Genomic DNA, 230,686 nt, shown 5'->3' with positions numbered 1-230,686 from the left:
AATTTCAGTTTCTATCCCCTCGTAGTAGGGCACAAGGCTCACAAGCAATCGCTCGCTGGCTTCGGTGGGCGACGCGCCGCGCGTGGTGCGGGCCAGCAATCGGATACCAAGACGTTCCTCAAGACTGCGAATGCTATGGCTAATAGCGGATTGGGACACCCCCAAATGGGCCGCAGCCTTGGTGAAACTGCGCTCGCGCGCAACGGTGATGAACACCGCAAGGCTGTTGAAATCGTTCTGTGGCATTATGAATTAACCTCATACCGGTTATCGCAGTATGCCACTTCTTGAATGGGTGAGATGTTTATAAAGTCGCTGCATCCCCAATAACCAAACAATTTGTGGCTTGGTTTCCAACACCCACAAAGGAGATGGATGATGCATAAGCGCAAAATCGGCAGCAACGGCCTCGAAGTTTCAGCCATTGGCCTGGGCTGCATGGGCCTGACATTCGGCTATGGCACCGCCACTGACAAAGCGGACGCAATCAAACTCATCCGGGCGGCCTTTGAGCGTGGCGTCACCCACTTCGATTCGGCAGAAGCTTATGGGCAAGTCAACGAAGAAATGGTTGGCGAAGCCGTTCAACCATTTCGCGAGCAGATCGTCATTGCGACAAAATTCGGTTTTAAGGACGGCACTCCCGCCGCAGGGCTGGACAGTCGACCTGAGCGCATCCGCCAGGTGGCGGAAGAATCACTCAAGCGCCTGAAGACCGATTGCATTGACCTGTTTTACCAACACCGCGTCGATCCAAATGTTCCTATGGAAGATGTTGCCGGCGCCGTGCGCGACCTCATCACCGAAGGCAAGGTCAAATACTTTGGCATGTGTGAAGCCGGCGTGGACGCTATCCGTCGCGCCCATGCGGTGCAGCCGCTGTCGGCACTTCAAAGTGAGTATTCGATGTTCACCCGTGAGCCTGAACAGGAAATTATTCCAACCCTCGAAGCGCTCGGGATTGGCTTCATTCCCTTCAGTCCATTGGGCAAGGGTTTTTTGACCGGGAAAATTGATGCCGGCACGACTTTCTCCAACGGTGATGTCCGGAACAATCTGCCTCGTTTTGCTGACGGTGCCCGCGAGGCCAACCACCATCTCGTCACCCTGATCGGTGAAATCGCCCAACGCAAGCAAGCCACCCCCGCCCAGATTGCGCTGGCCTGGCTGCTGGCGCAAAAGCCGTGGATTGCGCCTATACCAGGTACAACCAAGCTGCATCGCCTTGAAGAGAACGTAGGCGGAGCAACCGTGGAATTGACCGTAGAAGACCTTCGCGAACTTGGTGAGGTTCTGGCCAAGGTGCCTGTACAAGGTGAGCGTTACACCGCGCAGATGATGAAAACCATCAACCGTTAATCGTTCTTCAGCGCCTGACGGTGTTTCTTCGGGGGCACCGTCACACTCTCGTTTCCCTCTATCCACCTGCAAGAGCGAGCGACCACTATGAAGTCAGACGAAGCTAACTTCGCCCTACCGGCATTTGCGCGCTACACCCAAGACGTGCTTCTGGAAGAAATATGGCAGCGACCGCAACTGCCGCCCCGGGATCGCAGCATCGTGACTGTTGCCGCCTTGATTGCGCGGCATCAGCCAGCCGAAATGGCTCGCCAATTCAACTTGGCGTTGGACAATGGCGTTACGCCCATCGAACTGGCTGAAGTCATCACTCATTTGGCATTCTATTCAGGCTGGGGCAATGCGACATTGGCGGCGTCCATTGCCAAAGACATCTTTGAGACTCGCGGTATCGCACCAACCGCATCGTCGGATGTAAAGGACAACCTGCTCCCAGTCGATGAAGCCTTTGAGCAGATGCGCGTGGCGGCGGTAGAACAGATGATCGGCCCTGCATTCGACGCGCTCGCAGGCTATACAACTTCGGTACTGTTCCATGACCTGTGGCTGCGCCCGGCACTGACTCCCCGTGACCGCAGCCTGGTCACGGTCGCGGCTCTGGTTGCAGTGGGGCAAGCCCCTCAAATCCCCTTCCATGTGAACAAAGCCATGGACAACGGTCTGACCCAAATTCAGGCTGCCGAAATCATTACGCATCTGGCCTTCTACGCCGGTTGGCCGAACGCAATGTCGGCGGCGGAAATCGCCAAAGGAATATTCGAAACGCGCTCCGAGTAAATCACTTGGCAAATCTGGCGCTGTATGTCGAATGGCCGGACGTGAATCGTTCATTTCGCGCCAGCCAACGGTTCGTCTAAATCCAGGGTAAAAACATGCAAACCACCAAATCCGAAGAGCGGCACATCATCCGTCTCGATCCTAGATCCTCAAGGTGGTTTCAAGCCCGGCAGAACTGTCGCCGCCCCGCAGGTGAAGGGCACTCGTAAGCCTCGTGCTATGAAGCTGTACAAGAACCCGCATTCGGGCGAGGTCGTTGAAACCACAGGCGGGAACCATAAGGTTTTGAAGGAATGGAAAGCTGAGTACGGTTCGGACACTGTGTAGTCCTGGTTGTCCTGATCGCTTAAGCAGGCTCGCCCTGCTTTTTCGAAAAGGAGGCTCTTAGGCTACGCGAGCTTGCGGATACGTTCACAGAACTCTCGGACTTGCTGGGGCGATAGGCATTCTAGGCTGCCGAATTGCTCCAGATGCCGGATCATGGCCTCGTGACTACCAGCTTGCCCGGCAACGATCCGCCGACATGTCTTCTCAAGGATTAACCGAGCCAGCTCAGGATTGTCGACTTTCGAGGCGTCAAACGCTAATGCAACCGCGCTGGCCAAGTCCCCCAGATCAGGATTGACATGGCGTAGTGCCCGCAGGGCGTTGAGCTGGCGAGCGGTGATGGGCAACGACACAAGCCCCCCTATGGGTAGGTGTCAGTGGTGGAGTCGTGGTGCGGAAAAACCCGCAACTGAGGACTTTAATACGAGTTGAGCACCTTGAAAAGGCCTCGCTTGGTGGCTGAGCTTTCACATCGGTGTACTAGCAATTTGCCCATCCCTTCGAGTGCAAAACCCCTCTATCCTGCCGTTTACGCTCAAAATTGAATTATTTTTTTCGGGCGAAATCTGTTATCTCGATCACGGTCTGGGAGCGATATCGATGAACAGCGGACTTTATACAATCGACTATGTCCTTCATGGCGAAGCCAGGAGCTTCGTGATACGCGCTGACAAAATGGGCAACGCGGAAGCTTGGCACTGGGCTAGTTGCGATGCCGGTTTTGGCCATATACCGCGCAGCAATCGCGATCAAACTCGAAGGACATCCAAACCTAGGGCGGAACAGTTTGGAATCACAGATGTGAGATGGCGCAGTGCCGACTCATTGGCCTCGTGAGGATCGGTTCAAGCGCTCATGGGCCATCGAAATGATTTTCGCCAACCCCAAGGATCTACATGTCGCTCATTGAGTTTCTCCAATGGCCTGCGATGGCCATCACCGTACTTGCGGCGTGGTTCATGGGATCCGTCCGAGCCCGTCGACGTGTGATTGCATTCTGGTGTTTCACCGCCGGGAATGCGCTCTGGGTAATATGGGGTGCCAGTCACGAAGCCTATGGCCTTATCACGCTGGAAATTATCCTGGCGCTGATGAACATGCGGGGCTTGAAAAAGAACCTAACTGAAAGCCGAAGCCACTAGCAGATGTAGCTGTTCCGATGCCGTCCCGTGCATAAAGAATTCTCGGCAGCTGATATCGAACTGGATCGGGTTCACGCGCACAACGGTCGCCCCTTTGCCAAGTGCCCGCAAAGGCAGCTCGGCGGCAGGATATACAACACCAGACGTTCTAACTGAAATGAAGACGTCGCATTCCTCCGACGCCGCGAGTGCCATGGCCCATTCGGCCTGAGGCAGCATCTCGCCGAACCAGACAACACCAGGCCGTATCAATCCACCACAAGTCCCGCAACGTGGTGGATCAATCCTAAGCCCTTCCTCAGGTATTGGCAGTGACGGTAAATCATCCAGGTAAGGTGCTGAGCAAGCAATGCAACGTGGGGAATGAAGACTGCCGTGGAGATGGACGACATCCTGACTGCCGGCGCGCTCATGTAAGTCCTCCAAATTCTGCGTGACAACAGTCAGGTGGGGGACATGTTTCGCCAGCTCGGCTACCCACCTAATGTGCAAGCTTTACCCCCGATAGCGCTACCAGCACCTAAGCGAGGTTCCAAGCCCACGCAAAAAACGCATATCCCGCTCGATGGCGTCGACAGGCTTATACCCTAAGAAAATATGTCAGGCCACATCATATTAGCAAAAACCCTTCCCACACGAAATTTTTAAGGTATATAATCTCGTCACCCGAAACCAGAGCATGACTCAATGACCCTAACCCCTGAAGCTATTGCCGCCTTGCTAATCGCCAACGTCTCGCGCGACCTCGTGATGGGTGTCGAAGACGCCTTTGCTGCCGGTGCGCTACAGGCTTACGGGGTGACGAAGGAGGTGAGTAAGCAGCGCAAAACTGCTCTGGGACAAATGCGGCACATCCTGATGAACGAGCGCTTCAGCGACTTGCTGGAGGCATCCAACGCTGAATTGATCTCCCCCCAAGGTAACCGCGTGATCGTGGGCCAGGCTGGAATTCTTAAGTTTGCGCGCTTGAACATGAGCACTGCGAACTGGAATCGACCCACTCGTAGCATCATCCGACGTGAGCTGGCCGAAGCAAATGAGGCCATGAGCCAACTGGTGCAGCCATCCCTTCTTGGGCCTCAGGATGTGACCTCCGGGGCCTTTTTCTTCGTCGCACGTTTCAGCGGTTCACTGCATCATCATCCCGAGACGCCGCTGCAGGTCTATATCGCGGTGCCCACTCCGAAAATGGATGGCTGGCTGTTTCGGGAACCTTTAAGCCAGTTCCTAGATCGCTATGAAGCGGCTCCTAAACAGGCCGACAACGCAAAAGTTAAACTCAAATCGGGCCTCATCGAGCTCGGAGGACAGGAAGAAACATGAGCCGGGGCATTACAGATTTCCAGCCAGGTCGATTGATGCAAGCATTGGCTGCCCGCGCCCTTTCTCAGGTACAGCTTGCTGCCATGGTCGGCGTGTCGCCCGCCACGATCAGCAAGTGGAAATCGGGTCAGCAGGCACCCGAAGCGGAGGCGCTGGAGAGCCTCTCAAAGGTCATCAATGTCAGCCCTGAATGGTTCACTCGCCCTCTTCCCAAGAAAGGATCGCTGCCTCTTTTCAGAAGCAATGCGTCCGCGCATGTCTCCGCAAGGGCGATGCTGGAAGCTCGGCTTGAATGGACGCAGGACATCGTCCTGGCGATGAGCGAATTTGTCGATTTTCCGGACGTTAACCTACCCGTAAGGACGTTCACGGATCCTCAGCAAATTGCCAATTCCGATATCGAGGAAGCGGCCAGCGAGTGCAGAGACCTCTGGAGTCTCGGCCGTCGCGCAATTCCTGATTTGGCATTGGCTGTGGAGGGAGCTGGCGTCATCGTGGTTCGCGAAGAAACCGGTATCGCACCGATCGAAGGACTTTCAGCTTGGAGCCACGAGCTTCAAAGGCCGCTGATCCTGCTTTCCGCCGACAAGGGTAATGGCTTTCGCAGTCGATTTGACCTTGCGCATGAACTCGGTCACCTCATTCTGCACAAGGGTATTGACCGCTCAACCGACCCCGAGCGCTACAAGTTGATGGAGTCGCAGGCTCACCGGTTCGCGGGAGCCTTTCTGCTGCCGGCAGAAACGTTTGCTGCTGATGTCAGGACTCCGGTCACACTGGACAGCCTCCTGTTGCTCAAACAGCGCTGGGGCGTCTCGGTCGCCGCCATGATCATGCGTCTTGAAGCGCTCAAGATCATCGATGCTGATGCGAAGCTGGTTCTGTTCAAACGCAGGTCAGCCCGGTGGGGAGCTAAATCTGAGCCAGGTGATGATGCGCGCGCTCCTGAACAACCTCGCCTTCTCAAGCGTACGATCGAGTTGTTGTCCTCTTCTGGGGTCATGCCGATTGAGTCGGTATCGAGCTATATCGGTTTGGCTGCAAACGATGTCGAAAAGCTTGCTGGGTTGCCGGAGCGTTATCTGTCGGGGAAAGCTTCGGTCTTCCATCTGGCCAAGCTGAAGTCTATGGTCAGCGGGGACTCGTCGATCAAATCTGCCGACAGCGGTGTGGTGCTTCCTTTTAATCGGAGCAGATGATCCTCGTCCGCCGCATCGAAGGGGTTCAATAGCTTGCGCATTTTGCTCAAACTCAGTTCTAGAAGACGGCTGCAGTTGGGAAATGAGCCATCAGCAATCTGGCCAGCACTCGTTGTGCACAGGCCTCCGTCTTTACACGGCTAAACGCTGTTTGGCACTGACGCGTTGCGCCAACCACAGCGGACACGCGTTGTCTGGACTTGGGGCTCTCGCAAACCGTGACAGCTTTTGGGCAGGCTCAAGCGGCGTAGGCGCTCATGACCAAGCCGCTTTACTGTTACCTAGCTGTTAGCCATAAAAAAACTGCTTATCCGTTATTCCTGAGCGGAACCATGTGCTGTCCGTCATAAGGCTCATCTAGGGGTAAGCTTTTATTAACGGGATGGGCTTCTCGGGATTAGCTTCCCAAAGGCCAGTCGTCAGCCCAGGCGTAAAGCGTGACCTGTGGTACCGACTAGTCCTCGGCTCACAGGACAGGAATCATAAGGAAAATATGACTGAGAAAATTCTCAGATTGGCGTGCCCGCCGGAAATGGTTGGGCGACATTCGTTCATACTCAAAAGGCTTATTGACCCCGAAGCTGACTGCCACCCTGGAGCGCACTCGCCCCAAATGTTGGTCTGACGTCATGGACTGGCTACCCGATCACGAAGAGGTCGTTGCAAAGTTTAGTAGTCGCATGTCCTCGTTCTATTCCCACTTCAAAGGTTTTCACGGGTGTCGGCCGGAATCACTGTCGTCCTATTACTCAGATGGGCTGAAGGGCCAAAACGCCGACGCAATCATTGAAAGGTTCCGATTGCTATTTTCTGACGTTCCTCTGGTCGACCTTGAACAAGCCATTCTGGACATGGCTCATCGCGAGTCTAGCGAAAAGGGTAGAATATGGCTCTCGGGAGATGATCGCGAGATGCTCGAAGACTTCGGCCACTACGTTATCAACGGTAGCGAATATCTTTTGGCCTTGGCAGCAAAACTAGGAACCGGTGGCCGTGGCGGAGAAGACTACCGGCTGCGGTTACGTACCATTGGAATTCCGACCATCCTGGAAGTGGACATCCCGATTGACTTGGTTCCGCCCCTGCAGCAGTTAGAGGTAGCAAGAATGCTATTGTCCGAATGGGGGCAGCTTCGGACAAAGACACCACTCGGGATGTCATCTACCCCCTGCTACGTGGTGCGCTCGGATATTCCAAGCGAATGCATCAAGGCACATTACCACCCAGCGAGGATCAGAGACTTCCACCATTATGTACCCACCTATATCAACAAGATCGTGCGATGTGAGCACTGCCTGTGAGCCGAAATCTGACCCGGCATCTATACAAGTAAGTGGGTGGAAGCAAACCTACACAAGCCCTTGCTTAATTACAATTCAATAAGCTTTAAGATATACACGCAATGGATATTGATTTTATAACAGAAGCAGAACGAAAAAGGATGATCGCTGCAGGTTATGCCAGTACAAAACACATTTCACTGGCGTGCGCCTATGTGACTCCACAACATTTGGAGCAAGCAATTGAGCCATTAACATTCAGCTTCTTTGAAGATCACTGTGACGAACGCGCTGCCATTGATTTTTCACAAATCCCAACGCTACACCGAGTAACGCTTTATCGGGCTTTGGAGAACGCGGATGAAGTTCAAGGAATAGGTTTCGGCTTTCCTGGCATGCGGGGGCCAGGGGAGCATAAAGATCAGATCGTACCTATCAATGGCTGTGCGCTACTGCAGCTAGCACGTCACCTGTTGTCCAAGGTTCCTGCCCACGCATTTCCGAAAGGCGAGATTGATACTAAGTTCTCCATTGATCTCGGATTGTGAACGCACCATACATGTGGTCTTTGGCTTTCTTGGAGCTGCTGACGCAAATGCCCACTTGGAACCTTCCGCTCACTTTGGCTCGGCGGCGGTTTCGGGGACGTGGCACCTACCGGGGGTGGGGCTAACTACCAGAATGGTCGGACAGGAGGGTTAGCTTCTCGGTTGGCTGATGGAATTAGGCAAAGGCACGGGGCTGTACGATTTGACAAAATACAGGTTTTTTCGGTGCAGGTGACAAAACGTGAAACTCATCGAAAATCAGCAACCCGACGTGAACCGCCCCGGGTTTCTCGGAGACTCCAACCTTTGAGAGGATGGAGCGATGAAAAAACTACCGAAGTATTCCCCAGAGGTCCGTGAGCGGGCCATCAGGATGGTTTTCGAACACCTTCCTGAGTACGAGTCGCAGTGGGCCACCATCAGTGCCATTGCCCCCAAGATCGGCTGCACGCCCGAGACATTACGGCTGTGGGTTCGCCAATCTGAGCGCAACAGCGGCCAGCGTGATGGGCTGAGCACAGTCGAACGTGAGCGAGTCAAGCTCTTGGAGCGTGAGAACCGTCAGTTGCGTCAAGCTAACGAGATCTTGCGTAAGGCCTCAGCCTATTTTGCCCAGGCGGAGCTCGACCGCCCATTCAAACGATGAAGACGTTTATTGATGAAAACCGCCAGTCTTACGGGGTCGAGCCGATTTGCAAGGTGTTGCCAATCGCCCCGTCGACGTACTACCGGTACGCTGCTCAGCAGGCTGACCCCAGCCAGCAGTCAGCGCGTGCGCAGCGTGACCAGGAACTGGGTGAGCACATCCAGCGAGTCTGGGATGAGCACTTCCAGGTATATGGCGTGCGCAAGGTCTGGCGACAATTGCTGCGTGACGGACTGCAAGTCGCCCGCTGTACGGTGCAACGTCTGATGGGAGAGCTGGGCCTGCAAGGCGTGGTACGCGGCAAGCCCGTCAAGACGACGGTCAGCGACCAAGCCAGGCCGTGCCCGCAGGATCATGTCAACCGTCAGTTTGTGGCTGAGTGCCCGAACGCCCTATGGGTATCGGACTTTACCTACGTCAGTACCTGGCAGGGTTTTGTTTACGTGGCCTTCATCATTGATGTCTTTGCCCGATTCATCGTCGGTTGGAAGGTGTCCAGTTCAGCGCGTACCGATTTTGTACTCGATGCACTGGAGCAAGCCCTTTACGCCCGTCGCCCAGTCAAGCAGGGTGGACTCATTCACCACAGTGACCGTGGCGTGCAGTACGTGTCCATTCGCTATACCGAGCGTCTTGTCGAAGCCGGTATTGAGCCATCGGTCGGGAGTGTCGGTGACTCTTACGACAATGCTTTGGCTGAGACCATCAATGGTCTTTACAAGGCTGAAGTGATTCATCGACGCTCTTGGCCCACACGGGGGGCGGTGGAGCTGGAAACCCTGAAATGGGTGGACTGGTTCAATCACCGCCGCCTGCTGGAGCCAATCGGTCATATTCCACCGGTCGAAGCAGAAGCAATCTATTATCAGCAACTCACCGAGTCTGCCCAGGTGGCATGACTCAAACAAAAGGGTCTCCGAGAAACCCGGGGCGGTTCAACGCCTTCCAGCGCAGGGTCGTCCTGCAAACGACGCGTGAGAATCCCCTCAGTCACCACTTCAATACGCGTCTTCGGACCGACCCGGCTTTCCAGACGAATCCGATAACCCACCGTCTCGCCGACCTTCTCGCCCAGCTCACTGGCCAACCGCTCGGCGGCTGCTCTTGCCGCCAGTCGCCGAGGCTCCAGCATCAGAATGGTCTGCCCGGCCAGCCAGGTTTCCTCAAGCAGCGCGAGCGGCACACGCGTGGTCTTGCCCGCGCCGGGAGGGGCTTCGAGTACGGCTTCATGGCGCGTGGTCAGGGCCTGGCGCAGGGCTGGCAGGACGGCATCGATGGGTAACGAGATCATGGGGGCTCCCGGAGAGATGCGGGGAGTATACCGGGGTGGGGTTGGGGAATCAGGCGGCGTGTTTTAGCTGAACGGCAGTCGCCAGAAAGACTGCCGCAAGCATGCCAGACGTCGAAAAATCAGACCTGGACTTCGTCACCTTTCTCATCAATAAGGCCATTGTCGTATTTCTTGCGCAATTCTGGATCGGACAAAATCTTGAACGCATTTGAAATCACTTTGAAACGCTCAGTCGCCTCAGCCTCCTTACCGACATTCTTATCAGGATGATTCTTCAGCGAGGCTTTCCTGTAGGCCGTTTTGACTGCGGAGAGGTCTGCCGTCATGTCCGAGAGGCCCAAGTGTTCGTACAACGGCTTGACGGGTGGCTTGGCGGGGACGGAATCGCCCACCTTCGAGGAAGCGTCAGCGGCTGGTGTGTTGTGGGGCCGTTGCGTTGACGGCCGCTCAGCGCCTGCATTGGGCTTTGCTTTCGGTGGCGGCGGTGTGCTGTTGGCCTGCGGGCGAGTGCGTGGAGGCGTTTGCGGATGTGCTTGCTGTTGGGCGCTTTCAGGTCTCCAGGATGGGCCCGGTGTGGGTCGTCGTACGCGATCGGTGTTCGACTGACGAATCTCGTTGATCAACTGGTCAGCGATGTCGTTCATCAGCTTGTTCAGCTTCAGGTTGCTGGAGAAGAACGCGTGGTGCGCCTCACAGTTGTCCTTGCCCTGCGCGGGCTCAGGCTTGGCCATCGCGTCGGCCAGCTTCTTGCCCAGAGAGAACAACATCTTGCCTTGGCTGTCGCTGACGCCCAAAAAGCTCATCACGTTATGCATCGACTTGTCGCGCTCCCAGACAACGCTGGCTACGTCGAAGGCAGCTCGTGCCAGATTGAATCGGCCTCCGCCTTCGTGAGTCTCGACATTGGTCACCGGTTCCTTGCCGCGCAATGCGTCCAGGATTACCGCGAGGCCTTTCTGCTGACGCTCGTTGAGCCGGCCTTTCTGCTCCAGCAATGAGCTGTTGACCTGCAACGCCACTTTGCCAGCGATATGGCTAACGACGTTCATCGCGCGATCTATCGTTGGCTTTGTCGAATCGCTGAGCGCTACACGCGCCAACGAAGATGCAATGCTGGTGAGGTTGATCATATGCTTTCCCGGAAACTCATTGTCGTCTTGGTGGCAAGCAACAGGATCTGGTTCCACGGGCGAGTCAATATTCGATGCAGGGCTCGGGTATAAGGCTCACGGCGTTCCGTTTCGGCCGTGCAAGCGGTAGCCGGGACGTTCGCTCAGTCGTTCGTAATAGGCCTTCACTGCCGGGAAGTCCGGATGACTTAACGGGGTTTCAAACCAGCGATTTACTGAAAGGCCCATCGGGATGTCTGCCAGCGAAAACTCGCTGCCGCTAACGTACGCCCCGGTAGCATCAAGCTGTCGATCCAGGATCGCCATGTGTCGGGTCCATTGACGGCATCCGGCAGCCAGCGCGTCAGGGTCTTGATGGGCGACGCTGTGCCTGACCAGCGACATGAAGGCATAACCCCAGGATTTGTTGAGATCTGTGGCCTGCCAGTCGATCCATTGATCCACTCTGGCTCTGGCTATTGCGTCCGCTGGATAGAGATGCACGGCGTTGCTGCGGTTCGCCAGGTACCTGATGATCGTGTTCGACTCCCACAGAACGAAGCCATCGTCCTCAATGACTGGAACCATCGCATTAGGGTTGAGTGCCATGAATTCAGGCGTGTTGGTTTCCCTGAAACCAGAGCCCCAGTCCTGCCGTTTGAACGGGATGTCCAACTCTGCACAGGTCCAGAGCACTTTGCGGACATTGATCGATGAGGCTTTGCCCAGTATCTGTAGCATTCCATCTCCTTATGGTCAGCCCGCCTTGGCCGCCATCGCCGTTACTTCCACGCGCATACCTTCAACCGCCAGCGATGCCACGCCCACTGCTGCGCGCACTGGCCACGGTTTTTTGAAGAAGCGTTTGTACACTTCGTTGAAAGCGGCGCGATCTGCCATGTCGGTCAGGTAGATGGTCAGGTGCATGACGCGGTCCATCGAGCTGCCGGCTCGTTCCAATGCATCTTTCAGGGCCCGCAGGGTGCATTCGCTCTGCTCGGTGATGCCGCCCAGCTCCAGGCTGCCGTCCGGATGGGTCGGGATCTGGGTGCTGACCAGCACGCCGTTGAAGTCGGCGACGTCCGAGGAGATGGAGTCCGCATCGGGATCGGGGGTGAAGATGATGTCTGCGTTTGCCATAAGATCTCTGTTTTGCAAAGGACGGAAAACGCCAAGCCTACGCGAGCGTCAGTTAGGGGTCGAGTCGCGGGCTATGTCGCGGAAAGTTGAAATACGCTGCATTGCTCTACAGAATCGCGCCCGGACCCGGCCGTGCTGCCGGACGCTTGTGCTGAAAGGGGTTGCCGTTGAACGAACAGAGATTGTCCATGCGCCTGGAGCGTGTGGCGACGCACGTACCCGCCGGTGCGCGGCTGGCTGATATCGGCTCGGATCACGGTTATCTGCCGGTGGCGCTGCTGAACCGTGGTGCCATCTCGGCGGCGGTGGCTGGCGAGGTGGCGTTGACGCCGTTCCACGCAGCCGAACGCACCGTGCGCGAGAACGAACTGGAGCAACAGGTCTGCGTGCGTCTGGCCGATGGTCTGGCGGCGATTGAGGCGGAAGACGGGATAACGGCGGTCAGCATGTGCGGCATGGGTGGCGAGACGATCCGCGACATCCTTGAACGTGGCAAAGCGCGCCTGAGCGGTCAGGAACGTCTGATCCTGCAACCCAATGGTGGTGAGCAGCCGTTGCGCCTTTGGCTGATGGAGCATGATTACCGCATCGTCAGCGAAGAAGTGCTGCGGGAAAACCGTTTCGACTACGAAATCATCGTCGCCGAGCGCACCGGGCCCGTGACCTACACCGCCGAGGAACTGTATTTCGGCCCGCTGCAGATGCAGGCGCGCAGCCCGGCATTTCTGCTCAAGTGGCAGCGTTTATTGGGCAAAAAACAGAAAACGCTGAACAACTTCGAAAGGGCACAGAAAGGCGTGAGCGAAGAAAAATGGCGGGAGGTTGCGCAGCAGATTCGCTGGATCAGCGCATTGCTGGCCTGAAAATCGAACTCGTGCACGAACTTGCTCTCAAATCCGCATGATCCACAGTTCAGGCTTTATGGCGCCTTCATCTGGTGGCGTCAAAGTTGCAATGTGACGCGGAGCGTCACGAACTGCATTCCCACGCGGAGCGTGAGGAACGAGAGGTGTTCGCGAGAACGCTTCTGGTGACCATGCTCGGCGCAATGCAATCAGCCCGGCGCGTTTTCTGCACAACCATCGACGGGAGCAACACGACCATGTATTCAGACGTACTTTCCTGGGGCCACGGGCCTCGTCTGTTCGAAGTCTTCCTTGAGCCAACCTGCCCTTTTTCAGTGAAGGCATTCTTCAAGCTCGATGAACTGCTGGCTCAGGCCGGAGAAGACAAAATCACTGTCAAAATCCGCCTGCAATCCCAGCCCTGGCACATGTTTTCGGGCGTTATCGTGCGCTGCATACTCGCGGCTGCAACGCTGGAAGGCGGCAAGGAAAGCGCCAAGGCCGTCATGACAGCGGTTGCCTCGCACCGTGAAGAGTTCGAGTTTGAACATCACGCAAGCGGCCCGAACATGGACGCGACGCCCAATGACATCATCGTGCGTATCGAGCGTTACAGCGGCCTTGCGCTGGCTGACGCATTCGCCAATCCCGAGCTTGAGCACGCCGTGAAATGGCACGCTAAATACGCCCGCCAGAACGGCATACACGTGTCGCCGACCTTCATGATCGACGGTCTTGTGCAGCCGGGCTTGAGCAGTGGCGACCCAGTATCGAAGTGGGTCACGGAGATAGGCTGAGAGGCGAGCTCAACCCAGCGCGTCGATCCGCTCATTGATCCATTCACGGCTGCGCACCAGAGCCTTGCGCGCCAAGGTAGTCGGGAAGTGGATGAAGCCGTGCGGCGACTCGGGCATGAGGTGCATTTCGACCTCTGCCGAGTCGGCCCAGCGCTCGGCCATTTGCAGTGTGTCATCCAGCAGCGGGTCGATCTCTCCAACGAACATCAGTGCAGGCGGAAGGCCAGTCAAATCGCCATACAAAGGCGATAGTGGCGGCTCGCGGCGTTTATCGTCGCTTCGGTCGGGGGTAAGCAAACGCATTGCACCGACCATGCCCGGCCCGTCCAGCACCAGCGTCTCCGGCCCTGCGGTACGCACGCTCTTGGTGCCCGTCAGGTCGTAGACGCCGTAGTACAGGACCGTACCCACTATTCGCTCGAGCAGATCAGGTCGGCTTTTCAATTTCAGAAGCGTGGCTGCGGCAAGATGCCCGCCAGCGGATTCGCCGACCACGATAACCGGCAGGCCGGCAAACTCCTCGCAGTCTTTGCCCAACAGCCAGCAGGCGGCAGAAAAGCAATCTTCCATCAGGCCTTCAATGGGGGTTGTCACCGCCAGCCGGTAATCGACCGAAACCACTGCAACATTGCAGGCGTTGACCATGCCGACGTTGAGCTCATCGTTCATCTGGGCGTTGCCAATCACCCATCCGCCACCGTGAATATCGAACACCACGCCTCTGGGTTTGCCTTTGGGCCTGATGATACGCACGGGGACCGGTACGTTATCCGTGCTGACCGTTCTTTTTTCAATCTGCAGCCCATGCCCTCCCGGTTTGAAAGCGCTGCCAATCTGAGCCGCACGCAATAACGCCTGAATCAACCGGGGTGTAACACGATTGCGAATCTGGAAACGCGGCATTCGCGCGAGGGTTTTATTAAACCGTCGCACTTCTGACAACTCCTGCTCACTGCAAGGCCAAGGCTGTTTTTTGTCCAATTTCTGCTCTCTTGTCAGGCTGACGTGTGCGGGGGCCGACAAAGCGCTTGTCCCCACCTGTACCTGAGAGGCTCTTAGTCGTAGAACGGTTCAACGGATGCCCGACTGCCCACGAAAAAACTGTCCGCGACCAGCCGCAACGGTTGCAGGTCCAAATCACTGGCCTTGTTGCCGATCAACTGTTGGAAGTGTTGATACACCGCCGCGTACTCGCCTTCCTCCGAAACCGTCTGGCGCACGCCATCGATACTCAACAGTGCGCCGCCGTTATCCAGGCGCAAGGTGCCTTCGGCGCAACGAATCTCGATGCTCCAGAGTTCGTCATGACCGTGATCGAAGTCGAACTCGGCATGAATATCGAGGTGGCGCGTGTCGGACATCTTGATAGAAGCGGCAATTGGCGACTGGCAGTTGCTCGGCACGCGCAGTTCGGCAGATTCGACGAACAATGGAAGTGGCAGCAGGTGAGTCACTATCGACAGGGCGTTGATACCCGGATCGAACACACCCAGGCCACCGGGCTGCCAGATCCACGCCTGCCCAGGGTGCCATTTGCGCACATCTTCCCTCCAGTCGATCTGGACACTTTGCAGAGTACGGGTGGACAACCACTCACGCGCCGCTTCGATACCCTGCGCGTAACGCGAATGCCAGGCGAACAGACCACTGACGCCCTGCTCCGACACGTGCTCCACCAACGCCATCGCCTCACCCAGCGTCGCACATGGCGGTTTCTCGACCAGCACGTGTTTGCCTGCCGCCAACGCCTCTTGCACCAGAGCAAAGCGGCCTTGCGGGGGCGTACAGAACGCAATAGCGTCAACCTGCACTCCACTCTCGAGCAACTCGCCCAGCGACTTGAAGTTCTCCACCCCGGCACACGGCTGCCCTTGCGTAGCGACAGCCACCAGCTCAAATGCGGGGTTGGCGTGGATGGCAGGGACGTGTTGATCCTGCGCAATCTTGCCGTAGCCCACCAGACCGAGACGAATCGGTTGCATACATGACTCCTGAGTTTTTGTAATTATCGTGGGCACAGTAAACCAGATGTTAATAGTGGGCGGTAAGGGGACACTGGCAAAGCGGGAGTGTTTTCGGTCAAAGACCGTCTGATGAGAGCATGGAAGCCGTTTAACGTTTGTCTTTAGACTTGGCGCACACCCAAATGAAAAAGTGCACGTCCTTGAACAAAAAGCAACGTGACGAAATCAGCAAATTGCTCAGCTACCTGCTGCGCCACGCCCCCGAATCAATGGGCCTGACCTTGGACCGCGACGGCTGGAGTGATGTCGATGATCTGATCCGGAAAGCAAACGCGCATGGCCATGCTTTCGACCGCCAGGCATTGAATGAAGTGGTTGAGACCAACGAGAAAAAACGCTTCACGCTATCCGAAGATGACCAGCGCATTCGTGCAGCACAGGGCCACAGCACCGTTCAGGTTCAAGTGCAGCACGCCGAAAAGGAACCGCCAGCTACGCTTTATCATGGCACCGCAAGTCGCTTCATGACCTCCATCGAGACACAGGGGCTGATCGCAGGCAGTCGGCATCATGTTCATCTGACTGAGGATCCAGATGACCGCAATGAGCGTCGGCAAACGATACGGGCAACCGGTGCTTCTTGCCGTTGACGCGAAGGGTATGTTTGAAGCCGGGGTACGGTTTTTTCAGGCAGATAACGGGATTTGGTTGGTGAAAGCGGTGAGTCGAGATTCACTCACAGTCCTGCATTTGCCCATACCTGAATAGCCGCGCAGTACAGGTGATTGTGAGCAGGCAAGAACCAGAGCCGAGCGTCGGAAACGATACCCGCCGTTACCAAACTGCGAAAACGAGGAGGCCCCGCAAGCGGGGCCACAACTTAACCTAGTCTCATCACCGTTTCTTGTGGCACGGGAGTGGAGTTTCCAGGGCAGCGACGTAAATTTACCACACTACGAGACAACGTCAACTCCCAAGATAGGATTTGAAAGCGCCTGACCTACCTATCGCGATCAGAACGAGCACCTTAGGCTGCTTGCCCAACTCCAGCACACGCCAAGACAGGGCTCACTTCGCTTTCTCGCTCGCGCCTCGATAATTTGTCTTAAAGCCATCCAGATACAGCTATGGGCTTCTAAGAGAAATCCTTGACGTGTACCCTTTCGGTTTTGGCCCAAGGAATGCCTACCGGCCATCATTACACTCAGGAGCAGTGAGTCGCTATGGTTTGGCAAACGCTGGAGGCGAAGCTTTCTACGCCAAGGATGTCCCGCTACCTGAAAGGCAACCGAGGCAAGGACCGAGCCGCAGAGGCTTACGTCCACAATATGAAAATTGCCGAGTCTCTCGTTTCAGTTTTTCATGTTCTTGAGGTAGCTGTGCGTAACGGAATTCAGAAAGAAATGGCCTTGGAGTACGGCCGGGATGACTGGTACGAAGAATGGAATGGTACTGGCAATGCAAATTTCCAGAAACTTTATGACAAGATTTCAGAGGCCAAGAATGAGCTTCGTAATCGAAGGGTTGAGCTTACGCCAGACAACATCGTAGCCGAGCTAAGCTTCGGCTTCTGGACGTCTCTATTCAACCAGGCGACCATCATCAACCTGTCAAAACCGCTAATGCGGGTTTTCTATTTCTGCCCTAAAAGCATGCGACAACCCGACAACATTCGCACTCGCCTGAACAAGGGACGTGACCTGCGGAACCGTTGCTTCCACCATGAGCCGCTTTTGTGGCAACCGCTCTATGAACTGCATAGAGATGTATCTGAAGTCATCAAGTGGATCGAACCTGGATTACATGCATGGATAAAGATCCACGATCGAGTACCTGCCACACTCGGCGACTGGATAAAGTGGCGAGACTCACCGGAGCCAGCTCAAGCTGAGAGCATTATCGGCAGCAACGAATAAGCAGAGTGTAAGCGGCATTCCAAGAAGTGCTTATCCAGCAGCTGATCTGAAAATCGCTTGGTAGATGTTACCAAACGGAATGATGACATTTCATGGAGGACTTCTTTGATCACTTCAATGTGGGTCAGGGCGATTACGACCACTGTCGATACTTCAAACCGGAAGGTACAGATATTTTTATGCTGTTCCGAGCCAAAGACAGGCGCGCCAAAACGCCTCTGACACTGGGAATTCTGTACGAAGCGACCAGAATGAAGGTATGGAATTGCCAGACGCTAGAGGAAATGACGTTTAGCTCAATGCCTACTTACGGTCGTACCGAAGATACACCGGTTAAAATATTTGAGATCAAAACCCGGCAACCTGCGTCCTTATACAGTATGGGTTGCTTGCGGATGCCGAGCCTTGGCACGACGAAAGGCGCTCTCCCGGACACCTCTCGTTCCCATGCCACCTAGCTCATATTCATACACAAGTCCCCATGACGCCGGGAAACGTGGCTCAAGCCAATATGATGACCGTTACTACGCGTGGTAACGCAGAGCTGCAGCACGAAATCAACATTCATCAACCGCAGAACCACGCCATCACTCAATAGTCTTAGCCTTGCAGCCATTGCCTTGTATAGTTGCCCTCTTCATCTCAGGAGCTTTCCATGCGCATTCCTTCTCGCTTGATCGGTGGCGTTCTGGTCGCCACGTTGCTGACTCAGATTTCTGCCTGCGGCAGTATTTTCTATCCTGACCGTCGCGGTCAGATTGATGGCAAGGTTGACCCGGCCATTGCGGCGCTGGATGCTTTTGCGCTGCTGTTCTATATCGTTCCCGGGGTGATTGCGTTTGCAGTGGACTTCGCGACGGGCGCGATCTATTACGCACCCGGCGAGCATGCGCAGATCGATCCGCAGAAGCTGCAAAAGGCGATCAAGGCTGACGGCAGCGTCGACAACACCAAGCTGCAAGCCATCATTGAAACCGAGCTGGGCCGTTCCCTGCCACTGAACGACCCACGCCTGATTCAGCACAAAGGCAGCGTGGAACAACTGGCAGCCTTGGGCCTGGTCCCGGCAGCCTGATATCGATACGGTTCAAGGAAGCGTCATGAGCACCACTGCCGAACATTCCCGACTGCTGCGTCTGGCGACGCGGGCCTCGCTGGCGGTTGCCGTGACGCTGATCCTGGCCAAGGGCGTTGCCTGGTGGCTCAGTGGTTCAGTGAGCCTGTTGGCCGGCCTTACCGATTCGTTGCTTGATGGCGCGGCCTCGTTCCTCAATCTGCTGGCGGTGCATTACGCGTTGCGCCCAGCCGATGAGGATCATCGCTATGGTCATGGCAAGGCGGAAGCGCTGTCGGGTATGGCGCAGGCGCTGTTCATCACCGTCAGTGGCGTGCTGATCGCTGTTCAGGCGGTCGAACGCATCCAGAACCCGGAGCCGCTGGGCGCGCCGCTGTTGGGTATGGTGGTGATGGTGATTTCCATCGCACTGACGCTCGCACTGCTCACCTTGCAATACCGGGTGATCAAGGCGACAGGCTCGGCGGCCATCCGTGCCGACTCGCTGCACTACCGTTCCGACTTGCTGCTGAACGCCAGTATTCTGGTGGCGCTGACCCTTGCCTATTTCGGCTGGCAACAGCTGGACGCGTATTTTGGTCTGGGCATCGCGCTGTACATCTTGTGGAGCGCTTTGCAGATCGCCCGCGAGACAGTGTCGGTGTTGATGGATGAAGAATTGCCCGCCGATGTCAGCACGCGCATGCTGGCGCTGGCGTGCGACGTGCCTGGCGTGCTTGGGGCGCATGATCTGCGTACACGGATATCCGGCAATCACTGGTTTGTGCAGCTACATCTGGAGTTGCCGGGCACACTGACCCTGTCGGTCGCCCATGCGCTCTGCGACAAGGTCGCCGATGCTATTCACGAGCAATTCCCGAAGGCCGAAGTGCTGGTGCACGCCGACCCTCAGGAAGTCGTCAAGCAGGCCAATGTCTGATCAGCGTCAATTGACGCTGACGTTGTAGCCACGCCCTGCCAGACAGTCACCCATCGAGCGACGATAGGCATCCACCAAGTCCGGCGGCGGCTGGCCGCTGACATTGGCCGGGTCGAAGCCGCTCTGCTGCGCGGCCTGCAAATAGCACTGATAGTGATCCAGTTCGACCTGTTGCGGACTCTGGCCATTGGCAGGGTAGGCAACCGGGTCGTAGCCATTGACCTGCTGTCCAGCAGGGGCCTGATACACCGCCTCGTTCTGCGGCGGGTTGACCACTACGTAGTCCTGACTGTCAGGCTGGTAGGCATAATAAGTACCGGCTGCCAGAAACAGCAGACTGCTGCCGATCCACACTTCCTGCGAGTAGGACGGTAGTCTGCTGACACGTACCCCGTAAGGCGGTGTCACCACGACATAACGCGGGCCTTGCGGGCGATACCAGTAACCACCCGAGTAGTAATAGTCCTGACCACGATAGGGAATACGCGAGTAGCCACCCGGTACGCGATCTATCGCATAGCCAGGCCGATATTGCGGGCCTGGCCCCCAGCCATTGCCACGCCCGTCGGGACGCCCTTCCCAACGGTCATTGAGGCGACCGTTACCGGCCTGCCAGTTGCGGTTGTTGCCACGCGGGATGTCCTGATAGTAGCCCTGACGCGGCTGCTGGGTTTGCCACACCTCTCCAGGACCACCCTGGATCGGCAGGTTGTTCTGGCTTTGGCGCAACTGCTGGCGCTGCTGGTTTTGCTGCTGCTGAATCTGACGCTGCTGATCACGTTGTTGCTGATCGATCTGCTGTTGCTGCTGACGCTCGACGTTGCGCTGCTGGATCTGCTGTTGCTGGATCTGCTGCTGTTGCTGGCGCTCAACCTGACGCTGCTGGTTCTGCTGTTCCTGAATCTGACGTTGCTGATTGATCTGCTGCTGGTTGATCTGTTGTTGCTGCTGACGCTCGACCTGGCGCTGCTGATTCTGCTGCTGTTGGATCTGACGCTGCTGATTATTCTGTTCCTGGAAGCGCTGCTGTTGTTGCTGACGCTGCTGCCCGTTTTCGCCAGAGCTGTTGTACAACTGATTGCGCGGCGAATCATCACGTTCGTCGGCCAATGCCTGAGCGCTGATGCTCAGACACAACAGACTCACACCCGCAAACTGCCAGATGCCAGATTTCATGCTTTCCTCACTAGAGCGCGGGTTGACGTCATTAAGACTGTTTAAGCGTAGCGCCGTTCTGCGCACTTTATCAGCAGACAAAGAAAAGGGGACCAAATGGCCCCCTTGAGATACTTCGCCCTGGCGCAACGCTTTTGACGTTGGCTCACCTCATGCCGTCTTCTGGACAGTATGTAGCCCGGGGGCCTGGCACACCCTGTTGGGTGGGAGGCCGCGACTGGCCTGATTCGGCGAGTCGCGCTGGACGCTGTGTCCGGGCAGTGATTCTGGTTAAAAGAATAGGCCTGAGGCTAAGGCAGAGGATTGCTAATATTGCGGATTAAAACATTACTTGCGCAATTTTTGACTTCAGATGAATAATCCAGCGCAATTGAATTGATAAAGGGGTGCATCGTGAGCAAGCTCGACAGATACGACCTGAGCATTTTGGCTGAATTGCAACGTGACGCACGCATATCCAACCAGGAATTGGCCGAACGCATCGGTCTGTCACCCTCACCCTGCTCGCGCCGGGTCAAGCAACTGGAGGACGACGGTTACATCGTGCGCCAGGTGGCCCTGCTGGATCGCAAGAAACTTGGCCTGAACCTCACCGCCTACGTGCTGATCGGCATGGACCGGCATACGCCCGAGCGATTCGAGAATTTCGAGCAGCAAATCCGTAACCTGCCTCAGGTTCTGGAATGCAGCCTGGTGACCGGCATGGACGCAGACTACCAACTGAAAGTGGTGGTGCCGGACATGGATCACTACCAGAAACTGCTACTGGGCCATCTGACGCGGATCGAGGGCGTGACCAGCGTCAAGTCCAGCTTTGTGCTCAATCAGGTGCTGGCCAGCACCGAAATGCCGCTGACTCACTTGCGCAACTAAGCCCGCTCGACCTCACAGCTTTGCGGCGACTTCCCGGTATTGGCCCTGATCCAGCCCATCCAGCGTCCAGTCGCCAATTCTGACCCGCACCAGCCGCAGGGTCGGCAAGCCGACGGCAGCAGTCATGCGCCGCACCTGCCGATTACGCCCTTCCTTGATCACCAGTTCCAGCCAGCTGGTCGGCACGCTCTTGCGAAAGCGCACAGGCGGGTTGCGCGGCCACAGTTGCGGTTCATCGAGCTGCCGCGCCTCGGCGGGCAAGGTCGGGCCGTCGTTGAGCTGGACACCGTCGCGCAACTGCTGCAACTGCTCATCGGTCGGCTCACCCTCGACCTGCACCCAGTAGGTCTTGGCCAGTTTGTGTTTCGGGTCGGCGATGCGCGCCTGCAACTGGCCGTCGTTGGTCAGCAGCAACAAGCCTTCACTGTCGCGATCCAGTCGTCCGGCCGGATAAATGCCGGGGATCTTGATGAAGTCCTTGAGCGTGGCGCGCCCTCCTTCGTCACTGAATTGAGTTAGCACATCGAATGGCTTGTTGAAGAGGAACAGCTTCGGCTCGGCCGTTGGCGCTTTGGCGACACGCCGGGCAGCGCCTGCCGGGTTGGAGGCAGGACGGCGGGAAACGGGGCGTTGGGTGCGGGACATGGGAATTAGGCAATCAAAAAACAGAAAGGGCCACTTTAGTGGCCCTTCGTGCAAATACCAATCTATTAACGGAATGCTATTAACGGAATGGCGGCTCGTCGAAGCTGCGCAGTTTGCGCGAGTGCAGCGAGTTCAGCTCGGTGCGCAGCAGGTCCAGCGCGGCGATACCGATCTTCAGGTGCTGGCTGACCGCACGTTCGTAGAACGCATTGGCCGAACCCGGCAGCTTGATTTCACTGTGCAACGGCTTGTCGGATACGCACAGCAACGTGCCGTAAGGCACCCGCAGGCGATAACCCTGAGCGGCGATGGTGCCACTTTCCATGTCGACCGCCACGGCACGCGACAGGTTGATCAATGGACGTTCCTGAGCCCAGCGCAGCTCCCAGTTACGGTCGTCATAGGTCAACACCGTGCCGGTGCGCAGGCGCTTCTTGAGCTCTTCGCCGCGTTCGCCGGTGATCTGCGCCGCCGATTCCTGTAAGGCCAGTTGCACTTCGGCGAGCGCCGGAATCGGGATATGCGGCGGCAACACGCGGTCGAGAATGCCGTCGCGACGCATATAGGCGTGGGCCAGTACGTAATCGCCGATGGTCTGCGACTGACGCAGGCCGCCGCAGTGACCAATCATCAGCCAGCAATGCGGACGCAGGACTGCCAGGTGATCGGTGATGTTCTTGGCGTTGGACGGGCCGACGCCGATGTTGACCAGTGTCACGCCATGGCCGTCTTCGGCGATCAGATGGTAGGCCGGCATCTGATAGCGGTGCCAGACCACGCTGGCGACGATGGCCTGGGCTTCATCCAGGCTCATGCTCTTGTCGACCACCACATTGCCCGGTAGAACCATACGCACGAAACGCGGGTCTTCGCGGAGTTTTTCCAGCCCGTGCAGGATGAACTGGTCGACATAGCGGTGGTAGTTGGTCAGCAGAATCCACGGCTGCACATGACGCCAGTCGCTGCCGGTGTAATGCACCAGACGGCGCAACGAGAAATCCACCCGTGCAGCGTCGAACAGCGCCAATGGCAGCGGGTCGACATTGGCCCAGTCATAAAGGCCGTCGGCAATACCATCGGTGGCAGCCGACAGGTCGGTGCTGGGGAATACCCGCGCCAGCGCCGCTGCGGTAACACCAGTGCCGGCCAGCTCATCGCCCTGCTCGACCACGTAAGGATAAGGAATGCTCTGCTCGCTCATGCCGACTTCAACCGTCACGGTGAAATCTTTCATCAGCGGGACAAGTTGTTCGAGCAGGTACTTCTTGAAGGCCTTGGGCTGCGTGACGGTAACGCTGTAAGTACCCGGCAACTGCACCTTGGCGTAGGCACGAGTGGTTACCGGCACTTCGCCCTTGCATTGGTAGACCAGGCGCAGTTCCGGGTAGCTGAATTGCGCTCGCTCCTCGGCAGTGGGCTCGACGCGGTCTTTCAAATAGCGCTTGAGCGCCTGGCTCAGCGCGCTGGTCGCGCGCTCATGCAGCTCGGCGAGCCGCTCTACGGCCTGCTCGGCGGTGTCGACAACAACAAAGGCTTGGGTCACGATTCATGTCCTGTCTGATCTTGCAGACGTGCATCGTAACGGGTTCGCGTGCTCATGCCACCTGTGGCGAGGACCTGAGCAGCAATGTTTCGACATCGACACCACGCGGCAATGTGCCATACACCCGCCCGCCAGAGGCTATTCGCCCCGCGATAAAGCCATCGCTGACAGCGGCATTGCCCGCTTCCAGCAATAGCTTGCCCTGCAAGGCGACGGCAATGTTCTCGGTCAGTTGGCGGGCGCGGTACTGAATATCGCTCGTGTCCTGAAACGCACCTTTCAATGCAGCTATATGCGCCGCCAGATGCCGATCGCCGTGCCCGTCGCCCAGTTCGTCGAACAGCGCATCGAGCGCGCCTGGTTCTTTGGACAGGGTTCGCAGCACATCCAGGCATTGCACATTGCCCGAGCCTTCCCACGTGGAGTTGACCGGGGCTTCGCGGTAAAGCCGGGGCAGAATGCTGTCCTCAACATAACCGGCACCGCCCAGGCATTCGGCGGCTTCGTTGATCATGGCCGGAGCCCGCTTGCAGATCCAGTATTTACCCACTGCCGTGACCAGACGGACAAAGCGTTTTTCGTGATCATCATCGAGATGGTCCAGCGCACGGCCCATGCGCAGGGTCAGGGCCAGCGCAGCCTCGCTTTCCAGCGCCAGGTCCGCCAGAACGTTCTGCATCAACGGTTGCTCGGCCAGCAGCCGGCCGCTGACCGCACGATACGCGCAATGATGCGCGGCCTGCGTCAGCGCCTGACGCATCAAGGCGCTGGAGCCAATCATGCAGTCGAAACGGGTCATGGCGACCATTTCAATGATGGTCGGTACGCCGCGCCCTTCCTCACCGATCATCCACGCCAACGCGCCGCGAAACTCGACTTCGCTCGATGCGTTGGACCAGTTGCCGAGCTTGTTTTTCAGGCGCTGGATATAGAACTCGTTGCGGGTGTCGTCCGGTCGGTGGCGCGGCAGCAGAAAACAGCTGAGGCCCTTATCGGTCTGCGCCAGGGTCAGAAACGCGTCGCACATCGGTGCCGAGCAGAACCACTTGTGTCCGACCAGCTCATAAGCCTGGCCGGGGCCACCCGCGCCTACCGGGAACGCGCGCGTGGTATTGGCGCGCACGTCGGTGCCGCCCTGTTTTTCGGTCATGGCCATGCCGATGGTTGCGCCACGCTTGTGCGCAATGCCCACGTTACGTGAGTCGTACTCAGTCGACAGCACCTTGGGCAGCCATATTTCAGCCAGATCCGGTTGCAGCCTGAGCGCAGGAACACTGGCGAACGTCATGGTCAGCGGGCAGCCGCTGCCCGGTTCTGCCTGCGTATGCAGATAGCTCATGGCAGCGCGCGCCACATGAGCACCGGGTTGCGGATCGGTCCATGGCAACGACGGGATGCCATGCTCGATGGCCGTGCTCATCAACTGATGGTACGCCGGGTGAAATTCGATCAGATCGATGCGGTGCCCGTAACGGTCATGGCTGGCGAATGCAGGCTTGTTCTGATTGGCCAGAAAGCCAGCCTCCATCAGCGGGCCGCCTGCAAGGGCACCGTAAGCGTCTATGCGCGGTTGCGCCCAGCCCGCACCGAAGCGGCTGCTCCACTCCTGAAGCGGCACGTCGATACGGTAGAGGTTCGCCCCGTCCAGCGGTGGCGGTTGATTGGTGACTTCGTGGGTTTCGGCGAATTGATTCAGGTTCATGAGTCATCTCCTGCCTGTGTGCACGCGCAACATGCAGACAGTGAATCACGCGCCCGACACTTGCAAAAGTGCCGTAGCCGCCGAAATCTCGGCGCTTTTACCTGATGCGCGTATCAAATGACGCTTTATATACCCCACTGGGCCTTGAGTTCTGGGGCTCTGCGCACCGCGCCCGGTACGGCCATCAGCATCGGGACGTTCAAGGTAAAGCAACTGCCCTTGCCTGGCTCGGAACGATGACTCAGCTCGCCACCCTGCAACTCGACCAGTTTCCGGCAAATCGCCAGACCGATGCCCAGCCCGCCGTATTCGCGGGTCATGGAGCCGTCGACCTGAAAGAAGTGTTGATACAGTTGGGCTTCGTCCAGTCGGCTGAAACCGATGCCGCTGTCCATCACTTCAACCCGCAGGTGCATGCGCTCCAGATCCTGCGGGTGCCCGCTGAAGCGCACTTGCACCGCGCCCTTACGGGTGAATTTGATCGCGTTGTCCACCAGGCACTCAATGCACTGGTAGAGCTTGTCGATGTCGCCACGCAGGCACGGCGGCAGCTTATCGTCCAGATCAAGCGTCAAAATCAGCCCCTTGGACTGAGCGGCGCCCAGGAAGCGATTGCGTAGCCTGTCGGCGAGGTCTTCGGGCGAAAAGGCATTGCAGTCGGCATACAGCACACCGGCCTGAAGTTCGGTGAGGGTCAGAATGCCGTTGATCATACTCATCATGTCCCGCGCGGAACTGGCAGCCGTTTGCTGATACATCTCCAGCTCGTCATCCATATCGAGTGTCTGCATCACTTCCAGCGACCCGATCACACCGTTCATCGGCGTGCGCAGCTCATGGGTAAGCGTGGCAAGGAACTCATCTTTCAGCCGGTTGCTGTTGGCCAGTTGCTGGTTGAGACGCTCCAGATCCTGACCTGCCGCCAGCAGCGTTCGCGCCTGCTGGCATCGGGCATGGTTGATACGGTCGGCAAGCGCCATGGAGAGGAATGCCATTTCCAGCACCGTGCCGATGTGCGAGGCGTACATGGTCAGGAAGGTGTTGGGCAAATAGCCCAGCAGCATCAGCCCGAAGATCAACCCGCTGACCATGAAGACCGACCAGGCCAGCACAAAATAGCGCCCTACCCGCTCGCCTTTCATGATGGCGACAATGCCCGCCAGGTAGATCGTCACGGCCCCTGTCATGACCAGTTGAGTGGCCCCGCGCAGGGCTGGCCCGTAGCCCAGGAACAAGGCCATGCCCATCACCAGCACAGCAGCGCCGATGACTATCAGCAGCAAGCGGTCCAGCCAGCGCGCCAACTGTGCCGTACCCAGAAAACTGCGGGAAAACTGGCACGCGAACAGCGTGGCCAGCGCCATCAGAAAGGGCGTCGACGCATTTGCCCACCAGGGGCTGTCAGGCCACAGGTATTCAATTGCGACGCCGTTGATCGACATCTGGTAAAGCCCGAACGAGGCGACATACAGCAGGTAGTACAGGTAATCCACCTCACGGACGCTGAGGTAGATGAACAGGTTGTAGACCAGCATGCCCAGCAGCACGCCGTAGATCAGCCCGAAAACGTAAACCTTGGTGGGCTGCGCCTCGAGGTAGGCGTGAGTAGACCAGAGATTGAGCGGAGCCTGAACCGACCCTTCGCTGCGTATGCGCATATACAGGGTTCGCGTCTGACCCGCTGGCAGGTCCAGCTGGAAAAGGTAGTTGTTCTGAGCGAACTGACGGCTGGAGAACGGCAACATGTCGCCGGTCTGCCAGACCCGCCCGGGATTCCCGTCGGCATCCGGGACATAGAAATCAACGTGGTCCATTGGCGGATAGGCCAGTTCCAGCAACCAGTCGTTATGGATGCTGGCGTCTATCGGGCGATAGGTCAGCTCGACTTTCAGCCAGAAGGCGGAACGCGAATACCCGGCGTTGAAGGTCCCGGCAGGCACGGACTGAAAGGCACCGGCGTGAGCGGCGGCGCTGACGCTTTCAATGGTCGCATCGCCGGTCGGGTCTTCGAATACCTGAATGGCACGACCCAACGGCAGAAAACGAGTGTTTTCATCAAACTCGACTGCATGACTCTGCAACGGCAGCCAAAGAGCCAGAATGATCAACAGATAGCGCATTGAAGCCCCAAGGTAGGTCGTCGCGTTCAATCCATCCATTGATTACGACGTCCCGCAATTTTCTGTCCTTGAAACAGGCTAATGATTCAAACAGACCATTGAACGTTGGGATGACCTGGCTGGCATCGGTATAAAAAACGATGCAAACCGTCGGTAATCGGTCTGACCACACAAGCATAGCCGCTAATAGCGTAAAGACAGTATCGCGATAAAAATCAAGGCAATAGCTCTACATCGGCTATTTCAGGCCAAACATGAGTATTTTTTGCAGGTTTGTCGAATCTGCGACAGTCGCCGACGGACCATCACCAGCAAGAAAAACCTGGCACCCCGAGCGGCCCGCGAAAGGTTTAGTGATAAGCTCGCGCACCATGAATATCTATAGCTCCCGCCCCGTTGTCCTTTGCCTCTCCGGCCACGACCCTAGTGGCGGTGCCGGTATGCAGGCCGATATAGAAGCCCTGCTCGCCCAGGGCTGTCACGCCGCTCCGGCGATTACTGCGCTCACCGTGCAAGACACTGTAGATGTCAGTGATTTTCGCGTGCTCGATCGCGAATGGGTCATGGCACAGGCCAATGCCGTCCTCAACGATTCGAACGTAGCCGCCGTCAAGCTGGGCATGCTCGGTTCGCTGGGGATGGTCGACACTGTCGTCGACCTGCTCCTTGCTCACCCGCATTTGCCAATGGTCTGCGACCCGGTGCTGCGTGCTGGCGGCGGCGGACGGCTGGGCAAGGACGAAGTCGGCTACGCCATGCGCGAACGGCTGCTGCCTTTGTCGACCATCGCGACCCCCAATCTTCCGGAAGCACGCATTCTTGCCGAGCTGCCTGAGGGTACTGCGGACGAGTGCGCCGACAAGCTACTGCTGTTTTGTGAATACCTGTTAATCACTGGCGGTCATGGTGACGAACAGCAAATCCATAATCGTCTTTATGTGCGTGGCGGCCAGACCCACACTTTCATTTGCGAACGCCTGCCCGGCAGCTACCACGGTTCAGGCTGCACACTGGCCAGCGCACTGGCCGGGCGTATTGCCCAGGGAGAAGAACTGGTCAGCGCGGTAAGATCGGCGCTGGACTACACCTGGCGAACGCTCAGGGACGCCGAACAGCTGGGCCGCGGGCAATTTGTGCCTCGTCGGTTGCCGCTGGATTTTTGCTCGTAACACATCGCCATGAGGCTCGATTCATGAAACTACGTGGCCTGTATGCCATTACCGACAGCCAGTTGCTGTCCGGCAAATTTCTCTCGTACGTCGAAGCTGCGCTGGATGGCGGCGTGACGCTGCTGCAATACCGCGACAAGACCAGTGACGAGTCCCGCCGTCTGCGCGAAGCGACCGAGCTGCTCAAACTCTGCGAGCGCTACAAGACGCGACTTATCATCAACGACGACGCCGAACTGGCGGCGCGTCTGGGCGTGGGTGTGCATTTGGGCCAGACCGACGGCTCGTTGCCGGATGCGCGTGCCCTGCTGGGGCACAAGGCGATTGTCGGTGCCACCTGTCACGGCAGCCTGGAACTGGCCGAGCAGGCAAAGGCTGATGGCGCGACGTACGTAGCATTTGGCAGGTTCTTCAACTCCCTGACCAAGCCCGGCGCCCCCGCAGTACCGCTGGACCTGATTGCTCAGGTGCGTGCCAGGGTTCACTTGCCGATTGCCGTGATCGGCGGCATCACCCTGGAAAACGCCCCGCAACTGGTCGAACATGGAGCAGACCTGCTCGCCGTGGTACACGGCCTGTTCGGCGCTGAAAACGCCCAGGAAGTCACTCGCCGGGCAAAAGCCTTCATGGCGTTGTTGTAAAGCAGAATTGCTGTGGGAGTGACCGGGGCGGCAATCCGCATTGCTCGCGAAGGCGATGGTTCAAAATGCTCTGTTTTCGGGGCCTGCACCGCCCCCTTCGCGAGCAAGCTCGCTCCCACGAGTACGTGGATCCTTCTTCATTTGATATAGTGCGCGTTCCTGCGCCTTCTCTGGCTCATGCCACTCAATAAAGCAGCCTGCTCTAAAGCTGCCCGCCTCGGCTGACCCCAGCGTAGACACGAATTCCCCGTTTCAAAGCAGAGACCCGATCATGTCCCGTTCCGAAACACTGTTCGCCAACGCCCAAAAACACATCCCCGGTGGCGTCAATTCGCCGGTTCGTGCTTTCAAAAGCGTGGGTGGCACGCCGCTGTTCTTCAAGCACGCTGCGGGCGCTTACGTGACTGACGAAGACGACAAACGCTATGTTGATTACGTTGGCTCCTGGGGGCCGATGATTCTTGGCCATAGCCACCCGGAAGTGCTCGATGCCGTGCGCAGCCAGCTGGAACACGGCCTGTCTTACGGCGCACCGACGGCCATGGAAACCGAAATGGCCGATCTGGTCTGCGCACTGGTGCCGTCCATGGAAATGGTCCGCATGGTGAGCTCCGGCACTGAAGCGACCATGAGCGCGATCCGTCTGGCCCGAGGCTTTACCGGCCGCGACAGCATCATCAAGTTCGAGGGCTGCTACCACGGTCACTCCGACAGCCTGCTGGTCAAGGCCGGCTCCGGTGCCCTTACCCTGGGCGTACCCAGTTCGCCTGGCGTACCGGCAGCGTTTGCGAAACACACTCTGACCGTGCCCTTCAACAACCTCGACGCCGTGCGTGACCTGTTGGCTGAAGTGGGTCAGGAAGTGGCGTGCATCATCGTCGAGCCCGTTGCTGGCAACATGAACTGCGTGCCGCCTGCGCCTGGCTACCTGCAAGGTCTGCGCGACCTGTGCGACGAGCACGGCGTGGTGCTGATTTTCGATGAAGTGATGACCGGTTTCCGCGTAGCCCTCGGTGGCGCACAGGCTTACTACGGCGTGACGCCCGACCTGAGCACCTTCGGCAAGATCATCGGTGGCGGTATGCCGGTCGGCTGCTTTGGCGGCAAACGCGAAATCATGTCGCACATCGCACCGCTTGGTCCGGTCTATCAGGCGGGCACCCTGTCGGGTAACCCGTTGGCGATGGCCGCTGGCCTGACTACCCTGCGCCTGATCAGCCGCCCGGGCTTTCACGATGAATTGAGCGACTACACCCGTCGCCTGCTTGAAGGCCTGCAACAGCGCGCCGATGCAGCAGGTATTGCGTTCGTGACAACCCAGGCGGGTGGCATGTTCGGCCTGTACTTCAGTGAAGCGCGTGAAATCGTAACGTTTGAAGACGTGATGACCAGCGATGCCGAGCGTTTCAAACGTTTCTTCCACTTGATGCTGGAGGGCGGCGTGTACCTCGCGCCGAGCGCATTCGAAGCCGGCTTCACCTCCATCGCCCACGGCGATGCCGAGTTGAAACTGACACTAGATGCCGCGGAAAAAGCGTTTGCTGCGCTGAAATAAGCTCGTCAGACTCACCCGCGCCGGGTGTCATTGAACCGGCGCGAGTGATGCCTGTGAATGAAACGGAACGCTAAGTACGTATTTTGCTTCTACAATGCAGTGCGGATGCTGCAAACACAGGTCACTGGAAGTGTTGTTTCAGGTAATGCCCCCTAAAGAAGGGCGTTTTCAACGCCGTGCAGCAGAAAATCCGTAAAGACTTTGTAAGGTTGGCTCTGCTTATTTCATAATGCGCAGCCAGCACGTTTAGCTGGTCGGGCATGCCCGCACCTTTTTCAGAGGTAAGTCGACTCCCATGAACCGCACCGGCCGCACCCTTGTATTGGGCTGCCTGTTGCTTGTCTATCCCCTGCTGGCGACTGCTGGCGGCAACTCGTTGTTAATCCCGGCGATGGGTCGTTGCACCCTCAATACCCAGCCAGAGAACCTGCCCGCTGCGCTTGAAGCGTGCCAGCAGGCCGCCAAGGGTGGGGATGCGCAGGCGCAGTACGAGTTGGGTGAGTTCTATTACGAGGGCAGAAATGCACCTCGCGATTTGCCGCAGGCGCTGAATTACTTCGAGCAGGCCTCCTTGCAGGGCCATGCCCAGGCGCAGTATCAACTGGGCTTGATGTTCAGCCGTGGTGAAGGGGTGCAGGCCAATAATATTCAGGCTTATATCGTGCTGAAGATGGCAGCAGTCAATGGCTCGGAAGAGGCGCTGGATGCCGCCGACGAGGTATCGGCAAAGATGCAGCGCGACGAACTGGAAGTTGCCACCCAGGTGCTGGGGCAGATCTTCCGCAAATACCTGCTTGAACTGCAAACCGCCGAAGGGCGCAGCCCATTCTCTCCGCTGCCCTGACCAGCAATAGCTCAGGGCACTTGCGATTCAGACTTACTTTTCCGGCATCGGCATGGGAAACGGCATTACGTTGCTGCTGCCGCGCGCTTCGCTGATCTTCGGCACGCCCATGCGCTCGACTTCGTCGATGCGCACAATCGAATGCATCGGCACGAAACTGCGCACCACGCCTTCAAACTGAGCCTTGAGTTTCTCTTCGCTCGGGTCCACCACAACCGTCGTGCGTTCGCCGAAAACGAATTCTTCAACTTCCAGAAAGCCCCACAGATCACTTTGATAGATCTGCTTGGCGTACATCTCGAACACCTGTCCCTGGTTGAGGAAAATCACCTTGTAGATTGGAGCTTCGCGTTTGGTCATAACGGGCGGGTAACGATCGGAGATGGAAAAAGGGGCACGGACTATAGCATGTCCATCGGACAGCCAACGCTAGGAACCCAAGCCCTTCATCCTTATAATGCTCGGTTCACTGATACGGTTGATGATCACGCATGACCAAGAAGCTTTATATCGAAACCCACGGTTGCCAGATGAACGAGTACGACAGCTCGCGCATGGTCGATCTGCTGGGCGAACATCAGGCCCTGGAAGTCACCGCTCGCGCGGAAGACGCCGACGTGATCCTGCTCAATACCTGCTCGATTCGCGAGCGCGCCCAGGACCGGGTGTACTCCCAGCTTGGCCGCTGGCGTGAATTGAAGCTGGCCAATCCCGAGATGGTGATCGCTGTCGGTGGCTGCGTAGCCAGCCAGGAAGGCGCAGCCATTCGTGATCGCGCGCCCTATGTGGACGTGGTGTTCGGCCCCCAGACCTTACATCGCCTGCCGGAAATGATCGACGCAGCGCGTATCACCCGCTTGCCGCAGGTCGATGTCTCGTTCCCGGAAATCGAAAAATTCGACCATTTGCCAGAGCCGCGCGTCGATGGCCCGAGCGCTTATGTGTCGGTGATGGAAGGCTGCAGCAAATACTGCACGTTCTGCGTGGTGCCCTATACCCGTGGCGAGGAAGTCAGCCGGCCATTTGACGATGTGCTGAGCGAAGTCATCCACCTCGCCGAAAACGGCGTGCGTGAAGTCACCCTGCTGGGGCAGAACGTCAACGGCTATCGCGGAACCACCCACGACGGGCGGGTTGCAGATCTGGCGGACCTGATCAGGGTGGTTGCCGCGGTCGATGGCATCGACCGCATTCGCTACACCACCTCGCACCCGCTGGAGTTTTCCGACAGCCTGATTCAGGCCCATGCGGAGGTGCCGGAGCTGGTCAAACACCTGCACTTGCCGGTGCAGTCGGGTTCCGACCGCATTCTGGCGGCCATGAAGCGCAACCACACCACGCTGGAATACAAGTCCCGCTTGCGCAAGCTCAGGGCGGCCGTGCCGGGCATCAGTATCAGTTCCGACTTCATCGTTGGCTTCCCCGGCGAGACCGAAAAAGATTTCGACAACACCATGAAGCTGATTGAAGACGTGGGTTTCGACTTCTCGTTCTCGTTCGTCTACAGCCCGCGCCCGGGTACGCCTGCCGCAGATCTGAAAGACGACACGCCAGAAGCGCTCAAGAAAGAGCGCCTGGCCGCGCTGCAACACCGCCTGAACCAGCAGGGTTTCGAGATCAGCCGGCAGATGGTGGGCAGCATCCAGCGCATTCTGGTAACCGACTATTCGAAGAAAGACCCTGGCGAACTGCAGGGCCGCACCGAGAACAACCGGATTGTGAATTTTCGCTGCAACAATCCGAAACTGATCGGGCAGTTTGCCGACGTACACATTGATGATGCGCAGCCTCACTCTCTGCGTGGCTCGCTGCTACAGTAAACCTTGAATGTCGCCGCAGAAACGAATCGCCGAATGAATTCGGTTCTGCGCGGTCCCTACCATTGAGCACGGTGAATCCCTGGCGCGGCCTTTAACAAGGCAAAGCTTTCACACAATCAGCGCCAGGGGTATTCTTCAATACATCTCAATTGCCGCCGGACGGCCATTAAACGACCTTGAACGCACCCATAGAACCTCATCGTTTCACCCTCGAGTCTTTCGAGGCCCATCGTTTCGCCAACCTGTGCGGGCAACTCGACGAGCACTTGCGCCTGATCGAGCAACGCCTGGACATCGAGATCCGCAATCGCGGCAATCAATTCGAGCTCATTGGCGATTCAAAACAAAATCACTCCGCCGAGAATCTTCTGCGCCGCCTGTACCGGGAAACCAAGGGTACCGAGCTGACGCCGGACATGGTCCACCTGTTCCTTCAGGAATCAGGCGTGGACGGCCTCGACAACCACCCTGCCGCCGAAGTCGGCGTCTCGCTGCGCACCAAAAAGGGCATGATTCGCCCGCGCGGCCTGAATCAGCAGCGTTACGTCAAGGAAGTCCTCAGCAACGACATCAACTTCGGCATCGGCCCTGCGGGTACTGGCAAGACGTACCTGGCGGTTGCCTGCGCAGTCGATGCGCTGGAACGCGAGCAGATTCGTCGCATCCTGCTGGTGCGTCCGGCGGTCGAAGCGGGCGAGAAACTGGGCTTCTTGCCCGGCGATCTGGCCCAGAAGATCGACCCGTACCTGCGCCCGCTGTATGACGCGCTGTACGAGATGCTCGGTTTCGAATACGTCGCCAAGCTGATCGAGAAGCAGGTCATTGAAGTGGCACCGCTGGCTTACATGCGCGGACGTACCCTTAATAACAGCTTCATCATTCTCGACGAAAGTCAGAACACCACTGTCGAGCAGATGAAGATGTTCCTGACCCGTATCGGCTTCGGCTCTACCGCCGTGATCACCGGCGACATCACCCAGGTCGACCTGCCCAAGGGCACCCGGTCGGGGCTGACGCATGTCATTGATGTGCTCAAGGACGTGCCGGGCATCAGCTTCACGCATTTCAAACCCAAGGATGTGGTTCGCCACCCGCTGGTGCAGCGCATTGTCGAGGCCTATGAGCGCTTCGACGATCAGCTCAGCGACGGTTCGTCGGGCAACAACAGTTACCCACGGGACAAGAACCGCGATGCTTGAGCTGGACCTGCAGATTGCAAGCGAAACAAGCGCCCCCGACGAAGCCCGATTCCGCCTCTGGTGTGAAATGGGCCTGCGCCAGCGCAGTGCCGATTCCGAGCTGACCATCCGCCTCGTCGACGAAAACGAAGGGCGCGAGCTCAATCACACTTGGCGACATAAAAATTACGCTACAAATGTGCTTTCATTCCCGGCGGATGTTCCAGACGACATGCTGGACATCCCGTTGCTGGGCGACCTGGTCATCTGCGTCCCGGTGGTCAACCGCGAAGCTGCTGAACAAGGCAAGTCCGTCGACGCGCACTGGGCACATATGGTCATTCATGGCTGCCTTCATCTGCTGGGTTACGACCACATCGATGATGAAGAAGCCGAAGAAATGGAAGCACTGGAACGAACGTTGCTTGAGGAGCTGGGCTACCCCGACCCTTACGCAGAAGATGAAAGTGCCGACCACCCCCATTCAGACACACCAAGCAAGGACCACGAGTAAGGGCTATGAGCGAAGACCGATCGAGCAACGGGCAAAAGTCATGGTTGGGTAAACTGACCCAGGCCTTTGTCCATGAGCCGAAAAACCGCCAGGAGCTGCTTGAGCTGCTGCGCGAAGCCCACCAGAACAAACTGCTGGACAGCGAAGCGCTGGCCATCGTCGAGGGCGCCATTCAAGTGGCTGACCTGCAAGTGCGCGACATCATGGTGCCGCGCTCGCAGATGATCAGCATCAAGGCGACCCAGACACCCCGTGAGTTCCTGCCTGCGGTCATCGATGCTGCGCACTCGCGCTACCCGGTGATCGGCGAGAGCCACGATGACGTGCTCGGTGTGCTGCTGGCCAAGGATCTGCTGCCTCTGATCCTTAAAGCCGACGGCGACAGCGACGACGTCAAGAAGCTGCTGCGTCCCGCTACGTTCGTGCCCGAATCCAAGCGCCTCAACGTGCTGTTGCGCGAGTTTCGCGCCAACCACAATCACATGGCCATCGTCATTGACGAATACGGTGGTGTGGCAGGTTTGGTGACTATCGAAGACGTGCTGGAACAGATCGTCGGCGATATCGAAGATGAGCATGACGTCGAGGAAGACAGCTATATCAAGCCACTGCCCAGCGGTGACTTTCTGGTCAAGGCCCTCACGCCGGTCGAGAATTTCAACGAATTCTTCGACAGTGCGTTCTCCGATGACGAGTTCGACACCGTGGGCGGTCTGGTGATGAATGCCTTCGGCCATCTGCCCAAGCGCAACGAAATCACTGAAATCGGTGCGTATCGTTTCCGCATCCTGAGCGCTGACAGCCGTCGCATTCATTTGCTGCGCGTGACTCCCATTTCACGTCCGTAACCACTTGATGCTGTTTTAAGGAATCTACATGCGCTGGATAACCCGCCCCGGCTGGCCCGGTAACCTGCTGGCCCTGGCGGCTGGCGGGCTCACGACCCTGGCCCTGGCGCCCTTCGACTTCTGGCCGCTGGTGCTGGTGTCAGTGGCCCTCTTCTATCTGGGGCTGCGCGAGCTGAATCCGCGCCAGGCGCTGGCTCGTGGCTGGTGTTACGGCTTTGGCCTGTACGGCGCGGGCACCAGCTGGATCTACGTCAGCATCCATACCTACGGTGGTGCTTCGGTACTGCTGGCCGGGCTGCTGATGCTGCTGTTCATCGCCGCAATTGCCCTGTTTTTCGCCCTGCCCGCCTGGGTCTGGGCGCGCTGGCTACGGCGCAACGAAGCGCCGCTGGCCGATGCACTTGCGTTTGCAGCACTATGGCTGTGGCAGGAGGCATTTCGCGGCTGGTTCCTTACCGGCTTCCCGTGGCTTTATTCCGGTTACATCCAGCTTGACGGACCACTTGCCGGGCTCGCCCCGGTCGGTGGTGTATGGCTAATCTCGTTCTCGCTGGGCCTGACTGCCGCACTGTTGTGCAACCTGCACCGCTTGCGGGCACGCAAATCGTTCCTGGCGACGGGTGTGGTGCTGTTGCTGGCACCCTGGATCGCAGGCCTGGCACTCAAGGACCATGCCTGGACATCACCGTCCGGCCCGCCGCTGAAAGTCGCGGCGATGCAGGGCAACATTGAACAAAGCATGAAGTGGGACCCGCAAAAGCTCAATGATCAGCTCGCACTGTACCGGGACATGACCTTCCGTTCACAGCAGGCTGACCTGATCGTCTGGCCGGAAACCGCCGTGCCGGTGCTCAAGGAAAGCGCAGAAGGCTACCTGGCGATGATGGGCAAGTTCGCTTCGGACCGCGGCGCAGCGCTGATCACCGGCGTGCCAGTGCGTGAGCCGACCGGGCGCGGCGAGTATCGCTATTACAACGGCATCACGGTTACCGGCCAAGGCGATGGCACCTACTACAAGCAAAAGCTCGTGCCGTTCGGTGAATACGTGCCGCTGCAGGACCTGTTGCGCGGGTTGATTTCCTTCTTCGACCTGCCGATGTCGGACTTCGCCCGCGGCCCGAACGACCAGGCGCTGTTGCAGGCCAAGGGTTATCACATCGCGCCGTTCATCTGCTACGAAGTGGTTTATCCAGAGTTCGCCGCAGGCCTGTCGGCGCAAAGCGACCTGTTGCTGACGGTCAGCAATGACACTTGGTTCGGTACCTCGATCGGTCCGCTGCAACACTTGCAGATGGCCCAGATGCGCGCCCTTGAAGCGGGCCGCTGGATGATCCGCGCCACCAACAACGGCGTGACCGCGCTGATCGACCCGTTTGGCAGGATTACGGTACAGATTCCGCAGTTCGAACGCGGCGTGTTGTACGGCGAAGTGGTACCGATGCACGAACTCACGCCCTACCTGCGCTGGCGCTCATGGCCACTGGCAATTGTCTGCCTGCTGCTGTTTGGCTGGGCGTTGATGGCGGCACGGATTGCCAAAACCGTCTGAGTGCACGAAACCGGTATCGCCTGTTTTCAGGCGATACCGGCTAAAGAGTCAGTGGCTGGGCGGATAAATCCACGGATAAACCAGCAAGCCTGCCGCTTCATTAAGCAACACGCCGCTTTGCGTGAACACACGACTTTCAGGCAGCCAGCCTCCAAAGGGGCGAGCGTTGTCGACACCGAGAAAGCCGACCGGCGCACTCACCACGATAAAACCAGCCTTCTCGAAACTCCAGCGCGCTCGTTGCATATGCCAGGCTTGCGTGACCAGCACCACGCGCTTGATGCCTAGCGGTTGAAGAACCGCAGCGGTCATTGTCGCGTTTTCCCATGTCGTTCGGCTCAGCCCTTCCTGCCAGCGTGCCGTCACACCAAAATCATCGTGCAGCGACTGCGCAATGATCGACGCCTCGCTGGGCGGCTGATCAAAGTGCAAGCCGCCGGTGGTCAGTATTGGCAGCCCGGACGTTTTCGACAACCGCGCCGCCAGACGCAATCGCTCCAGCCCCAGACCAGTCGGTGTATCTGTGCCCCACGTCGGAGAATTGCGCTCACGGCCATTGCCCAGTACCACGATGGCGTCCGCCTGCTGCGCCAGTGTCGCCCACTGCTGCTGCGGCAAGGGCGGGACCCGCTCCATTTTACGGGCAGCGAATTCCACCGCTACCGGCAGGCTCATCAACCACAGCCCGCCAAGACCGACCGCAAAAAATGCCGCTGCCAGGCTCGGACGGGAACGACGCAACCACCAGCCAAGAATGAGCAGAACAAACAGGATACCGGGCGGCAACAGGAGGGTTTTGAGCAGGTAGCGCAAAGGCATCGGGACATCTCCATGGATGTCCGCAGCCTAGAATGTTTGAAGCCAGGCGACAACGCCTGAAGTAAGCAGGCCCTTCGCCTGCGCGCAGAAGCGAGATTTTAAATACTTAACTGTTGCGACCCAACCGTGCCAGGCCCTTGCCTCGTCGCCTGTCTTTCAGCCAGATGATAGTCGCTGACGCTCTGGACGGCCTGCCGAGATCCGGCTGGAAGACCAGCTGCTCCCTGACAGCGACGTCCGCAGCCCTCAGGCCTTTTTCCAGATAGGCTTCGATCAGCTGGAGTTCGGCACTGCTCAAGCCCTTGAGTTCAAGCTCGGCTGGCGACTCGTTTCGGAGCCGGACCGAGGTACTCGCCGTCTCGAGCGCAAGCCCGAGGCGGTCGATCAGACGCTCATACAGTTCGGACAGGCTTACTACATGCTGCAACTCGGTCATCCGCTCACCTCATCGAAGATAATCATCACCCTCGAAATTGAGCTTAGCGCTGCTGTGCAAACCGGCATGGAACTGCGACCAACGGGCAGATAGGGCTTTCAGCCGGGCTTTGAGCCCTGCGAGGCGCAATCAGGGTTTCCCTCGATAGACAGCCCTCATGTATGCTACTGCGCTTCCTGTAATTCCACTTCCGTGCTCTTGAGCCCGAACGCACCGCACAGACAGTTGCAATTGTCCGCCACGCGGTGCCGACCTGACTCGGCGAAGCAATGAAGAGGTCAAGGGTCACTAATCTTTAGTAAAAAGTAGCCATGCACGAACTCTATCAGCCCCGCGAAATCGAAGCCGCTGCCCAGACATTCTGGGATGAGCAAAAGTCTTTTGAAGTCAGTGAACAGCCAGGCAAGGACACTTTCTATTGCCTGTCGATGTTTCCTTACCCGAGCGGCAAGCTGCACATGGGTCATGTGCGCAACTACACCATTGGTGACGTGATCTCCCGTTACCAGCGCATGCTGGGCAAGAATGTCCTGCAGCCACTGGGCTGGGACGCGTTCGGCATGCCGGCCGAAAACGCCGCCATCGACAACAACGTTGCGCCGGCCAAGTGGACCTACGAAAACATCGCCTACATGAAGAACCAGCTCAAGAGCCTGGGTCTGGCGGTCGACTGGTCGCGCGAAGTCACCACCTGCAAGCCTGATTACTACCGCTGGGAACAATGGCTGTTCACTCGCCTGTTCGAAAAAGGCGTGATCTACCGCAAGAACGGCACCGTCAACTGGGACCCTGTCGACCAGACCGTACTGGCCAACGAGCAGGTCATCGACGGCCGCGGCTGGCGTTCCGGCGCGCTGATCGAAAAGCGCGAAATCCCGATGTACTACTTCAAGATCACCGCCTACGCAGACGAGCTGCTGGAAAGCCTCGACGAGCTGCCGGGCTGGCCTGAACAGGTCAAGACCATGCAGCGCAACTGGATCGGCAGGTCGCGCGGCATGGAAGTGCAATTTCCGTACGATCAGGCCTCGATCGGCGAAGCCGGTGCACTGAAAGTCTTCACCACTCGCCCTGACACCCTGATGGGCGCGACCTACGTCGCCGTTGCCGCTGAACACCCGCTGGCGACCCTGGCCGCGCAAGGCAACCCTAGGCTGCAAGCGTTCATCGATGAGTGCAAAGGCGGCAGCGTTGCCGAAGCTGACGTTGCCACTCAGGAAAAGAAAGGCCAGCCGACTTCGCTGTTCGTCGAGCACCCGCTGACCGGCGAAAAACTGCCGGTGTGGGTCGCCAATTACGTGTTGATGCATTATGGCGATGGCGCAGTCATGGCCGTGCCGGCACACGATGAGCGTGATTTCGAGTTTGCCACCCAGTACGGTCTGCCGATCAAGCCCGTAGTACGCACCAGCGCCGGCGACCAGACGCCTGCCCCATGGCAGCCGGCCTACGGCGAGCATGGCGAGCTGATCAATTCCGGCGAGTTCACCGGCCTGAATTTCCAGGCCGCATTCGATGCCATCGAAGCGGCACTGGTGAAAAAATCCCTCGGTCAGTCGCGCACCCAGTTCCGCCTGCGTGACTGGGGCATCAGCCGCCAGCGTTATTGGGGTTGCCCGATCCCTATCGTGCATTGCGATACCTGTGGCGACGTGCCGGTTCCTGAAGACCAGTTGCCGGTTGTCCTGCCTGAAGACGTAGTGCCTGATGGTGCTGGCTCGCCACTGGCGCGCATGCCCGAGTTCTACGAATGCAGTTGCCCGAAATGCGGCGCACCGGCCAAGCGTGAAACCGACACCATGGACACCTTCGTCGAGTCCTCGTGGTACTACGCTCGCTATGCGTCGCCGCATTACGAGGGTGGTCTGGTCGAGCCGAATGCTGCCAACCACTGGTTGCCGGTGGACCAGTACATCGGCGGCATCGAACACGCCATTTTGCACCTGCTCTATGCGCGCTTCTTCCACAAGTTGATGCGTGACGAAGGCCTGGTGACCTCGAACGAGCCGTTCAAGAACCTGCTGACCCAGGGCATGGTCAACGCCGAAACCTACTTCCGCATGGAAACCAGCGGCAAGAAGACCTGGATCAACCCGGCCGACGTGACTCTCGAAAGAGACGCCAAGGCCAAGGTTATCAGCGCGAAGCTGACCAGCGATGGCCTGCCGGTGGAAATCGGCGGCACTGAAAAGATGTCGAAGTCGAAGAAAAACGGCATCGACCCGCAAACCATGATCGATCAGTACGGTGCCGATACCTGCCGTCTGTTCATGATGTTCGCCTCCCCGCCCGACATGAGCCTGGAGTGGTCCGACTCGGGCGTCGAAGGCTCGCATCGCTTCCTGCGCCGCGTGTGGCGTCTGGCTCAGGCGCATGTCGCTCAAGGCGCATCGACCGGTCTGGACATTGCGGCACTGACGGATGACCAGAAAACCATCCGCCGCTCGATTCACCAGGCGATCAGACAGGCGAGCCAGGATATTGGCCAGAACCAGAAATTCAATACCGCCGTCGCACAAGTGATGACGCTGATGAACGTCCTGGAAAAGGCCCCGCAGGTCACCCCGCAGGATCGCGCGCTGCTGCAGGAGGGTTTGGAAACGGTCACCCTGCTGCTGGCACCGATCACGCCGCACATCAGCCACGAGCTGTGGACGCAACTGGGCCACAATGAGCCGGTCATCGACGCTGGCTGGCCTGCATTCGATGCAAATGCGCTGGTTCAGGACAGCCTGCAACTGGTGATTCAGGTCAACGGCAAGCTGCGCGGCCATATCGAAATGCCCGCCAGCGCCAGCCGCGAAGAAGTCGAAGCGGCCGCACGTATCAACGAGAACGTATTGCGCTTCACTGATGGCCTGACCATTCGCAAGGTGATCGTCGTGCCTGGCAAGCTGGTCAACATCGTCGCAAGCTGATTGGATCGGGCGCCAGGCAAACGCCGGGCGCCGAACATATTTCCAGGGTACGCACTGGCGGCCCAAACGGATTCAAGGGGAGCATCAAGATGATCAAACGCAATTTGCTGGTGATGGGCCTGGCTGTTCTGTTGAGTGCCTGTGGCTTCCAGCTGCGTGGCACCGGCACCACCGAGCTGGCGATCAAGGAGCTGGATGTCAGCGCGCGTAACGCCTATGGCGAAACCGTGACTCAACTTACTCGCCTGCTGACCAGTTCCGGCGTCAAGGTCTACACCGGCGCGCCTTACAAGCTCATGCTGACCAACGAAGCCGAAACCCAGCGCACCGTCAGCTACTCGGGCTCGGGCCGCTCGGCTGAATACCAGCTGACCACCACCCTGACCTATGAAGTGCATGGCGACAGAGATCGCTTCCTGCTCGGCGACAAGGTCAGCACGGACCGCTCCTACGTTCACGATGGCAACAATCTGACCGGTTCCGATCAGGAAGCCGCCCAGGTTCGTCAGGAAATGCGCAACGACCTGATCCAGAAATTGATGGCGCGCTTGCAGCAGATGACGCCGGCACGCCTGGAACAGCTGCAGGCCAAGGCTGACGCAGTTGCCAAGGCTGAAGCCGACGCACAGGAAGCCGCTCAGCGGATCCGTGACGAGACGCCTCAGCAGTCGCCCGTCGAAGTACCGGCCAGGTAAGTGTCCGGGGCCAGTCATCTGGCCCCGACATGCTCTGACTCATGAAACTCGCCCCCGCCCAACTGGGTAAACACCTGCAAGGTGCTCTTGCGCCTGTCTACGTGATCAGCGGTGATGACCCGCTGCTCTGCCAGGAAGCTGCTGACGCCGTGCGCGCCGCTGCGCGCCAGCAAGGCTTCGATGAGCGGCAGGTATTCAGCGCTGACGCCAGTTTCGACTGGGGTACGTTGCTTCAGGCCGGCGCCAGCATGTCACTGTTCGCCGAGCGCCGTCTTCTGGAACTGCGTTTGCCCTCCGGCAAACCCGGTGACAAAGGCGCTGCGGCGCTCATGGAATACTGCGCAAGGCCGGCCGAAGACACCCTGCTACTGATCAGCCTGCCCAAGCTCGATGGCAGTGCGCAGAAAACCAAATGGGGTAAGGCACTGGTCGAGGGTGCGCAAACCCAGTTCGTGCAGATCTGGCCGGTAGACATTGGCCAACTGCCGCAATGGATTCGCCAGCGCCTCTCTCAGGCAGGGCTTGCTGCGACCCAGGACGCTGTCGAATTGATCGCTGCCCGGGTCGAAGGCAACCTGCTGGCAGCCGCGCAGGAAATCGAAAAGCTCAAGTTGATGGCCGAAGAAGGCCAGATCACCGTCGAGACAGTACAGGCGGCCGTGGCCGACAGTGCACGCTTCGATGTATTCGGTCTGACCGATGCAGTGCTCAACGGCGAAGCAGCCCATGCGTTGCGCATGCTGGAAGGCCTGCGCGGCGAAGGGGTCGAAACCCCAGTGATCCTTTGGGCGCTGACTCGCGAACTGCGTGCACTGGCCAACATGTCCCAGCAGTTCAGTCAGGGCGTGCCACTCGACAAAGTGTTCAGCTCGGCCCGCCCGCCGATCTGGGACAAGCGCAAGCCACTGATGAGCAAAGCCCTGCAACGCCATTCGGCAAAACGCTGGAGCCAGTTGCTGATGGACGCACAGCGCATCGACGCACAGATCAAGGGGCAGGCGCCAGGCTCGCCGTGGAGCAGCCTCAGCCGACTGGCGCTATTGATGGCAGGTCAACGGCTGGCACTGCCTGCGGAGTGAGCTGTCATGTCCGAGCTTGTTCAAGAGTTACTCGAAGTAATCCTTCGTGCGATCTGCTATCCCGTTGGCTGGCCCATCGTGCGACTGTTGTCACGCGGTAGATATCCATCCAGAGGGTCGTGGTTTTCAAACACCGCAGAAGCAAACTGGACGGTAGCAACAGGGCTCGCAATTCTGGTGATCACCATGATGGCGTTGCTTCATCAATTCGATATGCCCTGATCGGCCTGCATTTCACACCCTCGTTATTACACAGCGGCCAAGCGCGCTTTTCAGCACCATACACATATCTCGTGGGAGCGAGCTTGCTCGCGAAGAGGTCAGTGCAGCCCCTGAAACTCGAGCGTTCGGACGATTGCCTTCGTGAGCAAGCTCGCTCCCACAGGTATTGCATTCAAGTCCGCCTCCCGCGTCATAGCACACGACTATTAGACACAAGCGCCGTTCTGCCCGATTATTTGCATCGCTTTACAACACCCATCAGGAGCACCCCGCCATGAGCAAGCCAAAGCGGCCGAACAAGGCCAAATCCATCATCGCCCAGCCATTGTTCCGCAGTCGTCAGGAACAACCCGCCAAGGGCAAAGGCAGCTACCGCCGCGAAGCCTTCCAGTCTAAAAGCTGGGAGGCTTCCTGCTTTATGGCGGCATGATATCGAGCAACATCTCCGGGGCGCTTTCAACCGCTTAGCCGTGTTATGGTCTGCACCTAACGGTAATACCCTTGGACTCAAGCATGCCTTCTCGTTTTACCCATCGCCCGCAGCTGCGCCAACTCATCGCTGCCTCCAGCCTTGTTGCCTTGGTAGCCTGCGCAGAAAAACCCACTGCAGCCGATGCCACGCCTCTTCAATCCAGCAAAGCACAGACAAACGCTCCTGCCGTAGCCCCTACGCCTGCGCTGGTCGTTGATGACAGCCTCACGATTCAACCCGCCGTCAGCTTCAGCGAATGGCAGGCCGGTTTTCGTGTTCAGGCGTTAAAGGCAGGTATCCGGGCGGATGTATTCGATCAGGCATTCGCCGGTGTCACTCCCGACATGAGCGTGGTCAAGGCCGACCGCAGCCAGCCTGAGTTCACCCGTCCGATCTGGGAATATCTGGACGGTGCCATCTCCGCCGCACGCGTGCGCAAGGGGCAGGCGCTGCTTTCGCAGTACGCTGACGACCTGCAGAAGATCGAGCAGCAGTATGGTGTGGATCGTCAGGCGCTGGTCGCGGTATGGGGCATGGAAAGTAATTTCGGGTCGTTCCAGGGCACGCAATCCGTCATTCGCTCGCTGGCTACGCTGGCCTATGAAGGTCGCCGTCCCGGTTTTGCACAGAGCCAGTTGCTGGCCGCGCTGGAAATCATCCAGCATGGCGACATCACACCGGACAAGATGCTGGGTTCGTGGGCCGGTGCGATGGGCCAGACCCAGTTCATTCCGACCACCTATAACACTCATGCCGTCGACTTTGACGGCGATGGCCGCCGTGACATCTGGAACACTCCCGCCGATGCCCTGGCCTCCACTGCGCATTACCTGCAAAGCTCTGGCTGGCAACGCGGTCAGCCCTGGGGCTTTGAAGTGGTACTCGGCTCCGGGTTTGATTACTCGCTGGCAGATTCGACCACTCGCAAGAGCCTCGCTGAATGGCAACAACTGGGCCTGAAACAGCCGGACGGCTCGGCGATTCCAGTCGCAGCCAGCCAGCAGCAAGCCGCCTTGTTGTTGCCAGCCGGTTATCGCGGGCCAGCCTTTCTGGTGCTGGATAACTTCCGAGCCATTCTCAAGTACAACAACTCCACCTCGTACGCACTGGCGATCAGCCTGCTTTCTGACCGGTTCAAAGGGGCCGGGTACGTAGTAGGTGCATGGCCACGCGGGGACACTCCGCTGAGCCGCTCTGAACGCATTGAACTGCAAACCCTGCTCTCGGCACGTCAATATGACGCAGGCGCACCAGACGGCATTATCGGTGCAAATACGCGCAAGGCCATTCGTAGCGCGCAGCAGTCATTCGGCTGGCCGGCAGATGGTTACCCGACGCATGAATTGCTGGAGGCCCTGCGCAAGCCTGTAGGGCAATAATCGGGAGGACGCAGAGCGTCCAGAACAGCATGCCCACGCGGAGCGTTGGCACGATAATCAACCGCAAACAAAAAGGGCCAGGTATCGCTACCTGGCCCTTCTTGTTTTTGCGGCGTGCTGTCAGAGCATTGCCTTGGCGATCTTGGCTTGCTCGTCGGCATGATACGAAGAGCGTACCAGCGGCCCGGATGCGACGTTCTTGAAGCCCATCTTGTAACCTTCCTCGGCAAACCAGGCAAAGGTGTCAGGGTGGACAAAGCGCTGCACCGGAAGGTGGTTGCGCGATGGCTGCAGGTACTGACCCAGCGTCAGCATGTCGATGTCGTGCTCGCGCATGCGCTGCATGACTTCGATAACCTCTTCGTCGGTCTCGCCCAGGCCCAGCATCAGCCCTGATTTGGTCGGTACATGCGGGACCATCTGTTTGAAGCGCTGCAGCAGGGTCAACGACCACTGGTAGTCCGAACCCGGACGCGCAGCCTTGTACAGACGCGGAACGGTTTCCAGATTGTGGTTGAACACATCCGGTGGCTCGGCAGCGGTGATTTCCAGCGCTACGTCCATGCGGCCACGGTAGTCGGGCACCAGTGTTTCAAGCTGTACGCCCGGCGACAGCAGGCGGATTTCGCGGATGCAGTCGGCAAAGTGCTGAGCACCGCCGTCACGCAAGTCGTCACGGTCCACCGAGGTGATCACTACGTACTTCAGACGCAGGTCGGCAATTGCGATGGCGAGGCTCTTCGGTTCGTTGACGTCGAGCGGCTTCGGACGACCATGGCCCACGTCGCAGAATGGGCAGCGACGGGTGCAGATGTCGCCCATGATCATGAACGTTGCGGTGCCACCGGAGAAGCATTCGCCCAGGTTCGGGCAGGACGCCTCTTCACAGACACTGTGCAGCTTGTGCTTGCGCAGCAATTGCTTGATACGGTCGACTTCCGGAGAAACCGGGATGCGCACACGAATCCAGTCGGGTTTCTTCGGCAGATCTACCGTTGGAATGATCTTGACCGGGATGCGCGCAACCTTTTCCGCTCCGCGAAGCTTAACGCCCGCTTCGACTTTCGGACGGGCCACTCGCTCGGAAACATCCAGCGTCGGGATCAGGGTTTGCACGGTGTCAGTCATAATGGTTTATTCCGCCCGTAAGGGTCGCCTGCTCAGCGTAGTCGAGGTGTTTGACGAGCTGCGCACGCAGTCGGGCACTTACCTCGGAAAATTCTATCTGCCCTGCCTGATCGCTCAGTTGGGTCATGGCCAACCCGGCGTATCCGCAAGGGTTGATGCGGCGGAACGGCTCCAGGTCCATGTCGACGTTCAACGCCAGACCATGAAACGAGCAGCCGTTGCGAATGCGCAGACCGAGCGACGCGATTTTCGCGCCGTCGACGTATACACCCGGTGCATCGGCCTTGGCGGCTGCCTTGACGCCGTAGTCGGCGAGCAAGGCGATAAGGGTATTCTCGATCCGTGTTACCAGATCGCGAACACCGAAACCAAGGCGCCTGACGTCCAGCATCAGGTAAGCCACCAGTTGGCCCGGGCCATGATAAGTCACTTGGCCGCCACGATCGACCTGTACGACAGGAATATTGCCCGGCAGCAGCAAATGTTCGGCCTTGCCGGACTGTCCCTGGGTGAAAACCGGGGGGTGCTGGACCAGCCAGACCTCATCGGCAGCCTCGCGGCCACGCCCATCGGTAAAGCGCTGCATGGCGTGCCAGGCGGTTTCGTAATCGATCAGGCCCAGATCACGAAAACCCAGCGCAACCGTCATCAGAGCACCATGTGCACGAAACCCGTAGCGCGAAGGGCACTATTGATATCGCGCAATTGATCTTCGCCTGTAGCGACGATGTGCAACTGGACGGTGGTGTATTTGCCGTTGCTGCTCTGACGCTCGGCGAGTGTCTTGAGGTCGACCTGAGCGTACTTGTGCAGGACTTCCATAACAGCAGCAGTAAAGCCCACGCTGGTGTCACCGATCACCTTGATCGGATAGTCATCGCAGGGGAATTCGATTTTGTGCGACTTGATGTCGGTATCAGTCATGGCAGTAAAGGTCTCACAAGCCGTGACGACGGACACGCGGCCCGCTCAGATCATGAGCAGGCCGCAAGAAGGTCGGCAGTAGTTACTGGAGGGTCAGTTGAACAAGCCGTAGAAGAACAGGCGGATGCTATCCCACACGCGGCGGAAAATGCCACCTTCCTCAACTGCATCAAGCGCAATCAGGTTAGCGGTATGAACCACCTGATCGTCTTTCTTGACCTCGACCTTACCGATCACGTCGCCCTTGGCGATTGGCGCAACCAGTTGCGGGTTCATGGTCATGCTGGCGGACAGCTTCTTCATGTCGCCTTTTGGCATGGTCATGCTCAGATCTTCAGCCAGACCGGCCTTGACCTGACGCTCAGTGCCTTTCCAGACGGTTGCCTGAGCCAGCTCGGTGCCCTTCTGATAGAAGTTCTGGGTTTCGAAGAAACGGAAGCCATAGGTCAGCAGCTTCTGGGTTTCAGCCGCACGGGCCTGCTCGCTGTTGGTGCCGAACACTACTGCGATCAGACGCATGCCGTCACGTACAGCCGAAGACACCATGCAGTAGCCGGCCTCGTCGGTGTGGCCGGTCTTCAGACCGTCAACGGTCTTGTCGCGCCACAGCAGCAGGTTGCGGTTAGGCTGCTTGATGCCGTTCCAGAAGAACTCTTTCTGCGAGTAGATCGCATAGTGAGCCGGGTCTTCGTGAATGATTGCACGCGCCAGGATCGCCATGTCGTGAGCCGACGAGTAGTGCTCGGGGTTCGGCAGACCGGTCGGGTTCATGAAGTGGCTGTTGGTCATGCCCAGATCGCCGGCGGTCTTGTTCATCATGTCGGCAAATGCATCTTCGCTGCCGGCAATGTGCTCGGAGATCGCGACGCTGGCGTCGTTACCCGATTGAATAATGATGCCGTGCAGCAGGTCGCTGACCGTCACCTGGCTGCCCACCTTGATGAACATCCGCGAACCGCCTGTGCGCCAGGCATTTTCACTGATGGTCACCGGATCGTTCTCGCCGATCTGGCCGCGACGAATTTCCAGGGTCGCGATGTAGGCAGTCATCAGCTTGGTCAGACTGGCAGGTGCCAGACGCTGGTCACCGTTGTTCTCGACCAGAACGTTGCCGCTGGTGGCATCCATCAGTACGTAGGACTTGGCTGCCAGTTGCGGCGCAGCAGGCGTCATCTGCTCTGCCGCCCAGACGGTCGGGGTGATAATCAGTGGAACAAGCAGGCACAAACGTTTTGCAAAGGTGGTGATGTTCATCCGTCTCTCGAGAATCCTAATGGGCAAACATGCCCTTGCGGGCAAAACTGAACAGACCGGCGAGGCGAAAACGCCTCGGTACGGCTCGTGGCGCCAGGCTGTAACCCTGGCTGACAAAGTCGCCTGTTCGACACACGACCTTGTGGGCAGTTACCTGCAACGCTGGCCCTGATGGCAAAGCTGCGCTGCCTGCGACTGCATATCGTCCTCCGTTGTTGCTGGAAAACGATTGTCGAAAAACTTATTGATCCGATGTCACTACGCTTGGCTGACCCAGATTGGCCGACCTGACGCTGTTTTGCAGTTGCTGGGCTTCACCCGGCGTGTCGATCGGTCCCATCCGGACCCGATAGAGCGTTTGCTGATTGCGAGCTATCGAGCTGACGAACACCGGCGCTCGAACCATCCCGCTCAGTTTCGACCTCAGGAGCTCCGCAGCGTCCGGGTTGGCGAAGGCTCCCACCTGGAGAAACAGCCCAGCGGCTTGTCCTGAAGCGTTTTTTTTTGCGTCAACCTGCAACGGCACGACAGGTGCGGCATGTTGCTGCGGTGGCGGCGTGTATTGCTCGACGGTTCCGGTCGATGTCGACAGCGCGGGCGGCGTGGCCTGAGCCATCACTTGCGGCTGATTGAGCATCAGCGGTGCCGGACGGCCACGTTGCGCCCACCATTCCTGCGGGTCGATACCTTCGACCTTCACCCGGGCGGTGCCGGTTTCGGCATAGCCCAGCTTTTTGGCGGCGGCGTAGGACAAGTCGATAATGCGGTCCGAATAGAACGGCCCGCGGTCGTTGACGCGCAGAATCACCGTGCGGTTGTTGTCCAGGTTGGTCACTTTGACATAGCTGGGCAGCGGCAGGGTCTTGTGCGCGGCGCTCATGCCATACAGGTCATACACCTCGCCGTTGGCGGTGTTCTGGCCATGAAACTTGGTGCCATACCAGGAAGCGGTGCCCGAAGCGACGTAACGCTTTGAATCGCTCATCGGGAAATAGGTCTTGCCCAGCACCGTATACGGGTTCGCCTTGTAGGCACCGGTATGCAGGGTCGGCGTTGCATCGGGGATGCGCGAGACATCCACGTCCCACCACGGCGCGCCGTCCTTGTGGGCACGGTTAATGTCCAGCCCCGGCATCGAGCGCACAGCGGCACCGCCTTTTGGCGACTGCGACGAGGTTGTGCGTGACGGCGACGAGCAACTGGCAACCAGCACTGCCAGGCCGGTCAGCGCCAGAAGCTTGAATGTTTGCAGAATCGGCAATGCCCGCATTACTTGACGCCTCGAGCTTGAACCAACGATTCAGACAGCTGATACACGGCCATGGCGTACATCACACTGCGGTTATAACGGGTGATAGCATAAAAATTGTTCAAACCCAGCCAGTATTCAGGACCATTGTCGCCTTCAAGACGGAACGCCGTTACCGGCATATCGTCGCGCAGCGCATCATGACTCGCCCAGCCCAGCTGTCGCAACTCCCCGACCGACATTACCGGATCAAGCGCAGGGCTCAACCCTTCGTCAACCCGGTCGCCACGTGCGGTCGCGCGGCTGACTACCGGCTGACCGGCTACCCAGCCATGACGCTTGAAATAACTGGCAACGCTGCCGATGGCATCGTCCGGGTCGGTCCAGATGTTGATATGGCCGTCGCCGTCGAAATCCACTGCATATGCGCGGAAACTGCTCGGCATGAACTGCGGCAGGCCCATTGCTCCGGCGTACGAGCCTTTGAGAGTCAAGGGGTCAACCTGTTGTTCGCGAGCCAGCAGCAGAAACTCACGCAATTCCTTGCGGAAGAACTGTGCGCGTGGCGGGTAATCGAAACCGAGCGTCGACAATGCATCGATCACCCGGTAATTGCCGGTGTTGCGGCCGAAAAAGGTTTCCACGCCAATGATCGAAACGATGATCTGCGCCGGTACACCATATTCCTGCTCGGCGCGGGCCAATGCGGCCTCGTGCTGACGCCAGAAATCGACACCGCGGGCGATGCGCGTATCGGTGATGAACATCGGCCGATACTCTTTCCACTGCTTGACCCGTTCGGCCGGGCGGGAAATGGCATCGAGAATGGCCTGCTTGCGCTCCACCTCACGAAACAGGCTCATCAACTGCTCACCGGCAAAACCGTGATCGCGGGTCAGCTCACCGACGAATTCCGCTACCTGGGGCGAACCCTCATAGTCGCCGGCCAGCGCCTCTTGCACCGATCCAAGGATGCCTACCAGACCGACCACCGGAGCATATCGAGCCCAGTTACGCATTGCTTGCATTGAATAGTTCACCTTAATCAAACTTGAGCAATCCATTTACGGTGTGTATGGATCGACATCAAAACCCCAAACGCTGACAGTAGGGTCACCAGCGAAGTTCCGCCGTAGCTAATGAAGGGCAATGGCACCCCCACCACTGGCAGCAGGCCACTGACCATACCGATGTTGACGAAAACGTAAACAAAAAACGTCATGGTCAACGCTCCGGCCAGCAGTTTGCCGAATAATGTCTGCGCCTGTGCAGTGATCACAAGCCCGCGGCCGATCAGCAGCATATAGATGATCAGCAGCGCGCAGATGCCTACCAGACCGAACTCTTCACCCAGCACCGCGATGATGAAGTCGGTGTGGCTTTCCGGCAGAAAGTCCAGGTGAGACTGAGTGCCCAGCAGCCAGCCTTTGCCGAAAACGCCGCCCGAACCGATGGCTGCCTTTGACTGAATGATGTTCCAGCCGGTGCCCAGCGGATCGCTTTCCGGGTCAAGGAAGGTCAGCACGCGCTGTTTCTGGTAGTCGTGCATAAAGAAGAACCACATGGCCACCGCCGCAGGCACAGCGGCCGCCAGCACACTGATAATCCAGCGCCAGCGCAGGCCGGCCATGAACAGCACAAAGGCACCTGAGGCCAGAATCAGCAGTGACGTCCCCAGGTCAGGCTGGCGAACGATCAGAATGAACGGCACACCGACCAGGGCGAGACTGACCGCTACATGCTTCAAATGCGGGGGCAGCGTGCGCTTGGACAGATACCAGGCGATGGTCGCCGGCATGATGATCTTGAGAAACTCCGAAGGCTGGAAGCGGATCACCCCGGGAATGTTAATCCAGCGCGTCGCCCCCATGGCGTTGTGACCCATGACATCCACCACTACCAGCAGCAGGACGCCGATGACATACAGTACCGGCACCCAGCGCGCCATGAAGCGCGGCTCCAACTGGGCGATCACCACCATCGCCACCAGACCGATACCAAACGAGCTGGCCTGCTTGATGAGCAGGTCCCAGTTCTTGCCGCTGGCCGAGTACAGGACAAACAGGCTGCCAGCCGCCAGGGTCAGCAACAGGATCAACAACGGGCCATCGATATGAATGCGCTGCAGAAACGTGGCACGGCGGCGCATCACGTCTTCGCTGGACAGGATGCGGTCGAAATTACTCTTCACGGGCCGCAGCCTCCAGATTCAGGGAACCGGCATACTCAGGCTTGAGATGGCCGTTTTCGTCGAGCAGCCAGGCGTCCATCACCTGACGCACAACGGGTGCAGCAACGCCGGAACCGGACTCGCCGTTCTCGACCATCACTGCAACAACGATTTTTGGATTGTCGGCCGGTGCAAAGCCGACAAACAGAGCGTGGTCACGGTGACGCTCCTGAACCTTGGTGCGGTCGTATTTCTCGCCCTGCTTGATGGCGACAACCTGAGCCGTACCGCTCTTGCCCGCGATCCGGTATTGCGCACCGATGGCAGCCTTGCGCGCCGTACCACGCGCGCCATGCATCACTTCCTGCATACCGTGGTTGACTCGCCCCCAGTTGGCCGGATCACGCAGTACGATGTTCGGCATCGGGTTTTCATCCACAGGTGCCTTGCCTTCGATGGTTCTTGCCAGATGCGGACGGTTCCACACACCTTTGTTGGCCACCAGTGCGGTCGCCTGGGCCAGTTGCAACGGCGTTGCCTGCATGTAGCCCTGCCCAATGCCGAGAATCAGGGTTTCGCCAGGGAACCAGGCCTGGCGACGGGTCGCACGCTTCCATTCACGGGACGGCATCAGACCGGGGGATTCCTCGAACATATCCAGCGACACTTTCTGCCCGATGCCGAACTTGTTCATGTAGGTGGAAAGCCGATCAATGCCCAATTTGTGCGCCAGATCGTAGAAGTACGTGTCATTGGAACGCATGATCGCGGTGTCCAGATCCACCCAGCCATCGCCGGTGCGGTTCCAGTTACGGTACTTGTGATCGTAATTGGGCAGCTGGTAATACCCTGGGTCGAACACTCTTGAGCCGGGCGTTACCGCACCGGCGTCCAGCCCGGCAATCGCCACGGCAGGCTTGATGGTCGAACCGGGCGGGTAAAGGCCGCGCAGAATGCGGTTGAACAGCGGCCGGTCGATGGAATCGCGCAGCTCGGCGTAGGCCTTGAAGCTGATACCGGTGACAAACAGGTTCGGATCGAAACTCGGCGCGCTGACCATCGCCAGCACTTCTCCGGTGGCCGGGTCCAGCGCGACTACCGCGCCACGACGCCCACCCAGTGCGGCCTCGGCAGCTTCCTGAAGGTTGATGTCCAGACTAAGAACGATGTCCTTTCCAGGGATCGGGTCGGTGCGTTTGAGCACGCGCAGCACGCGGCCACGGGCGTTGGTCTCGACCTCTTCGTAGCCGACCTGACCATGCAGATCGGGTTCGTAAAATCGCTCGATACCGGTCTTGCCGATATGGTGCGTGCCGCTGTAATTGATCGGATCGAGGCTCTTGAGCTCTTTTTCGTTGATCCGCCCCATGTAACCGACCGAGTGAGCAAAATGCGGCCCTTGCGGGTAGTGCCTGACCAGTTGCGCAACCACTTCGACACCCGGCAGGCGGAACTGGTTGACCGCAATCAGGGCGATCTGCTCTTCGCTCAGCTCGAACAGGATAGGCACCGGCTCGAACGGCCGACGCCCCTGCTTCATACGCTTTTCGAAGATGATGCGATCATCCGGGGTGAGCTGGAGGATCTCGACAATGGTGTCGAGCACACTGGACCACTCGCCGGCACGCTCACGGGTCATGCTGAGACTGAAACTGGGCCGGTTGTCCGCAACCACCACGCCATTACGGTCGTATATCAGCCCACGGCTGGGCGGAATCGGCTGAACGTGAACGCGGTTGTTTTCGGAAAGTGTGGAGTGATACTCGTACTGGATGACCTGCAGGTAATACAACCGGGCAATCAGCACGCACACCAGCAACACCACCGCCACGGCACCGAACACGACCCTGCCGCGCACCAGGCGTGCGTCCTTTTCGTGGTCTTTGAGGCGGATCGGTTGAGACATTTAGGCCGTATTCACAGTAAAGACGATGCTACTTGTGATAAGGGTGCCCGGACAGGACTGTCCAGGCGCGATACATCTGTTCGCCGATCAGAATGCGCACCAGTGGATGCGGCAGGGTCAGCGGCGACAGGGACCAGCGTTGTTCACTGCGGGCACAGACTTCAGGTGCCAGCCCCTCGGGGCCGCCGACCATCAGGTTGACCGTGCGTGCATCGAGACGCCAGCGATCGAGTTCGACCGCCAGCTGTTCGGTGCTCCACGGTTTGCCATGCACTTCAAGCGTGACAATCCGCTCGCCCGGCTGCACTTTCGCCAGCATCGCCTCGCCTTCCTGACGGATAAAGCGCGCAACATCAGCGTTCTTGCCCCGGGTATTGAGCGGGATTTCCACCAGTTCAAGCGCAAGCTCGGAGGGCATCCGCTTGGCGTACTCGTGCCAACCTTCTTCCACCCACTTGGGCATGCGCGACCCCACAGCAATCAGACGCAAACGCACATCAAGGCCTTATTCGTTGCCTGGAGTGTGGTGCGCAGCGCTGGCGGCACGGCTTTGTTCAGCGCCCTGCCACAAGCGTTCCAGGTCGTAGAACTGGCGTGCCGCAGCGGTCATTACGTGAACGATCACATCGCCCAGGTCCAACAGAACCCAGTCGCTGTCGCCCTTGCCTTCTTCGCTCAGGGACTTCAGGCCGGCTGCCTTGACCTTGTCACGGACGTTATCGACCAGTGCATTCAACTGACGGTTGGACGTACCGGTGCAGATCAGCATGTAGTCAGCGATGCTGGTCTTGTCACGCACATCGATGGTCAGGATGTCTGCACCCTTGACTTCTTCAAGGGCTGCAATCGCAACATTGATGACTTCTTCACTGCTCATTTTTTGCTTTGTCATATAAAACTCATTCAGCTCGTATGTGTGGGACCGTTCAAACGCTTATCGATCAAAGCAGTTTCAGGACGACCCATCAGTGTTCGGCGCGCGGTAAAGTCCGCGTGCGTCGATATAGGCCAGTACCGCGTCTGGCACCAGAAAACGTACCGACTTACCGCTGGCCAGCAGTTGACGGATCTGGGTGGCAGACACCGATAAAGGCGTCTGCCAGACGAATGTAATGTGTCCACCCGGCCCTTTCAGGGCCTTGGGGTCGCTGACCGCGCGTGCCGCCAGCAGATTGCGCATGGCATCCGGCGACTCGCTGTCCGCGTCCGGGCGTTGCAGCACCACGATATGGCAGTGCTCCAGCAGTTCTTCCCACCTGTGCCAGGTCGGCAGCCCACAAAAGGCATCCCAACCCAGCAACAGGAACAGCTGGTCCTGAGGCGCCAGTTCGGCGCGCATCGATTCCAGTGTGTCGAGGGTATACGACGGTTTGTCCCGCTTCAGTTCACGGTCATCCACCGTCAAGGGCGACACACCCGCAACCGCGCTCTGAACCATCGCCAGACGGTCCTCGGCGGTGACACTTGGCATGTCACGATGCGGAGGCCTGGCGCTGGGCGTCAGGCGCAACTCATCGAGTTCCAGCAGTTCGGCCACTTCGAGCGCACCGCGCAAGTGACCGATATGAACCGGGTCAAACGTACCCCCAAGCATACCGATACGTCTGGGCAGCGCTGTCGTGGGGTTGTTCAAGTCAGGCTTGTCCGCGCAATTGACCATCACCGATCACGATGTACTTCTCGCAGGTCAACCCTTCAAGCCCGACTGGACCGCGGGCGTGCAGCTTATCAGTAGAAATGCCGATCTCGGCACCCAATCCGTATTCGAACCCGTCCGCAAAGCTGGTCGGTGCATTGACCATGACCGAACTGGAATCGACCTCGGCCATGAACCGGCGAATCTGACTTTGATGGTCGGAAACGATGGCATCGCTGTGATGCGAACCATAATGGTTGATGTGCTCGATGGCTTCGTCCAGCCCTGAAACGACGCGAATCGACAGGATTGTAGCCAGGTATTCGGTGTGCCAGTCGTCTTCGGTGGCCGGAATTACGTCGATCAGGTCACGGGTGCGCTCGCAACCGCGCAACTCGACGCCCTTCTCGCGAAACTGCGCGGCCATGGCAGGCAGGAAATCGGCGGCGATGGTTTGATCGACCAGCAGGGTTTCCATCGCGCCGCAGATACCGTAGCGGTACGTCTTGGCATTGAAGGCAATCTTCTGCGCCTTGGCCAGATCGGCGTGGGCACTGACATACACATGGCAGATGCCGTCCAGATGCTTGATGACCGGCACGCGCGCATCGCGGCTGACCCGCTCGATCAGGCCCTTGCCGCCACGCGGAACGATGACGTCAACGTACTCGGGCATGGTGATCAATGCGCCAACCGCTGCACGGTCGGTGGTTTCAACCACCTGCACCACAGCAGCAGGCAGCCCGGCCTCGGCCAGACCACGCTCGATGCAGGCGGCAATGGCACGATTGGAATGAATGGCTTCGGAACCGCCGCGCAGGATAGTCGCGTTACCGGACTTCAGGCACAGACTGGCCGCATCGATGGTCACATTCGGACGCGACTCGTAGATGATTCCCACAACACCCAGCGGCACACGCATCTTGCCGACCTGAATACCCGAAGGCCGATAGCTCATGTCGCGGATCGCACCGACCGGGTCTGCCAGACCTGCTACCTGACGCAACCCGACGATCATGCTGTCGATACGCGCGGGGGTCAGGGCCAGTCGTTCCAGCATTGCCGGCTCAAGGCCATTGGCCTGACCATTGGCCAGGTCCAGCGCATTGGCGGCAGACAGCTCGGCGCGCGCTTCATCCAGAGCAGCGGCAGTGGCTTGCAGGGCGCGGTTCTTCTGCGCAGTGCTGGCACGACCGATCACTCGCGAGGCTTCGCGGGCGGCGCGACCCAGGCGGGTCATGTAGTCAAGAACGGACTCAGTCATGGTCTCAGAGGTCTTGGCAAAGAGGAAAGCGGCTGATTATAGCTGTCGTGCCGCACGAACGACAGCGCAGACAGGCGGATGGTCGATATCAGTGCGCAGATTTATTGCGCAGACCGATGCCTATCCCCCTCAGCCCTCATCGTTACATACAAAGTCCGCTTTTGATTCTGGCCGAAAGCCGTAGGAGCGGACTTGTCCGCGAAAGGGCCGTGACATCCGCAAGAGATGTATCGCCCGAAATAAAGCTTTCGCGAACAAGTTCGCTCCCACGCCCTGTGGGCAGAAGCCTGAACACCCCCATTTTCCGGGCTCGTCAGGACTCGTGCATAACGATGAGCGCTCAGCCTGCGCGCCCTCTCGACCAGCGTCGCAATGAGACGCACGCACAAAACGCTCTTATGGGTTAACCGGTTTGTCATGCCTCAGTCACTTTCAGAAACAACAAAGCCGCTAATCCAGACACATTCAGCTGCAATTAAAGTTGCGCTTGTTATTATCGGGCACCTTCTCAACGTACCTGCCTGACTATGCCTGCTGCTCTTCCGGATCATTTCTTCCATCGCGATGCCCAGTTGCTGGCCCGCGATCTGCTGGGCAAGATCATTCGGCATAAAGTGGGCGAGCTGTGGCTGGCCGCCCGCATCATCGAAACAGAAGCGTACTACTGCGCTGAAAAAGGCAGCCATGCTTCGCTGGGCTATACCGAAAAGCGCAAAGCGCTGTTCCTCGACGGCGGGCACATCTATATGTACTACGCGCGCGGCGGTGACTCGCTGAATTTCAGCGCCGAGGGGCCGGGCAATGCAGTGCTGATCAAATCGGCATTTCCCTGGACCGACGCAACCAGCGACGAAAACGCCCTGGCGCAGATGCAGTTGAACAACCCCGACGCCAGCGGGGCAATCCGCCCGCCGCAACGGCTCTGCGCTGGCCAGACGCTACTGTGCAAGGCACTTGGCCTGAAAGTACCGGAGTGGGACGCCAGACGCTTCGACCCACAGAGGTTGCTGGTCGAAGACATCGGCCAGGCACCCGAGCGCATTATCCAGACCACCCGTCTGGGCATTCCTGCCGGGCGCGATGAGCACTTGATGTATCGCTTCGTGGATGCCGGTTACGCCCGTTTCTGCACACGGAACCCTCTCAGACGCGGTCAGGTCGAAGGCCGCGACTACTTATTTCTCGATCAAGGAAACTGACCGATGGGCGATCTGCTCAATGGCATGACCGGCTGGCTGACAGCGAATCCTTCCTGGGTGGCTGTCGCGATTTTTTTGGTGGCCTTCACTGAATGCGTCGCGATCGTCGGGATCGTCGTGCCGGGCACGGTCATCATGTTTGCCATCGCCGCCTTGGCGGGCAGCGGCATACTGCCGTTGAGCGAAGTGCTGTTACTGGGTTTTCTCGGCGGGCTGTTGGGGGACGCAGTGTCGTACTTCATAGGCCGGCGCTTTCATCAGAATATCCGTCAGTTGCCCGGCTTGCGCACGCACCCGGAGTGGATGGAAGGTGCGGAAAAATACTTCCACCGTTACGGCATCGCCAGTTTGCTGGTCGGGCGCTTCATCGGACCGCTACGCCCGATGCTGCCAATGATTGCCGGCATGTGCGACATGCCGCTCCCGCGCTTTGCGGCCGTCAGTGTACTGGCCGCGGCAGGCTGGTCGATTGCCTACCTGATGCCGGGCTGGGCGGCGGGCGCGGCCATTCGCCTGCCGCTGCCGGAAGGCTTCTGGCCTGAGGCGGCAGTGGTCGGTGCCGGTCTGGCGATTCTGTTCGGGCTGAGTATTCAGAGCAGCATTCGCCAGAAGCGCTATGCAACCAAACTTATTTCCGTGCTCAGCCTGACGCTGGTCGCGGCGCTGTTCATCGGCTGGCCCTATCTGGCGGACTTCGACAACGGCCTGATGACGCTCATTCAGGAGCATCGCAGCGAGGCCGCACAGAACATCGTGATCTTCGTCACCAGCATCGGCGACTTCAAGGCCCAGTTGCTGGCGGCCTCCCTGCTGATCATCGTGCTGGCCGTTGCCAGACAATGGCGTCACGCAGCTTTTGCCCTGACCGCAACACTGGGTACCGCGATTGCCAATGGCACCCTGAAAACGTTCTTCGCCCGCGCTCGCCCGGACGTTCTGGTAGAGCCGCTGACCACTTACAGCATGCCCAGTGGCCATAGTTCTGCGGCCTTTGCGCTGTTCATGACGCTGGCGGTGCTGGCCGGACGCGGCCAGCCCGTGCGCCTGCTCCTGAGCTGGATGCTGGTCGGTGGCATTCCGGCACTGGCCATCGCGCTTTCCAGGGTTTACCTCGGCGTTCACTGGCCAACCGACATCCTCGCTGGAATGCTCCTGGCGTTCTGTGTCTGCGCCGCCAGCCTGGCGTTCATTCAGCGCAACGCCCCCTTGCCCGCCATGTCGGTCCGGGTATGGTGGCTCATCGTCCCGGCAATGACCGCGCTGCTCGGCATTTTTGCGGTGCGCGCCCTCTCGCACGCAGTACTGCGTTACCAGTACTGATCGGCATACCTGATCGCGCCCGTACAAATCGGGTGCGACACTTCTCAAATCTGGCACCTTGCCAGTGCTCTTTCGAGGCGTTGACTACACTCCCCTGAAGCAGGTGAGTGAGCAACGGCGTGGCCGAAGGAGTGCTGATGTCCCCACTGGATGGTTATACGGCAATGCCCGCCCGGCAACGCGGCGCCATAGGCATGATGGCCGCGCTCACATTGGGATTGGCGCTGCTGTGCACACTGATAGTGGTCGACAGCGGCAGGCTGTATCTGGAGAAACGCTCGTTGCAGCGGGTTGCGGACATCGCCGCCCTGGAAGCTGCGGGGCGCAGGGGAACGTGCAGCGGGGCGGCCACCGCCCCCGGTTTCGCCACACAAAGTGCCACGCGTAACGGCTTTACCCCGAATACCGGAGGTCGAACGCTAACCATCCTCTGCGGCACCCTTACAGTGGGCCTGCAGAGCCAGCGCGTATTTGTCGCGGACTCCACCCAGGCACTGGCCATTCAAGTGGTCGCGGCGCATCCGGTGCCACGAAGTATTGCTGCCGGTATTGTTGCCCTGTTCGAAAAAACTCCCTCCCCTGCGAACATCACGATCAGCGCCACAGCCGTGGCTGCCAGTGCCGCGCCACTGGCGGCACTCACCATTCGCAGTGCGGCCGTAACAATGGACAGCACTCGGGCGGCCATTCTGAACCCACTCATCGGCAGCCTGCTCGGTGGCACACTCAACCTGAGCGTAGCGAACTGGCAGGGCCTCGCCAGCACCGACCTCAGCCTGTTGAGCTATCTGAACCGACTCAAGACCGACCTTAACCTGACTGCGGTCGGTTACAGCGAGGTGCTCAACACATCGGTTTCTGTCAGCCAGTTGATCCAGAGTGCTATCCATGTGCTCGACCCCGGCGCGACCTTGAACGGTACGGCCACCATTGCGGGCCTGCAGGCCTTGAAACTGGCGGCTGGCGCAACCACTGTGTTGCTCGGCGACGTGCTGTCGATACAGGGCAGTTCGGACCTCGCTGCATTGAATACCAACCTGCGCCTTCTGGACCTGGTTCAAGGCCTTGCGCAACTGGCCAACGACAAGACCGGCATATCGACAGCTGCGCAGATAAATGTAGGCACCCTGGCACAGGTCACCACACGATTTCAGGTCGTTGAGCCGCCTCAGTTATCGGCCATCGGCGACCCGAGCAAGATCGACCCGCTCAATCCCAAAATCGGTGCCAACCGGATCTACGTGCGCACCGCGCAGATGCGCGCGCTGGTGTCGATCAATCTGCCGGTGCTGGGCACCATCACGTCATTGGCCAACACTGCGGGCTCTGTGGTCGGCAGCCTGACACCGATCCTCAATAGCGCGTTGAGCCTGAACATCGCGGGCCTGGTGACATCAGCCACCTGCGCCGCAGGGCTAAACAGTTGTATGGTCACCGATTTCAAGTTTCTGACCTCGGACTCTTCTGCCAGCGCCGGCCCCAGGATAGATCTGAGCCTGTCGCTGGCCAGCGCCGACACCTATGTCACCGGCTACACCTGTACCAGCAACACCAGCAAAACCTTGAGTGTCAAAACAGATGCAGGATTGCTCAGCGCCAAGGTTGGCTGGATTGACAGCACGGCAGCGTTTCCTGCCAGCACTGACCCCTCGGCAATCACCGTACTGCCTCTACCGGTGCTGGATATAGGCACCAAGACCTGCCAGAAGATAGCGGGACTGTTGGGCAACTGCACCGCCCGCACCCCCTTCGGCGGTGGCGGCATAGGTCTCACGTTCGACACGGTAAGCCAGTCGCCGCTGGGCAGCTCAACGGTCGTCAGTACAACCTTCAGCTCGCCCAATCTGCCGGAAATCAACAGCGCGCCCTATTTCCTGACAAGCGTTGCGCACACCAAACCCAGTACGTTGCTGAACGGCACGGTTTCCAGCGTAAAGGTGAATGTCTATAAACCTGCGACCAGCAATGTGCTAGGCAACGTCATTACTGGAGCAGCTGCAACGCTGAACAGCCTGACCGTTGCGCTGGACGCTATTGTGGAGAACACGCTGACCGGCTTGCTGACATCAGTCGTCGACCCGCTGTTCGAGTCACTTGGCCTGAATCTGGGTGCCACCGATGTGGGTGCCAATTTAAGCTGCAACATCGGTCAGGCGACACTGATTATCTAACCGGCGTTGAATATCGGCAGCTCGATCTGGAAACGAGCGCCCTCCCCGACGTTGCCGACGCTGAGCTGGCCGCCCATCTGGTCGACGATGCCGTAGCTGACAGACAAGCCCAGTCCGGTGCCGACACCGACAGGCTTGGTGGTGAAGAACGGCTCGAAAATGCGCTCCAGCAAACGCGGATCAATCCCCCCGCCGTTGTCCTGAACCGCCAGCCGGATGATATTTTCGTCCCGCTCGGCCTCGACGCTGATCCACGGTTCGAAATCCCGGTCTTTTTCCCGACGTGACAACAACGCATCACGGGCGTTGACCATCAGGTTGATCAGCACCTGCTCAAGCTGATCGACATGCCCGCGAACCTGCACGTCTTCGATCATGGTGCCGACCCGCAACTGCACACCCTTGCCTTTCATGCCTTCGGCCAGCATCGAGAGGGTGCCTTCCACCGCCTGCGCCGGATCGAACAGCTGCTCCTCCACTTCAGAGCGCCGACCGAATACCCTCATATGGTCCACCACGCGGGCAGCACGCTGTACCTGCGCGTCGATACGGTTGAGCTTTTCGGTGAGGTATTCGATGTCCACGTCCCCGCGCCCAAGACGCTTGAGGACGTTGACCACCGCCATGCGCATGACATTGAGGGGCTGATTTATCTCATGGGCGAGGCCTGTGGACATTTCGCCAAGCGTGGCCATTTTCGCGCTCTGGTTCAATTGCATCCTGGAGCGGCGCACATCCGTGTTATCACGGCCGACGGCCTGAACCTCGACCAGCGTGCCGTGCTCGTCGAATATTCCCCGGTCGGCCCAGACCCACCAGGCATACTCACGGCCGGGCAGCTCGATACAGATTTCTTCGGTGCTCACCGGCGCTTGCGGGGTGAGCTGACCAATGCGCCGAATGAACGCCTCGCGCTGCTCGTCCGAAAGCCAGTCCCCCAGATTGATCCCGGTCAGTTGTTCCGGCGTGCATTCCATGTAATTGGCCAGTGGACGGTTGCCGAAACTCAGTACCAGATCCGGAGAATAGCGGCAGATCATGGCCGGTGAGTCTTCGACCAGAATGCGGTATCGCTCTTCGCTCTGGCGCACGTGCTCGGCCGCCAGAGTGGCTTCGGTCACGTCCAGCCACAGGCCGACCGCCTCCACGGGCATGCCGAGGTCGTCACGCAACAATCGCGCTTCGTCCAGCAACCAATGGTAGTGGCCGTTCTTGTTGCGCAACCTGTAACGCCGACTGACAACGCCTCCGCGCAACAGCTGCCGGTTACGCTCGAACCAGATGTCGCGGTCTTCGGGGTGAATGTATTCCGCCAGCTGGCCATCTACGCAGTCAGCCAGCGTCCAGCCCAGCAAGGGCGTGAGACTGTCACTGAAAAAGGTTGGCTCAAGGTTGCCGTGATCGTAGCGCTGCACGTAAATCACGGCCGGCGAGCTGGCAATGAGGTTATCCAGCCGGGCGTGAGCGGCCGCTGCTTCGGTTTCCTGATTCTTGATATCACTGACATCGAGCATGAAACCCAACACTCGCTGAACCTGACCACTGATCAGCGCCTGGCCCTGAATACGGTACCAGAGGGTTTCCTGGGCGGAATCGCTCTGTGCCAGACGCACGCAAATCAGCAGCGGCGTGCCTTTGTCACGTAACTGCGCCAGACGACTGGAAAGCTCTTGTCGATCAGCCGGATGAATCAACGCCAGCCAGTCTTGACGCGACAGACTTTCGACCCGGTCACCCAGACGCAGACTGCGCGCCAGTTGCGGTGCCAGCAGGATTTCGTCACGAGCAGGCATCAGCTCCCACCAACCGGTGCCCAGCAGATCCTGAAGCACCGCCAGGCGCTCTACATGGTGACGGTTGTGCTGCTCGGACAAGCGAAAAAGCACCGGCCCGGCCAGCGCCGAACACAGGTTGAGCCACTCGCGCTCACCAAGATCCGGAGCCTGCTGTTGCGGGTTATAGAAACCGAACATCAGCCATGCTTTAGCAACGTTGTCACGGCTGTGGGGGATCAGAAAACCGTCCGCGTTGCCGAAGGCACTCTGCAACGGCCCTTGGTCGACGCCGCCGCCAAACCTGAGTTGATGGGTGATATTGGCATCGAATCGATCCAGCGCATTGCCCAGTCGCTGCCCAACCTGCCATAACTCCGGTGCGGTGTGGGCGCTGTACTGGCAGTAGACACGCCAGCCAGCGCCGCTGACTTCCGGCAATACCAGCGCCAGACAGGGAACGCGCCATAGCTGCGCCAGTTCCTCGAGTTGCTCGGTCACCACGGCAGTCAGCCGGTCTACGTTGCACACGCGCACACGTTCGGCCATTTGCCCGGCAAAGCGCAGGCATTGCTGGCGGCTGCGGGCGGCACTGGCCTCCTCCATCAAGTCGCTGATATCCAGCAGCTGCAACAGCCAGCCCTTGCCATGCGCCTGCACCCAGCCACGGGCGTGCAAGGTATGCGCATCGGCACTCTTGAAGTCCAGGTCCAGCATGTGCCCCAGCCAGTCATGCGGCACGCCTTCAATGACCAGCGCGCTGTTTGGCAGCAACAGATTCATCAACCGCTGCGCAGCTGACAGCGGAGCGGCAATGCCCAACCGCGCAAGCAACTGCGGGCTGATGCTCTGTATCCGTCCTTCGTCATCGAGCAGCACATAAAGGTCGACCCCGACCGGGCCCGGCTCGCGTGACACGGGCACAGCCTGGGATACCGGCGGCGCTTCACCACGGCCCAGCCAACGGCTCAGACGATTTTTTTCAAGGGGCAAGTTGCAGACTCGCTTGTGCAGTAAGGTTGGTCGGCAAGCGCGGAACCTCGCCGATGCCAGGGATCGTCAATAAAGGGAGTACCTGGGTCAATCGGGTCTTGGGGTACTGGATGGTCACCGTCAGAACACCGGCGGTGTAGGTCACGTTGGTATAACTGGCGTTGAAACCCAGCGCAGGCGGCATCCATGACAGCTGATTCATGACGACACTCTGCGCTTGGCTGACCAACAGAGTGTTATAGCCACTCACTGTCGGGCTAAGGGCGACACTTCGGCGCACGGCTTCACTGGCCGCCGCATTGAAAGACTGCATCATAAGCAACGGCAGGCTATAACTCACCACGCCATAGAACACGGCAAAGAAAACAACGAACACCGCAGCGAACTCAATGGCGGCGGCACCTTGCTGCCGATGAGGCAAGGCATGCTGCAGAACGGTTTTCATATCAACGTCTACCCTGACATTTACGGCTTCAACAGAGCATAGATTCTTTCAGGAAAACAGGATGTTTTTTGCTTGATGAAATTATTTCTTCTGCTTGTCTGGTTTGTAATTTGCGCCGAACAGGATGCGCGACGCAAGCACATTTCAAACGGGCTGACACTGGGCGCAACAGCACTGGCGGCCGCCTGGCTGGCAGGCACCGGAACGAGCTGGCTAGGCGCCCCGCCACTGGAAGCCGCGCTGGCACTGGCGCTGGCACTGGGCTTGACGTTGCCTGGTTATGCGCTCGGCAAGCTGGGCGCCGGAGACGTCAAGCTGATGGCCGCACTCGCGCTCGCCTCCGACAGCGTCTATTTACTGTGCACGTTTATCGGCGCAGGCATCGCCGCGCTGACCTGGGTGTTGCTCGCCAGGAAAGTGCAGCATCATATAAACCAACGAGTTGCGCGGCGTTACGCCTATATGTTCCCTGACGCGCCAGATAAATATCCTTTTTCACCTTTTTTATTGGCGGGCTTGCTGCTGACAGTAGCGTTGCTCCATTAGTCGACTCTCGGCCAATTGAAAGTTTAATGCTATGTACATAGTCGGAAAGTACGACTACGGTTAACACATCGCTGTGGCGTACTGTCATTGAACTACCCGAAACGGGTCATACAACGCTTAATCATGTTTTGCTGAATGGATAAAGGTTCCGGTCTGCCGGCCTTAACAGCATGGAGTTGCATGTGGATAACTACCCGGTCACGAAAGTTCTGGTGGTCGACGACCAGCCTCTTATTGTTGAAGAACTCTGTGAGTTTCTGGAGAGCAACGGCTATGCGTGCGTGCGCTGTCATTCAAGCCTTGAGGCCATCGAGCATTTCAGCAGCGACAGCGCTATTGGCATCGTACTTTGCGACCTGGAAATGCCAGGCATGAATGGGATCGAGATGGTCGAAGCCATGAAGATGGCTGGCGGCAAGACGCATCTGTTCGAGGCCATCATGCTGACCGGACAAGCCGAGAAAAAGGACGTCATCAAGGCTCTGCGAGCCGGCATCGCCGATTACTACCAGAAGCCGGTCAACCTTGAAGAGTTGCTTGAGGGTGTCCAGTTGCAGGTGGAAGCGCTGCACGAACGGCAGAAAAACCGTCAGCAATTGGGCCTGCTCAACGAGAAACTTCAGTTTCTGGCCGCATCCATAGACGACCTCTATCAAAATCTGGATAACGTTCAGAACAGGGCGCAGTCCGAGCGCAAAACCAGCCTCGAGAGTGATGCACAGATGCCCGTATCGCTGGCCAAATTGTCACCCCGCCAGCTTGACGTCGCGCGCCTGGTCAGCAAGGGGCTGACCAATTACCAGATTGCCTGCGAACTGGGCATTACCGAAAACACTGTCAAACTCTACGTGTCCCAAGTGCTGCGCTTGACCCACATGCATAACCGCACCCAACTGGCCTTGGCATTTTCACCCGGCAAATCGGCAGAGCGGCAAAAGCTGATCGAAAGCCAGGACTGAAACCGAATCAGGCCTCGATTTCCGTCAACACGACGTTATAGGGCACATCCACCAGGGCCGAATGCACCTGATTGCGGCCCGCGTGCTTGGCGCAGTACAACGCAGTATCCGCCTGTGACGCAAGGCTCAGACTGTCGTCATTAGCCCCCAGAGAAACGACCCCGGCGCTGAAAGTGCAAAACAGATCGGTCGGCTGCGCGGGGTAATGGATCTCCGCAAAGCGATGGCGGATCTCATCAAGCACTTTATGGGCACTTTGAATGTCGGTATCGGGCATGACGATGGCAAACTCCTCACCACCGTAACGACCGATGAAGTCGGTCTTGCGCAGGCGCTGCTTGAGAAACAGCGCCAGGCTTTTGATGACGCGATCTCCCATAGGGTGACCGTGGCTGTCGTTGACCTTCTTGAAGTGGTCGATATCGAGCATGGCAAAACACAGCGGCTTACCCTCGCGTCGCGAGCGAAAGCTGCAATCTTCCAGCAGTTGCAGGATGTGCGTGTGATTGTAGAGCCCGGTCAGGCTGTCACGAACCATGCGCGCCTTGAGGCTGCGGGCTCTGGCGGCGCGATTGCGAACCGTGGTGATCAGGTGGCGTGGCTTGATCGGCTTGGTGAGGAAGTCATCGCCGCCCTCGCTCATGGCGTCAAGCTGCTTGTCCTGATCATCCTCGGCCGACAGGTAAATGATCGGCACGCTGACATAGCGGTCATTATGGCGAATGACCTTGGCCAGCTCAGTCCCGGTGCAACCAGGCATGTACATGTCGAGAATGATCAGGTCCGGCTGAAACTCCGCCAGTTCGGACATTGCCTGAATCGGGTCGAGCAGAACCCGCGTAACAATTCCGGCTGCATTCAGAATGCGTTCGGTGTGCATTGCCTGAGCGCGGGAATCGTCGATGATCAGCACTTTATAGGGTTCGTATTGAGCGACGCAGGTCAAGACTTCGATTTTTTCCAGCAGACTCGACGCTTCCAGCGCGCCGGTCAAAAACTCTTCGCCACCGGCCCGCACTGCTGCGAGGCGGGTGGGCGTATCGGTTTCGTTAAGGCTGAAAAACAACAGCGGAAGCTTCTGCTCCAGGCCTTCCTGAGCCTGTGAAGCCAGCTTCAGACCCTGACCGGCCCCGCTGAAATCGACATCCATGACAATCGCCGCCGGATGCCGTTGCGCCATTGCGCGCTGAAACTCGGCAACACTGTGCAACGACAGAGCTGCCAGACCGAAAAACTCCAGCTGCTTGGCCAGACGCTCGGCCCGCTCATGGTCCTGAAGCACCACATAGACCGGCTTGCGCAGCGGAGGCAGCGACGTTTGCTCAAGCTGGTCGCCATGCCGCAGCCCGGTGCGGGAGAGACGTTGCATCAGACGATTGAGGTCAGTGATGACGCGGCTGTTGAGGCGACCGCGATTGGCTTCGACAGCCTCAAGTGCCTGGTTGATGTCATGCGCCAGTGAAATGTGTTCAACCTGCTCGAAGCGCTCGGCAAAGCGCAGTAAACGCAACGTCGACTCCTTGAGCTCAGCCATGTCGCCAGCCGACCACTCGGCTTTCTGCAGACGTTGCCACGTCTCCAGAATCTGGCGTGCCTGGTGGATGACCCTTTGGGCAAAATGATGCTTCAGGCGATCTCGGCTAGGGTCTTCTGGCTCGGTCATATTGAGACTACTGTGGTTTTACTGAGCGATACGGCTGATGGCGCTATGCTAGCACCTCCGTTACAACAGAACAGTGCCGTAAGTCACTTATTTGACAACATTTTGATGGCGCTTAGCCATTACTCAAAATCAATCGACTGATAAAGCCTGGCTATAGGCCTTGAGTTGCAACCTGGAAGTTGAAAGCAATTCGCTTTTGGCTTGAAGCTCGAAGCTTGCAGCTGCCCCGATCGCACCTTAGGGTAAGGTTGCGGTCGAACCCCACGTGAAGCATTCAACTCAAGATCGAAAGGACCCTACCATGCTGGATTGGAAGAACCGCGCAGGCAGCGCGGGTGAGCGCACCGCTGACACTTCATCGGTCAAACGCCGCGGTTACCTGGGTAACCTGTTCTATAGCCGCGCTCTGGGCGCCTTGATCTTGATTTACCTGCTGGTTGCACTGGTAGTCGGCTGGTACTGGAGCAAAGAGCCTGCACTGTTCCCTGTACAACAGAACGCTCAAGCCGCCGCCGAGCGCGAAGGCAAGCCAATGGTTATCGGCTACACGACGGTTGAAACGCTCAAGACCGTGGCTGGCACCCTGCTCAACAAGCGCGGTGGATATCTGTCCAACGACCGCATGCCACCGGGCTTGTGGCTGGACAACATTCCAAGCTGGGAATACGGCGTACTGGTGCAGGTGCGTGACTTGAGTCGTGCGCTGCGCAAAGACTTTGCCCGTTCCCAGTCTCAATCTGCCGAAGATGGCGATCTGGCTCGCGCCGAGCCGCTGTTCAACTTCAACAATCGCAGCTGGATCCTGCCTTCCAGCGAGTCGCAATACGCCGAAGGTATCAACTCTCTGAGTCGCTACCAGGCACGTTTGTCCGACCCGAACCAGAAAGGCGCGCTGTTCTATGCCCGCGCCGACAACCTGAACAACTGGCTGGGTGATGTCGGCACCCGCCTGGGCTCGCTGTCGCAACGCCTTTCGGCCAGTGTCGGTCGGGTCAAACTCAACAGCACGCTGAAAACCGAGGCCGCTGTTTCGGTCAAGCCTGGCGAAGTACCGCAGGTAGACGAGGAAATCGTCGAGACCCCGTGGCTGGAAGTGGACAACGTGTTCTATGAAGCGCGCGGTCAGGCCTGGGCTCTGTCGCATCTGCTGCGCGCCATCGAGGTCGACTTCGCCGATGTACTGGCCAAGAAGAATGCGACCGTCAGCGTGCGTCAGATCATTCGTGAGCTGGAAGCGTCCCAGGAACCGCTGTGGAGCCCGATGATTCTGAATGGCAGCCCGTTCGGTGTGTTCGCCAACCACTCGCTGGTCATGGCCAACTACATCTCGCGTGCCAACGCCGCGGTCATCGACCTGCGCCAGTTGCTGAATCAAGGCTGATGTCTATTCCCGCCAACGAGGCCGCGCACCGTGCCGCCTCGGATGCCGAGCAGATCGCCTGGGTCGACGAGCAGGACCGACTGCTCGGCTCGCGGGTCCGCGCCGACTTGCGCGAGCGCGGACTGATCGGGCGCGGCACTTATATCCTGCTGTTCAACAGTGCCGGTGAGCTTTGCGTGCATCGGCGCACACTGAGCAAAGCGATTTATCCCGGTTATTGGGATGTCGCCGCAGGCGGAATGGTGCAGGCGGATGAAAGCTATGACGAGTCCGCTGCCCGGGAACTGGAAGAGGAGCTGGGCGTCAGTGGCGTACCGTTGCAGGCCCACGAACGGTTTTTCTTCGATCAGCCGGGCAACCGGCTCTGGTGCGCCGTGTTTTCAGCCGTGTGGGACGGGCCCTTGAGATTGCAGCCCGAAGAAGTGCTGGAAGCGCGCTTCATGCCCATCGCCGACGTTCTGCATCAGGCTGAAAAAATCCCTTACTGCCCGGACTCGCTCGCGGCGCTGAAACGCTACCTGCAGCAGATAGAGAATGCTCAGTAAGCCAGTGTTCAGAAATTGGCGTATCCAGCCCCTTAGCAACCGGTCTGTTTGCCGTTACACTGCGCGACCTTTTCAAACTGGACCGGCCCTGCCGTTTCAGTAGCGCTGCCCCTGCCAGAGTGGGGCTTCGCGGTCGATGGTTCGTGTGAGCCCGACCCATCTTCAGTCCTCAACAAGAGGATTTTTGCGTGGCTAAAAAAGCCGCTTCTCTCGCCGCCCTTGGTGGCCTGGTGTTTTCAACCGACGCAGGGCGTCACTGCCCGGATTGTCGTCAGCCCGTTGCCGACTGCACCTGCAAACAGACCGCCATCCCCGAAGGGGACGGTATTGCCCGCGTGCGCCGGGAAAGCAAAGGCCGCGGCGGCAAGACCGTGACTACCATCAGTGGTGTCCCGCTGGCAGAAGAGCCGCTCAAAGAACTCGCCAAGGCCCTCAAGCAGCGCTGTGGCACAGGCGGATCGCTCAAGGACGGCGTAATCGAGATTCAGGGCGATCACGTCGAACTGCTATTGGCAGAGCTGATCAAAAAAGGCTTCAAGGCTAAAAAGTCCGGCGGCTGAATCCGCGTAGCGGGCAGCGAATCAAATCGTCATTTCAACTCATTACACTGCGCCCAGCTGGCTATTGGCTGGCGCAACGACTTCTTTATAGGGGACTTCGATGTCCGTACGACGCACACGCAAAGACGATGGCAGCCAATGGACAGTTGCGGACAGCCGCAGCGTTTATGGTATTCGCCATTGGGGCGCGGGTTATTTTGCAATCAACGAAGCAGGTCGCGTTGAAGTCCGTCCCAATGGGCCGGACAGCTCGCCCATCGACCTTTACGAACAGGTCGACAACCTGCGCAAGAGCGGCCTGTCGCTGCCCTTGCTGGTGCGCTTCCCCGACATTCTGCAAGACCGTGTGCGTCAACTGACCGGTGCATTCGACAGCAACATCGCGCGCCTGGAATACCAGAGCCAATACACCGCGCTGTACCCGATCAAGGTCAACCAGCAGGAAGCGGTGGTGGAAAACATCATCGCCACGCAGAACGTCTCCATCGGTCTGGAAGCGGGTTCCAAACCGGAGCTGATGGCCGTGCTGGCATTGGCGCCCAAAGGCGGCACCATCGTCTGCAACGGTTACAAGGACCGTGAGTTCATACGTCTGGCGCTGATGGGCCAGAAGCTGGGCCACAACGTATTCATCGTCATCGAGAAAGAATCCGAAGTCGAGCTGGTGATCGAAGAAGCCGCCGAGCTGAAAGTCGCCCCTCAGGTAGGCCTGCGCGTGCGTCTGTCTTCCCTGGCGTCGAGCAAATGGGCGGACACCGGCGGCGAGAAATCCAAGTTCGGTCTGTCGGCCGCACAATTGCTGTCGGTGGTCGAGCGCTTCCGCAAGGCCGGGCTCGATCAGGGCATCCGCCTGCTGCACTTCCACATGGGCTCGCAGATCGCCAACCTGGCTGATTACCAGCACGGCTTCAAAGAGGCTATCCGCTATTACGGCGAACTGCGCAAACTCGGCCTGCCGGTGGATTACATCGATGTCGGCGGCGGTCTGGGCGTCGACTACGACGGCACCCACTCACGCAACGCCAGCTCGATCAACTACGACATGGACGATTACGCAGGTGTGGTGGTCGGCATGCTCAAGGAGTTCTGCGATGCGCAAAGCCTGCCGCACCCGCATATCTTCTCGGAAAGCGGCCGCTCGCTGACCGCCCACCACGCCATGCTGGTGGTCCAGGTGACCGACGTCGAGAAGCATAACGACGAAGTGCCGGAAATCTCCGACAAGGAAAGCCTGCCGGAAACCGTGCAGTGGCTGGTGGACCTGCTGGGTCCGACCGACATAGAAATGGTCACCGAAACCTACTGGCGTGCCACGCACTACATGAGCGACATCGCTACCCAGTACGCCGATGGCAAAATCAGCCTGGCGGAGAAAGCACTCGGCGAACAATGCTACTTCGCCGTCTGCCGCCGCCTGTACAACTCGCTGAAGGCACGTCAACGCTCACACCGTCAGGTGCTCGACGAACTCAACGACAAGCTGGCCGACAAGTACATCTGCAACTTCTCGGTGTTCCAGAGCCTGCCCGATACCTGGGCCATCGGCCAGGTGCTGCCGATTCTGCCCTTGCACCGTCTGGACGAAGAGCCGGTGCGCCGCGCCGTGCTTCAGGACCTGACCTGCGATTCCGACGGCAAGATCAAGCAGTACGTCGATGAGCAGAGCATCGAGACCAGCATGCCGGTGCACTCGTTGAACGGAGGCGAAGACTATCTGCTGGGGATCTTCCTGGTAGGCGCCTATCAGGAAATTCTGGGGGACATGCACAACCTGTTCGGTGATACCGACTCGGTGAACATCTACCAGAACCCGGACGGCAGCGTTTACCACGCGGGCATCGAAACCCACGACACCATCGAAGACATGCTGCGCTACGTGCATTTGTCGCCGGAAGAACTGATGACCCATTACCGGGACAAGGTCGCCAGCGCCAAGATTACCCCGCGCGAGCGTACCTACTTCCTCGACGCCCTGCGCCTGGGGCTGACACGCTCTTCGTACCTGTCGTCCTGATTCCAGGATTTGCGATGGGGCCTGCAATTGGGGCCCCATCTACTGTGACTGTGGTGCCAATGCTGTGCACTCATCGTTACAGGCAAGTTCTGATAAGCCAGGAGAACGAGGCCAAACGCCTTGTTTCGGGGTGCGTTCCGGCCTCTTCGCGAGCAAGCTCGCTCCTACGAGACTTATGCGTTGGCGCGATGGTCATGCGCACATCGTAAGCCGCTACCAACATTCCCTGTAGGCAACGTCCTGTTCTACCTGCAGCCCTCTACCCTGCCCGTTTTCTACGCCAGAATTCGCGGTCGCATTCCCGGTAGAGAAGCACTCCATCATGCCCGACCCCACCAGCGCGCCGCTCTTTCGTCTGGAAATTGCCCGCCTGCAGCGCTGCTTCACTGTCATATCGTTCAGCGCAAGCGAGGCGATCAGCCAGCCTTTTACATTTGAACTGGACATTCTTGGCGACGGCCTGGATCTGGACCTGACCGGCCTGATGTACAAACCTGCCTCGCTGAGCTTCGGAAGCCGGAAGAACTTTCACGGTCAGATTCAAGGCGCGACACGCAAGCATTACCAACCCGGCCCGGCGTGTTACACGCTGATAATGGGGCCTCGACTGGCCTGTCTCGGGTTACGCCACCAGTCGCGCATCTTTCAGCACATGACCGCCACCCGGATCATCACCCATGTGCTCGAAGAACATGGCCTGAAGAACTGTTTCCGTTTTGACCTGCCGACCGAGTGCCGCGAACGCGACTGTTGCGTGCAGTATCAGGAATCCGACCTGCAACTGGTCCAGCGCCTGTGCGCAGAAGAAGGCATTCACTACCACTTTGTCCATTCACGGCATCGCCACGAACTGGTATTCGGCGCCAACCTGCACGGGTTTGCGCGCAGCCCTGTCGCACGCTGGCGTCAATTCGCGCAACAGTCCGGGGTGACCCGGTTTGCCGTCACCGAGCATGCAACGGATCTGCCCGGCAGCCGCGCAGCCCAGCACGCGACAGGCGAGAGTACCTTGCCGTTCGTGACTTGCGCAGAACTGCTGCCGCTGGCCGACCATCCCGAGAAGAACTGGAACCACATGTGGCTGATCACCGAAGTCCGGCATCGCTTTGGCATCGTTGATGGCAATGACCGCGGGGCATCGGAACGCTACTCGAACCAGTTCAAGGCCATACCATGGGAAGTCGGCTTCAGAACGCCTGCCCCGGCACCGTGCGCGCCCATTGCGCATCTTCAGCGAGGCTGGATCATCGGCATCAGCGGCGAACCGGCAAGGCTTGATGCGGCAGGCCGGGTGCGCGTCTGGCTGGAATGGGAGTGGCAGCACCCGAATGATCCAGGCAGTGGCTGCTGGCTGCATCTGGCGCCGGGGCTGGATATCGAATGTCGCGCCGGTATGTCAGTGGCGGTGAGCTTTTCTGAGGATGACACACACCCACCACTGATCATCGGCGGTCTGCCGGCGCAGGAGGCGCGTCGCGAGAATGATCCAGCGCCTGTCGAAAACGTTCAAATGCACCTCGACCGGCAAATGTTCATTGGCGCTGACCGACTGCTGCAACTGGCAGACGGGGTCTGCCTATACCTTGGTGAAGGCAGCAAAGTCACACTGGATGCGGGGTCCAGCACGGTGCAGATCGACGATGATGGCCTGACACTGAGCAGCCCGCGCATCAGCTTTGCCAGCAAGGCGAATGGCCGTTCTTCGGGTGATCCGGACGCTATTGAATGACGTAGCAGTAACTATGCGGCACTGGGGCGAAGCGCGACGGTCTCAGGCATATCCGACTTATCTGCCAGAGCCCTTCCCTTATGATACGAGTGATTTTCCTGACACTGATGACGGGTGCCGTACTGGCAGCATTGTCCGGTTGCTCGCCCTTGAAGCTGCTCAACACGTTGAATCCGACCGGCCCTGTCGATCATGTCTACGGGGTGGCCTACGGGCAGGATCCACGCAACACGCTGGACGTTTACACCCCACAGACTAAACCGGCCAATGCGCCAGTCGTGGTGTTTTTCTATGGCGGCAGCTGGAACACCGGTTCGAAAGCCAATTACGCCTTCGTCGGCGAAGCATTGGCTGCGCGTGGCATGGTCGTCGTGATTGCCGACTACAGGCTCTATCCGCAGGTGCGCTACCCAAGCTTTCTGGAAGATTCAGCCAAGGCGCTGGCCTGGGCGCACAAGCATGCAAAAACCTACGGTGGCGATCCTGACCGCTTGTACGTGATGGGCCACAGTGCAGGTGCCTATAACGCTGCGATGCTGGCGCTCGACCCCCGCTGGCTGGCCCGTGAAGGCTTGTCGCCGTCCATTCTCAGCGGCTGGATCGGGCTGGCCGGGCCGTACGACTTTCTGCCTATCGAGAACGCCGATGTGAAACCGGTGTTCTTTTTCCCCGACTCACCGCCTGACTCGCAACCCATCAACCACGTCAGTTCCAGCGCGCCCCCTGCGTTGCTGATGGCCTCGAATACGGACTCGCTGGTCAACCCCAAACGCAACACCGGTGGCCTGGCGCGGGCATTGCGCAAGGCGGGTGTGCCGGTACGCGACCTGTATTTCTCGCGCACCAATCACGGCACGCTGGTCGGCGCATTTGCCAAGCTGTTAAGCGGCCTGGCACCGGTGGTCGACGAGGTCGACATGTTCGTCAATCACACCCCGCAAAGGCTCGCGGAAAAGAACCGTGCGGTCTTGAAGACTCAGTGAACGAACCAGCCGTCCCGGCGCGTCAATCGCCAGGCAATGGCGCCAAGGCTCAGGCCGCGCAGCAGGGTAAAAGCCAGAAACGTCAGCCATAGCGCGTGATTGCCGTGGCTGGAAGCCAGATAAGCCAGCGGCGCGATGCCTGCTGCGCTGAACAGCATCGCGTTGCGCATTTCACGCGCACGGGTGGCACCGATGAACAGCCCGTCCAGCAGGTAACTCCAGACGGCCAGCAGTGGCATCAGCGCCAGATATGGCAGATAGGTCATGGCCGTGGCGCGAACCTCAGGAATATCGGTCTGCACGCTGACGAACCCATGCCCGCCCACCAGAAACAACAGCGCAAATGCCACGCTGGCAATCAGTGACCAGCCTCCCGCGACCACCAGCGAGCGCCGCAGCGTATCCCGGTCACGCGCACCAATGGCATGGCCGCACAGAGCCTCGACTGCATGCGCCAGCCCGTCCAGTGCATGGGCAGTCAACAGCAGGCCGTTGAGCAACAATGCGTTGGCGGCAACCGTTGCGTCACCCAGACGAGCGCCCTGCACGGTGATCAGGAACATCACCGATTGCAGCGCCAGTGTGCGCAGAAAGATGTCTCGATTGACCGCCAGCAAGGGCCTCCATTTGCTCCACAGCCTCAGGGCTGACCAGACGATCTGCCCCGGCCAGGCGCGCAAGGTCTTGCGGGCCAGCAGCAGACCGAGCACTACGCCGGTCCACTCTGCCAGCACCGAGGCACGCGCCGAACCGACCACGCCCCAGTCCAGGCCGATGACGAACCACAGGTTGAGCGCGATATTGACCAGATTGGTGATGAGCAGAATGGCCAGTGGCGCTCTGGCGTTCTGCGCGCCGAGAAACCAGCCGACCAGCGCATAACTGGCCAGCGCCGCAGGCAGGCCGAACAGCCGGGTGTGGAAGAAATCCAGGGTCATTTGCTGCAGATCGGCAGACGGCTGCATCATCGCCAGCGCCAGATGGCTGAACGGCAAGGCGATCACACCCAGCAACAACGCCAGCCCGACGGCCAGCAACAGCCCCTGCAACAGGATCCGGCGCAGCGCAGCACTGTCATTGCGCCCTGCCGCCTGCGCGGCAAAACCGGTGGTGCCCATGCGTAGAAAACCCATGGCCCAGGCAAGGAAAGTGTAAAGCGTCGACCCGACCGCGACGGAACCCAACTGATGTGCGTGCGGCAGATGACCGATCACTGCGCTGTCGACCAGCGCTACCAGCGGAACGGAAATATTCGACAGAATCATCGGCGCAGCCAGCGCCCAGACACGACGATGGGTTGAGCGATGACGCCAATCGTTGAGCAACGTGGACATGAGAACTCCCGGCAAGGCGAGCATTGTAGCCAGAGCGCCAAGGCTTTGCTGTGCAGATGATGGTGGCCCGGTCGTGAATGTGCGGCGCGGCGAACATTTGTGACGCGGAGCGTCACCCAAGGCATTCCCACGCTGGTGAACTGCCCCCAAGAAGTTGGACACCAATCCGACCTCACGGGGGTGTTCAAATGGGTAAGTATTCAGAGCAGTTCAAGCTCACTGTCGTCAAAGCGTATCTTGAAGACAACATGGGCTTTCGTATGGTAGCCCGCCAGTTCTCGATCGATTTCAGCCTGCTTCGACGCTGGGTCGCTAACTACAAGAGTCATGGTCACACCGGCCATCGCAAGCCTGGTCTTCGATACAGCGAAGCTTTCAAGCGCTCAGTGCTTGAGCACAGGCGTGAACACAAGCTATCGCTCCGTCAGGCCGCTGCGCATTTTGGTATCGGGGATCCCGGCCAAATAGTCATTTGGGAAAAGCGGCATTACAGTAGCGGTACAGCCCCGTATGTTCCTGCCAGAAGAAAGCCTGTCGCCATGCCAAAGAAGCCTTATCCCGCCAAACCAGTAACCGCCGACGATACGCAGAAGACGCGCGACCAGTTGATGAGCGAGCTTGAATATCTGCGCATGGAGAACGCTTACCTAAAAAAGTTGGAAGAGCTGAAGGAGCAGAAACGACGGCAACCGAAAAAGCCCTGAGCATCAAGCAACTGAGGGGCCGGTTCCCGCTTTGCGCTCTGCTGAGGCTGGCGGGCTTGGCACGCAGCACGTTTTACTATCAGGTTCAGGTGCAATCCAGACCCGATCCCTATGCTGCTTTGAAACAGTTAGTCGAAAGCATTTACCACGAGGAGAAAGGCCTTTATGGCGCTCGGCGTATCACGGCGGTCATTCGCACTGCAGGTATTTTGGTCAACAAGAAGGTTGTAGAACGACTGATGGCAGAACTGGGCCTGCGATCAGTGGTGCGCCCCAAAAAATACCGCTCCTATAAGGGCGTAATCGGAACCATTGCGCCGAATTTGCTGGAGCGCAATTTCAGCGCGCAACGCCCGAACCAGAAGTGGGTGACCGATGTGACTGAGTTCAAGGTAGGCAATCGAAAGCTGTATCTCTCACCCGTGATGGACTTGTACAACGGTGAAATCGTGGCGTATGAAGTGTCGACAAGGCCGAGCTTTGAGCTGGTCACCAGCATGCTGGACAAGGCGCTTCAGCAGTTGCAGGACGAGCCGAAGCTTGTGATGCACTCGGACCAGGGCTGGCAGTATCAACACGCGCAGTATCGCCATAAGCTATCGGTACGAGGCGTCAAACAAAGCATGTCCCGTAAGGGCAACTGCCTGGACAATGCGGCAATGGAAAGCTTTTTCGGTACACTGAAATCCGAGTTTTTCTACCTGAAACAGTTTGAAAGCATCGATGAGTTGAAAGCAGGTCTGGATGAGTACATCCACTACTACAACCATGACCGCATCAAGCTGAAGCTCAACGGCCAAAGCCCCGTAAAATACAGGGCTCAGGCGGCAAGCTAAAACCGTCCAACTTTTGGGGGGCAGTTCACTGGAGCGTGAGGAACGATAGCCAGGCTCTACGTCCTGCGCTGGCGTGTGAGGAATGCCAGGGACTACCTGTTCAATCTGACAGTAATACTTGTCATCACGACTGTTATATAGTCGCACCCTCTCTACCGTTGCCGATGAGTGCCACCATGTTCAACAAAGGATTGTTTCTGGCTTGCGCGCTTGCGTTGCTGAGCGCCTGTGATTCCTCCTCCCCGGATAAACCGGCGCCAGCCGCGGCAGCAACGACCCAGGCAGCGGTTACCGATACAAAGCCCAAACCCGCAGTCGACCTCGCCGCGCTGAGCAAGCGCTACGCAGGGCGCGAACTGACCGTCATCGACGTGTCGGAAATCCAGATCGACGGCGCAAGCGCCCTGTCGGTGAGCTTTTCCGTGCCGCTCGACCCGGAGCAGAAGTTCGGCGAAAAACTTCATCTGGTGGACAGCAAGAACGGCAAGGTCGACGGTGCCTGGGAGCTGTCGGACAACCTCATGGAACTGCGCCTGCGCCACCTTGAGCTGCAGCGCAAACTGGTGCTGACCGTCGATGCCGGTCTGCAGGCCGTCAACAAGGCCACGCTCGCGGCCGAATACATCAGCCGTCTGGAAACCCGTGACCTGCAAGCCACCGTCGGCTTCGCCAGCCGTGGTAGCCTGTTGCCGACGCGGCTGGCCGAGGGCTTGCCGGTCATCGCCCTGAACGTCGACAAGGTGGATGTCGAATTCTTTCGCGTCAAACCCGACTCGATGCCCAACTTCCTCGCCCAGTGGGACGGCGCGTCGAGCCTGTCCAGCTACAGCTCCGAAGAGCTGTTGCCTATGGCCGAACTGGTCTACAGCGGTCGTTTCGACCTCAAGCCTGCGCGCAATACCCGTGAAACCCTGCTGCTACCGATTGCCGGTATCAAACCTCTGCAACAGCCGGGTGTTTATCTGGCAGTCATGCGCGCGTCGGGGACCTACAGCTACTCGCAGCCGGCTACCCTGTTCACCCTCAGTGATATCGGTCTGTCGATACACCGTTACAGCAACCGTCTGGACGTCTTCACTCAAGCGATCGAGGGCGGCAAGGCCCTGAGCGATGTGAGCGTCGATGTGTACGACGACAGCGGCAAGGTTGTCGCCCAGGGCAAGACCGACAGCGACGGCCACACTCAACTGCCGCTGCCAGCCAAGGCGGCGGTGGTACTGGCGCACAAGGACGAACAGACCAGCATGCTGCGTTTGAACAGTTCGGCGCTGGACCTGGCCGAGTTCGACATCTCCGGCCCGCAGGCTCACCCGCTGCAATTCTTTATTTTCGGCCCGCGTGACCTGTATCGCCCCGGTGAAACCGTGCTGCTCAACGGCCTGCTGCGTGACAGCGACGGCAAGAACGTCAAGCCACAACCCATCACCGTCGAAGTGCGCCGCCCTGATGATCAGGTCAGCCGCAAGTTCGTCTGGGAAGCCGACAGCAGTGGGTTCTACCAGTATCAATTGCAACTCGCCGATGAAGCGCCGACCGGTCGCTGGCAACTGGTGTTCGACCTGGGCGACGGCAAACCGCAGCTTTACGAATTCAAGGTTGAAGACTTCCTGCCCGAGCGCCTGGCTCTGGAACTCAAGGGCAGCGACACGCCGGTTGCGCCTGCTGACAACCCCGAGTTCGATATCACTGGTCGCTACCTGTACGGCGCGCCCGCCTCGGGCAATACCCTGACCGGTCAGGTCTACGTACGTCCGCTGCGCGAAGCCGTGCCGAAACTGCCGGGCTATCAGTTCGGTTCGATCACCGAAGAAGACCTCAAGCATGACCTGGAGCTGGAGCCGGTTACGCTTGACGCCGAAGGCCACTCGACGCTTGCCGTGCAGAGCGAATGGGCGCAAGCCAAATCGCCACTGCAACTGATTCTGCAAGCCAGCCTGCAAGAGTCCGGCGGGCGTCCGATCACCCGTCGTCTGGTGCAGCCGATCTGGCCTGCCGAGCACTTGCCCGGCGTGCGTGCGTTGTTCGGCAGCAGTACAGGCAGCGATGACTACGACGACGAAGCCGACAAGGGCGAGGCGCAGACCAACGGCGACGGCCCGGCCGAATTTGAAATCGTGATGGCCGATGCCGCTGGCAACAAACTGGCCGCTGATAATGTAAAAGTCAGGTTGATTCGTGAGCGCCGCGACTACTACTGGAATTATTCGGCCAACGATGGCTGGAGCTACCACTTCAACGAGAAATTCCTCAACCTGAACGAGGAGACCCTCAACATCACCAAGGACTCGACAGCCAAAATCAGCTTCCCGGTCGAGTGGGGCCCTTACCGTGTCGAAGTGGAAGACCCGTCCACCGGTATGGTCAGCAGCCTGCGCTTCTGGGCGGGCTATCGTTGGCAGGACAACACCGATGGCGGCGCGGTCAGGCCGGATCAGGTCAAGCTGGCGCTGGACAAACCGGCCTACAACGACGGCGACACCGCCACGGTGACCGTCACGCCACCCGCTGCGGGCAAGGGCTACCTGCTGGTCGAGTCCAGCGAAGGTCCATTGTGGTGGAAGGAAATCGACGTGCCGGCCGAGGGCAAATCGTATGAAATCCCGCTGGACAAAAAGTGGGCGCGCCACGATCTGTACGTCACCGCTCTGGTCATACGCCCCGGCGAGCGCAAGGCCAACGTTACACCGAAGCGCGCTGTAGGTGTGCTGCACCTGCCGCTGGACCGTGCGCAACGCAAACTGGCGCTGACGGTCACCGCACCGGAGAAAATGCGCCCCAAACAGCCGCTTAAACTCAAGATTGTCGCCAAAAATGCCGATGGCAGCGTGCCAAGGCAGGTGCAAGTGCTGGTGTCGGCAGTGGACGTCGGCATTCTCAATATCACCCGCTACGCCACGCCCGACCCGTTTGCCAGCCTGTTTGGCCGCAAGCAGTATGGCGCGGACCAACTGGACATCTACGGCCAGTTGATCGAAGCCGGTCAGGGACGTCTGGCCAGCATGGCGTTCGGTGGCGATGCGCTGGCCAAAGGCGGCAAGCGTCCGGACACCAGCGTGACCATCGTGGCACTGCAAAGCGCGCCGGTTACCCTGAACGACGCGGGTGAAGGTGAAGCGAGTGTCGACATTCCAGACTTCAACGGCGAACTGCGGGTCATGGCTCAGGCCTGGACCGACGACCGCTACGGCATGGCCGAGGCGAAAACCGTGGTGGCTGCGCCGATCATCGCCGAGCTGTCGACGCCGCGCTTCCTCGCAGGTGGCGACCAGACCAGCGTCGCGCTTGACGTCTCCAACCTGTCGGGCAAAGCGCAAAAGCTGGACGTGAAGATCAGCGCTGAAGGCCAGTTGAGCATTCCTGGCGGCGATCAGATCAAGCCCTTGCAACTCAAAGAGGGTCAGCGCGTCCCCCTTAAAGTGCCGGTACTGGCGCGGGGTGGACTGGGTCAGGGCAAAATCAAAGTGCTGATCGAAGGTCTGGACCTGCCCGGTGAAACCCTGCCCGCCTTCACTCGCGAGTGGAACATCGGTGTACGCCCAGCCTACCCGGCGATGCTCAGGCATTATCGCGCCACTCTCAACGAGCAAAGCTGGAGCCTGCCGGACGGTGCACTTGAAGCCTTCGAGCCTGCCGGTCGCGAAGCCATGCTGTCGCTGTCGAGCCGCCCACCGCTGAACATCGGTGAGCAGATTCGGGCACTGAAAGCCTACCCTTACGGTTGTCTGGAGCAGACCGCCAGCGGCCTGTATCCATCGCTGTATGCCGACGCGGCGACCCTCAAGCGTCTGGGCCTGACCGGCGAACCGGATGCCGAACGCAAGCGCAAGGTCGAAATCGGCATCGAGCGCCTGCTGGGCATGCAACGTTACAACGGCAGCTTTGGCCTTTGGGGTTCGGACAGCGACGAGGAATACTGGCTGACTGCCTATGTCACCGACTTCCTGCTGCGCGCCCACGATCAGGGCTTTGCCGTACCACCGGACGCGCTGAAGAAAGCCAGTGAACGCCTGCTGCGCTATTTGCAGGATGCCGGGCAGATTCAGGTCAATTACAGCCAGAACGCCGAACATACGCGCTTCGCCGTGCAAGCCTATGCGGGGCTGGTGCTGTCACGCAGCCAACAGGCTCCGCTGGCGGCCTTGCGCAGCCTGTTCGACCGACGCAGTGACGCCCGCTCCGGGCTGCCGCTGGTGCAACTGGCGGTCGCGCTGGAAAAGATGGGCGACAAACCGCGTGCCGATCTGGCCCTGAGCGCCGGCCTGGCAGTCAGCCGCAAAAATGAATGGCTGGCCGACTACGGCAGCTCGCTGCGTGATCAGGCGCTGATTCTGGCCTTGCTGGAAGAAAATGATCTCGCCAGGGAAAGGCGTGACGAGCGCCTGTTTGCCTTGGCCGATGAAGTGGCCGCCAATCGCTACCTGTCCACTCAGGAAAGCAACTCGCTGTTCCTTGCCGGTCGTAACCTGCTGGGTAAAGCGGAGAAGGACTGGACCGCCAGCCTCGCCAGCGGCACTCAAACCCGCGAGCTAAGCAACAAACAGCCGGGCCTCAAGCTGGACGGTGGGCTGCTGGCTTCGCCGCTTTCAGTACACAATCAAGGCAGCGAACCGCTCTATCAGCAACTGACCGTTTCCGGTTATCCAACCCAGACGCCTGCAGCCGGTGGCGAAAACCTGAGCATTCGTCGCGAATACCTGAGCCTGAGCGGCGCGCCACTGAACGTCGGAGCCCTGAAAACCGGGCAACTGGTGCTGGTGCATCTGGAGATTGGTGCCAAACAGCGCGTACCTGATGCGTTGGTGGTGGACTTGCTGCCTGCGGGCCTGGAGCTGGAAAACCAGAACCTGGCGCAAAGCTCGGCAAGCCTGGAAGACGCCAGTGAAGAAGTGAAGACGATCCGCGAGTCGATGGAAAACGCCGGGATCAAGCATCAGGAATACCGCGGTGATCGTTACGTGGCGGCGCTGGATATCGACGGCAGCAGCACCGTGCACCTGCTCTACCTGGCCCGCGCAGTCACGCCGGGAACATACCGCGTGCCGCCGCCGCAGGTCGAATCGATGTACCGCCCGAACTGGCAGGCACTGGGTGATGCACCCGCGCAGATGGTGGTAAAGGGCAAATGATCGCTGACTGATTGTTTGGTTGGTTGGAATGCGTACCTGTGGGAGCGACCGGGGCGGCGATCCGCATTGTTCGCGAAAGGGCCGGTACATCCGCTGAAGATGTATCTTCAGGAATAAAGCCTTCGCGAACAAGTTCGCTCCCACAAGGAGTGCGCGTTATCTCAAAAGATTCCGGTCGCTCCCAAATATGGATGCGCAGTGGTGGTGAAGGGCAAATGCTTGACTGGAATGCGTACCCGTGGGAGCGACCGGGGCGGCGATCCGCATTGTTCGCGAAAGGGCCGGTACATCCGCTGAAGATGTATCTTCAGGAATAAAGCCTTCGCGAACAAGTTCGCTCCCACAAGGAGTGCGCGTTATCTCAAAAGATTCCGGTCGCTCCCAAATATGGATGCGCAGTGGTGGTGAAGGGCAAATGCTTGACTGGAATGCATACCCGTGGAGCGACCGGGGCGGCGATCCGCATTGTTCGCGAAGGGGACGATACATCCACTGAGGATGTATCGTCAGGAATAAAGCCTTCGCGAACAAGTTCGCTCCCACAAGGAGTGCGCGTTATCTCAAAAGATTCCGGTCGCTCCCAAATATGGATGCGCAGTGGTGGTGAAGGGCAAATGCTTGACTGGAATGCATACCCGTGGAGCGACCGGGGCGGCGATCCGCATTGTTCGCGAAGGGGACGATACATCCACTGAGGATGTATCGTCAGGAATAAAGCCTTCGCGAACAAGTTCGCTCCCACAAGGAGTGCGCGTTATCTCAAAAGATTCCGGTCGCTCCCAAATATGGATGCGCAGTGGTGGTGAAGGGCAAATGCTTGACTGGAATGCGTACCCGTGGGAGCGATCGGGGCGGCGATCCGCATTGTTCGCGAAGGGGACGATACATCCACTGAGGATGTATCGTCAGGAATAGAGCCTTCGCGAACAAGTTCGCTCCCACAAGGAGTGCGCGTTATCTCAAAAGATTCCGGTCGCTCCCAAATATGGATGCGCAGTGGTGGTGAAGGGCAAATGCTTGACTGGAATGCGTACCCGTGGGAGCGACCGGGGCGGCGATCCGCATTGTTCGCGAAGGGGACGATACATCCACTGAGGATGTATCTTCAGGAATAGAGCCTTCGCGAACAAGTTCGCTCCCACAAGGGCACGCGCTTACGGCGTGGAGGCGGAGTTAGCGCATCAATGAATGATCCAGCTCAGCAACCACAGGCCCAGCGCCAGCCAGATGATCCCGAGGATGATCGAGGCGCGCATGAATGCCCGGACAGCCGAGTAAAGCAGCATCAGGCCGATGATCAGTGCGACGATGCTGATCAGTGAAGTGTCCATGCCCAGCGTGCGGGACAGGCCATCGACAAAATTTCCTCCAGCATGGGTAAACCCGTTGAACAACCACGCCAGACCGTCGACGAAGAAGCGAATCACCGCGCCGATGGCCTGCCCGAGCCATTCAAAAAAGCCTTCTACCTGCATATGTACGTCCTGATTGGGGTCGTGAAGAAAATGATCTGTCCGCTTTGGCCGTCGCAAGGCGTGTCAGGTTCCGTGGATCATAAAGGCTCTTTGTGTTGAAACCTGAATTTCTTCTGCGTCTGCGGCAAAAACTCAAGTGGCTGGCAGGCGCGATCATGCTGCTGATCGCCCTGCTTTGGCTGGCGGATCGCCTGTGGCCGTTGCCACTGCCAAAGACGATCTGGCCCGCGTCGTGCTGGCCGAGGACGGCACACCGCTGTGGCGCTTTGCCGATGCCAATGGCGTGTGGCGCTATCCGGTCAGCAACGAGCAGGTTTCGCCTTATTACCTTGAAGCCCTGCTGACTGAACCGCCCCGGGTTTCTCGGAGACCCTTTTGTTTGAGTCATGCCACCTGGGCAGACTCGGTGAGTTGCTGATAATAGATTGCTTCTGCTTCGACCGGTGGAATATGACCGATTGGCTCCAGCAGGCGGCGGTGATTGAACCAGTCCACCCATTTCAGGGTTTCCAGCTCCACCGCCCCCCGTGTGGGCCAAGAGCGTCGATGAATCACTTCAGCCTTGTAAAGACCATTGATGGTCTCAGCCAAAGCATTGTCGTAAGAGTCACCGACACTCCCGACCGATGGCTCAATACCGGCTTCGACAAGACGCTCGGTATAGCGAATGGACACGTACTGCACGCCACGGTCACTGTGGTGAATGAGTCCACCCTGCTTGACTGGGCGACGGGCGTAAAGGGCTTGCTCCAGTGCATCGAGTACAAAATCGGTACGCGCTGAACTGGACACCTTCCAACCGACGATGAATCGGGCAAAGACATCAATGATGAAGGCCACGTAAACAAAACCCTGCCAGGTACTGACGTAGGTAAAGTCCGATACCCATAGGGCGTTCGGGCACTCAGCCACAAACTGACGGTTGACATGATCCTGCGGGCACGGCCTGGCTTGGTCGCTGACCGTCGTCTTGACGGGCTTGCCGCGTACCACGCCTTGCAGGCCCAGCTCTCCCATCAGACGTTGCACCGTACAGCGGGCGACTTGCAGTCCGTCACGCAGCAATTGTCGCCAGACCTTGCGCACGCCATATACCTGGAAGTGCTCATCCCAGACTCGCTGGATGTGCTCACCCAGTTCCTGGTCACGCTGCGCACGCGCTGACTGCTGGCTGGGGTCAGCCTGCTGAGCAGCGTACCGGTAGTACGTCGACGGGGCGATTGGCAACACCTTGCAAATCGGCTCGACCCCGTAAGACTGGCGGTTTTCATCAATAAACGTCTTCATCGTTTGAATGGGCGGTCGAGCTCCGCCTGGGCAAAATAGGCTGAGGCCTTACGCAAGATCTCGTTAGCTTGACGCAACTGACGGTTCTCACGCTCCAAGAGCTTGACTCGCTCACGTTCGACTGTGCTCAGCCCATCACGCTGGCCGCTGTTGCGCTCAGATTGGCGAACCCACAGCCGTAATGTCTCGGGCGTGCAGCCGATCTTGGGGGCAATGGCACTGATGGTGGCCCACTGCGACTCGTACTCAGGAAGGTGTTCGAAAACCATCCTGATGGCCCGCTCACGGACCTCTGGGGAATACTTCGGTAGTTTTTTCATCGCTCCATCCTCTCAAAGGTTGGAGTCTCCGAGAAACCCGGGGCGGTTCAGACCTACGAAGACCGCTGGTTCTACAGCCATCCTGGCGTGAACCCGCTGGCGCTGGTGCGCGCCACCTGGCAAAACCTCAGTGGCGCGCGCGTGGTCTCCGGTGGCAGTACGCTGTCAATGCAGGTGGCGCGGCTACTCGACCCGCACTCGCGAACCTTATCCGGCAAGTTTCGCCAGTTGTGGCGCACCTTGCAGCTTGAGTGGCACCTGTCCAAGGATGAAATCCTCAGCCTGTACCTCAATCGCGCGCCATTTGGCGGCACGTTGCAAGGGGTGGCGGCCGCCAGTTGGGCATATCTGGGCAAATCCCCACACAATCTGACTCGCGCCGAGGCTGCATTGCTCGCGGTGCTGCCACAGGCGCCCAGTCGGCTGCGGCCGGACCGTCATCCACAACGGGCGCAAGGTGCCCGCGACAAGGTCCTAAGGCGTCTCGCCGAGTTTCAGGTATGGCCGCAAGCCAGCGTGGACGAGGCTCTGGAAGAGCCGTTATGGCTGGCACCGCGACAGGAGCCCAGCCTTGCGCCGCTGCTGGCCCGACGCCTTAATCGCCCCAACAGCCCGCCGCTGATCCGCACCACGCTGGATGCCTCACTGCAACGGCGCATGGAAGACCTGCTGATGGGCTGGCGCGCGCGCCTTCCGGAACGGACCTCGGCAGCGATTCTGGTGGTCGAGGCAGAAAACATGGCCGTGCGCGCTTATGTGGGTTCAGTGGACATCAACGACGCCAAACGTTTCGGGCATGTGGACATGGTGACGGCGCTGCGTTCGCCCGGCTCCACCCTCAAGCCATTCCTGTACGGCATGGCATTGGATGCCGGACTGATTCACTCCGAATCACTGATGCAGGACGTACCGCGTCGCTACGGTGACTACCGGCCGGGCAACTTCTCAACCGGTTTCGGCGGACCTGTGGCGGCCAGTTCGGCGCTGTCGATGTCGCTCAACCTGCCTGCCGTGCAGTTACTGGAGGTTTATGGGCCGAAACGCTTCGCCGCCGAACTGCGCAATGGCGGCGTACCGCTGACCCTGCCGCCGCTGGCCGAGCCGAATCTGGCGCTGATTCTGGGAAGTGCGGGCAGTCGGCTGGAGGATTTGGTGACGGGATACAGCGCCTTCGCTCGTGGCGGGCGAAGCGCCGATGTTCGATTGCAACCGCAGGACCGATTGCGCGAACGGCAGATGATGTCGCCAGGGGCCGCGTGGATCATCCGGCGCATCCTCAGCGGCCAGTCGCGTCCGGACATAGACCCGCGCGCCGAGCTGGTGCAGCGCCCGCAACTGGCCTGGAAGACCGGCACCAGCTATGGCTTCCGCGATGCGTGGGCGATTGGTGTGGGGCCGCGTTTTCTGGTCGGTGTATGGATCGGTCGCCCGGACGGCACACCGGTGCCGGGGCAGTTCGGGCTGGCGTCGGCAGCGCCACTGATGCTTCAGGTTCATGATGTGCTGGTCAATCGCGACAGCCAGCGCGGGATCGCTGCGCCGGTGCAACCGGTGCCGCTGAATGTCGGCGTGGCAGCGATCTGCTGGCCGCTGGGGCAACCGATGAGCAAAAGCGACCCGAACTGCCGTCGACAGCGCTTCGCCTGGACACTGGACGGCACCACGCCGCCAACCTTGCAGGCGGCCGATCAACCGCTCGGCCTGGGCTTGCAGGAACGTGTCTGGATCAACGCCAAGGGGTTACGCGTGGCGGCCGGTTGCCCCGACGCTCAAGCGCAGGACATCGCGCTTTGGCCTGCCCCTCTGGAACCCTGGCTGCCCAGGGCCGAACGACGCGAAGCCCGCCTGCCACCCGCCGACCCGGACTGTCCACCACAGAACCTCAACCAGGCACCGCCGCTTAGCATCGTCGGCGTGCGCGAAGGCGACAACCTGCGCCTGCCAGCGAGCAGCCGTCAGGCGCTGCGCCTGAGACTCTCGGCCCTGGGCGGCAGCGGACATCGCTGGTGGTTCATTGACGGCGTGCCACTGGCGGACACCGACACCCGGCAAGACTTCACCCCGACCCTTAGCAAACCGGGCCGTTATCAATTAAGCGTGCTGGACGAAAGCGGCCAGACCGCGAGGGTTGAATTCAGCGTGGTGGAGTGAAGGTTACGAAAACGCTGTGGTCACTGAACCTGAAAGATTTTCGGCTCGGGGAACAGGTTGTTGAGCGTTTCCAGCAAACGAACGTGGTAGATGGGTTTGCGGAACAGGTCCAGCACGTGCAGGCGCAACAGATCGCTGACGTCGTCCATGTCGGCGTGCCCAGAGGTCACGATGACAGGCAGGTGTTGACGCGACGTGTGCTCGCGCAGGTGGCGGATCAACTGGATACCGCTTTCCTCCGGCATCCGCAGATCGGTAATCACCAGCGCGATGTCCGGATGGGCTGTCAGCTGGTGCAGGGCCATTTTCACGGACGACGCCGTGAAACAGCAGAACCCCTCGCCTTCGAGCAGTTCTGCAAGCTCCTCGTTCGCGTCCTCTTCGTCATCAACCAACAGCAGCTGTTGGCGGGTAGGATGGACAGCCATTTTGACACCTTTAAACGTGAATAAATGCGATCAGGATATCCAGATTACTCCTGTTGAAAAAGGCTATCTACTGACATATCTCCATCTGTGCTCAACTCACAACGCATTCTGAATAGTTGTAAACATTGCAGTGATCCTGCCGCTTATCGTGGGAACAAAAGCAACGATAGCCACTGCAACCATCGCTGCGATCAAGGCGTACTCTATACCCGAAGCGGCTTCACGGTCTTTGATAAAGGATTTAACCCGGATATAGGTACCTACGTATAGCCGTGTAAGGGACATCTCATTTCTCCTTGTGCCTTCTAGGCGCGAACATGCGTGTCACATGCGAAACTGTCTGCCTGCACAGCATTGTCTCCAATCCGTAAACCCACAATCTCAACAAAGCATTAACCGGAAAGTTATAAGACTGGCCATCCCCTGCGTCTGGCGTGGTCAAACGCTATGTTGTTCACGCAACAGCATTTTTATACCAAAGCACAATGGCATTCTGAGTGCCATGAGCTAACGTCACATAACGGACGGGAACGTCGTCCGCCGCGCCACATTGCGAAGTTGTCGCACCGGTTTGAAGTTGTCCTGCAATGACAAAGGGAACGTTGCCATGAGCAGTCGCATTACCACGGTGCTTGCTGTCCTGTTTTTGCTGGGAGCGTTGATTGCCGGTTATCTGGGAATCGCCGTCAGCAAACCGGCCGAGGCACCTGCAGTTGTCACGCCGCCCACGGTGCCTGACGCCACCGAAATATCGACCCAGACGCCCCCGACTCCGCCCGTCGAGGATGCGCTGCGCCACAACGTAGTGGTTTTGGCCCGGGACGTACCGGCCTATACCCCCATCACGGCTGAAGACCTGACCGTAGAGCGCCTCAAGGTCGCGCCGCCTGGAAGTTTCGAGCACATCGACAAACTGGTGGGCCGCAGCACTTGGCGAACACTGACGGCCGGAACCTGGCTTAGCGAGAACAGTTTTGAAGCAGGCGGCACACTGGCGCGGATGATTCGCCCTCATGAACGAGCGCTGGCGTTGCAGGTTGACGAGGTGATTGGCGCATCCGGGCAGCTCAGCCCAGGCGACTATGTGGATGTGCTGCTTTACCTGCCCGAGGACACCAGCAACCTGAATCGCTCTAGCCAGGTTGTCGTACCCGCCCTGCGAGTTCTCGGGGTTGGCGGGCTGCTCGGCCCGGATCGCAACGGCAAGCCGGTGCAGGACATCAACGCTGACGAACGCCTTAAACAGGAACAGCTGCGGATCAACGCGCGAACCGTCACCGTCGCGGTACCGGAAGCGTTGCTGGCACGGCTGATGCTTGCGTCGCAAACCGGTGTCCTGCGTCTGGCCGTGCGCAGCGCCGACGAGGGCAACCTTCAGAATTACTGGGCGAGCGAAGCCGGTAGCCGTGATGCCGCCGAACGACTGGACTCTGCCAACCGCCAACTGGTCAGCTTCAGACAATTGAGCCTGGGCCCGGCCAACTCGCCGACACAGGGCGCAGCCACTCGCACGCCTCGCGCAGTCGAGGTCATACGCGGTAACCAGATCACGCAACAAACTCCCTGATTGAGCAAGGATTGCATTTGATGAGCTGTTGTTCCGTGCCAGTAACAAAACCCCGGCTGCTGGCGTTAGCCTTCGCGGCGCTGTCTGCACAATCAGCCTGGGCCGCTTCCGGCAGTTGTGCAGGACTTGCTGCAATGCCAGCGGCGGTGGAAATCGATCAGGGCATTCAGCAGGAAGTGCGCTCACCTGTGGCCATCACCCGCATTGCCGTCGGCGCCCCGAAAATTGCCGATGTGCATGTCAACGGTACGGATGGTTTTCTGTTGACGGGCGTTGCGCAGGGCACGACCAGCCTGATGGTCTGGACCGCCTGCGCCACCGCCCCGCGCCAGAGCATGGTATTCGTACGCGGCCGGGCCACGGCATCGATGATAGAGAGCGTCACTGCGCCATCTGCTGATGCGGAGTTACCCAGCCAGGTGCAGACCGACATCCGCTTTATCGAAGTCAGCCGCACCAAACTCAAGGAGGCCAGTACCTCGATATTCGGCAAGGGCTCGAACAACTTTCTGTTCGGCGCGCCTGGCACGGTTCCCGGCGTAAACGTCACCCCCGGTACGGTGAGTGGCACAAGGCCGAGCATTCCGCTGAACAACAGCAATTTCAATATTGTCTGGGGCGGCGGCAGCAGCAAAGTGCTGGCCATGCTCAACGCCATGGAAAACAGCGGCTACGCCTACACCCTGGCCCGCCCCAGCCTTGTTGCGCTCAATGGGCAAAGTGCAAGCTTTCTGGCAGGGGGCGAGTTCCCGGTGCCTGTGCCCAATGGCGAGGGCAATGGTATTTCCATCGAGTACAAGGAGTTTGGCGTACGCCTGACCCTGACGCCGACAGTAGTGGGCCGTGACCGAATCCTGCTAAAAGTTGCCCCCGAAGTCAGCGAACTGGATTTCTCTGCCGGTATCACCATCGCCGGCACAAACGTGCCGGCGCTTAACATACGGCGTACCGACACCAGTATCGCGCTTGCCGACGGAGAAAGCTTTGTGGTCAGTGGGCTGATCAGCTCCAGTAACGTCGGCTCCGTAGGCAAGTTTCCCGGCTTGGGTGACATTCCCATTCTCGGCGCGTTTTTCCGCAATTCGCAAATCCAGCGCGATGAACGCGAACTGCTGATGATCGTCACCCCGCACCTGGTTCAACCGCTGGCCGCCAACGCGCAATTGCCCTCGCTGCCGGGTGAGGGGCTGCGCACCTACGATCCAAGCTTTCCGCGCCTGTATTTTCTGGAAAACGGCGACTTTGACCGTCGCGACGGGTTATCCAAATGAGCCAGAGCCTGAGCCAGACCTTCCTGGCAATCACCCGTAACAACACTGATCTGGAATGGCTGCAAAGTGCCTTGGGCTCACTGGGCCAAGTGGTCAGCGCAGGCACCGGCAGCCTCGACGATCTGCTCGCGCTGGTGGACGTGACCTTTGCCAGTGTGGTGTTCGTCGGGCTGGACCGTGAGCATCTGATGACCCAGAGCGCCCTGATCGAGAGCGCGCTGGAAGCCAAGCCGATGCTGGCCATCGTCGCGCTTGGCGATGGTATGGATAACCAGCTGGTGCTCAACGCCATGCGTGCCGGGGCGCGGGATTTCGTCGCTTACGGCTCTCGTTCGAGTGAGGTCGCCGGCCTGGTCAGACGCTTGAGCAAGCGCTTGCCTGCCGTGACGCCCAACCCGAACATGAGCGGCCTGTCAGTGCTGTATGGCGCGCAAGGCGATGACGACGGAGCCTTGATCGCGACGCACCTGGCGATGGTGGTGCACAAGACCGGGCAACGCACGCTGCTGCTGGACCTCGGCCTGCCGCGCGGCGACAGCCTGCTGATGCTCGGCCTTGAATCCACATTCAGCTTTGGCGATGCCCTGCGCCACTTGCGCAGGCTCGATGCAACGCTGATCGACAGTGCGTTCACCACCAGTGAAAGCGGTCTGCGCATTCTGGCGTACAGCGAAGCCGACGATCATCTGGAGCAGTCCAGCGCAGCGGAGCTTTATATGCTGCTCAGCGCCCTGCGCCAGCATTTTCAACATGTGGTCGTGAACCTCGTGGGCCAGCCGGACAGCGAGGCACTGCGCTCGCTGGTCAGCCATTGCGATCAGTTGCTGTGGTACGCCGACCAGAGCGTACTGGGCTGTCGACGCAACCTGACGGTGCTTAATAACTGGCGTGAGAAAGGCATGAGAATGCAACACGCCAGCCTGCTGATTGATCGCTATCAGCGCTCGGTCGCACCCAATTCGGAAACCGTGGCCAAGACCTTCGGCCTGCCGGTGCAGGCCGTATTGCCGCTGGCACCAGAGCTGCGCCTCAACGCCAAAAACCAGGGAGTGACGCTGTTCGAGCTGGCCTCACGCGACGCGTTGTGTTCCGGGCTGCGTCGGCTTGGCGAGCATCTGGCACGCAATGCCGAGGCTCACGATAAACCCGATCAGGGCTGGCTCGCTCGACTGTGGGGGAACAGGTAATGGCGGAAAAACTGTTTGGCGTCTCGTCCCGTGGCAGCGGGCAAGCCGATGACGGCCAAGGCCTGAAACTGGTGTTGCACCGTTACATCATCGACGGCATCGAAGAAAGCGGCAAAAACCTGCTCGAAGGCTCACGACCGGCACTGGCGCAATTTGTCATCGACAAGGTGGCCGAATACGTTGCGCGACTGCGGCTGGCTATTTCGCGCTATGAAATGGAGCGACTGGCCGAAGAGCTGGTCGATGAGCTGACCGGTTTCGGCCCGCTTGAAGTGTTGCTGCGCGACACGTCGGTCACGGAAATTCTGGTCAACGGGCCGGGCAAGGTATTTGTCGAACGTGATGGCGTGCTGCACCACACCGACCTGCGCTTTATCGACTCGCACCACGTCGAGCGCGTGATGCAGCGCATCCTCGCGCCACTCGGGCGGCGCCTGGATGAATCTTCGCCTATGGTCGATGCGCGTCTGCCCGACGGCAGCCGGGTCAATGCCATCATCCCGCCGATTGCGCTGGATGGCCCTTGCCTGTCGATCCGGAAATTTCGCAAGGACATGCTCAAGAGCGCAGATCTGGTGGCCATGCAAACCATCGATCAGTCCATTTTCGAATTTTTTCAGGAAGCGGTCGGCAAACGCTGCAACATCCTCGTCAGCGGCGGTACCGGCACAGGCAAGACCACCATGCTCAACGTGCTGAGCCAGTTGATCGACAGCAACCAGCGCCTGGTCACTATCGAGGACGTTGCCGAGCTGCAGCTCAGCCACCCGCACGTGGTGCGTCTGGAAACCCGCCCGCCCAATGCCGAGGGGCATGGCGAGGTGCGCGCCAGCGACCTGATTCGCAACTCGCTGCGGATGCGCCCGGACCGCATCATCCTCGGCGAGATCCGTGGTGTCGAAGTGCTCGATGTATTGACGGCGATGAACACCGGCCACGACGGTTCCATGAGTACCGTTCACGCCAACAATGCTCAGGATGCTCTGCTGCGTCTGGAAACGCTGGTTGGCCTGACCGGGCGACTGATACCGGAAAAAACCCTGCGCCAGATGGTCTGCGCGGCGCTGGATGTGATTATCCAGCTGGCGCGCCTGCCTGATGGCCGACGCTGTGTCAGCGAAGTGGTGGAGGTAGTCGGCATACGCGATGACATCTATGTCACCAATACATTGTTCCGCCTTGATCGCCGCACCGGGGTCGGCTTCATGCGCGAAGCTGCACACGCCGCAGGCGACAAGCTGCGGCCAGGCTACTGACGTGCTCAGGGAGGCGGCGCAATGAATGCATCACTGGTACTCGGCCTGATCTCCTTGCTGCTGCTGACTGCGTCCATTCGCATGTTCTACCTCGCGCTCAATCAGGGCGCCAGTGAACGGGTCAGGCAGCGTCTGACCGCCGGACAGGTTCAGCCTGTGGTTGAAAAGGCTGGATGGACCTACCTGGATCGGGCCTTTTTGCGTGCAGGGTTGGGTCGACCGACCGAGCGCATGGGCCTGGCTTTGTCGCTCTATGCCTTGTTGATTCTGATCGGCTACGGACTGGGCGGCGGCATCGGCGCGGTCAGCGCGCTGCTGGCGGTGCCGCTGACCCTGCGCCTGTTTGTGTCGTGGCGCTATGAGGTGCGTGTGCGCCGCATGATCCAGCAATTGCCGCAACTGCTCGACCATACCGTACGCAGCCTCAAATCAGGCAGAACCCTCGCCGACGCGGTGCTGCACGGCATCGAAGCAACGGATCAGCCACTCAAGGACGGCATGAGCCGTATCGAGCGGAACGTGCAACTGGGCGTCAGCCTGCCGGATGCCGCGAGGGATTTCGCCGAGCTGTATGAACGCGACGAGTTTCATCTGTTTGCCCTTGGCTTGCGGGTCAATCATCGATATGGCGGCAATGCCAGCGAGCTGATGGAAAACCTGATCAAGCTGATTCGTGACCGGGAACAGGCCGGTCGCCAATTGCGCGCAATGACCGGTGAAACCCGCATGACAGCGCTAGTGCTGGCGCTGCTGCCAGTCGGCATGGCCGGCTACTTTCTGACCGTGAACCCCAGCTATATGTTGCATATGTGGAACGATGACAGCGGGAAGATCATGTTGAGCATGGCCTTCGTCCTGCAGGCAACAGGGTGTGTGGTGCTGTGGCGCATGTTGAGGAGCATTTAGATGGAACTGTTACTCGCTGCCGTGATGCTCGCCGCTGCCGCATTTCTGCTGCTGTCCGGCATGGCTCGGCAACGCCGTAACGAACGCTTGGTGGCAAGACGATTGAGGGGCCAGGTGATTCGCGAAAGCCGCATCGGCAGCCTGTTGCGGTTGCTCGGCGATACCCGCATTGGCCAGCGCAGCATCAGCCTGGACTCGGAAACCCAGATGTTGCTCAATCGAATCGGCTGGCGGCGCGCCAGCAAACGCTCATTGTTTGCCGCATGCCAGGTCGGCGTTCCGGTCGGCCTGATGGTCGTGGTCATTGTGGCCCAACTGCTGCTTTTCAAAGGCGTCGAGCAGCCGCTCATAGCGCCGGTATTTGCCTTGGGAATCGGTTATCTGCTGCCCAAACGAATTCTCGCGGCCGTCGCTCAGCGCCGCCAGAAACAGGTGGTGGTGGAAATTTCTACGTTTATCCCGTTGCTGCGCATCCTGTTCGAGTCCGGCATGGCCGTCGAGCAGGCGCTACGCGTGCTGAGTCTTGAAGGTAAAGACTTGCTGCCGGTGCTCTCCGAGGAAATTCGTGTGGTGCTGGTGCGGGTCGACTCCGGCCTGGAACTGGGCGAAGAACTGCGAAAAACCGCGGCCTTGCTGGCCGTCGACGAATTGAGTGACACATGTGTGATCCTCAATCAGTTGATTCATCAGGGCGGCGGCGCATTGAAGTCTCTGCTCACGCTCAAGCAACTGATTGACGACCGACGCCTGACCCGCCTGCAGGAATATATTTCCAAACTGTCGGCAAAGATGTCGGTGGTCATGATGGTGTTTCTGTTTCCAGCCCTGCTGATCGTGTTGGCGGGCCCTGGATTTATCGCCATAAGTCGCGCACTGGGCAGTTGAATCCAGTGTTACCCGTGCACGAAAGGACGCATTGCAATGAAACCAGTGATCGCACTACTCGGGCTGCTGTTGCTGAACGGATGTACCAGTGATGGCAGCGCGCTCTGGACACAAGCCACGGCTCAGTCCGGCCAATGCCCCAAACTGACATCGGATCAGGAGTTCTCCCTGAATCTGGCTCAGAGCATGGCAGATGAGGGACGCTTGCATGCCAGCCTCGCCAATCTGGAAAGCCTGCCGGACAGCCTGGGCGAGGTTCGCCTGCGCAAGGCACGGGTATTGCGGCTGTTGGGCAGCAACGAAGCCGAGCCGCTGTATCGCAGCCTGCTGGGCACCTGTCGGGCAGCCGAGGGTGAGCATGGGCTGGGACAACTGGCTGCGGCGCGTGGCGACAATGCGCTGGCTCAGCAACATCTGCTCATGGCCAGCAAACTGCAACCGACTGACGAAAAAATCCGCAACGACCTGGGGGTTGTCTATCTCAATCAGTTGAAACTGGAACAGGCGCGCTTCCAGTTCCTCACCGCCATGGAGCTCAAACAGTCCGATCCGCTGGCGGCAATCAATCTGGCCACCTTGCTGATCTACCAGAACAAATGGAAGCAAGCAGCCGAACTGGCCTCTCGAGCCGGACTGACGCCCGAGCAGATCACCGAGGCTCAGGCGCGTGCCGAAAAAATCGGAAAAACCCGCGCCACGCCACTCGCGTCCGCCAGTACAACAGGAGCACAACCATGAAAGGCGCACTCGTCGGCAGCATTTTCACCCTTTTTATCGTCAGCAGCGCCTGGGCTGCGAGCGACGAGCAATCACCTTACGCGCAGAAACAGACTGAAACCTGGCTGCAACTGCAAGCCAGCGGCAAGGCTGCATCGCCGACGCTACAAATCAATACCGCCGCCGAGCGTGACCTGAGCCTGCAACGCTGGCTGGAAACCTATAAGTACAAAATCCCCGAGTACTACGAACAGGAGGCTAGCGGCAAGTTTTCAGCGGGTAGCAAGTAGCCTCGCGGGGTGGTTCTGTCACCTGAATGACACTGCACCTTACAAACCTCCTGTCAGCAGGCCGCGAAACACTCCGCTATCATGCGCGGACTTTCGAGATTCGAGACTGCCATGCGCCGTTTGTTATACCTGATGTTATTGATCCTGGCCCTGCCCGCCTTCGGTGCCGGTCTACTGGACAGCCGCCCATCGTCAACCCTGGGCGGCGGCTCGCTGGATAACAGCAAGGACTTCCTACCCGTGCGGCAGGCTTTTCAGTTGAGCCTGATCGAAACCACGCCAGAATCGATCAAGCTAAGGCTGGTCGCCACCGATGGCTATTATCTGTATCGCCATCGTTTCCAGTTTCGCACCGAGCCTGCTGATATAGGCCTGGGTGAAGCACAACTGCCCAAGGGCGAACAGAAACACGACGAATACTTTGGCGATGTCGAGGTCTATCACGGCATTCTCGACATCGACCTGCCACGCAAACCCGGTGAACAACGCCCCTTCAGGCTCGCTGTCACCTATCAGGGCTGCGCCGACAAGGGCCTGTGCTACCCGCCTGAAACCGAGCGTTTGAACATTGGCGATGTGGCCACCAGCCCTGCCGTCTCGGCATCCGCCACTACAGCAGCCACCTCAGCCGCCTGGAGCTGGAAAGAACTGGCGCTGTTTTTCCTCGCAGGCGTAGGTCTGACCTTTACCCCCTGTGTACTGCCGATGCTGCCGATTCTGTCCGGCGTGGTGCTGCGCGGCAAGGTTGGCGGCCTGCGCGGCCTGAGCCTGTCACTGGCTTACGTACTGCCGATGGCGGCCTGTTTTGCCTTGCTTGGCGCGCTGATGGGTATGTTTGGCGCGAGCCTGAACCTGCAGGCACGCCTGCAATCGGCCTGGGTTCTGGTGCCGTTTTCAGCGTTTTTCGTGATCTTTGCCATCGCCATGTTTGGCGCTTTCGAACTGCGTCTGCCGCAGTCGATCAGTTCTCGTCTGGACCGTATCGCCGGCAAGACCGAAGGCGGATCACTATGGGGCGCAGCCGTGCTGGGCGTGGTTTCCAGCCTGCTGGTCTCCCCCTGTGTTTCCGCCCCTCTGGCCGGTGCGCTGCTGTATATCAGCGCCAGCGGCGACGCCGTTGGTGGCGGGCTGAAACTATTTGCGCTGGGCCTGGGCATGGGCGCGCCATTGCTGTTGATAGCCACCGGTGGTGCTGCATGGCTGCCGAAAAGCGGGCCTTGGCTGGTCACGGTGAAAAATGCAATCGGTGTACTGCTGCTGGCGCTGGCCATCGGTTTGCTGAGCCGCGTTTTGCCGGGCCAGATCACCTTGTTGCTGGTCGGCCTGCTGTCTGCGGGTGTTGCGCTGTTTCTCGGCGCACTGGAGTTCACTGAAAAGACCACTCGGCAAAAGCTCGCTCAACTGCTCGGTCTGGCGCTGTTGGTTTATGCGCTGGCCAGCTGGTATGGCGCGCTGTCCGGACAAACCGACCCGCTGCGTCCGCTGGGGCGCGAATACGCCACGGCAAACAACCCAACAGTCACATCAAGCTCGAACCAGTGGCAAAACATCACCACCTCAGCCGAACTGGACCGCGTGATGCAGGAAGCGCGAAACGCAGGCAAACCGCTGTTGCTCGACTGGTACGCTGACTGGTGCATCAGTTGCAAGGTCATCGAGCACGAAGTTCTGCCCGATCCTGGGGTCGTTGCCGGATTATCGGGTTACAGCCTGGTTCGCTTCGACATGACAGACAGCAATGCAGAGCAACGCGCCCTGCTCGACCGCTACAAGCTGTTCGGTCCTCCCGCGCTGCTGTTTTTCGCTAAAAACGGCGAAGAGCTGCAAAATGTGCGAGTCGTCGGCGAAATCGACGCCGCAGGCCTGATTGAACGCTTGAACAGGGCAAATGACCAAAACTAAACGGTGAGTCACAAACTTTGCGCGAATATCGCTCATCGTGCTGGCTACTGTTGTTAACTGGACAGTCCACTGCCCTTCCGGCATAGTCGCCGGGCGTAAACCGCTCGCAGACAATAAAAGGAACACGCAATGGCGACTATCCTGGTCCTTCACGGGCCCAACCTGAACCTGCTGGGCACTCGGGAACCCGGGGTCTACGGCACCATCACCCTGCCCCAGATCAATCAGGACCTGGAGCAACGCGCGCGCGATGCCGGTCACCACCTGATGTATCTGCAAAGCAATGCCGAGTATGAACTGATCGACCGTATTCACGCCGCGCGCGGTGAGGGTGTGGACTTTATTTTGATCAATCCGGCTGCTTTTACGCACACAAGCGTTGCAATACGTGACGCGCTGATGGGAGTGAGCATCCCATTCATCGAAGTGCATTTATCAAACGTGCACAAACGCGAACCTTTCCGCCATCACTCCTACTTTTCAGATGTCGCTGTAGGAGTGATCTGCGGCCTGGGAGCCAGCGGATACCGCCTGGCCCTGGAAGCCGCCCTGGAACAACTGGCCGCCAGTGCCAAGCCATGACGAGTCCAGCCTGACGCTGACCACATCGCTTGAAACGGCCGACAAATTGCCCTTACAGAACCTTGGGAGTTGATTAATGGATATTCGCAAAGTCAAGAAGCTGATCGAATTGCTGGAAGAGTCCGGCATCGACGAGCTGGAAATTCGTGAAGGCGAAGAATCCGTACGGATCAGCCGTCACAGCAAGACTCCAGCGCAGCCTTACTACGCGCCAGCCCCGGTTGCTGCGCCTGTCGCCGCACCGGCTCCAGCAGCCGCTCCGGCCGCAGCAGAAGCACCATCGGCTCCGAAACTGAACGGCTTTGTGGTCAAGTCGCCAATGGTCGGTACGTTCTACCGCACCCCGGCACCTACTTCGCCTGCATTCGTCGAAGTGGGTCAGACCGTCAAGAAAGGCGACACCATCTGCATCGTTGAAGCGATGAAAATGATGAACCACATCCAGGCAGAAGCCAGCGGCGTGATCGAATCCATCCTGGTAGAAAACGGTCAGCCGGTTGAGTTTGACCAGCCGCTGTTCACAATCGTTTGACCCGGGGAGAGCCTGCGATGTTGGAAAAAGTTCTAATCGCCAACCGCGGCGAAATTGCCTTGCGCATCTTGCGTGCCTGTAAAGAACTGGGCATCAAGACCGTCGCTGTACACTCCACGGCAGATCGCGAGTTGATGCACCTGGGCCTGGCAGACGAAACCGTCTGCATTGGTCCGGCACCGGCCAATCTGTCCTACCTGAACATTCCGGCGATCATCTCGGCTGCCGAAGTGACCGGTGCCACGGCGATCCACCCTGGCTACGGCTTCCTCGCTGAAAACGCCGATTTCGCCGAACAGGTCGAAAAATCGGGTTTTGCCTTCATCGGCCCGAAAGCAGACACCATCCGCCTGATGGGCGACAAGGTTTCTGCCAAGGACGCCATGAAGCTGGCCAACGTGCCAACCGTTCCGGGCTCCGACGGCCCGCTGCCGGAAGACGAAGCAACCGCTCTGCGCATTGGTCGTGAAGTGGGTTACCCGGTGATCATCAAGGCCGCCGGTGGCGGTGGTGGTCGCGGCATGCGTGTGGTTCATCGCGAAGAAGACCTGATCGAAGCCGCCTCCCAGACCCGCGCCGAAGCTGCGGCCTGGTTCAGCAACCCGATGGTCTACCTGGAAAAATACCTGACTAACCCGCGTCACGTGGAAGTCCAGGTCATTTCCGACGGCCAGGGCCAGGCGATTCATCTGGGCGACCGCGACTGCTCGCTGCAGCGCCGTCACCAGAAGGTTCTGGAAGAAGCACCGGCACCGTTCATCGACGAACAGGCGCGTGCGGATGTTCTGGCTGCCTGCGTCAAGGCGTGTATCGATATCGGCTATCGCGGCGCGGGTACTTTCGAGTTCCTGTACGAGAACGGTCGTTTCTACTTCATCGAGATGAACACCCGTGTTCAGGTGGAGCACCCGGTATCCGAAATGGTCACCGGTATCGACATCGTCAAGGAGATGCTCAGCATCGCCGCCGGCAACAAACTGTCGTACACCCAGGATGACGTGGTCATCAAAGGGCATGCGCTGGAATGCCGGATCAACGCCGAAGACCCGAAAACCTTCGTTCCAAGCCCAGGTCTGGTCAAGCACTTCCACGCACCGGGCGGCAACGGTGTGCGGGTCGATTCGCACCTGTACAGCGGCTACAAGGTTCCGTCCAACTACGACTCGCTGATCGGCAAAGTGATCACCTGGGGCGCGACCCGCGAAGAAGCCATGGCACGCATGCGCAATGCCCTGGACGAAATCGTGGTCGACGGAATCAAGACCAATATCCCGCTGCACCGTGATCTGACCCGTGATGAAGGCTTCTGCGAAGGCGGAGTCAACATCCACTACCTGGAGCACAAACTGGCCAATCAATAAGCCAGTGTGTTTCAGAACGACAAAGCCGCAGCGATGCGGCTTTGTTGTTTGCAGCGCATAGCAGTAAACTTGCCCGCTTCCTGCGGCCGTGCCGGCCGTGCAAGCCGCACTTAATTTCCGAATCGAAGGTAATCCGCCATGCCTTGGCTGCAAGTCCGTCTCGCCATCAGCCCAGAACAAGCCGAAACCTACGAAGACGCCCTTCTTGAAGTCGGCGCCGTGTCCGTGACATTCATGGACGCCGAAGACCAGCCGATTTTCGAGCCTGAACTCAACACCACGCCGCTATGGACACACACCCATTTGCTGGCGCTGTTCGAAGCCGACACCAATGCCGAAATGGCCTTGGCACACCTGAGCCTGCTGACCGGCGAAGAACTGCCCGAGCACAGCGCCGAAGTCATCGAAGATCAGGACTGGGAGCGCAGCTGGATGGATAACTTCCAGCCAATGTGTTTCGGCAAGCGCCTGTGGATCGTGCCAAGCTGGCATGCTGCACCGCAACCGGATGCCGTGAACCTGCTGCTTGATCCTGGCCTGGCATTCGGCACCGGCACCCATCCGACCACCGCACTGTGCCTTGAATGGCTGGACGGCCAGGACCTCAAAGGCTGCAACGTGCTGGATTTCGGTTGCGGCTCGGGCATTCTGGCCATCGCCGCTCTGCTGCTGGGTGCCGAACAGGCCGTGGGCACTGACATCGACGTGCAGGCACTGGAAGCCTCTCGTGACAATGCCGTACGCAATAACATCGCTGCCGAGCGCTTCCCGCTGTACCTGCCCGAGGACTTGCCACATCAGCAAGCCGATGTGCTGGTCGCCAACATTCTGGCTGGCCCGCTGGTTTCCCTGGCACCGCAACTGGCATCGCTGGTCAGGACCGGCGGTCGCCTGGCGCTGTCAGGCATCCTGGCCGAACAGGGTGAGGAAGTCGCTGCGGCCTATGCTGACAGCTTTGATCTGGACCCGATCGCAAACCGAGATGGCTGGGTACGCATCACGGGACGCCGCCGTTAACCGCCGCTTCAACCGGACAGCCGCATGACCGACAGTTTTGTCACCCAGTGCCCGCACTGCCAGACCAGTTTCAGAGTCAGCCACGCTCAACTGAGCGTGGCCCGCGGCGTGGTGCGATGTGGCGCCTGCCTGCAGGTTTTCAACGCAGCCCGGCAGTTGCTGGAGCAGCGCGCCATAGTCGACTCCGAAAAGGAGGCCCTGAGCGCCGCACCGGTGGTCATAGCGCCGCCCCAACCAGAGCCTGCGTCGACGCCTGAACCCGAATTGAAGCCTGAACCGGAAAAGGCCCATGAAGACGATGACCCCTGGCAGGTCAGCGAGCTGGATCTGGACAATCTGAACCTGGACGAAGAACTGGCTCGCCTCGAACAGCGCGAGACCCGACGACCCGACACCTTCGCCCGCCCGGCCAGCGACAACGGCACTGACGATGAGAACCTGACGGCGAAGCGTGACAATCGCCAGACCGACGAGGCTGCCTGGGTCGGCACGCTGCACAACGACGATGTCGAACGTCTGCCCGAGCTGCACGCCGAGGTCATCCCCGCCCCGGATCCGCCCGAAGACCCGGAGGCTTTGCCCGACGACAAAAGGACCGAGCCCTCGCTGTCACTGGACAAGCACCTGGACGATGACGAACCCGTCGTGCTTGTTACCACACCGCGCAAGGCCCTGCCTGCCGAAAAAGTGCAACGCTGGTCAGCCGTGGATGACGACGAAGATCATGACGACGACGAACCAGAACCTGAACCACGTGGCAGACGCAGCCGTAACGAACCTGCAGTGCGCGAGCAGGCACTGCTTGACCTGACTGACGACCCTTTGCAACTGGACTGGCAGCCGCCCAAACCGCGCTGGGGCCGACGCTTTGCGTGGGGCCTGTTGATCGTACTGGCTTTGGCGGGTCTGGTAGGTCAATACGTCTGGTACCATTTCGATCAACTGGCGCGCCAGGATCAGTATCGCCCGTGGTTCCAGCAGATTTGCCCGCAAATTGGCTGCAAGGTGCCGACCAAGGTGGACATATCCCAGCTCAAGAGCAGCAACCTGGTGGTACGCAGCCATCCTGAGTTTCAGGGGGCTCTGGTGGTAGACGCGATCATCTACAACCGTGCCTCGTTTTCCCAGCCGTTCCCGCTGCTGGAGCTGCGTTTTTCCGATACCGGCGGTCAGTTGATTGCCAGTCGTCGGTTCAAGCCCGGTGAATACCTGAGCGGCGAAATGGCCGGCAAGGAAGAGATGCCACCGCAAACGCCGATCCATATCGCGCTGGATATCCTTGATCCAGGCGCCAAGGCCGTGAATTACAGCCTGAACTTCCGTTCGCCGGAATGACAGGCCTACTGCCATAACGTCGGCTTTACTTGATCCAATACAGGCTCGTTAGGCCAGGGAACGCTGCATGATCGCAGAATTTACAGCGCCAGATGCCGTGTAATCGTTCTCTGCAAGCGCTACAACCAGCTGTTCAGATTTTATCCAATTCAGCCTTTATCCAGTCATCGAGAGCGGGTATCATGCCAACCCTTTTTCAAACTCTCGGTTCGATCTGACGGTGGCGCAAGCGGCTGGCGGGACGGGCCGTTGCAGACCGGGTGAAACGGTTTTTTACACGGCCTGCGGATGATTTGGCCTCCACAACAGGTAAGGCTATGTCGGCAGTACGCATCGGCCCATATACAGTGCAAAACGGCTTGGTCCTAGCCCCGATGGCGGGCGTCACCGACCAGCCTTTCCGTCAGCTGTGCCGACAACTCGGTGCCGGCCTGGTGGTTTCGGAGATGGTCACCAGTGACATGAGCCTGTGGAACAGCCGCAAATCGCGTCTGCGCATGATCCACGAAGGTGATCCCGAGCCGCGCTCGGTACAGATCGCCGGCGGTGATCCGCAGATGCTGGCAGACGCAGCACGTGCCAATGTCGAACTGGGTGCCCAGATCATCGACATCAACATGGGTTGCCCGGCCAAGAAGGTCTGTAACAAGGCAGCAGGTTCGGCGCTGTTGAAAGACGAGCAACTGGTGAACGACATCCTGCAAGCCGTCGTGGCTGCGGTCGATGTGCCGGTTACGCTGAAGATCCGCACCGGATGGGATCGCGACAACCGGAACGGCCTGACAGTGGCGAAAATCGCCGAGCAGGCCGGTATTCAGGCACTGGCGGTACACGGGCGAACCCGTGCCGACCTTTACACCGGCGAAGCCGAGTACGACACCATTGCCATGATCAAACAGGCAGTGTCGATACCGGTGTTTGCCAACGGCGACATCGATTCACCCGAAAAAGCCCGGCGCGTGCTACAGGCCACCGGCGCAGACGGGTTACTGATTGGCAGGGCCGCCCAAGGGCGTCCCTGGATTTTTCGCGAGATAGAACACTTCCTGCGTACCGGAGAAAAACTCCCGGCTCCGCAGTCGAGTGAAGTGGAACGTATTCTGCTTGAGCATCTGGCAGCGCTCCACGTTTTCTATGGAGATGTGATGGGCGTGCGTATTGCACGCAAACACGTCAGTTGGTATCTCGCAACCCTGCCGGGCGCCAGAGAGTTTCGCGCCCACTTCAATCGTTTGGAAGATACGGAAGCACAGTGCGCCAACGTCCGGGAGTTCTTCAGCCAAGGCTGCAAGGGCCCGGATAACGAGAATGATAAAGAGGTGGCCGCATGACGATGATGACCGAGACTTTAGTGAGTGGAACAACACCCGTGAGCGACAACGTCAATTTGAAACAGCACCTCAACACGCCGAGCGAAGAGGGTCAGACCCTGCGCGGAAGTGTCGAGAAGGCGCTGCACAATTATTTCGCCCACCTCGAAGGCGCATCCGTCACTGACGTCTACAACCTGGTGTTGTCGGAAGTCGAGGCTCCGCTTCTGGAAAGCGTGATGAACTACGTCAAGGGCAACCAGACGAAGGCTTCCGAGCTGCTGGGACTGAACCGCGGCACGCTGCGCAAGAAACTCAAACAGTACGATCTGCTTTAAAGCATTCAAAACAGAAAAGGCGACCTTGCACCGCGGTCGCTTTTTTTTGCTGACTTCTTTTGCTTTTGATGGAAATCGAGATGACCGACCAGACTACCCGCCTGCCTATCCGTCGCGCCCTGATCAGCGTATCCGACAAGACAGGAATCCTTGAGTTTGCCCGCGAGCTTGAAGCGCTGGGCGTCGAGATTCTTTCCACTGGCGGTACATTCAAACTGCTCAAGGACAACGGTGTCGCGGCAGTCGAAGTGGCTGACTATACCGGCTTCGCTGAAATGATGGATGGCCGGGTCAAGACTCTGCACCCCATGATCCACGGCGGCATTCTGGGTCGTCGCGGCATCGACGACGCCATCATGACCGAGCACGGCATCAAGCCGATCGATCTGGTTGCAGTCAACCTGTATCCGTTTGAAGCCACTGTATCCAAGCCGGGCTGCGACCTGCCGACCGCCATCGAAAACATCGATATCGGCGGCCCGACCATGGTCCGTTCCGCTGCGAAGAACCATAAAGATGTTGCAATCGTGGTCAACGCCAGTGACTACGGTCAGGTATTGGAAAGCCTCAAGGCTGGCGGCCTGACCTACGCACAGCGCTTCGACCTGATGCTCAAGGCGTTCGAGCACACCGCCGCCTACGACGGTATGATCGCCAACTACGTGGGCGGCGTCGACCAGACTGCCGAAACCCTGAGCACCGAAGGCCGCAGTCAGTTCCCGCGCACCTTCAACACCCAGTTCGTCAAGGCCCAGGAAATGCGCTACGGCGAGAACCCGCACCAGAGCGCGGCGTTTTACGTTGAAGCCAAACCTGCCGAGGTCGGCATTGCCACGGCCACCCAGTTGCAAGGCAAGGAACTGTCGTTCAACAACGTCGCCGATACCGACGCCGCGCTGGAATGCGTCAAGAGCTTCGTCAAACCGGCCTGCGTGATCGTCAAACACGCCAACCCATGCGGTGTCGCGGTCTGCCCGGATGATGAAGGCGGCATTCGTCAGGCGTACGAGCTGGCCTATGCCACCGACTCCGAATCGGCATTTGGCGGCATCATCGCCTTCAACCGCGAGCTGGACGCAGCAACGGCCAAGGCCATCGTCGAGCGCCAGTTCGTCGAAGTGATCATCGCGCCAAGCGTCAGCGCCGAAGCGCGTGCCATCGTGGCCAGCAAAGCCAATGTGCGCCTGCTGACCAGCGGCCAGTGGAGCGAGCGTCTGCCTGCCTGGGACTACAAACGCGTCAATGGCGGCTTGCTGGTACAGAGCCGCGATATCGGCATGATCACTCAGGCAGACCTCAAGGTCGTTACCCAGCGTGCCCCTACCGAACACGAAATGCACGACCTGATCTTTGCCTGGAAAGTCGCCAAGTACGTCAAGTCCAACGCCATCGTCTACGCCCGCAACCGCCAGACCGTCGGCGTCGGCGCAGGCCAGATGAGCCGCGTGAACTCGGCACGCATCGCCGCCATCAAGGCCGAACATGCTGGGCTGCAGGTACAGGGCGCAGTCATGGCCTCCGATGCGTTCTTCCCGTTCCGTGACGGTATCGACAACGCGGCCAAGGTCGGCATCACTGCCGTCATCCAGCCCGGCGGCTCGATGCGTGACAACGAAGTGATTGCAACAGCAGATGAAGCAGGCATCGCGATGGTCTTCACCGGCATGCGCCATTTCAGGCACTAATCAGAAAAACGGCCGCACTGGCGCAGGCGTCTGCTGCGCCAGTGCGGTCTCGTACGGAGGTTGGGTCGCCTCAGGCACACCGCGTACTCCAGAATCAGCGTCATCGAGGTTTTTGAAATGAATGTTTTGATCATTGGCAGCGGCGGTCGTGAACACGCCCTGGCATGGAAAGTCGCTCAGGACCCACGTGTGCAGAAGGTGTTTGTCGCACCCGGCAACGCGGGCACGGCCATCGAAGCCAAATGCGAGAACGTGGCTATCGACGTTCTGGCACTGGAGCAACTGGCGGATTTCGCTGAAAAGAACGTTTCACTGACCATCGTCGGTCCTGAAGTGCCGCTGGTTGCAGGCGTTGTCGACCTGTTCCGCAGCCGTGGTCTGGACTGCTTCGGTCCGACCGCCGGCGCTGCGCAGCTTGAGGGTTCCAAGGCATTTACCAAGGACTTCCTGGCGCGCCACAAGATCCCTACTGCCGACTATCAGAACTTCACCGAGATCGAGCCTGCCCTGGCCTATCTGCGTGAAAAAGGCGCTCCGATAGTCATCAAGGCCGACGGCCTTGCAGCAGGCAAGGGCGTGATCGTCGCCATGACCCTGGCAGAAGCCGAAGATGCCGTGCGTGACATGCTCGCTGGCAACGCCTTTGGCGAAGCCGGCTCCCGCGTCGTTATCGAAGAGTTTCTCGATGGCGAAGAAGCCAGCTTCATTGTCATGGTCGACGGCAAGAATGTGCTGCCCATGGCCACCAGCCAGGATCACAAGCGCGTCGGCGACGGCGACACCGGCCCGAACACCGGTGGCATGGGGGCCTACTCCCCTGCCCCGGTGGTCACCGCCGAAGTTCATCAACGTGTCATGGATCTGGTTATCTGGCCGACCGTCAGGGGGATGGCTGATGAAGGCAATGTTTACACCGGATTCCTCTATGCTGGTCTGATGATCGACAAAGCTGGCAACCCGAAGGTCATCGAATTCAATTGCCGCTTCGGCGACCCGGAAACCCAGCCGGTCATGCTGCGCCTGCAATCAAGTCTGGTACTGCTGGTTGAAGCAGCGCTGGCGCAGGCGCTGGACAAGATCGAAGCACAGTGGGACCCCCGTCCAAGCCTGGGGATCGTCCTGGCCACTGGTGGCTACCCCGGCGATTACGCCAAAGGCGCAGTTATCGAAGGCCTGGAGGCTGCTGCACAGTTGGAAGGCAAGATATTCCACGCAGGCACTGCCTTGCAGGATGATCGTGTCGTGACCAGCGGCGGTCGTGTACTGTGTGCTACGGCACTGGGTGACAGTGTTGGCAATGCGCAGCAAAATGCCTATGCGTTGGCTGCCAAGGTTGATTGCCAAGGATGTTTCTATCGCAAGGACATTGGCTACCGTGCCATTGCCCGAGAGCGTGGCGAAGAGCTGGAATAATCGATCAGGCCTGCCTCTTCAATCAGAGGCAGGCCGATTGAACCGGCATTCGCGGTTTACCAGGCATTCACTCACGAAGGGATTTCATTGTGCGCTGGCTCAGGATTGCCATAGCCTCAATCGCTGGACTGCTGACCCTGCTGTTCATGCTTTCGGCACAGGCCGAGCATGGCGCAGGTTGGTCGACGCTGCTCGACGAAAAGGCTCACCTGACGCTGGATGAAATTCGTTCGGCGCGCTATCAGAATCAATTCAGTCCTACCGAGCTGGAACGAGTCACTGCAGCGGAACGTGACAGTGCGGTATGGCTGCATTACCGCATGCTGCCTACCCAGCACGAGCAGCTTCTGCGCATCTTCGCTCCGGACCTCGCCAGCGCGGACATGTATGTCATGGATGGCGATCAACAGATTGATCACCTGCGCACCGGCAACGAGGTGCCCAAGGAAGATCAGCGTCTGCCTTCGAACGATTTCCTGCTGCCGATCCCGCAGAGTTCGAACACGCTGGATATCTACCTGAAGCTGGTCTCCACCCAGAAAATGCGCCCCAGCATTACCCTGGAGCCGGCCATCAAAAGCGCCGCCGACGAGACCGAGCCGTTCCTGTTCGGGCTGCTTTTCGGTGCGCTGTCGATGCTCATTGTGCAGAACCTGACGCGCTACGGGCATACACGTTCGCGTAGCAATCTATGGCTCGCCGCCTGTGAAGCACTGCTCGGGCTCAGTGCCCTGTTGCTGCTTAACCTGCTGCGACCGATTGACCCGTGGAATATCGCACAGACTCCCAGTGCGCACATTGCGCTGTTGCTGGCGGCTGTCGCAGGCCTGATCTACACCTACTGCTTCTTCGTCCATCGCAACGCCCGCAAACTGGATCGTCTATTGCTGGGCAACGCCGTGCTCATGGGCATCGGTACTGTGCTGGTACTGCTGGACGACAGACTGCCGATCAATATTCTGACTTTCGGCCTGGTCTCGTTGACGACGTTGAGCATTCTGGCGGTGTCGATGTGGCACTGGCAGAAAGGCTATCGTTCGGCGCGTCTGTTTGTCCTCGGGATGATCATTTTCAACATTGGTTACATGGTGGTTCTTCCGGGCCTGCTGTGGCTGAGTCTGGTGCCGCCACAGTGGCTGATACTCGCGCTGCTCAGCGTGTTCTGCATCAGCGGTCTGTCGATGAGCCTGGCCCTTAGCGAACGCCATCGCAGCATCACCGAAGACCGTTTCAGCCTCAGCCGTGATCAGGCTGCGAGTACCGCCGAAATCAACGCCAAAGCCGAATTTCTGGCCAAGATCAGTCACGAGATTCGCACCCCCATGAATGGCGTGCTGGGCATGACCGAACTGCTGCTCGGTACGCCGCTGTCAGTCAAGCAGCGCGACTATGTGCAGACCATTCACAGTGCCGGTAACGAACTGCTGACGCTGATCAACGAGATTCTGGACATCACCAAGCTCGAGTCAGGGCAGATAGAACTGGACGATGTGCAGTTCGACATCGGCGCGCTGGTCGAGGACTGCCTGAACATCTTCCGCGCCAAGGCCGAGCAGCAGCAGGTCGAGCTGATCAGCCAGATCCAGCCCCAGGTGCCACGGGTTATCAATGGTGACCCGACTCGCCTGCGCCAGACGCTGTTGAGCCTTCTGGAAAATGCCCTGAAGAAGACTGACGAAGGTGAAATTCTTCTGGCCGTCGCCCTTGAGTCTTCGAAAAACGGAAAGACGCGTTTGCGTATTTCGGTGCAGGACAGCGGTGAATCGCTTTCCGACGAAGAACGTGAAGAGTTGCTGCACGCCGAACTGCACAGCCGGAACTTCCTGGCCAGCAGCAGGCTCGGTGGTCACCTGGGGCTGGTCATCGCCCGCCAGTTGATCATCCTGATGGACGGTGAATTCGGTATTCAGAACAGCGGCACCCAGGGCAACACGTTATGGCTGAACCTGCCGCTGGACGCAAAGCTGCTGGAGCAGCCGACCATCGATCTGGACAGCCCGCTGAAAGATGCCAGAGTGCTGGTGGTTGACGACAACGATACCTGCCGCAAGGTGCTGGTCCAGCAATGCAGCGCCTGGGGTCTGAATGTCAGTGCAGTGGCGTCCGGCAAGGAGGCACTGGCCTTGCTGCGGACCAAGGCGCATCTGCGCGACTATTTCGATGTGGTCCTGCTCGACCAGAACATGCCCGGCATGACCGGCATGCAACTGGCCGCCAAGATCAAGGAAGACCCAAGTCTGAATCATGACATTCTGTTGATCATGCTTACCGGTATCAGCAATGCCCCAAGCAAGATCATTGCTCGCAACTCCGGTATCAAGCGCATTCTGGCCAAACCGGTGGCGGGCTACACGCTCAAGACGACGCTGGCAGATGAACTGACCCAGTTGAACAAGGGAGTTGCTGCACAAAAGCCTGGCCCGGTCATCAATACGCCGGTCAGCGTACCGGGCGACTTCCGGATTCTGGTAGCCGAAGACAACAGCATTTCGACCAAAGTGATCCGCGGCATGCTCGGCAAGCTCAACCTGAATCCCGATACGGCGAGCAACGGCGAAGAAGCGCTGCGTGCCATGAAGGCGCAGCGTTATGACCTGGTACTGATGGACTGTGAAATGCCGATACTCGACGGTTTCTCGGCAACCGAGCAATTGCGTGCCTGGGAAGTCGGCAATCAGCGGGTGCGCACACCGGTCGTTGCACTGACTGCGCACATTCTCACTGAGCACAAGGATCGTGCACGCCAGGCAGGTATGGATGGTCACATGGCCAAACCTATCGAGCTGTCGCAACTGCGCGAACTGGTCGAACACTGGGTAGCACACCGCGACAAGGCTCGCGGACTGCCTTCGGACGGTGAGCAGTATCGAAGAAACTGACAGCAACGGGAAAGGCACACAGTGGCCTGATAGACTGGCGCTGCCATCCACCTGCTGCTGTGAGTCGAAGCCATGCTTCACGTGTTGTTCAGCGTCTATCTGAAAATGCTGGTGCTTTACAGCCCGTTTTTCGTTCTTTCCTGCTTCATCAGCCTGACCCGCGGTCACTCGCGCAAGGAACAGCGGCGTCTGGCCTGGAAGGTAGCGCTGGCGACACTGATTTCCAGCATCTTGCTGTATCTGTTCGGTAGAGTGATTTTCGATGTATTCGGAATCACGGTCGATGCCTTCAGGATTGGGGCTGGCAGCGTGCTGTTCATATCCGCGCTGGGTATGGCCCAAGGCAAATCGGCCGTCCAGACCGATAATATCCAGCAGGATGTGACCATTGTTCCGCTGACCATTCCCCTTACCGTCGGCCCCGGCACCATTGGTGCGCTACTGGTCATGGGCGTCAGTCAGCCTCATTGGGATGACAAACTCACTGCCATCCTGAGTATTGCACTGGCCAGCCTCACGGTTGGCGTGGTGCTTTACCTCTCCAACCGTATCGAACGTATCCTGGGCGATCAGGGTTTGCAGATTGTCAGCCGCCTGATGGGGTTGTTCGTCTGTGCGTTGGCGGCACAAATCATCTTTACCGGTATAAGGGGCTATCTGCTGCCCTGATACAACTCAGATACGTGCAGCCCGCACCAGCCCTTGCGCCCTGCCGTCCAGATACCGCGTTACATCATTACGATGTGCGGCGTAAATCTTGCGGTCAAAGGTGTAACTGCCGCCCTTGACGTGAAACAGCAGCCGTCGGCTACCTGCCGCGTGCTCGTCCACGCTCAGATGCAGACTGCACAGCAACAGAAGTACCCGATCAGGTTCATACTTCTCGCAGGGCACTACCTGGAAGCTGCCCAGACGGCCTTGTTCAAAGCCGTTTTTAAAGTAAGACTCTGCCGCCTGATTCACTCCCAATGCTGCGACAGCGCGCTGCACCATGCCGCCAAGGCGCTTGCGGTCCGCTGGACTGCTGACCTTGAAGGTCGCCTGTAACAAATCATCGACATTGCTTACGACCAGTGAGTCGCCCAGAACCACGCCTTTTTGCTGTATGCCACGTGTCTTGAGCCGGCTGCAGTAGTAATGCATCCAACTGCTCCACTGCGTCTTGAAATCAAACTGCTTACCTGCGAACAACTGCGCATCCAGAAGTACATCCTGAATGTCCGTGCGCTCCTCACTTGTAAGCCCCGGAAGAAACGTCACCATACTGGGGATATCGCCCAGATACGCCGCATTGCCTGTGCCTGCTTTCATTTGAGTAACTCCCTTCCATGGGAACTTGACCGTCGTTATAAATTGATGATTTCAGCGGCAGCACGATCAGCCAGCATGTCCTGAACAGTCTGGCGAAAAGGTTCGAAGCTCTTGCGACTGAACCGAAACGCAGTACCAACAGCATGTACTTGCATTTCTCCGCCAAGAATCTGCCAGAAATAAAGCGCTGCCCTCGACGCAACGGTGGTCATCTGCAGGCTGCACAACAGGATCATCACCTCGTCTTCGCTGTGCATTGCACAAGGCATGAGTTGAAAGCTTTCAGAACGTCCAGACGTAAACCAGCTGCTGAAAAATGTCTTCGCATGGTTACTGCTCAGCAGCCTGTCGAGTGAGCTGCGATAGAGCCGGCGAAGCTCGACGGAGTTATTGACCATTGGAAGCTGCAATTTGCCAATGTCCCTGAAACTGTGAATTCTCAAGCGCACGTCGTTAATCACCGCACTGCGCCGTCCACCCGTTGCAAGAATGGCTTGCTGGTAAGCGTCCAGCCATGAACGCCAGGCCATGCGCGGGGAATGCTGGTCATCGGCGACAAGTTTCGCGTGATGCAGACAGTCCTGTACGTCCTGACGCAAACCGGGCTCGACGTTACGGGCGAACGACAGGAGATTGGCCCCTGCCAGCAGGGTCTCATCCAGATCAGACATAAGGCGTTTCCCCAAGCGACATGATCATGCCGGGACGCCTGCTCGACAACGCCTTGTCGATGTCATCGCGAAACTGCGAATAGACCTGTTCAATCAATTGCATTTTATAAACGGTCACAGCGATGTTGCCGTAGACACTTTGCGGTTCGAGTACTTCGAAAAGAAAACCGGATGGCAACGGCTGACGTGTGGCGAACTGAAGCTGCGCCAGCGTCAGGTTGTGCTGATCGTCGAAGAACCCCAGTTGCAGGACTACGCCGACCTGCAATTTTCCCGCATGATTCAAACCGCTCTGTACCGTCTGGCTACGCAGCAACTGAAGCGCCGTGTTATGAGCCGATTGCTTGCACACTTTACGCATCAATGTTTCTGCGTCCTGCAGGGTCTGCGCTGACACTGACGGTGCAAGGGCACGCTCGAGGCAACTCCATACGGTTCGGACAGCATCTACCGGCAAAGGCTCGCTGACGTGTTCGCTGGCATTCAGCACCCAGCCGAAACGCAGAGCCGCAGCAAGGCGGCTTTCATTACATTTTCCGAACTCGGCGAACCTGGGGTGCTGCTTCGATGCTGCCAACTGCACATACAGCATCGAGTCCAGCACATCGTTTTTCGGCGCGACCTGCTGCGACGTGGGGAAAAACAGCAAACAGCCGGCATTGACGACTGCGGCATCCAATTCCTGCTTCATGGGAGAAATTCCTTTTTATCCCGAAAGCGGAGGCAACCCGTGCCTCCGCAAATAACCCGATCAGATTTCAAACTCTTCGATCGCGCTCTTGGCGTTGTCGCTCAGCTTTTGCTGGATCAGGTCGCGATGGCGCGAATACAGGCTCGTGTTGAGCACCAGGTTGTCCTCGCCTTTCCAGGTTTCAACGTTTGTGTCCTGCCACTCCCAGAACAGGACATTGGTGACATCACTGTCGGTCTGGAAGCTGACCGCGCCCATGGACAGAGTCACGGTCTTGTCATCGGACTCGATGCACGAGGCAATACGGAAACTGCCTCCGCGGTGGGTTTTTGTCTGGCCTTCAAACAGGCGCAGAGGCTCTTTTTTAGCTTTCAGTGCAGCGATGGCACCCGCAGCGACCTTGAGCATCAGCAGCGATGCAGGCCCAGGCAAAGCGGCAGCCGCAACAGCCGAGCCAAGGATCTCAAGGCCGACTTCGTCCATGGTGAAACGCTGCTGGGTAGCACGATAGCGGGCATAGTTCCAATGGGTGGAAAGCCAGCCAACCTTCGAGAGTACTTCGTTGAATTTGTCGTACCACTGATCACCCTGGGTTTCAGGGCTGAACGCCTTGTTGGCCACAAGGGTGGCAAACAGAAAGGAGTCCATGACGTCTTGCTTGCTCTGCCGCGAAACGCCCTCGGCAAATGCCAGCAGACTGCTTGCAACCACAGCACCCTTGGCAGCTTCATCGCCTGGGTCAAAGTCAGTCTCGTCACTGGCCAGAAGCAATTCAGGCTTTATGGCTGCTGCGTGGGCGATGGACGAAGCAGGGCATTCAGCCAGCTCACAAGCGGCAATGTAATCAAGGTTGTCGGTCATGCTCATCGTATTGTCCTGTTTCATTTCATTTAGTCCTTTAATTCGTGAGTCCTTGTGGACAGATACGAGACTAATCAAATAAATCAGGCCGTTTTTCCGGCACTTTCGAGCGGTCTATTGATGGCTTTTTCAACTGCCGCGGCAACACTCGATGGCGCGCGCAAAACTCAAGCTGTGCTCAGCCCTCGGTAAACAGCGGGCGAAAGAAAAATCCGTGGCAGGACAGAGAAAAAAGCCACAAGCCTGGCAACTTGAAGAACATCCGTTCGCGCAAGCAGCCAGGCCGAAAACTCGGCCTGACTGCCTGTTGATACGCAGAGGTTTCAGCACTTTCCCACAGTAAATTCGATACAGGTACGACAAGCCTATGGGCTCAGGCTGTAGGTTTCGCGCCATACCAGCGGGGCGTGTAGACCCAATTGCCGCCTTCGTTGCGAGGAAAGGTGCAGGTCAGGGAAGAGCCGATCAGCACCATGGTTCGCATGTCCACCTGCTCCGGCGTCAGCTCACCCAGCGTAATGACGCGCAGTGTCTGGCCAGGACGACCGATGTCGCGCCCAAGCGTGACGGGCGTTTCAGGAGTGCGGTGCTGGCGAACTATCTCCAGCGCACGCCCCAGTTGCCAGGGTCGTGAACGGGAAATCGGGTTGTAGAAGGCCAGCGCAAGGTCTGCCTGACAGGCAAGGTCCAGACGCTTTTCGATGATCTCCCAAGGCTTGAGGTTATCGGACAGCGACAACACACAGAAATCATGCCCCAACGGCGCACCAGCCTGAGCGGCGGTTGCCAGAGAAGCCGAGACACCCGGGAGAATCTCCAGCTCGACCGAGTGCCAGTGCGGGTTGCCGGACTCGTGCAGCGCTTCAAGCACTGCCGAGGCCATGGCGAACACGCCCGGATCACCGGACGACACCACAACCACCGAACGACCTTGCGCGGCCAGTTCGAAGGCATGCCGGGCACGCAGCATTTCTTCGCGATTGTCGGTGCAATGCAGTACCTGATCGGCACGAAACGGCCCGGCCATGCGCACGTAGGTTTCGTAACCCAGCACATCATTGGCGCGTGCCAGTTCAGCCTTGACGGCAGGCACCATAAGGTCCTCTGCGCCGGGGCCCAGGCCGATGACTGCAAGCCGGCCACGCCCACGGCCGATGTTCTGCACATCCAGCGGTTGAGTCGCGACGGCAATCGCCATGTCGTCGACGCTGAGTGGCGGCAACCGTTGCGGCACGCAGCGGGAGGCCATTTCGCTGGCCGCCCCAGCCTTGTCGAAGCGCACCGGGACGCCCAGCTCGCTGGCTGCCTGATGCAACTGCGCATTGGCCATCTGCTCTTCGCTGGCCAGCAGGCAAGCCAGGGATTGCTCGGCAATGCTTGCGTCGTGCAACGCCGAGCGGACCCGCATAGCCAGTTCAGCGGTTATTTCGCTGACGGCGACCAGTACACTGCGCGGGTAGATCAGTAATTCATGGGGAGCGGGCTCACGTAGGGCGCAGCCGACATGAATCGTCAGCTCAGCCTGCGGGTCTTCGGGCAGTTGCGCTCGCTCCAGCCAGGGAGCCTCGCCTTCAATGCGCACCGGTTCGCCGGAGAGCAAGTCGGAAACAAAACGCTTGCCCAGCTCCAGGTCGCCCAGTGCATAGCCGCTGGGCGGGTTGAGCAGGCAGGTGCCGAAGCGCAATTCGCCGCTGGTGGTGATTGCCGGTGCAACGCCAAGCCCGTTGGCAATGCTGCGCGCCATGACATTGACCCCGCCCAGGCCACCAAGCAGTGGCACCACTGCACTACCGTCCTCAGCTACGGCGAGTACCGGCGGCTCGACGCCCTTCTCCAACAGCAGCGGGGCCAGGGTGCGAATCACTATGCCAGCGGCACACAGGGCGATAATAGGGGTGTTTTGCTGATACAACTGACGCAGCGTGCTACCGAATTCGCTGTAGGTAATGTCAGCGTTCTGCACACGCTCGGCCAGGCCATGAATCTGCGCATCGGGAAACAGCTGCTGAATGCGCCGCGCGGTAGCCAGGCTGCCATTGCCGAGAATGACGATGGCTGGAATGTTGAGAGTCATCAGCCTTGCCACCTGTCACCCGGAACGATAATCAGCGAAAAATACGGCGAAGACATCGGGTCTACCTGATCCAGCGGGACGATTTTCTGGTTGGCCATGGTTGCGCGCTCGACATACAGCGCACGCCCGGCCATGCCCAGTTCGGTCAGCACTTCACGGACCTTGTGGAAGTTGCGTCCCAGTTTCATGATCACTGCTGCATCGGCATCAGCCAGCTTGCGTTTCAGGTCCTCGTGGGACAGCACGCCGGACAGCACCGACAGGCTCTGGTTGCGATACACCAGCGGCGCGCCCAGTACCGAAGCGCCACCGAGCATCGAACACACACCCGGAATCACTTGCGCCTCGTAGCGCTCGGCCAGGCGGTCGTGCAGGTACATGTAGGAACCGTAGAAGAACGGGTCGCCTTCGCAGATCACCGCGACATCGCGCCCGGCGTTCAGGTGCGCCGCAATGTGCAGGCTGGACTCGTCGTAGAAGTCGCTGATGACTTTTTCGTAGGACAGCGGCGCTGGCAAGGCTTCGGTGGTGACCGGGTAGACCAGTGGCATCAACGTTTGAACGTCCTGCAAGTGCGCTTCGATAATGCCGAATGCGTTGCCCTTTTTACCCTTGGCCACGAAGTACGCCACCACAGGCGACTCCCGCAGCAGGCGCAGCGCCTTGACGGTAATCAGCTCCGGGTCGCCGGGGCCGACGCCCAGGCCAATCAATCGACCGCGTGCCTGCATCATTCGATCTCCGTGGCCAGTGCATTGACAGCGGCCACGGCCATGGCGCTGCCGCCACGACGACCCTGCATGATCACAAATGGCACGCCACGGCTGTCTGCGGCAAGCATGGCCTTGGACTCGGCAGCGCCGACAAAGCCAACCGGAAAGCCGAGAATCAGCGCTGGTTTCGGCGCGCCTGCATCGAGCATTTCGAGCAGATAGAACAGCGCAGTCGGCGCATTGCCGATGACCACTACGCTGCCTTCCAGGTACGGACGCCACAGCTCCAGCGCCACCGCAGAGCGCGTATTGCCCAGTTCGAGCGCCATTTCCCGCACGCCTTCATCGTGCAATGTGCAGATGATCTGGTTGTTGGCGGGCAGCCGGGTACGGGTGATGCCTTCTGAGACCATGCGTGCGTCGCAGAGGATCGGTGCACCGGCGGCCAGGGCATTGCGCCCGGCCGTACCGGCACCCGGCGAGAAGCGCAGGTCTTCAATGACTTCGACCATCCCGCAGGCATGGATCACGCGCACGGCGAGTTTTTCCAGGTCGGCGGGGATCGTGTCCAGGCGCGCTTCGGCGCGAATGATCGAGAAGGAGTTGCGATATATCTCCTGACCATCGCGGATGTAATCAATCATGCAATGTTGCTCCGTGAGTCGGCGTTCAACTGCGCACCGACTGCTTCAATAGTAAGGTCACGCGCGCGCAGCACACCGAAACCGGCATGCGCTGCGTCGCGAAAATAAAGGTCGTAACGGCCGGGCGAAACGGCCAGCAAGGTTACCGGCGCTACGTGAGCAGCAGCGCAGGAACGCGTGCAACCGCTTAAATGAACGGCCTGACTGGCAACAAGGCCGGTAGCCAGTTGCAGCGCATCAGCCTTGGTATCGGCCAGCCCTTTTGCACAGCCGGCAGAACCGGTACACGCCACCATCTGCGCCAGTGGCTGTTCGGCCGAACAGATCAGACCCGCGGCCTGCAACGCCGTCATCACTGTTGCAGCGCGCTCGACCGGCACATTGGGCAACAGCAGGCTCTGCCAGGGCGTCAGGCGCAAAGTACCGTCGCCCTGCTCTTCTGCCAGTTGCGCGACGATGGCGAGCGTGGCGGCATCAAGACGCCCCAGCGGAACCACCGCCCCCACCGCAACCCGCGCAGGCTCGGCCTGTGGATAAATACCGATATGCCGATTGCCCTGAATGGCCGGGCGCTGCCAGCCGGTGACGGCTTGATCCACCCGCAACGCGCAGTCCAGCCGGGTAGAAAGCTCGCGCAACACATCGTCGGTCGACACCTCGGCCAGCAGATGCCGCATCCGGGTGTGCTCCGGGCGGGCCAGATCGAGGAACAATTCCAGCAACCCGACAACCAGCGTTTCTCCAGCCGCCAGCGGCACAGCGGCCAGCGGTCGATCATTGGCCGGGCAACCGGCCAGCCCGAACGCCAGCAGCACTTCGCCGTCGAGGTTCAGCGCCGACAGCCACACATCATGCGCGTGTTCGAGCATCACCAGCGCTTCACCAGCATCCAGCGACAACGCAAATTTGGGTGACAGCTCATGGAAGCGCGGGTGATTTTCCAGCGCATCGAGAACCTGCGCCGCCAACGGTCGGGCATCGAACAGCATGCGCGAATCCAGCCCCGCGGTCGGGCTGAGCATCAGGTTGCGCACATCGTCACTGGCAGGGTTGGCCGGGCCGAGTCCTGCCGCCATCAATGCCTTGATCAACCCATCGTGATCAGCGCCGATGCCGCGAATTTGCAGGTTGGCGCGGTTGGTGGCTTCGATAACGCCCTGTGCATAAGTCTGCGCAGCCTCTGCAACCGCTATTGCCTGCACACTGCTGATGACCCCGCCCGCCAGCTTGATCCGGCAGATCCCGCCGTCCAGTGCCGGGACGATACGCAGCAACCCCGGACAGGCCGAGGGGCGTAGCGTTGCAGAGGATGTGCGAGCGGACTGCGGCTCGTTCAATGGATCACCCGGTATGAACTGGACGTGGATTAGAGCACTTGTACCCCGTCGGGCGCGGTATTATGCCTGCTTTGTCCGCAGGCATGAAAAGGCGCTCTGTCGGAAGTTCGGATTGAGGTAGGTACATGTCGCCGTGGCTGACAGTCGTGGGAATCGGAGAAGACGGTTACAAGGGCCTGGGCAAGAACGCCCGGCACGCTCTGCTGCACGCTGATCAGGTGTTCGGCGGTCCGCGCCAGCTGGCATTGCTGCCGCCGTGCATTCGCGCCGAGCGGCGTGCATGGCCGAGTCCATTTTCGCTGAACCCGGTGTTGGAACAGCGCGGTGCCGAAATCTGCGTACTGGCCAGTGGCGATCCGATGCTGTTCGGCGTCGGCGCCAGCCTGGCACGCGTAGTCGCCATCGACGAAATGCGTATTCTGCCCGCCCCTTCTTCTTACTCTCTGGCCGCCGCTCGTCTGGGCTGGCCGTTGCAGGAAGTCGTTACCTTGTCAGTGGTTGCCCGTCCGGTAGCCGCATTGAACGCTCATTTCCATCATGGCGTACGTCTGCTGGTGCTGAGCAATGATGGCAGCAGCCCCGCAGTGATTGCCGGTTTGCTGCGCGAACGAGGCTTTGGCCCTAGCCGCATGACGGTCCTGGAGCACCTGGGAGGTGAAGCCGAACGGCGCGTCGAGGGGCTGGCCAGTGAATGGGGCAATCCCGAGATCGCTGCGCTGAACCTGGTTGCCGTCGATTGTCGCGCCGACGCCAGCGCCATTCGCCTGAGTACAGTGGCCGGTTTGCCAGACAGCGCTTTCGAGCATGACGGCCAGTTGACCAAACGCGACGTGCGGGCGATCACCCTTGCCCGCCTTGCTCCGGTGCCGGGTGAACTGCTTTGGGACGTCGGCGCGGGCTGCGGCTCCATCGGCATCGAATGGATGCGCGCGCACCCAACCTGCCGGGCGATGGCCATAGAAGCGGACGAAGGCCGTCAGCAACTGATCGAATTCAATCGCGATGCGTTGGGCGTGCCGGGCCTGCAATTGGTCCGTGGCAGCGCGCCACAGGCGCTGAGCGGTCTGGAGCGTCCGGATGCGATTTTCATCGGCGGTGGCGTGACCCGTATCGGCGTGCTGGAAACCTGCTGGGAGCAGTTGCGCTCCGGCGGGCGGCTGGTCGCCAATGCAGTAACCCTGCAAAGCGAGGCTGCACTCATGGCCTGGCGCGAGCGGCATGGCGGCGAACTGACGCGTATTCACGTCGCCCATGCTCAGCCTCTTGGCGAGTTCGATACGTGGCGTCAGGCCTTGCCGATCACTCTGCTGGATGTAGTCAAACCCTGATGCGCGAAGAAACCGCCGAACAGCCTGCTCCGCTGCGCAGTGGCCTGACCACCGGCAGCTGCGCCACAGCAACCAGCCTCGCGGCAGCGCGGCTGTTGCTCAGCGGGCAAATCAGCGATGCGGTAGAGATTGTGTTGCCCAAGGGCAAACAGGTGCAGATGCGCCTGGAATTCTGCCGCCTTGTGGATAACTTCGCCGAAGCCGGAACACTCAAGGATGCCGGGGACGATCCCGACGTTACTCACGGCGCGCTAGTGTTTGCGCGCGTCAGGCTGGAAATGGCACCCGGCGTGCGCTTCGTGGCAGGCGCAGGTGTAGGCAGCGTGACCCGCCCCGGCCTGGTGTTGGCGGTGGGCGAGCCCGCCATCAACCCGGTGCCTCGACGCATGATGACCGAACACTTGCTGCAGCTGGCGGAAGAACTCGGCTACAGCGGTGGTTTCGAGGTTACGATTGGCGTCGAGGGCGGCGAAGCGCTGGCGCTCAAAACCATGAATCCGCGCCTCGGTATTCTCGGCGGACTGTCGATTCTCGGCACCAGCGGGATTGTCCGGCCCTTCTCCTGCGCGGCTTACATCGCGTCGATCCATCAGGGCATCGACGTCGCCACCACCAACGGCTATCGGCATATTGCCGCCTGCACCGGCAACGCCAGCGAAGACACCATGCGCCGCGTGTACAACATCCCGGATATCGCCCTGATCGAAATGGGCGATTTCGTCGGTGCAGTGCTCAAGCACCTGCGCAAGGTGCCTGTGGATAAGTTGAGCCTGTGCGGTGGCTTCGGCAAGATCAGCAAACTGGCCGCAGGCCACATGGATCTGCACAGCCGCCATTCGAGCATCGACCTGCCGCAACTGGCGCTGTGGGCGGCGGATGTCGGCGCGGACGCAGACCTGCAACAACGTGTTCGCGATGCCAATACCAGCCAGCAGGCGCTGGCGATGTGCGCAACGGCGGGCGTGCCGCTGGGCGATGAGGTGTGTCGTCATGCGCTGGCTTTTGCCCGCAGCGTGGTGCCTGCACAGGTTCAGGTCGAAGTGTTCGCCATAGACCGTCAGGGCGGTATCGTCGGTCAGGCGGGCGTTGCGTTATCGAAGGAACACACATGAAACGAATTCTGCTGTTGGGCGGCATTACCGAAGCGCTGGCGATTGCACGCAGGCTCGGGCCTGAGCATATCTATAGCCTGGCAGGTGTGGGTCGAGTGCCGGCAGATCTGGCCTGTCAGTTGAAAGTTGGCGGCTATGGCGGCGCAGAGGGCATGGCGCAGTACATTCGTGACCAGGGCGTCGATTTGCTGCTGGACGCAACCCATCCGTATGCTGCGCAAATCAGCCGCAACGCTGCTTGTGCGGCCCGGCTGACTGGAATTCCCTGCTGGGCCTTGCGCCGCACTGCCTGGCAGGCTGGTGCGGGTGATGACTGGGGCGAAGTGGCCGACTGGTCAGAACTGGTCACGGCACTGGCGCCCTTCAAGCGCCCACTGTTCACCTTGGGGCGCGAGCCTTTGCAGCATCTGCACGAGATTCCGGAGCATCAATTCTGGACGCTTCGGGCATTGGACAGCTACCCCGGCAATGACCACTGCGAAGTGATCGGCGCGCGCGGCCCGTTTGCCCTGGAAGACGAACGTCAGCTGTTTGAACAACGCGATATTGATGTGCTGATCAGCAAAAACAGTGGCAGCAGCTCCACCGAACCCAAGCTTGAAGTCGCCCGCGAGCGCGGCCTGCCCGTCCTGATCCTGAAACGCCCGGAGTTGCCTGAGGTGGATCGGATTTTGTGGAGTGTGGATGAGGTGCTGGAGGCGTTGGGGCTGGAGTGAATGAACCGTCTTCAGTCCTCATGAAAATCGTGAAACAAGCCGGCCAGTGGGAGTGAGCTTGCTCACGAAGAGGCCGGTATAGCCGCTGAAAATCAATTGATCCGTTAATCCGCCTTCGCGAGCAAGCTCGCTCCCACAGGGTCGTTATTTTCAAAGCCAAATTGCGTCCCATAAGGGATAATCACGCACGCTTTTGACCAAGCCGGCTCGAACAGGATTGGCAACAATATAACGGGCGAAATTTAAAAGGCTTTCTTCAGTGCGGATGCCTACGTCGTGGTATCCGCTTTGCCAAAAAGGTCCACTGCAGCCGCTGGCTCTGTTTATGGTGATCGCGCTTTTCGATTTGACGCGCTGTACAACTCTGGATAACGAGTGGCTATTCAACTGCAGCAGCCAGTGAATATGGTCCGGCATGACGACCCACGCTAATGAATCGGCCAGTTGCTGCTCCTGGACTTGCCGAAGCTCATCGACGAAGAGACGCCCCATGCGCCAGTCAGAAAAAGCAGGTTTTCTCTGGAGTGTTTTCGCGGTGACCAGATAAATCTGGCCTGTACCGGAGATCCGTCCGATGCGCAAACGATGCGACTTTGCCCTCTCACTCATCCCATCACCTTATGGCTGCGTGCTTGGGAGCGACTCTACAAAGCGCGCACACTTAGCGTGTGCTTAAAGGTTTACCTGAGTGTTTCGTATGTCCAGTCGAGCTGCCCTTCACTCTTTTTCTAAAACCTCCGGAGAACCCCCTCAATGCTCAAAAACGCACTCCTGCTGGCCGCATTACTGCTGCCAGCCTGCTTTGCCCAGGCCCATGAGTACAAGGCTGGGCCGTTGCTGATTGGCCATCCCTGGTCAATGGAGCTGCCGCCCAATGCGCCGACGGTCGCGGCGTATTTCACTGTCGAGAACAAGGGCGACAGCGCAGATCGTCTGATCAGCGTCGACAGCCCCATCGCCGGGCAAGCGCAGTTGCATGAACATATACACGCCGACGGGCTGATGAAGATGCAGCACGTTCAGGCGGTCGACATCCCGGCCGGTGCGAAGGTGAGTTTCGCGCCGATGGCCTGGCACGTGATGCTGCTGGACCTGAAAGACCGTTCGAAGCTGGTCACCGGCCAACGCTTCCCGATGACCCTGCATTTTGAAAAGGCGGGAGATGTCGAGGTGCAGGTCGTGGTACAAAAGCAGGCTCCGGAACACCAGCACTGAGTCGTTTTACAAAGTGAGCACATTGCGCCGCGTTCGCGACAGATCAGCCACCCGTAACAAACGGGGCGCATGGCTGAGTCTGTTCGCCATGTTGATGATCTTTATCGGTCCACTGGTTTCCCAGTCGATGCCGATGGATCATCACGTCGGCATGTCGATGTCCATGCCAGCCAGTATGGATATGTCGGCAGACAGCCACGCCCATCACGGCGGCGAGCATTCCATGCCTGCCGATGCGGGCATGAGCGATCACGCGCTGTGGGCAAAATGCGGCTATTGCACACTGCTATTCAGTTGCCCGGCGCTGCCCCATGTGCTGGAACTGGTCGCAGCCCCGCCGCCAAGGCCGGGTGATTTCTTTGCCTCGCAGCCGCTGCCGGGGCATGCACACAAGGCTATATTCCCCAATGCCCGAAGCCGGGCACCGCCAGCGCTCACCACGGCATAACCCGAAAAAAAGATTCCACGACGGCGCGCAGCTCAAGGCTGCGCGCCATTCGTGCTGTGTTATCCCTATTGGGGAGCGTTGAACGTGTCCAAACCTGATGTCTCTTTTTACAACCTTGCCTGGCGATGGCATTTCTATGCAGGGCTGTTCGTCGCGCCGTTCATGATCCTGTTATCGCTGACCGGCATCATTTACCTGTTCAAGCCGCAACTGGACAACCTGATGTACCACGACCTGCTCAGCGTGGCACCGGCCGAGCACCGCCTCACTGCCGACGAGCTGCAACAGCGGGTAAAGAGTGCTTACCCACAGGCAGCCATTGGCAAGTATTTCCCGCCGTTAAACGCCGAGGGCAGTGCGCAGTTTGTGATCAGCGAGCAGGGCCGCGAGGTGAATGTCTTCATTGACCCCTATCGCGGCGAGGTTCTTGGCACCCAGGACGCCAAAAAGAACCTGCAGGCGATTGCCCGCGCACTGCATGGCGAGCTGATGATCGGTACGCTGGGTGACCGGCTTGTCGAGCTGGCGGCTGGCTGGGGGATTGTGCTGGTGGTCTCCGGCCTTTATCTATGGTGGCCCCGAGGCCGCTCGGCCGCCGGCGTGTTCTGGCCACGCCTGACCGCCAAGGGGCGCGTGCTGTGGCGTGATCTGCACGCGGTGACCGGTTTCTGGGGCGCGTTTTTGCTGTTGTTCATGCTGTTGAGCGGCATGACCTGGACCGGGCTATGGGGCAAACAATACGCTGCGGTATGGAACACCTTCCCGGCAGCCATGTGGACTGACGTGCCCAAGTCCGACAAGCAGGCTGGCGAGTTGAACAATGCCAGCGTGCAGACCGTGCCATGGGCCATGGAAAATACGCCGATGCCGGTTTCAACCGGCGAGCACGCCGAGCACATGGACCACATGCATATGTCCAGCGCACCGGCAGCGCCAACCGTGTCATTGCAGCGAGTTGTCGACATTGCACGCGCCAGAGAGATCGTACCGGGCTACAGCATCACCCAGCCTAAAACAGCTGATGGCGTGTTCACCGTGTCGGTGTTCGCCGACGACCCGCGCGATGACGCGACGCTGCATATCGATCAATACACCGGCAAGGTGCTGGCCGACGTGCGCTACGTTGATTACAGCGCAGTGTCCAAGGCCACCGAGCTGGGCGTGATGCTGCATGAAGGTAAATTTTTCGGCTGGATCAATCAGTTGCTGATCCTGCTGGTCTGCCTGATGGTACTGCTCAGCTCGGTCAGTGGGTTGGTGATCTGGTGGAAGCGCCGACCTCGGAGCGGGCTGGGTGTACCGCCATTGCGCCACGACCTGCCACGCTGGAAAACCGCGACAGTGGTCATGATTGCCCTGGGCGTCATATTCCCTCTGGTGGGTATTTCGATGCTGATTGTCTGGGTGCTTGATCGAATAGTGCTTTCACGCTTTGCCAAAACAGCGGCAACAGCTTAGATTGCTCGCTGCGGGGCCTGAAACCATTGAGTGGCGTTGTGATGAATTCCTCCTCATACCCGGTTTCAGGTCCCGCCCTGCTTTGAACCTTCCATGCCCCCGAAACTTCCTACCGACCAGATCGCCAATGCTGCCTTCACCGACCTGCGCTGGCCGATAGCCGTGCGCCGTCAGCCCTGACTACATGAAATGAACCGCCCGGCCAATGCCTTAAGCGGATCATCCATCATGCAGGCGAATCGGCACCATGAACCTACCGCTCATAACATCAGCACCACCTCCACAACGTTCGCTTGCCAGCGACACGTATCCACCTGGTTTCAGCAAAGCAACCCAGGAGCTGGCCAGTACCCTGCTCTCCCCCCTCAAACCCGAGCTGGATGTGCAGACAACATGGCTGACCTACCTTGACAGCAAAGAAATACCGGACAAGGGAGCCAATATTCACAGTGTTCCGCTGATCCCCAGTCTGATCGAGCACTTCACCGGCCTTCTGAACTGGACCGACCATGATGTGCAAGGCCTTTACCCGACTCCGTCGTCCACTTCGCAAACACCAGCCATCCAACCGCTGGGCCGCGCAGCTATCGCGACTTTCTATACCCAGGTCAGCCAGCAACTGGAACAGTTCTATAGCCAGAAACTTGCGGACTACTGGAGCATTGCAACATCGGATGGCGAAACCAAGGGACACCAGTTTGTCGCCGAGCAGATCGAGTGCATGAAATCTGAATGCGCGGTGCAGATTGCCCTCGAAAAAATGACGACCGGGCACTACAGCCTGCTGTCGGCAGCATTGGCAGCCTGCGCCCCTGACCCCGACGGAAATACTGCCGAGCTGCAGCCACACAGCGTTTATGGACTTTCGGCAAGCGCTGGTGATAGCCCTCCGCTTTCGCTTTACGGGGCGTTTGTAATCGCAAGACGTCTTCGTGATGAACCTGTGCAGATCGATCAGGAGGAGCTTGAAGATGTGCTGCTGTTCACCCCGCATGACGGGCTGGAAGCATTTGCATCCTTGACACAAATGAACGAAGCCCTTGCTCGACGAGGGGCTGAACCTGATTACAGACGACGTCTGCTGGCTGATTCCGAGGCTGACCAACCAGTCCAGGCTGCACCTGACAGCAACATCTTGCAGTGGCAATACACTTTGCTGGAAGGCAACTTTCTAAGCCTGTTGCATACACGCCAGATCACCAGACAGCAATCTATGTTCGCTCAGGCCGTACAGCTTGCCCGCACCCAACGAATGGATGCGGTTTGTTTCGAGCAATCGATAGTGCAACTGCTGGGATCAGAAGTTTACTTCGACCACCATTGGCGCCTGGACCGGCTCGATAACGATCTGGTGGAAAGCCAGATGCCTGCATGGTGGAAAACCATGAAGCAGTCGCAGCGCATTGAATGGCATGAGCAGGCGCAGCGGTTTGGCCAATCGGTTGTGAATATTCGCAAAAACAGCAAGGACCACTTCGGTCAGCCGGATAACGACAGCCGCACTTACTTCACGCGCTATATCGACAAGCAGCTCGAGGACGTATTGAAACGAGCCTCAGTGGAGGTAGCAGCGCAGCACATTATTGTTTCACTGACCTATACAACCGGCACTGAAGTGCTGGATATTCCCGGCGCGCCTATGATGCCCGCAACCGAGACCGCGAAGACTTCGCTATGGCAGTTGGCACACACCCATGCCTACCGGGCCAAAGCTAAGGATGCATTGCTGATCCAGGCTATGGATAGTGAAGGCGCAGTCATCAGGAAACTGGACAAAGCCACCATCAAGGAATTGGTTACAACCATTGAGGCCCCCCAACACCTCAGCGAGTACCTCGACCTAAATCTGAAAACATCGGCGTATGCGCAACAACTCAAGCAGTCACGAAAAGTCATGCTGGAAGCTCAGATGAAGATGATGCTGCTGGAGATCGAACAACTGGCGTTTGCGCCAGCGGGTCGAGAGTGGATCAAAGCAGTGCTGGATTCGCCAGCACCGCAAGGGCGCCGAACCATCAAAGATGAAGCCATCGAAGTCAGGTTTTTCACTGTCAATCAATTCAAGATGACCAATGTCATGCTGATCGCTCCCGCGGGGAAATTCGATAAGGGACCGCTTGTACTGTGCACACTGAATGCTTCCGACGGCATCGTTTTCCGCTGGTTCAACAGCATGTTTCATCTCACCACCACCTTTCTGGAAGAAGTCTCGTTTCAGCAGTACCTGCTTAAGCAAATACCGCTGTCCAGGCGTCTGGAGACGCTGCGTGCCATGCAGTACGAGAAAGAGGCAAAGCACTGGCGCCCGCCACAGGTACTTACTCAATTTTCGCTGATACCGATCCCTTCAAGGCTGCTGCATCCAGTCGTTTTTATCCGCCAGAGCAAAGATATTTACGAGGAAATTCACGAGACCAGGATCACTCAGTTGATCAGCGAAGCCAAGCGGCATATGAGCCAGGAAACCAATCAGGGGCAAGCCGGCCGAAGCTTCGATCTGATCGCCGGTATCGCAATTCTGTTTCTGCCTGAACCGATCATGATGCCTGTTGCGCTGGGCGTGGGCCTGTATAAAACCTGGAACGCCTTTTCGAAAATAGACGAAGGCGACCACGAAGGAGCCGCCGAGGAGTTTCTGAGCGCCATTGGCTATCTTGCCACTGCTCTCATTGGCCATGTGGCGCTAGCCCTTAAACCGGTAACGCATGCCTCCGGAGCAGCAAGAAGTCCGCACCTGATTCGCAGGGTGGGTCGCGATGGGCAGATGCAGATTGGCTATCTCCTGTCGCATTCCAAAGCCCCACGTTTTGCAGACTCTAAATTAATCGTCTACAAGGGCTTCCCCATTGAGCACAAGCCCAATAGTTTCTGTTTGACTCCGCTGCATATGCCGGATCGACGTAAGAAGGTGAAGGACTGCGGTACTACAAACGGTCATCTTGAGCTGATCGCTCGGACCCTGATGAAAGACGCACGTGAGGGCCTCGTTCGCTAACCGGGACTGAATTTCCCATACGATTTTTCAGGTATCCCCCACGCAGGTCCAACCCGCTTCACATCAACGACGGCAGTGCACATTGATCCTTTTATCCGCTCATGATCCTCGCCCTAACGCCTTACAAGGTGATCAGTCATGACCTCTGGTGTTTACGCGCCCGTTGGTTCTGCCTGTTCAGGCTTGAACGTGTCGCCGTAATGCAGAACGGCCCAGGCCATCCTCGCATTCTTGGCGGCAATCGCCACGGCCGCACGCCAGTAACCCCGTCGCTCCATGAGGTTGCGGATCCAGCGACTGAGAGGGTCTTGCTTATTGCCCAGGTTGGCCATGACAGATCGAGCTCCAAGCACCAGTAGACTGCGTAAATAGGCATCCCCGGCTTTGGTGATACTTCCCAGGCGCTGCTTGCCGCCGCTACTGTACTGGCTTGGCGTCAGACCGTGCCAGGCAGCCACTTGGCGACCGTTTCTGAAGTCGTGCCCATCTCCAATACTGGCCACTAAAGCACTTGCTGTGGTCGAGCCAACCCCACGCAATTGCAGCAGCCTACGGCTGCGGTCGTCTTCGCGAGCGATCTGATTGATGGCTCGATCAAGTTCCACCAGCCGATCCTCGATATGGCTGGTGTGCTCCAACAGTTCACTCATGCACCGTCTTGCCCAGCCAGGCAAGGTGTCCAGACAGGGACCAATCTCTTTTCTCAATCGCTCTGGGCTTTGTGGCAGGACCACGCCGAATTCAGAAAGTAATCCGCGCAGTCGGTTGTACGTAGAGGTGCGTTCTTCGATGAATCCCTGGCGGGTTCGGTGAAGGCAAAGAGTGGCCTGCTGATGCTCGTCTTTAACAGGGACAAACCGCATGCTGGGTCGGGGCACTGCCTCACAGATCGCGGCAGCATCTGCGGCATCGTTCTTGCCGCGCTTACCCGACATTCGATAAGGCGAAACGAGTTTAGGAGCCATCAACTTGACCGTATGGCCGTGCTCGGCGAACACCCTCGCCCAATGATGAGCGCCTGAGCAAGCCTCCATACCAATCAAGCACGGGGGCAACTGGGCGATCAATGGCACCAGTTGATCCCGCGCAACCTTGGGCTTCACCAAGGTGGCTTTACCAGCCTCATCGACGCCGTGAACGGCGAATACGGCCTTGGCTAGATCGATTCCCACGGTAATAATTGGCATGGACTTCCCCTCCTGTGGTTTTGATGCAGGTTTGACACTTCATCATGGCACTTCGATGCCGATTCGCGACTTTCGCCGCGCCCTCTGGACGGGGAAGTCCCTTTCATTCGCTATGGACCCTCACCGCTTCACTGCCATCGAGATAGAGGGCCAGACCTGCTTCATAAGCCGTCGTGCCAACATGTTCGGCCACTCGCGCCTTTATCGGCCGAACCCCATGGATGCAACGCAGTTGGTGCATGAGCAGGAATTTGCCTTGCGTACTACCAGCGGTGCCTGGAAAACCGTGGGAAAACAAATACCGCGGCTGAGTCAGCCAGCCATCCGCAATGCCCAAGCACACCTGACCAGCCTGACAACTGCCTGGCCTGCGTCCCTGGAAGAAGCAAGCAGCGCTGAACGTTTGAAGTTCGAGGCCGATTACCTCGCCCTGAGTAAAGCGTCCAACGCAGAAAGCTTTTCGGAAATAGCAGCTTATACAGAGGGAGGTTCGGCAGCCATCAATCCTGTATTGCGAAACGGTATGCGCAACGCCACCACAAGCAGGTTTCTCCGCCAGTTCTACAAACTCAAGCCATGGCATGGCACTGCCTTTCGCTCCACGTATGTATCCAGCGAAGGAGTGGCATGTCTGGAACGCGAGATAGGTGCGGTGTTTACAGATAATGGCGTGCAGTCCGCATCGGTATCGCGAGCCAATGCCTCCAGATGGAGCCAGGATGGATTTGTGAGCAGTAACGCTAACTCGGAAAATCACCCGGTATTCTTTATCTTCGCGCCTAATGTGCCCAAGAAGAACATGTTTACCGGCTTTCTCGGTGATCACGTCGCCATCCCGCCTGGAACTCGCGTGCAACTGGGTGCGACAACACGGGTCAACGGCCAGCTGTTCGCCTGGTTCGATGCTCCCGAGCGACTCGTTGACCAGACCTACGATCTTTACACCGGAGCACAGGAGTTCTGGGTATGAGGCGCTTGGCCGTTTGAACACAACGGCAGTAGAGACAATGCTGGTATTTCATGGTCCGCACCATTGCAGCGCATAGCGCACGCCCTCTTCCTGCCCCGTTCCAGGTTGGTGCGCATACCCTTTACTGCGCGACACATTCGTTCCATTTTGCGACGCGCTTAGGTTGGCCCAGACCTTGCTAACGGTTGAAAGAGCAACGTAATGCACCGCCGCAGACCTATCAAAAAAATGAACCAAGGGAGCTAGTCAATGAAGCGTCGCAGCCTGATCAAAGCCTTTACCCTGTCCGCATCGATCGCCGCCATGGGGTTGACCTGGACCGTTCAGGCTGCCGAAACCATCAAGGTCGGTATTCTGCATTCGTTGTCCGGGACCATGGCGATCTCCGAGACCTCGCTCAAAGACATGGCCTTGATGACCATTGACGAGATCAACGCCAAAGGCGGCGTCAACGGCAAGATGCTCGAAGCAGTGGTTGTCGACCCGGCTTCCAACTGGCCACTGTTCGCCGAAAAAGGCCGCCAATTGCTGACCCAGGACAAGGTGGCGGTGGTCTTTGGTTGCTGGACATCGGTATCGCGCAAATCGGTACTGCCGGTCTTTGAGGAACTCAACGGCTTGCTGTTCTACCCCGTGCAGTACGAAGGCGAAGAGATGTCGCCCAACGTGTTCTACACCGGTGCCGCGCCTAACCAACAGGCGATCCCTGCGGTCGAGTATGTAATGAGTGAAGAAGGCGGTTCGGCCAAGCGCTTCTTCCTGCTCGGCACCGACTATGTCTACCCACGTACCACCAACAAGATTCTGCGTGCATTCCTGCACTCCAAGGGTGTAGCGGATAAAGACATCGAAGAGGTCTACACCCCGTTCGGTCACTCCGACTATCAAACCATCGTGGCCAACATCAAGAAGTTCTCTGCAGGTGGCAAGACAGCGGTTATCTCCACCGTTAACGGCGACTCCAATGTGCCGTTCTACAAAGAACTGGCCAACCAGGGCCTGAAAGCCACCGACGTACCGGTTGTAGCGTTTTCGGTAGGCGAAGAAGAACTACGCGGCATCGACACCAAACCACTGGTAGGCCACCTCGCCGCCTGGAACTACTTCCAGTCGGTGGAAAACCCGGTCAACAAGAAGTTCGTCGCTGACTGGACTGCCTACGCCAAAAAGAAAAACCTGCCAGGCGCTGACAAAGCGGTGACCAACGACCCGATGGAAGCTACCTACGTCGGTATTCACATGTGGGCACAGGCAGTCGAGAAAGCCAAAACCACTGACGTGGACAAGGTACGCGAGGCAATGGCCGGACAAACCTTCGCAGCACCGTCGGGATTCACCCTGACCATGGACAAAACCAACCACCACTTGCACAAGCCGGTAATGATTGGCGAAGTGGAGGACAACGGTCAGTTCAACGTCGTCTGGCAGACCAAAGAGCCGATCCGCGCCCAGCCATGGAGCCCCTACATTCCTGGCAACGACAAAAAGCCTGATCATCCCGTGAAGAGCAACTGATGTGACGGGGCTGAGAGCACAACAACTCTCGCCCCTACGCTCCAGCGCTAGTCGTACGCACACGTTCGCTCGGCCTCAGGGTGGAAAGCATTTTTTGTAGGAGCGGACTTGTCCGCGAAGGCGGCTGTTCAAACGATACATCTTCAGTGAATGTAACGGCCCTTTCGTGAACAAGTTCACTCCCACGGCCTTCGGCCAGAATCAAGAGCAGACGGCGCCACACTCAATCAAGGCCATATTGATATGCCTTCCTACTTCTACCGTTTCATCCTCGCTATCAGCCTGCTGCTGCCCCTTGCAGCTCAGGCCAGCGATGCCAGTGATTTTGTCGCAGCCAGTTCTGCACAACAGGCCGAGCTGCTGGAGGCCTGGGCAGCCAAGCCGACAGCGGAACGCGTTGAACTGCTTGAAGCTCTGCGCGATGGCCGTGTTGCCGCCGACAGCAGCAAGCGCGCCTGGATCGAAAACAACGATCAATACGTGCCGGCCGATGCACAAGCCCCTGCAGCAGCCGACGCCCCAACTCCTGACGAACCGCGCAAACTGCGCCTGAACAACCGGCTGCGTGGTCTGATTGAAACAGCGCTGGCCAGCCACCAACTGCTGGCAGCCGATACGCAACTGCGCATGGCAGCAGCCCTGCAATTGCAAAAAAGCGCTCGCCCTGCACAACTGGAGCTGCTGACCGAACGTGTCGCCAGCGAAACCGATTCCAGCGTCAAAAGCGCGCTGGCCCTGGCGCTGGCCAACCTGCAAATGGTCGACTCCATCCCGACAGTACGTCTGGCTGCCGTGCGACTGCTGGGTGAAACCGGTGACCCGCTGGCGCGTACCCGTCTTGAATCATTGCTGGCGCCCGGCGTGGAAACCGACGCTTCGGTACGCGTGGCGGCTGAAACCAGCCTGGCACAGGTGAAGCGCAAGCTGATGATCGGCGAAATCCTCGGTCAGGCGTTCAGCGGCATGTCGCTGGGGTCGATCCTGCTGCTGGCGGCGCTGGGCCTGGCGATCACCTTCGGCCTGCTTGGGGTGATCAACATGGCCCATGGCGAGATGCTGATGCTGGGCGCCTATTCAACCTATGTCGTGCAACTGATGCTGCAGCGCTATGCGCCGGGCGCCATCGAATACTATCCGCTGATCGCACTGCCGGTGGCGTTCTTTGTCACCGCCGTGATCGGCATGGCCCTGGAACGTACGGTCATCCGTCACTTGTATGGCCGTCCACTGGAAACCCTGCTCGCCACCTGGGGCATTAGCCTGATGCTGATTCAAGCCGTACGTCTGGCCTTCGGCGCGCAGAACGTTGAAGTCGCCAACCCGCAATGGCTGTCAGGCGGCATTCAGGTGTTGCCTAACCTGGTATTGCCTTACAACCGCATCGTGATCATCGCCTTCGCCCTGTTCGTGGTCGTGTTGACCTGGCTGCTGTTGAACAAGACCCGACTGGGTCTGAACGTGCGCGCCGTCACCCAGAACCGCAACATGGCTGCCTGCTGCGGTGTGCCGACCGGGCGCATCGACATGATGGCATTCGGTCTGGGCTCGGGCATTGCAGGTCTGGGCGGCGTCGCCCTGAGCCAGATCGGCAACGTCGGCCCCGACCTTGGCCAAAGCTACATCATCGACTCATTCCTGGTGGTGGTGCTCGGCGGTGTCGGACAACTGGCCGGTAGCGTGATGGCGGCCTTCGGGCTGGGCATTGCCAACAAGATTCTCGAACCGCAAATCGGCGCTGTATTGGGCAAGATCCTGATACTGGCGCTGATCATTCTGTTTATCCAGAAACGTCCGCAAGGCCTCTTCGCATTGAAAGGACGGGTGATCGACTGATGAGCCAGCCATTGATGGTAACTGCCGCACAAAAAGTCGGCCCCAAAGGCACGTTGACCGCAGGCATTGTGATACTGGCTGTGCTGCTGGCACTGCCGTTGCTGTCGTTGTTGCCTGCCGATAACAGCTTTCAGGTCTCGGCCTACACCTTGACCCTGGTGGGCAAAATCCTCTGCTACGCCATTGTCGCCCTGGCGCTGGATCTGGTCTGGGGCTACGCCGGGCTATTGTCGCTGGGCCACGGCCTGTTCTTCGCACTGGGCGGCTATGCCATGGGCATGTACCTGATGCGCCAGGCCGCAGGTGATGGTTTGCCTGCGTTCATGACGTTCCTGTCGTGGACCGAACTGCCGTGGTACTGGGCAGGCACCGACAATTTCCTCTGGGCGCTGTGTCTGGTGGTCCTCGCACCTGGGCTGCTGGCGCTGGTGTTCGGCTTCTTCGCCTTCCGCTCGCGGATCAAAGGCGTGTATTTCTCGATCATGACCCAGGCCCTGACGTTTGCCGGCATGCTGCTGTTCTTTCGCAACGAGACCGGCTTTGGCGGCAACAACGGGTTTACCAACTTTCGCAGCATTCTGGGTTTCAGCATCAGTTCCCAAGGAACCAGAGCAACGCTGTTCCTAGCGACAGTCTTATTGCTGATTGCCAGCCTGTACATCGGCTGGCGCCTGGCGCAGAGCAAGTTCGGCCGGGTTCTGACGGCGTTGCGTGATGCGGAAAACCGCCTGATGTTCTGCGGTTACGATCCGCGCGGCTTCAAGCTGTTTGTCTGGGTCTTGAGTGCCATACTGTGCGGCCTGGCCGGGGCCCTGTATGTGCCGCAGGTCGGCATCATCAACCCCAGCGAAATGTCGCCGACCAACTCTATCGAAGCAGCAGTGTGGGTAGCATTGGGCGGCCGTGGCACGTTGATCGGCCCATTGCTGGGCGCGGGTCTGGTGAACGGCATGAAAAGCTGGTTCACCGTGGCTTTCCCGGAATACTGGCTGTTCTTTCTCGGCGCGCTGTTCATCATCGTCACGCTGTACCTGCCCAAAGGCGTGATCGGCTTGCTGAAGAAAAGGAGCGAGCAATGAAAACCACTCCTACCCCGTCGTTCATGCTTGAACCGGTTCTGGCACCCAACTCTGATGCAGGCACCAGCCGCGATGCGTAGGCCTTGGCAAAAGCGCTGGTAAAGGGCTGAACACACGACACGGCACGATCCTGACGCTGGAAGACATCAGCGTCAGCTTCGACGGTTTCAAGGCACTGAACGATCTGAATCTGTACATCGGCGTGGGCGAGCTGCGCTGCATCATCGGCCCCAACGGCGCTGGCAAGACCACGCTGATGGACGTCATCACCGGCAAGACCCGCCCCAGCCACGGCAAGGCCTGGTTCGGCGAAACGCTGGACCTGACGCAGATGAGCGAAGTGCAGATTGCTCAGGCCGGAATTGGCCGAAAGTTCCAGAAGCCGACGGTGTTCGAAGCCTTGAGCGTGTTCGAGAACCTTGAACTGGCTCAAAAGACCGACAAATCGGTATGGGCCAGTTTGCGTGCGCGGTTGAGCGGCGAACAGCAGGACCGGATACGCGAAGTCCTGGAAACCATTCGCCTGACCACCTCCATGCACCGCCCGGCGGGCTTGCTGTCTCACGGCCAGAAGCAGTTTCTGGAGATCGGTATGCTGCTGGTTCAGGACCCGCAATTGCTGCTGCTCGACGAGCCGGTGGCGGGCATGACCGACGCCGAAACCGAATTCACCGCCGAGCTGTTCAAGGGCCTGGCCGGCAAACACTCACTGATGGTGGTCGAGCATGACATGGGCTTCGTCGGCTCGATTGCCGACCACGTCACCGTGCTGCACCAAGGCAGCGTATTGGGCGAAGGCTCGCTGAACGACGTGCAGGCCGACGAACGCGTAATCGAAGTGTATTTAGGGCGCTGACGCAACGAACTGATCGGCGCGCGGCACGGAAATACCTATCCAGACGCCCCGCGTCCCAACATTACGATTACGCTGCAACCGACGAGAACATTCACCATGCTCCAGGTCGAAAAGCTTCATCAGTATTACGGTGGCAGCCACATTCTTCGTGGTCTGTCGTTTGATGTGAAGGTCGGTGAAGTCACCTGCCTGCTGGGCCGCAATGGCGTAGGCAAGACCACGCTGTTGCGTGTGCTGATGGGCTTGTTGCCGTCGAAGGAAGGCTCGGTGCAATGGGAAGGCAAGGCCATCACCCAGTTCAAGACGCATCAGCGGGTGCATGCCGGGATTGCTTATGTGCCGCAAGGCCGGGAAATATTCGGCCGGCTGACGGTCGAGGAAAACCTGTTGATGGGCCTGTCACGCTTTCCGGGCTCCGAAGCCAAGGAAGTGCCGGCATTTATCTACGAGCTGTTCCCGGTGCTGCTGCAGATGAAACATCGGCGTGGCGGCGATCTGTCCGGTGGTCAGCAGCAGCAATTGGCGATAGGCCGGGCATTGGCGAGTCGTCCACGCTTACTGATTCTCGACGAACCCACCGAAGGTATTCAGCCCTCGGTGATCAAGGAAATCGGCGCAGTGATCAAAAAACTGGCCGAGCGCGGCGACATGGCGATTCTGCTGGTCGAGCAGTTCTACGACTTCGCGGCGGAACTGGCCGATCAATACCTGGTGATGTCGCGGGGAGAAATCGTCCAGCAGGGCCGTGGCGAGAACATGGAGACCGAAGGGGTTCGCGGTCTGGTGACTATTTAATTAATGCGCCAATCCGTTATCGTGCTGCACTCGACAAGCCAATGAAGACACCATGAATCTGCCTGCCAACACCGCCCTTTTTACCCCCAGCTGGCATGCCGAGCTGGAATTGGGTTATGGCCGTTTCGATGACTGCACACGCCCGACCCAACGTCGCCACAAAGGGCCGCTGCGGGTGCAAAAGCATCTGTATGCCGAAGGACCGCAGGTGTGCCAGCACATCATCGTTCACCCACCGGGCGGTATCGCCGGGGGAGACCGGCTGGACATTTCAGCCACGGTCGGTGCCGATGCCTGGGCACAACTGACCAGCCCCGGCGCAGCGAAATGGTATCGCGCCGCCAGCCCGGCCTTTCAGCAACTTGAACTGCACGTCCACCCCGGCGCGACACTGGAATGGCTGCCGCAGGAAACCATCGTCTTCAGCAATGCCCAGGCAGAACTTACCACCCGCATAGAACTACACGGTGACGCGAAGCTATGCTACTGGGATGTAGTAGCACTGGGCCGTCCGGCCAGCGGCGAGCGTTTCGAGCAGGGACATTTTCAGTCGCATCTGGATATCCGCCGCGACGGCACATTGCTCTGGCACGAACGGCAACGCATTATCGGTGGCGACGGGCTGCTGGACTCGCCCATCGGCCTGGACGGCAAAACGGTATTCGCCACCCTGCTGCTGACCGGTGAAGTGAGCAGCGATCTGCTTGAGGCCTGTCGCTCGCTGTCGATGCCCAACCCGGTACGCGGTGATCTGACCCAATTGCCGGGCCTTGTAGTGGCTCGCTGCTTGGCAGACGAAGCATTGCACGCGCGCGCCTGGCTGATACAAATCTGGAAATACCTGCGCCCTGCCCTGCTGGGACGCGAGGCGGTAACGCCAAGAATCTGGAACACCTGATTGATGACTGGACGCTCTGCATTCCAGGCTACACCCTCGGCGCTGATACACTCAGCGTGATACATAAGTCCTGAAAAGCCCGAAAATCGGGGGCTTTTAGCGCTTCTGCCCGCAGGGCGTGGGAGCGAACGTGTTCGCGAAGACAATGTTTTAGGCGCTGCATTTTCGGCGACTACACCGGCCCCTTCTCGAACAAGTTCGCTCCCACGGCCTTCGGCCAGACCCCAAAACAGACTTATACATAACGATGAGGGCTCAAGCCTGGGAACGATCAACCACCGAATTTGAACAAACGGAAGCCCCATGGACCTGACACCACGCGAAAAAGACAAGCTGCTGATATTCACTGCCGGACTGGTTGCCGAACGGCGTCTGGCGCGCGGCGTGAAGCTCAATTACCCGGAAGCCATGGCCTACATCTCTGCGGCGCTGCTTGAAGGTGCGCGTGACGGGCAGACCGTCGCTGACCTCATGCACTACGGCACGACCCTGCTGACCCGCGATCAGGTCATGGAAGGCATTGCGGAGATGATCCCGGAGATTCAGGTGGAAGCCACCTTCCCGGACGGCACCAAACTGGTCACCGTGCATCAGCCGATTGCCTGAGGGAGTGATCATGCAAGACGTGATTCGCGATGCCCTGCCGGTCGATCTGCCAGGCATTCTGGCCATCTACAACGACGCAGTGCTCAACACCACGGCTATCTGGAATGAACAACCGGTCGACCTGGCCAACCGCCAGGTCTGGTACGCAGCTCGCCAGAGTCAGGCGTATCCAATTCTGGTGGCCGTCGACCACGCAGGCGAGGTGCTGGGCTACTCATCGTTTGGCGACTGGCGCCCCTTCGAAGGGTTTCGCCATACGGTGGAGCATTCGGTCTATGTTCGCGCAGACCAGCGCGGCAAGGGGCTGGGGCCGCGCCTGATGGCATCGCTGATCGAACGAGCCAGAGACTGTGAGAAACACATGATGGTAGCCGCCATCGAAAGCGGCAACGCGGCCTCCATCGCCCTGCATGAACGCCTCGGCTTCAAGACTACCGGACAGATGCCGCAAGTCGGCACCAAGTTCGGCCGCTGGCTGGACCTGACCTTCATGCAACTGGATTTGTCGCCCGGTGTTCCGGCACCCGCGTCACAAGCACCCAAGCCCTTCTAGAGAGCACGCCATGAACCATGCACAACTGCGACGTGTTACCGCTGAAAGCTTCGCCCATTATCGCCATGGTCTGGCGCAGTTGCTGTTTGAAACGGTTCACGGCGGCGCATCGGTGGGGTTCATGGCTGATCTGGATATGCAGCAGGCGTACGCTTGGTGCGATGGCCTGAAGGCCGATATCGCCGCAGGCAGTCTGCTGCTGTGGGTGGTGGCCGAAGACGATAATGTGCTGGCCAGCGCGCAGTTGTCACTGTGCCAGAAGCCCAATGGCCTGAACCGCGCCGAAGTGCAGAAACTGATGGTGCTGCCCAGCGCCCGAGGTCGTGGTCTGGGCAGGCAACTGATGGACGAAGTCGAGCAGGTTGCAGTAAAACACAAACGCGGGCTGCTGCACCTGGACACCGAAGCGGGCTCGGTGGCTGAAGCGTTCTATAGCGCGCTGGCCTACACCCGCGTCGGCGAACTGCCAGGCTACTGCGCCACACCGGACGGTCGCCTTCATCCGACCGCCATTTATTTCAAAACCTTGGGGCAACCGACATGATCCCTGGTCAATACCAGATCCAGCCCGGCGATATCGAACTCAACGCCGGACGCCGTACCCTCAGCCTGACGGTTGCCAACAGCGGCGACCGGCCGATTCAGGTGGGCTCGCATTTCCACTTTTTCGAAACCAATGACGCACTGACCTTTGATCGCGCCGCCAGCCGCGGCATGCGCCTGAATATCCCGGCCGGCACCGCCGTGCGCTTCGAGCCGGGCCAGTCCCGTGAAGTCGAGCTGGTGGACCTGGCCGGATTGCGCAAGGTCTACGGCTTTGCCGGACGGGTAATGGGCGATCTGGATTGAAGCCTTTTTGAATACCGTTCCTACGCTCCGCGTTCATCGTTACATACAAGTCTGCTTTTGATTCTGGCCGAAGGCCGTAGGAGCGAACTTGTTCGCGAAGAGGCCGGTACAGCCTCCAGAAACAGGGCGTTCAGACTAACGTCTTCGTGAGCAATGCGGATCGCCGCAACGGTCATGCAGGCATCCAATCGGGACGTGTGTATGACGATGGGCACTCGGCACGAGGATCAAAAGCTTTGACGACTAACGACTTGCAGCCCGCCGCTGGTCGCTTTGAAAAACTTACAGTTTGCGGCCTGCAGCTTGCCGCTCTGAATCCGAGGTACGAAAGATGAAGATAAGCCGACAAGCCTACGCAGACATGTTCGGCCCCACCGTCGGCGACAAGGTTCGCCTGGCCGACACCGAGCTGTGGATCGAGGTCGAGAAGGACTTCACCACCTATGGCGAAGAAGTGAAGTTCGGCGGTGGCAAGGTCATCCGTGACGGCATGGGCCAAGGCCAGCTAATGGCCGCCGATGTGGTCGACACGCTGATCACCAACGCCCTGATCATCGACCATTGGGGCATCGTCAAGGCTGACGTCGGCATCAAGAATGGACGCATCGCAGCCATCGGCAAGGCCGGTAACCCGGACATCCAGCCAGACGTGACCATTGCGGTCGGCGCGGCCACCGAAGTCATTGCCGGTGAAGGCATGATCCTCACCGCTGGCGGCGTCGACACGCACATCCACTTCATCTGCCCACAACAGATCGAAGAAGCGCTGATGAGCGGCGTGACTACCATGATCGGCGGCGGCACCGGCCCTGCCACTGGCACTAACGCCACCACGGTCACGCCCGGTCCGTGGCACATGGCGCGCATGCTCCAGGCTTCGGATTCGTTTCCGATGAACATTGGCTTCACCGGCAAGGGCAACGTCAGCCTGCCCGGCCCGCTGATCGAGCAGGTCAAGGCGGGCGCTATCGGTCTGAAGCTGCACGAGGACTGGGGCACCACACCCGCAGCCATCGACAACTGCCTGAGCGTTGCCGATGAATACGACGTGCAGGTCGCGATTCACAGCGACACGCTGAATGAGTCAGGTTTCGTCGAAACCACCCTCGCCGCGTTCAAGAACCGCACCATCCACACCTACCACACTGAAGGTGCAGGTGGCGGCCACGCGCCGGATATCATCAAGGCCTGTGGTTCTCCGAACGTGCTGCCCAGCTCGACCAACCCGACCCGGCCTTTTACCCGTAACACCATCGACGAACACCTGGACATGCTCATGGTCTGCCACCACCTGGACCCGAGCATCGCCGAAGACGTGGCATTCGCGGAAAGCCGTATACGCCGGGAAACCATCGCCGCCGAGGACATTCTTCACGACCTGGGTGCCTTTTCGATGCTCAGTTCCGACAGCCAGGCCATGGGCCGGGTTGGTGAGGTGATCATGCGCACCTGGCAAACCGCCGACAAGATGAAGAAGCAGCGGGGCCCCCTGCCGCAGGACGGTCCCGGCAACGACAACTTCCGCGCCAAGCGCTACATCGCCAAATACACCATCAACCCGGCGATCACCCACGGCATCAGCCATGAGGTGGGCTCCATCGAAGTCGGCAAGTGGGCGGACCTGGTGCTGTGGCGTCCGGCATTCTTCGGCGTCAAACCGACCCTGATCCTCAAGGGCGGCGCCATTGCCGCCAGCCTGATGGGCGACGCCAACGCTTCGATCCCGACACCGCAACCGGTTCACTACCGCCCCATGTTCGCCAGCTACGGCAGCTCGCTGCATGCCACCAGCCTGACCTTTATCAGCCAGGCGGCATTCGACGCAGGCGTACCGGAGTCACTGGGCCTGAAGAAGCAGATCGGCGTAGTCAAAGGCTGTCGCACCGTGCAGAAGAAAGACCTGATCCACAACGACTACCTGCCGGACATCGAAGTTGACCCACAGACCTATCAGGTCAAGGCCGACGGCGTGTTGCTATGGTGCGAACCGGCCGATGTGCTGCCGATGGCACAACGGTATTTTCTGTTCTAGCAAAGCGCTCGAAAGTGGGGGCTCTTGTTGAGCCCCTGCTGCTCGACGTACAAACTGGATTGACGTACAAACTGGATTAAAGCCCTAAGGCTCAAGACGCTCCAGGAATGTCTCTTTAGAGTTCAGTATCTGCAACGACTGCAGCGAGTCGTTGATGGCGTCGAACATGCCCAGATCCTGTTCAGTCGGTTTACCCTGCAACACCCGATGCAGAGCAAGAAAAACGCTGAGTTTGCCTCCCGACATATAGTTCCGTTTGCTTACTTTTGCATCTGCCAGTATCTCCCCCGCCAGCGCGATCTGCTCTTCGACGAACGCTGCAAACTCTGTCTTCAACATGCTGAATCTCCGGTTATGAGGTGAGTAGCAACTCATCCAGCACTTGCACCATCCGCTCCCTGGTTTGCTGCCCTACAAGGTCTTCCCGTACTCTTTTGCCATCCTTGAAAAAAACCATCGTCGGACCGTGATTTATCTCGTACTCGTTCGAAGTCACGGGGTTCAAAGAGTCTTTGAGATCCGAATCCAGCTCGATCTCTACTCTGATCAGGCTTACCTTTTCGGCGTATTTCTCTTCCAGCGCATCAAAAATGGCATCCATTCTGGCGCTGGCGTTTTGATCACCTCGTTTACTGACTTTTCCTTTCGTCGAGAACTCCACCGCCACAAGCCTGTGGCAGCTGGCATCGACAACCTCTTTCTGGAAGGTTGAATCGGTAGCAGTGATGACACTCATGTTCAGGCCCCTCATTCAATTAATCGCTGATTGAACATAGGCCTGCAAAAAAAGGGAGTCTACTGACAGAAATGACAGTAAACGCCCTGTTTGTCGTGTCATGTAAAAGCGATAATATGCGCCATCTTCCGTCACGCTCCTCCAACAAGGTAGTCGGCCATGCGCCTTTCCGAGTTCATCGTTGTTCATGTGGATCGCATTGTCGATGAATGGGAAGACTTCGCCAGGACTCTGAAACCTGCCGCCGACTCGATGAGCAAGCTGGAGCTGCGCGATCACGCCAAATCGATTCTGCTCGCAGCTGCACGGGACATGAAAACTGTGCAGAGCAAAAGCGAGGAGATTGCCAAGGCCAGAGGCGAAGAGCTGAACAAGACGCCAAGCCTGGACGAAGCAGCCAGCAGCCATGGCGAGTTGCGTCATGAGGTCGGCTTTGATCTGGTGCAGATGACGTCGGAATTTCGCCATCTGCGCGCCAGCGTCATCCGCCTCTGGGTAGAAAGCCTGGCAGCGCCGCAACTGGCCGATTTTCAGGACGTGATTCGTTTCAACGAAGCCATCGACGAGGCGCTTGCCGAATCCACCGCTGCCTATGCGGAACGGGTTGGCCGTTCACGGGATATATTTCTTGCCATTCTGGGTCACGATCTGCGCGCGCCGCTGCAGGCCGTCAGCATGTCGACGGAATTGCTGGCACGCAAGATAGCGCTGGACGAAAAGACCCAGTCCTATGTTTCACGTATCCAGACCAGCACCCGCCATATGGGCTCGATGGTCAGCGATCTGCTGGAATTCGTGCGCAGTCGCTTGGGCGCCGGGCTACCGGTTGAACGCAAATACATGGATTTGGCCAGTGCTTGCCGTGAAGCCATCGAGGAAGCCTGCGCCGGGCGACCGGACTCTGTTCCGGTGCTGAACATCGAAGGCAACACCAAGGGGCACTGGGACGCCGGGCGGATCAGCCAGATGCTACAGAACCTGATCGGCAACGCCCTGCAGCACGGTGCGGCCAGTCACGAGATAACGGTCAGTGTTACGGGTGCCGAGAAAGCGGTGATATTGGTGGTACACAACGAAGGCAAGCCGATTGCCGAAGACGCTATCGGGACGATCTTCGATCCGCTGGTGCGCAGCACCGAGGAAAACAGCGAAACACGCGGTACATCGACCAGCCTGGGTCTTGGCCTGTTCATCGTCAAGGAAGTGGTCAACGCCCACGGTGGCAGCATCACTGTGACCTCGACCATTGGTGAGGGCACGACCTTCAATGTGGTGCTGCCGAAAAACTGAGCGAGGCTGATTGCCTGCTGATGCGGGTGGCGCATCAGCCCATTCAGAAAAGACAGAATCGCAAGACCGCTATGCTCAACCCTTCCACTGCGCGCGAGGATCGAACGACGAACTGTCTGCCAGTTTCTGCCAGAGTGCCCGGGTTGCCTCGTCGGTGTGCTTGGGCACGACGATTTTCAGCTGGGCGTAAAGGTCGCCCCGCTCGCCACTCTTGTTCATCAAGCCGTTACCCTTGATCCGCAGACGCTGACCGTTCTGACTGTCCGGGCGGATGGTCAGGTTGATCCTGCTGTTCAGCGTCGGTACCGCCACCTTGGTGCCCAGCACTGCTTCCCAGGGTGCCAGTGGAACGGTGATGACCAGATCATGGCCCTCGACCTCGAACAGAGGGTGCGGTGCAAGGCGAATGATCAGGTACAGATCGCCATTGGCACCCCCGCCCACTCCAGGCGCGCCCTGGCCCTTGAGACGAATGCGCTCGCCGTCAACGACGCCCGCTGGAATCTTCACATTCAGGGTCTTGGTGATATCGCTCATGCGCTGCCCGTTGGGGCTGTGCTGCGGCACCTTGAAACTGACCTGCTTGGATTCACCCGACAAGGTCTCCTCAAGGAAGACTGCCAGCTCCATCTCAACGTCCTGCCCGGTACGCCCGGGGTTGCGGGTACGGCCGCCCTGCTGTGGCCGGCCGCCGAAAATGGAGCTGAAAAACTCTGAAAAGTCTGCCGTTTCCTCGAATCCTCCAGCGCCTGCGCCAGCCCGGCTTTGCCAGCCTGGCGGAGTCTGGAACGGACGACCCTGCCGACCGTACTTGCGCAGCTCATCGTACTCGGCGCGCTTGTCAGGGCTGCTGAGCACTTCATAGGCTTCGGACGCTTCCTTGAATTTGTCTTCAGCGCCTGCTTCCTTGCTGACGTCAGGGTGATACTTGCGCGCCAGTTTGCGATAGGCGGTCTTGATCGCCTTGTCGTCCGCAGTCGGCTCAACGTCAAGTATCTTGTAGTAGTCTTTGAAATCCATGTAACGATCACCCATCCGAATTATCCGGCAAAGCCAGATACGCTGGCGTCACGCGCCCAGCTCCCTCTATTTACGAGGTATCTGGATTACCTAACGTCGAAAATTTATAGATAGCCGGCCGTCTTTGCAGACGGGTCGATCACTCGACAACATCGTGTTCGACAGCCAGGTCTACCGAGAATCCCTTCAAGATTGGGGGTAACGGGCTTCAGTTCAAGCCTTGACGGTAAATACAGTCAGGTAAATATAAGCGACGTGTCGCGCTACGCAATTGGCGCGCGCTGACATAAACTGCGCGGCCGTTTTTTGACTGGAACGTAAAAGACATGAATGACCAATCCCCGGCCCGTGCCTGCGGCATCGATTTCGGCACGTCCAACTCCACAGTCGGCTGGCAACGACCCGGCGTGGAATCGTTGATCGCGCTGGAGGACGACAAGATTACTCTACCGTCGGTGGTGTTCTTCAATATGGAGGAGCGCCGCCCGGTGTATGGCCGTTTGGCGCTGCACGAGTATCTGGAAGGTTATGAAGGCCGCCTGATGCGCTCGCTCAAGAGCCTGCTGGGCTCAAAGCTGATCAAGCATGACACCAGCGTGCTGGGCACGGCGATGCCGTTCAAGGATTTGCTGGCGCTGTTTATCGGCGAGCTGAAAAAACGCGCCGAGCACACGGCCGGACGCGAGTTCGAGCAAGTGGTACTGGGCCGCCCGGTGCATTTCGTCGATGACGATGCACAGGCCGATCAGGAAGCCGAAGACACTCTGGCCGAAGTGGCCCGCAAGATCGGCTTCAAGGACGTATCGTTCCAGTTCGAACCTATTGCTGCGGCATTCGACTACGAATCCACCATCAAAGACGAAGAGCTGGTACTGATTGTCGACATCGGCGGCGGTACGTCGGACTTCTCGCTGGTGCGCCTGTCACCCGAGCGACGCCAGCACGATGATCGCCAACAGGACATTCTTGCCACGGGCGGCGTGCACATTGGCGGCACCGACTTCGACAAGCAGCTGAGCCTGCAAGGCGTGATGCCGCTGTTCGGTTACGGCAGCCGTATGAAAAGCGGTGCCTACATGCCGACCAGCCACCATATGAACCTGGCGACCTGGCACACCATCAATGCGGTGTACTCGCAAAAGTCGCAGCTGGCGCTGGGCAGCATGCGTTATGACATTGAAGACACGGGTGGCATCGACCGCCTGTTCAAGCTGATCGAACAGCGCGCCGGGCACTGGCTGGCCATGGAAGTGGAAGAAACCAAAATCCAGCTGACCCACGCTGAAAACCGCCATCTGCCAATGGACCGGGTGGAAGCAGGATTGAGTGTGGACCTGAGCCGGGTGATGTTCGAGGCGGCAATCGACGCTCAGCTTGAGCGCGTGCGCAACAGCGTGACGAACTTGCTCAGCGACGCGGGCGTGAGTGTCGAACAGGTCAACACGGTGTTCTTCACCGGCGGCTCCAGCGGCATCCCCGCCCTGCGCAACAGCGTCTCGGCCATGCTGCCCAACGCCCGCCACGTCGAAGGCAACATCTTCGGCAGCATCGGCAGCGGCCTGGCGATTGAAGCGAAGAAGCGCTACGGCTAGTGGTATGACTCGGAGCGCAGGCACGGTAGTTAAAGAACTATCGTTCCTCACGCTGCAGCGTGGGAATGCCGTTCGTGACGCCCTGCGTCACAGATTCCAGCCGCAACGCAGACTCTAGCCAGTCAGATATCCACGCGCCCTAGACCAACCCTTCCTTCTGCAGTTCGCTCTTCAAATACGCATAGTAAATCGGCCCTGCCACCACACCCGGCAGGCCGAATGCGGCTTCGAACAGCAGCATCGCCAGCAGCAACTCCCACGACTTGGCATTGATCTGTCCGCCGACGATGCGTGCATTGAGGAAATACTCGACCTTGTGAATCACGATCAGGTAACCCAGCGCAGCCAGCGCTACCCAGATCGAGATCGACATGCCGACAATGAAAATGAGCGTATTCGACATCAGGTTACCCACCACCGGCAACAGGCCGAGCAGGAAGGTCATGATGATCAGGGTCTTGGTCAGCGGCAGGTGAATCCCGCACAACGGGAGGACGATGGCCAGGAATACCGAAGTAAACGCCGTATTGAGCAGGGAAATCTTGATCTGGGCGAAAACGATGTTGCGAAATGCGCGACTGACCAGATACAGACGATCGAACAGTGCGGCCGCCAGCGGCTTGCGCGCATGGACATCGGAAATACGCTGCAAGGCGATGATTGCCCCCAGCACCATGCCGATCAGCATGGTAACGAACATGTGTGCTGCGCCCTTGCCGATCAACTGCAACTCGCCGACGTGCTTCTGCAGCCACTGCCCAAGAGAGACCTGAAACTCCGCCGCACTGGCAGGCAGATAGGCATCAATGAACGGCGGCAGCTGACCGCGCGCGCGATCCACCAGGGTCATGAACTTGTCCAGCGAGGCCCCGGGGTTTTCGGCTTCGTGCAGCACAAAGCTGATGACACCGGCAAAAATCAGTGTCAGCAGGCTGACCACCACAGTACCCAGTAGCGCTACCGCCAGCCAGCGGGCGCGTTCGCCAGAGATCAGACGCTGCAACTTGGGGGTCAGCATGTTGACCAGTTCGAACACCAACAGTCCGGCCAGCAGGCTGGGCAGCAACTTGAATGGCAACACCAATAACAGACCGCCAAATACAAGAATCCAGCTGGCTATTAACACCTGACGCGCAGAAAACGTTGGCATAGACCCTCAACGGGCAACACAAGGAAGGTGGGCAGTCTGCCAGCCTTCTCAGTCGAGAACCAGTGATCCGAAAGCCGGAAAAAGTGCGGCGCAATCATCTGCCCGATGATCGGCTCGATAACGGCGCCAAAGTGCAGTGTTTACTGCACCCGCGCGCCTTGTCTGTAGCGATGGCTCTGGCTGGAAAATTATTTCTTCTTGAGACAATCGCTCATGAAACTCTTGCGAGCGTCGCCCTTGAGTGCCTGAGTACTGGCGGTCGCATTGCAGGTCTTCATCTTGTCCTGCTGGGTAGCTGCCGGCGTTGGTGCCGCTTTCAGGCAAGTGCTCATGAACGCCTTGCGCTCATCGCCCTTAAGCGATTTGGCGCTGGCGTCGGCATTACAAGTGGTCATTTTGTTCTGCTGCGCAGTCGCCGCGAACCCCTGAGCAGACAGCATCAAGCCAACGAGCAATAAAGGAATACCGAGCTTCTTCATCGATCCACTCTCCAGAACCACCGCACCGGACGGCGCAGGCTGTGATTCAGTGTAGTCAGATGTTCCGACCCATGACGGGGCACACTGCATCGCCGCTGGCACTCTCGACCAACAGGCGGATAATTACGCCTCGCTTTAACGATGATTCCCTCATGCAATACGCTTTTCCACTGATTACAGTCCTTATCTGGGCGATCAATACGGCCGTCACCAAGGCGTCTGCCGGAGTGATCTTTCCGGCTGAAATAGGCTTTTATCGCTGGGCGCTGGCAGGCTTGCTGTTCACACCCTTCATGCTCAGGCCTGTCTGGGCAAATCGCGCCGCGATCAAACCGGTGCTGGGTAAAATTTTCATTCTTGCCGTGCTCGGCACTGCGATGTATCAAAGCCTGGCGTATTTCGCTGCAAGCCTGACGACCGCCACCAACATGGGGATCATTCAGTCGCTGGTGCCCATGATGGCGCTGGGGCTGTCGATAGCCTGCCTGGGCAATCGCCTGACCCGTGGCGCACTGCTGGGCGCTGTGCTGTCATTCGTGGGAGTGGTAGTGGTGGTGTCGGCGGGCAATCCCGCTGGGCTGATCGATCATGGCGTCAATCGGGGCGATGCGATGGTGCTGGTGGCCGCAGCGTCGTACGCGGTCTACAGCACGCTGCTGAAGAAGTGGCAATTGTGCCTGCCGCCCCTGCAATTGCTTTACGTACAGATTCTGCTGGCGCTTATCGTGTTGCTGCCGCCTTTTATCCTGTCGGCAAAAACCGGCTTGAATGCCAGCAACATTCCGATGGTGCTGTATGCAGCCATTCCGACTTCCATGCTTGCGCCATGGTTGTGGATGACCTCGATCATGCGTCTGGGGCCCAGCCGCACAACGCTGTTCTTCAACCTGATGCCGATCGCCACGGCATTGATCGCCGCGGCGACGCTGGGCGAACAACTTGCGCTCTATCACCTGTTCGGCGGAGCGCTGACCCTGTGCGGCGTCATCCTTGCAGAACGCTGGACGACCCCGCTGCGGTCAAAGACGAGTTAGGCAGTCGCGCTGCCCTCACTGCCCTCCACACTATGAATCGACACATCGGTGATTCCGGCGGCGTGAGCCATGCCGGCTTCACCGACTGAAAGATCGTCCAGCTCGACATGGTGCTTGAGCGCCAGCTCGTGTACCACTTCGATGATGGGCACATCCAGATTCTCGATGACGTCTACGTGGTGCTCGCCCAGCAAGGTGTACTCGATTTCATACAGTTCTTTATCGCTCATCGCATCTTCCTGGCCGTCACTGAGGAGCGGCTGATTAACGAACTACGGTCCGACAACCGATGACCGAGCCCAGGGCCGGACCCTAATGTCCGACCGTGCCATCAGATTGACCTCGCGGTTTCGGGAACGTGCTGGCGAATATTCAAAGGGCCACCTCGCGGTCAGGGATTGTCGCGAGAGGTACTGCCGTATCGCCATCTTTTTTTCGAACTCTTAGCCCGGTTTCCTGCTCAAAGCGCTACCGGGCCAAGACCGGCTCTGACATGTGGAGCAATGACGATGTACAAGAAAATCTTCGCGGCGACTTTTGTATTGGCGACGATGGCCGGCTGCAGTAACACAACCGTGCAGAACCCGGTGGATTACGTCACTTATCGCAACGAACCGCTGGTCAAGCAGGTTGAGAACGGCATGACGCGCCAGCAGGTCCTGACCATCGGCGGCGAGCCGTCGAGCACCATCGAGCGTAAGGTCAACCCAGGCACCTGCAACAATTACGTCCTGGCCAAAGATGGCCACAAACAGGTTTACCACGTCAGCTTCAACAGCGACGGTCGCGTGACCAACAAAGGTTTCATGACCTGCGAACAACGCGAGAAAAACGAAAAAGCGATGTAACGGAAATAACTTACAGACGCCCGACGCGCAATGCGCCGGGCATTTCTATTTTGATGTTTAAGTATTAAACCCGTCATTAGACATTGCGTTTCAAACCACCGCTTGCGCCTTGAAACCCATGTACAAATTTGCTGTCATAGCCACTCATCTTAAAATCACTACACCGCATCACTAATGACCAAGGAAAGGTTCATATGGCTTTCGACGCTTTTATTCAGATCGCAGACATCCCGGGCGAGGCGCTGGACGAGAAGTACAGCAAGTGGATCGAAATCACCGGCTATAACTTTGGCGTCAACCAAAGCACCTCTGCCACCGCCAGTTCCTCGGGCGGCGCTTCATCCGGTCGCACCACCATGACCAACTTCACGTTTACCAAATACCTCGACAGCGCCAGTTGCAAGCTCATGGAAGCCAGCTGCGCAGGCCAGCACCTCAAGGAAGTGAAGCTGGTACTCTGCCGCGCAGGCACCGACAAGCTCAAATACTACGAAGTGGTTCTCGAGGAAGTCATCATCGCCGACTACACCCAGAGCGCAAGCGCGGGCATCCCCATCGAAATCGTACAGCTCAATTACGGCCGCATCAAAACCACCTACACCCTGCAGAAACGTGTCGATGGCACAGCAGGCGGTAACGTGACTGGCGGCTGGGACCGGATCAACAATAAAAAGTACTCGTGAGGCACGACCATGGCCGAAGCACGATCCTTCATCAACTCCAGAACACAGACCTTCGATTCTTTGAACGCCAACCTTGCGCTGCCAAAGAATGCCAAAGCCAAATTCGTCGCCCTCAATTCCCACATCTCGGGCGGCGTCGTACTGGCCGGTGAGCTGGTCATCGTCGGCGACGCGTCCACGTCCTCGTCTACCGCCCAGGAAGCCTTCCTGATGGCCAAGGCTGCGGAAGTGCATACAGCGTTGCTGGTGAATGGCGTGGAGGGAGATGACTTTTTTCTTGAGAATTTTGAGTTGCTCAAGCAGACGATTTCTTATACGTCCATGGGGATAGGCGCCACGAGTGATGGCTGGGCCAAGCATATGGACGAGATCAAGAAAGCCCTTCAACAGATCGAAAAACTTTATCGGGAACACATGGGCTCCGGCACGATGACCCAACGAGACGCTTTCTACGCCAAACGAACTGAGTTGTTCATGAAGCTTGATAAGCTGCTGAACAATTTTCTGGCGTATGGATCCGGACTGCGCAACGAAGGCTCGATCAAACGACTGCTTGGACTTTCGACTAATAGCTACATGCACACAGGAGAAATCGCGGGATACGCTGACAAGGTATCTGGCGTGGCCAAAGCCTCCAAATGGATCAAGAGAGGAACGTATATAGGGACTGCGCTTGAGGTGGGCGCCACAGGGCTTTCGATTCATAAGGCCTGTACGGTAGGCCGCGAGGAGCAATGTCAAAGGGCGAAATATGTGGAGGGGAGCTCATTACTGTTTAGTATCGGAGGCTCCACTGTTAGCGGGGCTGGGGGTGGGTACATAGCTGGCGGTATATGTCTTGTGGCGCTAGGTATCACAACAGGGCCTGGGGCACTGGCTTGCACTATAATCGGGGGTGCAGCTGGAGGATGGGTAGGCGGAGAAGGAGGCCAATGGGTCGGCGAGCGAATTGGAGAGTACATTTATGAGGCAGTTTCAAAATGACAAATATCCCAGTAGGCTTGATCGGTATACTCATAATGGTACCTATGATACTCAACCTTTTCGCCACCGCTATCATTGCGCATAAGTACGTTGAGATCATTGAGGAGCAGCTACCAAACTGCTCTTCCGTACAGACCATTAGAGAGGCATGGTCGGGTGGAGGCCTGCTCGGAAAGGTTATGCGCGGCGGCGTTATTTCAGTAGTGCTAATGTTACCAAAACTAAGCGCCAGAAGAGGAATCATTGATGCCTCGGAGGTTGAACGCCTTCCAGCACGTTACAAAAACCTCTTGATCATTCCGACAACCATAACCTTTATTTTATTCACAGCGATGATGGCGCTCAGAATCGCCGGACACTACCTAGGACTTTAAGGTACTAGACGAGATCAAAAATTGACCAGTATCGAGTCAGGATTAGCAGACATTATTATCTTTACAATTATGGCGCTCAGCTTGCCCTCTATTATTTATGTAGCGCACATTTACACAGGTGGAATCGAATCACAGCTACCAAAATCCTCATTCGTCTCATCAAACCGAAAAGTACTGTACGCAGGTGGCTTACCCGGCAAACTTAAAGGCTGACTGATGCAGATGAGTTGAACAAATTCACTGGCCATCTCAAGAGGAGATTACTAATACCCGGACAATTCCATTGGCGTGCGCCGCAGCGCCGAGTCATCTTCTAGCGCACTGATTAAGCTTCAGGGCATTGTAATTCTCACATCATCTAAAGTTCAGAGTCGCAAAAAATCAGCTCAAACAGGGAGCCAACGTATTGAACACTGTAGAGCCTGGCATCATAGCCGGCATCATCATGGCTTCAGTATTTCTAAATTTGATTACAATGGCATATACAGCACATCGGTACATCGACACTGTCGAGTCACACCTATCGAACTGTCAGTTTGTAAATGATTATAAGCGACTGTATGCAGGTGATGATTTACGCAGCAAAGTACAGCGCCTTTGGATGGCTGCATTGGTTTTATCGACGCCGGGCCTGCTTATCAGAAGGAAACTCGTCGATCCTCAGGATCTTAAAAACTTTCCTGCGGAGCTCAAAGTGCGCATTCTGGCGGCGTGGATGATCGGCATGCTAGCCATGACGGCATCCGTGATATTTTATTTCTGGACCAAATACCTCTAACGAGCAGCGTCTGACGCCCAGTCCATTTCTAAAAAATCATTACCGCGCCCCAAAGAATCCTTCAGAGCGCAGTGACCACGCCAACCAGCAGGTTGACGCTTAGAAAACCAGCTTGAACAGGGCGATGACCACGACCAGGCCGATCAGAAAGATGATGCCGACGGTGCTTCCGAGAAACTTAAGCATTGTGTATCTCCACGATTTATTTGGGTCTCATGGTTGGGACCGCAGCGTTCTGCACTCGTTTCTTATATTTTTACATTCAGTCACAACCGTCCGCACCGGCGAAAATCCGATAAAACTTTTCCCCTCCTCCAGCACTCACAACCTTTGCTGATCCTGCCGGGCAACACACAGAGCGGGACAGCAAAACCTGATGAACCCTGGAGATAAATGATGATTTCTGCACCGCAATCACAGCTTTCCGATGTAAATACTCTGCGCCAGCGTGCGCGCCAGAACGTTGAGAATGGTGCTGTGACTGAAGGTTACAGCGCTGACCGCGAAACCGTGCTGCGCCTGCTCAATGAGTCACTGGCGACCGAGCTGGTCTGTGTGCTGCGCTACAAACGCCACTACTACATGGCGTCCGGCCTCAAGGCGAGCGTGGCGGCAGCCGAGTTTCTGGAGCACGCTGAACAGAAAGCACAGCACGCCGACAAGCTGGCCGAGCGCATCGTGCAGCTGGGCGGCGAGCCGGAATTCAACCCGGACCTCCTGTCGAAGAACTCCCACGCACAATACGTTGCGGGCAACACGCTGAAGGAAATGGTGTACGAAGATCTGGTTGCCGAGCGCATCGCGGTCGACAGCTATCGCGAGATCATTCAGTACATCGGTGACAGCGATCCGACCACCCGCCGCATCTTTGAAGAGATCCTTGCTCAGGAAGAAGAACACGCCGACGACATGTCGGACATCCTCGAAGGCCTGTAACAAGCGGCGACAAGTGAAAAGCCAGGACCTGTGTCCTGGCTTTTTTGTGGACAACTGGAATGCGTGATCGACGCACGACTATCGTTCCCTGTGCTCCCTTTGCATGCCGATCGTGACGCTCTGCGTCACAAGCCTGCATCGCACCGCGCATCAAGACCGGACGCGGAGCGTCCAGAGCGGCATGCGACGCGGAGCGTCGCACGATAGTTGAGATTATCGTTCCGCTCGCTCCAGCGTCGGAATGCATTGCGTGACGCTCTGCGTCACAGATCTGCATCGCACCGCTGATCCTTGAGTGTGCAATCACTTCACCGTCTTCGGCGCCTTGCCGGTGCGCATCTGCTCCAGTAGCGGGCCGCATTGGTTCGGTGCGCTATCGCCGGTCGCGACCAGCGCCAGCAGACCGGCCACCGGGCCTACGGTTGCACCGAGCAGAACCATACCGGCGCCGCGTAGCAGTAACGGGCCAGACTGCACGCCTGCATTGGGCTTGGCGAACGGGCCGTTGACGTACAGTGGCGAGCGTAACGAGAACACGCGGAAGCCCTTGGACTCCGGGTTGATCTGCAGGTCCAGTTGCTCAGTCTTCATGTTTGCGGTGCCATTGATGTAGATGATGGCGTTCTCGGTATCGAAGACGAACAGCCGACTGGTCGCCAAGCCGTCCTTGATGCCGAAATCAGAAGCCGCGCAATTGATCTTCACGTCCTTGTCGCCAAACAGCTTGCCCACCACGTAGTTGCCCACGTTGAGCCCGGCAATTTCCATCAGGCCACGGCTGATCGCGCCGTCGTTGACCAGCATTTTCATTTCACCGTTGGCGGTGCCGAGCAAAGCGGCAATCGAGTTGCCTCCGCCACTGATGTCGGCATCGCCATTCAGCTCACCGAAGCTGGTTTTCATCGGTTCAAAGGTCGGGAACAGCTGCTTGAGCTTGAAGTTGCGCGCCGACAGCTTCGCCCTGCCCTGCAACGGCTTGTTGCGGCCGTCGAGGCGGATATCCGCATCCAGCTTGCCGCCTGCCACTCCAAAGCGCAGCGGCTCCAGGCTCAATTGACCATCGTTGAGAATCAGATGGGTATACAGGTCGGTGAACGGTAAGTCCGGGCTTTGCACAATGCGCTTGCCGGTGAACTCCACGTCGGCATCCATCGCGCGCCAGCGGTCGGTCTGAAATTCTTCTACGGGCAGGACTTTGCCCGATGGCTGCTTGCTCTCGCCACCGCGCTTTTTCTGAGCGGCATTCGAGTCCGCACCAATCAGCGGCGCGAGGTCGCTGAACAACAACTGATTGGACACCAGCACGCCGCTCAGCTTCGGCCGTGGCTGGCTGGCGACGTAACCCAGATCGCCGTGGATATCGCTGTTGCCGATCTTGCCGTTGAAGCCTTCGTAACGAAAGTTGGCTCCTGCCGGGTCATGCAGTTTGGCGATCAGGCGGCCATCGGTGGAGTAAGCCGGAGAGTCCGGCAGGGTCACGCCGGTCAGCGGGTACAGATTGCTCAGGCTCGCGCCGGAAAGTTTGAGGCGCAGATCCAGCGCACCCAGGTTCTGTGGGTCGGTCAGGGTCCCGGCGATGACCGCGTGGGTATCACCGACCTTCACATCGGCCTGCACCGGGAAAGGCTGACTGGCATCCTTGAGTGCGAGAAGGCCACCCACCTTGCCGGTACCGCTCAGTTTCTGACCATGGTACTGGCCTGTTACAGCCAGACCAAACGCATAGTCCTGAGGTACTGCGCCCTTTTTCTGGGCCTTTTGCGCTTCCTTGCTGCCAACGATTTCGCTGAACGGGATCGGCTTGCCGAGCAGGTCAATCACCACATCCAGATTGGCATTCAGTGTCTGGTCATTGAAACTCACCAGCCCCTTGTCGAACTTGATGGCCCCGATATCCACCACCCACTTGGAAGGTTCAGCGTTCGGGTCGGATTTGGGCAGATCGAACACCCAGTTGGCGCGACCATCGGCCAGCCGCTCAAGCTTTGCCTCTGGACCGGTCAAATCGATACGCGGGATGACCACTTGCTGAGCCAGCAGCGGCAACAGCGAAAGACGAAACTCAACGTGCTTGAGAGTGACCATCTGCGGAGTTTTCGACCACTCGGGATTACCCAGTGTCAGGTCATCGGCCACGAAGTGCGGCGACGGCACCCAGGCACGCCAGCCGCCGAGTTCGGGCTCGCGCGTCCAGCGCACATCCAGGTCACCATTGATGGCGAACGGGCGATGCAGCGCTTCGCTGACTTTCTCATTGAGGGTGGGTTTGATGCGGTTCCAGTCGAACGTGACAAGCACAATGACCAGTATGGCCAGCACCACCAATAACGTGGCACCTGTCCAGGCGAAAATCTTGCGGCTGCGCGTCATGCGTGACTCTCCAGAAAACAGCGCCCCGACCCTGGCGCGCTGAATACGACATGAATGTTCGACTGACAAACGCGCCGAGGGTTTGATTTGAATACGAAATCGCACCAAAGGCCAGCACCCGCGCTGCAGCGCACGTAAAAGAGTCTGAATGAAAACCCTTTCGACGCAGGTAAAGCGCATTTGCTAAAGTGCAGCCCAGCCTAATCCAAGAATCGTTTGAGCCATGCTGCCCCGCGCCGAACAGAAACAACAGACCCGAAGAGCCTTGCTTGATGCTGCCCATCAGTTGATGGAAAGCGGGCGCGGCTTCGGCAGCCTGAGCCTGCGGGAAGTGGCGCGCACGGCGGGCATCGTGCCGACCGGGTTTTATCGCCACTTCGAAGACATGGACCAGTTGGGCCTGGCGCTGGTGAGTGAGGTCGGCCAGACCTTCCGCGAAACCATCCGGCTGGTGCGCCACAATGAATTCGCCATGGGCGGGCTGATTCGCGCGTCGGTGAAGATATTTCTAGAGCGTGTAGCGGCCAATCGCTCGCAGTTTCTGTTTCTGGCCCGTGAACAGTATGGCGGCTCTCTTAAAGTGCGTCAGGCGCTGGGGGCTTTGCGCGAGGGCATCAGCGCCGACCTGACGGCCGACCTGGCAAAAATGCCCAAATGGCAGCACCTGAACGCTGACGCGCTGTCGATCATCGCCGACCTTGTGGTCAAAAGCGTGTTCGCCATGCTGCCGGAACTGATCGACCCTCCACCCGCTTCGCTTGCACCGCACCTGACACCTCAGGCCAAGATTACCCAGCAACTGCGCTTCATCTTTATCGGCGCACGGCACTGGCGTGGGCTCGGTAGTCACGATTGAGCGTCAGTTGAAGCCAGCTAGAGCACCAAAACAGGTCGCTTTTTTCGTTGCGCACCATTAGTGATCAAGGCAAGGCCGTGCACAATTAAAAAGTAAGGCATTTCCGCCAGCGATTTCCTACAGCCTGCCCTGTTGGCAAGCCCCTTGCTCTGATTTGAAGCATCGCAATTGGCTGGAAGCTATCTAATGCTGGTGATTCACAACCGAATCGAACCTCAGGCCGAATGGGCCGCCGAGCTGCATTTGAATTTCGAGGCACGCAGCAAGAGTCGCCTGCGCTGCTTCAGTGCGGAAAACGAAGACGTCGGCCTGTTTCTGCAACGCGGTCAATCGCCCCTGCGCGATGGCGAGTTTCTACAGGCCGAAGATGGCCGCGTGGTACGTGTCTGCGCTCGCCCGGAAAAGCTGATGCACGTTACTTGCAGCAGCACCTTCGAACTGACCCGCGCGGCCTATCATCTCGGCAATCGTCACGTAGCCCTGCAGGTCGGCGACGGCTGGTTGCGCCTGCTCGATGACTACGTGCTCAAGGCTATGCTCGATCAACTCGGTGCCACCGTCGAAACCATCGAAGCGCCGTTCCAGCCGGAACATGGTGCCTATGGCGGCGGGCATCACCACTCGCGTGCAGGCGAAGAGGATTTCAACTATCCGCCGCGCATGCACCAGTTCGGCGTGCGCAAGTGAACAGCGCCTGGGCGCTTTTGCGTCTGGCCAGCCCGCAGCTGCCGATTGGCGGCTACAGCTATTCACAAGGGCTGGAAATGGCCGTGGAGCAGTCCATCGTGGTGGACCCGCAGACTGCAGGGCGCTGGATAAGCGATCAGCTGTTGCTCAATCTCGCTCGCTTTGAGGCACCCTTGCTGCTGGCCCATTGTGAAGCAGCGTCAGCCGGTGACTGGGGCCAACTGCTGCAAGTCAGCGAGCAACACCGCGCCAGCCGCGAAACGCGCGAGCTGCATCAGGAAAGCCGGCAGATGGGTTATTCCTTGCAACAACTGCTCAATGGCCTGCCTGAGCTGGATCGCGATGCGCGCCACTTTCTTGAACAGACTGCAGAGCCGCACCTGGCCCTGGGCTGGGCGCTGGCCGCACGTGCCTGGCAGATCAGCCCGCAAGACGCGCTGGCCGCATGGCTGTGGAGCTGGCTGGAAAACCAGCTGGCCGTGCTGATGAAAACCCTGCCACTCGGCCAGCAAGCTGCGCAACGCCTGACCAGCGAGCTGTTGCCGTTACTGCAGCAAGCGCAGGTCAATGCCACCCGACAAGATACCCACCATGCCGGCAGCGCAGCCTTCGGCCTGTCCCTGGCGAGCATGGCGCATGAACGTCAATACAGCCGGTTATTCCGGTCCTGATCAGTATTTATGGAGAACTCAATGAACAGCAAACCTCTGCGCGTCGGCATCGGTGGCCCGGTAGGGTCCGGCAAGACAGCCCTGACCCTGGCGCTGTGCCTGGCATTGCGCGACCGCTATAACCTGGCGGTCGTGACCAACGATATCTATACCCGCGAAGACGCTGACTTTCTGGTGCGCAACGAGGCACTGGCCCCTGAGCGCATCATCGGCGTTGAAACCGGTGGTTGCCCGCATACCGCAATTCGTGAAGACGCGTCGATCAACCTGGAGGCGGTTGACCAGCTCAATCGCCGCTTTGAGGGCCTGGACCTGATCATTGTCGAATCCGGTGGCGATAACCTTTCCGCAACGTTCAGCCCGGAGCTTTCCGACCTGACGATTTACGTGATCGACGTATCGGCAGGCGACAAACTGCCTCGCAAAGGTGGCCCGGGTATCTGCAAGTCCGATCTGCTGGTAATCAACAAGATAGACCTCGCACCGCTGGTGGGCGCGTCACTGGAAATGATGGACAGCGACACGCGCAGGATGCGTGGCGAAAAGCCGTTCGTGTTCAGCAACCAGAAAACCGGTCAGGGTCTGGAACAGATCATTGCCTTCATTGAACGCCAGGGTCTGCTCACTGCAGGCGCCTGAATTCACAACCAAAAGGAACCCGTCGATGAACTACAAAAAAGCCCTTGGCGCCCTCGCGCTGCTGCTGATCCCGACCCTGGCGCTGGCCCACCCCGGTCATGGCGATAACGGTCTGATAGCGGGTATCAGCCACCCGATTGGCGGTCTGGATCATTTGCTGGCAATGCTTGCCGTCGGCTTGTGGGCCGCACAACAGCAAGGTTCCGCACGCTGGGCGCTGCCCTGCACTTTCGTCGGCACCATGCTGATCGGCGGCGTGCTGGGCTTTGAAGGTCTGAACCTGCCAGCACTGGAAAGCGGCATTGCCGCGTCGGTACTGGCGCTGGGTCTGGCTGTGGCACTGGCAGTGCGTCCGCCCTTGGCACTGGCCGTTGCAGCGACAGCACTGTTTGCGTTGTTCCACGGTGTGGCGCATGGCCTTGAGCTTCCGGACATGTCCAGCCCATGGGCTTACGCAGCAGGCTTCGTGGCAGCGACTGCAGCCTTGCATGCGGCAGGTTATGCCGTGGTTCGCGTATTGCCTCAGGCGGCAGCACCGCTGGTGCGCATCGCAGGTGCAGCTTCTGCGGCAACGGGTGTGTGGTTGCTGGCGGGCTGATCGGATTTCCGGCTGGTCGTACCCACTTCGTCTGGAAAAATCAGCCAGGGTCGATCAGCGGGAAAGCGCAGGAATGCGGTATAGGTAGAGCAGGACTGCGCTGGCAAACGCCAGCAGGCAGACCGGCAAAGGGTGCAAGCCGAACAGCACTGCGATGGCGGCGATCCACGCGGGCAGCCCGGCAGCGAGAAAGGCCATACGGCGGACAGCAGCGAGTTTGAGCCATGCTGCCGGCTCTTCCGGCGTGTCGAGTGCAGCCTGGGTAGCCGTCAGCGCACGCTTGTAAGCCCCGAACGGCTTCAGGCTGACGAACATCGAGCCTATCCCGGCAATGAACAGCGGTATCGCCAACACAGGAATGAGCGGCTCGCTGGCACCGAAAAACACACAGACCACCAGCAATGGTGCCAGGGTCAGACCCAGTTGACGCCACCACGCCATTTCCAGCTTTTGACGCACCTCGCTGCGTGTCACGCGGGGCCGACCTCGCTTTGATGCTCGTTACCCATCATGTGTCCCAACTTGCCCGCCTTGGTCGCCAGATAAAGGCGGTTGTGCGGGTTTTGTCCGGTGTGCAACGGCACACGCTCGGCGACCGTGATGCCCATGTCGGTCAAGGCCTTGACCTTGCGCGGGTTATTGGTCATCAGACGCAACGATTGAACGCCCAAGTGCTGAAGCATCGGCAGGCAGATCGCGTAATCGCGCTGGTCGGCAGCAAAGCCCAGACGCTCATTGGCCTCTACTGTGTCAGCGCCGCCATCCTGCAGCTCGTAGGCGCGGATCTTGTTCATCAGGCCGATACCGCGCCCTTCCTGACGCAGATACAGCAATACGCCGCGCCCTTCGGTAGCAATGGCGCGCAGGGCGGCTTCAAGTTGTGAACCGCAATCGCAACGCTGACTGAACAGGGCGTCGCCTGTCAGGCATTCGGAATGCACGCGGCCAAGAACCGGCGCACCGTCCGCCACATCGCCCAGACTCAGGACGACATGTTCACGGCCGGTTGCCGACTCGATAAAGCCGTGCATGGCAAACTCTGCAAAGGGGGTGGGCAGTTTGGAAGCGGCGACAAATACGACGGGCACCGTGTGCTCCTGATCAGTATGAAGACTGGAAATTCGCAAGATTCGCATTGTAACAGCAGGTTCCTGCGGACGCTCAGGCTGAATTCTCGGGCATTTAGATCATAAAGTTCGATAGATAGACGCAGTGCATCGCTTCACTGCGCGCTGTCGAAATGCTGGTAGCCACGCGTATCGGGCGTGACATCCAGCCCTGCGCCGTCGACAACAACGACACCTTGGCCCTTTTCTACCCGGCCAATCACATGCACCGGCCAGCCTTCATCCAGCAAGCTGGCAAGGTGTCCGGACGGCAGCGTGAAAGCCAGGATGTAATCGTCGCCACCGCTGAGCGCAGCCTGCCGGGCAGACGGCAGATCGAACAACGTCAGCAACTGATCAGACATCGGCAGCCTGTCACGCTCGACGACCAGCCGGACGCCTGATGCACGGGCAATGTGTCCGCAATCAGCCAGCAGCCCATCGGAGATGTCCAGCGCCGACGTCGCCCTGCCCCGCAATGCCTGCCCCAGCGCTAGCTGAGGTTGCGGCGACCAGTAGCGGGCCAGCAACGCCTCGGCAATCGAAGCCTCGGCGCTGCGTTGCTTCAATACCAGCGGCAACGCGCCTGCACCATCACCCAGCGCGCCGCCAACGCAGAGCAAATCGCCGGCGCAAGCGCCGCTGCGCGTCAGGGCCGAGCCGGCTGGAACAGCGCCGAACACCGTCAGCGTAAGGCTCAAGGGCCCGCGTGTGGTATCGCCGCCGATCAAACGCAGCGAACAGCCCAGCGCCATGTGATTGAGGCCGCGGGCAAATGCCTGCAGCCAGTCGGCATCGACCTGCGGGAGGGTCAAGGCAAGGGTAAACGCGACAGGACGAGCGCCCATGGCCGCCAGATCGCTGGCAGATACCGCCAGCGCGCGCTGGCCAAGCAGAAAGGGGTCGCAGACATCAGGAAAATGCACCCCGGCAACCAGGGTATCGGTCGAGATCGCCAACTGCTCGCCGGGCGCTAACGCCAGCAGCGCGCAGTCGTCGCCGATCCCCAGGGCAACTTCCTCGCCCACCTGCGCACAGGGCGCGGCGGCGAAGTAATTGCGGATCAGCTCGAACTCTCCCATAAAGGTCAGGCGCGAATCAGCGCTTGTGGGCCTTCACTTCGACTTCACGCAGGCGCGGCGCCAGCTTGTCCAGCACACCATTGACGAACTTGTGGCCGTCAGTAGAACCGTAGACTTTGGCCAGCTCGATGCCTTCGTTGATTACAACGCGGTAAGGCACGTCGATGCGCTTGAGCAGCTCGAAGGTCGACAGGCGCAGGACGGCCAGTTCAACCGGGTCGAGTTCTTCGATGGTCAGGTCGAGGCAAGGCGAGAGCGCGGTGTCGATCTCGGTCTTGTTGGTGGCCACACCGTGCAGCAGTTCACGGAAGTAGGCGCCGTCGACATTGCTGAAATCGTTGTCTACACGAAACTGTGCTTCGATCTCGTTCAACGCATGGCCAGCCATGTGCCACTGATAAAGGGCCTGAGTAGCCATCTGCCGCGCTTCGCGACGTTTGGCACTTTTGCCCTTGGCAGCTTCCGGCGATTTGGCGTCGCGCGGGTTGAACTGGTCGGTATCGTCGGAAATCACTTGGCCTCCAGCTGCGACAGCAGGCTTACCATTTCAATGGCGGACAGAGCAGCTTCAGCGCCCTTGTTACCGGCCTTGGTGCCGGAACGCTCGATGGCCTGCTCGATGGAGTCGACGGTCAGTACGCCGAAAGCGACCGGAACGCCGAACTCCATGGACACCTGAGACAAGCCTTTGACGCACTCGCCTGCAACGTATTCAAAGTGCGGAGTACCGCCACGGATCACCGCACCCAGCGCGACGATGGCCGCAAATTCGCTGCGCTGGGCAACTTTCTGCACGACCAGCGGAATTTCGAACGCACCCGGCGCACGGATGATGGTGATGTCGCTTTCGCTGACACCGTGGCGTACCAGCGCATCAACGGCACCGCTAACCAGGCTTTCCACGACGAAGCTGTTGAAACGGCCCACTACCAAGGCGTAGCGGCCTTGTGGGGCGATGAAGGTACCTTCGATGGTCTTCAAGGTCATTCGGTGAGTCTCGTATTAAAGAGCAAGCCCGCCTTGGGGCGGACTTTGAGGGATATTAGGCCACGAATCGCAACTGTCAGGCCAAAAGCTGCGAAAAACCGTCTTTCGCACGCCCCGACCTGCCGGTATTTATTCGGAGGACACGTATTCTACAACTTCCAGATCGAAACCGGATATCGCATTGAACTTCATCGGTGAACTCATCAGGCGCATTTTGCGCACGCCGAGGTCACGAAGGATCTGCGAACCGGCACCCACCGTGCTGTAAGTGGTCGGCGTCTTGATCGGTTGCTGCCCTGCGGTTTCGCGGATATGTGCCAGCAATACATCGCCATCCAAGGGGTGACCAAGCAACAGCACAACACCGCTGCCCGCCTCGGAAACCGCTCGCATGGCGGCGCGCAGGCTCCAGCGGCCGGGCTGTTTGACCATCAGCAGGTCGCGCAGCGGGTCCATGTTGTGCACGCGAACCAGCGTGGGTTCTTCTGCGCAGATCTTGCCCAGGGTCAGCGCCAGATGCACGTCGCCCTCGACCGAATCGCGGTAGGTCACCAGGTTGAAACTGCCCAGTTCGCTGTCCATCGGCTGCTCGGCAATCCGCTGAACGGTACGTTCATGGATCATCCGGTAGTGAATCAGGTCGGCAATGGTGCCGATCTTGATGTCGTGTTGCCGGGCAAATTCTTCAAGTTCGACGCGACGCGACATGGTGCCGTCGTCGTTCATGACTTCGCAGATCAGCCCCGTCGGTTCGAAGCCTGCCATGCGCGCCAGGTCGCAGGCCGCTTCGGTATGACCGGCGCGAGCCAGGGTGCCGCCAGCCTGAGCCATCAGCGGGAAGATGTGCCCAGGACTGACGATGTCTTCTGCTTTGGCTTCTTTGGCAGCGGCGGCCTGAACGGTGCGTGCCCTGTCGGCTGCGGAGATACCGGTGGTCACGCCTTCCGCGGCTTCAATGGAGACGGTGAACTTGGTGCCGAAGCCGGAGCCGTTACGCGGTGCCATCAGCGGCAGTTTGAGAGTTTCGCAGCGCTCGCGGGTCATCGGCATGCAGATCAGGCCACGGGCGAAACGCGCCATGAAGTTGATGTGCTCGGGCTGCACACATTCGGCGGCCATGATCAGGTCGCCTTCGTTCTCACGGTCTTCGTCATCCATGAGGATGACCATCTTGCCCTGGCGAATGTCTTCAACCAGTTCTTCGATAGTATTGAGCGCCACGCGGCACCCCCTTGATTCAGGATTTGAGGTAGCCGTTCTCGGCCAGAAAGCTTTCGGTGATCGTGCCGTGGCCCGGCTCGGCGGCCTTGTCGCCCAGCAGCAGGCGCTCCAGGTAACGTGCCAGCAGGTCTACTTCCAGGTTGACCTTACGGCCAGGCTGGTAGTCGGCCATGATGGTTTCGCTGAGGGTGTGCGGCACGATGGTCAGTTCGAACTCGGCACCATTGACCGAGTTGACCGTCAGGCTGGTGCCGTCGACCGTGATCGAGCCTTTATGGGCGATGTATTTGGCCAGCTCGCGCGGAGCACGCACCGTAAACTGAATGGCGCGGGCGTTATCGGCACGGGAAACAATTTCGCCCACGCCGTCGACATGGCCGCTGACCAGATGGCCGCCCAGACGCGTAGTCGGGGTCAGGGCCTTTTCCAGGTTGACCCGGCTGCCGCTCTTCAGATCGACGAAGGCAGTTACGGTCAGGGTTTCACGACTGACGTCAGCCCAGAAGCCGTCGCCGGGCAATTCGACGGCGGTCAGGCATACGCCATTGACGGCAATGCTGTCGCCAAGCTTGACGTCGCTCAGGTCGAGCTTGCCGGTCTCCACGTGAACGCGGACGTCGCCGCCCTTGGGAGTCAGGGCGCGGATGCTGCCGATGGATTCGATAATGCCGGTAAACATGGGTCCTCCGGGAGAACAAGGGCTGCGCGCAAGGCGAAAGCCGGGAATTATACGCCGGGTGCGCGCACAGGGAGAGCGATGACTCGCCAGTCATTACCGACGGCACGCATTTGCACGATGTTCAGCTCCAGCGCTTCGCTCATCTGCGCCAGCGGCAGGTCGAGCAGCGGCCGGGCCGATGAGCCGAGAAACTTGCCGGCAATGAATATCTGAAACTCGTCGACCAGCCCGAGACGCGCAAAGGCACCCGCCAGCCGCGGACCGGCTTCGACCAGCACTTCATTGACGCCACGCGTGGCCAGTTCGCCCATCAACTTGCGCAGGTCCACATGACCGGCGCTGTCAGCCAGTGCCAGCATTTCGTGGCCTTCTTCCTGATAGCGACCTCGCGCCGACGCCGCAGCACAGGTCACGACCAGCGCACTGCCCGCCTGAAAGAACGGCGCGTCCAGCGGCACGCGCAGACGACCGTCAATCAATACCCGCAGGGGCGGACGCGCAGCGGCCAGCGCGGTCAATTCTGCATTGAGACCCAACTCATCGGGGCGCACGGTGAGGCGGGCCTTGTCGGCCAGCACCGTATCGGCTCCGGTCAGCACTACGCTCGACTGCGCGCGCAGACGCTGAACGGCGGAACGCGCCTCGGGACCGGTGATCCACTGGCTTTCGCCGCTGGCCATAGCGGTTCGGCCATCCAGGCTCATGGCCATCTTCACGCGTATGTAGGGCTGTCCGGTTTCCATGCGCTTGAGAAAGCCTTTGTTCAGCGCTCGCGCTTCGCTTTCCAGCACGCCGCATTGAACGCCGATACCAGCATTCATCAGGCGCAACAGGCCACGACCGGACACGTCAGGGTTGGGGTCCTGCATGGCCGCGACGACCCGCGCCAGCCCGGCGTTGACCAGCGCATCGGCACAGGGCGGCGTGCGCCCCTGGTGGCTGCACGGTTCAAGGGTGACGTAGGCGGTCGCGCCTCTGGCAAGTTCGCCGGCCTGGCGCAGGGCATGCACTTCGGCATGCGGCTCGCCAGCCCGTACATGCCAGCCCTCACCGACGATCTGGCCGTCACGCACAATAACGCAGCCGACGCGCGGGTTGGGGTGCGTGGAGTAGAGCCCGTTACGCGCCAGCTCCAGCGCACGCGCCATGTAATGAACGTCGAGAGCCGCCTGTTCAGTCAGCAATGCACTTATTCCTTACCCGGCTCGCGGGCCAGACGGTCGATTTCTTCACGAAATTCGTTGAGGTCCTGAAAGCGGCGGTACACCGAGGCGAAGCGGATGTAGGCCACTTCATCGAGCTTTTGCAGCTCGGCCATGACCAGTTCGCCAACCACCAGCGATTTGACTTCGCGCTCGCCGGTCGCTCGCAGCTTGTGCTTGATGTGCACCAGTGCCGCCTCAAGGCGCTCGACACTCACCGGACGCTTTTCAAGCGCACGTTGCATACCGGCGCGCAGTTTTTCTTCATCGAAAGGCTGACGACTGCCATCCTGTTTGATCAGACGCGGCAAAACCAGCTCGGCAGTTTCGAACGTCGTGAAGCGCTCGCCGCAGGCCAGACACTCGCGTCGGCGGCGTACTTGCTCGCCTTCGGCGACGAGGCGGGAGTCGATGACTTTGGTGTCATTGGCACCGCAGAAGGGACAGTGCATGGTGGCTGGCAACGAAAGAATGAGGAGCGCCATGTTAGCGCATCCTGCTGGCAAGACAAGGCTGAGGGTTTACGGTATATAGACGCGCATTAAAGCGATGTGAAATTGCCTGCGCTCGGTAATACTGCATGCATGGCGTCACTCAGCCTTTCGATTTTTGTCTTGTGGAGCTCTTGATGACGTTACGCCCCGTTATTCTACTCGGCCTCATTGGCTTGCTGGCCGCGTGCAGCAGCAATGACGCGCCAAAACCGGCTGCGGCACCGCCCGTCGCCCCGGCAATCAAAGTGCCTGCCGGGCCCGGCCCGCTGCAACCGTACCAACGTGAACTCAGCGGGCAACTGCTCGGCGTACCTGCCGGGGCCGAGGTCGAACTGGCGATGCTGGTGATCGACGAGCGCGGTCGTCCACAGAAGCTGCTGACCAACACCTTGCTGAAGGGCAACGGCCAGTCATTGCCGTTCCAGTTACGCTTCAACCCGGAAGCCTTTCCGGTAGGCGGGCGTGTCGAACTGCGCGGCCGTGCCAGTCAGTCGGGGCAATTGATACTGCACCTGCCGTCGATGCGCATCGACCAGCCCACCACTCAGGCACTGGGGCAATTGCAATTCGTCAAGGCGCCATGACTGCTCCGCGACACCTTCAGGACGCGCTGAGCGAACTGCTCGGCGACGCCCGGCTGGTTGTCACAACGTTGCCGGGCACTGAGCTGAAACTGTGGCTGATCGACGATGCCAACATGGACCGTGCCTTCAGCCCGGATGAAACGCGCCGCATTCTGGAAGAGCCACCGTACTGGAGCTTCTGCTGGGCCAGCGGCCTGGCTCTGGCGCGCTTTCTGGCCGAAAACCCGTACTGGGTAGAAGGCAAGCGGGTACTGGATTTCGGTGCTGGTTCGGGCGTGGCAGGTATTGCCGCGCTGAGGGCCGGGGCACTTGAGGTGGTGGCCTGTGATCTCGACCCGTTGGCGGTCGCTGCCTGCCGGGCCAATGCCGAACTCAACCAGGTGCAGTTAAGCTACTCGACGGATTTTTTCGCCGAAGCGGATCGCTTTGATCTGATTCTGGTTACCGACGTGCTGTACGACCGCGCCAACCTGCCGCTGCTGGATCAATTTCTGTCCCGGGGCCGCGAAGCACTGGTGGCAGACTCCCGCGTGCGCGACTTCAAGCACGCTGCTTACCAGCGCCTGACGATGCTGCATGCGCACACCCTGCCGGACCTGGCTGAACCCCACGAGTTTCGGGATGTGAGTCTGTATCATGCGGCGCGGTGAGCGCTAAATAACAGCTCGGGAGCGCTCAGCTAAACGGTCTCTGTAGGAGCGAACTTGTTCGCGAAGGAGGTCGTTCGAACGATAACTTTCCAGAGCGTTTTCCGTCCCTTTCGCGAACATGTTCGCTCCCACGGCCTTCGGCGAGAATCACAAGCAGATGTGTGGATAGCGCTGAGCGTGCGGGGCAAGGACGATGCCCCACCGCCGACGCCGCTTTCAGCATTGCCCTGCGGGCTTTATAGTTGGCGGCATTCAGATTCTTCGAGACGTGCAATGAGCCAGGAAACTGCTTACATCTTCGACGCAACCGCCGCGAACTTTGATCAACTGGTGATCGACAAATCGTTCGACCAGCCCGTACTGGTCGATTTCTGGGCCGAGTGGTGTGCGCCCTGCAAGGTCTTGATGCCCCTGCTGCAGCAAATCACCGAGAGTTATCAGGGCGAATTGCTGCTGGCCAAGGTCAATTGCGACATCGAGCAGGACATTGTTGCGCGCTTCGGTATTCGTAGCCTGCCGACCGTGGTGCTGTTCAAGGACGGCCAGCCGGTGGATGGTTTTGCCGGAGCCCAGCCTGAATCGGAAATCCGCAAGATTCTCGAACAGCATGTCGTCATGCCGCCTCCGCCGGCCGCCGATCCACTCAAGCAAGCGCAAGAGCTGTTTGCCGAAAGCCGTTTTGCCGAAGCCGAAGCACTGCTCAAGGTGCTGTTGGGCGAAGACAACACCAATGCCGCAGCACTGATTCTGTATGCGCGCTGCCTGGCAGAACGTGGCGAACTGAGCGAGGCAAAGGCAGTGCTGGACGCCGTTACCGGTGATGCACACAAAGCCGAGCTGGCGGGTGCCAAGGCGCAACTGACGTTCCTGGCACAAGCGGCCACCCTGCCGGATGTGGCCGAACTGAAAAGTCGTCTGGCGCAAAACCCTCAGGATGACGAAGCGGTGCATCAACTGGCGATTCAGCAATTGTCGCGTCAACAGTACGAAGCCGCGCTGGATGGCCTGCTCAAACTGTTCATTCGCAATCGCAATTACGCCGAGGGCCTGCCGCACAAGACGCTGCTGCAAGTGTTCGACCTGCTGGGCAATGAGCATCCACTGGTGACCGCATACCGTCGCAAGCTGTTCGCCGCGCTGTATTAAGCCAGCTTGCCACCGGCACCGCACGGGTGCCGGTGACTGAACAACCAGGTCAGATCACGTCGCGTCGACCCAGCTGTACAGCGGCGCATCCCCGCCGCTCTCGACCTTCACGTTCGCAGAGTGACGCAGGCGCACCAGCAAATGCTTGCCTGCCGCGGTACTGCTGGCCAGCCCTTCCAGTTGCCCCAGCAGATCCGGCCCACTCATCTGCCCGGCCTTTTGCAACAACTCCTGTGCGACCTGCCACAGCCTGTCGTCCTGGTTGAGCGGCTTGCTCTCGACCACGGCGGCCGATAAGTCGGGAGCTGCCGCCTTGAGCTGCGCGCCCAGTTGCGCCCAGTCGCCTTCGTCCAGCTCAAGAGTCAAATCCACCGGCCACTGGCCTACGGTTCCACGAATACGCAACATGATGTGTACCTGCTGACAGTCAGGCATACATGCTCCCACAGGCTGGCGCGCATGCCCATGATCAACCGTAACGCCACTGGCTGATGACCGGCTCTTTGCCGTTCATGAAGTTGCCAAGCGCCCGCACGTCATAGACATTTTCCCAATGCTCGACAATTTTGCCATCACGAAACCGCCACAGGCCGCAAAACGGCATGATGATCTTCCGGCCCTCGCAACTGGCGCGCATCTCTCCCAGCACCGAGCCATAGTGCTCGTTGGCAATGATGTCGTGGACATCCATGTAGAGGGTCTGACGTGTGCGCCTGATCAGATTGATTTCGTGGGAAAGCACTGCGTCCTTGCCAATGGCTATGGACAAGCCAACACCAGCGCCCTGATCGGCTTTGTGCAGCACAATGTCAGCGTCGGCGAATTCGGTAATTCGAGTTGGATCCTTGTACACCGCACGCAGGATTTCTCTATTCGGATGGAGCTTGTTCATGAGTATCTTCCCTGATGTCACACTCGGCTGGCGATGAAAACCCTCCCGGCGCATCCGGCGCAGGTACAGCGATTTTCATTTTTCAGAGTAGGACCTGATGACGCAAAGGCTGAGACTACTTCAGCATAAGCACGGGCCAGGGTATTCCAGATAACGCCGCCAGATAACGGTCCATGAAGACCGGATAGTCCAGTGCTTGAACAAAAACACGTCCACGCACACCGGCACTTGTTATAAGATCACATAACAAATTTCATCAATATTGTCCCCGGAGTCCGCTATGCGCCGTTTGCTACTCGCCTTGCCTTTCGCCCTGTTGCCACTCGTTGCTGCCCACGCAGCCGAAGTACATGACCATGATCACGGCGATGAACACGGCAGTCTGGGAGCCCACGAGCATGGCGTAGGACGTCTGGATGTGGTGCTGGAAGGCAAGACGCTGGAATTTGAATTCGACAGCCCGGCCATGAATATCGTCGGTTTCGAGCACGTTGCAACTTCGGATGAAGACAAGGCCAAAGTCGCCAAGGCGCGCGAGTTGCTACTCAAGCCCAACGCGCTGTTCAGCATCGCCGATGCTGCCAATTGCTCGGCCACCTCGGTGAAACTGGAAAGCCCGCTGTTCGGCGACAAGGATGACGATCACGATGAGCACGCCAAGGGCGGCGATGCCGATCATCATGAGCACAGCGAAATTCACGGCCACTACAAGTTCGTCTGTGACGCACCGGCCGTTCTGAAGAGGCTCGACCTGTCACAAATCTTCAAAACCTTTCCCGACACCAAGAAGCTTCAGGTACAACTGATCTCGCCAGGCGGCCAATCGGGCGCAGAAGTGATCGCAGCCAACCCAACGCTGAAATTCTGATCGCACTCTGCGGTACAACGACCGGGCCTGGCCCGGTCTTTTAATTTCCAACCTAGCGTGAGTCAGCCCATGACCCAAGCACTGATCGAGCTATCGAACCTGAGCTTCAACTGGCCAGGCCATCCGCAGTTACTGGACATCCCCGAATTTCGCCTGCAAACCGGCGAAACCCTGTTCCTCAAAGGCCCCAGCGGCAGCGGCAAAACCACTTTGCTGGGCCTGCTGGGCGGCGTGCAAAAACCTGTCAGCGGCAGCATTCGCCTGTTGAATCAGGACCTGTCGACACTGTCGGCGGCAGCACGTGATCGCTTCCGAGTCGATCACACCGGCTACATCTTTCAGCAGTTCAATTTGTTGCCGTTTCTGTCGGTGCGAGAAAACATCGAGCTGCCCTGCCATTTTTCCAGCGTCCGCGCCGAGCGTGCGAAGCAACGCCACGGCAGCGTCGAAAAAGCGACCACCACCCTGCTCGCCCACCTGGGCCTGAAAGACCCGGCGATGCTGACACGACGTGCCGACTCACTGTCCATCGGCCAGCAACAACGCGTGGCCGCGGCCCGTGCGCTGATCGGTCAACCTGAACTGGTGATCGCCGACGAACCCACTTCGGCGCTGGACGCCGACTCTCGCGAAGCGTTCATTCGCCTGCTGTTCGCCGAATGCCGCGAGGCCGGGGCCAGCCTGCTGTTTGTCAGTCATGACCAGAGCCTGGCACCGCTGTTTGATCGCAACCTGTCGCTCAGCGACCTGAATCGCGCCGCCGTCGCCGTGGAGATTTGAGATGTATCTGTTTCGTCTGGCCATGGCCAGCCTGGCCAACCGCCGTTTCACCGCGTTTCTCACTGCCTTCGCCATTGCGCTGTCGGTGTGCCTGCTACTGGCCGTAGAGCGGGTGCGCACCGAAGCCCGCTCCAGCTTCGCCAGCACCATCAGCGGTACCGACCTGATCGTCGGTGCGCGCTCCGGCTCGATCAACCTGTTGCTGTACTCGGTGTTCCGCATCGGTAATGCCACCAACAACATTCGCTGGGACAGCTTTGAGCATTTTGCCCAGAGCAAACAGGTGAAATGGGCGATCCCGATTTCGCTGGGCGACTCCCATCGTGGCTATCGGGTAATGGGCACCAACGAAGCGTATTTCGAGCATTATCAGTTCGGTCGCCAACAACATCTGGAAATGGCCGAAGGACGCGAATTCAAGACCGATCCCTTTGAGGTAGTGCTGGGCTCGGAGGTCGCCAAGGCGCTGCATTATAAATTGGGCGACAAGCTTGTACTGGCGCACGGTGTGGCAGCGATCAGTCTGGTCAAGCATGACGACAAGCCGTTCACCGTGGTCGGCATACTCAAGCCGACCGGTACACCGGTGGACCGCACGCTGCATATCAGCCTGGGCGGCATGGAAGCCATTCATATCGACTGGCACAACGGCGCACCGGCGCGAGGCAACGAGCGTATCTCTGCCGATCAGGCACGCAATATGGATCTGACGCCGACTGCGATCACCGCCTTCATGCTGGGTTTGAACAGCAAGATCTCAACCTTCAGCCTGCAACGCGAAATCAACGAATACCGTGGCGAACCCATGCTGGCGATTCTGCCCGGCGTGGCGCTGCAAGAGCTGTGGAGCCTGATGGGCACCGCTGAAAAGGCACTGTTCGTAATTTCGCTGTTCGTGGTGCTGACCGGTCTGATCGGCATGCTGACCGCGATTCTCACCAGCCTCAATGAACGACGCCGGGAGATGGCCATCCTGCGCTCGGTCGGCGCACGGCCCTGGCATATCGCAAGTCTGCTTATACTTGAAGCCTTCGCCCTGGCACTTGCGGGTGTCATCAGCGGCCTCGCACTGCTCTATATCGGCATCTTCGTGGCCAGAGACTACGTGCTCGACAACTACGGTCTGTACCTGTCGTCTATGCCACCTGGCCAATATGAATGGACCCTGCTCGGTGCCATTCTCGGTTGCGCGCTGTTGATGGGAACCGTGCCAGCCTGGCGAGCCTACAGGCAGTCACTGGCCGATGGACTGTCGATTCGTTTATGAGGACCTTCATGATGCGGCGCATGCTACTCACTCTGCTGCTTTCGGTTTCCACTCAACTGTGGGCCGCCGAGCCGCGTGAACTGACCTGGAATGACATGATTCCACCCGATGCACCCGTGGTGAAGCCGGTAACGGCTCCGATACACGATATGTCCAAGCTGTCCGATGCACTGGCCATGGAGGCAGCGCCTGCGGCCCATCAACTGGCTCCGCATGCGCCAGTGGTCAAGGCACTGGATGGAAAGCTGGTGCGTTTACCGGGCTACATCGTGCCACTTGAGGTCAGTGAGGAAGGCAGAGTGACGGAGTTTTTGCTGGTGCCGTATTTCGGTGCCTGCATCCATGTGCCGCCGCCGCCAGCGAACCAGATCGTGCATGTCACGAGTGAGCTGGGTGTGAAGGTCGATGAGCTGTATCAGCCGTACTGGATCGAAGGACCGATGCAGGCCAAATCGTCTACCAGCGAACTGGCAGAAGCGGGTTATCAGATGCAGGCAGACAAGATACTTGTCTACGAGTTGCCGGATTCATAAGGATGACGAGGTTCCCAGCGATTTCATTGAGCTGAGTCAAAGTCGCCGCTCGACAGCGCTTTAACATTATGCCCATAAATTTTGACTGATCTCTGGAGCCTCCATGAACAAGCACTTGCTACGCGCGTCTGTTGTCGCGCTTGCCATCGCCGCCCCGGTCGCGGCACATGCCTACGAGCCTGGCGACTTCATCGTTCGCGCCGGTGTTGCGCACGTCCAGCCCAATGAAGACAGCGGCGAAGTCCGTCTGGACGGTGCCAAGGTCTCCGGCACCAAAGCCACTGTCGATGGCGAAAACCAGCTCGGTCTGACCTTCGCTTACATGCTGACCCAGCATGTCGGCATCGAGCTGCTGGCTGCTACACCGTTCAGCCACACCGTTTCAGTAAAAGGCCTGGGGCCAGGCCTGGACGGCAAGCTGGCTGATATCAAGCAACTGCCGCCGACGCTGTCGTTGCAGTACTACCCGATGGAACCTTCGTCGAAATTTCAACCGTATGCGGGCGTGGGTATCAACTACACCACCTTCTTCGATACCGACCTGACCGGCAATCGCAAGGATCAGGGTTTCAGCAACCTCAAGCTCAAGGACTCGGTTGGTCTGGCTGCTCAGTTGGGCATGGACTATATGATCACTGACAACGTACTGGTCAACGCCTCGGTCTGGTACGTCGACATCGATACCAAAGCGACTGTGGACGGCCCTTCTGCCCTGGCCGTCGGCAAGACCAAGGTCGACGTGAATATCGACCCGTGGGTATACATGGTGGGCGTGGGTTACAAGTTCTGACCTGCACACCTTCAAGCGCCACACACACAAAGGCACCCTTATCGGGTGCCTTTGTGTTTTGTGGTTTGAACTCTGCGTGCTGGATTCCTGATTATCGTGCCGTTATTTAACCCGCGCCCGGACTCCTGGCTATCGTGCCGATGCTCCGCGTCGGCATGCAGTTCGTGACGCTCTGCGTCACAAATAGGCGCTGCACCGCACGCTCAAGAGCGGACGCAGAGCGTCCAGAAATGCATCACCACGCAGAGCTTGGGGACGATCAGCACTTACAGTCGATGCGGGGCTCATTGCCCCATCAGCAACTCAAGCCCACGAACCAGTGGTGTCGGCTCATCAATGCTGAAGTGCTCCAGCAGACGCTGGTTACTGGCCCGTGAATGCTTGATGTCGCCCGAGCGCGGTGCCTGATAGCTCACTTCCGGCTGTTTCCCGACCACTTGCGAGAGCGCCGACAGCAGCTCGTTAAGCGAAGTGGTCTTGTTCAGGCCGACGTTTATCGCACCTTCGATGGCGTTTTCCCGTGACAGGGCCTGCAGCAGCAGCTTGAGCAGGTCGCCCACGTAGAAGAAATCGCGCGTTTGCTCGCCGTCGCCAAACACGCTGATCGGCAGGCGTTTCTGGATGCGTTCGGCAAAGATGCTGATCACGCCCGAATACGGCGACGACGGATCCTGGCGCGGGCCGAAGATGTTGAAGAAGCGAAAGATCACCGGCTCCAAACCATGCTGACGGCGGTAGAAATCCAGGTAGAACTCGCTGGCCAGCTTGTCCGATGCGTACGGAGTCAGCGGTGCTTTGGTGGTGTCTTCGGTGATCGCTTCGCCTTCGCCGTTGTTGCCGTATACCGCCGCGCTGGACGCGAAGATCACGCGTTTGATGCCCGCTTCGCGCATGGCCTCACAGACATTCAGTGTGCCGATGAAGTTGCTTTGATGGGTGCGTACCGGGTCGTCAACTGACGCCTGAACCGAGGCCACCGCTGCCAGGTGCACCACGGCCTTACAGCCTTGCGCAGCGCGCTTGACCAGCTCGGCATCGGCTACGTCGCCTTCGATCAGTTCAACCCGCGGGTTGTCGAGCGGCAGATTGCTGCGCTTGCCCGCCGAGAGGTTGTCGAGGATACGCACGCAATGCCCGTCGGCAAGCAATGCATCGGTCAGGTGCGAGCCAATGAAACCCGCACCTCCCGTAATCAGAACAGGGGCGTCAGACATGTCGATAATACCGGTCCAGCAGGCTTGGCAAGCCGGCCCGCCAGGCGCGGGGCTTGATGCCGAAAGTGTGGAGAATTTTCTTGCAGGCCAGCACCGCGTGCTGCGGTTCCTCGGCTGCATCGGGACGCGCGGCGTGAGCCTGTGCGGTGGGCGATTCAATGGCCAGCGGGTGCAGCAGACGTGCTTCGGTGAGCACCGCCTGACCCAGCGCCAGTGGCGTGGTCGCTTCGTGCCCGGCGTAGTGGTACGTGCCCCACAGCGGCGCTTCGCAATCGAGTTGCTTGACGATTGAAATAATCACCCGCGCCGCATCATCGACCGGCGTCGGGTTGCCGCGTCGATCATCGGCCAGCAGCAGCTCTCCGGGTTCTTTGGCGCGCGAAAGAAAGCGGCCAAGCACGCCATCAGCGCTGTCATCCAGCAACCAGCCAAAACGCACAAGCACATGTTGCGGACAGGTGGCGCGCACGCTTTGCTCGATACGCCACAGCGCCTGACCGCGCAGACCCAAGGGCACTGGCTCGTCTTTTTCGCTGTAGGCAGTCGCGCGCGAGCCATCGAACACACGATAACTGGAAGGCTGGACCAGCGTGATGTTGTGGTGCTGACACAGTTCGGCCAGACGCTCGACAGAGCGCTCCTGGTGGGTCAGGCGCGCTGCGCTCACGGTCTCCGCCTGAAACCAGTCGAAGTAGTAAGCAAGGTTTATCAGGGCATCGGGGCGGGTGTCATCAAGCAGTTGCGTGAGGCTCGCCACGTCCCAGCCGTCTTGCGGTGGACGTGGTGCGAGGAAACCAATGTCTTCCTCGGCACCCAGACGAATCAGCGCCTGCCCGAGGGCATTCCCGCCGCCCAACAGCATAAGGCGCATTCGCATAGAGTCAGCAGGCTCGGTATCAGATAATCAAACGAACAATTGAAAAACGCCTGCAAACATAACACGTTGCCTGCCAACCCCCAACAGTTGCGCAGCCTGGCGGGACAATGACGCCGCCACAATGCGTTGCAGCGTCTCATGCCGCCCGATTGATTACTGAGCTGCCGGACCCGGCGGGCTGTTGCCCTTGGGCAAACCAAGCGGTGCAGGTGTCGGCGCAGAAGGTGTCGCAGCGGCAGGGTCCGAGGGCGCAGGAGGCCCCTCGGCTTCGACACCAGCCTGCGGGTTGTTGAAGCCCGGCCCCATGACCATCTGTGGATAAGTCTGCGCGAAACGCACGTTCGGGTTTTTATCCACAAGACGCTTGAGGCGCTCGTTGAAGGCGCGCCCCACTGCGTACTGACCACCGGAAGAGGTGCGGAATTGCGCGGTCAACACCATGCCGTTCAGGTTCATGCTGTCGACGCCGAACACCTCCAGCGGTCCTTGCAGGTTGTGCTTGAGCAGAATGTCATCGCTGATCGACTGCCCGGTTTCGCGGATCAGCGCCAGCGCATCATCAATATCCGAGTCATAAGTGAACTGCACCGAGAAGAACGCATAAGCGAACTGCCGCGACTGGTTGGTGACCGCCTTGATCTGCCCGAACGGCACGGAATGGACAAAACCCTTGCCGTCACGCAGGCGCACGGTACGGATGGTCAGGCTTTCCACCGATCCGGAGTGGCCAGTACTGAGCACTACCCAATCGCCCACCGAGAAAGTGTCTTCGATGATGATGAACAGACCGGTGATCACGTCCTGCACCAGTTGTTGCGAACCGAAACCGATGGCCAGACCGACAACCCCGGCACCCGCCAGCAGCGGTGCAACGTTGATGCCCAGGTTGGCCATGGTGGTGATCGCGCAGATCACCACCAGAATGATTTTCACCGCGTTGCGCAGCAGCGGCAGAATGGTCTTGATTCGCGTGCTCGGCTGGCGGCCACTGCGATGGTTCGCTGGTGGTTTGAGAGCTTCCTGAATGGCCGTGTCGAGCACCACCCACAGCAGCCAGGTGACCACAAAGATCAGGCCGATACTGCTCAGCGAATCGCTGATCACGCGACCCAGCGTGTTGCGCTGGGCAAACTCGAACATCGAGAAGCCCCAGATACGCCCCAGTATCTCGATGAACCCGATGGCAAGCGCAATGCGCAGCACCGCGTACACCAGGCTCAGCAGACGCGCCTTGTACACATGCCCGCCGCGCCCCAGGGACTCGGTCGGTTTGAACAGGTGCTGGAACACTGTGCTCAAAAATACCGTGGCGATCAGCAGAATGGTGGTGAACAACGCACAACGCAGCGCTTCCTGACTGTCTTCACCGGCTCCGATCAGGTTGATCGCCGAGACCAGAATCATCAGCAGGATTGGCAAGTGCCACAGGTTGGAGAAGATTTTCAGCGACTGCTGCAGTGCTGGCCGTTGCAGGCGGCTGCTCAAGGAACGGTTACGAATCAGGTGCGCCACCGGGCGGCGCACCTTGATGATCAGCATGCAGAACACCACCGACGCAAACAGCCCGGTGAACACCGCAACGCTGGTGGTGACGTTGCTGCCCAGTTGGCGGGCGATCTGCGGGCTGGTCAGTGCATCGCTCAGCGCCGCCAGAAAACCGACCACAAACAGTGGCCTCGGCGCGTAGCGGCGAATCATGCGTACCGCGGCGCGCTTGTGCCCGGAGTTGAACATCACAATCACGCAGAGCAGCACCGAGGTCGACACGATGCCACTGCTGGTCGCATAGGCGAAGCACAGCGCCAGCGCACGGCCCACTGAAGACGGCATGAAGTGGCTGACGTAGAGAGTCAATGGCAGACAGACGATGGCTGGCAAGGTGAACGGCAACACGTATTTGAGCAGCGCCTGACTGCGCTCGCGCACCCGCATGAACGGCGTCCGGCACAAGCGCACCGCCAGAAAACGACCCAACGAGGTCAGAACGGCAAACGAGCCGATCCAGACAAACGACAAGGCGAGGAAGTCCCCGGCAACACTCCACGGAGAACGTGTAGTGCGCTTGTTGACCAGCTTCTCCAGCTCGTCGGCTGCACGGTCGGCGCGCAGCTGCCAGGCGTCGAAGAGGTTGTCGTCAAGATTGAGCTTTTCCTGGACGTCATCAATGCTGGAACTGATGGCACCGAGCAACCCGCCCTGCACCAGAAGCTCCGGGGCCTCTGCCGCCGCTGGCTCGCCGCCGTCTGCCGGTTTCGCATCCGCCTTTTCAGCGGCCTTGTCATCCGCTTTCGCTGCAGGTTTGTCAGCTGCTTTGCCATCGGCCTTTTCGGCCGCCTTGTCGTCGGTCGGCACCGCAGCGCCCATTGGCAAAGCAGGTACATCGGCTGCCTGGAGATTGAAACTGCCTGCGAATAGCAGCAGACCCGACAGGATCAAGATTTTCAGCTGAGACGCCACGCAGTTCTCTCCTTCAATGGACAAATACAACCATGCACAGGCCAAAGCGCGCTTTGATCCCAAGGAACTGATTCCCTTATGCCCGGCAAGTTCGGTTCCGGCAGGGAAATACGATGAGCCGATGTTTCAAAAAATTGCGCCAGAACAGTACGCTCATTCTTCCCGACTGAACTATGCAAAGCGCCAACTGCCGGAATTATCGGCGGCTGCCGAAGGCATGCATGAGCCTGTGCACCAGAGCGCTTGCCCGATCAACCCGACATCGAGAGGAATCTGCATGAGCACGTTCAACGCAAAAGATGGCACCGAGATCTATTACAAGGACTGGGGCGAGGGTAAGCCGGTACTGTTCAGCCACGGCTGGCCGCTGGATGCGGATATGTGGGAATACCAGATGGAATACCTCAGCAGCCGGGGCTATCGCACCATTGCCTTCGACCGCCGAGGCTTCGGTCGTTCCAGCCAGCCGTGGACCGGTTATGACTACGACACCTTCGCTGACGATATCGCCGAGCTGATCGAGCATCTTGATCTGCACGACGTGACGCTGGTGGGCTTTTCCATGGGCGGCGGAGATGTGACGCGCTATATCGCAAAATATGGTAGCGAGCGAGTTGCCAAACTGGCCTTGCTGGGCTCGGTCACACCGTTTTTCCTCAAGACTGACGACAATCCGGAAGGCGTCGACAAATCAGTGTTCGATGGCATCAAGGAGGGTCTGCTCAAAGACCGCGCGCAATTCATCAGTGATTTCGCCACGCCGTTCTACGGCCTGAACAAAGGACAGAAGGTTTCCGAGGGCGTACAGGCCCAGACCTTGAATATCGCCCTGCTCGCCTCGCTCAAAGGCACGCTGGATTGCGTGACGGCGTTCTCCGCAACCGACTTCCGTGCGGACATGGCGAAAATCGATGTGCCGACCCTGGTGATTCATGGCGATGGTGATCAGGTTGTGCCGTTCGAAGCATCAGGCAAGCGCGCCGCCGAGCTGATCAAGGGTGCAGAGTTGAAGGTCTATCCCGGCGCGCCGCACGGCTTTGCCGTGACCCATGCCGAGGCACTCAACAAAGACCTGCTGGCGTTTGTGCAGGGCTGATATTTTTATGTAACAGGGAGTCGGTTGCCGACTCCCCGCAGGCAGCGAATCAGTCGGCCTGAACGGTCAACTGATTCTGCTCGCCCAGCCCCGCAATCCCCAGGCGCATGCGTTGCCCTGCGCGCAGGAAGACAGGCTCTGGCTTGACGCCCAGGCCCACACCCGGCGGCGTACCCGTGGAGATGACATCACCCGGTTGCAGGCTCATGCAACGGCTCAGGTAGGCGATCAGTTGCGGCACGTTGAAAATCAGCGTGCGCGTATTGCCATTCTGATAACGATGACCGTCAACCTCCAGCCACAGGTCGAGTGAGTGAGGGTCGGTAACCTCGTCGCGGGTCACCAGCCAAGGGCCTATCGGACCAAAGGTATCGAAGCCTTTACCCTTGTCCCAGGTTCCGCCGCGCTCAAGCTGCCACTCGCGCTCCGACACATCATTGACTACGCAATATCCGGCAACGTGCTCCATGGCAACGGCTTCGTCGATATAACGCCCGCCCTTGCCGATGATCACGCCCAGCTCGACCTCCCAGTCAGTCTTGAGCGAACCGCGAGGAATTTCGACGTTATCGTCCGGGCCGCAAATTGCGCTGGTCCACTTGTTGAATATGATGGGTTCCTTGGGCACTTCCATCCGCGATTCGGCTGCGTGGTCGGCGTAGTTCAGGCCTATGCAGATAAACTTGCCGACCTGCCCGACGCACGCCCCGATGCGCGGTCGGCCCGCCACCAAAGGCAGGCTTTCGGGATCAAGCGCGGCCAGGCTGGCAAGGCCTGCCGGGCTCAACACCTCGCCAGCGATGTCCGTGACATGCGCGGACAGATCGCGGATCTGGTAGGCAGCATCAAGCAGGCCTGGCTTTTCCTGGCCCTTTTCACCGTAACGAAGCAATTTCATCGAGTTCTCCCGTTTCAGTCCAAGGTGCAAACCGCGGATTCAGAGGGTGATGCCCTGTTGCCCGGCCTTCGGAAATACGTATTCACGATTGGGCTGAACCCACTGAGTCTGGACAGATAGCATCGCAACGGACGCCTTGCCTAATGAAATTTACGACCAACTGCCAACGCGCCGAGTCGGCATTGACCGGCAGAAAAATCGGGATAACGCGCCACTGGTCATAATTAATACACACAGTGAGTATTAATATCACCCCCAGTTCAAACGAGCCCTTTCGTTGAAACGAGCCCCTCGAAAACACGACGGACTCGTACGTCTTGAAGGGCGAACTGGACTCATGTCAACGCTAACACCGTCCTGCAGATTCCCCGTCGCAAGCGCGGCGCCCTGACGCCCCAGGAAAACCTTTTCATGAACAATCGATCGATACCGCGTGCTTCTCGATTCCCGATAACGGGCCTTGCGTTGCTGGTTTCATTGAATTCACTGTGCCTGATCAGCCCGTTCATTCAGGCCGATGACGATGTGCCCACCTCAGTGACGGCGCCCGCCAGCGACGACACCGCTGCCGTGACACTGGGCACGGTGTCAGTGATTGGCCAGGGCGAAACCCGGCAGGTGCAACGCGTCACGCAAAAGGACGTAAGCGCTTATTCCGCAGGCACCAGCCCGTTGAAAGTTCTGCAACGACTACCGGGTGTCAACTTCCAGTCCGGCGACCCGCTGGGTCGTGAAGAAGGCAGCCAGCGCATCAGCCTGCGCGGTTTTGACATGCACCACCTAGGCTACACCCTGGACGGCGTCACGCTTGGCAACATGAGCTTCGGCAACTTCAACGGTCTGAGCATCACCCGGGCGATCATCGCGGAAAACATCGCCGCCAGCGAAGTGGCTCCAGGCATCGGTTCGCTGGGCACGGCATCGAACAGTGACTTGGGCGGCACCATCCAGTTCACCAGTTCCAATCCGGACAAGGAATTCGGCGCGCGACTGTCACAGACCCTGGGCAGTTACGACACCTCGCGCACTTTCATGCGCGTCGACACAGGCGAATACAACGGTCTGTCCGCTTATGTGTCGGGAGAAAAGTACGACGCCGATGCCTGGAAAGGTCACGACAACCCGCAAAAATCCGACGCTGTGAACGCCAAGGTCAATTACAACTTCGGCGAAAACCGCGTGAGCTTTTTCCACAGCACCTCGTCTCACGACGAAGCCAATCTGCCCAGTCTGTCGAAGAGCATCATCCAGCGCCTGGGCTACAACTGGAGTTACTACACGCCGGACTGGACCCGCGCGGTCAATGCGGCCAACGGCATCTACACCGGCGGCGTAACCAGCGCAGGCGATGCGACCTACAACGCCAGTAGCCTGCGCGACGACGAACTCGGCAATTTCTCGCTCACCGATGATCTGGTGCTGGACGCGACGGTCTATCACCACCATGACTCGGGCCGGGGCAATTCGTACTATCCGTTCATCTTTACCAGCGGCTCGACCACTGTCCCCAGCAACTCGATTCGCAGCACGGTGTATGGCATTGATCGAACCGGCTTCCAGAGTTCGCTGACCTACTTCCTGAGCCAGCATGAAATTCAGGGCGGGTTCTGGATTCAATCGAACAAGAACGACATCGCCCGTTACCTGTTCGATACCACCAATGCGACTCCGCAAAACCATATCGTCAAAACCAATGGCCTGAGGCAGGCGGCGACAGTACTGGACCAGAGCTACAACGACCTGACCCGACAGTTTTTCCTGCGCGACACCTATACCCTGCTCGATGACCGTCTCAAGCTTGAGTTCGGCGCAAAGAACACTGTCACCACCTCCACTGCCGAAGGTAAAGGCGGCGGTTATGCCAGCGGTTCGCTGGAAGCGCGGGACAGGTTTTTGCCGCAAGTGGGCGCAACCTACACACTCAATGACAGCGATGAAGTGTTCACGTCTTATTCGGAAAACATGGCGGCCTTTCCGAGTGGCGGTTACAGCCCGTTCTTCACCACGCAGACCGCAGTGGATGCGCAGAACGGCTTCAAGGACCTCAAACCCGAAACCTCGAAAACCGCTGAACTGGGCGTGCGCCGCAGCACAAAGCTGTATTCGGCATCCGCGGCGGTCTACAACACCAAATTCGACAATCGCCTGGTGGCCATCACCAACTGTACCGGCATCGTCATCTGCCAGAACGGCGTTGCCAACGTCGGCTCTGTCACCAGTCGGGGCCTGGAACTGTCATTCGGCCTGACGCCCGACGAGCACTGGCGCTGGTCCAACTCCATGTCCTACAACCACAGCACTTATGACGACGACTATGCCAGCGGCGGCAGCACCGTTCATGTGAAAGGCAAAACCGTCGTCGATACGCCCAAGCTGATGTATTCCAGCAACCTGGACTGGAATTGGGAGCACTGGAATGCCGGCATGCAGGGCAACTACATCAGCAAGCGCTATTACACTTACACCAACGACTCCAGTGTCAGCGGCTACTGGGTAGCGAACGCCAACCTCGGTTACGACTTCGGCAAACTCGGCGCCGTCAAAGACACCACCGTCTCGCTGAACATGGTCAACCTGTTCGACAAGCGTTACATCTCCACCCTCAACACCGACGCCAGCGCAGCGACCGACCCGGCGGGCAATTTGCAGATTCTGCAGGTGGGCACGCCACGCAGCGCGTTTGTAACACTGGGCGTGAAACTTTGATTGATGCTGACTGAAAGCGGGCGAAGGATCGCCCCATCTGCCACTTACATTGAATTACGTCGCCCGGCTTGCTCTTGGAGACAGGCTCTTGTGGGAGCGAGCTTGCTCGCGAAGGCAATGTACCTGTCTCTGCAAGACCGCGTGGGTTGCCAACCTCAATGGCGACGAATACCCCATCGTGCTGCATACTCCCCTGACATACAGCGCCTGACCTTCATCTGGACACCCCATGACACCCAACGCAGAACTCTATAACCCGTCCACCGAATATGCCGACAAGCTGATTTCGCGCATCGGACAAACACCTTCGTGGATCGCAAAACGCATTGGTGTGACTGACAAGCGCATTCGCTACATTCTGGATGGGGAAAGGACCGTCAAAGGCGAAACCACGCCGATTCAGATGACCTATACCGAGCAGTTTGCACTGGAGTGTCTTGTGGCAGAGGCTATAGCGCTGAGGATGTAGGACCCGCTGGCTATCAAGCATTGCCCTTGAATCTGAGGTTCCTGATAATCACGCCCTCAAATAACTCAGGCAAGGAAATGCAGTGAAAGGAAATCTAGTATTGGTGGCGTTGCTTGCCCAAGCTTGAGTGCGGTGAAGTCTTTGCTACGAATAACTCTCATGCTCGCGGTTCTCAAGCAGGTATGTCCAACAGTTTCAGACTACGTGACGATTTAATCATAGAAGCACACTCTTCAATGATGACAGGCTTACTAAAAAGATAACCCTGCATTTGATCGCAGCCATACGTCACAAGCAGCGCTAACTGGTCGACTGTTTCGACGCCTTCTGCAATGACTTTAAGACCCAATTCGTGCGCCAACACGATGACCGCTCTGGTGATAGCGGCGTCCTCATGATTGCTCGTTATATCTTTTATGAACGCCCTGTCAATTTTGAGGGCGTCAAGAGGGAATCGTTTCAAGTAAGCCAAACTCGAATAGCCCGTTCCGAAATCATCGACCGAAAGGCTTATACCATACGATTTTATATCTCGAAGTATGTTAACCGCCGACTCGGGATCGATCATCAGCATTGACTCGGTCAATTCGAATTCTAAGGAATCTCCGAACAAGTCCCGGTTATGCGAAAATCGCCTGACCACCTGATCCGAGCCTCCCATGAGCCAGATGAGCTTTTCCGATTTCGAATATGCCAGCAAGCGCAAGCAGACACGCCGCGAACGCTTCCTCGCCGAGATGGATCAGGTCGTCCCCTGGACAGGTCTGCTGGGCCTGATCGAACCGTTCTACCCCAAGGCCGGCGGTGGCAGAAAACCTTATCCGCTGGAAACCATGCTGCGCATTCACCTGCTGCAGAACTGGTTCTCCCTGAGTGATCCGGCCATGGAAGAAGCGCTCTACGAAATCACCCCCATGCGCCAGTTTGCACGCCTGACGTTGAGTGCGCCGATACCGGAAGACACCACGATCATGAACTTCCGGCACCTGCTGGAGAAACATCAACTGGCTCCTGCAATCCTCGCGGTCATCAACGGTTATTTGCAGGAAAAAGGCCTGTCGCTGCGCCAGGGCACCATCGTCGATGCCACCATTATTCATGCCCCAAGCTCGACCAAGAACAAAGACGGCGAGCGTGATCCCGAGATGCATCAGACAAAGAAGGGTAACCAGTATTTCTTCGGTATGAAGGCCCACATCGGCGCTGACGTTGAGTCTGGACTGGTTCATCACGTCCATGGCACTGCGGCCAATGTGGCCGATGTCACTCAAGTCGCCGAACTGCTCCACGGGGAAGAAAACGCGGTCTATGCGGACGCTGGCTACACCGGTGTCGAGAAGCGTGAAGAGCACGAAAATCGTAACGTGATCTGGCAAATCGCGGCGCGGCGCAGCACGTATTCCAAGCTGAACAAACGCAGCCTGTTGTACAAAGCCAAGCGCAAGATCGAGTACTGCAAAGCGCAGACACGCGCCAAGGTCGAGCATCCGTTTCGGGTCATCAAGCGCCAGTTTGGTTACGTGAAAGTACGCTTTCGTGGGCTGATGAAAAACACGGCCCAACTGACCACGCTGTTCGCCCTGTCGAACCTGTGGATGGCTCGAAAGCGACTAATGGGTTTGGGTGAGTTGCGCGCTTAACACGGAAAACCGAGCGAAAAACGCGCTCGACTCACACTGCATCAGACCGTTTTCAGAAAAATAGCGCTATGTGCCTGGCAAATTACGGCTTGCCACCGCTGCGCGGCAAGTTGATCGGAGCATCCTTAAGGTGCATGTATGCCGACCAAAAAGAAGTCCGCCAATGCAACAGCGAGGGAGTTGCCCTCGATTCCCCAAGAGCTGATTGAGCAGTTTGTTAAAGGCCCGATGAGCGCCGAAGCCATTCAAGACGCGTCCATGGCGTTCAAGAAGGCTCTGATCGAGCGTGCGCTAGGCGCCGAGCTGGGTCACCACCTTGGTTACCCTCAGGGCGCGGAGCGCCCTGAGGAGTCGACCAATCAGCGTAATGGCAAAAGCAGCAAGACGGTTCTGACCGACGACGGGCCGCTTCGCCTGGATACCCCCAGAGACCGCGATGGTAGCTTCGCCCCGATCCTGATTCCCAAGCACGAACGCCGTTTTACAGGCTTCGACGACAAGATAATTGCCATGTACGCCCGGGGCATGATGGTGCGTGAGATCCGCGCTTTTCTGTCTGAGCAGTATGGAACTGACGTGTCCCATGACTTCATCAGCTCAGTCACCGATGCGGTCATGGAAGAGGTGAGCGCTTGGCAGCAACGACCCTTGGAACCGATGTATCCGGTGATCTTCTTCGATGCGTTACGGGTCAAAATCCGGGACGAGGGGTTAGTGTGCAACAAGGCTATTTATCTGGCGCTGGGGGTATTACCTGATGGCACGCGCGACATTGTGGGTATATGGATCGAGAGCACCGAGGGTGCCAAGTTTTGGATGAAGGTGTTCAACGACCTCAAGACTCGTGGCGTTGAAGATGTTCTGATCGCCGTCACGGATGGCCTCAAAGGAATACCGGAGGCGTTGGGGGCGGTTTTTCCTGCCACGACGCTGCAAACCTGCATCGTGCATCTGATCCGCAACAGCTTGGACTATGCCGCTTGGGATAAACGTCGGGCACTGGCCAAAGCACTCAAGCCGATCTACCAGGCGATCAGGCTGAGCAAGAGCTTAACGCCTTTGAAGCGGGCCCCTGGGGCAAGCAGTATCCGACTGTGGTTGCTGCATGGCGTCGCGCCTGGGATCGGGTTATACCGTTTTTTGTTTTCCCGGCGGGCATCCGCAAAGTGGTTTACACGACCAATGCCATCGAGAGCATCAATGCCCAGTTACGCAAGATCATCAAGACTCGAGGGCACTTCCCGACCGATGAGGCCGCGACGAAACTGATATGGCTTGGGTTGCGCAACATCACCGCCAACTGGGGTCATGCGGCACACGACTGGAAAGTGGCAATGAATCAATTTGCGATCCTGTACGGAGACCGATTTACCAGCCCGAACACAAAAAAACTGATAATCCCCGAGGGCCTTATTGAGCAGACGTGTCGTGCTTTACTGCGAGCATACCGCCAAGCAACAGGCAGAGAGTCAATATGGCCTCTGAACAGACAGTTGCCCATGCAGCCCCCAGCGCCCCGTGCAATGGAACAAGCCACGCATTAAGGCATACATTAACGAGTAACGAAAATGCAGCGCTGACCAGGAAAAAACGCTCTTGATGAGTTGCAACTGCGCATTGCGTAAGAACAAAGTTTGGCAGAGCGAACAACAATGAAATCGACAACCAGCCCATGATCGGCTGCGTTTCGTCCACATAAACACTACCAAAAAGCAAGCCAACTCCCCACCCTCCTGACATCCAGCCAATACCTGCCAGCAACGCACCAATCGCAAAAGCAATCAGAATCGCCTTACGGCTGAAATCAACGCTACCGTCGGGCGTTTCCGCTAGATGTCGCATGCGTCGGAACATCACTAACGCGATAGGAGTAGCAAGGAGCATGACACCGTCGATCAACCGGCAAGCAACGGCATAGGAACCTACCTGCGGGACATAACCCAGCACGCTATGCAAAATGACGATGTCTACGCGGTGGTAGATCGTTGTAAGCAGGTCTAGCAACAGAAAGACGAACGCACTGCGGTAAGCCCATACGGGCAAAATCAGGGGTGCTTTGATCAGCGGGGGCAAATCTCGCCGAAACCAAACGAACGTCAGCAGCAGGCCGAGCCCCCAGGAAGAGAAGATCGCGACGGGTGTCAGGCCGAAGATAGCGATGCTGGACAGGATCATCAGCACGCTCAGACTCCGCGCGCAAATCAGAAAAAATGCGTCCTTGCCAAAATCGCCGACGCCTTTGAACCATGATGATAACCAGGTCACCAGCGTCATTGCGCCAAAACAAAATACTGCGGCCGCTAATGACAGGCCATCCAGCCAGCGAGACGCCAGATAAGAGCCGAGCATCAGCACAATGCTACTGATTACAAGGTGCAGCAACGCCTGGCTTGGCAGGGTTTGATTCGAGGTCTTCAGCGCAGCAGTAGGGGATGTTCTCTCGCGCAGCAGCAGGGTCTTGATGCCTGCGTCCTGGATCAATGCCAAAAACATCGCCAGAACATAAATGTAGGTGTAAGCGCCAAACGCATCTGGCCCCATGCTACGTGCCAGGAAAATTGAAAGCCCAAGTGACACCGCAGCGCCGTAAATCGTCGACATCCACTGAACGATCAGAGGGCTGCCTTTCCTCAATAAAGAAAATAACGAGAAGCCCGACGGAATTTCCGTACCTTGAAGAGGCACCTTTGAAGACATTGAATACTTCCGAAAAAAACGCTTTATTTATTCGGCACAAGAGACCTGGCTGCCACGAATGACATGCGCCTGAATGCGACACTGTACCAATTCAAAGGCTCATTCATCACCGGATCAAGCTATTGGTCATATGAAAAATGCTAGCACAGCGTCGGGATCAGCTCCCAGGTGGATGTGCGATGACACCCTGCATCCAGAAACGTGGAAGGTACCTACCACCGAAATCTTCACCAAATTGCTGTTTACGTGCATCCATGTCCGGAAAATCTCGAACGATGGTATAGAGGATCATGCCCGTGGCAAGCGTCAGACAAACCAGCCATGCACTACTGAACGCAACACTGGCAGGACGAGGGGGCGTTTGCCACTTATGTAACGCCAGCAGCCAGCCCACAATGATCGCCAGCCACAGTTGCGAATAGGGCATCACGATCACGCCGTCGACCATCGACTGGGTCAGGGCACCAACAAGACTGGCGAATAGGCACAAGCGCATCAGGTCAACAGGCTCAAGAGACAGCGCACGCTTGTGCAATAGCACCGCGGTGGTGCTCAGCCCATATAACGCAAGACCCGCCACGCATAACGTCGATGGAACCCCCCACTCGCAGGCCCATTGCAGAATGGCCTGATGTGGGTGCGCCGCCACGGCATTCCATATATCAGCGAAATGCATGGGACCAAATCCAAGGAGCGGGCGCTCTTTGATCATTTCCCATGCTTGCTGCCAGAGGATTTCACGTGCGGACAGTGAGGTCGTCAAGCGGTCGCCTGCGAAATTGCTGACTTCGATACCCAGCAGGCCTGGTAGCACGCTGAATAGCAGGGTAAACAGCAGAAGCCCCGTCGAGGCCGCACCCATCTGCCAACCAGCCCAACGGCGTCCGGCACGTCCGAGGCAGAACACAACTGCAACTGCGGCGGCCATGCCCAGCCATGTACCGCGAGTCCCCCCACTGATCGCGATCATCCACCAGAGGCTGGTCAGGCAGAACAAACCGATCTTGATTGAGCGTCGTGTGGAGGGCAATAGTAGTGGCAGCACCAGTAAGGGCAGAGTGAAGGTCTGGAATTGGCCGTAGAAACGTTTGTTGGAAAAGCCGTCGAGTAGGAGGTCGGTGTCGAGGGTTGGGGCGGAGCTGAGGAATGCTGCTGTGGAGGCGGATAGAAACTGCATTGTTTTAACAGTGCAGATAAGGATGACGAAGCCTATGAAGGCGCGATCCAGTTGGGTACTGAACCGCCCCGGGTTTCTCGGAGACCCTTTTGTTTGAGTCATGCCACCTGGGCAGACTCGGTGAGTTGCTGATAATAGATTGCTTCTGCTTCGACCGGTGGAATATGACCGATTGGCTCCAGCAGGCGGCGGTGATTGAACCAGTCCACCCATTTCAGGGTTTCCAGCTCCACCGCCCCCCGTGTGGGCCAAGAGCGTCGATGAATCACTTCAGCCTTGTAAAGACCATTGATGGTCTCAGCCAAAGCATTGTCGTAAGAGTCACCGACACTCCCGACCGATGGCTCAATACCGGCTTCGACAAGACGCTCGGTATAGCGAATGGACACGTACTGCACGCCACGGTCACTGTGGTGAATGAGTCCACCCTGCTTGACTGGGCGACGGGCGTAAAGGGCTTGCTCCAGTGCATCGAGTACAAAATCGGTACGCGCTGAACTGGACACCTTCCAACCGACGATGAATCGGGCAAAGACATCAATGATGAAGGCCACGTAAACAAAACCCTGCCAGGTACTGACGTAGGTAAAGTCCGATACCCATAGGGCGTTCGGGCACTCAGCCACAAACTGACGGTTGACATGATCCTGCGGGCACGGCCTGGCTTGGTCGCTGACCGTCGTCTTGACGGGCTTGCCGCGTACCACGCCTTGCAGGCCCAGCTCTCCCATCAGACGTTGCACCGTACAGCGGGCGACTTGCAGTCCGTCACGCAGCAATTGTCGCCAGACCTTGCGCACGCCATATACCTGGAAGTGCTCATCCCAGACTCGCTGGATGTGCTCACCCAGTTCCTGGTCACGCTGCGCACGCGCTGACTGCTGGCTGGGGTCAGCCTGCTGAGCAGCGTACCGGTAGTACGTCGACGGGGCGATTGGCAACACCTTGCAAATCGGCTCGACCCCGTAAGACTGGCGGTTTTCATCAATAAACGTCTTCATCGTTTGAATGGGCGGTCGAGCTCCGCCTGGGCAAAATAGGCTGAGGCCTTACGCAAGATCTCGTTAGCTTGACGCAACTGACGGTTCTCACGCTCCAAGAGCTTGACTCGCTCACGTTCGACTGTGCTCAGCCCATCACGCTGGCCGCTGTTGCGCTCAGATTGGCGAACCCACAGCCGTAATGTCTCGGGCGTGCAGCCGATCTTGGGGGCAATGGCACTGATGGTGGCCCACTGCGACTCGTACTCAGGAAGGTGTTCGAAAACCATCCTGATGGCCCGCTCACGGACCTCTGGGGAATACTTCGGTAGTTTTTTCATCGCTCCATCCTCTCAAAGGTTGGAGTCTCCGAGAAACCCGGGGCGGTTCAGTACCGTAAACGTTTCTTTGCAAAGCGAATGCGCAGCCGATACCGCAAGAAAGCAGCAGGACGGACAGTTCAGTTAACGCCCAAAGGGGACGGTGGGACATGAAACTGGAGACGAACCCCATGGGAGTATCAGTTTTTTTGTGTTCGGGCTGGTTAGGGCCTGCCGTCAGGCAGGCCCTTGTTTTACCAGCTCGGTCTGGTAAATCGGTCTCCGTACAGGATCGCAAATTGATTCATTGCCACTTTCCAGTCGTGTGCCGCATGACCCCAGTTGGCGGTGATGTTGCGCAACCCAAGCCATATCAGTTTCGTCGCGGCCTCATCGGTCGGGAAGTGCCCTCGAGTCTTGATGATCTTGCGTAACTGGGCATTGATGCTCTCGATGGCATTGGTCGTGTAAACCACTTTGCGGATGCCCGCCGGGAAAACAAAAAACGGTATAACCCGATCCCAGGCGCGACGCCATGCAGCAACCACAGTCGGATACTGCTTGCCCCAGGGGCCCGCTTCAAAGGCGTTAAGCTCTTGCTCAGCCACATCTGCATTGATCGCCTGGTAGATCGGCTTGAGTGCTTTGGCCAGTGCCCGACGTTTATCCCAAGCGGCATAGTCCAAGCTGTTGCGGATCAGATGCACGATGCAGGTTTGCAGCGTCGTGGCAGGAAAAACCGCCCCCAACGCCTCCGGTATTCCTTTGAGGCCATCCGTGACGGCGATCAGAACATCTTCAACGCCACGAGTCTTGAGGTCGTTGAACACCTTCATCCAAAACTTGGCACCCTCGGTGCTCTCGATCCATATACCCAGAATGTCGCGCGTGCCATCAGGTAATACCCCCAGCGCCAGATAAATAGCCTTGTTGCACACTAACCCCTCGTCCCGGATTTTGACCCGTAACGCATCGAAGAAGATCACCGGATACATCGGTTCCAAGGGTCGTTGCTGCCAAGTGCCCACCTCTTCCATGACCGCATCGGTGACTGAGCTGATGAAGTCATGGGACACGTTAGTTCCATACTGCTCAGATAGAAAAGCGCGGATCTCACGCACCGTCATGCCCCGGGCGTACATGGCAATTATCTTGTCGTCGAAGCCTGTAAAACGTCGTTCGTGCTTGGGAATCAGGATCGGGGCGAAGCTACCATCGCGGTCTCTGGGGATATCCAGGCGAAGCGGCCCGTCGTCGGTCAGAACCGTCTTGCTGCTTTTGCCATTACGCTGATTGGTCGACTCCTCAGGGCGCTCCGCGCCCTGAGGGTAACCAAGGTGGTGACCCAGCTCGGCGCCTAGCGCACGCTCGATCAGAGCCTTCTTGAACGCCATGGACGCGTCTTGAATGGCTTCGGCGCTCATCGGGCCTTTAACAAACTGCTCGATCAGCTCTTGGGGAATCGAGGGCAACTCCCTCGCTGTTGCATTGGCGGACTTCTTTTTGGTCGGCATACATGCACCTCTAGCTACATGTTATGCCCGAACACAAAATTTCTGACAGTCTCAACCCCATCACCACAACACTAAAAAAAAATAATTTTACTTCGGATGATATAGTGCAAAAACTTAACTGTTTAGCCGAATATTTTAACCACAAAACAAGCGATGAAAAACCAATCAAAAATTGTGCAACCCTCTGATAATCATGCCCAGAAAAATCATGAAAACATGAACTAATTATCAAAACAGCACAACAGTAGAGAAAGAAAATCATGAAATTCCACTAAAACGCATTTAAAAAAGGCGCCACAAGCGCCTTTCTCGTTGCAGCATACTGGTTATTAAGAGGCTGCCCCTGTACAGCCACTAGGTGCAGCCGAGACCGGGACTACGACGCATCCCCATGTCACACTACCACCAACGGTTGTTGCAGCAGGAAAGGATGGTGTGAGCCTAACTGTAACAGCCGGACCAGTTCGGCTAACTGAAAGCACACCAGACCCAGTGCAGTTTGCAATAGCACTAGCACCAGTACCGCACACATCTGCTTGAGCCGAGCCGTTGGAGTAGTTCTCTGCTACCGCCAACTTGGCGGAATCCAAGCTAGCGAGCAGAGCAGAGGCCTGCGCGCGCAACGTGTAGTTTTGATAGGAAGGAATGGCCACAGCAGCCAGAATCCCGATGATCGCAACAACGATCATCAGCTCGATCAACGTGAAACCTTTTTGTGTTTGCATGCTTACTTCTCCAGGCGTCAATAAGGTAGTGCCTTGACTCTGGGCAAGCATAGCCCGTGCCAATATTGAGCAAGGCGCTACCCACCACTTCAACTCGGGTCTTTTACGAGCGGGCGCCCTCAGAAATCAGCAGAAACTGACAATTTTTGTCATATCCCTCACTGCCAATTGGCAGCATCGCCCGACTAAGCTATAACCCTCACACTGTCTGTGTCTGGTGGTTATATGTCTGATGCTGTCCTCACCGGTTTGGCCAAACAACTGGTCCTGGCCGAGCTGCTTACCGAAACTGCTGCGCAGCAAGCTTATCAGCAGGCGCGCCGCGACAAGATTTCATTGGTAAGTTATCTGGTCCAGAACAAACTGGTCAAAAGCCTGACGCTGGCAGAAATGGCTTCTGATCAGTTCGGCGTTCCTTTCATGGACCTTGCCAGCCTGGACAAGGAAAGCCAGCCCAAAGGCCTTGTGAGTGAAAAGCTGATTCGTCAGCACCATGCACTGCCGCTGTGGCGTCGTGGTAATAAGCTGTTTATAGGCATCTCAGACCCTACCAACCACCAGGCAGTCACTGACATACAATTCAGTACCGGCCTGAACACTGAAGCGATTCTGGTTGAAGATGACAAGCTGACCATTGCCATAGACCGTTTTTTTGACACTGAAAGCGGCCTTGGCGAGTTGGCAGACATTGATTTGGGCCTGGACATCGAGCCTGCGAGTGACAAGGAAACCTCACTGGCCACTCAGAGTGATGCCGATGATGCCCCGGTCGTGCGCTTCGTTAACAAGATGCTGATGGACGCGATACGGCTCGGCTCGTCCGACCTGCATTTTGAACCTTACGAAAAGATCTTCCGAGTGCGGTTGCGTACCGACGGCATTTTGCATGAGGTGGCCAGACCACCGATCCATCTGGCCAACCGTATTGCTGCGCGCCTGAAGGTCATGGCCAGCCTCGATATCTCTGAGCGGCGTAAACCGCAGGACGGCCGGGTCAAGCTGCGAGTGTCAAAAAACAAAGCTATCGACTTCCGTATGAATACGCTGCCGACACTGTGGGGCGAGAAGATCGTGATGCGGATTCTCGATCCGACCAGCGCACAGATGGGCATTGACGCGCTGGGCTATGAGCCAGACCAAAAAGCTCTGTATATGGAGGCCTTGAAACAACCACAAGGCATGATTCTTGTAACCGGTCCCACTGGCTCGGGTAAAACCGTTTCGCTGTACACTGGCCTGAACATTCTTAATACTGTGGACATCAACATTTCCACAGCTGAAGACCCGGTAGAAATCAACCTGGAAGGCATCAATCAGGTCAACGTCAACCCGCGTCAGGGACTCGACTTTTCTCAGGCATTGCGCGCATTCCTGCGTCAAGATCCCGACGTAATCATGGTCGGCGAGATACGCGACCTGGAAACCGCCGAAATCGCCATTAAAGCATCGCAAACTGGCCACATGGTGTTATCTACTCTGCATACTAACAGTGCCGCAGAAACCCTCACTCGCTTGCATCATATGGGCGTCGCAGCGTTCAACATCGCTACGGCTATTAACCTCATCATTGCCCAGCGGCTGGCGCGCAAGCTATGCAGCCATTGCAAGAAAGAGCTCGATATACCCCGGGAAACGCTCATCCAGGAGGGTTTTCCAGAGGAGAAGATCGGTACGTTTAAAATCTATGGCCCAGTAGGTTGTGAGCATTGCAACGGCGGTTACAGGGGCAGGGTTGGTATTTACGAAGTAGTAAAGAAAACACCAGAACTGGAACGCATCATCATGGAAGAAGGCAATTCGCTGGAGATTTCCAGGCAGATGCGCAAGGACGGCTTCAATGATTTGAGGACCTCCGGGCTGTCGAAGGCCATGCAAGGTATTACCAGCCTTGAAGAAGTCAACCGCGTGACCAAGGATTAAGCATGGCCAGCAAGGCAGTTAAAGTCAGTATTTACACATGGGAAGGTGTGGACAAGAAAGGCGGCAAACTCAGTGGAGAAGTGAGCGGGCACAACCTCGCGCTCGTGAAGGCTCAGTTACGCAAACAAGGAATCAATTTCACCAAAGTACGTAAAAAGCCCGTATCGATTTTTGGCAAAGGTAAGAAGATCAAGCCGCTGGACATCGCGTTCTTTTCCCGGCAGATGGCTACCATGATGAAGGCAGGCGTGCCGCTGCTGCAGTCATTTGACATCATTGCCGAAGGTGCAGAAAACCCGAACATGCGTGCGCTGGTCGGCTCTCTAAAGCAGGAGGTTTCAGCAGGGAACAGCTTTGCGACGGCTCTGCGAAAGAAACCGGAATACTTCGACGACCTGTTCTGCAACCTAGTCGATGCCGGAGAGCAAGCGGGGGCGCTCGAAAGCCTGCTGGACCGCGTGGCGAGCTACAAGGAAAAGACGGAAAGGCTAAAGGCCAAAATCAAGAAGGCGATGACTTATCCTACCGCCGTATTAATTGTCGCCTTTATTGTGTCAGGTATTTTGCTGATTAAAGTTGTGCCGCAGTTCCAGTCTGTTTTCGCAGGCTTTAACGCAGAATTACCAGCGTTCACGCTGATGGTCATCGCCCTTTCAGAAGTCGTTCAACAGTGGTGGCTGGCAATAGTTGCGTTATTTCCTGTCAGTTTTTTCATGTTCAAGCGGGCTTACAAACAGTCTCAAAAGTTTCGTGACAGCCTCGACCGCTTTCTTCTGAAAGTCCCCATTATCGGACCACTGATTTTCAAGTCATCCGTCGCGCGCTATGCGCGGACCCTTGCGACAACCTTTGCCGCAGGTGTCCCGCTGGTGGAGGCACTTGACTCGGTCGCCGGCGCCACCGGTAACGTCGTATTCAGGAACGCAGTCAACCAGGTCAAACAGGATGTCTCCACGGGTATGCAATTGAATTTCTCGATGCGTTCAACGGGTGTATTTCCAAGTCTGGCGATACAAATGACAGCAATCGGCGAAGAGTCCGGTGCGCTTGATGCCATGCTCGATAAAGTCGCGACCTACTATGAAGAAGAAGTCGACAACATGGTCGACAATATGACCAGCCTGATGGAACCGATGATCATGGCGATACTGGGTGTCATCGTCGGCGGCCTGGTTATTGCCATGTACCTCCCCATCTTCAAACTCGGAAGCGTTGTCTGAAATGCCCCTCCTCGACCTCCTGGCCAGCTCTCCCCTGGCCTTCGTCACCACCTGCTGCCTACTCGGCCTCATCGTCGGAAGCTTCCTCAACGTAGTCGTCTACCGCCTCCCCAAAATGATGGAGCGCGACTGGAAAGCCCAATCCCGTGAAATGCTCGGCCTGCCCGCCGAACCTGATCAGCCTGCCTTCAATCTGAACCGCCCCCGCTCCAGTTGCCCGCACTGCGCGCACAAGATCCGCCCGTGGGAGAACCTGCCGGTCATCAGCTATCTGCTGCTGCGCGGTAAATGCTCGCAGTGCAAAGCCCCCATTAGCATGCGCTACCCAATGGTCGAGCTGACCTGCGCAGTGTTATCGGCCTACGTCGCCTGGCATTTCGGTTTCGGCTGGCAAACGGCGGCGATGCTGGTGTTGAGCTGGGGCCTGCTGACGATGAGTCTGATCGATGCCGATAATCAGCTGTTGCCTGACTCTCTGGTACTTCCACTGCTGTGGCTGGGCCTCATCGTCAACGCGTTCGGGCTGTTCACCTCGCTGAACGATGCGCTTTGGGGCGCAGTGGCCGGTTATCTGGCGCTGTGGTCGGTGTTCTGGCTGTTCAAGCTGGTGACAGGCAAGGAAGGCATGGGTTATGGCGACTTCAAGTTGCTGGCCATGCTTGGCGCATGGGGCGGCTGGCAGATTCTGCCGTTGACCATCCTGCTGTCATCGCTGGTGGGCGCGGTGCTTGGGGTGATCATGATGCGCGTGCGCAGGGTTGAAAGCGGTACGCCGATCCCCTTTGGTCCTTATCTGGCCATTGCGGGGTGGATCGCTTTGCTCTGGGGTGGTCAAATAACCGACTCTTACATGCAGTTTGCCGGTTTCAGATGACTCACCCTGATCAAAAACCCTGGATTCTTGGCCTGACTGGCGGCATTGGTAGCGGTAAAAGTGCAGCAGCGCAGTGCTTTACCAACCTTGGCATCGACACCGTGGATGCCGACCATGCCGCCCGCTGGGTAGTCGAGCCAGGGCGTCCAGCGCTGGAGCAGATAGCCGCGCACTTCGGTAAAGACGTGTTGCAGGCCAGCGGCGAGCTAGACCGTGGCGCGATGCGCAAGCTGATTTTTGAAAACCCGGAGCAGCGACGCTGGCTGGAAGCGCTGCTGCATCCGTTGATCAATCAGGAAATCGTCAGCCATCTGGCCAAGGCCAAATCGCCGTATGCCATTCTGGTTTCGCCGCTGCTGATCGAATCCGGGCAATACCGCATGGTGCAGCGCCTGCTGGTTATTGATACTCCGGCACACCTGCAAATAGAGCGCACGATGCTGCGCGACAGTTCCAGCCAGGAGCAGGTCGAAGCCATTCTCAAAGTGCAGATCCAGCGTGAAGACCGTTTGCGCCATGCCAACGATGTGCTGGTCAACGACCGCGATCACGCCTGGCTGAACAGCGAAGTCGAGCGGCTGCACCACTTTTACCTTACTTTGCGTGGAGGCCAATCATGAGCCAACCAATGACCGTCCAATGCCCAACCTGCGATGCCCCGGTGGAATGGAGCGCCGCCAGCCCGAGCCGCCCGTTTTGCTCAGAGCGCTGCAAACTGATCGACCTGGGAGCCTGGGCTTCTGAAGAGCATGCGATTCCGGTGAGCCCGGATGCTGAGGATGAATTGTTCTCGGGTGATCTGGAGGCTCCGCACCGGGGGCATTGATGCCCTCAATGCGAAGGCAACTCTGCTTCTGCCAAACGGGCGCCGGAGTGACCGGGGCGGAGATCCGCATTGCTCACAAAAGGCGATCACACAGCCGCCTGATTCCAAGCGGCTGTGATGCCCCACCACCAGAGACACTATTTTTTCTTGACCTTGTTCAGTTCCGCCAGTGGATCGCCACAACTCGACCGTTGACAGGGCTGAGCCGGCACGGGATCTGCCCCTGTAACCGTAAAGTCCCCTCGACGCGCGCCTTCTGTTGCGCACTTGTCACACCAGATCTCAGACACAACATCGTATCCATTAACGTTTCCCACTTGCATAAATCCCTCCTTGATTTCCAAAAACCGAATAAGTCAGCGCATTGCGCAACTCTATTACCCAGATCGATCTGAGTACGACTACCACTAAATCAGTCAGAAAAAGAGATGCATCGATAACCGATACACCTCTTTCCCACCTACCTTACTGCCAGTTTGCAGCCAGCACAGCATCTAACTGAGTTTGCTGTGCGGCAGTCAGATTCCGCTCGGCCCCTGCATCAACTCCGAAAGACGCCATTTTGTCGACCAGGCTTTGCACTTGGCTATCCAGCAGCGTTTTGCCGTCGGCAGTTTTGAACTGATCCACCTGATAGTCATTAGCTGCGTACCAATTGCTCACCAGCACCTTATCGTTGGTATCGATGATACTGACTTCCAGGTCGCTGCCACTGCGACGGAACCAGAGGTCTTCAAGGCTTACATCAGTACCGAATTGCAGCACGTCGGTGCCACTGCTGACGTCGTAGTTGTTGATAACGTCTCGCCCTGAGCCGATGCTGATCTCGTAGATGTCACTGCCATCGCCCCCGATAAGGCTATCGTTGCCAGTACCGCCGTTAAGTACATCATTGCCCGACCCGCCATAGAGAGTGTCGTTGCCCGCTTCTCCATACAACCTGTCGTTCCCCTCTTCGCCATACAGCATATCGATCCCTTTGCCGCCGTAGAGGCTGTCCTTGCCAGCGCCACCGGAAACAGTATCGTCGCCGTCGCCAGCGTTGATGACATCGTCACTCGCGTAACCGCGAAGTGTCTGGTCAGATGAGTTTCCAAGCAGTACTTGTGATTTGATGGTCGACTGACTCCATAGGGTGCCATCAGCGAACTGCAGTTGATCGATCTGATATCCGCTGGTTGCGTCCTCAGCGAAGTGATTCATCACGCGCAGATTATCGGTTGTACCGTTAACGCGAATGAGCAGATCACTGCTGTCCCGAGTGATACTGACATCACTGACATTCAGGTCGGCAAGTTTTACGGTATCAAGTTTTCCGACACGGGCTTCATTGGCATAGTAGATCGTGTCCTGGCCAGCGCCTTTGCCAAACAGATATGTATCATCTCCGTCACCACCGTTCAGTTGATCATTACCGGCACCGCCATCCAGAACATCATTGCCATCTCCGCCGTAGAGCGTGTCATTGCCGGCCCCACCTTGCAGCAAGTCGTTACCAGCGTCACCGTTAAGCGTGTCAGCACCCGCACCGCCGGACAAAGTATCGTTGCCGCTACCACCGTTCACAGTATCGTCGCCAGCACCGGCGCTGATAACGTCATTGCCAGAGGTACCCGATAACGTTTCATCACTATCCGAGCCTTGAAGTACCTGAGATTTGATTTGCGTCTGGTCCCAGACGCTGCCATCGGCAAAAACGAGACGGTCGATCTGATAACCTCCAGCCGCGTCGCTCTGGAAGTGATAAACCACTCGCAAGCTATCGGTACTGCCTAACACACGGATGATGAGATCATTACCGTCACGGCGCACGCTGACATCGGAAGCATTCAGATCGGTAAGTTTGATCGTGTCCAGCTTGCCTTCGCGATTTTCATAGGCGTAGTAAATCGTGTCTTGCCCGGCGCCCTTACCGAACAGATAAGTGTCGTCACCCTCGCCACCGTCCAGTTGATCGTTGCCAGCGCCGCCGTCCAGGGAGTCGTTACCCACACCACCGCTGAGGCTGTCATTCCCTGCGCCGCCGAGCAACACATCATTGCCCTCGCCACCGTTCAACGTATCGGCTCCGGCATTGCCTGTCAGAGTGTCATTACCAGCAGCGCCATTGATGACGTCATCACCTGCTCCCGCATCGATAACATCGTTGCCGCTGGTGCCCGACAATGTTTCGTCCGCATCGCTACCCTGCAGAACCTGGTTCTTGATGGCGGACTGATCCCAGAAACTTCCATCGGCGAACTGAATGCGATCAATCTGATAGCCATAAGTCGCATCATTGGTGAAGTGGCTCATCACACGGAGGCTGTCAGTACTGCCTAATACGAGAATGAGTAGGTCACTTCCGTCGCGGCGCACACTGACGTCTACTGCATTAAGGTCAGTAAGCTTCACGGTATCGAGCTTGCCGATACGGCTTTCGTAGGCGTAGTAGACCGTATCCTGACCAGCGCCTCTGGCAAAGAGATAGGTGTCATCACCATCACCGCCATCAAGACGGTCGTTACCGGCACCGCCATCAAGGATGTCGTTACCGAGGCCACCGTTCAGGGTGTCATTGCCCATACCACCTAGCAACAGATCGTCACCGGCCTCGCCATTGAGAGTGTCTGCACCTTTGCTGCCTGACAACGTATCGTCGCCACTGCCACCATTGACGGTATCGTCTCCCGCACCTGCGTCAATACTGTCGCTAATGGCTGTGCCCGCCAACGTCTCGTCGGCATCCGTTCCCTGTAGAACCGCAGATTTGATCGACGCCTGATTCCAGCTATTGCCGTCGGCAAACTGGATTCGATCAACCTGGTAACCATAAGTCGCATCATTGGTGAAGTGAGCTACCACTCGCAGGCTATCGGTGGTACCCAGTACACGAATGAGCAAATCATTACCGTCACGGCGCACACTTACGTCCGCAGCATTCAAGTCGATCAACTTCACCGTATCGAGCTTGTCGGCACGACCTTCGTAGGCGTAGTAAATACTGTCCTGGCCCGAACCTTTACCGAACAGGTAAGTATCGTCACCGTTGCCGCCGTCCAGCATGTCATTACCAGCACCGCCGTCCAGTTGGTCGTTACCGTTACCGCCGTAGAGAGAGTCTTTACCGTCGCCGCCATTCAATACATCGTTGCCATCCTCGCCATTCAACGTGTCGGCACCGCTGCCACCGGAGAGAGTATCGTTGCCGCTTCCCCCATTGACCGAATCGTCGCCCGCTGCCGCATAGATGACGTCATCACTGCCGGTGCCCGACAGCGTTTCGTCAGCCTCAGTACCTTGCAACACCTGCGCCTTGATTGCGGTCTGATCCCAGAAGCCGCCGTCCGCGAACGCAATTCTGTCTATCTGATAGCCAGCTGTTGCATCGCCCATAAAGTGATAAACAACTCGCAGAGTATCGGTCGTGCCAAGAATGCGGATGACCAGGTCATAGCCGTCACGAGCAACACTTACATCAGCAGCATTGAGATCAACCAGTTTGACTTGATCAACCTTGCCCGCACGACTTTCGTTGGCGTAGTAGATGGTGTCCTGACCCGAGCCCTTGCCGAACAGGTAGGTATCGTCACCCGCACCGCCATCGAGACGATCATTGCCGGCACCGCCATCAAGTACGTCATTACCACTGCCGCCTGCGAGGCTGTCATTTCCAGCGCCGCCATTGAGGTAATCATCACCTTCATCGCCATTGAGCGAGTCGGCACCGTCGCCACCCAACAACCGGTCCTGCCCGGCGCCGCCATACAACGTATCGTCATCGGCGCCACCATCGATCAGATCGTCGCTCGCGAACCCCGTCAGAACCTGAGCAGCATCACTGCTTGTTAGCACCTGCGCCTTGATGGCAGACTGATCCCAATTGCTGCCATCGGCGAATTCGATCCGGTCGATCTGATAGCCGGCGGTGGCGTCACTCATGAAGTGATACATCACACGTAGTGTATCGGTCGTGCCGTTGATACGGATTACGAGGTCATAGCCCTCACGCACCACACTGACATCGGCAGCATTGAGGCCAACCAGCTTGACCTGATCAACCTTGCCCGCACGGGTTTCGTTCGCGTAGTAAATGGTGTCCTGGCCCGAGCCCTTGCCGAACAGATAGGTATCATCACCGGCTCCGCCATCCAGACGGTCGTTCCCGGCACCGCCATCAAGCACATCGTTGCCAGCACCGCCGTTGAGGATGTCATTGCCCGCCCCGCCTTGCAGCAGATCGTTACCCTCTTCACCGCTCAACGTATCAGCTCCAGAGCCGCCGATCAGGGTGTCATTGCCAGCAGCGCCGTTTATTGTGTCGTCCCCGCCACCTGCGTCGATCAAGTCATCGGTAGCGTACCCTGCCAGATATTGGTCCGCGTCATTGCCCAGCAAGGCTTGGATCTTGATTGTGTCCTGCCCCCAAATGTTGCCATCGGCAAACTGGATGCGATCAATCTGATAACCGGAAGTGGCATCGCCCATGAAGTGATACATGACCCGCAGCGTATCGGTCGTGCCATTGACCCGAACCACTAGGTCATAGCCATCTCGCGAAACACTGACGTCCGAAACGCCGAGACCGACCAACTGAATCGTATCGACCTTGCCTGCACGGGCTTCATTGACGTAGTAAAGGGTGTCTTGCCCAGATCCTTTACCGAACAGGTAGGTATCGTCACCGGCTCCGCCATCAAGTCGGTCATTACCGGCACCACCATCGAGCACATCATCACCTGCACCGCCGGTGAGGGTGTCATTACCCGATCCGCCTTGCAGCAAATCGTTACCCTCATCACCGCTCAGGGTATCGGCACCTGCCCCCCCCTGCAAGCTTGTCGTTGCCAGCGCCACCCACGATCGTATCGTCCCCGGCACCGCCGTCGATTAGGTCGTCAGTGGCGTAACCCGCCAGATACTGGTCGGCGTCACTGCCTTGCAATACTTGAGACTTGATCGCTTCCTGATCCCAGGCGCTACCGTCGGCAAACTGGATGCGGTCAATCTGATAGCCCGATGTTGCATCACCTGCAAAGTGATAAACCACGCGCAAACTGTCGGTAGTACCGTTGACCCGAATAACCAGATCACTGCCATCTCGTGAAACACTTATATCTGCTGCGCCCAAGCCAACAAGCTGGATCGTATCAACCTTGCCTGCGCGGGTTTCATTGGCATAGTAGATGGTGTCCTGGCCTGATCCTTTGCCAAACAGGTAAGTATCGTCACCCGCACCACCATCCAGACGATCGTTACCAGCCCCACCGTCTAGCAAATCATTGCCTGCGCCACCGTTCAGGATGTCGTTACCCGTTCCGCCATCAAGCACATCGTTGCCCGCGCCACCGTTAAGGGTGTGAACCGCCCCGGGTTTCTCGGAGACCCTTTTGTTTGAGTCATGCCACCTGGGCAGACTCGGTGAGTTGCTGATAATAGATTGCTTCTGCTTCGACCGGTGGAATATGACCGATTGGCTCCAGCAGGCGGCGGTGATTGAACCAGTCCACCCATTTCAGGGTTTCCAGCTCCACCGCCCCCCGTGTGGGCCAAGAGCGTCGATGAATCACTTCAGCCTTGTAAAGACCATTGATGGTCTCAGCCAAAGCATTGTCGTAAGAGTCACCGACACTCCCGACCGATGGCTCAATACCGGCTTCGACAAGACGCTCGGTATAGCGAATGGACACGTACTGCACGCCACGGTCACTGTGGTGAATGAGTCCACCCTGCTTGACTGGGCGACGGGCGTAAAGGGCTTGCTCCAGTGCATCGAGTACAAAATCGGTACGCGCTGAACTGGACACCTTCCAACCGACGATGAATCGGGCAAAGACATCAATGATGAAGGCCACGTAAACAAAACCCTGCCAGGTACTGACGTAGGTAAAGTCCGATACCCATAGGGCGTTCGGGCACTCAGCCACAAACTGACGGTTGACATGATCCTGCGGGCACGGCCTGGCTTGGTCGCTGACCGTCGTCTTGACGGGCTTGCCGCGTACCACGCCTTGCAGGCCCAGCTCTCCCATCAGACGTTGCACCGTACAGCGGGCGACTTGCAGTCCGTCACGCAGCAATTGTCGCCAGACCTTGCGCACGCCATATACCTGGAAGTGCTCATCCCAGACTCGCTGGATGTGCTCACCCAGTTCCTGGTCACGCTGCGCACGCGCTGACTGCTGGCTGGGGTCAGCCTGCTGAGCAGCGTACCGGTAGTACGTCGACGGGGCGATTGGCAACACCTTGCAAATCGGCTCGACCCCGTAAGACTGGCGGTTTTCATCAATAAACGTCTTCATCGTTTGAATGGGCGGTCGAGCTCCGCCTGGGCAAAATAGGCTGAGGCCTTACGCAAGATCTCGTTAGCTTGACGCAACTGACGGTTCTCACGCTCCAAGAGCTTGACTCGCTCACGTTCGACTGTGCTCAGCCCATCACGCTGGCCGCTGTTGCGCTCAGATTGGCGAACCCACAGCCGTAATGTCTCGGGCGTGCAGCCGATCTTGGGGGCAATGGCACTGATGGTGGCCCACTGCGACTCGTACTCAGGAAGGTGTTCGAAAACCATCCTGATGGCCCGCTCACGGACCTCTGGGGAATACTTCGGTAGTTTTTTCATCGCTCCATCCTCTCAAAGGTTGGAGTCTCCGAGAAACCCGGGGCGGTTCAGTCCGCCGAGTCGTAGCCCACTATCGTTTCATCGACTTCAGTGCCTGTCAGCAAAGTTGTCTTGATTTGCGCACTGGTCAGCACCGAGCCATCTGCAAACTGCACCTGATCAATGCCATAGCCATAAAGAACGTTGGTTGAGAAGTGCGAGCTGGCGCGAAGGGTTTCGTCTGTGCCTTTGATCTGGATAACCAGATCATCGGACTCACGCCGTATCAGAACATCCGAAGCGTTCAGCCCTTCAAGGCGGATCACATCCAGCTTATCGACCGTTGTGTCGTTGTAGGCATAGTTGCTGATAGTGTCCTGGCCCGCGCCCCTGCGGAATACGTAAGTGTCTGAGCCGAATCCACCATCCAGCGAGTCGTTGCCACTGCCGCCGTCCAGAGTGTCGCTGCCATAACCGCCACTCAGCGTGTCATTACCTGCACCGCCCAACAACGTGTCGTCGCCTTCCTCTCCATTAAGAGTGTCCTTGCCGCGGCCACCTTCAAGCAGGTCGTTGCCAGCCCGACCAGCGAGGGTGTCATTACCGTCTCCGCCGGACAAGCGGTCTTCGCTCGCGTAGCCTATGATGCTGTCGTCGCTCTCTGCGCCTATCAGCAATGCCGCTGTGATCTGCGCTTGGTCCCAAACGATGCCATTGGCGAACTGCAACTGATTGATCGCATATCCATAGCTCTGGTCTGCGTAGAAGTGCGAATTGACCCTTATTGTTTCGCCCGTCTGATTGATCTGAATAACCAGGTCATCAGACTCGCGGCGAATACTGACATCCTCTGAGGTCAGCCCCTCAAGCCGAATAACATCGAATTTGTCGACAGTGGTGTCGTTGTAGGCATAGTTACTGATGGTATCTCGGCCATAGCCCTTGCCGAACACATACGTGTCGGAGCCTTTTCCGCCATCGAGCGTATCGTTACCGGTCCCCCCATCAAGAACATCGTTGCCAGCGCCGCCACTAAGCGAATCGTTTCCTGCGCCGCCCAGCAGCGTGTCGTTTCCGTCCTCACCGTTGAGCGTATCCTTGCCATCGCCCCCGTCTAGTACGTCATCGCCGCCGCGACCGCTTAAAATGTCATTGCCGGCCAAGCCTGCCAGTTTATCGTCGCTGGCATAACCCGTGATGCTGTCGTCACTTTCAGTACCGATCAACAAGGCAGCCGTAATCTGCGCCTCGTCCCAAAGGGTGCCATCGGCAAATTGCAGCTGGTTGATTGCATAACCGTAGGACTGATCCACGGTAAAATGCGAACTGATACGCAGCGTCTCGCCCGTCTGACGAATCTGAATAAGCAAGTCATCGGATTCACGACGAATACTCACATCGCCGGTATTCAGTCCCTCCAGACGAACGATGTCCAGCTTGTTGGCTGTGAGGTCGTTATAGGAGTAGTTGCTGATGGTGTCCTGCCCAGAACCCTTTCGGTAAATATAAGTATCCGAGCCCTTGCCACCCTCCAACGAATCATTACCAGCACCTCCATCGAGGGTATCGTTGCCCGCGCCACCGTTCAGGGTATCGTTGCCGAGACCACCGAGCAGGGTGTCATCACCGTCCTCACCGTTGAGCGTATCGCGGCCTTCACCACCACTGAGAAGATCATCGCCAGCACGACCATTGAGCACATCGTCACCCTCAAGCCCTGCCAGTTCATCGGCAGTGGCATAACCGATAATACTGTCGCTGCCTTCCGTGCCTATCAAAAGCGCCGAAGTGATTTTGGCCTGGTCCCAGACTGTACCGTCAGCAAACTGCAACTGATTGATTGCATAACCATACGTTTGATCAACTGCGAAATGTGAACTGACCCGCAGAATTTCGCCCGTCTGACGAATCTGAATGACAAGGTCATCGGACTCGCGGCGAATACTGACGTCTTCAGCGGTCAACCCTTCCAGGCGCACCACATCCAGTTTGTTCGGCATGTTCTCGTTGTAGGCATAGTTGTAGACAATGTCCTGCCCCGACCCCTTTCGGAAGATATAAGTGTCCGAGCCTTTACCGCCCTCAAGCGAATCGTTGCCCGTGCCACCGTCGAGAATGTCGTTACCTTCGCCACCGGAGAGAGTGTCATTGCCCGCGCCACCCAGAAGCGAATCATCGCCAGCCTCTCCGTTGAGACTGTCCTTGCCGTCGCCACCATCAAGCAGATCATTGCCATTGCGGCCGTTGAGTGTGTCATTGCCCGCCAGCCCCAAGAGCGTGTCGGCAGTGTCGTAGCCCGTGATAGTGTCGTTGCCGTCGGTGCCATCAAGAAGCGCAGCAGTGATGCTTGCGCGATCCCAGACAGTGCCATCGGCAAACTTCAACTGATCGATGGCATAACTCCAACTGCCGGATTCAGAGGTGAAATGCGAACGGATTCGCAAAGACTCGCCGGTCTGACGAATCTGCACAATCAGGTCGTCGGACTCCCGGCGCAGGCTGACGTCATCACCGTTCAGGCCATCGAGACGTACAATGTCGAGTTTGTTGGCGGTTGTATCGTTGTAACTGGAGTTATCAATTGCGTCGGAGCCAGAGCCTTTAGCAAAGATATAGGTGTCCGACCCTTTACCACCTTCCAGTGTGTCGTTTCCAGTACCGCCATCCAGCAGGTCGTCCCCGTTACCACCGGCCAGGTGGTCGTTGTCGGCACCGCCGAGCAACGTATCTGCACCGTCTTCGCCATATAAAGTGTCGCGCCCTGCACCTCCGCGAAGGGTGTCACTACCAAGGCCGCCAGAAAGCGTGTCGTTGCCTGCCAATCCTTCAAGAGTATCGTCAGTGTCGTAACCGGTGAGCGTGTCATTGAACTCGCCCCCCGTCAGCAACGAAGTCTTGATCTGATCTACGCCCCAGACAGTACCGTCAGCAAACTGCAGTTGATCGATGGCGTAGTTGTAGTAACTGCTGGAAGGAGAGAAATGCGAGGAAACACGCAGGGTATCGCCGGTTTCCTTGATCTGGATAAGCAGATCATTGTATTCCCGACGCAGGCTGATATCGCTCAGGTTAAGCCCTTCAAGACGAATGACGTCTTGCTTGCCAACCGTGCCCTCGTTGTACACGCCGTTGCTGATGCTGTCCTGGCCAGAGCCTTTACGGAAAACGTAGGTGTCAGAACCATAACCACCGTCAAGGCTGTCGTTGCCAGAACCACCATCCAGCACGTCATCGCCATAGCCGCCACTGAGCGAGTCATTACCTGCGCGCCCCAGCAATGTGTCATTGCCATCCTCGCCGTATAAAGTGTCCGAGCCATTGCCCCCGTCGAGCACATCATCGCCTGCACGACCACTCAGCGAATCGTTTCCATCCTGGCCAAAGAGGCTATCTGCTGTGGCATAACCAGTGAGAGTGTCGGCCTCTTCCGATGGCAGAACAACGGCAGCTTTGATCTGTGCACCATCCCACACGGAGCCGTCGGCGAATTTCAGTTGATCAATCGCGTAGGCGGTGACGCCATCCTGGCTGAAATGCGAACGCACAGTCAGGGTGTCACCTGTTGCCTTGATCTGAATGACAAGATCGTCACCCGACCGAGAAAAGCGCAGGTCGGCCGAATTCAAGCCATCCAGCTGAATGACATCAACCTTATCGGCAGCTGTTTCGCCGTAAGAGTTGTTGTTGATGCTGTCCTGACCATACCCTTTTGCAAAGCGGTAAGTGTCAGAACCGCGACCGCCATCAAGCGTATCGTTGCCAGTGCCACCATCAAGGATGTCGTTACCATCAGCGCCATAGAGAGTATCGCTACCGGCGTTGCCAGCCAGCAAATCGTTCCCTTCCTCGCCATACAGGTAGTCTGAGCCGGAACCACCGCTCAATGTGTCCTGGCCAATACCGCCATACAAGGTGTCGCTGCCTTCATCGCCATTCAGAACGTCGTTACCGGCAAGGCCATTGAGGACGTCATCCCCCATACCACCAACAATACGGTCATCGGATGCATAGCCGGTGAGAGCATCATTACCGTCAGTGAAGGTAAAGGCCGCCATGCTCTTGATTTGCTCAACGTCCCACTGAGTGCCGTCAGCAAATCGAATCTGCTCTACGGTATAAGGCGTGTCGCCGTCATTCTGGAAGTAGCCGGAAATCGTTACCTTGTCCGTGAAGTTTTTAAGGGACAAGACCAGATCATTGTACGAACGGGTGACCATGATATCGGTCGGAAGAATGTCCGCCGCGAACTCGATAACATCTGTCTTTCCGACACTCGAATCGTAGTTATTGATCGAGTCCTGACCCCAGCCACGGTTGAAGCGATAGACGTCGGAGCCCTCGCCACCCGAGAGGTAATCATTACCAGTACCGCCCTCCAGTTGGTCGTTGCCTGAGTCGCCGTACAGAGTGTCGTTGCCTGCATCGCCAGTTAGCGTGTCATTGCCCTCGCCACCGGTCAGGTAGTCCGAGCCATCGCCACCGGATAACTGGTCAATGCCAGCGCCGCCGTACAGGTAGTCGTTCCCCTCCTCACCGAACAGCGCATCATTTCCGGCTTCGCCCGAAAGACTGTCAGCACCCGCTCCGCCTTGAAGGGTGTCATTACCCGCCTGACCATAAAGACTGTCATCGCCTAAACCGCCGTTCAGGGCGTCATCGGTGGCGTAATCCCAGAGGTTGTCATTACCGTCGGTGGTGACAGTGGACAGGGCTTTGATCTGATCAAGATTCCATTCAGTGCCATCGGCAAAGCGAACCTTCTCCAACGCATAGGGAGTAACACCATCATTCTGGAAATAGCCAGAAATCGTGATTCTGTCAGTAGCGTTTTTAAGCGACAGGACCAGGTCAGAGCCTGACCGCGTGACAATGATATCGGCCGGAAAGATGTCTGCCGCGAACTCAATAGCATCCGTCTTCCCTGCGCTCGAATCGTAGTTATTGATCGAGTCCTGACCCCAGCCACGGCTGAAACGATAGACGTCGGAGCCATCGCCACCCGTGAGGTAGTCGTTGCCAGTACCGCCATCCAGTTGGTCGTTGCCTGAATCGCCATACAGCGTGTCGTTACCTGCATCGCCGGCAAGGGCGTCATTGCCCTCGCCGCCAGCCAGGTAGTCCCCGCCATCACCGCCAGACAACTGGTCGATGCCGGAACCGCCGGAGAGATAGTCATTTCCAGCATCACCGAGCAGCGTATCGTCGCCGCTCTCACCCGAAAGGCTGTCGTCACCGGCTCCGCCCTGAAGGGTGTCATTGCCTGCCTGACCATACAGGCTGTCATCGCCCTGGCCACCGCTCAGGGTGTCATCAGTCGCGTAGCCCCACACATTGTCATTGCCATCTGTAGTAATGACGGCCGCAGTTTTGATCTGATCGAGAGTCCAGGTGGTACCGTCAGCAAAACGGATCTGTTCAAACGCATATGGGGTAACACCATCATTCTGGAAATAGCCAGAAATCGTGATTCTGTCGGCAGAGTTTTTCAGCGACAGGATCAGGTCAGTGTATGAGCGGGTGACCAAGATATCGGCCGGAAGGATATCTGCCGCGAACTCAATAGCATCTGTCTTTCCAGCACTCGAATCGTAGTTATTGATCGAGTCCTGACCCCAGCCACGACTGAAACGATAGACGTCGGAGCCTTCGCCACCCGTGAGGTAATCGTTTCCAGTACCGCCATCCAGTTGATCATTACCCGAATCGCCGTACAGGGTGTCGTTGCCTGTATCGCCGGTGAGAGCGTCATTGCCCTCGCCACCCATAAGATAATCGTTTCCAGTACCGCCATCCAATTGATCGTTACCCGAATCGCCGTAAAGAGTGTCGTTGTCTGCATCGCCTGACAGGAAGTCATTACCCTCTCCGCCAGCAACATAATCGCCGCCCTCCCCACCGAATAGCTGATCACCACCCGCGCCCCCGTACAAAGTATCCTTACCAGCGCCGCCTTCTAAATAGTCATCACCTTCCTGACCAAACAATATATCGTCACCTGCCGCTCCTTCAAGTTTATCGCTGCCTGCATATCCCCAAATCTGATCATTTCCCTCCGTATTTTTTATTGCCATGGAATAAATATTTTCGACTGACCAGATGGTTCCATCGGCAAAATTAATTTGATCGACAGCATACCCATGATTAGCAACCGTAACATCATCAAAATAGCTTTGAACAGTAACACTGTCGGAGCTGCCTTTAATTTTGAGGACTAAATCGTAATAGTTACGGGTAACAACTACATCGCTTACTGCTATACCCGAACCAAACCGAATAACGTCTACCTTACTGCCTTCGGCATCAGTGTCTGCGTTAAATATAGTATCCTGGCCATCACCCGCATTAAAATCATATGTATCTGAACCATCGCCACCTGCAAGATAATCATTCCCACCCCCTCCGGTAAGAACATCATTTCCTTGCCCGCCGTATAGACGATCGTTACCAGACAACCCTAGTAAATAGTCATCTGAAGCGTTACCGTTCAGTACATCATTACCTAGGGATGCTCCGATCAACTTGCCGCGCAGCGGTGGCAAGCCGTAATTTGCCAGGCACATAGCGCTATTTTTCTGAAAACGGTCTGATGCAGTGTGAGTCGAGCGCGTTTTTCGCTCGGTTTTCCGTGTTAAGCGCGCAACTCACCCAAACCCATTAGTCGCTTTCGAGCCATCCACAGGTTCGACAGGGCGAACAGCGTGGTCAGTTGGGCCGTGTTTTTCATCAGCCCACGAAAGCGTACTTTCACGTAACCAAACTGGCGCTTGATGACCCGAAACGGATGCTCGACCTTGGCGCGTGTCTGCGCTTTGCAGTACTCGATCTTGCGCTTGGCTTTGTACAACAGGCTGCGTTTGTTCAGCTTGGAATACGTGCTGCGCCGCGCCGCGATTTGCCAGATCACGTTACGATTTTCGTGCTCTTCACGCTTCTCGACACCGGTGTAGCCAGCGTCCGCATAGACCGCGTTTTCTTCCCCGTGGAGCAGTTCGGCGACTTGAGTGACATCGGCCACATTGGCCGCAGTGCCATGGACGTGATGAACCAGTCCAGACTCAACGTCAGCGCCGATGTGGGCCTTCATACCGAAGAAATACTGGTTACCCTTCTTTGTCTGATGCATCTCGGGATCACGCTCGCCGTCTTTGTTCTTGGTCGAGCTTGGGGCATGAATAATGGTGGCATCGACGATGGTGCCCTGGCGCAGCGACAGGCCTTTTTCCTGCAAATAACCGTTGATGACCGCGAGGATTGCAGGAGCCAGTTGATGTTTCTCCAGCAGGTGCCGGAAGTTCATGATCGTGGTGTCTTCCGGTATCGGCGCACTCAACGTCAGGCGTGCAAACTGGCGCATGGGGGTGATTTCGTAGAGCGCTTCTTCCATGGCCGGATCACTCAGGGAGAACCAGTTCTGCAGCAGGTGAATGCGCAGCATGGTTTCCAGCGGATAAGGTTTTCTGCCACCGCCGGCCTTGGGGTAGAACGGTTCGATCAGGCCCAGCAGACCTGTCCAGGGGACGACCTGATCCATCTCGGCGAGGAAGCGTTCGCGGCGTGTCTGCTTGCGCTTGCTGGCATATTCGAAATCGGAAAAGCTCATCTGGCTCATGGGAGGCTCGGATCAGGTGGTCAGGCGATTTTCGCATAACCGGGACTTGTTCGGAGATTCCCTAGACCACCGACGGAATTATTGAAGCCTAGCCCGCTTAGCAGAGATGAAAAACCAGAATTACCTTTTTGTCCCTCTGCGCGAATCACCTCCAGTAGTTGTTCACCGAAGCTACCGATATCTTTAAGGCTTCTGCCGTACTCAGAAATAAATATAGTACCTTTTTCCAAATCCGCATCATACTGAGCTTGTAGCTTCTCAAGAACAGAGGATATGTCCCAGTGATACCCTGCCTCATCAATTGTGACGCTCAAGCCATCAAATACCCCCAGCAGATGAGTCTGGAGCATAAGCTTGTCATAAATTGCGGCAGCAAAGTTGTCGAACGCCTGGAGTAATATGCCAGCCGCAGGACCGTGCGGATTGGGATCCCGAGTCCCCCAGCACCAGGTACCCAAGTAATCTGTACCTAAAAAAGCTTCAAGCGTAGCTAGTTTACGAGCGTCCCCAATAACATTGCCATAAATTTGTGTGGCTGCTCGACTAGCCGGGTCGATATCTTGAACACCAGCCCAGTGATAAATAAGATCAATAATTATAGTTTGGCGAACAGAGGGGTCATTTTCGCGCTTGAAAGACTCAACCAAAGATTTCAATACAGGATCTGAGGCCATCGAGCGTTGGAGGCTATGAACATTGCCAAAACCCTCTATATCAGGAAGCGCCAAAATATCAGCGCTCACTACTACCGCTGACGTGTCAATCGTGTCCCTGCCGTTCACATCAAACCATACATCCTCTATCGCTGCGGCACTGCCATCTGTACGAGTATATGAGCCTAACTGACGATGCTCATTACCGTTAGCGTCTATGACACCCGACGGTACATCACCATTCGCATCCACCTTGCCTGGCTCAGCATAACTCGTGCTGATAGATTTCACGCCAGCTTGCTCTAGAGTTAAAAGCTCACCGGTATCGACGATGCCATCGGAATTTTTATCTACCCAAACGTTTAACTCAGCGTACGCAAAATCTTTGATATCAAAAACACCGTCCTGATTTTCATCAAGATCTGCAAGCGCCAAGAAACCGTTAGCTGCTTTATACCCCGAAGAACTTACAGTATTATTCCCGAAAAGTTCAGCACCCTGATTGATTTTACCGTCCTTGTTTTTGTCCCAAACCAGTAAGCCATCATCTTTCCCCACCCAACCACTGCTTTCAGAAAACCCGTTTCCGTCGTGATCAAAGTAAATATTGCTTTTAGCAGAAATAGTTTCAACTCCATCGCCATCAAGATCGAGTATAAGAGGGCTGCGCGCGTCTTCAGCCTTCTCAAACGATTTCTCCATTTCGGACTTCATATCCTCGCCGATTTTTTTAAAGTCTGGCACGCCGAATGAGGGAAACGTTGACCACTCGCCCGAAGCACCGTCCAGCTTTCCAGTAAAAGTTACATTTCCGTCATAGCCTATATCGAAACCCAAGCCACCTTCACTTTTTCCGTCAGCACTCTTACCACTAACCTCTGTCTTTACGCTATCCTTGTCTAGTGAGACGCCGTACTTAGTTCCATCCTGCGAAGTTTTATCAAACGTCACTTTCCCTTTATTCACAGGATCGTAACCTATACCTAAATTGCTGCCGTCGCCCGCAACCCAATGATTGCTAAGTCCAAATGTATTATCCTTTGAATTATAGCCGACATGCTTGGTAGAACCATCGCCGGAGACTGAGTTATATGCCGATGAAAACTCACCATTATTATAGTTTAAATTAAGCGTACCCTCTGGATTTTTCTGTGTCACACCAATAGATGGATAAGTAGCATCAGATGTTTTACCAATTGAATATGTTTGACTCTCCCCCATAGGACCGCTAAGCGAAGTAGAGTACTTCCCTAAACCGTTGGTCGACATAGTCCCTGTAAATCCATGCCCATCGGTAGCAGTCGCCTCATGAGTGACGGCACCAGATCCGAAATCATACTTGAAAGTATAGTTAATTTTCCAATCACTCATGAGCAACTCCTAATACTGGCAATTATTTTTTGGAACGGTCACGAAAGACCATTAAACAACTTAAAACAAAACCCCAAACACCTGCCCAACAACTAGAAACCTCAAACAAATAAAAGTCGAAATATTTTTTAAGACAACAATCTACCTGCCGACTCCGACCATTAATATTCCATATGCGAAATATCTACTCCAAATACTCACTAACAGCGATACGCTTACGTCTACATACCTCATATGAAAGTTTTTCGCCCTCCATAGCTTCCACGCGGCCCAGCCCTTCCATCACTCTATTTAATGCATCTTTGTAGACTTCACTCTCAGAATTTATGCTGGACGCACACTTCATCAAAGCATAGCTAACTACCAGATTTTTTGAAACACCCAAGCCTTTCTCATAGATGAAGCTCAGATTCGCGAAAGCGACATCGTTATTTTGATTGGCTGCCTTCCAATACCAGTCCACGGCGGCCAAATAGTCTTGAGAAACACCCAACCCATTCTTATACATATTACCTAATTCATTTTCAGCATATGAAACATTATTAGATGCAAGTGACCGCAGATAAAGCAATGCTTCTGCATAATCAATCTCTACACCACGCCCTTCTTTAAGCATGACCGCGAGCTGATACTGAGCACGGGGCATATTCTGAGCAGCCGCCAACCGATACCATTTTGCAGCTGCTGCGTTATCAACAGCACCACCCTGGCCGAGTTCAAAAAGACTTGCTAAATCCGCTTGAGCAACGGCAAGTCCTTGAGTGGCAGCGAGCCTAAGCCAATAACGCGCTTCTTTATAGTCCGCAGCGACCCCCTTACCAAAATTATAAAAATATCCAATCTTGTACTGTGCAGGCGCATAACCAGTTGAGGCACTACGCTTATACCAGACAAGCGCATTTTTATAATCCTGCTCTACACCAGAGCCATATTCATAGGACTGCCCCAAAGCCAACTGAGCAACCTTATCGTTGCCTACAGCTGATTTCCGATACCACTTGAACGCTTCACGCTCATCTTTTTCAACGCCTGTTCCGTCACTGAAAGATTTTGCCAAGTTACGTTGTGCTATGGCATCGCCCTTCTCAGCAGCCAGTTTAAGAAGCTGAACGCCTTTAACTGCATCACGGCTCACACCACTACCAATTATATACGCCACACCCAAGCTATTCAGCGCCGTAGCATCACCGCCATTCGCTGCACTCTGCATAAAAACAATAGCTGACACTTCATCCTTTTTTACACCCAGTCCATCTCTGAGCATAAGTGCGTAACTGGATTGAGCAGCATGCAACCCTTGTTCAGCTGCGGCCTTATAATATTGAGCAGCCTTGGATAAGTCTACAGATACGCCAAAACCCTCCTCAAAAAAAACACCTACTTTATATTGAGCAAGTGCCATACCGCGGCTTGCAGCTGCCAACATAGACTCAAAAGCTTTTACTGGATTTTTGCGAACACCCTTACCTTCTTCATACTGCCGCCCCAAATAATAGCTAGCAGTTACATCACCTTTTGCACCCTCGCTTTGAAATATCGAAAAAGCCTGCTCATACAGCCCTCTATTGTATGCATCAACCCCATCATCTACCGAAGCAAGCGCACCTTTGGAAAAACCAAAAACAAAAACACAAAAAAACAAAATCTTAACTTTCAAACATCTCGTTCCATCTGCAGCTTTAAAAGTCATTATTATCTCCAAAACACAGCAATTAAAGTTGCGCACGTCTAGCGCTATGTATAAACGGCCGCTACCGTTCCCTCAAACTCTCCGATGCATGCTGCTGCAACGGACTCAGGAAATACTCGATTACCCGCCGCTTGTTGGTCTTCACTTCCGCCGTCACCGCCATGCCCGGTGACAACTTGATGTCCACACCATTCACGTTCAACGTATCGCTGTTAAGGCGAATCTTGCTGCTGTAGATCAACCCGCGCTTTTCATCTTCGATGGCGTCGTTGGAGACGCTGATGACTTCGCCTTCGATCGTGCCGTACTTGGTGAAGGTGAAAGTCTCGACCTTAACGGTAACGGGCTGACCAGCACGGACGAAACCGACGTCCTTGTTCTCCAGCATGGCTTCCACTTCCACGGGCTGGCCGTCGGGGACCAGGACCATCAGTGGTTGTGCGGGGGTGACGACGCCGCCGACGGTGTGCACGGCCAGTTGCTGGACGGTGCCGTCTACCGGCGCTTCAAGGGTTGTGGGGTCTTCCTGATAGCGAGCCTTGGTCAGGTCCTGATTGAAAGACGCAATTTTCTGGTCGGCCTGTTGCAGCAAGTCGAGCATGGCGCGGCGGGTCTGGGCGACTACGCCTTCGCGACGGCGTTCTGCTTCCTGGCGGGCGGCGGTGGATTGCAGAACGCTGGCTTGCTGTACGCTCAGTTGGCGTTCCAGGTCCAGGCGCGCCTGCTCCTTTTCCAGATAAGCGTGGCGGGCGATGTACTGCTTTTTCAGGAGGTTTTCATAGTCACTGGCCAGTTTGGTAGCGATAGGCAGGGTTTTCTGCAGGCTCGTCACTTGAATACGCGCCGCCTGAATGTCTGCCTGACGTTGCTGAATCTCGGCATCGACCAGGTCAAGGCTGCTGCGGTACTCCTGATACTTGCCCTGCAACCAGCGCTCAGCCGCCAGCACATGCATCGGGTCGGCATCCAGTATGGTACCGGTCAGATCCCGGGGCGGTTTGCGCTGGTTGATTGCGTCGAGCATGGCAGCCGCTCGGGCACTGTCGATACGCGCAGCCAGCAGGTCACTGCGAACGCGCCCGACATCAGCATCGGCTGATGTGGAGTCCAGTTCCAGAAGCAACTGACCCGCCTTGACCGATTGCCCGTCACGTACATGAATCGCCTTGACCACGGCCGTTTCACTGGACTGAATGGTTTTGGTCTTGCCGCTGGGGATGATCTTGCCGCTGGCGGTGGCGACTACATCAATCTTGCCCAGACAGGCCCACAGCAGCGCCAGTGCCGCGAACGCCATGATCGCCCACATGAAAATGCGCGGTGCGGGGTGGCTGGGTTTGTCCTGCAACTCCAGCGCGGCGGGCAGAAACTGCACTTCATGCGCCAGGCGCTTGGGCGCGTCCATTTCTCGACGCTGTCGCCAGGATTGCCGCCAGACACGGCGATAGCGTTGTAACAGTCCGCTGGATTCGGCGTTAGACATGGCTGCCTCCTTGCTGCAGGCGATGGAGGCGCGAGTAGTGACCGGCTTGATGCGTCAGCAATTCGGCATGCGTGCCCTGCTCCACGATTTGCCCGCGATCCACGACGACGATGCGGTTGGCATCGCGAACGGCAGACAGCCGATGCGCGATGATGATTACCGTGCGCCCCTTGCAAATGGCCTGCATGTTCTGCTGAACAATGCGCTCGGACTCATAGTCCAGCGCACTGGTGGCCTCGTCGAAAATCAGGATGCGCGGGTTGCCCATCAGGGCGCGGGCAATGGCGATACGTTGGCGCTGACCACCGGATAACGACGCGCCGTGCTCGCCGACCATGGTGTCGTAGCCTTCCGGCAGCTCAAGGATGAAGTCGTGGGCACCTGCCAGTTTGGCCATTTGCATCACAGCTTCCAACGGCGCTCCGGCATCACTCAAGGCGATGTTTTCGCGAATGCTACGGTTGAACAGCATGTTGTCCTGCAGTACCACCCCGATCTGGCGGCGCAGGGAAGAGACGTCTGCCAGCGCCAGATCCATGCCGTCGACCAGCACCCGACCGCGCTCTGGTACATAGAGGCGCTGTAACAGACGCGTCAGTGTGCTTTTGCCAGAACCGGAGCGCCCCACCACACCGATGACCTGACCAGGCGTGATAACCAGATTGATACCACGCAGGATCTCCGAGCCATCCGGACGATAGCGAAAATGCACCTGATCGAACTCTATGCGCCCCTTGATCGGTGGCAATGCGCTGCGGTTGACTTGCGAGAGTTCGTTACGGGTATTGAGGATGTCGCCCAGACGCTGAACTGACACACCGGTCTGCTGGAAGTTGGTCCACAGTTGCGCAAGGCGCATGATCGGTTGGGCAACACGCCCGGCGAGCATGTTGAATGCAATCAACTGGCCGACCGAAAGTTGGCCGTCAATCACCAGGCGCGCGCCAAACCACAGGGTTGCAACAGTCACCAGTTTGCCAATCAGAGAGACACTTTCGTTGGCAATGGTCGACAGGTTCTGGGTCTTGAAACCGGCAGCGACATAACCCGCCAACTGGTTGTCCCACTTGCGAATGGCTTGAGGTTCCACTGCCATGGACTTGAGGGTATCGATGCCGTTGACAGTCTCGACCAGGAAAGCCTGATTCTCTGCACCACGAGCAAAACTGTCGTTGAGGCGTTTGCGCAGAACCGGGGTAATGAGCACCGACACCAGAATGTACAGCGGCAGCGACAACAGCACGATCAAGGTCAGCCAGCCGCTGTAGTAGAACATCACCGCAATGAACACCACCGAGAACAGCACATCCAGCAGCAAGGTAATGGCGTTACCAGTCAGGAAGTTGCGGATGTTTTCCAGCTCACGCACACGCGCCACTGAATCACCCACGCGGCGGGCCTGAAAGTACGATAAGGGCAAGGTGATCAGATGACGGAACAATTTTGAGCCTAGCTCTACGTCAATCCGGCTGGCGGTGTGTGCAAATACGTAAGTGCGCAGGCCCGACAAGGCCGACTCAAAGAGCATGACCCCGGCAAGACCAATTGCAATGACATCAAGCGTTGTCAGGCCGTGATGAACCAACACTTTGTCCATCACTACTTGAAAGAACAGAGGGGTGATCAGCGAGAAAATCTGCAGAACGAAGGAGACCAGCATCACTTCGCCCAGCAACTTCCGGTATTTGACAATAGCGGGAATGAACCAGGTGAAATCGAAACTAGAGGACTCGCCAGGGGTGCCAGCTTCAGAACGAATGAGCAACAACTGGCCAGTCCAGCGCGCCTGTAACGCCTCGAAAGTCACCACTTCAGGGCGCTGAGCCAGTGGGTCGTGAATCAATGCCTTGCCTTGATCAAGGCGCGCAATGATAAAGAACCCACCGTTATTGTCCGCGGCGATGGCAGGAAGGGGTGTTCGGTCCAGACGCTCCGTGGTGGTCTTCGCAGCCTTGGCTTTCAAACCAAGCTTGCGGGCCGCAAGTAACAGACTGTCTTGCGACAGGCACTGGTCGGGGCTGCCAAACTCATGGGCAAGTTGTTCTGGCGAAGCGGCCACCTGATGGAAGCGCGCAAGCATGACCAGCGAGGCCAGTCCGGTGTCGAGGCGAGGGGCATTGTCAGGCGTCCGAGCGCCAATTTCCGAATCATTCATAGCGCTTCCCTGCCGACATGCCACTGGTAGGCAAATCTGATCAATTTGCTAAATAATGGCAACAAGCCATCCGTGACGCGCGTCACACTTTTAGAATTTAATGTACCCGGATTGCAACTATTCAGCTACGCACTCAAAAAATGCATCTAAAGACCCGGCGGTAAAAAGTCCTTGGCCGGGTCGTAGTCCTGCTTTAGATAGATCGCCAGCGCCCTAAGATCATCAGGGCTCAGCGTACCCGCTGCCTGTTTAAGCTTGAGGTTGTCGAGAATGTAGTCATACCGGGCATTGTTGTAATCACGAACTGCGGCATACAACTGACGCTGGGCATTGAGCACGTCAGCGATGTTGCGCGATCCCACATCAACGCCGACCTGATTGGCTTCCACGGATTTCTGACCGGAAACGATGCTTTGGCGTCGGGCTGCAATCTGCTCTATGCCCGTATTGATGCCGCGAAACGCATTACGCGTATTCAGCACCACTTCGCGGCGGCGGTCTTCCTGTTCGTCCTGGCTCTGATAAAGACGCTCGGTGGACTCCTTGATCTGGGAGTTGGTCATTCCGCCCGAGTAAAGAGGGATATTGAGTTCAATGCCGATGCTACTTTGGGCAACATTGTCGCGATAGCCGTTAGCACCGAAGTCAGTCGGGTTGCTGTAGCCAAAGCTGTCGTTATCACCTTTGCGATAAGAAGCAACAGCGTCAACCGTGGGGGCATGCCCGGCCTTACGCTGATTAAGCGTTTGCTCGGCAGCACTGACTGCACGCTCGCTGGCTTGCAGCTCAAGATTCTGTCGCACGGCAACGTCGACCCAGGCTCGGGGGTCATTGGGTACGGGAGCCTCAACCGGCATCTGGTGCCTCATGCCTGCAATTGACGTGTAGCTGTGCTTGGTCAGGCGCTCCAGCGCTTCATAGGCATCATCCACTTTTCGCTGAACCAATTGGCGGTTGGCGCGAGCATTGTCATAAGCCGCTTGGGCGTCATACACGTCCGTGATGCTTGAAGCACCGTCGTCCAGTCGGCCCTGAGCCTGATCGCGCTGGCGTAACAGCGCAGCCTCTTCTGCCTGGGCGGCTGCGAACGCGTCCAATTGGCGCAGCGTTTCAAAGTAGGCTTGAGCAGCGGTCAGCAGCAGGTTCTGCTCTTTGGCGGAGAGTTCAAGCTCCGCCTGATCCACGCTCGATTGCGCAGCCTTCAATTGAAACCAGCGATCTATGCGGAACAACGGCTGACTGAGATTCGCACGAAACGTTGTGCCGCTTCGCTCACGGCTTAAGGAAGGCTCGTCCCGCTCCAGACGGGTGACTTCAGACGTTGCCCCGGCGGTGAGATTCGGCAGCAGGCCTGCCCGAGCCTGAGGCACTGCTTCGCGTTGCGCGTTGTAGGCATGACGCGCGGCAGACAATTGCGCATCGTTAAGTGATGCTGCCTGATAAACACTCAGTAAATCAGCATGCTGCTTAGCTTGCTCTCGAGCGAACACAGTTCGCCGCACGCACAGGCGCAGGTCAGGATCACCAGAACGAGCGGGGAAAAAGGATTCATCTAGGTTCCATGCGAAAAGAACTCCTGAGTGCCATTAAATTGGCTTGTCATGAGTTCGGCGCAAACGAAGAAAGCTTTAGTCGGCTGAAAGGTTTTTTCGCTGACGCTCGAGGTCCGAGCGAAAAACTCCCGAAAACACCTCAGTCTTTGTTTATCACCTTCACATTTGGGCGGTAAGCTAGTGCCCTATGGATGACTCAGACTACCTGCGCCTGTTGACGATCCAGGCCGAACAAGCCAACGCCTTTCTTTCCAATGCGCGGAAGTGGGAGCGTGAGCGTTGGGTTTGTCAGCGCCTGTTGCAGGGGCTGAACATTGCGCATCGCAATGAGGACTTCACGCCGGCCACTGAGGAGCCGCCGGATGTGCTGTTTCGTGACGGGCGTTTCGAGGTGTTTTTTGTGCTCGATGAGGGCCGTCGTCTCAATGATGAGTGGCGCGAGGAGCTGGCGCGACGACGTAGCGCTTTTTCGTTGAGCCAACTGGTACGTCGGGAAGCCAAGCCTAAACGGATTCCTGCCTCTGAACTGCTGCACCGACTCGCCCCTACCCTGCGCAAGAAATCCACCAATTATCGCGAACGCGGCATTGACCTGGGCGGGCTGGATATCATCGCCTTCGCCAGCCTCAAGCGCGAGGTGCTGGACCTCAACAGTCACTTTCCGCCACCGACCGAGTACCTGCGTCAGGGCTGGCGTTCGTTGTCGCTGGTGGGGCCGACCTTTGCTCGGGTATTGTTCGCGCATCCGGGCGCTCCGGATTTTCTGCGTACCAACCTGGGGCGCAGTGTCGTTTTCGATGTTGGAATCAGTTTATGAGCCCCTTGCAGGAACTGCTGGCCGATGTGCCTCAACAAGGCCGTGTGCGCTGGATTGGTGTGCGTCCGGAGTCGCGGGTCGAGATGATCGAACTGGACGCGGTGGAAGCGCGGCGCGAAGCGGGGCTGACCGGCGATCATTCGCGACCTGGCCCGCGCAATGCACGGCAGGTGACGTTGATCCAGTGGGAGCATCTGGCGGTGGTCGGCTCATTGCTGAACCGCTCTGCGGATAACCCCATCGTGCCGCAGGACTTGCGGCGCAATCTGGTGATCAGCGGCATCAATCTGTTCAGCCTGAAAAACCGACGCTTTCGCATCGGCCAGGCGATTTTTGAAACCACTGGCTGGTGCCAGCCTTGTGCGCGGCTGGAACAGCGCCTTGGTCGCGGAACCTTTCAGGCGGTGCGTGGGCATGGCGGAATCACTGCGCGAGTGTTACAAAGCGGCATCATCCGCCTGGACGATGTGTTGCAGGTCGAGCCGCTGGAAATCACTGATCCCTGGCCCCCTGCCCGTCAGCACGCTTGAGACAACGCATAAATTGAGCAGCCACCTGAACCCGGAACCGCAAAGGTGTGTCGAAGAGTACCTTCAGGCAAACCGGCATCCAGTCGAGCGCAGGTCGCTCCTGATCCCGGTGTTGCCGTGATGAACCCATTTATCGAGCCTTCTGACGCTATGAGCTGCCTTGCGCTCGCGAAGATCAGGCTCCCCGCGAATTCCTTAAACCTTCCGAGTAATCCTTATGACGCATCGTATTGTTATCGTTGGCGGCGGCGCAGGCGGTCTGGAGCTGGCGACCAGCCTGGGTAAAACCCTGGGCAAGAAAGGCACGGCCAGTGTCACGCTGGTCGACGCCAACCTGACGCATATCTGGAAACCGCTGTTGCACGAGGTCGCGGCGGGTTCTCTCAACTCGTATGAAGACGAGCTGAACTACGTGGCTCAGGCCAAGTGGAACCACTTTCAGTTCCAGCTCGGGCGTATGACCGGGCTGGATCGCGCCAGTCGCCAGATTCACCTGGCCGAGACGCTGGATGAAAACGGTGCCGAACTGGTTCCGGCACGCAGCCTGGGTTACGACTCGCTGGTCATCGCCGTGGGCAGCACCACCAACGACTTCGGCACCACGGGCGCGGCGGAACATTGCCTGTTTCTCGACAGCCGCAAACAGGCCGAGCGTTTCCATCAGCAACTGCTCAACCACTATCTGCGTGCTCACGCAGGTCAGGCTGACAGTGCTCAGGAAATCACCGTGGCCATCGTTGGCGCAGGTGCGACGGGTGTTGAACTGGCGGCAGAACTGCACAACGCGGCGCACGAGTTGGCGGCTTACGGGCTGGGCCAGATCAAGCCGGAAAACCTGCGCATTACCGTGATCGAAGCCGGGCCTCGGGTGCTGCCTGCATTACCAGAGCGTATCGGCGCGCCGGTGCACAAGACACTGGAAAAACTTGGCGTGACGGTGCTGACCAATGCCGCGGTGAGCGAAGTGACCGCCGACGGCTTGATCACGGCCAGCGGGCAGGTCATTCCGGCCAGTTTGAAAGTCTGGGCGGCAGGTATTCGTGCCCCGGCGTTTCTGCATGAGCTGGATGGGCTGGAGAGCAACCGGATCAATCAGTTGCAAGTGCTGCCGACGCTGCAAACCACCCGTGACGAGAATATTTTCGCCTTCGGTGACTGCGCCGCCTGCCCGCAAAAAGGCACCGACCGCAACGTCCCGCCACGCGCTCAGGCTGCTCATCAGCAGGCGTCGTTGCTGGCAAAATCGCTGCGCCTGCGGATCGAAGGCAAGACCTTGCCGGAGTACACCTACAAGGACTACGGATCGCTGATCTCGCTGTCGAGCTTCTCGGCAGTCGGCAATCTGATGGGTAACCTGATGGGCAGCGTAATGCTTGAAGGCTGGCTGGCGCGGATGTTCTATGTGTCGCTGTATCGCATGCACCAGATGGCGCTGTACGGCACCTTCCGCACCCTGATGCTGATGCTGGGCAGCAAGATCGGCAAAGGCACCGAGCCACGGATGAAGCTGCACTAAGGCCCGCCAGCCGAGAGGCGTGCGGGAACACACCATCGTGCCCATGCTTCGCGTGGGCATGCCCTTCTGGACGCTCTGCGTCCTCTCTTGAAGTGACCTGTGCAGCGCAGAACTTGCGACGCAGAGCGTCATGAAATTCATTCCCACGCTGGAGCGTGAGGAACGAGAGGCGTGCGGGGAGAACACTATCGTCATGCCGCTCTGGACGCTCTTGAGTGCATCTCGCTCTACGCTGACTTGCAGTGCCCTGAATACCCGCTATTTTTAATCTGACCGGGCTCTGCGCGATGCGATCGGACGGAAGGCGCTCGTACAGGTATCAAGTTCGTCTGCACCGCGCAGATAACCATTGAGTCGTGTACAACGCTGCACTGTTCAGGGATCGAACCCATGATGTCGAATCATTCCAGCAGTAATCCTGCGCAAAACCGTCCACGTTTCATCTGGTTTTCTCTGATTCCCGTCATACCTGCCGCTGCCTGGATCCTCACGCAATCCGGGACGAGTACGACCAATCTGGTCGCTTGCGCAGCACTGCTCGCTATCGGTCTGGGTGCCTGTGCACTGGCTGCCCGCACCCAACAGAACGACGTGCATCGGGCTGTTGCTCAAGCTCTGGACCATCACCAGGCACATAACGCTCAAACCAGCGCCATGGCCTCCCATGCCCAGCTCAACGAAGTCTTTCTCGGTGCCATGCCGATCTGGGCCAAGCAGGTCGAAAGCTCGCGCCAGCAAACCGAAACCGCCATTGTCGAGCTGAGCAGCCGCTTCATGGGAATTTCCGAACGCCTGCAGGAAACCGTGCAGGCCTCGCAACACGCTGCCGGTGAGCTGGACGGTCAGAATGCCGATGGCGCTCTGAAAGTCCTGTCCCAGAGTGACAGCGAGCTGAGCCAGGTGATTGACTCCCTTAAAGCCACCCAAGCCAGCCGCGACCAGACGCTCTCTCAGGTTCGCAGCCTGACCGCCTACACAGGCGAGTTGCGCACCATGGCCGCGGACGTCGCAGCGATTGCTGCACAGACCAACCTGCTGGCCCTTAACGCCGCGATTGAAGCGGCGCGCGCAGGTGAAGCCGGCCGTGGTTTTGCCGTGGTCGCCGACGCGGTGCGCAGCCTGTCGAGCAAGTCCAGCGAAACCGGTCAGCAGATGTCGGCCAAGGTCGACATCATCAACAATGCCATCACGCAACTGGTGCAGGCCGCCTCCAGCGGTGCTGATCAGGACAGCCATTCGGTGGCAGCTTCCGAGCAAAGCATCCAGAACGTCCTGGAGCGTTTCCAGAGCATTACCGGTCGCCTGGCCGAATCCGCCGACCTGCTCAAGCAGGAAAGCTACGGTATTCGCGACGAAATGACCGAAGTCCTTGTGAACCTGCAGTTTCAGGACCGGGTCAGCCAGATTCTCGCTCACGTACGCGACAACATCGACTCTTTGCACGCGCATCTGTTGCAAGCCAGCCAGTCTCCCGATGAGGCCGTCGTCATCGACGCCCGGCAATGGCTGGCGCGCATGGAGTCCACCTACGCGACCGACGAGCAACGCCGCACTCACCGCGGCGAATCGGCAGCACAGCAGAATTCGCAGGAAATCACGTTTTTCTAGGAGTAGATCATGGCTAAGAGTGTATTGGTGGTCGACGATTCAAGCAGTGTCCGGCAGGTTGTCGGCATCGCGCTGAAAAGTGCCGGATACGACGTTATCGAGGCCTGCGATGGCAAAGATGCACTGGGCAAGCTGACCGGGCAGAAAGTGCACCTGATCATCAGCGACGTGAACATGCCAAACATGGATGGCATCACGTTCGTCAAGGAAGTGAAGAAGCTGGCCAGTTACAAGTTCACGCCGATCATCATGCTGACCACCGAGTCCCAGGAATCGAAAAAGGCTGAAGGTCAGGCGGCAGGTGCCAAGGCGTGGGTCGTCAAACCGTTCCAGCCAGCGCAAATGCTCGCAGCGGTTTCCAAGCTGATCCTGCCCTGAGATCAAGGGCCATGGAGGCCAGCATGCCAACCCCAGACGACAATCAGGCTGACGCCACCCGCGTGCAGATCGACGGCGAGCTGACGATCTACACCGTGACCGAACTCGCCGCCCGTTTGCTGCCAAAGATCACTGGTGCGGCGCGAGTGGAAGTCGACTTGTCGCAAGTTACCGAGATGGACGGTGCCGGCCTGCAATTGCTGGCAGTCATCCAGCGCGAAGCCGGCAAGACCGGGACCTCGCTGCGCATGACCGGGCAAAGCAAGGCAGTCACCGAAACCTTCGAGTTATGTAATCCCGGTGTCGTGCTGTAGCGCGTCCATTTGCATTATTGCCGAGTGATCGATCAAGGAAGTCATCGTGAGTATTAATCTCGATCAGGCACAGCAGACGTTCATTGTTGAAGCGTGTGAGCTTTTGCAGGCCATGGAGGAATCCCTCCTGCAACTCGAAAGCGAACCCGGCGATCAGGACGCGATTGGCGCAGTGTTCCGCGCAGCGCACACCATCAAGGGGTCTGCCGGGCTATTCGGGCTGACGCCTATCGTCAGCTTTACCCACATCGTTGAAGACGTGCTCGACCGCCTGCGTGAAGGCAGCGTGTCGGTGGACGCCGGGCTGATCGCGGTGTTGCTCAAGTCCGGCGATCACATGCTTGAATTGATCGATGTAGTAGCCAGCCGTGGCCAGCCATTGCAGCCGCCCGCTCTGGAACGCGAAGCGGCGCTGCGTCAGGCGTTACAGGTCTATCAGGCACCAGGCAATGCCCAACCTGCTGACGAGGCGCGAGCGCCGAGTGTGATCGATGAACAGCCTGCCGAAGTGCTATGGCATATCTCGCTGCGCTTTGGCGTGGATGTGTTTCGCAACGGCATGGACCCGCTATCGTTCCTGCGTTACCTCAATACCCTGGGGCAAATGGTTCAGGTCACCACCGTCACCGACAGCATCCCGGCGTTGGAAGCGTGGGACCCGGAATCCTGCCACCTGGGCTTCGAGATAGATTTTCGCTCGGCTGCCGGGCATGCCGCGATAAACGAAGTGTTCGACTTCGTGCGGGAAGACTGCGCTGTTGAAATCACCCCGGTGAACGAGACGCCAGACCACGTCGAGCCTACCGGCACCGAACTGGTCTCGCAAACCGAACACAGCCCAGCGGTTGCCAGCGGCGAACTGCTGGGTGACCAGCGTGCCGTGCCGCGTGCGCCTGCTGCGGCAACAGCTGTAGAGCGCCCTTCTTCGGCCAGCGAGCAGAAAAACAAGGACGGTCGTTATGTGCGCGTCAATGCCGACAAGCTTGATGAGCTGATCAATCTGGTCGGCGAACTGGTCATCGCTAGCGCCGGGGCCAGCCTGCTGGCCCGTTCGTGCGACAACGACCCGCTTCAGGAAGCCAGCTCGACCGTGTCGGGGCTGGTCGAGCAAATTCTGGATGGCGCGCTGCACCTGCGCATGATCCCCATCGGCGATACCTTCAATCGTTTTCGCCGCGTAGTACGTGATGTCAGTCAGGAACTGGGCAAGGACATCGACCTGATTATAAACGGTGCGGAAACCGAACTGGACAAAACCGTTGTCGAGAAGATCGGCGACCCGCTCATGCACCTGCTGCGCAATTCCATGGACCACGGCATCGAAAGCGCCGAAGCGCGTCGCGCGGCAGGCAAACCGGCAAAAGGTCATTTGAGCCTTAATGCGTACCACGACTCCGGCAGCATCGTCATTGAAATTGCCGACGACGGTGCGGGCCTGAACCGCGAGCGGATCCTCGACAAGGCCCAGCAGCGCGGGCTGGTGGCAGCTGGCGCAAGCCTCACCGATCAGGAGATCTACAACCTGATCTTCGAGCCCGGCTTTTCTACCGCCGAGGCCGTCACCAACCTGTCAGGGCGTGGTGTCGGCATGGATGTGGTGAAACGCAATATCACCTTGCTGCGCGGCACTGTGGACCTGGACAGCCAGCCCGGTCAGGGCACCATCGTGCGTATCCGCCTGCCGCTGACGCTGGCGATCATCAACGGTTTTCTGGTCGGTATCGATCAGTCGACTTACGTCATCCCGCTGGACATGGTTCAGGAATGCATCGAGCTGGACGAACAGAATCGTCACCTGACCCGCGACAGCGGTTACCTCGACCTGCGTGGCGAAGTGTTGCCGCTGGTCTACCTGCGTGATCACTTCAATCATGAAGGCCCGGCTGCACGGCGCCAGAACGTGGTGGTGGTGCGCTACGCCGAACACAAGGCCGGGTTGGTGGTAGATGACCTGCTCGGCGAGTTCCAGACCGTTATCAAACCGCTGGGCAAGCTGTTCGGCGCACTGCGCGGCATCAGCGGCTCGACGATTCTGGGCAGCGGTGCGGTGGCGTTGATTCTCGACATACCGGCCTTGCTCAACCAGATCGTCCAAATGGAAGCCCGCTCGACCCAGGTACCTCAAGCCCTATTGCCCACCTCTCGCTGACGGATTCGCAATTCCCAAGGAGTTACTTCAATGAAATGGTTTTACGATCTGAAGATTTCCACCAAGCTGATTACCTCGTTCCTGGTGGTTCTGGCGTTGACCGCGGCCATGGGAGTCTTTGCCATTATCCAGCTGGGCCAGGTCAACCAGGCCGCCCAGGACATCAAGGAAAACTGGATGCCGTCCATTCGCGCGGCGTCGGGCATGCGCTTTTACGCAGCCAACTTCCGGCTGAAGGAAAACCGCCACATTGCCGCCGACTCTGCCCAGGAAAAGGCGCAGATGGAGCTTGAAGCAGCAGAAGCGCGCAAACAGTTTGAAACGCGGCTGGCCACTTACGACAAGCTGATCGTCAGCGATCAGGACCGGCAGATGTTCAGTGCCGTGAGTACCTCTTGGTCCGCCTATCTGAAAGTCAGCGACAATCTGTTCGCTCTCTCCCGGCAGGGCCAGGAGGCCGAAGCGCGTGCCTTGCTGCGCGGCGAGTCCAAACTGCACTTCGACGAAGTCACCAACCAGTTGCAAAAGATGGTCGAGCTCAATGACGCCGGGGCGACTGCCGCTGGCGACAAAGGCACGAGCCTGTACGAAAGCGCGCGTATCTCGATCATTGCCGTGCTGGTTGCAGCCTTGCTGGTCGGTCTGGGTCTGGCGCTGTTCATTGCACGGATTATTTCTCGCCCATTGAAAGAGGCAGCGACTGCCGCCGAGCAACTGGCCGAGGGCAACCTGAACGCCCACATCGGGCACGGTTCCAAGGACGAAACCGGTATGGTGCTGAACGCCATGCGCAACATGGTCGGCAAGCTGTCACACATTATCGGCGAAGTGCGTAACGCCGCCGACAACCTGGCCAGCGCTTCGGAAGAAGTCAGCGCCACTGCGCAATCAATGAGCCAGGCCACCAGCGAACAGGCGGCCAGCGTCGAAGAGACCAGCGCGTCGGTCGAGCAGATGAGCGCCAGCATCAACCAGAACACCGAGAACGCCAAAGTCACCGATGGCATGGCCAGCAAGGCTGCCAAGGAAGCGACTGACGGCGGCGAATCGGTGCAGCAGACCGTCGTGGCGATGAAGAAAATCGCCCAACGCATCAGCATCATCGACGACATCGCTTACCAGACCAATCTGCTTGCCCTCAACGCGGCCATCGAAGCAGCCCGTGCGGGCGAACATGGCAAGGGCTTCGCGGTAGTGGCCGCCGAGGTGCGCAAGCTGGCTGAACGCAGCCAGGTCGCGGCTCAGGAGATTGGCGAGCTGTCGTCAAGCAGTGTGGAAATGGCCGAAAAGGCTGGCAAGCTGCTGGACGAAATGGTGCCGTCGATCAACAAGACGTCAGACCTTGTGCAGGAAATCAGCGCGGCGTCAGAGGAACAGGCTGCCGGTGTGGCGCAAATCAACACCGCCATGACCCAGCTCAATCAGGTCACCCAGCAGAACGCTTCAAGCAGCGAAGAACTGGCCGCCACCGCTGAAGAGATGAGCAGTCAGGCCGAACAGCTGCAACAGGCCATGAGCTTCTTCACCCTCGATGCATCGCCAAGGGCCGTCGCACAAGGCAGCCCTGTCGACGGCCGCAGCAGCCCGAACCGCCAGCCCCCGCGCCCACCGCAACAGGCTCCGCGCAAGGCGTTTGCGCAAAGCATGGCGGGCGCCCCGGACGAATCGGAATTCACTCGTTTCTGATGACTGGCTGCTGATTGCCGGCCTCGATAGCGATTCACAGGGAGAACGACATGGGCTCATTGGTCACGACTCGACAGACTGCCACGGCGGTCGAGGAAGAGGCGCAGTACCTGACTTTCATGCTCGGTGGCGAGATGTTCGCCATCGGCATTCTGGGCATCAAGGAAATCATCGAATACGGCAGCCTGACGGTGGTGCCGATGATGCCCGCCTTCGTGCGCGGGGTGATCAACCTGCGCGGTGCTGTAGTGCCCGTGGTTGATCTGTCGGCGCGCTTCGGGCGACAGAACTCGGACATCACCCGGCGCTCGTGCGTCATCATCATCGAGGCCAGCAGCGAGGACGGCCAACCGCAGGACATCGGCCTGCTGGTCGATAACGTCTCGGCGGTGCTGGAAATACCGGCCTCGCAGATCGAACCGCCACCGAACTTCGGTGCGCGCATTCGTGCCGACTTTATCAGCGGCATGGC

The 230,686-nt window shown here is 58.2% G+C and carries 200 protein-coding genes, 15 pseudogenes and 4 other annotated features (2 of these 219 running past the window's edge); of the genes and pseudogenes, 129 read left to right on the top strand and 86 right to left on the bottom strand.

Going from position 1 to position 230,686, the window contains the following annotated elements; genetic code table 11:
- Positions 1–246: the beginning of a LysR family transcriptional regulator gene (locus AC4ANE_RS05150; RefSeq protein ID WP_460408739.1), read on the bottom strand. Its footprint begins 648 nt before the window's first position; only the first 246 of its 894 coding nucleotides appear in the window; it begins with the start codon at positions 244–246; the stop codon falls past the left edge of the window.
- Between the two features lie 132 nt (positions 247–378).
- On the opposite strand from AC4ANE_RS05150, the gene AC4ANE_RS05145 reads away from it, so the two are divergent.
- The 3 genes and pseudogenes from AC4ANE_RS05145 to AC4ANE_RS05135 all read left to right on the top strand — a co-directional run.
- Entirely contained in the window at positions 379–1,359 is a 981-nt protein-coding gene (locus AC4ANE_RS05145) for an aldo/keto reductase (RefSeq protein ID WP_002555286.1), read from the top strand.
- Between the two features lie 87 nt (positions 1,360–1,446).
- Positions 1,447–2,136: a carboxymuconolactone decarboxylase family protein gene (locus tag AC4ANE_RS05140; RefSeq protein ID WP_002555287.1), complete on the top strand. Its 690-nt coding sequence runs from the start codon at positions 1,447–1,449 to the stop codon at positions 2,134–2,136.
- 132 nt (positions 2,137–2,268) lie between these two features.
- Positions 2,269–2,463 (top strand): annotated as a pseudogene (locus AC4ANE_RS05135) (histone-like nucleoid-structuring protein, MvaT/MvaU family); the annotation flags it as partial.
- 62 nt (positions 2,464–2,525) lie between these two features.
- Here the strand turns inward: AC4ANE_RS05135 and AC4ANE_RS05130 are convergent.
- Entirely contained in the window at positions 2,526–2,816 is a 291-nt protein-coding gene (locus AC4ANE_RS05130; protein WP_460408737.1) for a hypothetical protein, read from the bottom strand.
- A 247-nt stretch (positions 2,817–3,063) separates the two neighbouring features.
- Here AC4ANE_RS05130 and AC4ANE_RS05125 point away from each other — a divergent pair, with 247 nt between their 5' ends.
- Both AC4ANE_RS05125 and AC4ANE_RS05120 read left to right on the top strand, forming a co-directional pair.
- A complete protein-coding gene (locus AC4ANE_RS05125) occupies positions 3,064–3,300 on the top strand; it encodes a DUF6555 family protein (RefSeq protein ID WP_080718853.1) in 237 nt (78 codons plus the stop codon).
- Positions 3,301–3,359: 59 nt separating this feature from the next.
- Positions 3,360–3,605, top strand: a complete 246-nt coding sequence (locus AC4ANE_RS05120) for a hypothetical protein (RefSeq protein ID WP_002555289.1) — start codon at positions 3,360–3,362, stop codon at positions 3,603–3,605.
- Here AC4ANE_RS05120 and AC4ANE_RS05115 read toward each other — a convergent pair.
- On the bottom strand, positions 3,582–4,097 hold the full coding sequence (locus AC4ANE_RS05115; RefSeq protein ID WP_080718854.1) for a Sir2 family NAD-dependent protein deacetylase: 516 nt from the start codon (positions 4,095–4,097) through the stop codon (positions 3,582–3,584). The two genes, AC4ANE_RS05120 and AC4ANE_RS05115, sit on opposite strands and share 24 nt — an antisense overlap.
- Before the next feature lie 195 nt (positions 4,098–4,292).
- On the opposite strand from AC4ANE_RS05115, the gene AC4ANE_RS05110 reads away from it, so the two are divergent.
- From AC4ANE_RS05110 to AC4ANE_RS05090, 5 genes are all read left to right on the top strand, one after another.
- The gene (locus AC4ANE_RS05110; RefSeq protein ID WP_002555290.1) at positions 4,293–4,928 is read left to right on the top strand and encodes a hypothetical protein; all 636 of its coding nucleotides are present in this window, start codon (positions 4,293–4,295) and stop codon (positions 4,926–4,928) included.
- Positions 4,925–6,127, top strand: coding sequence for an XRE family transcriptional regulator (locus AC4ANE_RS05105; protein WP_002555291.1), 1,203 nt, complete (start codon positions 4,925–4,927; stop codon positions 6,125–6,127). The genes AC4ANE_RS05110 and AC4ANE_RS05105 overlap by 4 nt, the downstream gene beginning before the upstream one ends.
- A gap of 629 nt (positions 6,128–6,756) precedes the next feature.
- Positions 6,757–7,428, top strand: coding sequence for a hypothetical protein (locus tag AC4ANE_RS05100; protein WP_044423928.1), 672 nt, complete (start codon positions 6,757–6,759; stop codon positions 7,426–7,428).
- Between the two features lie 101 nt (positions 7,429–7,529).
- Entirely contained in the window at positions 7,530–7,955 is a 426-nt protein-coding gene (locus AC4ANE_RS05095) for a hypothetical protein (protein WP_082301361.1), read from the top strand.
- A gap of 322 nt (positions 7,956–8,277) precedes the next feature.
- Positions 8,278–9,500 (top strand): IS3-like element IS51 family transposase gene (locus tag AC4ANE_RS05090; RefSeq protein WP_095178853.1). Its coding sequence is split into 2 segments (ribosomal slippage): positions 8,278–8,563 and positions 8,563–9,500, totalling 1,224 coding nucleotides; the frame shifts between segments, so codons are not numbered across the junction.
- Positions 8,556–8,672: a sequence feature (AL1L pseudoknot), on the top strand. (Overlaps the previous gene by 117 nt.)
- Positions 9,501–9,538: 38 nt before the next feature.
- Here the strand turns inward: AC4ANE_RS05090 and AC4ANE_RS05085 are convergent.
- The 4 genes and pseudogenes from AC4ANE_RS05085 to AC4ANE_RS05070 form a co-directional block, all read right to left on the bottom strand.
- A pseudogene (locus tag AC4ANE_RS05085) lies at positions 9,539–9,892 on the bottom strand (hypothetical protein); the annotation flags it as partial.
- Between the two features lie 119 nt (positions 9,893–10,011).
- A complete protein-coding gene (locus tag AC4ANE_RS05080) occupies positions 10,012–11,022 on the bottom strand; it encodes a J domain-containing protein (RefSeq protein ID WP_002555293.1) in 1,011 nt (336 codons plus the stop codon).
- Between the two features lie 96 nt (positions 11,023–11,118).
- Positions 11,119–11,742, bottom strand: coding sequence for a glutathione S-transferase family protein (locus tag AC4ANE_RS05075; protein WP_002555294.1), 624 nt, complete (start codon positions 11,740–11,742; stop codon positions 11,119–11,121).
- Positions 11,743–11,757: 15 nt separating this feature from the next.
- A complete protein-coding gene (locus AC4ANE_RS05070) occupies positions 11,758–12,141 on the bottom strand; it encodes a RidA family protein (protein ID WP_002555295.1) in 384 nt (127 codons plus the stop codon).
- Positions 12,142–12,308: 167 nt separating this feature from the next.
- Here AC4ANE_RS05070 and AC4ANE_RS05065 point away from each other — a divergent pair, with 167 nt between their 5' ends.
- Together AC4ANE_RS05065 and AC4ANE_RS05060 are read left to right on the top strand one after the other, a co-directional pair.
- Positions 12,309–13,004, top strand: coding sequence for a tRNA (adenine(22)-N(1))-methyltransferase (locus AC4ANE_RS05065; RefSeq protein WP_002555296.1), 696 nt, complete (start codon positions 12,309–12,311; stop codon positions 13,002–13,004).
- Between the two features lie 239 nt (positions 13,005–13,243).
- On the top strand, positions 13,244–13,783 hold the full coding sequence (locus AC4ANE_RS05060) for a DsbA family protein (RefSeq protein ID WP_002555297.1): 540 nt from the start codon (positions 13,244–13,246) through the stop codon (positions 13,781–13,783).
- A 9-nt stretch (positions 13,784–13,792) separates the two neighbouring features.
- Here the strand turns inward: AC4ANE_RS05060 and AC4ANE_RS05055 are convergent, their stop codons facing one another.
- Together AC4ANE_RS05055 and AC4ANE_RS05050 are read right to left on the bottom strand one after the other, a co-directional pair.
- Entirely contained in the window at positions 13,793–14,764 is a 972-nt protein-coding gene (locus tag AC4ANE_RS05055) for an alpha/beta hydrolase (protein WP_002555298.1), read from the bottom strand.
- Positions 14,765–14,838: 74 nt separating this feature from the next.
- Positions 14,839–15,765 carry a Gfo/Idh/MocA family protein gene (locus AC4ANE_RS05050; RefSeq protein ID WP_002555299.1) on the bottom strand — a complete coding sequence of 309 codons (927 nt, stop codon included), beginning with the start codon at positions 15,763–15,765 and terminating at the stop codon, positions 14,839–14,841.
- Between the two features lie 182 nt (positions 15,766–15,947).
- On the opposite strand from AC4ANE_RS05050, the pseudogene AC4ANE_RS05045 reads away from it, so the two are divergent.
- The 5 genes and pseudogenes from AC4ANE_RS05045 to AC4ANE_RS05025 all read left to right on the top strand — a co-directional run bounded on the left by AC4ANE_RS05045 (position 15,948) and on the right by AC4ANE_RS05025 (position 19,657).
- A pseudogene (locus tag AC4ANE_RS05045) lies at positions 15,948–16,515 on the top strand (RNA 2'-phosphotransferase).
- Between the two features lie 455 nt (positions 16,516–16,970).
- On the top strand, positions 16,971–17,663 hold the full coding sequence (locus AC4ANE_RS05040) for an Abi family protein (RefSeq protein WP_031594972.1): 693 nt from the start codon (positions 16,971–16,973) through the stop codon (positions 17,661–17,663).
- A gap of 89 nt (positions 17,664–17,752) precedes the next feature.
- Positions 17,753–18,022: pseudogene (locus AC4ANE_RS05035) on the top strand (DUF1493 family protein); the annotation flags it as partial.
- A 296-nt stretch (positions 18,023–18,318) separates the two neighbouring features.
- The gene (locus AC4ANE_RS05030; protein WP_002555302.1) at positions 18,319–18,738 is read left to right on the top strand and encodes a hypothetical protein; all 420 of its coding nucleotides are present in this window, start codon (positions 18,319–18,321) and stop codon (positions 18,736–18,738) included.
- A 25-nt stretch (positions 18,739–18,763) separates the two neighbouring features.
- Positions 18,764–19,657, top strand: a complete 894-nt coding sequence (locus AC4ANE_RS05025; RefSeq protein ID WP_002555303.1) for a cation diffusion facilitator family transporter — start codon at positions 18,764–18,766, stop codon at positions 19,655–19,657.
- A gap of 6 nt (positions 19,658–19,663) precedes the next feature.
- Here the strand turns inward: AC4ANE_RS05025 and AC4ANE_RS05020 are convergent, their stop codons facing one another.
- Positions 19,664–20,338 carry a DUF6515 family protein gene (locus AC4ANE_RS05020; RefSeq protein WP_223216206.1) on the bottom strand — a complete coding sequence of 225 codons (675 nt, stop codon included), beginning with the start codon at positions 20,336–20,338 and terminating at the stop codon, positions 19,664–19,666.
- On the opposite strand from AC4ANE_RS05020, the gene AC4ANE_RS05015 reads away from it, so the two are divergent.
- On the top strand, positions 20,330–20,878 hold the full coding sequence (locus AC4ANE_RS05015) for a hypothetical protein (RefSeq protein WP_369812040.1): 549 nt from the start codon (positions 20,330–20,332) through the stop codon (positions 20,876–20,878). The genes AC4ANE_RS05020 and AC4ANE_RS05015 overlap by 9 nt on opposite strands.
- A 348-nt stretch (positions 20,879–21,226) precedes the next feature.
- The gene (locus AC4ANE_RS05010; RefSeq protein WP_002555305.1) at positions 21,227–21,706 is read left to right on the top strand and encodes an Lrp/AsnC family transcriptional regulator; all 480 of its coding nucleotides are present in this window, start codon (positions 21,227–21,229) and stop codon (positions 21,704–21,706) included.
- A 12-nt stretch (positions 21,707–21,718) separates the two neighbouring features.
- Here the strand turns inward: AC4ANE_RS05010 and AC4ANE_RS05005 are convergent, their stop codons facing one another.
- The 4 genes from AC4ANE_RS05005 to AC4ANE_RS04990 all read right to left on the bottom strand — a co-directional run bounded on the left by AC4ANE_RS05005 (position 21,719) and on the right by AC4ANE_RS04990 (position 27,716).
- Positions 21,719–22,351 (bottom strand): pseudouridine synthase, encoded by a 633-nt coding sequence (locus tag AC4ANE_RS05005; protein WP_002555306.1) that lies wholly within the window; start codon positions 22,349–22,351, stop codon positions 21,719–21,721.
- A gap of 79 nt (positions 22,352–22,430) precedes the next feature.
- Positions 22,431–23,894, bottom strand: a complete 1,464-nt coding sequence (amn, locus tag AC4ANE_RS05000; RefSeq protein WP_002555307.1) for an AMP nucleosidase — start codon at positions 23,892–23,894, stop codon at positions 22,431–22,433.
- 52 nt (positions 23,895–23,946) lie between these two features.
- Positions 23,947–25,596, bottom strand: a complete 1,650-nt coding sequence (locus AC4ANE_RS04995; protein WP_002555308.1) for an acyl-CoA dehydrogenase family protein — start codon at positions 25,594–25,596, stop codon at positions 23,947–23,949.
- Positions 25,597–25,721: 125 nt separating this feature from the next.
- Positions 25,722–27,716: a sensor histidine kinase gene (locus tag AC4ANE_RS04990; protein ID WP_031594975.1), complete on the bottom strand. Its 1,995-nt coding sequence runs from the start codon at positions 27,714–27,716 to the stop codon at positions 25,722–25,724.
- Positions 27,717–28,087: 371 nt separating this feature from the next.
- Here AC4ANE_RS04990 and AC4ANE_RS04985 point away from each other — a divergent pair, with 371 nt between their 5' ends.
- The 4 genes from AC4ANE_RS04985 (at position 28,088) to AC4ANE_RS04970 (ending at position 31,925) form a co-directional block, all read left to right on the top strand.
- Entirely contained in the window at positions 28,088–28,885 is a 798-nt protein-coding gene (locus tag AC4ANE_RS04985) for a hydroxymethylpyrimidine/phosphomethylpyrimidine kinase (RefSeq protein ID WP_002555310.1), read from the top strand.
- A 23-nt stretch (positions 28,886–28,908) separates the two neighbouring features.
- Positions 28,909–29,526, top strand: a complete 618-nt coding sequence (gene thiE / locus AC4ANE_RS04980; RefSeq protein WP_002555311.1) for a thiamine phosphate synthase — start codon at positions 28,909–28,911, stop codon at positions 29,524–29,526.
- 271 nt (positions 29,527–29,797) lie between these two features.
- A complete protein-coding gene (hemL, locus tag AC4ANE_RS04975; RefSeq protein ID WP_002555312.1) occupies positions 29,798–31,081 on the top strand; it encodes a glutamate-1-semialdehyde 2,1-aminomutase in 1,284 nt (427 codons plus the stop codon).
- Between the two features lie 295 nt (positions 31,082–31,376).
- A complete protein-coding gene (locus tag AC4ANE_RS04970; RefSeq protein WP_002555313.1) occupies positions 31,377–31,925 on the top strand; it encodes a tetratricopeptide repeat protein in 549 nt (182 codons plus the stop codon).
- Positions 31,926–31,958: 33 nt separating this feature from the next.
- Here AC4ANE_RS04970 and AC4ANE_RS04965 read toward each other — a convergent pair whose 3' ends face one another.
- A complete protein-coding gene (locus tag AC4ANE_RS04965) occupies positions 31,959–32,285 on the bottom strand; it encodes a DUF1820 family protein (protein WP_002555314.1) in 327 nt (108 codons plus the stop codon).
- A 131-nt stretch (positions 32,286–32,416) separates the two neighbouring features.
- Between AC4ANE_RS04965 and miaB the strand changes: the two genes are divergently transcribed.
- The 5 genes from miaB (at position 32,417) to lnt (ending at position 37,834) form a co-directional block, all read left to right on the top strand.
- Positions 32,417–33,745, top strand: a complete 1,329-nt coding sequence (gene miaB, locus AC4ANE_RS04960; protein ID WP_002555315.1) for a tRNA (N6-isopentenyl adenosine(37)-C2)-methylthiotransferase MiaB — start codon at positions 32,417–32,419, stop codon at positions 33,743–33,745.
- Between the two features lie 176 nt (positions 33,746–33,921).
- The gene (locus AC4ANE_RS04955; RefSeq protein ID WP_002555316.1) at positions 33,922–34,944 is read left to right on the top strand and encodes a PhoH family protein; all 1,023 of its coding nucleotides are present in this window, start codon (positions 33,922–33,924) and stop codon (positions 34,942–34,944) included.
- On the top strand, positions 34,937–35,437 hold the full coding sequence (gene ybeY, locus AC4ANE_RS04950) for an rRNA maturation RNase YbeY (protein WP_002555317.1): 501 nt from the start codon (positions 34,937–34,939) through the stop codon (positions 35,435–35,437). Before AC4ANE_RS04955 ends, ybeY begins: the two co-directional genes overlap by 8 nt.
- A 5-nt stretch (positions 35,438–35,442) precedes the next feature.
- Entirely contained in the window at positions 35,443–36,285 is an 843-nt protein-coding gene (locus tag AC4ANE_RS04945) for a CorC family transporter (RefSeq protein ID WP_002555318.1), read from the top strand.
- A 28-nt stretch (positions 36,286–36,313) separates the two neighbouring features.
- Positions 36,314–37,834 (top strand): apolipoprotein N-acyltransferase, encoded by a 1,521-nt coding sequence (gene lnt, locus AC4ANE_RS04940; RefSeq protein ID WP_031594977.1) that lies wholly within the window; start codon positions 36,314–36,316, stop codon positions 37,832–37,834.
- Positions 37,835–37,882: 48 nt separating this feature from the next.
- Here lnt and AC4ANE_RS04935 read toward each other — a convergent pair whose 3' ends face one another.
- Both AC4ANE_RS04935 and AC4ANE_RS04930 read right to left on the bottom strand, forming a co-directional pair.
- On the bottom strand, positions 37,883–38,653 hold the full coding sequence (locus AC4ANE_RS04935; RefSeq protein WP_002555320.1) for a YdcF family protein: 771 nt from the start codon (positions 38,651–38,653) through the stop codon (positions 37,883–37,885).
- A 106-nt stretch (positions 38,654–38,759) separates the two neighbouring features.
- Positions 38,760–39,089, bottom strand: a complete 330-nt coding sequence (locus AC4ANE_RS04930; protein WP_002555321.1) for a hypothetical protein — start codon at positions 39,087–39,089, stop codon at positions 38,760–38,762.
- 311 nt (positions 39,090–39,400) lie between these two features.
- On the opposite strand from AC4ANE_RS04930, the gene leuS reads away from it, so the two are divergent.
- The 6 genes from leuS (at position 39,401) to AC4ANE_RS04900 (ending at position 45,854) form a co-directional block, all read left to right on the top strand.
- Positions 39,401–42,007, top strand: coding sequence for a leucine--tRNA ligase (leuS, locus tag AC4ANE_RS04925; RefSeq protein WP_002555322.1), 2,607 nt, complete (start codon positions 39,401–39,403; stop codon positions 42,005–42,007).
- Positions 42,008–42,096: 89 nt separating this feature from the next.
- Positions 42,097–42,702 carry an LPS-assembly lipoprotein LptE gene (locus AC4ANE_RS04920; protein WP_002555323.1) on the top strand — a complete coding sequence of 202 codons (606 nt, stop codon included), beginning with the start codon at positions 42,097–42,099 and terminating at the stop codon, positions 42,700–42,702.
- Positions 42,703–42,743: 41 nt separating this feature from the next.
- Positions 42,744–43,781 (top strand): DNA polymerase III subunit delta, encoded by a 1,038-nt coding sequence (gene holA, locus AC4ANE_RS04915; RefSeq protein ID WP_002555324.1) that lies wholly within the window; start codon positions 42,744–42,746, stop codon positions 43,779–43,781.
- 6 nt (positions 43,782–43,787) lie between these two features.
- Positions 43,788–44,003, top strand: coding sequence for a hypothetical protein (locus AC4ANE_RS04910; RefSeq protein ID WP_080718857.1), 216 nt, complete (start codon positions 43,788–43,790; stop codon positions 44,001–44,003).
- Between the two features lie 274 nt (positions 44,004–44,277).
- Positions 44,278–44,433 carry an alternative ribosome rescue factor ArfA gene (gene arfA / locus AC4ANE_RS04905; protein WP_002555325.1) on the top strand — a complete coding sequence of 52 codons (156 nt, stop codon included), beginning with the start codon at positions 44,278–44,280 and terminating at the stop codon, positions 44,431–44,433.
- An 83-nt stretch (positions 44,434–44,516) separates the two neighbouring features.
- Positions 44,517–45,854, top strand: coding sequence for a lytic murein transglycosylase (locus AC4ANE_RS04900; protein ID WP_002555326.1), 1,338 nt, complete (start codon positions 44,517–44,519; stop codon positions 45,852–45,854).
- A gap of 120 nt (positions 45,855–45,974) precedes the next feature.
- On the opposite strand, the gene lipA is transcribed toward AC4ANE_RS04900, so the two are convergent.
- The 12 genes from lipA to AC4ANE_RS04840 form a co-directional block, all read right to left on the bottom strand.
- Complete coding sequence (gene lipA, locus AC4ANE_RS04895; RefSeq protein ID WP_002555327.1) at positions 45,975–46,982, bottom strand: lipoyl synthase; 1,008 nt, start codon at positions 46,980–46,982, stop codon at positions 45,975–45,977.
- Complete coding sequence (gene lipB, locus AC4ANE_RS04890; RefSeq protein ID WP_002555328.1) at positions 46,975–47,631, bottom strand: lipoyl(octanoyl) transferase LipB; 657 nt, start codon at positions 47,629–47,631, stop codon at positions 46,975–46,977. Before lipB ends, lipA begins: the two co-directional genes overlap by 8 nt.
- Complete coding sequence (locus AC4ANE_RS04885) at positions 47,631–47,906, bottom strand: DUF493 domain-containing protein (RefSeq protein WP_002555329.1); 276 nt, start codon at positions 47,904–47,906, stop codon at positions 47,631–47,633. The genes lipB and AC4ANE_RS04885 overlap by 1 nt, the downstream gene beginning before the upstream one ends.
- 93 nt (positions 47,907–47,999) lie before the next feature.
- The gene (locus AC4ANE_RS04880) at positions 48,000–49,160 is read right to left on the bottom strand and encodes a D-alanyl-D-alanine carboxypeptidase family protein (protein ID WP_002555330.1); all 1,161 of its coding nucleotides are present in this window, start codon (positions 49,158–49,160) and stop codon (positions 48,000–48,002) included.
- Between the two features lie 241 nt (positions 49,161–49,401).
- Complete coding sequence (locus AC4ANE_RS04875; protein WP_002555332.1) at positions 49,402–50,430, bottom strand: septal ring lytic transglycosylase RlpA family protein; 1,029 nt, start codon at positions 50,428–50,430, stop codon at positions 49,402–49,404.
- The gene (gene mltB, locus AC4ANE_RS04870) at positions 50,430–51,437 is read right to left on the bottom strand and encodes a lytic murein transglycosylase B (protein WP_002555333.1); all 1,008 of its coding nucleotides are present in this window, start codon (positions 51,435–51,437) and stop codon (positions 50,430–50,432) included. Before mltB ends, AC4ANE_RS04875 begins: the two co-directional genes overlap by 1 nt.
- Before the next feature lie 17 nt (positions 51,438–51,454).
- A complete protein-coding gene (gene rodA, locus AC4ANE_RS04865; RefSeq protein WP_003368803.1) occupies positions 51,455–52,558 on the bottom strand; it encodes a rod shape-determining protein RodA in 1,104 nt (367 codons plus the stop codon).
- 31 nt (positions 52,559–52,589) lie between these two features.
- Positions 52,590–54,485, bottom strand: a complete 1,896-nt coding sequence (mrdA, locus tag AC4ANE_RS04860; protein ID WP_005745383.1) for a penicillin-binding protein 2 — start codon at positions 54,483–54,485, stop codon at positions 52,590–52,592.
- A 28-nt stretch (positions 54,486–54,513) separates the two neighbouring features.
- Positions 54,514–54,981, bottom strand: coding sequence for a 23S rRNA (pseudouridine(1915)-N(3))-methyltransferase RlmH (gene rlmH, locus AC4ANE_RS04855; RefSeq protein ID WP_002555336.1), 468 nt, complete (start codon positions 54,979–54,981; stop codon positions 54,514–54,516).
- A 9-nt stretch (positions 54,982–54,990) separates the two neighbouring features.
- Positions 54,991–55,377 carry a ribosome silencing factor gene (gene rsfS, locus AC4ANE_RS04850; RefSeq protein ID WP_002555337.1) on the bottom strand — a complete coding sequence of 129 codons (387 nt, stop codon included), beginning with the start codon at positions 55,375–55,377 and terminating at the stop codon, positions 54,991–54,993.
- A 60-nt stretch (positions 55,378–55,437) separates the two neighbouring features.
- Complete coding sequence (nadD, locus tag AC4ANE_RS04845; protein ID WP_161794688.1) at positions 55,438–56,097, bottom strand: nicotinate-nucleotide adenylyltransferase; 660 nt, start codon at positions 56,095–56,097, stop codon at positions 55,438–55,440.
- 22 nt (positions 56,098–56,119) lie between these two features.
- Entirely contained in the window at positions 56,120–57,385 is a 1,266-nt protein-coding gene (locus AC4ANE_RS04840; RefSeq protein ID WP_460408732.1) for a glutamate-5-semialdehyde dehydrogenase, read from the bottom strand.
- A 527-nt stretch (positions 57,386–57,912) separates the two neighbouring features.
- Here AC4ANE_RS04840 and AC4ANE_RS04835 point away from each other — a divergent pair.
- The 3 genes from AC4ANE_RS04835 (at position 57,913) to AC4ANE_RS04825 (ending at position 62,075) form a co-directional block, all read left to right on the top strand.
- Positions 57,913–58,584 carry a DNA-3-methyladenine glycosylase gene (locus AC4ANE_RS04835; RefSeq protein WP_002555340.1) on the top strand — a complete coding sequence of 224 codons (672 nt, stop codon included), beginning with the start codon at positions 57,913–57,915 and terminating at the stop codon, positions 58,582–58,584.
- A 3-nt stretch (positions 58,585–58,587) separates the two neighbouring features.
- Entirely contained in the window at positions 58,588–59,904 is a 1,317-nt protein-coding gene (locus AC4ANE_RS04830; RefSeq protein ID WP_002555341.1) for a bifunctional DedA family/phosphatase PAP2 family protein, read from the top strand.
- 137 nt (positions 59,905–60,041) lie between these two features.
- Complete coding sequence (locus AC4ANE_RS04825) at positions 60,042–62,075, top strand: pilus assembly protein TadG-related protein (protein ID WP_002555342.1); 2,034 nt, start codon at positions 60,042–60,044, stop codon at positions 62,073–62,075.
- On the opposite strand, the gene AC4ANE_RS04820 is transcribed toward AC4ANE_RS04825, so the two are convergent.
- Both AC4ANE_RS04820 and AC4ANE_RS04815 read right to left on the bottom strand, forming a co-directional pair.
- On the bottom strand, positions 62,072–64,840 hold the full coding sequence (locus AC4ANE_RS04820) for a PAS domain-containing sensor histidine kinase (protein ID WP_002555343.1): 2,769 nt from the start codon (positions 64,838–64,840) through the stop codon (positions 62,072–62,074). The genes AC4ANE_RS04825 and AC4ANE_RS04820 overlap by 4 nt on opposite strands.
- On the bottom strand, positions 64,830–65,285 hold the full coding sequence (locus tag AC4ANE_RS04815) for a TadE/TadG family type IV pilus assembly protein (RefSeq protein WP_002555344.1): 456 nt from the start codon (positions 65,283–65,285) through the stop codon (positions 64,830–64,832). The genes AC4ANE_RS04820 and AC4ANE_RS04815 overlap by 11 nt, the downstream gene beginning before the upstream one ends.
- 75 nt (positions 65,286–65,360) lie before the next feature.
- Between AC4ANE_RS04815 and AC4ANE_RS04810 the strand changes: the two genes are divergently transcribed.
- Positions 65,361–65,831, top strand: a complete 471-nt coding sequence (locus tag AC4ANE_RS04810) for a prepilin peptidase (RefSeq protein WP_031594980.1) — start codon at positions 65,361–65,363, stop codon at positions 65,829–65,831.
- A gap of 170 nt (positions 65,832–66,001) precedes the next feature.
- On the top strand, positions 66,002–66,790 hold the full coding sequence (locus AC4ANE_RS04805; RefSeq protein ID WP_032701664.1) for a response regulator transcription factor: 789 nt from the start codon (positions 66,002–66,004) through the stop codon (positions 66,788–66,790).
- A 7-nt stretch (positions 66,791–66,797) separates the two neighbouring features.
- Here the strand turns inward: AC4ANE_RS04805 and AC4ANE_RS04800 are convergent, their stop codons facing one another.
- Entirely contained in the window at positions 66,798–68,453 is a 1,656-nt protein-coding gene (locus tag AC4ANE_RS04800) for a response regulator (protein WP_002555347.1), read from the bottom strand.
- A gap of 301 nt (positions 68,454–68,754) precedes the next feature.
- Between AC4ANE_RS04800 and AC4ANE_RS04795 the strand changes: the two genes are divergently transcribed.
- The 6 genes from AC4ANE_RS04795 to AC4ANE_RS04770 all read left to right on the top strand — a co-directional run bounded on the left by AC4ANE_RS04795 (position 68,755) and on the right by AC4ANE_RS04770 (position 75,665).
- Positions 68,755–69,834 (top strand): DUF2333 family protein, encoded by a 1,080-nt coding sequence (locus tag AC4ANE_RS04795; protein ID WP_002555348.1) that lies wholly within the window; start codon positions 68,755–68,757, stop codon positions 69,832–69,834.
- A complete protein-coding gene (locus AC4ANE_RS04790; protein ID WP_002555349.1) occupies positions 69,834–70,379 on the top strand; it encodes an NUDIX hydrolase in 546 nt (181 codons plus the stop codon). The genes AC4ANE_RS04795 and AC4ANE_RS04790 overlap by 1 nt, the downstream gene beginning before the upstream one ends.
- A 188-nt stretch (positions 70,380–70,567) precedes the next feature.
- A complete protein-coding gene (locus AC4ANE_RS04785) occupies positions 70,568–70,939 on the top strand; it encodes a translation initiation factor Sui1 (protein ID WP_002555350.1) in 372 nt (123 codons plus the stop codon).
- A gap of 100 nt (positions 70,940–71,039) precedes the next feature.
- Entirely contained in the window at positions 71,040–72,953 is a 1,914-nt protein-coding gene (gene speA, locus AC4ANE_RS04780) for an arginine decarboxylase (RefSeq protein WP_031594981.1), read from the top strand.
- Between the two features lie 322 nt (positions 72,954–73,275).
- Entirely contained in the window at positions 73,276–74,682 is a 1,407-nt protein-coding gene (locus tag AC4ANE_RS04775) for a type VI secretion system Vgr family protein (RefSeq protein ID WP_031594982.1), read from the top strand.
- Between the two features lie 80 nt (positions 74,683–74,762).
- The gene (locus AC4ANE_RS04770; protein WP_460408731.1) at positions 74,763–75,665 is read left to right on the top strand and encodes an alpha/beta hydrolase; all 903 of its coding nucleotides are present in this window, start codon (positions 74,763–74,765) and stop codon (positions 75,663–75,665) included.
- On the opposite strand, the gene AC4ANE_RS04765 is transcribed toward AC4ANE_RS04770, so the two are convergent.
- Complete coding sequence (locus AC4ANE_RS04765; protein ID WP_002555354.1) at positions 75,659–76,999, bottom strand: MATE family efflux transporter; 1,341 nt, start codon at positions 76,997–76,999, stop codon at positions 75,659–75,661. The two genes, AC4ANE_RS04770 and AC4ANE_RS04765, sit on opposite strands and share 7 nt — an antisense overlap.
- 188 nt (positions 77,000–77,187) lie before the next feature.
- Between AC4ANE_RS04765 and AC4ANE_RS04760 the strand changes: the two genes are divergently transcribed.
- A protein-coding gene (locus tag AC4ANE_RS04760; protein ID WP_095077641.1) for an IS3 family transposase occupies positions 77,188–78,539 on the top strand; the annotation gives its coding sequence in 2 pieces (ribosomal slippage) (positions 77,188–77,647 and positions 77,647–78,539; 1,353 coding nt in all).
- A gap of 176 nt (positions 78,540–78,715) precedes the next feature.
- On the top strand, positions 78,716–83,665 hold the full coding sequence (locus tag AC4ANE_RS04755) for an alpha-2-macroglobulin (protein ID WP_460408729.1): 4,950 nt from the start codon (positions 78,716–78,718) through the stop codon (positions 83,663–83,665).
- 1,181 nt (positions 83,666–84,846) lie between these two features.
- Here the strand turns inward: AC4ANE_RS04755 and AC4ANE_RS04750 are convergent.
- On the bottom strand, positions 84,847–85,140 hold the full coding sequence (locus AC4ANE_RS04750) for a hypothetical protein (protein ID WP_002555356.1): 294 nt from the start codon (positions 85,138–85,140) through the stop codon (positions 84,847–84,849).
- 95 nt (positions 85,141–85,235) lie between these two features.
- Between AC4ANE_RS04750 and AC4ANE_RS04745 the strand changes: the two are divergent.
- Positions 85,236–85,537: pseudogene (locus AC4ANE_RS04745) on the top strand (peptidoglycan glycosyltransferase PbpC); the annotation flags it as partial.
- Here AC4ANE_RS04745 and AC4ANE_RS04740 read toward each other — a convergent pair.
- A protein-coding gene (locus AC4ANE_RS04740; protein WP_095178853.1) for an IS3-like element IS51 family transposase occupies positions 85,525–86,747 on the bottom strand; the annotation gives its coding sequence in 2 pieces (ribosomal slippage) (positions 85,525–86,462 and positions 86,462–86,747; 1,224 coding nt in all). The pseudogene AC4ANE_RS04745 and the gene AC4ANE_RS04740 sit on opposite strands and share 13 nt — an antisense overlap.
- Positions 86,353–86,469 (bottom strand) — a sequence feature (AL1L pseudoknot). It overlaps the preceding gene by 117 nt.
- A 42-nt stretch (positions 86,748–86,789) precedes the next feature.
- On the opposite strand from AC4ANE_RS04740, the pseudogene pbpC reads away from it, so the two are divergent.
- Positions 86,790–88,898, top strand: a pseudogene (pbpC, locus tag AC4ANE_RS04735) (peptidoglycan glycosyltransferase PbpC); the annotation flags it as partial.
- A 20-nt stretch (positions 88,899–88,918) separates the two neighbouring features.
- Here the strand turns inward: pbpC and AC4ANE_RS04730 are convergent.
- Both AC4ANE_RS04730 and AC4ANE_RS04725 read right to left on the bottom strand, forming a co-directional pair.
- Positions 88,919–89,326: a response regulator gene (locus tag AC4ANE_RS04730; protein WP_002555358.1), complete on the bottom strand. Its 408-nt coding sequence runs from the start codon at positions 89,324–89,326 to the stop codon at positions 88,919–88,921.
- A gap of 96 nt (positions 89,327–89,422) precedes the next feature.
- Positions 89,423–89,611: a Flp family type IVb pilin gene (locus AC4ANE_RS04725; protein ID WP_002555359.1), complete on the bottom strand. Its 189-nt coding sequence runs from the start codon at positions 89,609–89,611 to the stop codon at positions 89,423–89,425.
- 322 nt (positions 89,612–89,933) lie between these two features.
- On the opposite strand from AC4ANE_RS04725, the gene cpaB reads away from it, so the two are divergent.
- The 20 genes from cpaB (at position 89,934) to AC4ANE_RS04625 (ending at position 112,428) form a co-directional block, all read left to right on the top strand.
- Entirely contained in the window at positions 89,934–90,893 is a 960-nt protein-coding gene (cpaB, locus tag AC4ANE_RS04720; protein WP_010195236.1) for a Flp pilus assembly protein CpaB, read from the top strand.
- 20 nt (positions 90,894–90,913) lie between these two features.
- Positions 90,914–92,164 (top strand): type II and III secretion system protein family protein, encoded by a 1,251-nt coding sequence (locus tag AC4ANE_RS04715; protein ID WP_057425073.1) that lies wholly within the window; start codon positions 90,914–90,916, stop codon positions 92,162–92,164.
- On the top strand, positions 92,161–93,351 hold the full coding sequence (locus AC4ANE_RS04710) for a CpaE/TadZ family protein (protein WP_002555362.1): 1,191 nt from the start codon (positions 92,161–92,163) through the stop codon (positions 93,349–93,351). Before AC4ANE_RS04715 ends, AC4ANE_RS04710 begins: the two co-directional genes overlap by 4 nt.
- Positions 93,351–94,607 (top strand): TadA family conjugal transfer-associated ATPase, encoded by a 1,257-nt coding sequence (locus tag AC4ANE_RS04705; protein WP_002555363.1) that lies wholly within the window; start codon positions 93,351–93,353, stop codon positions 94,605–94,607. Before AC4ANE_RS04710 ends, AC4ANE_RS04705 begins: the two co-directional genes overlap by 1 nt.
- Before the next feature lie 21 nt (positions 94,608–94,628).
- Positions 94,629–95,513, top strand: coding sequence for a type II secretion system F family protein (locus AC4ANE_RS04700; RefSeq protein ID WP_031597298.1), 885 nt, complete (start codon positions 94,629–94,631; stop codon positions 95,511–95,513).
- The gene (locus tag AC4ANE_RS04695) at positions 95,514–96,398 is read left to right on the top strand and encodes a type II secretion system F family protein (protein WP_002555365.1); all 885 of its coding nucleotides are present in this window, start codon (positions 95,514–95,516) and stop codon (positions 96,396–96,398) included.
- Between the two features lie 36 nt (positions 96,399–96,434).
- Complete coding sequence (locus AC4ANE_RS04690) at positions 96,435–97,136, top strand: tetratricopeptide repeat protein (RefSeq protein WP_002555366.1); 702 nt, start codon at positions 96,435–96,437, stop codon at positions 97,134–97,136.
- Entirely contained in the window at positions 97,133–97,405 is a 273-nt protein-coding gene (locus AC4ANE_RS04685; protein WP_002555367.1) for a DUF3613 domain-containing protein, read from the top strand. The genes AC4ANE_RS04690 and AC4ANE_RS04685 overlap by 4 nt, the downstream gene beginning before the upstream one ends.
- Positions 97,406–97,516: 111 nt before the next feature.
- Complete coding sequence (locus AC4ANE_RS04680; protein WP_255884794.1) at positions 97,517–99,307, top strand: protein-disulfide reductase DsbD; 1,791 nt, start codon at positions 97,517–97,519, stop codon at positions 99,305–99,307.
- Between the two features lie 129 nt (positions 99,308–99,436).
- On the top strand, positions 99,437–99,889 hold the full coding sequence (aroQ, locus tag AC4ANE_RS04675; protein ID WP_002555369.1) for a type II 3-dehydroquinate dehydratase: 453 nt from the start codon (positions 99,437–99,439) through the stop codon (positions 99,887–99,889).
- A 76-nt stretch (positions 99,890–99,965) separates the two neighbouring features.
- Positions 99,966–100,421 carry an acetyl-CoA carboxylase biotin carboxyl carrier protein gene (gene accB / locus AC4ANE_RS04670; protein ID WP_002555370.1) on the top strand — a complete coding sequence of 152 codons (456 nt, stop codon included), beginning with the start codon at positions 99,966–99,968 and terminating at the stop codon, positions 100,419–100,421.
- 17 nt (positions 100,422–100,438) lie between these two features.
- Complete coding sequence (gene accC / locus AC4ANE_RS04665) at positions 100,439–101,782, top strand: acetyl-CoA carboxylase biotin carboxylase subunit (protein ID WP_002555371.1); 1,344 nt, start codon at positions 100,439–100,441, stop codon at positions 101,780–101,782.
- 138 nt (positions 101,783–101,920) lie between these two features.
- Entirely contained in the window at positions 101,921–102,799 is an 879-nt protein-coding gene (gene prmA, locus AC4ANE_RS04660) for a 50S ribosomal protein L11 methyltransferase (protein ID WP_002555372.1), read from the top strand.
- A 24-nt stretch (positions 102,800–102,823) separates the two neighbouring features.
- Complete coding sequence (locus AC4ANE_RS04655) at positions 102,824–104,134, top strand: DUF3426 domain-containing protein (RefSeq protein ID WP_002555373.1); 1,311 nt, start codon at positions 102,824–102,826, stop codon at positions 104,132–104,134.
- 317 nt (positions 104,135–104,451) lie between these two features.
- Complete coding sequence (gene dusB, locus AC4ANE_RS04650) at positions 104,452–105,465, top strand: tRNA dihydrouridine synthase DusB (RefSeq protein WP_002555374.1); 1,014 nt, start codon at positions 104,452–104,454, stop codon at positions 105,463–105,465.
- Positions 105,462–105,782, top strand: coding sequence for a DNA-binding transcriptional regulator Fis (gene fis, locus AC4ANE_RS04645; RefSeq protein WP_002555375.1), 321 nt, complete (start codon positions 105,462–105,464; stop codon positions 105,780–105,782). Before dusB ends, fis begins: the two co-directional genes overlap by 4 nt.
- Before the next feature lie 80 nt (positions 105,783–105,862).
- Positions 105,863–107,467 (top strand): bifunctional phosphoribosylaminoimidazolecarboxamide formyltransferase/IMP cyclohydrolase, encoded by a 1,605-nt coding sequence (gene purH / locus AC4ANE_RS04640; protein ID WP_460408728.1) that lies wholly within the window; start codon positions 105,863–105,865, stop codon positions 107,465–107,467.
- Positions 107,468–107,584: 117 nt separating this feature from the next.
- Positions 107,585–108,880: a phosphoribosylamine--glycine ligase gene (gene purD / locus AC4ANE_RS04635; RefSeq protein WP_002555377.1), complete on the top strand. Its 1,296-nt coding sequence runs from the start codon at positions 107,585–107,587 to the stop codon at positions 108,878–108,880.
- A gap of 89 nt (positions 108,881–108,969) precedes the next feature.
- On the top strand, positions 108,970–111,759 hold the full coding sequence (retS, locus tag AC4ANE_RS04630) for a hybrid sensor histidine kinase/response regulator RetS (RefSeq protein WP_002555378.1): 2,790 nt from the start codon (positions 108,970–108,972) through the stop codon (positions 111,757–111,759).
- A gap of 72 nt (positions 111,760–111,831) precedes the next feature.
- The gene (locus tag AC4ANE_RS04625; protein WP_004655739.1) at positions 111,832–112,428 is read left to right on the top strand and encodes a MarC family protein; all 597 of its coding nucleotides are present in this window, start codon (positions 111,832–111,834) and stop codon (positions 112,426–112,428) included.
- A 6-nt stretch (positions 112,429–112,434) separates the two neighbouring features.
- Here AC4ANE_RS04625 and AC4ANE_RS04620 read toward each other — a convergent pair whose 3' ends face one another.
- From AC4ANE_RS04620 to cobG, 8 genes are all read right to left on the bottom strand, one after another.
- Positions 112,435–113,070, bottom strand: coding sequence for a hypothetical protein (locus AC4ANE_RS04620; protein ID WP_031597296.1), 636 nt, complete (start codon positions 113,068–113,070; stop codon positions 112,435–112,437).
- 35 nt (positions 113,071–113,105) lie between these two features.
- A complete protein-coding gene (locus AC4ANE_RS04615) occupies positions 113,106–113,741 on the bottom strand; it encodes a hypothetical protein (RefSeq protein WP_460408726.1) in 636 nt (211 codons plus the stop codon).
- Entirely contained in the window at positions 113,734–114,432 is a 699-nt protein-coding gene (locus AC4ANE_RS04610) for a hypothetical protein (protein WP_460408724.1), read from the bottom strand. Before AC4ANE_RS04610 ends, AC4ANE_RS04615 begins: the two co-directional genes overlap by 8 nt.
- A gap of 60 nt (positions 114,433–114,492) precedes the next feature.
- Complete coding sequence (locus AC4ANE_RS04605) at positions 114,493–115,317, bottom strand: hypothetical protein (protein WP_044423910.1); 825 nt, start codon at positions 115,315–115,317, stop codon at positions 114,493–114,495.
- 349 nt (positions 115,318–115,666) lie between these two features.
- Positions 115,667–117,367: a precorrin-3B C(17)-methyltransferase gene (cobJ, locus tag AC4ANE_RS04600; protein ID WP_002555381.1), complete on the bottom strand. Its 1,701-nt coding sequence runs from the start codon at positions 117,365–117,367 to the stop codon at positions 115,667–115,669.
- Positions 117,367–118,101, bottom strand: coding sequence for a precorrin-2 C(20)-methyltransferase (locus AC4ANE_RS04595; RefSeq protein WP_002555382.1), 735 nt, complete (start codon positions 118,099–118,101; stop codon positions 117,367–117,369). Before AC4ANE_RS04595 ends, cobJ begins: the two co-directional genes overlap by 1 nt.
- Positions 118,098–118,724, bottom strand: a complete 627-nt coding sequence (locus tag AC4ANE_RS04590; RefSeq protein ID WP_002555383.1) for a precorrin-8X methylmutase — start codon at positions 118,722–118,724, stop codon at positions 118,098–118,100. Before AC4ANE_RS04590 ends, AC4ANE_RS04595 begins: the two co-directional genes overlap by 4 nt.
- Positions 118,721–120,061: a precorrin-3B synthase gene (gene cobG / locus AC4ANE_RS04585; protein ID WP_002555384.1), complete on the bottom strand. Its 1,341-nt coding sequence runs from the start codon at positions 120,059–120,061 to the stop codon at positions 118,721–118,723. Before cobG ends, AC4ANE_RS04590 begins: the two co-directional genes overlap by 4 nt.
- A gap of 125 nt (positions 120,062–120,186) precedes the next feature.
- On the opposite strand from cobG, the gene AC4ANE_RS04580 reads away from it, so the two are divergent.
- The 3 genes from AC4ANE_RS04580 to AC4ANE_RS04570 are packed head-to-tail and all read left to right on the top strand — an operon-like array spanning position 120,187 to position 123,217.
- A complete protein-coding gene (locus tag AC4ANE_RS04580; RefSeq protein WP_002555385.1) occupies positions 120,187–121,389 on the top strand; it encodes a bifunctional cobalt-precorrin-7 (C(5))-methyltransferase/cobalt-precorrin-6B (C(15))-methyltransferase in 1,203 nt (400 codons plus the stop codon).
- The gene (locus tag AC4ANE_RS04575; protein WP_002555386.1) at positions 121,389–122,501 is read left to right on the top strand and encodes a cobalt-precorrin-5B (C(1))-methyltransferase; all 1,113 of its coding nucleotides are present in this window, start codon (positions 121,389–121,391) and stop codon (positions 122,499–122,501) included. The genes AC4ANE_RS04580 and AC4ANE_RS04575 overlap by 1 nt, the downstream gene beginning before the upstream one ends.
- A complete protein-coding gene (locus AC4ANE_RS04570; protein WP_002555387.1) occupies positions 122,498–123,217 on the top strand; it encodes a cobalt-precorrin-6A reductase in 720 nt (239 codons plus the stop codon). The genes AC4ANE_RS04575 and AC4ANE_RS04570 overlap by 4 nt, the downstream gene beginning before the upstream one ends.
- Positions 123,218–123,367: 150 nt before the next feature.
- Here AC4ANE_RS04570 and AC4ANE_RS04565 read toward each other — a convergent pair whose 3' ends face one another.
- The gene (locus tag AC4ANE_RS04565) at positions 123,368–123,826 is read right to left on the bottom strand and encodes an REP-associated tyrosine transposase (RefSeq protein ID WP_002555388.1); all 459 of its coding nucleotides are present in this window, start codon (positions 123,824–123,826) and stop codon (positions 123,368–123,370) included.
- Between the two features lie 144 nt (positions 123,827–123,970).
- On the opposite strand from AC4ANE_RS04565, the gene AC4ANE_RS04560 reads away from it, so the two are divergent.
- The 4 genes and pseudogenes from AC4ANE_RS04560 to AC4ANE_RS04545 form a co-directional block, all read left to right on the top strand.
- Entirely contained in the window at positions 123,971–124,432 is a 462-nt protein-coding gene (locus AC4ANE_RS04560; protein WP_002555389.1) for a copper chaperone PCu(A)C, read from the top strand.
- A gap of 13 nt (positions 124,433–124,445) precedes the next feature.
- Complete coding sequence (locus AC4ANE_RS04555) at positions 124,446–124,880, top strand: DUF2946 domain-containing protein (RefSeq protein WP_002555390.1); 435 nt, start codon at positions 124,446–124,448, stop codon at positions 124,878–124,880.
- A gap of 84 nt (positions 124,881–124,964) precedes the next feature.
- Positions 124,965–126,338: a PepSY-associated TM helix domain-containing protein gene (locus tag AC4ANE_RS04550; RefSeq protein ID WP_002555391.1), complete on the top strand. Its 1,374-nt coding sequence runs from the start codon at positions 124,965–124,967 to the stop codon at positions 126,336–126,338.
- A gap of 247 nt (positions 126,339–126,585) precedes the next feature.
- Positions 126,586–129,168 (top strand): annotated as a pseudogene (locus tag AC4ANE_RS04545) (dermonecrotic toxin domain-containing protein); the annotation flags it as partial.
- 317 nt (positions 129,169–129,485) lie between these two features.
- Here AC4ANE_RS04545 and AC4ANE_RS04540 read toward each other — a convergent pair.
- Positions 129,486–130,520, bottom strand: a complete 1,035-nt coding sequence (locus AC4ANE_RS04540; protein WP_460408723.1) for an IS110-like element ISPsy16 family transposase — start codon at positions 130,518–130,520, stop codon at positions 129,486–129,488.
- 100 nt (positions 130,521–130,620) lie between these two features.
- Between AC4ANE_RS04540 and AC4ANE_RS04535 the strand changes: the two are divergent.
- The 12 genes and pseudogenes from AC4ANE_RS04535 to ureC all read left to right on the top strand — a co-directional run.
- A pseudogene (locus tag AC4ANE_RS04535) lies at positions 130,621–131,490 on the top strand (dermonecrotic toxin domain-containing protein); the annotation flags it as partial.
- A gap of 249 nt (positions 131,491–131,739) precedes the next feature.
- Positions 131,740–133,005, top strand: a complete 1,266-nt coding sequence (urtA, locus tag AC4ANE_RS04530) for an urea ABC transporter substrate-binding protein (RefSeq protein WP_002555394.1) — start codon at positions 131,740–131,742, stop codon at positions 133,003–133,005.
- A 243-nt stretch (positions 133,006–133,248) separates the two neighbouring features.
- The gene (urtB, locus tag AC4ANE_RS04525; RefSeq protein ID WP_002555395.1) at positions 133,249–134,838 is read left to right on the top strand and encodes an urea ABC transporter permease subunit UrtB; all 1,590 of its coding nucleotides are present in this window, start codon (positions 133,249–133,251) and stop codon (positions 134,836–134,838) included.
- A complete protein-coding gene (gene urtC / locus AC4ANE_RS04520; protein WP_031597722.1) occupies positions 134,838–135,917 on the top strand; it encodes an urea ABC transporter permease subunit UrtC in 1,080 nt (359 codons plus the stop codon). Before urtB ends, urtC begins: the two co-directional genes overlap by 1 nt.
- Positions 135,914–136,773: pseudogene (urtD, locus tag AC4ANE_RS04515) on the top strand (urea ABC transporter ATP-binding protein UrtD). Before urtC ends, urtD begins: the two are co-directional and overlap by 4 nt.
- A 96-nt stretch (positions 136,774–136,869) precedes the next feature.
- A complete protein-coding gene (gene urtE, locus AC4ANE_RS04510; RefSeq protein ID WP_002555398.1) occupies positions 136,870–137,568 on the top strand; it encodes an urea ABC transporter ATP-binding subunit UrtE in 699 nt (232 codons plus the stop codon).
- 52 nt (positions 137,569–137,620) lie between these two features.
- Positions 137,621–138,466 (top strand): urease accessory protein UreD, encoded by an 846-nt coding sequence (locus AC4ANE_RS04505; RefSeq protein ID WP_002555399.1) that lies wholly within the window; start codon positions 137,621–137,623, stop codon positions 138,464–138,466.
- Between the two features lie 303 nt (positions 138,467–138,769).
- On the top strand, positions 138,770–139,072 hold the full coding sequence (gene ureA, locus AC4ANE_RS04500) for an urease subunit gamma (protein WP_002555400.1): 303 nt from the start codon (positions 138,770–138,772) through the stop codon (positions 139,070–139,072).
- A 10-nt stretch (positions 139,073–139,082) separates the two neighbouring features.
- Positions 139,083–139,625 carry a GNAT family N-acetyltransferase gene (locus AC4ANE_RS04495; RefSeq protein WP_002555401.1) on the top strand — a complete coding sequence of 181 codons (543 nt, stop codon included), beginning with the start codon at positions 139,083–139,085 and terminating at the stop codon, positions 139,623–139,625.
- Positions 139,626–139,635: 10 nt separating this feature from the next.
- Positions 139,636–140,169 (top strand): tabtoxinine-beta-lactam acetyltransferase Ttr, encoded by a 534-nt coding sequence (ttr, locus tag AC4ANE_RS04490; protein ID WP_002555402.1) that lies wholly within the window; start codon positions 139,636–139,638, stop codon positions 140,167–140,169.
- On the top strand, positions 140,166–140,474 hold the full coding sequence (locus tag AC4ANE_RS04485; RefSeq protein WP_002555403.1) for an urease subunit beta: 309 nt from the start codon (positions 140,166–140,168) through the stop codon (positions 140,472–140,474). Before ttr ends, AC4ANE_RS04485 begins: the two co-directional genes overlap by 4 nt.
- Positions 140,475–140,805: 331 nt before the next feature.
- On the top strand, positions 140,806–142,506 hold the full coding sequence (gene ureC, locus AC4ANE_RS04480) for an urease subunit alpha (RefSeq protein WP_002555404.1): 1,701 nt from the start codon (positions 140,806–140,808) through the stop codon (positions 142,504–142,506).
- Positions 142,507–142,590: 84 nt separating this feature from the next.
- Here ureC and AC4ANE_RS04475 read toward each other — a convergent pair whose 3' ends face one another.
- On the bottom strand, positions 142,591–142,845 hold the full coding sequence (locus AC4ANE_RS04475; protein WP_031597719.1) for a hypothetical protein: 255 nt from the start codon (positions 142,843–142,845) through the stop codon (positions 142,591–142,593).
- 13 nt (positions 142,846–142,858) lie between these two features.
- On the bottom strand, positions 142,859–143,242 hold the full coding sequence (locus tag AC4ANE_RS04470; protein ID WP_031597718.1) for a thioredoxin family protein: 384 nt from the start codon (positions 143,240–143,242) through the stop codon (positions 142,859–142,861).
- Between the two features lie 159 nt (positions 143,243–143,401).
- Here AC4ANE_RS04470 and AC4ANE_RS04465 point away from each other — a divergent pair, with 159 nt between their 5' ends.
- Positions 143,402–144,532: a sensor histidine kinase gene (locus tag AC4ANE_RS04465; protein ID WP_002555406.1), complete on the top strand. Its 1,131-nt coding sequence runs from the start codon at positions 143,402–143,404 to the stop codon at positions 144,530–144,532.
- A gap of 75 nt (positions 144,533–144,607) precedes the next feature.
- On the opposite strand, the gene cbpA is transcribed toward AC4ANE_RS04465, so the two are convergent.
- Positions 144,608–145,552 (bottom strand): curved DNA-binding protein, encoded by a 945-nt coding sequence (gene cbpA / locus AC4ANE_RS04460; protein ID WP_002555407.1) that lies wholly within the window; start codon positions 145,550–145,552, stop codon positions 144,608–144,610.
- Between the two features lie 326 nt (positions 145,553–145,878).
- Between cbpA and AC4ANE_RS04455 the strand changes: the two genes are divergently transcribed.
- Positions 145,879–147,144: an Hsp70 family protein gene (locus tag AC4ANE_RS04455; RefSeq protein WP_002555408.1), complete on the top strand. Its 1,266-nt coding sequence runs from the start codon at positions 145,879–145,881 to the stop codon at positions 147,142–147,144.
- 139 nt (positions 147,145–147,283) lie between these two features.
- On the opposite strand, the gene AC4ANE_RS04450 is transcribed toward AC4ANE_RS04455, so the two are convergent.
- On the bottom strand, positions 147,284–148,294 hold the full coding sequence (locus AC4ANE_RS04450; protein WP_002555409.1) for an AI-2E family transporter: 1,011 nt from the start codon (positions 148,292–148,294) through the stop codon (positions 147,284–147,286).
- Positions 148,295–148,482: 188 nt separating this feature from the next.
- Positions 148,483–148,773 carry a PsiF family protein gene (locus tag AC4ANE_RS04445; protein ID WP_005732120.1) on the bottom strand — a complete coding sequence of 97 codons (291 nt, stop codon included), beginning with the start codon at positions 148,771–148,773 and terminating at the stop codon, positions 148,483–148,485.
- A gap of 152 nt (positions 148,774–148,925) precedes the next feature.
- Here AC4ANE_RS04445 and AC4ANE_RS04440 point away from each other — a divergent pair, with 152 nt between their 5' ends.
- Complete coding sequence (locus AC4ANE_RS04440) at positions 148,926–149,807, top strand: DMT family transporter (protein WP_002555411.1); 882 nt, start codon at positions 148,926–148,928, stop codon at positions 149,805–149,807.
- On the opposite strand, the gene AC4ANE_RS04435 is transcribed toward AC4ANE_RS04440, so the two are convergent.
- Positions 149,804–150,037, bottom strand: coding sequence for a hypothetical protein (locus AC4ANE_RS04435; protein ID WP_002555412.1), 234 nt, complete (start codon positions 150,035–150,037; stop codon positions 149,804–149,806). The two genes, AC4ANE_RS04440 and AC4ANE_RS04435, sit on opposite strands and share 4 nt — an antisense overlap.
- A 279-nt stretch (positions 150,038–150,316) precedes the next feature.
- Between AC4ANE_RS04435 and osmE the strand changes: the two genes are divergently transcribed.
- From osmE to AC4ANE_RS04410, 5 genes are all read left to right on the top strand, one after another.
- The gene (osmE, locus tag AC4ANE_RS04430) at positions 150,317–150,655 is read left to right on the top strand and encodes an osmotically-inducible lipoprotein OsmE (RefSeq protein WP_002555413.1); all 339 of its coding nucleotides are present in this window, start codon (positions 150,317–150,319) and stop codon (positions 150,653–150,655) included.
- Positions 150,656–150,849: 194 nt separating this feature from the next.
- Positions 150,850–151,338 (top strand): Hcp family type VI secretion system effector, encoded by a 489-nt coding sequence (locus tag AC4ANE_RS04425; protein ID WP_002555414.1) that lies wholly within the window; start codon positions 150,850–150,852, stop codon positions 151,336–151,338.
- A gap of 9 nt (positions 151,339–151,347) precedes the next feature.
- The gene (locus tag AC4ANE_RS04420) at positions 151,348–152,322 is read left to right on the top strand and encodes a hypothetical protein (RefSeq protein WP_002555415.1); all 975 of its coding nucleotides are present in this window, start codon (positions 151,348–151,350) and stop codon (positions 152,320–152,322) included.
- Positions 152,319–152,696 (top strand): hypothetical protein, encoded by a 378-nt coding sequence (locus AC4ANE_RS04415; RefSeq protein WP_031598332.1) that lies wholly within the window; start codon positions 152,319–152,321, stop codon positions 152,694–152,696. Before AC4ANE_RS04420 ends, AC4ANE_RS04415 begins: the two co-directional genes overlap by 4 nt.
- Before the next feature lie 406 nt (positions 152,697–153,102).
- Positions 153,103–153,474 carry a hypothetical protein gene (locus tag AC4ANE_RS04410; RefSeq protein ID WP_005730426.1) on the top strand — a complete coding sequence of 124 codons (372 nt, stop codon included), beginning with the start codon at positions 153,103–153,105 and terminating at the stop codon, positions 153,472–153,474.
- Positions 153,475–153,573: 99 nt separating this feature from the next.
- Here the strand turns inward: AC4ANE_RS04410 and AC4ANE_RS04405 are convergent, their stop codons facing one another.
- Entirely contained in the window at positions 153,574–153,660 is an 87-nt protein-coding gene (locus AC4ANE_RS04405) for a small membrane protein YohP (RefSeq protein WP_441344152.1), read from the bottom strand.
- Between the two features lie 210 nt (positions 153,661–153,870).
- Here AC4ANE_RS04405 and AC4ANE_RS04400 point away from each other — a divergent pair, with 210 nt between their 5' ends.
- Positions 153,871–154,410, top strand: a complete 540-nt coding sequence (locus AC4ANE_RS04400; protein ID WP_002555416.1) for a ferritin-like domain-containing protein — start codon at positions 153,871–153,873, stop codon at positions 154,408–154,410.
- 303 nt (positions 154,411–154,713) lie between these two features.
- Here the strand turns inward: AC4ANE_RS04400 and AC4ANE_RS04395 are convergent, their stop codons facing one another.
- On the bottom strand, positions 154,714–156,780 hold the full coding sequence (locus AC4ANE_RS04395) for an AsmA family protein (RefSeq protein ID WP_002555417.1): 2,067 nt from the start codon (positions 156,778–156,780) through the stop codon (positions 154,714–154,716).
- A gap of 223 nt (positions 156,781–157,003) precedes the next feature.
- Here AC4ANE_RS04395 and AC4ANE_RS04390 point away from each other — a divergent pair, with 223 nt between their 5' ends.
- From AC4ANE_RS04390 to AC4ANE_RS04370, 5 genes are all read left to right on the top strand, one after another.
- Positions 157,004–157,636 (top strand): TetR family transcriptional regulator, encoded by a 633-nt coding sequence (locus AC4ANE_RS04390; protein WP_002555418.1) that lies wholly within the window; start codon positions 157,004–157,006, stop codon positions 157,634–157,636.
- Between the two features lie 186 nt (positions 157,637–157,822).
- A complete protein-coding gene (gene ureE / locus AC4ANE_RS04385; RefSeq protein WP_002555419.1) occupies positions 157,823–158,323 on the top strand; it encodes an urease accessory protein UreE in 501 nt (166 codons plus the stop codon).
- Positions 158,320–158,994: an urease accessory protein UreF gene (locus AC4ANE_RS04380; protein ID WP_002555420.1), complete on the top strand. Its 675-nt coding sequence runs from the start codon at positions 158,320–158,322 to the stop codon at positions 158,992–158,994. The genes ureE and AC4ANE_RS04380 overlap by 4 nt, the downstream gene beginning before the upstream one ends.
- Positions 158,995–159,015: 21 nt before the next feature.
- Entirely contained in the window at positions 159,016–159,633 is a 618-nt protein-coding gene (gene ureG / locus AC4ANE_RS04375; protein WP_031597349.1) for an urease accessory protein UreG, read from the top strand.
- Between the two features lie 25 nt (positions 159,634–159,658).
- Complete coding sequence (locus tag AC4ANE_RS04370; RefSeq protein ID WP_002555422.1) at positions 159,659–160,231, top strand: HupE/UreJ family protein; 573 nt, start codon at positions 159,659–159,661, stop codon at positions 160,229–160,231.
- Positions 160,232–160,285: 54 nt separating this feature from the next.
- On the opposite strand, the gene AC4ANE_RS04365 is transcribed toward AC4ANE_RS04370, so the two are convergent.
- The 9 genes from AC4ANE_RS04365 to nrdR all read right to left on the bottom strand — a co-directional run bounded on the left by AC4ANE_RS04365 (position 160,286) and on the right by nrdR (position 166,960).
- Entirely contained in the window at positions 160,286–160,705 is a 420-nt protein-coding gene (locus tag AC4ANE_RS04365; protein ID WP_002555423.1) for a hypothetical protein, read from the bottom strand.
- Positions 160,702–161,319 carry a GTP cyclohydrolase II gene (ribA, locus tag AC4ANE_RS04360; protein ID WP_004655834.1) on the bottom strand — a complete coding sequence of 206 codons (618 nt, stop codon included), beginning with the start codon at positions 161,317–161,319 and terminating at the stop codon, positions 160,702–160,704. The genes AC4ANE_RS04365 and ribA overlap by 4 nt, the downstream gene beginning before the upstream one ends.
- Positions 161,320–161,453: 134 nt before the next feature.
- Positions 161,454–162,419, bottom strand: coding sequence for a thiamine-phosphate kinase (gene thiL / locus AC4ANE_RS04355; protein WP_002555425.1), 966 nt, complete (start codon positions 162,417–162,419; stop codon positions 161,454–161,456).
- Positions 162,420–162,435: 16 nt separating this feature from the next.
- A complete protein-coding gene (nusB, locus tag AC4ANE_RS04350) occupies positions 162,436–162,933 on the bottom strand; it encodes a transcription antitermination factor NusB (RefSeq protein ID WP_002555426.1) in 498 nt (165 codons plus the stop codon).
- Positions 162,930–163,406, bottom strand: a complete 477-nt coding sequence (gene ribH / locus AC4ANE_RS04345) for a 6,7-dimethyl-8-ribityllumazine synthase (protein WP_002555427.1) — start codon at positions 163,404–163,406, stop codon at positions 162,930–162,932. Before ribH ends, nusB begins: the two co-directional genes overlap by 4 nt.
- A gap of 129 nt (positions 163,407–163,535) precedes the next feature.
- Positions 163,536–164,627 (bottom strand): bifunctional 3,4-dihydroxy-2-butanone-4-phosphate synthase/GTP cyclohydrolase II, encoded by a 1,092-nt coding sequence (gene ribBA, locus AC4ANE_RS04340; protein ID WP_002555428.1) that lies wholly within the window; start codon positions 164,625–164,627, stop codon positions 163,536–163,538.
- Positions 164,628–164,643: 16 nt separating this feature from the next.
- Complete coding sequence (locus AC4ANE_RS04335) at positions 164,644–165,306, bottom strand: riboflavin synthase (protein WP_002555429.1); 663 nt, start codon at positions 165,304–165,306, stop codon at positions 164,644–164,646.
- Between the two features lie 47 nt (positions 165,307–165,353).
- Positions 165,354–166,454 carry a bifunctional diaminohydroxyphosphoribosylaminopyrimidine deaminase/5-amino-6-(5-phosphoribosylamino)uracil reductase RibD gene (ribD, locus tag AC4ANE_RS04330; RefSeq protein WP_161795790.1) on the bottom strand — a complete coding sequence of 367 codons (1,101 nt, stop codon included), beginning with the start codon at positions 166,452–166,454 and terminating at the stop codon, positions 165,354–165,356.
- Positions 166,455–166,495: 41 nt separating this feature from the next.
- Positions 166,496–166,960, bottom strand: a complete 465-nt coding sequence (gene nrdR / locus AC4ANE_RS04325) for a transcriptional regulator NrdR (protein WP_002555431.1) — start codon at positions 166,958–166,960, stop codon at positions 166,496–166,498.
- A 176-nt stretch (positions 166,961–167,136) separates the two neighbouring features.
- On the opposite strand from nrdR, the gene AC4ANE_RS04320 reads away from it, so the two are divergent.
- The 3 genes from AC4ANE_RS04320 to trxA all read left to right on the top strand — a co-directional run bounded on the left by AC4ANE_RS04320 (position 167,137) and on the right by trxA (position 169,382).
- On the top strand, positions 167,137–167,586 hold the full coding sequence (locus tag AC4ANE_RS04320) for a hypothetical protein (RefSeq protein ID WP_002555432.1): 450 nt from the start codon (positions 167,137–167,139) through the stop codon (positions 167,584–167,586).
- The gene (locus AC4ANE_RS04315; RefSeq protein WP_031597351.1) at positions 167,583–168,236 is read left to right on the top strand and encodes a class I SAM-dependent methyltransferase; all 654 of its coding nucleotides are present in this window, start codon (positions 167,583–167,585) and stop codon (positions 168,234–168,236) included. Before AC4ANE_RS04320 ends, AC4ANE_RS04315 begins: the two co-directional genes overlap by 4 nt.
- Positions 168,237–168,509: 273 nt before the next feature.
- A complete protein-coding gene (gene trxA, locus AC4ANE_RS04310) occupies positions 168,510–169,382 on the top strand; it encodes a thioredoxin (RefSeq protein ID WP_002555434.1) in 873 nt (290 codons plus the stop codon).
- Positions 169,383–169,436: 54 nt separating this feature from the next.
- Here the strand turns inward: trxA and AC4ANE_RS04305 are convergent, their stop codons facing one another.
- Entirely contained in the window at positions 169,437–169,790 is a 354-nt protein-coding gene (locus AC4ANE_RS04305; RefSeq protein WP_002555435.1) for a hypothetical protein, read from the bottom strand.
- Positions 169,791–169,851: 61 nt separating this feature from the next.
- Positions 169,852–170,274, bottom strand: a complete 423-nt coding sequence (locus tag AC4ANE_RS04300) for a nuclear transport factor 2 family protein (RefSeq protein ID WP_002555436.1) — start codon at positions 170,272–170,274, stop codon at positions 169,852–169,854.
- A 280-nt stretch (positions 170,275–170,554) separates the two neighbouring features.
- On the opposite strand from AC4ANE_RS04300, the gene AC4ANE_RS04295 reads away from it, so the two are divergent.
- From AC4ANE_RS04295 to AC4ANE_RS04275, 5 genes are all read left to right on the top strand, one after another.
- On the top strand, positions 170,555–171,142 hold the full coding sequence (locus AC4ANE_RS04295; RefSeq protein ID WP_002555437.1) for a DUF2796 domain-containing protein: 588 nt from the start codon (positions 170,555–170,557) through the stop codon (positions 171,140–171,142).
- Between the two features lie 69 nt (positions 171,143–171,211).
- Positions 171,212–171,922 (top strand): ABC transporter ATP-binding protein, encoded by a 711-nt coding sequence (locus AC4ANE_RS04290; protein ID WP_002555438.1) that lies wholly within the window; start codon positions 171,212–171,214, stop codon positions 171,920–171,922.
- A 1-nt stretch (position 171,923) separates the two neighbouring features.
- Entirely contained in the window at positions 171,924–173,189 is a 1,266-nt protein-coding gene (locus tag AC4ANE_RS04285; RefSeq protein ID WP_002555439.1) for an ABC transporter permease, read from the top strand.
- Positions 173,190–173,197: 8 nt separating this feature from the next.
- The gene (locus AC4ANE_RS04280; RefSeq protein WP_002555440.1) at positions 173,198–173,722 is read left to right on the top strand and encodes a DUF3299 domain-containing protein; all 525 of its coding nucleotides are present in this window, start codon (positions 173,198–173,200) and stop codon (positions 173,720–173,722) included.
- Between the two features lie 103 nt (positions 173,723–173,825).
- Positions 173,826–174,512, top strand: coding sequence for an OmpW/AlkL family protein (locus tag AC4ANE_RS04275; RefSeq protein ID WP_002555441.1), 687 nt, complete (start codon positions 173,826–173,828; stop codon positions 174,510–174,512).
- Positions 174,513–174,796: 284 nt separating this feature from the next.
- Here the strand turns inward: AC4ANE_RS04275 and AC4ANE_RS04270 are convergent, their stop codons facing one another.
- From AC4ANE_RS04270 to AC4ANE_RS04260, 3 genes are all read right to left on the bottom strand, one after another.
- Positions 174,797–175,726 (bottom strand): NAD-dependent epimerase/dehydratase family protein, encoded by a 930-nt coding sequence (locus tag AC4ANE_RS04270; RefSeq protein ID WP_002555442.1) that lies wholly within the window; start codon positions 175,724–175,726, stop codon positions 174,797–174,799.
- Positions 175,719–176,603 carry a sugar nucleotide-binding protein gene (locus AC4ANE_RS04265; RefSeq protein ID WP_002555443.1) on the bottom strand — a complete coding sequence of 295 codons (885 nt, stop codon included), beginning with the start codon at positions 176,601–176,603 and terminating at the stop codon, positions 175,719–175,721. The genes AC4ANE_RS04270 and AC4ANE_RS04265 overlap by 8 nt, the downstream gene beginning before the upstream one ends.
- Positions 176,604–176,756: 153 nt before the next feature.
- Positions 176,757–179,060, bottom strand: a complete 2,304-nt coding sequence (locus AC4ANE_RS04260; RefSeq protein WP_005734480.1) for a mechanosensitive ion channel family protein — start codon at positions 179,058–179,060, stop codon at positions 176,757–176,759.
- Between the two features lie 277 nt (positions 179,061–179,337).
- On the opposite strand from AC4ANE_RS04260, the gene AC4ANE_RS04255 reads away from it, so the two are divergent.
- Positions 179,338–180,156, top strand: a complete 819-nt coding sequence (locus tag AC4ANE_RS04255; protein WP_005734479.1) for an alpha/beta fold hydrolase — start codon at positions 179,338–179,340, stop codon at positions 180,154–180,156.
- A 49-nt stretch (positions 180,157–180,205) separates the two neighbouring features.
- Here the strand turns inward: AC4ANE_RS04255 and AC4ANE_RS04250 are convergent, their stop codons facing one another.
- Positions 180,206–181,054 (bottom strand): ureidoglycolate lyase, encoded by an 849-nt coding sequence (locus AC4ANE_RS04250; RefSeq protein WP_002555446.1) that lies wholly within the window; start codon positions 181,052–181,054, stop codon positions 180,206–180,208.
- A 411-nt stretch (positions 181,055–181,465) separates the two neighbouring features.
- On the opposite strand from AC4ANE_RS04250, the gene AC4ANE_RS04245 reads away from it, so the two are divergent.
- Together AC4ANE_RS04245 and AC4ANE_RS04240 are read left to right on the top strand one after the other, a co-directional pair.
- On the top strand, positions 181,466–183,760 hold the full coding sequence (locus AC4ANE_RS04245) for a TonB-dependent receptor (RefSeq protein WP_460408722.1): 2,295 nt from the start codon (positions 181,466–181,468) through the stop codon (positions 183,758–183,760).
- 229 nt (positions 183,761–183,989) lie between these two features.
- The gene (locus AC4ANE_RS04240) at positions 183,990–184,229 is read left to right on the top strand and encodes a hypothetical protein (protein WP_003317071.1); all 240 of its coding nucleotides are present in this window, start codon (positions 183,990–183,992) and stop codon (positions 184,227–184,229) included.
- A 172-nt stretch (positions 184,230–184,401) separates the two neighbouring features.
- Here AC4ANE_RS04240 and AC4ANE_RS04235 read toward each other — a convergent pair.
- A pseudogene (locus AC4ANE_RS04235) lies at positions 184,402–184,827 on the bottom strand (EAL domain-containing protein); the annotation flags it as partial.
- Between the two features lie 61 nt (positions 184,828–184,888).
- On the opposite strand from AC4ANE_RS04235, the gene AC4ANE_RS04230 reads away from it, so the two are divergent.
- Both AC4ANE_RS04230 and AC4ANE_RS04225 read left to right on the top strand, forming a co-directional pair.
- The gene (locus AC4ANE_RS04230; RefSeq protein WP_044424202.1) at positions 184,889–185,869 is read left to right on the top strand and encodes an IS5 family transposase; all 981 of its coding nucleotides are present in this window, start codon (positions 184,889–184,891) and stop codon (positions 185,867–185,869) included.
- Between the two features lie 138 nt (positions 185,870–186,007).
- Positions 186,008–187,248 (top strand): annotated as a pseudogene (locus AC4ANE_RS04225) (IS256 family transposase); the annotation flags it as partial.
- Positions 187,249–187,279: 31 nt separating this feature from the next.
- Here AC4ANE_RS04225 and AC4ANE_RS04220 read toward each other — a convergent pair.
- The 6 genes and pseudogenes from AC4ANE_RS04220 to AC4ANE_RS04195 all read right to left on the bottom strand — a co-directional run bounded on the left by AC4ANE_RS04220 (position 187,280) and on the right by AC4ANE_RS04195 (position 193,282).
- The gene (locus AC4ANE_RS04220; protein ID WP_031599018.1) at positions 187,280–188,566 is read right to left on the bottom strand and encodes an oligosaccharide flippase family protein; all 1,287 of its coding nucleotides are present in this window, start codon (positions 188,564–188,566) and stop codon (positions 187,280–187,282) included.
- A 157-nt stretch (positions 188,567–188,723) separates the two neighbouring features.
- Positions 188,724–189,797 (bottom strand): annotated as a pseudogene (locus AC4ANE_RS04215) (O-antigen ligase family protein); the annotation flags it as partial.
- A 44-nt stretch (positions 189,798–189,841) separates the two neighbouring features.
- Positions 189,842–191,064, bottom strand: a protein-coding gene (locus tag AC4ANE_RS04210) for an IS3-like element IS51 family transposase (RefSeq protein ID WP_095178853.1) whose coding sequence is annotated in 2 segments (ribosomal slippage) — positions 189,842–190,779 and positions 190,779–191,064 — 1,224 coding nt in all. Because the reading frame shifts where the segments join, the coding sequence is not laid out codon by codon here.
- Positions 190,670–190,786: a sequence feature (AL1L pseudoknot), on the bottom strand. (Overlaps the previous gene by 117 nt.)
- 37 nt (positions 191,065–191,101) lie before the next feature.
- A pseudogene (locus AC4ANE_RS04205) lies at positions 191,102–191,236 on the bottom strand (O-antigen ligase family protein); the annotation flags it as partial.
- A 61-nt stretch (positions 191,237–191,297) separates the two neighbouring features.
- Positions 191,298–192,557 (bottom strand): IS256-like element ISPsy17 family transposase, encoded by a 1,260-nt coding sequence (locus AC4ANE_RS04200; RefSeq protein WP_054082596.1) that lies wholly within the window; start codon positions 192,555–192,557, stop codon positions 191,298–191,300.
- Positions 192,558–192,886: 329 nt separating this feature from the next.
- On the bottom strand, positions 192,887–193,282 hold the full coding sequence (locus AC4ANE_RS04195) for a pilin (protein ID WP_031597289.1): 396 nt from the start codon (positions 193,280–193,282) through the stop codon (positions 192,887–192,889).
- 225 nt (positions 193,283–193,507) lie between these two features.
- On the opposite strand from AC4ANE_RS04195, the gene pilB reads away from it, so the two are divergent.
- Genes pilB through yacG form a run of 5 tightly spaced genes read left to right on the top strand, consistent with a single transcriptional unit; the run spans position 193,508 to position 198,122 of the window.
- Positions 193,508–195,202, top strand: coding sequence for a type IV-A pilus assembly ATPase PilB (pilB, locus tag AC4ANE_RS04190; RefSeq protein WP_031597287.1), 1,695 nt, complete (start codon positions 193,508–193,510; stop codon positions 195,200–195,202).
- 2 nt (positions 195,203–195,204) lie between these two features.
- A complete protein-coding gene (locus AC4ANE_RS04185; RefSeq protein WP_002552023.1) occupies positions 195,205–196,422 on the top strand; it encodes a type II secretion system F family protein in 1,218 nt (405 codons plus the stop codon).
- Between the two features lies 1 nt (position 196,423).
- Positions 196,424–197,296, top strand: coding sequence for a prepilin peptidase (locus AC4ANE_RS04180; RefSeq protein ID WP_002552022.1), 873 nt, complete (start codon positions 196,424–196,426; stop codon positions 197,294–197,296).
- Positions 197,293–197,916 (top strand): dephospho-CoA kinase, encoded by a 624-nt coding sequence (gene coaE / locus AC4ANE_RS04175; protein WP_002552021.1) that lies wholly within the window; start codon positions 197,293–197,295, stop codon positions 197,914–197,916. The genes AC4ANE_RS04180 and coaE overlap by 4 nt, the downstream gene beginning before the upstream one ends.
- Positions 197,913–198,122 carry a DNA gyrase inhibitor YacG gene (yacG, locus tag AC4ANE_RS04170; RefSeq protein WP_002552020.1) on the top strand — a complete coding sequence of 70 codons (210 nt, stop codon included), beginning with the start codon at positions 197,913–197,915 and terminating at the stop codon, positions 198,120–198,122. The genes coaE and yacG overlap by 4 nt, the downstream gene beginning before the upstream one ends.
- A 465-nt stretch (positions 198,123–198,587) precedes the next feature.
- Here yacG and AC4ANE_RS04165 read toward each other — a convergent pair.
- The 9 genes and pseudogenes from AC4ANE_RS04165 to AC4ANE_RS04125 form a co-directional block, all read right to left on the bottom strand.
- Positions 198,588–203,460 (bottom strand): annotated as a pseudogene (locus AC4ANE_RS04165) (calcium-binding protein); the annotation flags it as partial.
- A 40-nt stretch (positions 203,461–203,500) separates the two neighbouring features.
- A protein-coding gene (locus AC4ANE_RS04160; RefSeq protein WP_095178853.1) for an IS3-like element IS51 family transposase occupies positions 203,501–204,723 on the bottom strand; the annotation gives its coding sequence in 2 pieces (ribosomal slippage) (positions 203,501–204,438 and positions 204,438–204,723; 1,224 coding nt in all).
- Positions 204,329–204,445 (bottom strand) — a sequence feature (AL1L pseudoknot). (Overlaps the previous gene by 117 nt.)
- 47 nt (positions 204,724–204,770) lie before the next feature.
- The gene (locus AC4ANE_RS04155) at positions 204,771–211,262 is read right to left on the bottom strand and encodes a calcium-binding protein (RefSeq protein WP_460408719.1); all 6,492 of its coding nucleotides are present in this window, start codon (positions 211,260–211,262) and stop codon (positions 204,771–204,773) included.
- 68 nt (positions 211,263–211,330) lie between these two features.
- Entirely contained in the window at positions 211,331–212,311 is a 981-nt protein-coding gene (locus tag AC4ANE_RS04150; protein ID WP_044424202.1) for an IS5 family transposase, read from the bottom strand.
- Between the two features lie 20 nt (positions 212,312–212,331).
- Positions 212,332–214,335, bottom strand: coding sequence for an SPM autocatalytic domain-containing protein (locus AC4ANE_RS04145; protein WP_460408718.1), 2,004 nt, complete (start codon positions 214,333–214,335; stop codon positions 212,332–212,334).
- A gap of 184 nt (positions 214,336–214,519) precedes the next feature.
- Entirely contained in the window at positions 214,520–216,025 is a 1,506-nt protein-coding gene (locus AC4ANE_RS04140; protein WP_460408717.1) for a tetratricopeptide repeat protein, read from the bottom strand.
- A 61-nt stretch (positions 216,026–216,086) separates the two neighbouring features.
- On the bottom strand, positions 216,087–217,508 hold the full coding sequence (locus AC4ANE_RS04135; RefSeq protein ID WP_460408716.1) for an HlyD family type I secretion periplasmic adaptor subunit: 1,422 nt from the start codon (positions 217,506–217,508) through the stop codon (positions 216,087–216,089).
- A complete protein-coding gene (locus AC4ANE_RS04130; RefSeq protein ID WP_057446240.1) occupies positions 217,501–219,663 on the bottom strand; it encodes a type I secretion system permease/ATPase in 2,163 nt (720 codons plus the stop codon). Before AC4ANE_RS04130 ends, AC4ANE_RS04135 begins: the two co-directional genes overlap by 8 nt.
- Before the next feature lie 146 nt (positions 219,664–219,809).
- Positions 219,810–221,215, bottom strand: a pseudogene (locus AC4ANE_RS04125) (TolC family outer membrane protein).
- Between the two features lie 188 nt (positions 221,216–221,403).
- Between AC4ANE_RS04125 and AC4ANE_RS04120 the strand changes: the two are divergent.
- From AC4ANE_RS04120 to AC4ANE_RS04080, 9 genes are all read left to right on the top strand, one after another.
- A complete protein-coding gene (locus AC4ANE_RS04120; protein ID WP_002553210.1) occupies positions 221,404–222,033 on the top strand; it encodes a DUF1780 domain-containing protein in 630 nt (209 codons plus the stop codon).
- A complete protein-coding gene (locus AC4ANE_RS04115) occupies positions 222,030–222,563 on the top strand; it encodes an MOSC domain-containing protein (protein ID WP_002553209.1) in 534 nt (177 codons plus the stop codon). The genes AC4ANE_RS04120 and AC4ANE_RS04115 overlap by 4 nt, the downstream gene beginning before the upstream one ends.
- A gap of 217 nt (positions 222,564–222,780) precedes the next feature.
- Entirely contained in the window at positions 222,781–224,079 is a 1,299-nt protein-coding gene (locus AC4ANE_RS04110) for an NAD(P)/FAD-dependent oxidoreductase (RefSeq protein WP_031596292.1), read from the top strand.
- Positions 224,080–224,469: 390 nt separating this feature from the next.
- A complete protein-coding gene (locus AC4ANE_RS04105; protein WP_002553207.1) occupies positions 224,470–225,687 on the top strand; it encodes a methyl-accepting chemotaxis protein in 1,218 nt (405 codons plus the stop codon).
- 9 nt (positions 225,688–225,696) lie between these two features.
- A complete protein-coding gene (locus AC4ANE_RS04100) occupies positions 225,697–226,065 on the top strand; it encodes a response regulator (RefSeq protein ID WP_002553206.1) in 369 nt (122 codons plus the stop codon).
- Positions 226,066–226,088: 23 nt separating this feature from the next.
- A complete protein-coding gene (locus tag AC4ANE_RS04095) occupies positions 226,089–226,379 on the top strand; it encodes an STAS domain-containing protein (protein ID WP_002553205.1) in 291 nt (96 codons plus the stop codon).
- Positions 226,380–226,425: 46 nt separating this feature from the next.
- Positions 226,426–228,528, top strand: a complete 2,103-nt coding sequence (locus AC4ANE_RS04090) for a chemotaxis protein CheA (RefSeq protein WP_002553204.1) — start codon at positions 226,426–226,428, stop codon at positions 228,526–228,528.
- 30 nt (positions 228,529–228,558) lie between these two features.
- On the top strand, positions 228,559–230,214 hold the full coding sequence (locus tag AC4ANE_RS04085) for a methyl-accepting chemotaxis protein (RefSeq protein WP_002553203.1): 1,656 nt from the start codon (positions 228,559–228,561) through the stop codon (positions 230,212–230,214).
- A gap of 50 nt (positions 230,215–230,264) precedes the next feature.
- Positions 230,265–230,686 carry the 5' portion of a chemotaxis protein CheW gene (locus AC4ANE_RS04080; protein WP_002553202.1) on the top strand. 118 nt of this gene lie beyond the right edge of the window, so only the first 422 of its 540 coding nucleotides appear in the window; its start codon is at positions 230,265–230,267; its stop codon lies beyond the right edge, outside the window.

The organism is Pseudomonas sp. Pme6b, from assembly GCF_058129925.1.
Note: the sequence above shows the minus strand (reverse complement) of the source record. Positions and strands in the feature narration are given on the sequence as shown.

Bases quoted from the DNA above. Each gene is read 5' to 3' on its own strand.
- AC4ANE_RS05145 (WP_002555286.1), top strand. From the start codon at position 379: ATGCATAAGCGCAAAATCGGCAGCAACGGCCTCGAAGTTTCAGCCATT.
- AC4ANE_RS05140 (WP_002555287.1), top strand. From the start codon at position 1,447: ATGAAGTCAGACGAAGCTAACTTCGCCCTACCGGCATTTGCGCGCTAC.
- AC4ANE_RS05125 (WP_080718853.1), top strand. From the start codon at position 3,064: ATGAACAGCGGACTTTATACAATCGACTATGTCCTTCATGGCGAAGCC.
- AC4ANE_RS05120 (WP_002555289.1), top strand. From the start codon at position 3,360: ATGTCGCTCATTGAGTTTCTCCAATGGCCTGCGATGGCCATCACCGTA.
- AC4ANE_RS05110 (WP_002555290.1), top strand. From the start codon at position 4,293: ATGACCCTAACCCCTGAAGCTATTGCCGCCTTGCTAATCGCCAACGTC.
- AC4ANE_RS05105 (WP_002555291.1), top strand. From the start codon at position 4,925: ATGAGCCGGGGCATTACAGATTTCCAGCCAGGTCGATTGATGCAAGCA.
- AC4ANE_RS05100 (WP_044423928.1), top strand. From the start codon at position 6,757: ATGGACTGGCTACCCGATCACGAAGAGGTCGTTGCAAAGTTTAGTAGT.
- AC4ANE_RS05095 (WP_082301361.1), top strand. From the start codon at position 7,530: ATGGATATTGATTTTATAACAGAAGCAGAACGAAAAAGGATGATCGCT.
- AC4ANE_RS05080 (WP_002555293.1), bottom strand. From the start codon at position 11,022: ATGATCAACCTCACCAGCATTGCATCTTCGTTGGCGCGTGTAGCGCTC.
- AC4ANE_RS05075 (WP_002555294.1), bottom strand. From the start codon at position 11,742: ATGCTACAGATACTGGGCAAAGCCTCATCGATCAATGTCCGCAAAGTG.
- AC4ANE_RS05070 (WP_002555295.1), bottom strand. From the start codon at position 12,141: ATGGCAAACGCAGACATCATCTTCACCCCCGATCCCGATGCGGACTCC.
- AC4ANE_RS05060 (WP_002555297.1), top strand. From the start codon at position 13,244: ATGTATTCAGACGTACTTTCCTGGGGCCACGGGCCTCGTCTGTTCGAA.
- AC4ANE_RS05050 (WP_002555299.1), bottom strand. From the start codon at position 15,765: ATGCAACCGATTCGTCTCGGTCTGGTGGGCTACGGCAAGATTGCGCAG.
- AC4ANE_RS05040 (WP_031594972.1), top strand. From the start codon at position 16,971: ATGGTTTGGCAAACGCTGGAGGCGAAGCTTTCTACGCCAAGGATGTCC.
- AC4ANE_RS05030 (WP_002555302.1), top strand. From the start codon at position 18,319: ATGCGCATTCCTTCTCGCTTGATCGGTGGCGTTCTGGTCGCCACGTTG.
- AC4ANE_RS05025 (WP_002555303.1), top strand. From the start codon at position 18,764: ATGAGCACCACTGCCGAACATTCCCGACTGCTGCGTCTGGCGACGCGG.
- AC4ANE_RS05005 (WP_002555306.1), bottom strand. From the start codon at position 22,351: ATGTCCCGCACCCAACGCCCCGTTTCCCGCCGTCCTGCCTCCAACCCG.
- AC4ANE_RS04995 (WP_002555308.1), bottom strand. From the start codon at position 25,596: ATGAACCTGAATCAATTCGCCGAAACCCACGAAGTCACCAATCAACCG.
- AC4ANE_RS04990 (WP_031594975.1), bottom strand. From the start codon at position 27,716: ATGCGCTATCTGTTGATCATTCTGGCTCTTTGGCTGCCGTTGCAGAGT.
- AC4ANE_RS04985 (WP_002555310.1), top strand. From the start codon at position 28,088: ATGAATATCTATAGCTCCCGCCCCGTTGTCCTTTGCCTCTCCGGCCAC.
- thiE (WP_002555311.1), top strand. From the start codon at position 28,909: ATGAAACTACGTGGCCTGTATGCCATTACCGACAGCCAGTTGCTGTCC.
- hemL (WP_002555312.1), top strand. From the start codon at position 29,798: ATGTCCCGTTCCGAAACACTGTTCGCCAACGCCCAAAAACACATCCCC.
- AC4ANE_RS04970 (WP_002555313.1), top strand. From the start codon at position 31,377: ATGAACCGCACCGGCCGCACCCTTGTATTGGGCTGCCTGTTGCTTGTC.
- AC4ANE_RS04965 (WP_002555314.1), bottom strand. From the start codon at position 32,285: ATGACCAAACGCGAAGCTCCAATCTACAAGGTGATTTTCCTCAACCAG.
- miaB (WP_002555315.1), top strand. From the start codon at position 32,417: ATGACCAAGAAGCTTTATATCGAAACCCACGGTTGCCAGATGAACGAG.
- ybeY (WP_002555317.1), top strand. From the start codon at position 34,937: ATGCTTGAGCTGGACCTGCAGATTGCAAGCGAAACAAGCGCCCCCGAC.
- AC4ANE_RS04945 (WP_002555318.1), top strand. From the start codon at position 35,443: ATGAGCGAAGACCGATCGAGCAACGGGCAAAAGTCATGGTTGGGTAAA.
- lnt (WP_031594977.1), top strand. From the start codon at position 36,314: ATGCGCTGGATAACCCGCCCCGGCTGGCCCGGTAACCTGCTGGCCCTG.
- AC4ANE_RS04935 (WP_002555320.1), bottom strand. From the start codon at position 38,653: ATGCCTTTGCGCTACCTGCTCAAAACCCTCCTGTTGCCGCCCGGTATC.
- AC4ANE_RS04930 (WP_002555321.1), bottom strand. From the start codon at position 39,089: ATGACCGAGTTGCAGCATGTAGTAAGCCTGTCCGAACTGTATGAGCGT.
- leuS (WP_002555322.1), top strand. From the start codon at position 39,401: ATGCACGAACTCTATCAGCCCCGCGAAATCGAAGCCGCTGCCCAGACA.
- AC4ANE_RS04920 (WP_002555323.1), top strand. From the start codon at position 42,097: ATGATCAAACGCAATTTGCTGGTGATGGGCCTGGCTGTTCTGTTGAGT.
- holA (WP_002555324.1), top strand. From the start codon at position 42,744: ATGAAACTCGCCCCCGCCCAACTGGGTAAACACCTGCAAGGTGCTCTT.
- AC4ANE_RS04910 (WP_080718857.1), top strand. From the start codon at position 43,788: ATGTCCGAGCTTGTTCAAGAGTTACTCGAAGTAATCCTTCGTGCGATC.
- arfA (WP_002555325.1), top strand. From the start codon at position 44,278: ATGAGCAAGCCAAAGCGGCCGAACAAGGCCAAATCCATCATCGCCCAG.
- AC4ANE_RS04900 (WP_002555326.1), top strand. From the start codon at position 44,517: ATGCCTTCTCGTTTTACCCATCGCCCGCAGCTGCGCCAACTCATCGCT.
- lipA (WP_002555327.1), bottom strand. From the start codon at position 46,982: ATGACTGACACCGTGCAAACCCTGATCCCGACGCTGGATGTTTCCGAG.
- lipB (WP_002555328.1), bottom strand. From the start codon at position 47,631: ATGACGGTTGCGCTGGGTTTTCGTGATCTGGGCCTGATCGATTACGAA.
- AC4ANE_RS04885 (WP_002555329.1), bottom strand. From the start codon at position 47,906: ATGACTGATACCGACATCAAGTCGCACAAAATCGAATTCCCCTGCGAT.
- AC4ANE_RS04880 (WP_002555330.1), bottom strand. From the start codon at position 49,160: ATGAACATCACCACCTTTGCAAAACGTTTGTGCCTGCTTGTTCCACTG.
- AC4ANE_RS04875 (WP_002555332.1), bottom strand. From the start codon at position 50,430: ATGCGGGCATTGCCGATTCTGCAAACATTCAAGCTTCTGGCGCTGACC.
- mltB (WP_002555333.1), bottom strand. From the start codon at position 51,437: ATGCAAGCAATGCGTAACTGGGCTCGATATGCTCCGGTGGTCGGTCTG.
- rodA (WP_003368803.1), bottom strand. From the start codon at position 52,558: ATGCGCCGCCGTGCCACGTTTCTGCAGCGCATTCATATCGATGGCCCG.
- mrdA (WP_005745383.1), bottom strand. From the start codon at position 54,485: ATGTCTCAACCGATCCGCCTCAAAGACCACGAAAAGGACGCACGCCTG.
- rsfS (WP_002555337.1), bottom strand. From the start codon at position 55,377: ATGACAAAGCAAAAAATGAGCAGTGAAGAAGTCATCAATGTTGCGATT.
- AC4ANE_RS04840 (WP_460408732.1), bottom strand. From the start codon at position 57,385: ATGACTGAGTCCGTTCTTGACTACATGACCCGCCTGGGTCGCGCCGCC.
- AC4ANE_RS04835 (WP_002555340.1), top strand. From the start codon at position 57,913: ATGCCTGCTGCTCTTCCGGATCATTTCTTCCATCGCGATGCCCAGTTG.
- AC4ANE_RS04830 (WP_002555341.1), top strand. From the start codon at position 58,588: ATGGGCGATCTGCTCAATGGCATGACCGGCTGGCTGACAGCGAATCCT.
- AC4ANE_RS04825 (WP_002555342.1), top strand. From the start codon at position 60,042: ATGTCCCCACTGGATGGTTATACGGCAATGCCCGCCCGGCAACGCGGC.
- AC4ANE_RS04815 (WP_002555344.1), bottom strand. From the start codon at position 65,285: ATGAAAACCGTTCTGCAGCATGCCTTGCCTCATCGGCAGCAAGGTGCC.
- AC4ANE_RS04810 (WP_031594980.1), top strand. From the start codon at position 65,361: ATGAAATTATTTCTTCTGCTTGTCTGGTTTGTAATTTGCGCCGAACAG.
- AC4ANE_RS04805 (WP_032701664.1), top strand. From the start codon at position 66,002: ATGGAGTTGCATGTGGATAACTACCCGGTCACGAAAGTTCTGGTGGTC.
- AC4ANE_RS04800 (WP_002555347.1), bottom strand. From the start codon at position 68,453: ATGACCGAGCCAGAAGACCCTAGCCGAGATCGCCTGAAGCATCATTTT.
- AC4ANE_RS04795 (WP_002555348.1), top strand. From the start codon at position 68,755: ATGCTGGATTGGAAGAACCGCGCAGGCAGCGCGGGTGAGCGCACCGCT.
- AC4ANE_RS04790 (WP_002555349.1), top strand. From the start codon at position 69,834: ATGTCTATTCCCGCCAACGAGGCCGCGCACCGTGCCGCCTCGGATGCC.
- speA (WP_031594981.1), top strand. From the start codon at position 71,040: ATGTCCGTACGACGCACACGCAAAGACGATGGCAGCCAATGGACAGTT.
- AC4ANE_RS04775 (WP_031594982.1), top strand. From the start codon at position 73,276: ATGCCCGACCCCACCAGCGCGCCGCTCTTTCGTCTGGAAATTGCCCGC.
- AC4ANE_RS04770 (WP_460408731.1), top strand. From the start codon at position 74,763: ATGATACGAGTGATTTTCCTGACACTGATGACGGGTGCCGTACTGGCA.
- AC4ANE_RS04765 (WP_002555354.1), bottom strand. From the start codon at position 76,999: ATGTCCACGTTGCTCAACGATTGGCGTCATCGCTCAACCCATCGTCGT.
- AC4ANE_RS04755 (WP_460408729.1), top strand. From the start codon at position 78,716: ATGTTCAACAAAGGATTGTTTCTGGCTTGCGCGCTTGCGTTGCTGAGC.
- AC4ANE_RS04750 (WP_002555356.1), bottom strand. From the start codon at position 85,140: ATGCAGGTAGAAGGCTTTTTTGAATGGCTCGGGCAGGCCATCGGCGCG.
- AC4ANE_RS04730 (WP_002555358.1), bottom strand. From the start codon at position 89,326: ATGGCTGTCCATCCTACCCGCCAACAGCTGCTGTTGGTTGATGACGAA.
- AC4ANE_RS04725 (WP_002555359.1), bottom strand. From the start codon at position 89,611: ATGTCCCTTACACGGCTATACGTAGGTACCTATATCCGGGTTAAATCC.
- cpaB (WP_010195236.1), top strand. From the start codon at position 89,934: ATGAGCAGTCGCATTACCACGGTGCTTGCTGTCCTGTTTTTGCTGGGA.
- AC4ANE_RS04715 (WP_057425073.1), top strand. From the start codon at position 90,914: ATGAGCTGTTGTTCCGTGCCAGTAACAAAACCCCGGCTGCTGGCGTTA.
- AC4ANE_RS04710 (WP_002555362.1), top strand. From the start codon at position 92,161: ATGAGCCAGAGCCTGAGCCAGACCTTCCTGGCAATCACCCGTAACAAC.
- AC4ANE_RS04705 (WP_002555363.1), top strand. From the start codon at position 93,351: ATGGCGGAAAAACTGTTTGGCGTCTCGTCCCGTGGCAGCGGGCAAGCC.
- AC4ANE_RS04700 (WP_031597298.1), top strand. From the start codon at position 94,629: ATGAATGCATCACTGGTACTCGGCCTGATCTCCTTGCTGCTGCTGACT.
- AC4ANE_RS04695 (WP_002555365.1), top strand. From the start codon at position 95,514: ATGGAACTGTTACTCGCTGCCGTGATGCTCGCCGCTGCCGCATTTCTG.
- AC4ANE_RS04690 (WP_002555366.1), top strand. From the start codon at position 96,435: ATGAAACCAGTGATCGCACTACTCGGGCTGCTGTTGCTGAACGGATGT.
- AC4ANE_RS04685 (WP_002555367.1), top strand. From the start codon at position 97,133: ATGAAAGGCGCACTCGTCGGCAGCATTTTCACCCTTTTTATCGTCAGC.
- AC4ANE_RS04680 (WP_255884794.1), top strand. From the start codon at position 97,517: ATGCGCCGTTTGTTATACCTGATGTTATTGATCCTGGCCCTGCCCGCC.
- aroQ (WP_002555369.1), top strand. From the start codon at position 99,437: ATGGCGACTATCCTGGTCCTTCACGGGCCCAACCTGAACCTGCTGGGC.
- accB (WP_002555370.1), top strand. From the start codon at position 99,966: ATGGATATTCGCAAAGTCAAGAAGCTGATCGAATTGCTGGAAGAGTCC.
- accC (WP_002555371.1), top strand. From the start codon at position 100,439: ATGTTGGAAAAAGTTCTAATCGCCAACCGCGGCGAAATTGCCTTGCGC.
- prmA (WP_002555372.1), top strand. From the start codon at position 101,921: ATGCCTTGGCTGCAAGTCCGTCTCGCCATCAGCCCAGAACAAGCCGAA.
- AC4ANE_RS04655 (WP_002555373.1), top strand. From the start codon at position 102,824: ATGACCGACAGTTTTGTCACCCAGTGCCCGCACTGCCAGACCAGTTTC.
- dusB (WP_002555374.1), top strand. From the start codon at position 104,452: ATGTCGGCAGTACGCATCGGCCCATATACAGTGCAAAACGGCTTGGTC.
- fis (WP_002555375.1), top strand. From the start codon at position 105,462: ATGACGATGATGACCGAGACTTTAGTGAGTGGAACAACACCCGTGAGC.
- purH (WP_460408728.1), top strand. From the start codon at position 105,863: ATGACCGACCAGACTACCCGCCTGCCTATCCGTCGCGCCCTGATCAGC.
- purD (WP_002555377.1), top strand. From the start codon at position 107,585: ATGAATGTTTTGATCATTGGCAGCGGCGGTCGTGAACACGCCCTGGCA.
- AC4ANE_RS04625 (WP_004655739.1), top strand. From the start codon at position 111,832: ATGCTTCACGTGTTGTTCAGCGTCTATCTGAAAATGCTGGTGCTTTAC.
- AC4ANE_RS04620 (WP_031597296.1), bottom strand. From the start codon at position 113,070: ATGAAAGCAGGCACAGGCAATGCGGCGTATCTGGGCGATATCCCCAGT.
- AC4ANE_RS04615 (WP_460408726.1), bottom strand. From the start codon at position 113,741: ATGTCTGATCTGGATGAGACCCTGCTGGCAGGGGCCAATCTCCTGTCG.
- AC4ANE_RS04610 (WP_460408724.1), bottom strand. From the start codon at position 114,432: ATGAAGCAGGAATTGGATGCCGCAGTCGTCAATGCCGGCTGTTTGCTG.
- AC4ANE_RS04605 (WP_044423910.1), bottom strand. From the start codon at position 115,317: ATGAAACAGGACAATACGATGAGCATGACCGACAACCTTGATTACATT.
- cobJ (WP_002555381.1), bottom strand. From the start codon at position 117,367: ATGACTCTCAACATTCCAGCCATCGTCATTCTCGGCAATGGCAGCCTG.
- AC4ANE_RS04595 (WP_002555382.1), bottom strand. From the start codon at position 118,101: ATGATGCAGGCACGCGGTCGATTGATTGGCCTGGGCGTCGGCCCCGGC.
- AC4ANE_RS04590 (WP_002555383.1), bottom strand. From the start codon at position 118,724: ATGATTGATTACATCCGCGATGGTCAGGAGATATATCGCAACTCCTTC.
- AC4ANE_RS04580 (WP_002555385.1), top strand. From the start codon at position 120,187: ATGTCGCCGTGGCTGACAGTCGTGGGAATCGGAGAAGACGGTTACAAG.
- AC4ANE_RS04575 (WP_002555386.1), top strand. From the start codon at position 121,389: ATGCGCGAAGAAACCGCCGAACAGCCTGCTCCGCTGCGCAGTGGCCTG.
- AC4ANE_RS04570 (WP_002555387.1), top strand. From the start codon at position 122,498: ATGAAACGAATTCTGCTGTTGGGCGGCATTACCGAAGCGCTGGCGATT.
- AC4ANE_RS04565 (WP_002555388.1), bottom strand. From the start codon at position 123,826: ATGAGTGAGAGGGCAAAGTCGCATCGTTTGCGCATCGGACGGATCTCC.
- AC4ANE_RS04560 (WP_002555389.1), top strand. From the start codon at position 123,971: ATGCTCAAAAACGCACTCCTGCTGGCCGCATTACTGCTGCCAGCCTGC.
- AC4ANE_RS04540 (WP_460408723.1), bottom strand. From the start codon at position 130,520: ATGCCAATTATTACCGTGGGAATCGATCTAGCCAAGGCCGTATTCGCC.
- urtA (WP_002555394.1), top strand. From the start codon at position 131,740: ATGAAGCGTCGCAGCCTGATCAAAGCCTTTACCCTGTCCGCATCGATC.
- urtB (WP_002555395.1), top strand. From the start codon at position 133,249: ATGCCTTCCTACTTCTACCGTTTCATCCTCGCTATCAGCCTGCTGCTG.
- urtC (WP_031597722.1), top strand. From the start codon at position 134,838: ATGAGCCAGCCATTGATGGTAACTGCCGCACAAAAAGTCGGCCCCAAA.
- urtE (WP_002555398.1), top strand. From the start codon at position 136,870: ATGCTCCAGGTCGAAAAGCTTCATCAGTATTACGGTGGCAGCCACATT.
- AC4ANE_RS04505 (WP_002555399.1), top strand. From the start codon at position 137,621: ATGAATCTGCCTGCCAACACCGCCCTTTTTACCCCCAGCTGGCATGCC.
- ureA (WP_002555400.1), top strand. From the start codon at position 138,770: ATGGACCTGACACCACGCGAAAAAGACAAGCTGCTGATATTCACTGCC.
- AC4ANE_RS04495 (WP_002555401.1), top strand. From the start codon at position 139,083: ATGCAAGACGTGATTCGCGATGCCCTGCCGGTCGATCTGCCAGGCATT.
- ttr (WP_002555402.1), top strand. From the start codon at position 139,636: ATGAACCATGCACAACTGCGACGTGTTACCGCTGAAAGCTTCGCCCAT.
- AC4ANE_RS04485 (WP_002555403.1), top strand. From the start codon at position 140,166: ATGATCCCTGGTCAATACCAGATCCAGCCCGGCGATATCGAACTCAAC.
- ureC (WP_002555404.1), top strand. From the start codon at position 140,806: ATGAAGATAAGCCGACAAGCCTACGCAGACATGTTCGGCCCCACCGTC.
- AC4ANE_RS04475 (WP_031597719.1), bottom strand. From the start codon at position 142,845: ATGTTGAAGACAGAGTTTGCAGCGTTCGTCGAAGAGCAGATCGCGCTG.
- AC4ANE_RS04470 (WP_031597718.1), bottom strand. From the start codon at position 143,242: ATGAGTGTCATCACTGCTACCGATTCAACCTTCCAGAAAGAGGTTGTC.
- AC4ANE_RS04465 (WP_002555406.1), top strand. From the start codon at position 143,402: ATGCGCCTTTCCGAGTTCATCGTTGTTCATGTGGATCGCATTGTCGAT.
- cbpA (WP_002555407.1), bottom strand. From the start codon at position 145,552: ATGGATTTCAAAGACTACTACAAGATACTTGACGTTGAGCCGACTGCG.
- AC4ANE_RS04455 (WP_002555408.1), top strand. From the start codon at position 145,879: ATGAATGACCAATCCCCGGCCCGTGCCTGCGGCATCGATTTCGGCACG.
- AC4ANE_RS04450 (WP_002555409.1), bottom strand. From the start codon at position 148,294: ATGCCAACGTTTTCTGCGCGTCAGGTGTTAATAGCCAGCTGGATTCTT.
- AC4ANE_RS04445 (WP_005732120.1), bottom strand. From the start codon at position 148,773: ATGAAGAAGCTCGGTATTCCTTTATTGCTCGTTGGCTTGATGCTGTCT.
- AC4ANE_RS04440 (WP_002555411.1), top strand. From the start codon at position 148,926: ATGCAATACGCTTTTCCACTGATTACAGTCCTTATCTGGGCGATCAAT.
- AC4ANE_RS04435 (WP_002555412.1), bottom strand. From the start codon at position 150,037: ATGAGCGATAAAGAACTGTATGAAATCGAGTACACCTTGCTGGGCGAG.
- osmE (WP_002555413.1), top strand. From the start codon at position 150,317: ATGTACAAGAAAATCTTCGCGGCGACTTTTGTATTGGCGACGATGGCC.
- AC4ANE_RS04425 (WP_002555414.1), top strand. From the start codon at position 150,850: ATGGCTTTCGACGCTTTTATTCAGATCGCAGACATCCCGGGCGAGGCG.
- AC4ANE_RS04420 (WP_002555415.1), top strand. From the start codon at position 151,348: ATGGCCGAAGCACGATCCTTCATCAACTCCAGAACACAGACCTTCGAT.
- AC4ANE_RS04415 (WP_031598332.1), top strand. From the start codon at position 152,319: ATGACAAATATCCCAGTAGGCTTGATCGGTATACTCATAATGGTACCT.
- AC4ANE_RS04405 (WP_441344152.1), bottom strand. From the start codon at position 153,660: ATGCTTAAGTTTCTCGGAAGCACCGTCGGCATCATCTTTCTGATCGGC.
- AC4ANE_RS04400 (WP_002555416.1), top strand. From the start codon at position 153,871: ATGATTTCTGCACCGCAATCACAGCTTTCCGATGTAAATACTCTGCGC.
- AC4ANE_RS04395 (WP_002555417.1), bottom strand. From the start codon at position 156,780: ATGACGCGCAGCCGCAAGATTTTCGCCTGGACAGGTGCCACGTTATTG.
- AC4ANE_RS04390 (WP_002555418.1), top strand. From the start codon at position 157,004: ATGCTGCCCCGCGCCGAACAGAAACAACAGACCCGAAGAGCCTTGCTT.
- ureE (WP_002555419.1), top strand. From the start codon at position 157,823: ATGCTGGTGATTCACAACCGAATCGAACCTCAGGCCGAATGGGCCGCC.
- ureG (WP_031597349.1), top strand. From the start codon at position 159,016: ATGAACAGCAAACCTCTGCGCGTCGGCATCGGTGGCCCGGTAGGGTCC.
- AC4ANE_RS04370 (WP_002555422.1), top strand. From the start codon at position 159,659: ATGAACTACAAAAAAGCCCTTGGCGCCCTCGCGCTGCTGCTGATCCCG.
- thiL (WP_002555425.1), bottom strand. From the start codon at position 162,419: ATGGGAGAGTTCGAGCTGATCCGCAATTACTTCGCCGCCGCGCCCTGT.
- ribH (WP_002555427.1), bottom strand. From the start codon at position 163,406: ATGACCTTGAAGACCATCGAAGGTACCTTCATCGCCCCACAAGGCCGC.
- AC4ANE_RS04335 (WP_002555429.1), bottom strand. From the start codon at position 165,306: ATGTTTACCGGCATTATCGAATCCATCGGCAGCATCCGCGCCCTGACT.
- ribD (WP_161795790.1), bottom strand. From the start codon at position 166,454: ATGGCGCGTGCGCTGGAGCTGGCGCGTAACGGGCTCTACTCCACGCAC.
- nrdR (WP_002555431.1), bottom strand. From the start codon at position 166,960: ATGCACTGTCCCTTCTGCGGTGCCAATGACACCAAAGTCATCGACTCC.
- AC4ANE_RS04320 (WP_002555432.1), top strand. From the start codon at position 167,137: ATGACGTTACGCCCCGTTATTCTACTCGGCCTCATTGGCTTGCTGGCC.
- AC4ANE_RS04315 (WP_031597351.1), top strand. From the start codon at position 167,583: ATGACTGCTCCGCGACACCTTCAGGACGCGCTGAGCGAACTGCTCGGC.
- trxA (WP_002555434.1), top strand. From the start codon at position 168,510: ATGAGCCAGGAAACTGCTTACATCTTCGACGCAACCGCCGCGAACTTT.
- AC4ANE_RS04305 (WP_002555435.1), bottom strand. From the start codon at position 169,790: ATGTTGCGTATTCGTGGAACCGTAGGCCAGTGGCCGGTGGATTTGACT.
- AC4ANE_RS04300 (WP_002555436.1), bottom strand. From the start codon at position 170,274: ATGAACAAGCTCCATCCGAATAGAGAAATCCTGCGTGCGGTGTACAAG.
- AC4ANE_RS04295 (WP_002555437.1), top strand. From the start codon at position 170,555: ATGCGCCGTTTGCTACTCGCCTTGCCTTTCGCCCTGTTGCCACTCGTT.
- AC4ANE_RS04290 (WP_002555438.1), top strand. From the start codon at position 171,212: ATGACCCAAGCACTGATCGAGCTATCGAACCTGAGCTTCAACTGGCCA.
- AC4ANE_RS04285 (WP_002555439.1), top strand. From the start codon at position 171,924: ATGTATCTGTTTCGTCTGGCCATGGCCAGCCTGGCCAACCGCCGTTTC.
- AC4ANE_RS04280 (WP_002555440.1), top strand. From the start codon at position 173,198: ATGATGCGGCGCATGCTACTCACTCTGCTGCTTTCGGTTTCCACTCAA.
- AC4ANE_RS04275 (WP_002555441.1), top strand. From the start codon at position 173,826: ATGAACAAGCACTTGCTACGCGCGTCTGTTGTCGCGCTTGCCATCGCC.
- AC4ANE_RS04270 (WP_002555442.1), bottom strand. From the start codon at position 175,726: ATGTCTGACGCCCCTGTTCTGATTACGGGAGGTGCGGGTTTCATTGGC.
- AC4ANE_RS04265 (WP_002555443.1), bottom strand. From the start codon at position 176,603: ATGCGAATGCGCCTTATGCTGTTGGGCGGCGGGAATGCCCTCGGGCAG.
- AC4ANE_RS04255 (WP_005734479.1), top strand. From the start codon at position 179,338: ATGAGCACGTTCAACGCAAAAGATGGCACCGAGATCTATTACAAGGAC.
- AC4ANE_RS04250 (WP_002555446.1), bottom strand. From the start codon at position 181,054: ATGAAATTGCTTCGTTACGGTGAAAAGGGCCAGGAAAAGCCAGGCCTG.
- AC4ANE_RS04245 (WP_460408722.1), top strand. From the start codon at position 181,466: ATGAACAATCGATCGATACCGCGTGCTTCTCGATTCCCGATAACGGGC.
- AC4ANE_RS04240 (WP_003317071.1), top strand. From the start codon at position 183,990: ATGACACCCAACGCAGAACTCTATAACCCGTCCACCGAATATGCCGAC.
- AC4ANE_RS04230 (WP_044424202.1), top strand. From the start codon at position 184,889: ATGAGCCAGATGAGCTTTTCCGATTTCGAATATGCCAGCAAGCGCAAG.
- AC4ANE_RS04220 (WP_031599018.1), bottom strand. From the start codon at position 188,566: ATGTCTTCAAAGGTGCCTCTTCAAGGTACGGAAATTCCGTCGGGCTTC.
- AC4ANE_RS04200 (WP_054082596.1), bottom strand. From the start codon at position 192,557: ATGCCGACCAAAAAGAAGTCCGCCAATGCAACAGCGAGGGAGTTGCCC.
- AC4ANE_RS04195 (WP_031597289.1), bottom strand. From the start codon at position 193,282: ATGCAAACACAAAAAGGTTTCACGTTGATCGAGCTGATGATCGTTGTT.
- pilB (WP_031597287.1), top strand. From the start codon at position 193,508: ATGTCTGATGCTGTCCTCACCGGTTTGGCCAAACAACTGGTCCTGGCC.
- AC4ANE_RS04185 (WP_002552023.1), top strand. From the start codon at position 195,205: ATGGCCAGCAAGGCAGTTAAAGTCAGTATTTACACATGGGAAGGTGTG.
- AC4ANE_RS04180 (WP_002552022.1), top strand. From the start codon at position 196,424: ATGCCCCTCCTCGACCTCCTGGCCAGCTCTCCCCTGGCCTTCGTCACC.
- coaE (WP_002552021.1), top strand. From the start codon at position 197,293: ATGACTCACCCTGATCAAAAACCCTGGATTCTTGGCCTGACTGGCGGC.
- yacG (WP_002552020.1), top strand. From the start codon at position 197,913: ATGAGCCAACCAATGACCGTCCAATGCCCAACCTGCGATGCCCCGGTG.
- AC4ANE_RS04155 (WP_460408719.1), bottom strand. From the start codon at position 211,262: ATGTGCCTGGCAAATTACGGCTTGCCACCGCTGCGCGGCAAGTTGATC.
- AC4ANE_RS04150 (WP_044424202.1), bottom strand. From the start codon at position 212,311: ATGAGCCAGATGAGCTTTTCCGATTTCGAATATGCCAGCAAGCGCAAG.
- AC4ANE_RS04145 (WP_460408718.1), bottom strand. From the start codon at position 214,335: ATGAGTGATTGGAAAATTAACTATACTTTCAAGTATGATTTCGGATCT.
- AC4ANE_RS04140 (WP_460408717.1), bottom strand. From the start codon at position 216,025: ATGACTTTTAAAGCTGCAGATGGAACGAGATGTTTGAAAGTTAAGATT.
- AC4ANE_RS04135 (WP_460408716.1), bottom strand. From the start codon at position 217,508: ATGTCTAACGCCGAATCCAGCGGACTGTTACAACGCTATCGCCGTGTC.
- AC4ANE_RS04130 (WP_057446240.1), bottom strand. From the start codon at position 219,663: ATGAATGATTCGGAAATTGGCGCTCGGACGCCTGACAATGCCCCTCGC.
- AC4ANE_RS04120 (WP_002553210.1), top strand. From the start codon at position 221,404: ATGGATGACTCAGACTACCTGCGCCTGTTGACGATCCAGGCCGAACAA.
- AC4ANE_RS04115 (WP_002553209.1), top strand. From the start codon at position 222,030: ATGAGCCCCTTGCAGGAACTGCTGGCCGATGTGCCTCAACAAGGCCGT.
- AC4ANE_RS04110 (WP_031596292.1), top strand. From the start codon at position 222,781: ATGACGCATCGTATTGTTATCGTTGGCGGCGGCGCAGGCGGTCTGGAG.
- AC4ANE_RS04105 (WP_002553207.1), top strand. From the start codon at position 224,470: ATGATGTCGAATCATTCCAGCAGTAATCCTGCGCAAAACCGTCCACGT.
- AC4ANE_RS04100 (WP_002553206.1), top strand. From the start codon at position 225,697: ATGGCTAAGAGTGTATTGGTGGTCGACGATTCAAGCAGTGTCCGGCAG.
- AC4ANE_RS04095 (WP_002553205.1), top strand. From the start codon at position 226,089: ATGCCAACCCCAGACGACAATCAGGCTGACGCCACCCGCGTGCAGATC.
- AC4ANE_RS04085 (WP_002553203.1), top strand. From the start codon at position 228,559: ATGAAATGGTTTTACGATCTGAAGATTTCCACCAAGCTGATTACCTCG.